This window comes from Paraburkholderia sp. WS6 (genome assembly GCF_030464835.1).
Taxonomy (GTDB): domain Bacteria; phylum Pseudomonadota; class Gammaproteobacteria; order Burkholderiales; family Burkholderiaceae; genus Paraburkholderia; species Paraburkholderia madseniana.
In genome coordinates this window covers 230,687-400,037 of record NZ_JALQCK010000003.1, presented here as the reverse complement: position 1 = coordinate 400,037, position 169,351 = coordinate 230,687, and the positions used below count along the sequence as shown (strand labels likewise).

Genomic DNA, 169,351 nt, shown 5'->3' with positions numbered 1-169,351 from the left:
CAACGCCAACGCCAACGCCAACGCCAACGCCAACGCCAACGCCAACGCCAACGCCAACGCCGACTCCGACCCCGGGAAGCTCGACCCTCTCGTGCGGCACGCCCACGCACACTGCCGGCGGAACCGCCAACGGCGTGATCAGCGCCGACACGCCCACCACCGACGGCATGCGCATTTTCCAGAACAACGCAGCGTTCAAGCTCGCGATTACGACGAACGCGCCGAGCGCGGATACGGTCGTCTGGTCCGTGGCGGACTCGACCGGCGCGATCAAGGCGCAGGGTAGTTTTGCGGTTAGCTCTGGCGTGCAAACCAACGCGATTCCATGCACGTCGACCTGGTCAGGCTATGGCGCGCTGACAGCGACGCTGCGCTCGAACGGCGGCACATTGCCCAACACCGGAACGCGTCCGGTGGGTATTGCAACGTTCGGCGTGTTGCCGAACCTGACGTCGGTACTGGGTACCGTAACGTACGCCCATCAGGATCAGCACCGCTTCGGCATGCAGGGCTTCAACGGCAACATCGCCGCGCTGCATGATCTGGGCATCTCGTGGACCATCGACGACCGTCAGGTATCGGCCATGGAACCCAATGGCCCCAACACGTACACGCCGAACGTGAACGACCTCGATCCGTTCTATAAGGCCAACCCTGATCAGATGCGCATCGTGCGTCTCGATGGACTGCCTGCATGGGATTCGAAGACGGGCCAATTCAACGACAGCTACTACGCGCCGTCGAATATGCCTGAGTTCCAGAGCTTCATGGCCAAGGTCGGTACCGATACGAGCCTGATTCGCGCTGCCAACTACCCGAACCAGCAAAAGAACTACTATCAGGTGACGTGGGAACCGAGCCTCGGCTGGGCGGATAGCGACGCGAACTTCGTCGCGATGTACAAGGCCGCGTATCAGGGCATTCACTCGACCGATCCGAATGCCGTCGTGATGGGTACCGGCAACCCGTTCCCTGCGAATTGCGACACCTGTACCACCGGCTATCTGCAGAAGTTCGGTGCGCTCGGTCTATGGAATTACATCGACGCAGTCTCAACGCATGGCTACTGGAACGCGGGCACCTATCCGGCACATCCGCCTGAATTGCAGGACTCCGATCCGGATCCGGCGAACCAGGCGAACGCGCTCGACAACCAGATGACGCAGTTGCGTTCGGTGATGCAGGCGGGTAAGCCGAACATGAAGCTCTTCTTCACCGAAGCAGGCACGAGCTACGATCCGGGTCTCAACTACGGCCCCACGGTGCCGTCGCAGAACCAGTTGTTCGCCCACGCTGCGGTTGGCGTGCGGTCGCACATCATTGTGCTTGGTGGTGGCGCACAGTTGACGACGCTTTTCTATGGTCCTGACTATCCGGGCGAAGTGGGATACGGCTCGTTCTTCGACCTGAATGACGCGCAAGGTGCTTATGGTGCAGCGAACCTCTCACCGAAACCCGAAGCGATGGCCTTCGCGACGATGACACGTGTGCTGGACGGCACGAACACATTGGGCCGGGTCACGGGTACGCCGTCTGGAACCTTTGCATATGCGTTCCAGCAGCTTGGCAACGGCAAGGTGGTGACCGCTGCATGGGCGCACAGCAACGCGCAGTGGCCTGCGAGCAGTGGACTTTATAGCCAGACCTACTCGACGAGCTATTCGCTTCAGGTCGACGGGGCCGGCACGTCGGGCAATGTGACGAAGATCGATGGTTACGGCAATACCAGCACGCTGGCCTATACCAACGGCAAAGTCACGCTGACCCTCACCGAGGTGCCGCAGTACATCGTCTCGAACAACGCGACGGTCGCCAAGGCCAATGCGACTGTTCCGGTCGGGTATACGGGCCAATAAGGGCTGAGTCGTATCGACGCGCCGCTGGTGAGAGTTGCGGCGCGTCGATCAACCCGTTCTGGCCGTTCTCCGGTCAGGAGCCGAACGCTTAACCCGTTGCAAACGCAACGATCAGCAAGCACCAGCTTGGCACCGGCTTTACGGCAACGATTGCCTTAACGTCGAGCCAGGTGGATCCCTGCGAGCATGCAGCGCACCGAGCCGCCAGCTAGCTCGATGGTCGGCACGCGCAACGGTAGCAATTGCGCAGACCGCTCGATGAGCGTTTTCTGTTGTGCCGTCAGGCACGACATCGCCCGTTCTGACAACGCTAGAACGCGGCCATCCTTCCCCGACAATTCCAGTGCATTCCCGGCAAAATTGCCGATCTGCGCGTGCGTGAGCGCGATAATAGTCCGGCCGCTCTCCAGCAGGCGCGTGTGTACCTCGCCGCGGCGTTTTTCGTCACGAATAAGGTCTAGCCCGATCAACGCAAATTCGGTTGCAACGCTCATCATGACGTTGGTGTGGTAGACCGCCCGGCCGTCCGCGTCGGCGGTATCGAAGCACATCGGTTCGAAGTTGAAGTGCGTGCAGAAGCGTTCGAGCGCCACTGGGTCGGCGCGATGTGAACGCGCCGTATACGCAACGCGTGCGACGTGGTCGAGCACCATGGCGCCCGTGCCTTCCAGAAAGACATCGTCGTGCTCCAGCCCGGAATAGTCGATCACGTCCTGCACGCGGTACTCGGTCTTGAGCATTTCGATCACGTCGTGCCTGCGCTCGCGCCGGCGGTTGACCGAGTGCATCGGAAAGAGTGCCACGTGGCCGCCCGCGTGCGTCGAGAACCAGTTGTTCGGAAAAACCGAATCGGGTGTCTCGTTCTTCCCGCCATCGTCGAACATGTGAACGCATACGCCGGCCGCTTCCAGGCTGGCCGCCGCAGCGCTGACTTCGTCGCGTGCCGCCGCGGCAAGTGCTGTCGCTTCTGTGAAATCAAGGGCGTGGCCAGCACGCTGGAAAGCGTTGTCGGCCGCTGTCTCCGGATTCGGATGAAAGCGGTGAGGGCGAATCATGACAACGGCGGCGGGTGCCTGCATCGACAGAAGGCTCATGGGGTTCGTTAGCGGGTTGCGGAAAGATAGGGCGAAACGGCCGGATGGCGGGCTCGATCAGCGCGCGAAGGCGAATGCGTCGGCGGGTGCCGGGGTGAAGGCGGCCGGCGTGGCTGCCGTCTGTATCAGACCGCCAAACAGGTCTTTGGGATTGCTGACTGTCGGGATCAGCGCGACATCGACGCCCACGTCGTGGCGCTGTGCCAGTGCGTGGAGATAGCGGAGCGCCGAGTAATCCTCGAGTGCGAAGCCGACAGAGTCGAACACGGTGACCTGCTCCGCGCTTTCCCGCCCCACAACCTCTCCGGCAAGCACGCTCCACAGTTCGGTGACGGGCGAATCGGCCGGGAGCTGCTGGATGTCACCTTCGATGCGCGTCTGCGGTTCATATTCGACAATCACGCGGCTCATACGCAGCACGTCCGCATGCAACTCGGTCTTGCCGGGGCAGTCGCCGCCGACTGCGTTCAGATGCATGCCGGGCTCGATCATGTCCGGCGTGACGATCGTTGCATAGGTTTTGTCGGCGGTGACGGTCGTGACGATATCGGCGCCGCGCACCGCGTCGGCTGTCGATGTCGCGCGGACGATACGCAGGGCCGGCCACGCGGCAAGATTGAGCGCCAGTTTATCGGTTGCGCACGCATCGACATCGAACACGCGAATCTCAGTGATGCCGAGCAGTGTGTGAAACGCGATCGCCTGAAATTCGCTTTGCGCGCCGTTGCCGATCAAGGCCATGCGTCGCGAGTCGGGGCGGGCCAGGCTGCGTGCGACGAGTGCGGACGTTGCCGCGGTGCGCAGGGCAGTCGTCAGGGTGAGTTCGGAGAGGAACAACGGGTAGCCGGTATCGACAGATGCGAGCGCACCGAACGCCATCACGGTGTGAATGCCGCGTTCGGCGTTGATCGGATGGCCGTTCACGTATTTGAAGGCGAACAGGTTCGAATCGGCGACCGGCATCAATTCGATGACGCCTGCCTGGGAGTGGCATGCAACACGTGGCGACTTATCGAATTCGCGCCATCGAAGATAGTCCGCGCGGATGGTGTCGGCGAGTTCGCTCAGGAATCGCGGCACGCCGATATCGGCGACGAGTCGGTACGTGGCGGGTACGTCGAGAAAGCGGGTCATGGTCATGTCTCCGTGATTCATGTGGGCTCCGGTGCGGGAGCAATGACGGAATTATTCCTTTGGACCTCGCCAGCAAAAAGACAGCAGACTTCGCAAATTTCACAGATAAAATGGCAAAATGCGCACCTGAAATGGCATTTTGTACATTTCCGCATGAAGGCTTCGCCAGGTAGCGTGCGGATGGCGGAGCGCCGTCGCCGGGCACTCAGGTAACCACCATGACCAATCTCGATGACATCGACAGGCAGCTCATTTCTCTGTTGCGTGACAACGCACGCATGTCGGTGGTGACACTGGCGAAGCAACTGCGCGTGGCGCGCGCAACGGTGCAGAACCGGCTCACCCGCCTCGAGGAAAGTGGTGTGATCGTGGGCTATACGGTGCGGCTGAAACCGGCGGCCGAGGCGCATCGGATTCGGGCGCTGATGTCGATTGCTGTAGAAGGCAACCGTGCGGCTGACGTGCTCAAGGTGCTACGTGGCCATCCCAATGTCGCAACGATTCACAGCACCAATGGCCGGTGGGACCTCGTCGCGGAGTTGCGGGCGGACTCGCTGGAGAACTTCGATCGGGTGCTCGGTGCGATCCGCTTGATCGACGGAATCGCGAGTACCGAGACCAGCATCTTTCTATCGACGCACAAGATGTGAGCGGCCAGGAGCGTCCGCGCGCTTTGTCGACTTCATGCGAGCTCCATGCGCGATTCGCGTCACCCTGCGACAAACGTCATTTCGAACTTCTCCATGCGACGACGCAGATACCTGTCAACAGATTGCCGCGTCGCGTAGCCTTCCGCCGGCATCCGTCTATTGTTCATACAAATATAATTCGGATATCTTATTCGCGAAAGTTAATCGATCCTTTTCTTTTAGCTCTGACACCTCGGTCTGTCGGTCATGACAGTGCCTGCTATCTAGTCCGTATAACGGCACTTATTCGCAAAGGGTTTAACCCTGCAAAGGTTTGCGGAAGAACTAATTTCTCTGTTGAATTAATAACTTGGAGAATAAGCCGGATTTATATTTCAATAAGTAATCGGCAAAAAAAAAGGCCGACACATTGTGTCGGCCGGAAAGACTCTGGCGTCCGAGGATTGCATGCCAGAACCTGAGAGACGTTAATCAGTCAATTTTACGGATTGCAGTGTAAGGCGCGGGCATTATTGCCACATACCAGGATTTAACAATTTGGCGGCGTGCTTTCTCAGAAGAGGGTTATTTTAGAGTGCCGACTTCGTTGGGGAGAGATCATAAACGAAAAGCTTTGGCGAAGCATAAGGACATCAAAAAAATTTGTCGATCGGCCGTCGCCGAATTCGAGATCGGGGAGTCCTGATGTTCGTCTAGGGATTTCCTTAATTGAATTTTATTCCGTACTAATGTGATGTCTGATCGCGTAGCGAATCAATTCCGAATTATTAGTGATCCCCAGTTTTTGCATGAGGCGCATTTTATGTGTGCTGATGGTCTTCGCGCTGAGCGCGAACGCTTCAGCGATATCGTTGATGCTCTTTCCAGCGGCCAAAGCTTGCAACACCTGGAATTCTCGATCGGACAGCATGTCGTGCGGTGGGGTATCGCCGGAGTGAGTGCCGAAGATCATCGAGTCCACCAGCTTCGGATCGATGAATCTGCCGCCTTCGGCCAGCTTGCGAATCGCGGCAAGCAGGATCTCGGGATCGCTGTCTTTGGTGAGGTAGCCGGTTGCGCCGGCGCGCAGCGCGCGCGAGACGACCTGGGCCTCGTTGTGAATGCTCAGCACGAGCACGGGCAGGGCGGTGTACTCCGCCCTGATGCGCCGGATCAGGTCGATGCCGCTAATGCCCGGCATGGTCATGTCGAGCAGCAACAGGTCGGGACACCGGGCGCGTAGTTTCTCGAGCACTTCGGCGCCTTCGGCAGCTTCGTCGGCGACGATCATGTCGGTGGTGGTCGCGATGATCTGCTTCAGGCCACCTCGCACGATCGCATGGTCGTCTGCAATGAGGATCTTTATCATGTGCTTTTCTCGGTCCTGAGCGGGATGTGAATAGAGACGGTTGTGCCTGCGCCGGGCGCGCTCTCGATCTGCAACGTGCCGCCAATCAGCCGCGCGCGTTCGCTCATGCCGAGCAGTCCGTAGGAATAGCGCCGGCGTGCAACGGGCAGATCGAAGCCGCATCCGTTGTCGCTGATATGGAGTGTCAATGCGCCGTTGCTTGCGGCGAGCGTGACATCGACGCGCGAAGCGCCGGCGTGGCGCGCAACATTGGTCAACGAGGCCTGCGCGATGCGGAACACGGCCGTTGCATGCGCGTCCGGCAGAACCGGTTCGCTGCCAAGGATCGACAACTGGCACGGCATGCGATTACGTCGAACGAAGTCGTCCACGAGCCACTCGAGCGCCGACAGGATGCCAAAGTTTAGCGCAGCCGGTCTGAGGTGGCTGGCCACATTGCGGACCATCCAGATGGTCTTCTCGACCAGTTCACGCATGTCCTCGGTTTTTCTGGCTGCTTCCGAATCGCTGTCGAGCCGCATCCGCAATAGCGACACGTCCATTTTCAGCGCGGTCAGCAATTGCCCGAGTTCGTCGTGAATTTCCATGGCGATCCACTTTCGTTCTTCTTCGCGAACCGCCTCCATGTACGCGGACAACTCGCGCAACCGCTCGCGCGACTCGAGCAGTTCCTGTTCGACTCGCTTGCGTTCCGTCATGTCCTGAATCGTACCGACCAGCTTGAGCGGATAGCCGGGCCCTTCATGCGCCGCTTCGACGTGAAGCTGCACGATGCGTGGCTCGCCGTCCGCACCGGTCAGGCGGCAATCGAGAAAATGCGGCTGCCGGTCGGCGATCACCGCACGCACGGCCTGTCGTACAGCGGCCCGGTCCTCGGGGTGAATCGCCGCGCGCAGTGTTCGATAGCTGGGCCGCACGCCGTTCGGCTCGAAACCGAGAATCCGGTACATCTCATACGACCAGTGCGTCACGCCGGCGGCCGCAGTCCATTCCCAGTCGCCAAGTTTGGCCAGCCGCTGGGCGTTCGCCAGACTGGCTTCGCTCGCGCGCAATTTCTCTTCTGCCTGTTTGCGCGCGGTGACGTCGTTGAGACCGACATAGATCGCTGGGGCGTCGGCGAACGTCGCAATGCGAGCGGTTGCCACTGCCCAGAAGCGCTCACCAGCCGAATTCTTGAACTGGATTTCGTTGTTGGTGAATCCGCCTTCGTGGCGCAGGAGTTCGACCGTTCTGTCGCGCTCCGTCGGGTCGACATAGAAGTCGCCCATGTAGGTGACGCCGTGATCGTCCGCGCCGAAACCGAACAGCCAGCGGAACGGCCCGTTCATGTAAAGGACCCGCCCTTCGTCCATGGACGTAATGCACAACGGCACCGGGCTCGTCTCGACGATCGTGCGAAAGCGCGCTTCGCTCGACACGAGTTTCGCTTCGGTCCGTATGCGTTCGTCGATCTCGACCAGCAGGCTTGCATTCGCGCGCGCGAGTTGGCCGGTCCGTTCGGCGACGCGGTCTTCGAGTTCGTCGCGCACGCGGGAGAGGGCTTCTTGCGCCTGCTGCCGAACCGCCACCTCGCTCGAGAGACTTTCGTTCCGCGATCGGAGCGCCTTGTGCATGGCGCGCAGCGCGAGGTGGGTACGAATGCGCGCCAACATTTCGGCGATCTGGAATGGTTTGGTGACGTAGTCGATGCCACCCACCGAGAATCCTTCGACGAGGTCGTCCGTATCGGCGAGCGACGTCATGAAGATCACCGGAATCTCACGGGTCTGCTCATTGCGCTTGAGCCGGCGACAGGTTTCGAAGCCGTCGATGCCCGGCATTTTCACGTCGAGCAGGATCAGGTCGGGCTGCGAAAATTGCGCGCGTTCGAGCGCCTCCTCGCCGTCGAGCGCAACGAACACGCGAAAGCCCTTATCCTCAAGACTGTCGGCCACGACACCGATGTTGATCGGTGCGTCGTCCACAACCAGAATGGTGGCCGGCTCTGCCGCGATCGTTGTGTCGTTCATGGCTTGGGCCTCCTCTCGAGATATTCCTCCGCGAGCAGCAGGATGGCCTTTGACTGATAGCCTTTCACGAGTGCACGCAACTCTGTTGTCAATACCAGATTGCGCTCGTCGAGGGCCGCCATCCTGTCGGCCCATTCGGCGATGGCACGCATGTCGCCCAGACGGGCGAGATGATGCAGGTTGTTGAGTTCGTCAACGGGCAACGCGGGAGAGGGCGTGCGCGATGCGCCAGGTTGCGGCGAGCGAGGCGCTGGCGAGTCAGTCCACTTCAGCGCCAGCAAATCCGCCAGATGGGCCTGCAGCCGGTCGAAGTCGACGGGTTTGGAAAGGAAGGCGTTCGCGCCTGCGTCGGTGCTTCGTTTCTCGTCGCTCCAGGAAGGATTCGCCGACACGGCGATGATCGGAATATCGCCGAGTCCCGGTAATCGACGCAATCTGCGCGTTGTTTCGAGCCCGTCCATTTCAGGCATCAGGATGTCGGTCATGATGAGCGACGGCGCCTCGCTGCGCGCCTTCGCGAGTCCCTCGTGCCCGCTGGCGGCCTCGATGGTGTCGAAGCCCAGTTGACCCAGAAGCTCGACCAGGACCGCCCGATTGACGGGCTCGTCGTCGATCACCAGCACTTTGCGGCGCGGACCGGTGTAGCCCGTCACGCGCCGCGCGGCCGGCGTTGCCGCGTCGGTACGCGCCGCGGACACATCGACGACGGCCGGCGCGAGATCGAACCAGAAGACGCTCCCATGCGCGAGCGTGCTTTCCGCGTGGATTTCGCTACCCATTGCGCGCACGAACTGCTGGCTGATCGCAAGGCCAAGCCCGGCGCCACCGGCGCGTCGTTCGGGGCCGCCGGCCTGCTCGAAAGGCTCGAAAATCACGCCGAGCTTGTCGGCCGCGATGCCGATTCCCGAGTCACGTATGCAGAAGCGCACCGCGCCGGAGGGCGCACGGCCGACTTGCAGGCTGACGCAGCCTGTGTCCGTGAATCTGACCGCATTCGCCAGCAGATTAAGCAGCACCTGCCGTAAGCGGCGCTCGTCTGCCCGCACTGCGCCGCCCAGGTCGGGGGCCAGGTCGCATAGGAATCGCAGGCGTTTTTGTTCCGCCTTCACGTTGATGATGTCGCTGATCGTATCGAGGACGCCCGGCAGCGGGACGTCGGCCATTTCGATGCGCATTTTGCCGGCTTCGATGCGCGCGAAATCGAGCGTATCGTCGATCAGCGTGAGCAGATGTTCGCCGCTGCGGTGGATTACTTCGACCGCGTTGCGTTGGCGCTCGCTGTGGCTGCCGTCGCGCAGCAAAATCTGCGTATAGCCGAGGATGCCGTTCAGCGGCGTACGCAGTTCGTGGCTCATGTTCGCGAGGAATTCGCTTTTGGCCCGGTTGGCGGCTTCGGCGAGGTGCCGCGCTTCCCGCTGCGCAGTGGCGTCGCGCTCGGCGAGATAGGCGTCATGCAGCCGCGCGCCCATGCTGTTGAACGCGGCTACCACGCGATCGAGCTCGTCTGGCCAGCGCGGCTGGCGGCGCGGCAGGACGAACGGCTTTGTCGCCGCACGGAAGTCGTATTCGCCGACCAGTCGGGCAATCGTGGCGAGATGCCGCGTAACGAGGCGCGAGAAGATGTAGATGGTGAACAGCGCAACGATGAATGTATAGGTGGCCTGACTGACCAGAATGACCAGCGCGGTTTGCGCTAACGCCTGATAGAGGTTGGCAAGCGTCGCTTGCACATAGAGTGTGCCGATCTTCTGCTGGGCGCCGTGGATGCGATAAAAGATCGGAAATTCGCGGGATATCACGGCGCCTGTCCTGCGCTCGCCAGCCGTCACGACCAGTGGCGTCTCGCTCGATCCGGTCTCGCGCACCTCGGCGGCGCACATGTCGGCAAGCCGCAGGATGCCGTTCAGTTGAAGCTGAAGTTCAGTGCGGTTGAGCTGCCACAGACCCTCGCCAAGGCTGTCGCGATTGCTTCGGTCGATGTCTGACAGACGTGTTTCGATCAGTTCGACGCCGCGGCTATAGTCGCGATAGAGCTGTAGTGCGGTCAGCAATAACGTGACCGCGCAACTGAACAGCAGCACGGTGGCCAGCAGCCGGAAAACCACGCTGTGCCTGAATCGGCCGGGCGAGGCAAAGAGTGAACCAACGCTATTCGCCACCATATTTCCCCGCGAGTGCTGTGCTTCTTTGTTTGTGTATTTTGCACTCGTCGCCGAATCGCGGTCTATAAGGGGCCGTCGAGGAAGTCCGCTGCGGCGAACGCTGGCACTTGAACCGCTGCCTTCGCGAGCCGCACTCGCATCCACATGATGCCCGCACCGTTCGCGGCAGTGGCGCCACGCGGCAATGACTCGCCAATGATTTCGCGGGCGTTGCCGATTATTTCGCGGATCAGGGTCGACTCACGAGTACTGAGTTTCGCCGTCTGGAACTGGCACAGGTCCGACATGGCGTCAGCCAGACGCTTGACCGCAACCGTATCGTGACCGGTCAACGGCCAGCAGTGCAAAAGATAGGCGAGCGGTACCAGTTTTCTTTCTTCACACCAAAGCTCGAATAGACGTATGCACAGCTCGTCGATGCGTTCGACTGTATTCTCGCGCGGCAAAAAGTAGTCGTTCATAACGGGGATCCGGCGATGGTATGTAATGAACCACTTTAAACGCCGCGCTTGAGTGTTGCCGTCAGGTAGTCCGGACTATGGACTGGTGGTTTCCTGATTTTTGGGTCAGGAAATCCTTAACGTCTATCGTCCCGCGCATCAATTCCGTTTCTTGCCGTCGAACGGATCGAGCCAGAGTTCCTTGCGATCGAGAGGCACCCATGACGGGAGCAAGGGATTCTTCAAATCGATCAGCACGCGGCGCTCGAGGTGCAGATCGGCGATGCCTTGCGCGAAGTGTTCGCGGAATAACGCTTCGAAACTCCCGTCCTTCAGCATGGCTTCAAGGCCGTCCCGAATCCGCTTCGCCAGCAGCGGCTCGGTTTGGCTGACATAGAAGAACTGCGCGTACGGGTAGCGGATCAGGAGGTGAGAGTCGATCCTCATATTCGGGTAGCTCGGCTGAAAGGCCTTGATTTCACGCGTGATCTCGACCACGCCGCGCGGGAACATATCGAAGCGGTGGTCAGCCAGCATCGGAAAAAGCAGGTCGTAGCGGCTTGCGGTGACGAGTGGAACGCCGGCCGCGCGGTAGATGGGGACGTCGCCCCAACCCTGACCCTGGCCAATGCTGAGTGTGCGAAGACCCTGGAGGTCGTGGATGTTGTCGAGCTTCGCCTGTTCGCCCTGATTGATCAGCGCCACGCGATAGCCGAGCAGGCCACGGTCGATGGGGATCGGCACCGGAATCGCCGCGGCGTCGAGTTCCGGGTGTCCGGGCTCGCTCGCGAGGACATTGATGAGGCGGCCGGATATCACCTCGTCGACCTCGCGCTGGGCCGACATCGGTGAAAAATAGGCGTCGATGACGTATGGGCCGTAGGCCGCTACGGTGTGGTTCAGCGCGGTGATAAGAAAGGCCCAGCGGCCCTCTCTCACCACGTCACCGGATAGGCGAAGAATTCGCACATGAGTCAGGGCGGCGGTCGACGGGCCGGACGCGCCGGCGCTGCCGAACGCCGGGCTCAATAGGGCGCAGGCAATGAGGGAGAGCACCACTGATAGTTTGAAGCGTCCGCGGGATCTGAACCGGCGGATTCCATCAAGGTGATCGAGGGCGAACATGAGTAGCCTGAACCGGAAACGGCGGGTAAGCCGCAGTATGGGTTCGAGGGGCCGCTTTGGCCAAAATCAATAAAGAATTGGACCATGGATCGCAATGAGGTGACGAAAGAGATCATCGCCGCAAAGTCGGGGCGTACAGGTCGTATTGATCTGCTTGCCGGGCGCTCAGCAGAACCTGCCACTCTGGCGCTATGCTAGCGGCTTCGGCTACTTCGAGGAGCAACTGATGCAACGGACTGCAGGATCAATGATCACGTTTAACCGCCCTGACGGCAAAGACGTCCAGGGTTATCTGGCCAAGCCACAGAAACTGGAGGGCGCGCCTGCCATCGTCGTGATTCAGGAGTGGTGGGGTTTGAACGACCAGATTCGCGGCGTGGCGGACCGGCTTGCGCAGGCCGGCTATCTGGCGTTGGTGCCCGATCTCTTTCGCGGGAAGTCGACGGTTGAAGAGGCGGAGGCGAACCATTTGCTGAGCGCACTCGACTTCGGCGATGCCGCGACGCAGGACGTGCGGGGCGCCGTCCAGTATTTGAAGCAGCACTCGGCGAACGTCGGCGTGACCGGCTATTGCATGGGCGGCGCGCTTACTTTGCTTGCGCTATGTAATATCCCTGAGGTATCGGCCGGGGTGGTGTGGTACGGCTGCCCCCCGCTCGAGTACATCGACGCATCGAAAATCAAGGTTCCGGTTCTCGGTCACTGGGCGACGCAAGACGAATTCTTCCCGGCTGAAACGGTCGATGCATTGGAGTCCAAGCTCAGTGCGGCCAACGTCGACGTCGAGTTCCATCGCTATCTTGCGTACCACGCGTTCGCGAACGAAACGGCAGTCGGGCCGGGCCGCATCTCCAGGACCCAGTTTGATCCGGTCTGGGCGCAGCAGGCCTGGGACCGCACGCTGACCTTCTTCGGCCGCACGCTCTGGAAGTAAGCGGCAAGCACGGACCCACATTGAAAGGTGGACGCAAGCCGCGACCTGTTCTCGTCAGCCAGCGGCGAGGCCGGTCGGCGTTTCTCATGCCGACCGGGCTTGACGGCCGGACACCTCATGAAGCATTCCATTGCAATATTAGTGAAGGATGAGGCTGGCGGCGTACCAATCTGTTTACCTATACTCCTCTCACTCTGTATGTAAGGCAGCCCAATCGCCGTAATACCAACAAGCGCCAAGAAGAGCCAACAAGACGGAGCCTCACATGCCTGTAGCGATGCGGAACGCGGCCCTCGTGCTGCTGACATGTTTCACGTTGGGCGGCAGTGCTTATGTGCAAGCCAGTTCCGGTTGCGACGAGGGATGCAAGGCCCGGGGCCAGCTACTCGAACAGCGCGTCACGCTTCGGCTCAGCGCTGCAGCGTTTTCGAAAGTGCTTGCATCGAACGCATCCGGTCAGCAACTCGCGCAGATCGCCGGCAGACCCGCCTGCGGGGTGGAGATCGTGACCTTCCGCTACCGCACCATCGGCGGCGCGGGCGAGCCCACCACCGCCAGTGGCGCATTGATGATTCCGGGCGGACGGTCGGCGGCATGTAGCGGGCCGCGTCCGCTGATGCTCTACGCACACGGCACGACCGCGTACCGCAACTACAACATCGCCGATATCACCCAAACCGATCCCGGCAACGGCGACGGCGCCGGGGAGGGCATCAGCGTGGCCGCCATGTACGCGGCCCAGGGTTATATCGTGGTGGCGACTAACTATGCGGGCTATGCCGGCTCCGACCTCACATACCACCCCTATCTGAATGCCGACCAGCAATCCGCCGATGTGGTCGATTCGCTGCGGGCAGCGCGGGCCGTACTGAGTGGAGTGAAGCCGGAGAGAAAGACGCGCGAGAACGGCAAGCTTTTCGTCACCGGCTATTCGCAAGGCGGCTTCGTGGCTCTCGCGACGCATCGTGCTTTGCAGGCGGCCGGTGTCAAGGTCACGGCATCCGCACCAGGATCGGGTCCGTATGCGCTTGCCGCCACTGCGGACGCGCTCATCGAAGGCGAGGTGAACCTGGGGTCGACGCTGTTCACGACTTTGGTCGTGACGGGCTACCAGCATGCCTACGAGAACATCTACCGCAAGCCCGGCGACTTCTATGAAGCGGCCTATGCCCCGGGTATCGAGAATCTCCTGCCGAGCCTGCAGCCGCTCGATACGCTGTTTTCGAAAGGGAAACTGCCCTCGACGCAACTCTTCAGCAGCGTTCCGCCCGCGCCGCAATATGCTTCGATGACGCCGCCAACTTCGCCGCCCCTCGCACCGCCCTCGCTGACGCCGGTGTTTGCTGCCGGATTCGGCAACGCCAATCTCGTGCGCAACGCCTATCGCCTGAGTCTTCTGGACGATGCTGCGGCCAATCCCGATGGCGCGTTTCCCAACAGCACGGTGGCCTTGACGCCGGCGGCGAATCCCATGCATCCGCTGCGCCAGGCGTTCAAGCGCAATGACTTGCGCAACTGGCTGCCGCGCGCGCCGGTTCTGCTGTGCGGCGGCGGCTCGGATCCCACCGTGTTTTTCTTCAACGCACGCATCGAGCAGGCCTACTGGCAGAACGCCAAAGTACCGGCAGGGCTCACGTCCGTGCTGGACGTGGACTCTCCGATCTCCGGGCCTAACGATCCGTACGCGCCCATCAAGCAGGGTTTCGCGAGTGCGAAGGCGACGCTCGCGAATCAGGCCGTAGCGGGCGGTGCGACTGATGGTGGCGCCTCGGCTGTGCTCCAGGCCTATCACGGTGAATTGGTCGCGTCGTTCTGCATGGTCGCCGCCCGGGCCTTCTTCACGAACTTTTGAGCGCTGCTGTCTGCGGCTATCATGTGCAGACAACAAGACTGCGCGGGGGAAAGCTTTGACGACCGATTCCGTGGCCGGGGACGCGGCGCCCTCGGCGTGCATTTACAGCCACTTTGATACGCACCGCGAAGCACCGCGCGAGCAACTGCCCGCGTGGCGGGACCGTCTGGGCCACTTTCTTGACGTGCCGATCTCGCGCTGGCAACTGGCCGATGGTTTCAGCGGCACGATTGACAGCTACAAGGCCGCCGATCTGACGTTCATGGATTGTCGTACAGACCCGGTATCGCAGGCGCGATCCGCCGCGCGCATTTCAACCGATTCGGTCCGCCAGTTCGTTTTTCATGTGGCCGTCGAGGGCAGCATCGAGACCGGAACGGGTCTGTATCCGAAGCGCAAGGCGCTGCAAACGAGGCCGGGCATTCTCGCGCTGGATATGAACCAGCCGATGCATATGGTGCGTAGCGCGTGCCGTGTGCAGGCTTTTTTTCTGCCGCGCGCGCTGGTGGAATCCGTCCTGCCGGAAGCGGAGTCGATTCATGGCAGCGCGATCGAATACCACTCGCCGCTCGCGCGCATGATTCCGGGCCATCTCGCCGACCTTACCCAGAACCTGCACAAGATGAATGGACCGGAAGCGTATCGCGCGATGCGGACCTGTGCGTTGTTGATTGCGGCGGCCTTCGGCAAGGAGGCGCGTCTAACCGGCAACGCGCGCGCGGCCGCTCGCACCGCTATGTTCGCGACGGCGCGCCGCTACATCGAAGCCAATCTGGGGCAGGCGGATCTCACGCCGGAGAGCGTGCTCGCCGCGTCGCAACTTTCCCGGCCCACGTTGTATCGTCTCTTCGAACCCGAAGGTGGATTGGCTGCCTATATTCGCAACCGGCGGCTGCGTGAGGCGGCCGATGAACTGCATCGCTACCCGGGGAAGGCGATCGTCGAGATCGCCTATGGCGTGGGCTTTAATAGCGCGTCGGATTTCAATCGCGCGTTTCGTCGTGCGTACGAGATGTCGCCGAGTGATTTTCGGGCGCTGACCCGGTAGACGCGGTTTCACAACGCCCTATGAGGACAACCAGCCGCGCTCGATCGGCCACGCCAGCAGCTTGCGGTACACCGTGACAAGGCTGCGTGTCATCGTCGCGCCTCCCACTCGCCACAGCGGCGCGATCAGCAGGAACGCCACGCACGCCACGGCGACGGCGCCAACCATGTCAAGCGGGAAGTGGACGCCGACAAACACGCGCGCCCAAGCCACTGCAAGTCCGGACAGCAGGATCGCCATGCCGTAGCGCCTCACGCCGCCCAGCAACAGGGTCAGCGCGATGGTGGCGAAGAGGGTCCCGTGGTCGCTGGGGAACGACGAGTCGGGCGTGTGCTCCAGGAACGTATGGCCGATTCCGATCACGAATGGCCGAGGGTGCGGCCAAACCAGACCGATAATCTGACTGAGCCCGAGGGCGAGCATGGCTACGCAAAATGCACGCACGGCGACTTCACGCTGACGCGCATCGCCGAAGAGCCATATCGCGATCAGCGACAGTGGCACGAGATAAATGACGTAATCGGCAATCATTCGCGCCATGTCGATTTGCCAGGCGGGTGTCGATGGCGTGGCGTTGATCATCAGAAAGAGCGCCTGATTGAACGCTTCGAGTGTATTCATGCGGTGAGGTTTTTGAGGGACGTGTGATGAATCGCGCCCCCGATCTTAGCGGGCCAGGCTTAGGGGAAGCTTAGGCGCGGGCGGAAACGATTGACAGAATCGTCCGGCGCCGGGCCGTGTAATCTGTCGATGCATGTCGGCAAACATGCCGCCGGCATAGGCAAACATCAAACGAAGCCAGGTGGCGGCCACTGCGGTAGCCGCTATGCTTCAGGCGCAGTGAGCGAGGCGATCGTGATGAACCTGGACGAGCACCGTGATTTTATCGTACGCACCATGTCGGCCGACGAAGTAGCGCTGTCGGTCGAATGGGCTGCGGTGGAGGGATGGAACCCCGGCCTGCACGATGCCGAATGCTTTCGCGCCGGGGACCCTAACGGTTTTTTCATCGGAGCGTGGCGCGGCGAACCGGTTGCCTGCATTTCCGCGGTCGCTTACGGCGAGCACTTCGGCTTTATCGGCCTGTATATCGTGAAGCCGGCGTTTCGCGGCAGAGGCTTCGGCATGCGCGTCTGGCAGCACGGCATGGATTATCTGGGTAACCGCAATGTTGGGTTAGACGGCGTCGTCGCTCAGCAGGCGAATTACAGAAAGTCCGGCTTTCGGCTCGCGTATCGCAACATTCGCTTTCAGGGTGTCGTTCAGGCATCCGTCCAGAACGCGACGGGTTCGAACATTTTGAATGCGTCGGCGCTGCCGTTCGAACGGCTGCTTGACTACGATCGCCAGTGCTTTCCCGCCGCGCGTGAGCGTTTTCTCGCGACATGGCTGGGCCAACCGGACGCCACGGCGCTGGCCGCAGTTCGTGACGGTCAGGTTGCAGGATACGGCGTACTGCGTCGTTGCAGAACGGGATGCAAGATCGGTCCGCTCTTCGCCGATAGCGACGAGATCGCGAGCGATCTGTTCGATGCGTTGGCGGCGCGCATGCCGGGCGAGGTCATCGTCCTCGATGTGCCGGAGACTAATCCCGCTGCCGTCGCGCTGGCCGAGCGGCATGGCATGACAAGCGTCTTTGAAACCGCGCGGATGTATACGCAGAACCCGCCCGCTCTTCAAATCGAACAGGTATTTGGCGTGACGTCATTCGAACTCGGGTGATCGGAGCACACGTCGGCGCCTTTGCGTACGTTGCCGTCTGGGGTGCGTCTTATGAACCGCAGACGGCAAGTCCATCGTTTGATACGAACGTATACGCTACTTCCATTTTGAGCCGAGATTCTCCAGTCCTGCTTTCATCAGGTCCTGCGGCAACATGACGACGCGGAACTCGCAGTCGGCGTTGAATTTCAGAAAAAATGGTTCTGCGAGTGCGGGAATTCCCGATGGATCGTCGAGGTTCACGATGAGTACCGCGCCACGTGTTCCGTTCTGCTCGGTGAAGTAGGCAGCTTCCGGTTTTATGTCTTCAAGTATTCGCCCTATCACTTCGCCGGCAGTGCCATCGCGCACTAGCGTGTTGAACGGTTCGTGCGGAATACGTACGTTGAGTAGCATGCGCATGTCATCCTCCTGGTTGATGCCCAAAGGGCATCTTAAGGATAGGAGCTTTATGCGCTGCGAGCGCCAGGGTTAGCACTGCCGAGTGCCGCCGTCCTCATTCTGTTTCGCTGTCGTCGGTGTCGGCATTGGCGCTCGCTGCTTCATGAACCATCGCGTTGGCCGCCAACGCGCTCGCCAGTTCCGGATGCGCTTCCTTGCGTTCACTGTAGCGATCGGTCAGGTAGTCCGAACGGTCGCGCACCAGCAACGTGAACTTGTACAACTCCTCCATCACGTCAACGACGCGATCGTAGTAGGCGGAGGGTTTCATCCGGCCGTCGGCGTCGAATTCCTGATACGCCTTCGGCACCGACGACTGGTTGGGGATCGTCACCATCCGCATCCACCGGCCCAACACGCGCAACGCGTTGACGGCGTTGAACGATTGCGAACCGCCGCATACCTGCATCACCGCGAGCGTGCGTCCTTGCGTGGGGCGCACGCCACCGCTTTCGAGCGGCAGCCAGTCGATCTGATTCTTGAACACCGCCGTGAGCGTACCGTGACGCTCCGGGCTGCACCACACCTGTCCCTCCGACCATTCCGACAGTTTGCGTAGTTCGACGACCTTCGGATGATCGGCCGCTACGCTGTCCGCGATCGGCAGACCGTGCGGATCGAAGATGCGTGTTTCAGCGCCGAATTGGCGCAGGATGCGTTCGGCTTCGAGCGTGAGCAGTTTGCTGAACGAAGTGGGACGCAACGACCCGTACAGCAGCAGAATGCGTGGGGCGTGCTGCGAAACCGCGTGCGGTTCGAGTTTTTGCAGATCCGGCGCGTGGAAATGTGGGGCGCTGATGTTAGGCAGATTCCCGGGCATCAACGAACCCTCCGTCCTGCGCTGTCAATCACCTGCTCACCGTCCTCTTTGATAAACGCCCCCTGTTGCGCTGCGGGCAGGATATCGAGAACGACCTCGGACGGTCTGCATAGACGCACGCCGAGCGGGGTGACCACAATTGGGCGATTGATGAGGATCGGATGCGCCAGCATCGCATCGAGCAATTGCTCATCGCTCAAGGACGCCTCCGCGAGGCCGAGTTCGGCATACGGCGTGCCTTTCTCGCGCAGCATGGCGCGCACGGTGAGCCCGGCGCGTTCGATCAGGTCCTTCAGCGTGGCCCGATCAGGCGGGTTCTTCAGATACTCGATGACCTCCGGCTCGATGCCGGCATTGCGAATCATTGCGAGCGTATTGCGCGAGGTGCCGCAATCCGGGTTGTGATAGATCGTAACGCTCATACACGTTGTCCTCGTTGTCCTCATTGTCCTTTAACGCTGTGTTTTGCCTCGTACCAGTGCTGCGAACGATTGACGACGCCGACCACCAACAGCATCACCGGCACTTCGATCAGCACGCCGACCACCGTGGCAAGCGCCGCGCCCGAATGAAATCCAAACAGGCTGATCGCCGTGGCCACCGCAAGCTCGAAGAAATTGCTTGCGCCGATCAGACTCGACGGACCTGCAACACAATGCGCGACGCCAAGCCGGCGATTGAGCAGATAGGCGAGGCCGGAATTAAAGAACACCTGAATCAGAATCGGCACCGCGAGCATCGCGATGACCAGTGGTTCCTTGACTATTGCCTGCCCCTGGAAGGCGAACAGCAATACGAGGGTTGCCAGTAACGCGCTGATCGAATAGGGCGCGAGATGCGCGACCGCCTGCTGGAAATACGCGTCGCCCTTGGCGAGCAGATGGCGGCGTAGAAATTGGGCGAGGATGACGGGGATGACGATGTACAAGCCGACCGAAACGATCAGCGTGTCCCATGGCACCGAAATCGCCGACAAACCTAGCAGGAGGGCAACGAGCGGCGCGAATGCCACGATCATGATGGCGTCGTTGAGCGCCACTTGCGATAGCGTGAAATACGGGTCGCCCTTGCAGAGTTGCGACCAGACGAACACCATCGCCGTGCAGGGCGCGGCGGCAAGCAGAATGAGACCGGCGATATAGCTGTCGAGTTGATTCGCAGGAAGCCATGGTGCGAACACATGCCGAATGAAAATCCAGCCGAGCAACGCCATCGAAAACGGTTTGACGAACCAGTTTACAAACAAGGTCACGCCGATGCCACGCCACTGGCTTTTCACCTGCGTCATCGCGGCAAAATCGATCTTGACCAGCATCGGAATGATCATCGCCCAGATCAGCACGCCAACTGGAAGATTGACCTGCGCAACTTCCATGCGGCCGATCGCCTGAAAGAGTTGCGGAAGCAGTTGCCCGACCAGGATGCCGCATACGATGCACAGCGCCACCCAGACGGTCAGGTAACGCTCGAAGAATCCGATCGCCGGCCGTGCGCCGCGCGCCACTGTGCTGGTGGTACTCATTTTTCGCAGCAGCCGGGGAGATCGCTCGCGGCGCATGGTGCGCCGGCGCAGCAGTTTTCGGTCAGGAAGCCGATCAGGCCTGTCATCGCGTCGAAATTCGCCGAATAGATGATGAAGCGCCCGTCCTGCCGGGGTGTCACCAACCCGGCATGTGACAGGTCTTTGAGGTGGAAGGAGAGGCTTGATGGGGAAAGTCCGAGCTGCTGCGCGATTTCACCGGCGGCCATGCCATCCGGCCCAGCGACGACCAGCAAACGGAAGATCGCCAGCCGCGATTCATGAGCGAGCGCGCCAAGGGCGCGTACAACAAGGTTCGAGTCCATGGCCGAACGATACGCTGATCGTTTTCACATTTCAAGTATTGTTGAAATGATATGACCGATGAGCGCATAGGCGAGCGAGGCTTGGTTGCATTAGGTGATGTGGCGCATCAGGCGGCGTTGAACGCCGCCTCGTGATGTCACGACCGTTCCATCTAATCCGCTCAGTTGCCGAACAACGAGTGCTGCGTCCCACGGCTCGGCGCCGGGCGTGCTGGTTTCACCGGCGCTTCCCGGACGACCGTTCCCGGAGTCGCGCTTGAAGCAGCAGCCGCTGTGGCAGTCGCAGCGGCATTCGAATCCGCAGCCGCTTCCAGCGAAGTCTGCCCGGCTTCGAGCGACAGAAGAAACATCTTGTTCGCCAGTCCGCCGGCAAAGCCGGTCAGATCGCCGGACGCGCCGATCACGCGATGACACGGCGCCACGATGGAGATCGGATTTCTGCCGTTCGCCGCGCCCACGGCTCGCACCGCGTTGATGTTCCCGATTTGCGTAGCGATGTCCGAATAGCTGCGCGTCTCGCCGAACGGAATCGTCAGGAGCGCCGCCCAAACTTTCTTCTGAAAATCCGTTCCCTGGAAGTCGAGTTCGAGGTCGAAGCGGTCTCTCGTCCCTGCGAAATATTCGTTCAATTGCCGCTCGGTTTCGATCAGGATCGGGCGCTCATCCGCCTCGATCATTTCCGGCAAGCGCACCCGGTTCGGCTTGTCGTTTTCCCACAGAATGGCGGCGAGCCGATTGCCGTTTGCCACGAGTTTCAGCTCGCCCACGGGCGAATTCATTAACTTGTATGCGTATGTCACTTTGCTGGGTTCCTGACTGGCTGGAGACTGAGATGGCTTCATGCGAGGCTGCGAACGCGCTCTGCCATGGCTCCGATACCTGACAGCTTAACCCTCGCCCTCGCGGAGGTCACGCCGGATCTTGCTATCCAATTCCGCGCGCGGCCCGCGACTCAGTAGAATTGATACCCTCGGCGCATCGCTCACTGGCAACCGGAACTCTTCTCTACGACTGTGACAACCACCCTCGAACAACTGCGAGCCGGACAACTGGCGGGTACTCGCCGACTCAAACTGGCGTGCGGGCTGAGCGAATTTCCACGCGAGATTTTCGATCTGGCCGATACGCTGGAAATTCTCGATCTATCGGGCAATGCACTCTCGAGGCTGCCCGATGATTTGCCACGGCTGCGCAAGCTGCGAATCATTTTTGCGTCTGACAACCCTTTCACTGAATTGCCGGAAGTCCTTGGGCAGTGTTCGCAACTGAGCATGGTCGGCTTCAAGGCGAACCGCATTCGCAAGGTGTCGGGTCAATCGCTGCCGCCGCTGCTGCGCTGGCTGGTTCTCACCGACAACGAGATCGAAGCACTGCCTGCGGAAATCGGCGCTTGCACGCAACTTCAGAAGTTGATGCTTGCCGGTAACCGGTTGCGCACACTGCCAGAGGAATTGGCCGCCTGCTCGCGACTCGAACTGCTGCGTCTCGCGGCGAATCAACTCAGCGGGCTGCCTGCGTGGCTGTTGCGTTTGCCACGGCTTTCCTGGCTGGCGTTCGCCGGCAATCCGTTCAGCGAAGCGCTGGAGACGGCGGCGCTTACCGATACGCCGATTGCCGATATTCGATGGGATGAGTTGAGACTCGAACAGCGGTTAGGCGAGGGCGCCTCCGGTGTCATTTATCGTGCCGCGCTTCTTGCTCGTCATGAACATGCGAAGAAGCCTGTGGCCGTCAAGTTGTTCAAGGGTGCGGTGACTAGCGATGGATTGCCGGACTGCGAGATGGCGGCCTGCATTGGTGCCGGCGATCATCCGAATCTGATTCCGGTGGTGGGCAAGGTGAAGGACCATCCGGCGGGCGCGCATGGCCTGGTGATGGAATTGATCGACCCGCAATTCACGAACCTTGCCGGACCGCCGAGCCTCGAGTCATGCACGCGCGACGCCTACGATGCCGACACGCGCTTCGAGTTGGCCTCGGTGTTACGCATTGCATACGGCATGGCGTCGGCAGCGTGTCATCTGCATCGGCAAGGTGTGATGCATGGTGATCTGTACGCACACAATATTCTGCACTGTGGGCAGGGCCGCGCATTGTTGGGCGATTTTGGCGCGGCGTCGTTCTATGCGACTGATGATCGAGACTTCCGCTCCGCGCTGCAGCGGCTGGAAGTCAGGGCGTATGGTTGTCTGCTCGAGGAGTTGATCGACCGATGCGACTGGGTGGACACGAAAGCGGACATTGCGGCGAAGCTGGTGGCGTTGAAAGAGAATTGCCTGAGCGAGGAGATCGGCAGCCGGCCGCTGTTCGACGAAATCGCTGCCGTTTTGCGGCAGCTAACGTGCGCAGGCGATCGGGACGCGGCAGCGTTGGCGGCGGTTTGATCCGTCGTCCGTGTGAACGCAATGTAGCCGCTTCGTCTGTGTAGTCCAAGGAGAGAAAATCAATGACGCAGAGGATGCGCCGCCGCGTGCTGGTTGCCGGCACGCTTGCTGCGGCAGGCCTGACAGGTACGGCTCGTGTCGATGCCGTGCAGGGCGGCAAACTGAAGCTCGCCCTCGTGTTGAAGTCGGTGACTGATCCGTTCACGGTAGCTATGGCGAACGCTGCGCAGAATTATCAGAAGCACTTTGCGTCGCAGTTCGGCTTGACCATTCGCGGCACGGCAACGGAGAACGACACTGCCGCGCAGATCCGGATGGTGGACGAGTTGATTAAAGCGAAGATGAACGCGATCGTCATCGCGCCGACTGACTCGAAGGCGCTGACAGCGATCGTGGCGCGGGGGATCAAGGCCGGCATCATCATGGTCACGATCGATAACCCGCTCGATGATGCGTCGCAGGATGCCGCCCACATCTCCGTGCCGTTCGTCGGTCCGAACAATCGCAACGGCGCAAGGCAGGTGGGCGATTATCTTGCGGGGCGGCTCAAGGCGGGCGACCAGGTCGGGATCATCGAAGGCATTTCCGCCGACCGCAATGCACAGCAACGCACGGCCGGCAGCAAGGACGCAATGAACGCGGCCGGCATGAAGATCGTCGCGATACAGGCAGGCGACTGGGACTATGGGAAAGGACGGGACGCTGCGTCGAAGATGTTGGGTGACTATCCGCAGATCCGTGCGTTGATGTGCGGCAACGACAATATGGCGATGGGGGCGGTGGATGCCGTTCGCGATGCGGGGAGAACCGGCGGTGTCTATGTCACGGGGTATAACGGCAGCGACGCGCTCAAACCGCTGCTCGCCGACGGCCGCGTGCTCGCGACGATGAACCAGTTTGCCGATCGGCAAGCTGTGTTCGGCGTCGACGTGGCATTGAAGGCGGTCACTGAACATAGAAAGCAGAGTGAATTGTCGCGGGTCATTGAGACGCCGCTGCAACTGGTGACTGGCGTGAATCACTGAGGTAAAAAACTCATTGCTCGTTGCGCGCACATAGCGCCGACCAGGATTGAAAAAGCAACAAAAGAGACGGCGACAGGAATCTCCCGCACCAGCGGGAAAACACGGTTTGCCAGCATGCATCGGGCATGGCACGATGGGAGGCCGTTCAGGTGGGAGCCTGTGCGAACATGCGTCGATCCGGACGCATCATTCCGTGTCAGGAAATCACCATTTATGCATCGCAGGCGCTTTGTACTGGCTGCGCTGGGTGCTGCAGGCGTCACAGTCGGCGCGCGCGCCGTGTCGGCAGAACCCTTCGATATCGTCTATCCGCGCATTCGTCCTGGCGGCGATGTGCATGCCGCATTTGCGCTCGCTGTCCTCGATCTGGCGATGAGAACGGCGAATGCCGCCTACACGGCGCGGCAGGCCGAAATCGTCATGGAACGTGGCCGTGCGCTAGCCGAGCTTGCGAACGGCCACAATACGATCAATCTGCACTGGACGAGCATGGAAGCGACGGCCGAACGCGGACTGAACGTGGTCCGGATTCCAATCCATCGCGGGTTGATTGGCTACCGCGTGTTCGTCATAAGAAAAGACCGGCAACGGGATTTCGACAAGGTCGAGCGCTTCTCTGATCTGAAGGCATTCACATGTGGTCAGGGGCTAGGGTGGATCGACGTCGATATCCTGAAAGCAACGGGTCTGGATGTTCAGACTTCGACTTACGAAACGATGTTCCAGATGGTCCAGAGCGGGCGCGTCGACTATTTTCCACGAGGTGTTGTCGAAGCGTTCGCCGAACTCGAGGGTCGCCAGCACCGTGAGCCTGATCTGGTGGTCGAGAATCGTTTGATGCTGAAGTATCGGTCCGATTTTATTTTCTATGTCGCGACGGGCCACGAAGCCTTGGCGAAGACGATTGAGAAGGGACTCGTGCAGGCGTATCGCGATGGCACTTATTTGAAACTGTTCAACTCGCATCCCTACATTCAGGATGCCTTGGCGCGCACAAAGCCCGCGTTCCGGAAGACCTTCCGGCTGGACAATCCCTACCTCTCAGAAGCGGACCGCAGAATTCCGCACGACTACTGGATGAGCTGACGCCGCCGCGGACTGTTGCTCCATTGCGCCTGCGCAACTCTCACGGGCACGGCGCCGATGCGTTGCTCACCCGGACCGGACTTTCCGTTGCCACGAATCGCACTTCACGGCGTTGACATCATCTCTTGCGACGTCGCTTTCCTCATCGATCCACCGGCGGGCCCATTCGAACGCGTACTGCTGCGCAGCCTCGAAGCTCGTGAAGCTCGGACCGATAAGCCCGGAACGGGCGACCCGCCGCGCGTCCCGCACGATCTCGGCCCATCCACGGAACCGGGCGTTCGCCACCCGATCGGCCGCAACGTATATGACGTAGCCACGCGGGTCGGATTCGCGCTTGCCTTGCGAGGCGAGGCCCATCCATGGCGAGGCGGGCCGGTGGATGGATCGAGGGGTGTTCATCGGGGTGCGGGATTCGACACGATCAGGCACATCATGCGAAGAATCCTGGAGCTGCTGTGCGACTTGAGTGAACGTATCCACGGCATGGGGTGGCCGGCGTGCGCCGTGCGGTGTTTGCCAGGACGCCTGACTTGTCCAGAACACCTTGCGAAGGCCCTCGTCCCTGGATTGACGGTCGATGGAGCGCGGCTGGATATGCTGCGGTTCCAGCAGTCCATCCGGACCGCAACGGAACGTGCGACCGCGGCTCGAAAGAAGCCTGTGCATTCCCGCAAGGGCGCCGTTCGTACGCCACTTTTCGAACCGTGACCGGCACGTCGGCACCGACGGATAGATGTTCGGTAATCTCGACCAGGGTTCGCCGGTCACCAGTACCCACAGCACGGCATTCGCCACGAGACGAACTTGCGCGCGAGGCCGGCCGCGCTGCCCATGAACGATGGCGTCATCCGACAGAACGGGCGCCAGCAGAAGCCACTCTTCGTCACTGATTTCATTGAACTGCACGCAGTTTCCCCCCATACCAGTTGCGTTACGCGGGTTCGATATCCCCGTTCGCGCTACCCGCTGTTCATCGCCCACGTTGTCATGGCCGATAGAACAAGCAGGTCTTCGACGCAATCCGATAACTCGCAGAGTTCCTGAAATGACGCGGCGTTGGTGTCATGCAGATGGTGTCGTCGGAGATCGCGTAGCGCGTTGCCGAGGCGCCGGATGGCCTCGGGATCGCTGTTCGTCAGTGGCCAGCCTTTTAACAGATACGTCAGCGGCACGACGCTTCTGCTTTCGCACCACAGATCGAACAGGTGGATGCACTTCGCGTTGATATGCTCAACCGCGTTTTCTCGCTCAGACAAATACGGAACCATGGCCACACTCGGGAACAGGACGATTGATGTGTCTTCATCCTATGTGGACAGTTATCGCGGCGCTGTCAGGACATCAAGAAAGATAGGCCGGTCGATGCTGAACTTCGTGTCAGGAAATCCTTATGCGCTGCTTGTGTTTTCCCTGTTGATTCGGCTCAACGGTAGTCTGAACTGACCCACTATGCGATCGGATGCCGCCTCGCCGCCGAATAACGGAAGCTGAATTGATCAGCGCAGCGGTTGGATTAGGGGAATCCTGACATGCGAATCAGCCTTTCCTTAATGAACTATCCGGCGCTCCCGACGGAACCTCCGCTTCAGGCACCTTACGATGACTTCACTTGCATCATGGAGTGCGGACATCGTGGCTGAAAAATCGTTGCGTGGGCTGGTTGGAAAGCTGCTTGGTACTGAATGCCGCCAGTCGGTCCGCGTGCTGTCGATACACCGCTCACGATCTGGCCGGACTCGTCGTGTGTGCCTCGAAGTGCAACGGCCGGGTGGTTCGCTCGCGCTGTTTTTCTTTCGTCACAGCGATGGGATCTGGCATGTGTTTCCGCCCGGAGACGCTCGTCCTTCGATGAGCGCCGCCGTGTTGCCGCAGAACGGCGAGGCAATGGCGAAGGAGGCAGCGCATGGCTGAAGATCTGTCGAATGAATTTTCGCCGGACGAAGCAGGTCTGCGTGCATGGATGTTGGCATGGTACGACCATGCCGTTTCGGTCGGTTTCCTCCACCCGCCGTTCACCCTGAACGACGGGATGGCTGAACGGCTTGAGGGTTATTTCAGAGTGGGACTCACGCCGGCCGAAGGTGCGGAAGCATTTTTCGGCGTCGCGCACTGACTTCGGCACTTCAATATTCCGCAAGGCACGCCGACCTGATCCGCGACTTCTACGCCCAGCTTAGTGACGAGCATAGCCTGGATAATTCGCACGTTATTGCGGCAACCGGCGTGGTGGGCTCAGGGCGGGTAGGGAGCAGAGACGAAGTGTGCATGCTGTGCCAGGAATCAAGGCGTTACTTGCATGCCGCAGTCGCGGTTAAACGCCCCTGTTCAGGTCCCCATTTTTTGCCGCTTGATTGGCTCGCCGTGGCCGTGCGGTCCCCACAGCTCACGATAAAGCTCTGATGATTCTCGTGTTCGCAGGGCGCCGCCACATAGGGATAGTCCCAATCCCACAATACTTTACGTAGGGTAAGTTTTGCACTAGTCTAAACTGTACAAGCGGAAAACATAATGATCATCATCGAAATTCGATGAATCGAAAAAGACCAGGGTCGATTGTTGGCGAAAGTCCGATCTTCGAACCTTGGCCTGCTGTACGTGAGCTCGGCGTAGTGTTCCCGGCAAATTTCGCGTACCAGGGGGAAGGGGACTATCTGTCGGTATGGAGGCAAGCCAAATGAGCCCAATGACATTGAATTCCGCACCGGAGCGTGTGAGATTCGCGCAGCAATCGCTTCGTTCTGTGGTGGAGAAATGGCTTAGGCCAACGCCGGCCGCACCTGCCCGAGTGAGCGACTTCAGTCGAATGGCAATCGGCGGCACGCGCTTCGTGCGCGTCGAGGTGTCGCGACAGGAGCGACAGGTTTCCTTCTTGTTCTTCCGGCACATCGACGGTACGTGGAATGTTTTTCCGCCAGCTACACCGCGTCCGGTGACGAAATTCTATTGAATGATGCCTGTGCGGGCCAAACGCCTGGACGGCCGTCATTTGAGTGTGTCAGCGACGAAAGTGTCCGTCAATGCAGCCCCGTGCCTACCTGGGGAATGCTCTCGGTGCGCGGTGGGAATTTTCAGGAACATAGACCATGTTTGCGGACCTGAGCGAAGATTTAATTGATTGGCCACGCGCTATTGCGCACCGCTTCCGCGGTATTGTCTTCGCGGCAATTGTGGTCTTCGGGTCGCTAGCAGGACTGTGTTATGGCGCTGATTCGCAGGTTTTGCAAACGCCCACTCACACTTTCGACGCGCCCCAAGAGGGCACGCCCACAGCAGAGGAAATCGCAACTGTTGTGAGCGCCCGCTTTCATATTGGGTTGCCCGAGGCATTGGAAATCGGTCACGCGGTGCTGAACGCAGCCAGGCGCTACACAATCTCGCCGTTCTTGTTACTAGCAGTGATCGCGGTCGAATCTAGTTTCGACCGATTCGCGATAAGTGTGGTTGGCGCCAAGGGACTCATGCAAGTGCTTCCATCTAAGCACAGAGACCGCGTCCTTCGCACGTCCGATTTGACTGACGCGCGCACGAATGTCCAAATCGGGTCAGAAATTCTTCAGAACTACATAAGAGCGGCGGATGGAAATCTCGAGAACGCGTTATATCGCTATAGCGGCGGCGCCAGGGGCTATGCGCGACGCGTAGTCGATCACATGAGCACAATGAAAGCGGATCTCGGTTTGTAGTCGCGGCTTGGTTTGGGATCGACTGATGGCGTTCAAGAAGTAAGAGTGAAAGACCATGAGCATCTGAAAAAACCATGAGCTTCGTACCCTTGCACTTCTGCAAGTTTTTCTCGTCGTGCCGTGCCAGGCAAACTAACACGGCACACGAGAAGTTAGCACGGGGCGTTTATGAAACCACTTCTGGCGTAGCACGGTGGCTTGTGGCTCAAGAGCCGAAGAAAATATCGCAGAAGCTGACAGGGCCGACGCAGGTCGACGGATTCGAGGGATGCATATCTTGTTTTTTGTGGCCGGAATCGCTCGTGCCTTTCATTTCGGCGCCCATGCCGCTGTCGCTTTTTTGCTGCTGGGCTGTGGCGGCTTGCTGTTCAGCGTCCTGGCCGGCTACTTTCGCCTCCGCAGCCTGGATATCGGCAGGATAGGTCGCGTCATCGCTGGCCGACGGATTGTATCCGGCCTGTTCGAGCCTGATGAGGTCGGCGCGTACCTGCGCTCTGGTGAGCGGGACGGATGCTGACTGCGCAAAAGTCGATGTGGAGATGACGACCGCACTGAGCGTCAGTGCCAGCAGGGTGAGCTTTTTCATGATTGTGACTCCTTCCAACAAAGACCCCGGTTTGCCGGGGAACTAGTGAAGTACGTTGACGTGTGGCTCAAGAGCCGGAATAAATAGCGCAGAAGCTGACAGGTCCAACGCAGGCTGACGGATCTGAAGGAGGCGTCCCCCGTTTGATGCGGCCGGCATCGCTTGTGCCTGTCGTTGCAACACCCATCCCACTGTCGCTGTTTTGCTGCTTGAGCCGCGCGACTTGCTGTTCAAAGATCGGCGCAACGTCTGGGTACGACGTATCACTCACGAAATTCAGACCGTTTCGTTCCGCTTCAATCAACTCCTGCCGTACCTGCGCCCGGGTCTTTTCTTGAGCCTGCGCGTTGATCGCAACGCCCGCTGCGGCGGCAAAGATCAGGGAGAATATAATGGTTCGCGTATTCACTTTGGACTCCAATATAAATGACAGGAAGTTGCTGGTTCTGCATCGTGAAGCGCGCGGAAAACTCAACCGGGTTCCGTCGGACCACATGCATCGCAACCGACCGGAACCCAGTGATCCAGAACGTTGGACACCGCGTTCCCCTTTTCTCTGTTCGCTTCAATGTGAGGGGATGGAACGCCGCAGTCTTTATCAGGCGTGCTCACACTACGGTATACAGGGAGCGGGCGCCGTTTATTCCCAAAGTTACCAGGGGTGCATGAAAAAAATGATGCATTGGCGACCGCGTCGCCCAGCAAGCCTACGTTGACGAAAATCTCGAAGGATGCCGGGAGGGGCGCCTCCCGCGAAGTTTCTGTAGATCAAATTCCCATGCGTCCAGCAACGCCGTCGCGGTCGATGAACTTGTGTTTCAACGCGGCGGCGATATGCGCAATCATCAAGAGCGCAAGCGTCGGCACCAACCCGCGGTGCAGCGTGTCAGTCGGCAAACGCAAAGGTTCGTCCCGACCGATGAAGACCGGCATATCCACCAAACCAAAAAAACTTACTGGATGTGCGCCCGCCAGTCGGCGCACGTAGCCGGCAAGCGGCACCAGGAACAGCAGTACGTACAGCGTTCCGTGCAACACGCTCGCAGAATACGCTTGCCACCTCGGAATGCTGGGCGCAAGTACGCGCGATCTATTCCCGGTCGGTTGCCAACAGGCCAGTCCTTCGGGAATAACCTCACCCGAGTTGCGGTATGGACAAGACACCCTCCCGATGCTTCGGGACTGGTGAGCCACCGTTCGGGAGAAGGACATGAGACGTATCTATTTGCTATTACCGAATGTGCATAGTGCACAGATGATCATCAACGAACTTCTGTTATCGCGGGTCGAGTGGCGACATATCCACGTGATCGCCAATCACAATGTGCGGCTCGAGGATTTGCCGGAAGCAACCCTGGCGCAACGCAGCGATCTGCTGCCCGCCCTCGCGAGAGGGGCGGCGATGGGCGGCCTCACGGGGACGCTGGCCGGACTTGTCGCACTGGCGTTCCCGCCGGCCGGCCTGACGATTGCGGGCGGCGCGGTCGTGGCGATCACGCTCTGTGGCGCCGGCTTTGGTGCATGGACGGCGACGATGATTGGTGTCGATGTACCGAATACGCGGCTCAAGCGCTTTGAACAGGCTATAGAAAAAGGCGAACTGCTGATGATGGTCGACGTCGCAAAAGATCGCGTCGAAGAAATCGAGGAGGTGATCAAGCTGCGTCACGCCGAGGCCGACATCCAGGGAACGGACCCGACGATTCCGGCGTTTCCGTGACGCCGCGTAATGTCATCTGGTTCCATCGCAATGACGTGGTCCGCCGTGATGTGCGGACCAATATGAACGACAGAAAGCTCGTTGTCGTGCGGGGCGGCGCGGCGAGGTGGTGCCCTCGCCCCGAACGCTGCGTTTTACGTTGCACAACCATCGCCCGCGGCAACACCTGACTACCGTGCATCACGTCGCGTACGCGACATCAACGATGTACACGGAATACCGGCGACCGTCTGCACCTCAAGGCGCCGGCTTCGCCTGCCCATTCTGGCCTGCGCTCATCACCGCGTTTCGTTCCGCTCGATGTTTGGCGGCAACCTTTTCTTGCGCAGCCTGAAGATCTGCGGGATATGAACCGTCGTCGCCCTGGGACGGGTTGTACCCTGCCGCCTCCAGTTCGTAGAGTTCTTGCATGACCTCTGCGCGCGTGACTCGATGTGTCGGCGGCTCAGGCATGGTTTGCGCAAACACGCCAGCCGAAGTCGACATCAGAATCGCGCCTGCGACCACCAGGTTGCGCAACGACTGGTCGAATAACCGAATTTGTGAGACTGATTTCATGGCGATACTCCTGGTGTTTCAAGGTGCTGGTTCGCAGGATAGAGAGGGCGGGCCGAGAATCAGATGAATGACAGTGACTCAGCGTTGGCTCGAACTAACAAGATTGATCTATTCATTTCAGATTCCTTAGTATCTGGTGAATATTGCGAGATGTGCATTTGAGTTAACCACAGTTGGTCGACGGATATTCCCGGGTTTGTGAAAAAGAACGCGGGCACCCTGCAACACGCCAAATAATTTCGAGCTAGATGGGAATAAACGTGCGACGGCCCTGGTAAACGCCTTCATCCGGCCTCGTCGTCAAGCCGGATGGAGCCACGCGCGAAGGACCAGAACGTCGGGTGACGTCGAGCAGGTCGCGCATGGTTGGAACACGGACATCCATGGTGCGGATGCGCCAATTTCTTGCGGGTTAATTGCAGGTAATCTGGGGATCACTCAATGAAGAAGCAACTTCTGGCGTTAGCAACTTTGTGCCCGCTGGCAGGTGTCGTCCATGCGCAAAGCAGCGTGACGTTGTACGGCCTGATCGATGAAGGATTCGAGGCCGTCAGCAATGTACCGGTGGCTGGCAAGACCGGCGGCGGTACCAAATACGCGCTCGATGCCATCAACGGACTGAACGGCACACGATGGGGTCTGCGAGGCACCGAGGATCTGGGCGGTGGCCTTGCCGCGATATTTACGCTTGAGAATGGTTTCGACCTCAATACCGGCAAGCTCGGGCAGGGCGGTGCGGAGTTCGGCCGCCAGGCTTTCGTCGGCTTGAGCAGCAGCCGGTTCGGTACGCTCACGCTCGGCCGTCAGTACGACAGCGTGGTGGACTATCTGGGAAATTTCGAATTCGGGGATTCGAATGTTGGTACAGCGCACTCGGCTCACCCAGGCGATCTGGATAACTTCAATAACAGCCGTCGAACCAACAACGCGATCAAGTTCAGGAGCATCGATTACTCAGGGTTGACGTTCGGCGGCATATACAGCCTGGGAGGCGTGGCGGGGTCGTTTACGACGGACCAGGTCTATTCGCTCGGGGTGGGCTACAAGCAGGGGCCGCTGGCCATGGGCGTGGCTTACCTGAACGTGAAGAACCCGGCGGCTTCGCTGTTCGGCAGCAACCCGGCCGATACGGCAACATCCAATGGACTGACGGGCACGCCGGTGTTTAGCGGCTACGCTACGGCGCAGTCGTATCAGGTTATCGGCTGGGGCGGTTCCTATGCGCTCGGAGCTGCTGTGTTCGGCGCAACCTATTCGAACATCCGGTTCGGTGATATCGCGGCGCTTGCGCGTAGCACGGCGGTGTTCAACGATGCCGAAGCTAGCTTCCAGTATCACGTGACGCCCGCTTTCCTCGCGGGTATTTCTTATAACTACACGCGTGGTAGCGAGGTGACGGGCAAGGTCGGCGGCGTGAACTACAACCAGTTCGCCATCGGTGCGAATTACACGTTGTCGCCGCGCACCGACGTTTATGCAGCGGTCGTCTATCAGACGGTCAACGGCCGGGATTCGACGGGAGCGCCCGCCGTCGCAAACGTGAACGGCGTATCGCCGTCGACTAATCAGCATCAGGCGGTGGGCCGGTTGGGGATCCGTACGCGGTTCTGATCGCCACACGTCGGCGCGTGACGTAACTGTCGCGCTATCCATACCCGATCCATGCCTTGATCAAGATTGACGATACGTCTATGAAAAACTCCTTCCTGAACGGCTCCACTGCACGCGGCGCCGTCGCCGCGTTGAGTCTCGCGATCGCGCAACTGGCGAACGCCCATGCCTATCCAAAACGTCAGGTGCCGCCGCCTGGGGCTAGCATGTCTGTTTCGCCCAGGGAGGTGTCGATCGATTTCGATGACGGACTCGAAGCGGCATTTAGCGCGATCACGGTGACGGATGCACAGCGGAGGTCCGTCACGCTTGGTAAGTCGATGGTCGATTCGTCGAACCCTAAACACATGGCGGTGCTGCTGAACCCGCTAACGCCCGGTGTGTATACGGTCACATGGGTTGCGGTCGCTGCCGACGGGCATCGCACGGAAGCCGAATACACCTTCACGGTCAAATAGCGGCGATCTTGCCTGGCGTTGTGTTTGCATCAGGAGTTCAGTGATTCTTTCTGCAATCTTCGGCGCTCAAGTCCGTTGCGCGGCTTGTTCAACGTAGCCTTAAAGGAATTCCCTGCTGATATCGACGCTCGATCGCTGGCCGATGTGGTGGTAGTTCTCTTCGAGCCATGCCCCGGCCTCGGTCCGTCCCTGGTCACGCAAAGAGCAGAGGAAGTTCCAGTCGGCGTTGTACTTGCTCGACACACCGAGTGCGGCCATTGTCTGGTCGGACCGAATCGAGTGGATCAACATTTCCTTCATCCCGCCGGGCTCAATTCTTCGTTGCTGGATCAACTTGGTTACGAAAGCGATTGCGCGCATCTCTCGCATCAGTGACGAATTGAAGCTCACTTCGTTCATGCGGTTGAGGATGTCGGCCGGCGTGGTTGGTACGCCGGGGCGCACTATCGGATTGATGTGGACAATCACTACATCGTGTGTTCCGCAGTTATAGATCAGAGGGAAAATTGCCGGGTTACCGACATAGCCTCCGTCCCAGTAGTGTTCTCCGTCGATTTCTACTGCCTGAAACAGTGTCGGGAGACAGGCCGAAGCAAGCACAGCCTCTATGCACAGTTCCTCGCCGGAAAAGATTCGTATTTTGCCGGTCTCAACGTTAGTTGCGCATAGATATAGGTGTATCGGGCAATGTCTGCGCAGCGCGGCGAAATCGACGTGTTGGTTCAGTATGTCGCGCAGCGGATTCATGTTGTGGGGATTGAACTGGTACGGTGACAGGATGCGAAGAACGATGTCCGCCATGAGGTACATGGACGAGTGGTCCAGTCCGAGCGTGTGAGCTCCTTTTAACCACGGTATCTTGCCGAAGGGGTCGTAGCTCTCCGCCGATTGTGCAACGGCGCGCCAGAAGTCGTGCAGCGCCTGGCGCGCGTTTTCGGAATCACCCGTTAGTAGACCGTGGGCCAGGACGGCGGCATTCATCGCACCTGCACTGGTGGCGCTGACGCCTTCAATTGAAAGCCGGCCGTCCTCCAGCAGGCGGTCAAGCACGCCCCAGGTGAACGCTCCGTGCATTCCGCCGCCTTGCAGTGCGAGTGCGATCGTCTTCTGCGCGACCGGCAGCTTCCTGTTCGTCGTCGCCATCGGAAACCTCCTCAATGCCGGGTCCAGCCACGCCCCCGACTAGCTACCCGTCCCGGCCGTTCTCGCACGCCTATGATCAGGCGGCACGACCAACACTGGATCCAGTCAGGGTGCCGTTGATGGCCCGCCAGCGCGCATTCGAATCAGCCACGTGACATGCCTGGATTCGATGGCGATCAGACTTCCGATTCAATGCAGTCAGCTATCTGCAGTACATCATGCACCAACCCGGCTCGTCTTGACCCTCAGTTCTTCGGCGGCGGCACGACATTGGTCCTCACGCCGGCTAGTGGCGATCCGTATCCACCAGACTGCGCATTGTTCGGCAAACCATTGGCGAGTTGCGCCCGCGGATCCGTCGGATTCAGATTCAGCTCTCCCGCCTGCCGATCACCGTGGGTGGGATACTCGCTCCCGCGTGCAGCTTGTGGCATCAACCGGGTGCTGTTTTCAGGCGAGTTGATATCGTCATATGGGCTGAGACCTTGCGCCGCGACGCTGCCCGCGGCGATACACGATACCGCTAGCAGGAGTCCTCTCAATGCCATCAGTGCTCGCGGCCCGCCCGCTCTCTTGAATACGCTTTTCATGTCAAATTCCTCCATCGCAGACCTCAGACCGTTTTGCGATACGCAATGAGTAGACGCTGTTTCGTCGCCGGATATTCCCGCAGCCTGTGAAAAAATGGAAATTTCCACGATCGAAATACCTAAGAAAAGAGATCGACTGCGGTGTGAGTAAACGAGCCGTGCTCTCGTTGACGGGTCATCCGGCCATATCTTCAGGTCGGATGGAGCGATACCGCGCAGGGCGGGTCCAGAGAGTAGGGAATAAGGATGACGGTTCAGTGGTTTACCCATGCAGAGCGCTGTGTGCTGGAGTCGAGTGGATCGCGGCCATCACGCGCTCGAAAACCAAGGAGTAGCATCATGAAATCGAATTCGCTTAATCGGCTTGTTGGTCAATCCGCGCGTAGTTCGCTCATCGTGAGTGCGGTGCTGATGGCAACGTCAGCCTGTGTGTACGCGCAAACGTCGGCGGAGCCCGGCACGCATCAGGTCACCCGTGCCGAAGTGCGGCAAGAACTCAAGGAGTTGGCGTCGGTCGGATATCGCCCTGTTCCCAATGATCTCTACTACCCAGAGGACATTCAGGCGGCGGAACAAACGTTGGAGGCCAAACATCAAGCGCAACAGGATGCGCTGACGGGGGGAAGCCAGATGGCGCAGACGAAGCACACGCCATGAATGCGACGGATTGCGCGTACAGGTCGCACACGGTTTCTCGAGGCCGGGCAGGGTCGGTTTGAGGTTCGCCCATCGATAGTTACGAACAACGCCTTCGGCTTGACGGGGAGCGCAGGCAAAAAGGTACAGGTCTCGCGTTGCTCAGCAAGTGACAACCGGGCCTTGCGTGCTGCTGGTAGAAAACGCCACGACGCAAGGCGTCTGGCAAGTAGACAACAACAGTGAGCGGCATCGGAGGCGCACCGTTTTTGCGATGCGCCTCTGTCTGCAATCACCAGCCATCTGCTATGCACATTTGTCGCCCTTGATACCAGACATGGGGAGAGTTGCCATTCAGGAGCCGAAGAACGGCTGGCAGTAGCTGACTGGACCTACGCATTCATTGCTGCCGGCCTGGGGCAAGGACGTGCATCCCGCAGCCATCAGTCCCGCGAAGGCGGCAGGGAGCCAGACTGCGCGGCGGATGCGCGACGAAGCTTTCCTGCCTACGGGCCGGCTGCGCAAACCTGGAATGCCGTTCGCCGCCTTGTGGTCGCGGGCTGTGCCAGCGCTGTACGCGCCGGGGATCGGGCTTTCGCGAAGATCAAACTGGTTCATTTTCGCATCTCCTGTATTCAATTGGAGCGGGGGCTGCAGGTCTTTGCACTTTCAGGCGCGGCCTCGCATGGCCATGAGCATGTCTAATCGAGGTGCACAATTGGTTAGCTATGTAGACGCTGTTTCGTCGCTGGATATTCCCGCATCTTCAATAAAACACACTTGGCCGACAGCAAAATCAGTTCGCCGTCGGCTCGTCAGCATCAGGCGGCGGATCGGTATTGGTCACCGATTCTGATCACGTCGCGGTTACGTGCGTGACAATGCGATCCTGGTACGCGGCCACCGCAGCCACCGCAGCCACCGCAGCCGACCAGGGCGCGAACCGGTTGCGCCGACCCCACGACCACATTCGAAATGTGCAGCGAGCTGGAATAAAACGGATGACCCGGCAGTCTATGTATTGAATCCAGTCCGGAGGCCCGTCGGATAATCTGGCGGTCTACCTCCTGAACCTAATCGTGAGGGCACTATGTCGTCAGATCTTCCATCCGATCCGTCGCGCCGCGGCGCGTTGAAATGTCTCGCCTTCGGTGGCGTTGGCACCGTGTTTGTTCTGGCCGGCGGTGTTCTCACGCCGGTGGAACTGGCCCTCGCCGCCACAGCGAAGGATTCGTCGGTTGCTTCGGGCGTTCCCCTGTTCCTGCAGATCAGCGACACGCATATTGGTTTCAATAAGGAAGCCAATCCGGATGTCGCCGGTACGCTCAAGCAGACGATTGATTTTGTCAACGCCATGCCGGTCAAGCCGGCGCTGACGATTCACACAGGCGACATTACCCATCTTTCCAAACCGGCAGAGTTCGACCTCGCGGCCCAATTGTTGTCGGGCCTGAATATCACCGAGCTGCATACCGTGCCCGGCGAACATGATGTGACAGACGGGCCAGGGACGGAATACTTCAACCGTTTCGGTCAAGCCTCGGACAATAAAGGCTATTACAGCTTCGACCACAATGGCGTGCACTTCATCGGGCTCGTCAACGTCATGCATTTCAAGCCGAACGGCCTGGGAGGCCTGGGCGACGATCAGCTCGCCTGGCTGGAGAACGATCTGAAGGGGCGCTCGTCCAGCACGCCGATCGTCGTCTTTGCGCACATGCCGATGTGGACGATTTACGAACCGTGGGGGTGGGGCACCGGCGATTCTGGCCAGGCGATGAGCTATCTGAAGCGCTTTGGTTCGGTCACCGTCCTGAACGGGCATATCCATCAGATCGTGTCGAAGGTGGAGGGCAATATCACCTTCCATACAGCGCGCTCGACGGCGTATCCCCAACCGACGGCCGGCAATGGCCCCGGCCCCATGCCGCTGACGGTGGCGAGCGATCAGCTTCCGAGGATGCTTGGCGTGACCAGCATCAAGATCGCGCGCCACCCGCTGAAGGCGACACTTGCCGACACGACACTCGTCTGATTTCGGACACCACTCACCCACAAGGATCCTAATCATGCGAACCACTTTCTTTCGTCTCGCCTTCGTCGTCTCCCTCGGCATCGGGATGCTGATGTGGGGAATCGCTTCCGATTTCGCCGTCGCGCAGGCGCAGGAGGCCAATGCGGTCATGATAAAGAACTTCATGTTCTCGCCGATGTCGCTCACGGTCAAGGCTGGCTCGACCGTGACCTGGAAAAATCTCGATGGCGAACCGCATGCGGTTGTCAACGATGCCGGCCTGTTCCACTCCGGCCCGCTCGATCAGAACGACACCTTCCAGTTCAAGTTCGATAAACCCGGTGTCTACAAGGTATTCTGCGGCATTCACCCGTATATGAAAGCGACGATTACCGTCAATTAGGTGCACTCTCTCCCTGAGCTCATGCCGCCAGAGGTTGAGTAACTGTCCGGAAGAAGGCGCGAGGGGGGAGCTCCGTGCTGCGCACTATCAATGCAGGTGCGCAGCACGGATTATCACGTTCCGAATTGTGACGCTGCGTCGACTTAAGGTGTCGGCTTCGTCTGCCCGGTCTGCCCCAGGCCCATCACTGCACTTCTTTCCGCTTGATGTTTGGCGGCAACCTTTGCTTCCGCGGCCTGAATGTCGGCGGGGTAGTCAACGTCGTCGCCCTGGGCCGGGTTATACCCGGCCGCCTCCAGCTCTTCGAGTTCATGTCGCACTTCCGCGCGAGTGAGCTGATGTGCGGCAGGGGCAGACGAAGATTGCGCATACACGCTGGCTGAAGTTGCCATCAGCACCGCGCCCGCGACAACCAATGCACGTAGTGGCCGGTCAACAAACTGATTCATTGAATCCGATTTCATGGTGGTGCTCCTTGCTTCCGGGGATGCCGATTCCCGCGAAGATCGGCCTGGGCTGCACATGATGCGAGCGGTGGTGAGAGGACGGGACGCAGGCGTGCCGTCATCCGCCAGGGAAGATCAGGCGGGACAAAACGCATGTTCAATTGGTAGTGCTGTCCTTCATGGCTGCGCGCTGTTGCGCAAGATGCTCCTGCTTCATGCGGGCGACCTGTGCCGCGAAGATCGGATTGACATCCGGGTACGAGGTATCGGTGACATAGTTCAGGCCGTTCTGCTGCGCTTCGATCAGTTCCTGATAGACCTCGGCGCGTGTCTTGCTCTGGGCAAATGCGCCCGATGACATGAGAACGGACAGCGACATGGCGGCAATGGCGAGCTTCTTCATTTCAGACTCCTGATAATAGCGTGCGGTATGCAATGAGTAGACACCACTTCGTCATCAGATATTCCCGAATCTTCGATAAAAGAATCGGCCTGACTGTGCGCGTCAGCTTGCGATCGGCAACATATATCGGATGGCTGGTCGGGGTGATGTCGGCCTACGCCGGAGTACTACTGAGCGATTTTGACCGGCGGGGAATAAAAACGACGTGCTGGCGGTTTGATTACTGTCGGTCACGGATTACGGTTACTGCGGGAATTTCACATGGCCGATCCAGTCAGCGCGCAGCGCTTTGAGAAGCTCGTGTTACCTCATATGAATTCCGCCTTCAATGTAGCGCGATGGCTGACGCATAACGACCAGGACGCCCAGGACGTGGTGCAGGAAGCGTATCTGCGCGCGTTCCGTTTTTTTGGCGGATTCCGCGGCGACGATGCCCGTGCCTGGTTGCTAAGCATTGTGCGCAATACCTTCTACACCTGGTATCAGCAGAACCGGGGCCACGCACCGGATACGTTGGAGTTTGAGGAAGATATGCATAGTCTTGAGACGAGTACCGCTGATCACGACGACAATCCTGAAGCGATGCTCATATGCAGCCAGAGCCGGAGGCGGGTACACAAGGCGTTGCAGAGTCTGCGTCTGGAATACCGTGAGGTGATCGTCCTGCGGGAGCCGGAAGAATTGTCGTACAAGGAAATCGCCACCATTGTGGGCATCCCGATGGGGACCGTGATGTCGCGCCTCGGACGGGGCCGCCAGCAACTTGCGGCACTGCTCGCCCCGACGGATCAGGAGGCGTGATGGATCACGAACAGGCCTTCGAATTGCTGCCCGGCTATCTCGACCAGGAATTGAGCCTGTCCGAGGCGCTCGAATGCGAGCGCCATCTGGCAGGCTGCGAGCAGTGTCAGCAGGTCTACTCGCAGCACCGCCAGGTGAGTGCGCAGCTCAGGCGGGCGGATTTGCGCGTCGAGGCGCCCGCGGAACTGGTGAAGCGCATCAAGGCGGCGTTGCCGGGGCGGCCATCGCTTTGGCAACGGCTGGTTGAGCTGTTCGGTTGGCGCAGCGGCGGTGGGTCATTGGGCTGGGCACCAGTTGGTGCGATGGTGATGAGTGTGGTCGCGCTGACGTGGAGCGCGGGGCTGTACCTCTCGGTGCCGTCGAGCGAGACGCGCCTGAGTCAGGAACTTGTGGACAACCATATCCGCTCGTTGCAGTTCAACCACCTCTCGGATGTGATTTCAACCGACCGGCACACAGTGAAACCGTGGTTTGACGGCAAGCTGGACTTTGCGCCACCGGTGGTCGATCTGGCGCAGCAGGGATATCCCCTGGTTGGTGGGCGGCTGGATTACCTGGACGGGCGGCCGGTGGCCGTGATGGTCTATCGGTACAAGCTGCACCCGATCAATCTTTATGTATGGCCGGGCGGCGACGCGGGCGCCACGCCTCATATCTATCAGCGGCAGGGCTATCATCTTGCGCACTGGAGTGCTGCAGGAATGAATTACTGGGCAATTACCGATGCCGGGAACATGGAACTGAACGGCTTCATCACGGACCTGCGAGCGCATCCCGCTTCCTAGGTGGCGTCAGGCCTGAGGCATCTGGGACGCCTTGGACAGCACGCGGACGGGAACCGGGTCATGGCGGCCCTTCAGGTGTGCCTCAAGCTGCGGCAGGTCTGCCGCCGAAACGCCGGCATGCTGGAACACCTGTTCGGACACGATAGCGTCGCAAGCGATTTCTTTTGTCAGTTCCTCAAGTCTTGAGGCCACGTTCAGTGGGTCACCAATTGCCGTGAATGTCACATGCTCGCGAAAGCCAATCTCACCCATTACAGCCCGGCCGCAATGCAATCCAATGCCAAACCGGATGGGCGTTTGCAACTGCTGTTCGAGCGCAGCGTTGAGTTGATCAATGTTGGCTGCCACCAACGGCACCGCACAAAGCGCCTGGCGACAAGCAATGGCTGGCTCGCCGTGTAAGCCGAAGATCGCGAGCACAGCGTCGCCCATGAACTGGTTTGGCATACCGCCTGCCTCTACCACCGCGGCACAGACAGCGCTCAGGAAGCGACTGACTACGAATATGCTGTCGAACGGTAGTTGCGCCGCTGCAAGCTGTGTGGAACCCCGCATGTCCACGAACATGAACGCCGCGAATCGCTCTTGCGGCATGACGTCCCGCTGACGCGGTTGCAGGAAGGCCGTGGATGCGGCCGGCGGCACCAATGGCCACACGGAGAGATCATGGATCGGCCGCAGCTGGCAAGCAAGACGCACTGTCTGCGAGTCAACGCCCAGTCGCTCCAGGACGCGCCGCTCCGCTTCGGCTGGCGTGGGCAGCGGCACATCGCTGAGCACGCGCACTCTACACAATGTGCAGCGGGCACGGCCACCGCACGTGCTCGCATGGGGAACTCCGGCCATCCGGCTCGCTTCCAGCACCGAAAATCCGAGCGGCGCGAATACCTTGCGCCCCTCTGGGTACAAGATGCAGAGCCGGCCGTGCCGGCGCTCCCGGACCGTGCGCAGCAGCCGCGCCCCAAGTACCAACAGCAGCGCGCCACCATCGAAGAGCAAAAAGTCGTTGCGCAGATCGGCGAGCCAGAGATTTTGCAATCCCGTCCCGACGACCGTCGACCGAGTCGCCGCGGCGCGCCAGACGGGATCCTGCGCAAGCGCAATCACTTCCCGTCCGCCTTGCAGGAAGCCTAGCAGAGCGAGCACCGGGAGCAGCACAGCGACGCTCAGCAACACGCTTCGCCACGCCCCAAACCATGGCTTCAACCGCAACCAGAACCAGACGCCGCAACACCCATGCGACCAGGCGACCACCAACAGCACCAACTGTGCTCGACCGAAGAACGGCGAAGCGATCCAGAACGAGTACAACAACTGCGCGTAACCCTTGTTCAGGCCGAACGCGGCAAATGCGACCCGAGTATTGGCGAGATGGTTGGCTAGCAGCGGCGGAATGCAAAGACCGAGGACGAGCTGCGTCGCCTCACCCCGATTCCAATGCACCGAGCGCCGCTCATACAGAGCCCACAGACCCAGGAAGAAATGCGTCACGAGCGCGCTGTACAGCACGCCTGTTCCAAGCCATCCCTGCCAGATAAACTTCTGTACAAGCAGACCACGCTCCAGCCACGCGAGCGAGATATTCCCTAGCGAGTGATTCAGGAGGTGCGCCCCTACATAGGTGAACAGCACCAGTCCGGTGGTCAACCGAACCGATCGCACTCCCGCCGGCCGCCATCTTTGAATACTGGGAAAGCGCAACATGCTCTGCTCTCCACCCTCTCGATCAAAGGCATTTCGTTAGGAGATCGACCGGCGGGGCTCGGTTCGATGTGGTTGCAATGGGTGTTTAGTCATGCATCCATCGTCTTGTCGCCAAGGTAGCGGAGCTCTTTGAGAAACGCCAGCTTGGACCGGGCTTGCTTGCGACGCCAAACTGGGCGACCACGTGCCTCGACACTTCTATTGTGGAGCTGGATATTTCAAAGCGTGCCTTCAGGAATATTACTACTGTCGATCAAGCGACTGACTGAACTGAGCGCACGCCCTTTGCTGAACGCACCGAGACTAGCAGGATGATCCCGGCCAGCAGGTACTGCGCGACCACCACATACATGCTGTAGATCATACTGCCGCTGTGCTGTGTGATCAGCCCGTTGATCGCCGGACTCGCCGCTGGACCAAGGTTGCCGAGGCTGCTGATGAGTGCGATGCCTGCGGCGGCAGCACCTGTTGACAGAGACTCGCTAACGAGCGTGAAGAAAACTGGCGTCGCAGCAGCGATGCCGATCACGGCGAACGACAGCGCCATCAGCCCGCCCACCAGGTTGCCCTGAAGCAGCGTGGTGCTCCACAGGCCGAGTGCCGCGACGGCTACACAGGCCGCGAAATGCCAGCGGCGCTCATGCAGCCGGTCAGAGCTGCGCCCAATCAGGATCATGCCAATCACGCCACATCCGTTCGGGAACACCGCCAGGGTGCCGACCACCAGCACGTCCTTGACCCCCCAGCTCTGGATCAAGGTCGGAGCCCAGAACACTATTGTGTAGGTCGCCCCGAGCAGCAGAAAATACACTAGCGACAGCAGCCAGACCTTGGGGTTGCGCAGGATATCCCCCAACTTCGCGTGGATCTCGCTCTGAGCATCGTTCCTGTCGTGTTCGAGACTGTAATACACGAGGTCCTTCTCGGCAGGCAAAAGCCATTTCGCATCCGCTGGCTTGTCCTCCAGAAACAGGAAAACAAGAATACCGAGTACTACCGCGGGAAGTCCCTGAAGCAGAAACAACCACTGCCAGCCGGACAAGCCGTTGACACCATGCAGGTACTTCAGGATCGCGCCGTTCAGCGGCCCCGCGATCACGCTGACAATGGTTGTCGCCGACATGAAGATTGCGATCGCCTGGCCGCGACGCGCCGACGGATACCACCATGTGAAGTACAGAATGATGCCGGGGAAGAAGCCTGCCTCGAAGACGCCAAGCAGGAAGCGGGCGATATAGAACTCGGTCGGCGTTGCGACGAACATTGTCGCCGCAGCGACGATGCCCCAGCACACCATGATCCGCAGCAACGTCTTGCGCGCACCGATTCTCGCTAGTAGCAGGTTGCTTGGAACTTCGAAAAGAAAGTAGCCGAGAAAGAAGATGCCGGCGCCGAGGCCATAGACCGCGTTGTTCCACGGCAGCGTCTGTTTCATCTGTAGCTGCGCATAGCCGATGTTGACGCGATCCAGGTAAGCGATCATGTACGAGACCACCAGTATCGGCAGGATCCGCCAACTGATCTTTAGAAACACTGCATCGGTCGCCTCGGTCAGCGAGGATTGCGATGGCGGAGCGCTAGTAATCGCGCCAGATTTCATGACTTGTCTCCTTCCGGGCTTAAGCCTGGTGTCGTCGCGGCCGGTATACCCCGACCGCAGTCGTCTGGGAACGTTCAGAACGAGTGGCGAATGCCGAGGTCGGCGGCGAACTGGGAACCAGGTACGCCAAAGAGCGCGCCGTTGATCGCGAGGCCGGTGTTCATGCCCCCATGATTGTTGACGTAGGCGACCTGGCTATAGAGCGTGGTGCGCTTGGAGAGCGAGTAGTCGACGCCGAGCGAGCCGAGGATCGAATGGTTGTTCGAGTTGTTGCCGTCGCGGGTGTACCAGGCGCCGCCGTCGAGGGAGAGGGCGGGTGTGAGCTTGTAGGCGAGGCCGCCGGAGATCACACGGTTGTCGAAGGAGCCGGCGACCTTGTAGAGCGTGTAAGTGGCTTTGACAGTCAGGCGGTCGAAGTAGTAGGTGGCGCCGATGTTGCGCCCGGAGAAGGCGATGGTGCTAGGGTTCGGGATGGTGGCCGCGGAGCCGCCGGAGTTGCCGTTATACATTGCGGCGGTGATCAGCAAGCCGCTGTAGTGATATGTGAGCCCGGCTGAATACTGTTGTCCGGCCTGGAAGTTACCCGGAGACCCACCGAATGCGTACATCGCGCGACCCTGGATGCCGGCAATCTCGGGCGACGTGTACATAACGGAATTGGGGTTGAAGAGGCCGGTGACGATGACGTTGTCGACGTAGCTGACGAGCCCGCTGCCAAACTGCTTGAGGTCCCGGGGGTCGTTCGCGAAGATGGACAACAGGAATGGCGAAAACTGAAGGCCGGCGGTGACGGTGCCGAAGCCGCCGGTGACGCCGACCCAAGCCTGGCGGCCAAAGAAGTTGCCGTTGGAGTTCCCGAATCCCCCGTTGGAGATGTCAATGCCGCTTTCGAGGGTGAAGATGGTGGCGAGTCCGCCGCCGAGATCCTCGGTTCCGCGCAGGCCGAAGCGAGACGCGTTTTCGCCGGCGGATTCAAAGGAAAACTGGTGTCCTTCGCTGGCGCCGGTGGCGAGGTTGGCCGTCTTGCTGGTATAGAGGATCGAGGCGTCGGTGATGCCGTAGAGGGTGATGCTACTTTGCGCATGAGCAGCGGGTGCGCTGGCGAATGTGACGGCTAGTGTGCAGGCGCCGCCGACGGCGGCGTCTCGAATGGCACGAATGGTGGAAATCTTTGTCGTCATGAAGGGTGTCTCCTTTAGTTCATAGTATGTAAATGAGTGGCGCGATACCGGCGTGAACGGCGGTGTGATTCGGTGTTGTCGCGTTGAGTAGAGCGTTGCGCGTAGACGCGACCAAGTCGAAGCGTTTTATATGTCGTTATAAATTTTGGATGCCTAATCATGCTTCAGGTACTTGCCGATTTGCCGTTGCACAATCTCTGGTCCCTATTTACGCGCAATTCACGCGTGGGAACTTGACTCGTGCCGCCGGAATTTGTACTTTGCGCGCCACATCTCGTCAGACAGCGTGCCATCTAGCCGGATCATCGTCGACGACCCGTTCAACACCTGCGTCGCGGCACGCGGCAAGTCCTACAAGACAAAATGGTCGCGAATGAGACCCCGCGCCAAATGCGCGTACTCTTTCAGTCGACAACGCGATACCATCGGGTAAATTCCCTCTCGCAGCGAACCATCTCAAGTGACGATCTGTATCTAGAATGCAAGGCTACCTACCCAGTGTTGTGTTGACCGGAGCTGCTCCTCTGCTTGAGGTGCTCGGCGTTCAACCCGAGTTGGTTGCGGCCGGAACCGATCTGCCGGAGCTTGCGCTCCGTTCCGCGGATGTGCCGATCCGGGGTGCGCAAGTGCTTCGATTCCTTTCGCTAGCTGCCGAAGTTACGCAATGCCGGAACTTTGGACTGAGGCTCGCCGAATATCAGGGCCTTGCGGTCCTGGGGCCGATCCTTGTCATGATGCATGGTGCACGTACCATCGGGGAGGCAATGGATACGCTTGCCGAGTTCTACGTACTACATACGTCGATGTCTTCTGTACGGGCTGTGCGGGACGATCAGGGAATGGTTTTGACTTACGACCTTGAAAACGCTTCCGGTCCCGGAGAGGTTCAGGCAGTTGAACTGGGTCTCGCTAACGGTATGCAGTATTTGCGTACCGTCTGCGGTACCGCCTGGCAGCCGGCCGTTGTGCAATTCCGTCATTCGGCGCCTGCGGACTGCACAATGCACAGGCGTACGTTTGGAGCATCCCTCGAGTTCGATCAGGACAGAAACGCGATTGTCCTCGATCGCGGTACGGTGACGCGTCCGGTGACACAACTTCGCCGTAACGCGCATCGTGTGCTTGAGGCACATTTGCGGCGAGAAAGAGCCCAGGTGGAGGCGCTATGGGTGGTGCGCACGCAAACGATGATTCGCGCACTTTTGCCGTTCACGGACAGTTCGCTCAACGCCATAGCGCGAGCGCTCGCCATGTCCCCGCGGTCCTTGCAACGTCGCCTCTCCGAGGCCCGCACGACGTTCGATGAACTGCGGGAACAAGTTCGTGAAGATCTCGCATTGAAGTATGTGCAGCAGTCGAACCTGCGTCTCGCCGAGATCTCGGAACTGCTCGGTTATTCGCAGCAAAGCGCATTTAGCCGTGCGTTCAAGCGACTGCGGGGCATCACGCCCCGGCAGTTTCGAGCAATGCGTCACGGGGCTGACCCCGGACGCTCTGCTGAGTAGCAATAGCGTGCCCTGCGTTTCACGCGGCGACGAACGCTGGATTCAGGAATTCCGGATCGGGATATTGATAGAAGCCGCGTCCCGCCAGTTCACCGAGATGCCCTGTATCGATGAAATGAGTTTTCACGTATTCCGCCATGCGCCGATGCGTCGAATCACCCGACCGTTCCGCAAGCGCGCGGGTCACGTTATAGACGGTCGTCATGCCGATTCTGTCGAGAACGCCGAAAGGGCCAATGCGATCCTCCTTGGCAATCATCCACGCCTTGTCGATCGTCTGAACATCTGCGACCTCGTTGACCAGCAGACCCAGCGCGGCGACCAGCATGGGCACGAGCATTGTGTTCAGCAGGCAGCCGGCCTGCTCCTTGCGCAGCGGCAAAGGCACCATGCCGATGCGATGCGCAAACTCAACCACGCGCGCGAATACGGCGGGGTCGGTGCCCGCATGCCCCATGATTTCCGCAATATTGTGCTTCCAGATCTCGTTCGCGAAATGCAGGCTCAGCACGCGCTCGGGCCGGTCGCTGAACATTGCGAACTGGCTCGGCACCAGTGTCGACGAGTTGCTCACAAAGATGGTGCCGGCCGGCGCTACAGCCGACAGTGAACGGTAGAAAGACTGCTTGATTGCCAGATCTTCAGGGATCGCTTCGATGACGAGGTCCGTGCCGGCGACGGCCAAACCGAGGTCGGTATTGCCCTCGATGCGTGCCAGCGTGGCTTCGATCTGCTCGCGAGACGCGCCGAGGTCCGCAGCGTAGACGCGCCCTAGCGCATCGAAACGGGCGTTCGCGCGATCGAGGCAGGCGGTATCGACGTCGTAGGCTACGACGTCGATACCGGAAAACGCACACTGAAAGGCGATCTGCGCGCCGAGCACGCCGGTGCCGGCCACCATGACGCGTGCGATCGGCTGATTGTCGTTTAGGGAATGAGTAGGCATGAGTGACGGGTGCGGTGCGTATCGTAGATCGGATGGGCCGGATCTTTTGCCGGTTCGAGGATTCACGCCAACGGCGAGGCGGCGAGATGGTCGAGCAGCAATGGGATGATCCGGTCCGGCGCTTCTTCCGGGAGCCAGTGACTTGCCCCCTCGAGTATTTCGAAACGGTAGGGCCCGTCGACAAAGCCCTCCGTGAGCAGTGCGGCTTCGCGGCCCAGGGCGCGGTCTTCGGATCCCCAAACGTAGAGTGTCGGGACGGCAACGCGGCCTGCGGGATAAGACAGATCGTCGGGGAGCGCGCGATACCAGTTCAATGTCGCGGAAAGCGCGCCCGGTTCACTGAGGCGCCGCACGTTGTCGTCCACGAGCGAAGCTGGAACGCGTCCGGCGTATGCTGCCCGCAGCGCCGCTGCTCCGTCCGCCAGCAGGCGTTGCTCTGCGACACCCCCTGGTTGACGAAATGCACGAACATAATCCAGGCGCTTGTATTGGTCTTCTTGATGGAGCGCCGCTTGCAGCGCTAACGGATGTGGCGTGGCCAGCACGGACAGCGAACTCACGCGGTGTGCATGCGTCGAGGCGAGCCCCCACGCAACCAGTCCGCCCCAATCGTGGGCAATCAGATGGAAGCGTCCTGCGCCCAGTTGATTGGCGAATGTCAGGGCGTCCGAGTGGAGATGCCCGGCTGCGTAGGATGCAATGTCTTTCGGCCGGGCGTTCTCAGCGTAGCCGCGCTGATCCACAGCGACTGCCCGGTAGCCTGCTGCGCCGAGCGCGGCCAGAATCTCGCGCCAACAGTCGGCGAATTCCGGCCACCCATGCAGCAGGAGAACGCACTCCCCGCTCCGCGGCCCCGCGGCCAGAGCTGTGTGGGTATGCGGCCCGCAGGCCAGTGTCAGCTCTTCCAGGGGCGGAAGCGGTGCGGAGGGTGCAAGGTGAGTCATCGGCGTGATTTCCGTGAGGCAGAGGCGTGGATCATGTGCGTCGACGTCGCTTAACGGCCGCCCTGGCAGCCGATCAGGTCGATCTCGGGCAACTCGTTGGCTTTGCAGTAGTCCTGATAGCGGCTCAAAGCCGTCCGCCACGTCTCGACGAACGTGACCTTGCCGTCTTCGTCGAGGAAGTGGAGCTCACCGGTCGACACCACGAGCGCCATACCATTGTCGTCGTCGGAGAGATTCGTGAACGAGTGGGACGATTCCGAGGGCTCAAACACGAAATCGCCGGCTTGCGCGATCCAGTCGTGCTGGTCGTATTTCCAGCGACCACTGAGGGTGTAGACCATCACCGTACCGGTATGGCGATGAATATGCGCGCCTTCGCCTTTGGCCGCCTTCATGAGCAGGACCACTTCGCCCGTGACCGGGTTGATCTTGAAGTACTTGAGTAGAATCCTGTCGTTGATCGGCGCGAAGGGAATCCACGGCGTGGCGTTTCCAGCGATATGGACCGTGTCGATCGCGGAAACATCGTTGAGGGCTAGCGTCGCTTCTGCGTTCATGGAATGAGTCTCCGATTGTGTTGAGGGCTGGGCGTGCGCAGCGTGAACCGTGCGCAATCTCCAGTGCCTATTCAATCGCAAGTCGTCCGTGGGAACTTGACCTGTGCCGCCCCATTTTGTACTTTACGCGCCAGGTTTTTCTTCTCTGGACCGGAAGGAAAGTGTGGTCCTGTAGCGAGGCGCAATGCGGCGTCAAACGACGCCGTCAGCCATCAACTGTGAGAGCCGTTCGTCCGACAGACCGAGCAGCGACTGCAGAACATCCTTCGTGCCTTCCCCGAGTTGCGGCGGTGCGCTTCGTACCGGCAAGCGCGCACCGTCGAAGCGGTAGGGCGGAGCGAGGACGTGCGTGCTGCCGGCCTCCGGATGCGGCTGCGTCGTCACGAGCCCGGCGTCCGTCGCGCGCTTCGAGGTGAGTGCCTCGTGAAGACCGAGCACTTCGCCACATGGAATGCCGGCCTGAGCCAGGCGCTCCAGCAACACCCTGCGTGCTCTCCGGCCAATCTCGCGCTTGAGTTCGGGCACGAGAGCCTCGCGGTTCGCCGCACGGCCGATGTTCGTCTGGAAGCGCTCGTCTTCGGCAAGATCCGGGCGTTCAATCACATCGCGACAGAAGCGCGTGAACTGACTGTTGTTGCCGACCGTGATGACGAGCGGTCCATCGGCCGCATCGAATACGCCGTAGGGCACGATCGAGGGATGCGCGTTGCCGTAACGCGGCGGGTCTTCGCCCATGATCAGCGCTTCCAGCCCGTAATACGACGTGATCATCAGGCCGCAATCGAACAGCGCCATTTCGATGTGGCGTCCCTTGCCGGTCTTCTGGCGCTCGAACAGCGCTGCGAGCACCGCCTGGGCGGAGTACATCCCGGTGAACAGGTCGACGGCCGCAACGCCGAATTTCAGAGGCGGCTGATCGGCTTCGCCGTTGAGCGCCATCAGCCCGGCCTCGCCTTGAACCACCAGATCGTAGCCGGGACGTGCGGCTTCCGGTCCCGTGCGGTCATAGCCGGAGATTGAGCAGTAGATCAGGTCCTCATGTTCCTGCTTCAGTTGCTCGTATCCGAGGCCCAGCTTTTCCACGCCGCCGAACTTGAAGTTCTGGATCACGACGTCGCACTTCTGCGCCAGCTCCCGCGCGATCTGCTGGCCCTCGGCGGTTTGCAGGTCGAGGCTCACGGAGCGCTTGTTGCGGTTGACGCTGTTGAAATAGGCTGTCTCGGTCGAACCGACGCGCAGGCCCCAATCGCGGGTGTCGTCGCCGCGCTTCGGGTGCTCGACCTTGATGACTTCGGCGCCGAGGTCACCCAGCACCATGGAACACCACGGTCCGGCAAGTATCCGGGAGAGATCGAGAACGCGAATGCCGGCGAGCGGCAGTGAGGAGGGCAGGTTAGACATGGCAAATCCAGGTTGACAGGGGGTATAGCGAGGAGGGCACTTCTAGTCGACCGGGTGCAGGCTGGAGGTGAGTGCGTCGTCCGCGACTTGCGTGGAACTCTTCATCGATCCGATCCCTAACCCGAGTCTCGAGCGCCCGAGGTTCGGAATTATTGGGACGATCGTCCTAATTTGTCAATTTTTTAGACAGTTGACCTATTTTGTAGTGGCAGGAATCGCTGCAACCAGCAGGCGCCGTATGGTGCGCCGAAATCGCTTGCCTTCGGGGTCCTCTCCAGAGAGTGTCATTTGCAGTGCATTGAAGAAGTGCGCATCAAGCAGGAGAAATGTCTGATGGATCGTTCCGCGTGATGCCTCAGGCTGCTGCAGATGAAGAAGTGTAGAGGTGGCGTTCTCCAGATCCCGCTCGATCTCCGAGGTGGCTGCGCGCAAACCTGGATTAAACAGTGCTTGAGCGCGTAGGTCGTACCAGAGACGATGAATCTTCGCGTCGCGCGTAGCGGCTGCGATTAGCAAGTCGATGACAGAGGTTACGCGGTTCTTCGTGGTTCCTTCCTGCTCCATCGCTTCCACAAGACGACCAATGAAGCGGGTCTTGTAGCGACGTATTGTGTAGAGAATGAGGTCGGTCTTGCTCTCAAAGTAATAGTGCAGTTGCCCTAAGTTGATTTCTGCAGCTTCCGCGATGTCGCGCAGCGACGTTTCAGCGTACCCGTGTTCCGCAAAGCACCTGATCGCGTGGTCAGCGATCTCGATCCGACGATTTTCGCGCTTTTCGGTTTGTTGCATGTCGTAGTATTCCCGTTGTTTGTGCCTCGTTCTCTGGCCTTTCCCACACTATCGGAAAGAACAGGCGAGTGGCGCGTAAAGTACAAAATAGGGCGGCACAGGTCAAGTTCCCACGGGCGACTTGCGATTGAATAGGCACTGGAGATTGCGCACGGTTCACGCGGCGCACACCCAGCCCTCAACACAATCGGAGACTCATTCCATGAACGCAGAAGCGACGCTAGCCCTCAACGATGTATCCACGATCGACACGGTCCATATCGCTGGAAACGCCACGCCGTGGATTCCCTTCGCGCCGATCAACGACAGGATTCTACTCAAGTACTTCAAAATCAACCCGGTCACGGGCGAAGTGGTCCTGCTCATGAAGGCGGCCAAAGGCGAAGGCGCGCATATTCATCGCCATACCGGTACGGTGATGGTCTACACCCTCAGTGGTCGCTGGAAATACGACCAGCACGACTGGATCGCGCAAGCCGGCGATTTCGTGTTTGAGCCCTCGGAGTCGTCACACTCGTTCACGAATCTCTCCGACGATGACAATGGTATGGCGCTCGTGGTGTCGACCGGTGAGCTCCACTTCCTCGACGAAGACGGCAAGGTCACGTTCGTCGAGACGTGGCGGACGGCTTTGAGCCGCTATCAGGACTACTGCAAAGCCAATGGGTTGCCCGAGATCGACCTGATCGGCCAATAGCACGCCTGCATAACCCGGCTCGAGAGCATCGCCGAGATGCCACTACGCGGACGCCGCTGGTGGATGCATTCGTGAACCGGGTACCCACTATCGGAACCAAGGAGATGTAGATGCACGACCAGGCGATGAATCCGACGCCGTCAGCCTATGCTTATCCATTGCTGATCAAGCACCTGCTGCATACGCCACTCGCCCACGCGCCGAACCAGGAGATCGTGTACAGAGGGCAGAAGCGGCTGACCTACAGGACGCTGGGCGAACGCATTGCGCGGCTCGCCGGTGGTCTGAGTGGACTCGGAGCGCAGCATGGCAGTACCGTCGCGGTCATGGACTGGGACAGTCATCGCTACCTCGAATGCTACTTCGCCATCCCGATGAAGGGTGCCGTCTTGCAGACGGTGAACGTGCGGCTCTCGCCGTCAGAAATCGCCTATACGATCAATCACGCCGGCGCGGAGATCCTGCTCGTTCACACCGATTTTCTACCTGTGGTGGAAGCGATCAAGGACAAGCTCGAAACGGTGCGCACATTCGTCTGGATCGAAGAGGAAGGCAGCGAAGCATGCGCCCACACGATTCCGTTCTCCGACGAATACGAAAGCCTGCTTGCCAGGAGCGCGTCCACTTATGCGTTCCCGGATTTCGACGAGAACACACGGGCCACCACGTTCTACACGACAGGAACCACCGGCTTGCCCAAGGGCGTCTACTTCTCACATCGGCAACTGGTGTTGCACACGATTACCGCCATGGCTGCGCTGGCGAGCCCGGTGTCGGGGCAACGTTTTCATCGCGGCGACGTGTACATGCCGCTTACTCCGATGTTCCATGTTCACGCCTGGGGCATACCCTACATCGCCACGGTGCTCGGTGTGAAGCAGGTTTATCCAGGACGCTATGTGCCGGAGCGGCTCGTGCAACTGGTGCGCGACGAAGAGGTCACGTTCTCTCACTGCGTCGGCACGATTCTGCACATGCTGTTGAACTGTCCAGAGGCAAAGGATGTCGATCTGGGCAAGTGGAAGGTCATCATTGGCGGCGGCGCATTGCCTCACGGCCTCGCGCGCGCCGCGCTCGACCGTGGCATCGATATCTTTACCGGCTACGGCATGTCCGAGACGTGCCCCATGCTGAGCCTCGCGCAGTTGAGGCCGGACAGCGGGGACATCCACACGGAAGAGGAGGTGCGCCTGCGCTGCAAGACCGGCTATCCAGTGCCGCTCGTCGACTTGCGCATTGTGAATGAGAACATGGAAGACGTCGCGCACGACGGCAAGGCGTATGGAGAGATCGTCGTGCGCGCACCGTGGCTTACCCAGGGCTATCTGAAGAATCCGGAGGCGTCCGGGCAGCTCTGGGAAGGCGGCTATCTGCATACCCAGGATATTGCCAACATCGACGCGACGGGCAATCTGCAGATCACCGATCGCATCAAGGACGTGATCAAGTCAGGCGGCGAGTGGGTCTCGTCGCTTGAAATCGAAAGCCTGATTTCGCAGCATCCAGGTGTTGCGGAAGTTGCCGTAATCGGTGTCAAGGACGAAAAGTGGGGCGAACGGCCCGTGGCGCTGGTTGTACCCAGGAAGGGCCTAACTACAACGCTTACGGAGGAGGATGTCAAAAAGCACGTCCTCGCGTTCAGCGAGAAAGGACAGATCTCGAAGTACGCGGTACCGCAGATCGTCAAGCTCGTCGAGGCGCTCGAAAAAACGAGCGTCGGCAAGATGAACAAGAAGCGTCTGCGTGAACTGTTTATCTGACCGGTGAAATGGAGGAGACGAGACGATGAGCATCCCGGGCTATAGCGTGGCAACGCTTGACGAGTTCGTTGGCGAGGAGTTGGGCGTATAGGATTGGGTAGCATTGATCATTCGTCGCACTGTTGATGAGAGTCCCGTGTTCGAGCGTCGAAAAGCGCAACGTGACGTCAGCCACGTTGCACCGTTGCGTATGGTCCTGCGAAACCACAAGAAGGCGCTTCTGATTGGCATTGCCCTGTGTATGCACGCAAGCGCGCTTTTACTTCATGACGACGTTGATGATCACCCACATCTCAACGTGAACGAGGCGAGTGGCAGCAGGAAACGGGAGCATGTCGCAGTTGCGTTCGACGAGTCCCCACCCTGGGGGGCAGGAGTTGGTCATCTAGTCAACAGACGGTTGCGCCTATCACGATCTCCGCCGCGCAACGTCGAGATTGACCACATCGTGTCGCGTGCTAGATGCTCGAGAGGACTTCCGCTATTCTGTCGGTTGTCTAATAGCCACACGTAATGACCATGGATCTCGACAAAATTGACGCTCGCATTCTTGACCTTGTGCAACGTAACAATCGCCTGACCAGCGACGAGCTTGGAGAAAAGGTCGGATTGTCCGCAACTGGGGTCCAACGTCGACTGAAGCGGTTGCGATCAGAGGGCGTGATTGAAGCAGACATTTCAATCGTTTCACCCAAGGCGATTGGCCGGAACGTGACGATGTTGGTCCTGGTCACCTTGGAGCGGGAGCGGGCGGACATCGTTGACCGCTTCAAGCAGGCGATCTGCAATACTACCGAGGTAATGAGCGGCTTCTACGTTACGGGTGATGCAGACTTTGTTCTACTGGTTACTGCAAACAATATGGAAGACTACGAGCAGTTTACCAGGCGTTTCTTCTACGAGAATACGGATATTAAGTCTTTCAAAACGATGGTTGTTATGGATCGCGTTAAAGCTGGCTTTACTCTGCCGATGCCTTTGGGCGCATCAATTTAGATTGGGTTGGAAAGGAATAGCTCCTAAACATCGCGCGACGTAAAGGAGCTAACTATCGGACTTAAGAGCGGTCAGAGAAACTTAGGAATGCGTCGGCTCTTTGGCCAGTTCGTTCGCAACCTGTGAGACCGCCTGACGAGCAATGCCAACGATTTCGTCGATCTCCGCCTTGGTAATCGTGAGCGGAGGAGCGAAACCCAGGATGTCGCCGTGCGGCATCGCGCGAGCGATCAGCCCGCGGTCTCGAGCGGCTTTCGACACTCGTGCCCCGACCTTCAGTTGCGCGTCAAAGCGTTGCTTGGTCGCTGGGTCAGCAACGAATTCAACCGCTGCCATGAGGCCAACACCACGAACCTCACCGACGATCGGCGAATCGCTGAACGCATCCTCTAGTGCCGTCTGGAAATATTCGCCGACGTTGGCGGCATTTCCGGGGAGGTCCTCACGCTCGACGATGTCGAGGACTGCATTCGCAGCTGCAACGCCAATCGGATGGCCAGAGTACGTGTAGCCATGCGAGAAGGCACCGACCTTCTGTGCACCTGCGTCGAGCACCTCATAGACCTTTTCACCCACGATACATGCCGACAGTGGCGCGTACGCCGACGTGAGCCCCTTCGCGACGGTGATGAGGTCCGGCTCGATCCCGTACTTTTGCGAACCAAACATCGCGCCGGTACGACCGAAGCCTGTGATCACTTCGTCTGCAATCAGCAGGACATCGTATTTCACCAGAACCGGTTGGATCGCTGCCCAGTAGCCTTCCGGTGGGGGCGTGATGCCGCCCGTGCCGAGGACAGGTTCAGCGATGAATGCACCGACAGTTTCCGGGCCTTCACGAAGAATGAGTTCCTCTAGCTCGCGAGCACGACGTGCCGAGAACTCCAGCTCCGTCTCTCCCGGATTTGCACCCCAATAATAGTGCGGTACGCCCGTATGCAAAATGCCCGAGACCGGCAGGTCCATGTAGTCGTGATAGAAGCTCATGCCCGTCATCGAGCCGGACACAACCGAGCACCCGTGGTATCCGCGTTCACGTGCGATGATCTTCTTCTTCTTCGGCAGCCCGCGAAGATTGTTGTAGTACCAGACGAGCTTCGCCTGCGTTTCGTTGGCGTCGGAGCCGGAAAGGCCGTAGAACACCTTGCTCATCTTGCCCGGCGCCATCTTGACGAGGCGGTCAGACAGTTTGGCAAGCTCCTCCGTCGTGTGTGCGGCGTACGTGTGGTAATAGGCGAGCTTGTAGGCTTGCCGCGCAATCGCCTCGGCGACTTCGTCGCGGCCGTAGCCAATGTTGACGCAGTAGAGGCCGGCGAACCCGTCAATGTACTCGCGGCCTTCGGCGTCGCGAATGCGAATACCTTTGCCACCTTCAACGATCGTGGGATCTCCGGCCTCCCCGGCAGCGAAATCGTGAAGCTGCGTGAACGGATGGAGGACCGAATTGCGATCCATTTCCGAAATCTTCTTGATATCCATATCTATCTCCTTAGTCCTTCAAATTGCCGAAGCAGGTGTACTTCTGCTCCATGTAATCACCCATGCCGTAGCGCGATCCTTCCCGCCCAAGGCCCGACTGCTTCCATCCCCCGAACGGAATCGATGCACCCGTGAACTTCGGCGTATTGACGGCCACCATCCCGTACTCCAGTCGATCGGACATACGCATCGCACGATTCAGGTTGCTCGTGTAGACATACGCAGCGAGACCGTATTCGGAATTGTTTGCGCGTTGCAGTACTTCAGCTTCGGTATCAAACGGCAGGATTGCGGCGACCGGACCGAACGTCTCCTCCTTCGCAATATCCATGTCATCTGCGACGTCAGCCAGAACTGTCGGAAGAACGAACTGGTGCCCCAGCGGAGAGGTGCCTCCACCTGCAACGACGCGAGCTCCCGCGCTGACTGCCTGCCCAATCTGGTCGCGACATTTCGCAGACACAGACGGACGAGTCATCGGGCCGATGTCGGAGCTGGGATCCAGACCATGTCCCACCTTCAGCTCTTTGACAGCGGTCGAAAACTTCTCGACGAACTGCTCGTAGATGGATCGCTGGACGTAGATTCTGTTTGCCGCAAGACAATCCTGGCCGGACGTCGAAAACTTCGCGTCAATACAGCCCTCGACCGCGAGCTCGAGAGACGCGTCATCAAATACGATGAAAGGTGCATGACCGCCCAATTCCATCGAGACCTTCTTGACCGTCTCTGCCGACTGGCGCAGCAGGATTCGACCCACTGTGGTCGAACCGGTGAAGCTGAAGGAGCGGACCTCTGTAGCTTCAAGAAGACGTTTGGACATCTCGGCCGCGTCGCCGTTGATGACCTGAAACACACCCGCCGGCATACCTGCTTCGTCAGCCAGTTTTGCGATGGCCAGCGCGCATAGCGGCGTTTCCGGCGCGGGCTTGATGATCATTGGGCAACCCGCTGCGAGCGCAGCGCCGGCCTTGCGCGTAATCATCGCGATCGGAAAATTCCAGGGCGTAACCGCCGCCGTCACTCCGATTGGGTGCCAGGTGACAGTCAGCCGGCTACCCGCCAGGTGGCTCGGAATAGTCTCACCATAGGCACGCTCACCTTCGGCTGCAAACCAGTCGAGAAAATTCGCGGCGTACTCGATCTCCCCGCGCGATTCCTTGATGGGCTTGCCTTGCTCCGACGTCATGATTACGGAGAGGTCTTGGGAGTTGCTCCGCAGCAATGCAGCCCACCTTCGAAGAATCGCGCCACGTGCGGTCGGAACAAGTTCGCGCCAGCCTTCAAACGCAGCTCGCGCGGCATCGACCGCGGCATCAACGGCGTGCGCGGAAAGCATGTCCACTTGGGCAATCACCTCGCTGGTTGCGGGATCGATGACACTTATCTTCTCCTTGCCGGCTTTCCACGAACCGTTCACGTAGGACCGGTGTTCCAACAGGTCCGCGCGGCTCAGCGAAGCCAGTGCATTTCTTGCTAACTCTTTCACGACGTGTCCTTATAAGCTCGTCAAACGACGTATACATGGTAGCGTCGGTGCCTCGCTGAAAAAGCGCACTTGAATTGATTGTGACGTCGAATTCCGGCGATGTTCCTCTCGCTACGCAGCTTTTCAACGCCGCGTGACATTGAGGGCGTATTCCCGTCGAGGCGACTGGCCGCTACACGCCCGACCGCACGAGCTACGGCTCTTGGCCCGGCGCACAACATCTCCGGGTAGTCAAACAACCGACGATTCACTGCCAGTTGAAGGTCCGCACAAATTGTGCGCGACGAAGAAAAAAACGCAGATTCTCTGCGTGATGCAGCGACCAAACGCCGTATTGCGCTTTTATTGCCGGCGGAAACTCTCTTCATTCCGAATGAACTCGAGGAGAGGAGGCATGAAACCTGGCTCACGTCGCGAAGCCGTTCAGATCGGACATCCCGCTGCCGACAGTGCTTCGCAACGCAACGCGACGACGGAGTCCACTGACCATTCCGATTTCAGTAATCACGCGTACGTTCGAACGGAAGGGAAACAGCTATTTGGCGCTTCAGCAAAGGCGCATTTAATTGGATGGCATACGGCCTTCTATGGTGAAGAGCGTGTGACGGATGGTTCCTCGACTTACCCGTAATCTCGAAAGATTCACGACGAACGGCGTGGTTGCGCCTTTTTCTTTACATACGCTTATAACGCTACATCTTGATTTATCTCACGTTCAATAACAGGTGGTGATCATGCGCAAAATTGAATCCCTTTCGTATATTGCGGCACTCTCGTCGCTTTCATGTGCTTTCGCGGTCGTCTACTCGGCACCGGCGGTCGCAGATGAGACAGTGGTGATCGGCCATGTTGCTCCCCTCACCGGCCCTGTCGCACAGTTGGGTAAAGACAACGAGAATGGTGCAAGGCTCGCGGTCGAAGAGATCAACGCAAAAGGCCTCGTGATTGGTGGTCAGAAGGTCGTCCTGCAATTGGACGGCGAAGACGACGGCGCAGACCCGAGGACGGCTACCCAGGTCGCACAGAAGCTCGTTGACGAGAAAGTGGTGGCCGTCGTTGGTCACATGGAGTCGGGCACTTCGATTCCGGCATCGAAAATTTATAGCGACGCGGGAATTACGATGATCACACCATCGGCGACCAACCCGACTCTCACGCGACAGGGTTTCAAAAACGTCTTCCGCCTGGTTGCCACTGACGCGCAACAAGGTCCTGCGCTGGCAAACTATGCAAGCGAGAAACTGAAGATCAAAACCGTTGCGATCGTTGACGATGCTACGGCATACGGCCAAGGCTTGGCGGATGAGTTCGCAAAGGCGGCAAAAAACCTGGGTATCCAAGTCCTGTCGCGAGACACCACGAACGATAAAGCTGTCGATTTTCACGCCATTTTGACGAAAATCAAGAGTGAAAGACCTGACGCAATCATGTATGGCGGTCTGGACGCAACCGGGGGGCCCTTCACCAAACAGTCCGCACAACTCGGCTTGCAGGCGAAGATTCTTTCTGGTGATGGCGTATGCTCTGACAGATTGGAGGCGCTGGCGGGAAGCGCGGTTGATCGCGTAGTGTGCTCTCAGCCCGGAGCGTCCCCGGAGAAGATGCCGGGAGGCGCCGCGTTCAAGGCCAAATATCAAAAGCGTTTTGGGCATGCGATGGAAATCTATGCGCCGTTCACTTACGACGCTGTGTATATCGTGGTAGATGCGATGCGTCGTGTGAATTCGACAGATCCAGCAAAGATTCTGACTGCGACGCCGGCCACCGACTATCGCGGCGTTACTGGTGAAACCAGATTTGATGAGAAAGGGGATCTTCGGAACGGTGTGATCTCGATCTTTGACTATCAAAACGGGAAGAAGACGTTCGTCGACCAAGTGACGATGTAAGCGGTTCCGTCCGGGAGCAACTGATCGAGTCGAGCTTCCGGATGTTTGTCTCTCAAGTTATGAGGTATTGTCAATGAGCGAAATCTCAGGTGACGCCGGATTTCCAAAGCTTCGAAAGTTTTTCGATCGCGCGGAATATTTGGTTCGCTTAGAAAAAGTACGTGCCGAGATGGTCGCGAGAGGCATGGATTTGCTGATCGTGTCGGACCCCGCCAATATCGGTTGGATGTCGGGGTACGATGGCTATTCGTTTTACAACCATCAATGTGTGGTTGTTTCGATGGATAACGAACCCGTCTGGTTCGGACGCGGCATCGATCTCAACGGTGCCAAAGCGACCACTTACATGACCGATTCCGCATTGTTCGCGTACCCGGAGGAGTATGTCCAGCGTGACTTGCATCCGATGGAGTATCTTGCTCGCGAAGTGATTGCGGGTCGTCACTGGGAAGGTTTGGCTGTCGGGGTGGAAATGGACAGCTTCTACTTTTCTGCGGCGTCGCTTACGACACTGCAGAAGCATTTGCCGAAGAACTCATGGGTGGATGCGACAGGGCTCGTTAACCGTCAACGCGCCGTGAAGTCGGAGACCGAACTGCGCTATATGCGGATCGGGGGGCGCATCCTGGAGAAGATGTACGCTCGAATCCTCGATTTGATCGAGCCGGGTATGCGGAAGAACGATCTGGTTGCTGAAATTTTCGCAACTGCGATTCGGGGTGTGGATGATTTCGGTGGGGATTATCCGTCGATTGTGCCTCTGGTTCCGACCGGAATTGAGGCTGCTACTCCTCATTTGACGTGGGACGATTCGAAGTTCCAGCGCGGTGCGGGTACCTTCTTCGAAATTGCAGGGGTTTATAGAAGATACCACTGCCCGTTGTCGAGAACGGTATATATCGGTCAGCCTCCGCAGAAATTCCTGAATGCCGAAAAAGCGGTTATTGAAGGAATTGAGGCTGGGCTTGAAGCTGCCAAGCCGGGAAACACGTGCGAGGATATTGCAACGGCCTTCTTTTCTGTCATGAATCGGCACGGCATTCAGAAAGGTGGTCGCGTGGGCTATCCGATCGGAATGAGCTATCCCCCAGACTGGGGCGAGCGTACTACGAGCCTGCGCGTCGGGGATAAAACAGTGCTGGAGCCGGGCATGACTTTCCACTTCATGCCTGGCCTGTGGTTCGAGGACTGGGGACTGGAGATTACCGAGAGCATCGTTATTACAACGACAGGTTCATCATGTCTGTGCGATGTTCCGCGGAAGCTCTTTGTCAAAAACTGACTTGTTCTAACTTGATGCGTGTTTCGGGAGAAGTGGATGAGGGCATTGCTACTCAACTTCTCCGGAGCACTGTGAGTTAGTTGTTGTGCGAAACGGTGACGACCGGGGCGCCGGTGATGTCCAATCAAGCTGTCCTGAGCTACCGTACGGCGCCACACGAACTTATATCAAGGAATGCCCCGATGCTGGCTTCACCAATAGCCCCCACTGTCGATTTCGACGCCGATGGCGAGCAACATGGGTTCTTGAAACTGCCGTACTCACGGGACGATTCTGCGTGGGGTGCGGTCATGATTCCGGTTGCGGTCGTGAAACGTGGTGAGGGACCAACTGTCTTGCTTACGGGCGGCAACCACGGGGACGAATACGAAGGCCCCGTTGCGTTGTCGAAGCTTGCAGGCGAGCTTCGCGCACATGACGTGTGTGGACGGGTCATTATCATTCCGTTCATGAACTATCCGGCGTTTCAGGCCGGTACGCGCACTTCGCCGATTGACGCGGGCAACCTGAACCGCAGCTTCCCTGGCAGGCCCGACGGCACCGTGACGGAGAAAATCGCTGACTACTTCCAGCGGTGCCTGCTCCCGCTTGCGGATTACGTGCTCGACATTCACGCTGGCGGTCGCACACTTGATTTCGTGCCATTTGCTGCAATCCACGTGCTCGACGACAAGGCTCAGCAGGCGCGCTGCGAGGCCGCGATGCGAGCATTCGGTGCCCCGTACTCGATGCGGCTTCTCGAACTCGACAGCGTCGGAATGTTTGACACGGCAGTCGAGGAGGCTGGCAAGGTGTTCGTATCGACGGAACTCGGCGGCGGCGGTGCGTCAACGGCGAAAAGCGTCGCTATTGCTGACCGGGGCGTGCGTGGCTTCTTGCGGTACGCCGGCATCCTGGAGGGTGATGGGCAACCGGGTACCGAGCGGCGCACGACGACACTCCTCGATATGCCGGACGGATCCTGCTACACCACCAGCAACCACGGCGGATTGCTGGAGATGTGCCGCGATCTGGGCGAAACGGTTACGTGCGGCGATGTCCTGGCACGCATCTACGACACGAGTCGCACCGGCGTGCCGGTGGTCGAATACAGAGCACGGCGAGACGGGATTGTCGTAGCCCGACACTTTCCTGGGTTGGTGAAAGTCGGCGACACGATCGCGGTTGTTGCAATAGTCGTCGAGCGCGATGTAGTAGTGGCCGGCTGAGTTGTTCTCTGAGACGCGCGATTGCTGCTATCGCGGCTATGGGCTCGCGTCGGCCCATTCAACCTGTAACCTCTTCTGTAAAACAATCCCGATGTCTCAACTTGCACCGATTGACCTGGGTGGAATATATGGCTCTGGTGCAAATAGGCAGTTTTGACGAGATTTCTAGTATGAGCAGGATACCTTACCCGAACCGCTGCCGATCAATTCTATTCGTTGATGACATAAGGATTCCTTGTCATCGCGGAACTTTCTTGCCGTGGCGACCTGATCGCGAAACAACCGACAAACGTCTATCTCCAGTGACCCGAACGAGAAGGCGCACCCTCGGTGCTACGACTTGTCGACCTTCAAGTCACCAGGACGTCTCAGATTTACCGATTCACCGGCTCGTTCAGCACATCCATAGGCGATAGAAGACGGGGAGCAGCAATGTTGCGACAAGTTTTCTATCATGAGCCAGTGCGCTATGAAAACGTTGCTACCCACGCGGTCGACAGATCGGACCATCGGACGGGCGACCCGATGCGGTGTTGGCAGGTTTTTCATGCCTAACCTCAATGTTGGCGACTAGACGACGCGGATGATCGTAATGGCCGGAGCCGGTCCGCCATGCATGGCAAGGGAGTCGAGATGTCTCACGAACTCTACATCCAGGCTCTTAGCGCGATGTTCCTGTTCTGGAATGGGGCGCGCATCCTGACGTACCTTCCGACCATCGGAAAACTCCTCGCGAGGGAAGCAGACGTGCGCAGCCACAGTCTGCTCAGTTGGGCGAGCTGGGCTCTCAGCAATGGCACGTTCGCACTTATGCTCCTCGAAATGAGCCGGGGAATTCCGAATGGAATGTTCTGGATGAATCTGGCCAACACGCTGATGTGCGTGATCGTTTCGCTCATCATCCTCTTCAGGAGGTTCCCTCGGCTGCACACAAGTGTGAGCAAAGTCTATCGACAGATCAGACGAAATGAATCGAAGGCCGGCGCCGTGCCCGGACGGCCGGGGTTGCTGCATCTGGGTGCAGGAAGCCCGGCTGTGTACGCCAATCTTGCAGTTGATCCAGTACCGGCCGCACCGCCTACGCGTTTCGGACGCACCGGGTTTTGGGTTGCGTCGGCAAGCGCATTGGCCGTCGGCGTCGTGGGTGCCGTCACCTATGATGTCTGGCCCAACCATGATCAGAGCGCCCACGTCGAATCGAAGACGAGCACACAGCAGGTGCTCGGGATAACCCGACCGGCATCGGCAACGCAACAAGTGTCTTCGTCCGGTCCGGTCAAGCCATCAACCGCAACTCCTGCTCGCGCAACCGCAATCGCCCGTACCGCACTCGCCCCGCCTACGCCTTCCACTTCGTTCGAACGCCGCGCGGCACCTTCCCGGGCTTCTGCTGCACCGCGGCCAGCTACAGGGCGGCCTGGCAAAGCGGGCAACGGCGTGCCCCAAAATCGTGGGAATTGGGCGTCGCACTTTATGGCAAGCGTGCGGCAGGCGCTCGGCATCACCCGATCGACACCGCCAAGGCGACAGACGTCTTCGACCGGTCGTGGCGCGCCATCATCGTCGGCTTCTTCTCGCGGAACCGCCGTTTCCCGTGCTGAGATCGCCCGGCACGTACCTTCCGTTCCGTTCGATCGCGGCGCTGTGCCTTCCCGGGATTTCGCTGCACCGCAGTTTGCTACGGGGCGGCCCGGTCGTGCGGGCGATTTCGCCACGCAGGATCGCCTCCGTTCGGCGCAGTACGTTCCAGTATATGAAGCGCCGCCAACCGTCGTCTTTGAAGCGGCTCCCGTCGTATACGAGCGCCCCCCAGTCGTGTATCAGGAGCCTCCCATCGTGTACGCGCAAGTGCCCGTTGCCTACGGCCACGGATATGAGGCCGAGTACAGGGACCGCCGGCAATGGCACGACAATGGCTGGCACAAGGGCTGGAAACATCATCAGCATGAGGAGGACGGCGATTAATGCCTGCCACCCAGCAAACTGCCTCCGCATACCCTGGCTGGTCCCTTCAACTGGTCGTAGCTAGGCGCGCATCTCTCGTTTCGGCACCCGGCGCGCAGGGCGCCGCAGGCCGGGCGTCACTCGCGATTCGGTCCGACCTCGAGCTTTCGACGTTGCGCGCCGCGCATCCCAACATCCCAATGTAATCGCCGTGACGATGGCGCAATCCCCGCGTTGGAACCCGATCGCCCGCGCAGCGCTGGAGGCGGCGCTGGAATTTGCCACCCGTCCCGATCGTTCTCTCCGTGGAGCTGTAACGGCGGTAACGATTTCGATCGGCCAGCAGCCCCGCGTTCGCGAATTTGCACGTTCGAACGGAGTCAAAAGTGCAACAGACCAGCGATGTCTGGTTCGAGGGCGATCCGCAGCCGATCTGCGTGGATCGCACCTTGCGAGGAGGTAAGATGAATTCGACCATGTTCCGGATTCTCGCCGGGACGCTGGCAAGCCTGATCCTCGGAGCGTCATCGGGCGTGCATGGTGAGGGCGAGGTCCAGCCGGCGCCGCAGGCCGTCGCGCCGTTGACGGCAGAGAAGCTCGATCAAATGCTCGCGCCGATCGCGCTCTATCCTGATCCGCTGGTCGCCCAGATCCTGATGGCGGCGACCTATCCACTGGAAGTCGTCGAAGCCGATCGCTGGGTTCAGCAGCCGGGCAACTCGGCGCTCCAGGGCGGGCAGTTGACTGACGCGCTCGAGCAGCAGCCCTGGGATCCGAGTGTGAAGTCGCTCGTGCCATTTCCGCAGGTGCTGAAAATGCTCGATGACAACCTCGAGTGGACCGAGCGCATTGGCGACGCCTTTCTGGCCAGCCAGCCGGTGGTCATGGATTCGATCCAGCGCCTTCGCCAGCGTGCGCAGGCGGCAGGCACGCTGCAGTCGATACCGGAGGAGGCGGTCAACCAGGTCGGGCAGGACATCACGATCCAGCCCGCCAGCGCGGACACCGTCTACGTTCCGGTCTACAACCCGACGGTTGCCTATGGCGCCTGGCCTTATCCCGCTTATCCGCCCGACTATTTCCCAAATGACTTCTACGACGCGGTGCCCGGTCCGTTCGGCTTCGGCTGGGTGAGCGTAGCCATAGTCGTCCCGCTGTGGGGTTGGGAGCATTGTGACTGGCATCGGCACCACATCGACCTCGACCGCGACCGCTTCGCCGACCTGGACCGCCACCATAGGCCGTCGGGAGTCGAGTGGACGCACGATCCGTGGCATCGGCGCGGCGTTCCGTACCGCGACCCGGTCGTGCAGAGCCGGTTTGCGTCGAACGCCGCGTCGCCGGATGCGCGCCCGGCCTCGCGCGGAAATCCGGCAGCGTTGGCCGTTCCTTCATCGCGCACCGTGCCGGCCGTCGCGGGGATGCCGGGGAGCGCGCATCCGCAGGCGGCTCCGGTGCCTGCGCCGCAGGGTCCTCATGCGCAGACGCCTCAGGTATGGACGGCGCCCCGCGCACAGGTACCTCACCCACCGCAGGTGCCCCACGTACAGGCGCCTCAAGTACAGCGGGCGCCTCCAGCGCAGATGCCGCACCCGATGCCGCGGCCAACCGCTGTGGTGATGCTACACGTCGCGCCAGGCTTCGTACCGTCCGGTCGCGGCCTTGGCATGCAGGCGCCAGCCATGCCCGGACGCGTCAGCGGCATGCCAGCGCCCGTATTCCGTCCTGCGGGCGGGGTGGCGCGGCCGGCGACGTCGGACGGCGCCAGGACACGCTGAAGAGATCAGGCCGACGCGCCAAGCTCCGCCGCGTCGCTACCTTGCCAGTTGGTCTTGCTGCTCAGATGCCAGACGTTCGCTGGTGGCGCATTCAGCCAGACTGTTTTGATGCGGTGCCAACACAACCCTACGGGGGCCGTAAACGGGACTCTCGGTTGATACGTGAACTGCACAAGACGTCGAGCCCGGTCCGCGTAAAGGAGTTCAGCGAATGCGGCAACCGTGGGTTCGACGACATCAGACGAAAGCGAACGAAACGGCAGTCCGGACACAATAATAGTTTTCGCTGGCAGGTCTTGAAGGACCGAAGCGTTCGCATGGAATGCGCCGCCGACCACATGCGCCTGTGGAAATCGCCCTCTCAGTTCGGTGGCCAATTGATCTCCGAGTTCGAATACGATCAGCCGCGCTGACGGGTGCCGACGCACGAGAGAGTCCGTCACAACTCCGGTGCCGGCCCCCACCTCGACGATCGCCTCGAAAGCCTCAACGCCGTCAGCCATGGCATCGGCGAGACAACGCGACGAGGGAGCCACTGCGCCTACGGTTGCAGGGCCTCTTAACCATTGCTTGAAAAAATTTAGGCTCATGCGAGGAAAGAACACGACGGCGGACGGTCTACAAATGTACCCCAGTCGTGATGCAATTGCGGAAACCGCCTCAAGAATATCAGGTAGTAGTTGACGCGAAACCGACTGAATCGTTACGAATTTGCCATGAGTACCTTTTTCGCGGATGAAGGACCCGTGCTCGCCGGTGCAGGCGAACCTGCGCTAGCAGAACGTAAGTGGGCTTCGAAATATTCCGCCCGATGTCGCGTGGGAAGCCGCTTTCTGGCTCGCCGTGCTTCCGCAGCCCATCGTGATCTTGTTGAACCAGCCGCTGTCAACTCTGTCGCGCCATACGACCGGGTGGCAAGTGGAATTTTTTTGAGGTACAGCGGGAATATTTGAAGGACAGCGGTCGTTTAGCCTCCTCTGGCGCCTACTCGCGGAGCAATTTCTCAACAGTCAGACTAAGGAGGGTAGTCATGTCACAGGTTTCTTGGGGCCTCAAAGCGGCGGCCGTGATCGTCCTCGCCGCCGGTTTCACAATCGGGCATGCCGCTGACGATGATGCTTACGTCGTCACACCACTCGTGTCCAACCTGGCAGGCGCTGCCCCGAAGGTCGACGGGGTACTACAGAACGCCTGGGGTATTGCCTTTAGTCCGGCAGCAAGTCCATTCTGGATCAACGACAATGCCACAGGCTGCTCCACGCTGTATGACGGCGAGGGGACAAAGGTGGCGCTGCAGGTCTCCATCCCGCTGCCAGGCAATGTCATACCGACCAGCGCCTGTCATCCCGTCTTTCCCAACAATCCATCGAATCCCACGCCTGCGGCGCCGACCGGAATCGTGTGGAATCCCTCATCGGCGTTTCTCGTGCCAGGTACCTCGATCCAGGCCGCATTCATCTTCGCGACCGAGGATGGCACGATTTCCGCTTGGGCCGGTGGGTTGAATCCGCCGACCAACGCCGTGATCGCGGCCGATAACTCGTCCTTTCCGTCCGCCGCCAGCGGGGCCGTCTACAAGGGTCTCGTCTTCGGCGTAAACGCAAAAGGAGGTTTCCTGTTCGCCACGAACTTCCGCTCGGGTCGGATCGACGTATTCGGGCCGAACGGTACGAACGGCTTGTTCACGTCCGTGACGACGGACGGCGGCTTCACCGACCCGGACATCCCGGCCGGCTACGCGCCGTTTGGTATCGCGAACATCGATGGCGACCTTTTTGTCACCTATGCGCAGCAGAACGATCAGAAGCACGACGATGTTGCAGGCAGAGGTCATGGATTCGTCGATGTATTCGATACAGACGGCCACCTGCTGCACCGCTTCTCCAGCCGGGGGGCGCTCAATTCGCCTTGGGGCATCACGCGCGCATCGTTTGCATTCGGCCGCTTCAGCGGCAAGATCCTGATTGGCAACTTCGGCGACGGCCGAATCAATGTCTTCAACGATGACGGCACGTTCGTGGATCAGTTGGAGAATCCGTTCGGCAATCCAGTGGCTATCGACGGGCTGTGGTCTCTGACACTCGGTGGCGGCCGCAACTCGAGCTCGGACACGCTGTACTTCTCGGCAGGTCCTAACAAAGAGACCAATGGACTGTTCGGTACCATAGCTCCATTGAGCGTCTCCAAGTCGCGAGGATCCGATCAGCACAGGCAATAGCCGGCAGTCGCGCGTGGCTCCCTGCGCAGCTTCCTGGCGATCGACACGCAGTTGTTCGAATGCAGGTCTACGCCACAATAGTTCATGTCGACCTCCGTCGGGTCAGAGTGCGTTTCGCAAACTGACTTTAACCCCGTCGCTTCACCGCGACGAGGAGGCCGGCTGGCACTGTCACGTTGCTGAGATGGTCGAGTTAGATCGCGTGATGAAGAATGAAGAATCGCTTTAAATTTAACGTGACAGCGCCACGGCCGAAGCTGCATTATCCGCACAACAAGCGGCACGACGGCATCGTAGTGATTGATTTCGCGGTCGACGCGCTGTACGTCAATGCTCCAGATATGCATGGCGTTACTCGGCTCAGACCACAGTAGTTCGAGTCATTGAACCGTGATCGTTTCCTTCATGTCGGGGTGGTCCCCACAATAGACCTTGTAGATCCCGGGCTTGTCGAACTTGTACGAAAACGTGTCGTCTTGATCGAGGTCATACGAATGAAAGAGGCCCACGTCAAAGGCGCCTACGTCGTGGACTATCGTGTGCGGCTCCGCATCGAGATTCATCCACGTGATCGTCGTGCCGGCCTTGATCGTGTCGGACGAGGGCGAAAACATCAAATTCTTTATCGTCACGAGAGAGTCGCTCGCGCTTTGTGCGGACGCCGTGACTGTAGCTCCGGACGCTACCAGGCAGAACACGACCGCAAATACGGATTTCGGTAACGAATGATTTTTCACAATGATCTCCTCGAAGCTTATGCAGTTGCTGAATCGTGAAGCGGGGCGACACCGGGATGGCCGGCGAACGAGACGGTCGTCACGCCAAGCATTCTTGGCGACTGGTCGCGCGCAACCGTCAGCGGTACCGGGCCTGGGCCATTCCCGGCGGTAGGTTGAGGAAAGGCAGTGGAGCGAGCCGTATGGAAGGTGATGTTGCCTCTGCCATGGAGAGATGCATGACGTTGACGATTGATGAAATGAACACCGTCACGGTCGAAGCTGTAATAGCCTCTGTTATCCGAGGCCTTGCCAAAGCGGCAGAAATATTCCGCGCTGGAATCATCCGTTGCGTCGTGATCGCCCGGGACGGTATGAAGTTCCGGGACCGTTAATTCGAACAGGAGTTGGGATGCGAGGTCGAACTCCTGAGCTTTCGAGAGGCGGGTGATATCGCCTGTATGAATGGCCAGAGCAGGTTTCGTGGGCATGCTCTTGACGAGATCGATGGTCTGCTTGAGTGCTCCCGACACATCAGGGTTGGCTTCATTGTTGAACCCGATGTGTGTGTCGCTGATCTGCAGGAACAACGGTTTGCCTATGTCCACGGACTGTCCGTTCTTTTCCTGCGCTATGGCCAGGTCGATGGGCGTGAGCACGCCGCCGGAAAGCGTGAACAGCGTTCCGAGTCCGCCATAGGCAATGCACCTCAAGGCCCTGCGACGTGAAGGATCGGATGGGTTCGGTGACGACATGAGATTCTCGCAAGCGAATCAGCAAGCTGAGCGGCCGGATCGCCTGGGAAGAAACCGGCGCCTTCAGTAGGGAGTACCTGCCCGATTGGAGATTTATTCCCACTGCCTGAGTTCGCCAGGCTTGTGAAGTCGCAGAATGTCTGCGGGCTTCGCGGTGTCGGGAGACCGTAGCCGGGTGTCGATTGGCTACAAGCCGCCAATGCGGAAAGCTGACGAGGCGACAGTAAAAGAGGAACTGGTCTGAAAAAGGGGATATTTGCGGCGCAGCAGCGTGGGGCGGCCTGACGGCGTGAACGATGGACACCGTCAGTGCAGGAACGCGCCCTCTACGTATCGAACGGATTCCGAATCGACACGATGTAGCAAGGTAGTTAAGAATGTGCGCATCGAGACGGCTGGAGAGGAGAGGTTGTCACACATTCCCTATCCTTAATGGTTGCGGCCGGCGCAGATGGTATGGCGACGCGGTTGCAATGCAGCAAGCGATTCGGCGCGGGAGCGCCGATGCGCCGGCAAGATCCGTCTCGTCGCCGCCACCTGCGGATGCTAAAGTCCTTGCAGCCGCCGGCTTTCAACGAAAAGAATGGGACCGTCATGCCAAACAGAACCTCCTTGCTCCAGCGCGCGGCAGCCACTGCTGCTTTCTTTGTGCTGATCGCAAGCCATGTGGCCCGCGCCGAAGATAGCGTCGCGCCGGTTCATCCGGCCGCTCGCGATATTGCCCAGGAAGAGCGCAACCGCGCGCTAGTCGTGAACTTCTACGATGCGGTGTTCAACAGGCACGATCTCAGGACTGCTAGCACCGTGCTCGCACCGAATTACATTCAGCACAATCCGCATGTGCCAACCGGGTCCGCGCCGTTCATCAGCTTCTTTACCGAATACTTCAAGCATGCCCCCGATGCCCGTTCGGCCATCGTGCGCAGTGCGACCGACGGCGATCTCGTCTTTCTGCATGTTCACTCGACCAGCAACCCGCAAGACCGCGGCAACGCCATCGTGGATATCTTCCGCGTCGAGCATGGCAAGGTCGCCGAGCACTGGGATGTGATTCAACCCGTGCCCGAGCAGTCGGCCAACGACAACACGATGTTCTAGTCGATCCGGCGAAACACGCTGTCTGCCGCGGGCCTCTCCTCGCGCCAGACAGCGCACCGCGGTTTAGTCGAGGCTGCCGAACACCGCTGTCAATCGAACTAAAGATGCAACCATTGAAAGGCCGGAGTAAAGGGATATATCTATCCCCTCAAGGGTCAGGCCTTGCAGCGTTGTAGAATCGTTTTAGCCATCCTGGTGATGCGAAGCTTGATGACGCGTCCGGTTTCTCATCGTCTGGCTACGGAACTGATCCGCACCAGTCACCCATCGGGATCAAGGCGAGTGCCGGTGTTCTGGCCGTCGCCCCTGGCTCATTCGAGCTCCAGAAAATCGTCGGTGCCAGACCAATGTCCAAAGGAGTACACATCAATTCCATGGTTGCCCGCGTGCGGGCACCAGACTGCTGTCGGCTCATGGCCTGGGCGTCTCAGGGTTCGCTGCATCGGGATGGCCGGGGGTCGGGCTCAATCAACTCAATGGTTTGACGCCAACAACTTTACCGGGCTCTCGGCCCCCCGCCAAACTTAGCTAAAGCATCGTTTAACCTCGAAGGGTTTGCCGTCACGCATCATGTAATAGGCCGCTCGCGCCAGCTTGTGCGCGAGTGCCTTCATCGCGACAACCGGCAAGCGCTTTGCCTTCTTGCGTTCATAAAATCGTCTTGCCTGCGGGCAGCAACGCAGCGCCACTGCGGCGGCTTCGATGAACGCCCAGGCCAAATACTTGTTGCCGTTCTTGACGTTGCCTTCGCCCTTTTTCTTGCCGTTCGAGATCCGCTTGCTGTCAACGCATCGGCAATAGGAACTGAAATGGCCGACGTCGGCAAACCGCGTGATGGTACCGGTCTCAAGCATGATCGTGGCAGCGAGCACGTTGCCGATGCCGGGCGTGCTCTTCAGGGTCTCGAATTCGGGACGTAGCCGTGCCTCCTGATGCAGGATTGTCTCAAGCGCAGTAATTTCGCTGCGCACCGTGCGCAGCACCGCCATGTTGGCCATCATCGCGCGCTCGACATGCGGCGGTAGCGCAAGTGCGTGTACCGCTGCATCGTCCATTCGCTGGATGTGTTCGCCGTTCATCCGCAGGTTGATCTGTCTGGCCAGCAGGCTCTCAATACTCAGGATGTGCAGCGTTCGTTGCTGCACAAGTTGCAACCGCTTGCGGGCGAGATCGCGCAACGCGCGTTCCTGTGGGGGGTAGATATAGCCTTCAGGTAGCAGTCCAAGACGGAAGATGTGAGCCAGGAACACCGCGTCACGTTCATCGCCGGCATACTTCAGGCCTTCGTACTGCTTGATCGCTGCGGTATTGGCCAGATGGACGGCGAAGCCGGCAGCCATCAGTCCGTCAACGAGCCAGTACCAGTTGAACGTCGCCTCCACCACCACTCCCTCTAGCTCAGCCTGATAAGGCGCGAGCGCTGCCAAAATCAGTCTGAGATCATTGGTCAGCCGCTTGCAGTACAGCACCCGATCCTGGTCGTCGATCACGGCGACCACGGCGTTGTTCGAGTGCAGATCAATTCCGCTAAACTTCATTTCAGCCTCCTGAACGGGTCGGTTGAGCGTTGCATCCCAACTCTAGACCCTGGCCGCCCCCTTCTCTGGGCGACCAGGAGGCCTTTCAATGATTATCAACCCCCTCGGTGGCCGAAAGCCACACCAATCAACGAACTGGTCGCATTGGCTCAATTGATCGCACTTCGGTTCCCCTTGATCTCACTGTTGCACTTGAAACGACGCACCTTTATTCCCGCCATTCGACTGTCCGTCCAACGGGAAGCCGCATCCGGACCGGTTTGGCTCTGATCAAGAAAACTCGCAAAAACTCGGGCAAGTTGCACAGGCGCGCTCGAAATCGCGGCATGCCGCCACGTTCGATGCTCGGGAATAAAGCGGACGCTGGCGTGGTTAGCTTAGTGTACGCAGCACGATCCGCAGGTCGCAGGGTTCCGCTACCGATAGCTGATCGTCGTGAGCTGCGGCAGAAATGGAAGGAGGCGAACATGAACATCGCCGAGAAGTCCCTGCGGTTCCTGGTAGAAAAATGGCTTACGCCGACACCGACGACGCGGCTCCGCGTAATTCAATTCGGCCGTACTGGTTGCGAGAGGAGACGCTATGTGCGCGTCGAGGCCTTGGCCCCAAGCGGTTCGCATGCGATTTTCTTCTTTCGGCACGATGACGGCTGCTGGTGTGTATTTCCGCCTGCGATTGCACGGCCGGCATTGACGGGTCGTCGGCTTGCAGCGTAGCGGAGCTGCGGTGCCGATCATCAGCAAGCTCGGTACGCCGACGTTCGGTGGCGAGCATGCCCGCGTCGGCCCGTGCCGTGCAGGTGAGGGCGGTGCGTAGGCGTGGACCGTGTCCTTCAAACGCTTCGGTTTGCGGTCCTGCCGCCGCAGTGCCGCAGGTTCGGTCGTCGTTCGTCATGCGTCCCTCGATGTTTTTCTGGTGGCACTGTGATGGCGGTAAGAATCACTGGGTACTTCAACTCGCGGTAGATCTAACCGTAGGACCATCGCCAGAGCGGCGATATTCGCATTCATTTTCTTCAGTTCGAAGCTGGAATAAATTTCGAGCGACTTCGGTATAGGCTGGGAGAGCATGCCAGCGATCGAGCAGACGGTCCGCCTGCAAATTCGCGGTGCATGAACGAAATGCGCCGATCCGGCGCGTGGTTGGAGACAGGAGAGCACCGCGATGCTCGAGAGCAGGTCCACCCGCACAGCGATACGCAAAGGCGACTCCGTATTCAAGCCAAACACACGTCCACCGCCATTTAATACCGGTGACATGATTCCGCAAAGCGAAGTGCCTGAACACATTAGTATCGATCGCGGCCCGCTAATGCCAAACCGAACTTCATAAACGTAGTTAGACGGGCTCCGTAAAGTCGATGAACAGCGTTCTGACGGGCGCCACGTCGGATTCGCCGCAACATGTAAGTCATTCGAAACCCAAGTTGTTCGTCGCGCCGATGCGCTCCCTGTCCAGTACTCGTGTATGCCTGAGGTCGATGATGAAATCGCTGCTGAGTCACCATGAGATCGCCATTCTGTTTCTACTGCTCGATGCGCCCAACCAGGTCGCACCTGGTGATCCAGATGCAATCGCTCTTCAAGAAGCGAGGCTCGTCGAAATTGTACCTACGGCTTTCGACGATGGCAGATTTCGGGTAACGCCAGCTGGGGCGGAACTACTCCGTCGTCTTCGCATGACAGCGGATTGAAGTACAAATTGGTTCGAGCCGCAATCGGCGACCGCGCACGGGTCGTAGCCGCCGATCGTCGCGGTGATAGCGAGTGCTGGTTCCCAGCGAGAGGGCGTGCGTCGCTACCGGCCTCCGCGTCCTTACGGGCTTTGCGCACCGTCGTTTATTGCACTGAAAACGAGTGACCCCCGATTTCAGCGGCCTCGAGTTGCTAATCGGGAATAAAACGGACTTTGTCGTGGTTTAACCAGTACACGCCGGACGGTTGACAAGGATCAAGGAGATCCATGCAACTCGTGCGACGGGACGTTCCAAAAGTGGAAACTTGCCGTACTGTATTTTGGAATACTAAGTAAACTGTGAATTGGAGCCGCCATGATGAAAGCACTCATTCCCGCCGTCGTTCTCGCTTCGGCTTTGGCCGCGCCGGTCGTATCGTTCGCCCAGCAATCGAACGCGCCTGTGACGCGTGCGCAAGTGCGCGCCGAGCTTGTCCAGCTCGAAAAGGCAGGCTACAACCCGGCTAATGCCGACGATACCGACTATCCGGCCGACATCCAGGCCGCAGAGGCTCGCGTGGCGGCACAAAATGCGAAAAATGCGACCGCACAGGTCCCCGTAGCTGACACCAGTGGACTGGGTGGAGTGGTCAGCGGTTCGTCGGCATCCGGTGCCCCCGCAGCCGCCCGCCCCGCAGCCCATGATGGCACGAAGCCGATTTACTTCGGCACCCATTAAACAGTCAGGTGGGACGAGCCGCTGGCGCCCCATCCGGTCGCCGAGCATCGTCCTCTGAGCGCGCAGCACCGCTGCGCGCCCCCATTCCCAGAACTGGCCCGTTTCGTTGCATGCCCGGCACATGCAACAGGTCTTCTAGAACTTGTGACGCAGGCCGAGGTTGACCATTTCCTGCCTGCTGGTGCCTGCGTATCCGTACGAGCCGATCGAGGCTTGCGCCGCCGTTGTGCCGCCTGTGCCATTGCCGGTTTCGCCGCTCGCATGCTGATAGGCGGCGGTCACATACACATCGGTGCGCTTCGAAAGGGAATAGTCAGCGCCGAGCGAGACCTGGTGATACGTCGCGGAGGTATCGCCACTCGATTTTGTATAGCTGTAGCCCAGGCCGACCAGAAGGGCCTTGGTGGCTTGATAGTTCACGAATCCCTGACCCGTGTTGTACTTCTCGTTCGAAGCGAACACCGAAGCGCTGTCGCGGCGGTACTGCGAGTTGCTGTAGGCGGCCCCGAGCGTGAACTGCCCAAGCGTATATTGGCCTGCGACGCGGGCAATCCCGAGCGAGTGTGCGGTCTGGTATCCACTGTTGATCGGGCCATCGAACGTACCGTCCGACGTGCTGTTCCAACCCGCTGTCGGACTGCGTGGGCCCGCCGACGCTGGACTGTTCGCTGCATAGAAGTAACCGGCGGCGAGGGCGATCGGGCCATTGTTATAGGCGGCCGCCGCCGAATACGATTGCTCCGAGCCGGTGCTGCCCGCAATGCCGCCGAACGAGTACATCGCTTCAAACTGCAGACCCGACCAGACCGGCGACGTGTACTTGACCGCGTTGTTCACGCGGAAGCTGTTGTCGTAATTGTCGACGTCGCCCGCGGTTGCGAATGCGCTGCCGAAATAGTTGTCCTCGGTGATGCCCTGTACGAGATCGATCAGCGGATCGTACTGGCGGCCGAGCGTCACGGAACCCAGCGAATCGCTCGTCAAACCGACGTAGGCCTGCCGCCCGAATAGCCGGCTGCCTTGCCCCAGTTTGCCGGTGCTCGGATCGAAACCGTTTTCGAGCTGGAAGATGGCCTTCAGGCCGGCGCCAAGATCTTCCGTTCCCTTGAGGCCCCAACGTGTACCCGACAGATTGCCTGCACTACTGTTACCGAGAGCCCAGAGATTCTTGTCGCCCTGTGCGTTGTGCACGTAGGTCAGCGACGTGTCGATCGTGCCGTACAAGGTCACGCTGCTTTGCGCATGCGCGGCGCCGGCGGACGTGAGCGCGGCCAGCGAAATTATCGAAAAGGTGGTGCGTTTCATCTCATCTCCTGCGTTGGACGTCAATCCTCATGCAGAGAGACTAATCGCGTAAAACAATAATGTAAAAAGTTGAAATACAGATCGTGTCCGATATGCGACACCTGACAATTAACTATCCTTTCAATTAATGAAAAACAGAGTTGACCTTATCAAGGAATATGTCCGAAATAGCCTGAAATTCGGCCGAATTCCGTCCCGCGAAAGCAGAAAGCATGCTTGCCGTTTGCCGTATCCGTAGACAGCCGATGCCCACGCTTAACGCGGCTTCGGCCGGATTTTTTTGTCGGAAGCGTTCGCCGAACTGGGCGGTTTGCTCACAGCCGATGCCCAGAAGATAGCGTTCCGCCCAAGCATTGCTGCCTGGGCGCTCAGCAACCGTCTGAAGAAAGCGAGCCCTTGCGGCGTACCAGGGAAGCGCTTAAGGGCTCTGGGTTATGGTCCCCGTCAGGGGAATCCCGAGCAGCGTCTTTTCAATTGGGTACGACGGCGGCCGACGGTTTGACCGCGTAACGTTCGCGGCCAAATTTAAAGCGATAGCTGATTCTGGTTGTGAAGTTAACCGATAGATGATCTTTTTTGGATTAAGGTGACAGGTGATTTTGGGTATCAGCTTATGCTTTATTCGTCAACGCCTTCACACACCGAAAGCCCGCGTACACATATTGGTAATGCGGTTGAAACCAGTTCCGGAAAGCCGGCCGCAACATGCATTGCGCGGTGCGTGCCGAACCGCCTTTGATCACGTAGTGCTGCCCGTCGAAAAAGTTGGCGGAGTAGCCCGGATAAAACGGAAACGCTTCAAAACCCGGCAGTGCGTCGAACACCGTTGAGGTCCACTCCCAGCCATTGCCGAATTGACCTTCCACGCCGAACGCGCTGACGTTGTCCGGATATGCGTCGACCGGCTGCGGGTCCCAGCTACGAAAATCGAAATTTCCCGATGCGGCGTGCGGTGCGCAATGTGTGGCGCGTTGCCATTGCGCTTCGCTGGGGAGCGTCTTGCCGGCCCAGCGCGCGTAAGCGCTGGCTTCGGCGTGGCTCACGTACGCGGGCCAGTCGAGCGGTAACGGCACTTCGTCGAACATCGTGCGCAGCATCCATGCGCTGTTCTGATCGCTCCCGGTTTGCTGCGACCAGCAGGCGGGATGCTCGATATGTTCGGCTTCTTTCCAGGCCCAATCCTTTTCCGTCCACCACTTCGGTTCGCGATAGCCGCCCGCTTCGATAAACGCCCGAAACGCGCCGTTCGTCACCATATGACGGTCGATCTCGAACGCCGGCACGTCGACGCGCTTTTCGCCGAACTCGTTGTCCCAGCCGAAATGGCCACTTTCGCGCGACATGCCGAGCACCGTTGCGCCAGCCGGCACGCTGACCATCGACGACAACGCCGGCCGCGGCTCAGGACGCGTCAGCATCGGTTCCCGCAACCCGGTGACCTTCTGCGCAAGCGGCAACTGATGCAGCATGTACGCGAGCGTTTCGGCATGCATCAGCCGATGCTCGATCGCGACGTTCAGCAACTGCTCGGACGCGTCAGCATGGGCGCCCTTGCGGCCGACGCGGGCGGAGTCGCTCAGCGCGTCGAGTTCGCGGTCGATCTGCTCGCGTGCGCGCAACCCGTAGGCGCGCACGGCGTCGAGCGAGGGCCAGTCGCTGGGTTGATCGGTCGGAAAGCCGCCGTCGACAGGATCGATGCCGAAAGCGAAGAGTTGGTCGAGGTGAGGATCGAATGCCGGCAGATCGCAGAGGCGCTGATCGAAAAGATTACGATCGAAAGCTTCCAGATGGCCGACGTAAAACACGATCCGGTGGCGCTCACGGATCGGCCGTTCGTACAGAAATTCGGGTTTGACGATAGAAAACAATGCGTCGGTAATCTGACGCGCGTCGATCAGACGCTGGACGAGCGGGTGATGCGGGGCGGGGTCGCGATTCATTTCGCCAGGTCTCCTTGCGGGGGACGGACTAAAGACTGTACCCGCTCGCAGGAGCCATGCCAAGACGAATGCGCGCTAAAAAACGGATAGCCGGGGACGTGGCGGCGCGGGCCAGGTCCTGCGCGTACGGCTTACACCTTCTGCAAGCCCTCCAGATCGACGATCCGGATGTGTTTGCCTTGTGTGTCGATCAGGCCGCGCTTTTGAAATCTTGACAGGGTGCGGCTCACGGTTTCGAGCGTCATGCCGAGGTAGCTGCCCATGTCCTCGCGCGTCATGCGCAAATTGAATTCCGCCGATGAATAGCCGCGTTGCGCGTTGCGCTCCGACACGTCGAGCAGAAATGCCGCCACGCGTTCGTCCGCCGAAAGGGAGCCGAGCACCATCATCTGCCCGGCTTCGCGGACGATCTGTTCGCCCAGCAGTTTGTGCAGGCGGTCCTGCATCGAACTGATTTCACGGCACAGGGATTTGAGGGCGGGGTAGGGAACGATACACACGGTGCTGTCTTCAAGCGCGACGGCGCTGCATGCATGTACGTCTTCGCTGATACCGTCGAGGCCGAGCGCTTCGCCGGCAAGGCGCAACCCTGTGACCTGTTCGCGGCCGTCACGGTGGGCCATGACGGTTTTCATGGAGCCGGAACGCACGGCGTAAATATTGTCGAAGCGGTCGCCGCTGCGGTACAGCGCTTCGCCGCGCTGCACGGAGCGCGCGCTGCAAATGAGCGCTTCGAGTTTCGTTAGTTCTTTGGGCGACAAGCCTTGCGGCATGCAGAGCGCCCGCATCGAACAACTCGAACAACGAGCGGCGGTGCGCGCAGTTGCCCTCACCGGCGCGGCACGACGGCCGCCACGCGCCGGCGACGGGATCGGAATGGAATCGGCAGCGCCGGCGGAGCGAGTCACAGCGGTAGGAGTAGGCATGTTCTGCAACCATTTGTCAGAGTAACAACTGATTGTCCCACCGCCCATGCCCCCCGTTTAGCGACAAAATGACGCGTTCGCGCGGTTAGGCATCTTGAGCGATGTCACGCTCGCATTGCTGCTTGTGGTTATGGACTGCTATGTATCGTGGCGAGCATGCTCTGCTCTGATTCTGGAGATATAGCGCTGCGCGTGCCGCCCGATACGGCAAGCACACGCTTTGCAATGTGGGTCACCACACGTTCAGGCGTCTCCACTGACCTTGCCGGCCGCGGAGGGGATCAGCAGTACAGGCAAGGTCGCCTGACGCACGCAGCGCTCTGCGACGCTGCCGAGAATCAGGCGCTGAAAACCGCGCCGGCCATGCGTGCCCATCACCAGCAGATCGGCGTTGAAGTCGGCGGCAGCTTTTAGCACGACCACCGAAACGTCGTCGAGCGAGGAGGCTTCGCCCACGATGAGCTCCCCCTTGACGCCTTTCGCTGCCATGGCCTGGGCGAATTCCGCGCAGAGTTCCTTGCCCTCTTCGACGAGGCGGTTGCGCAGAATGGACGGGTCATAACCGGGCGCTTCGAAATACATCGGGGTGTTTTCGACGACGTAGAGCGGCTGCATGACAGCGCCGGTGGATTTCGCCAACGCGAGCGCTGCTTCGAATGCGCGGCGCGAGGTGTGGCTGCCGTCGACCGCTACGAGGATGCGTGTGTACATATCGACTCCGCGTCTGAAGGATTGGGATGCCGCGGCCATTGCGCACGGCCGGGCTCATTGACGATTTATCTCCGATACCAGCGTAAATGATCGCTGAAAAAGGTGCATCCTGTCAGGATGTAAATCAAACACTTGTCAAATTTTGCGATAGCGGCGCGTCACCCGGCAAACACCGTGCAGCAGGCGTTTGCGGCATTCCTGTCAAGCCGGGGTGCCTATGTTAAATCAAGATAGGGTCAGGTTTGCCTTACAATCAGGACCTACTCAGACAAGCTGCTTCAGCACCGCTGATGAACGAGCGCAAAACGACGGGCTTGCCCGACAAGATCTACGGCGACATCCTCAATCGCATTCTTGAAGGCGAGTACAAGGAAGGCGAGCGGCTGCCTACCGAGCATGCGCTAGCCGAACGCTTTGCGACGTCGCGGCCCACTGTACGCGAGGCTTTGGCGCGCTTACGCGCGGACGGGATCATCATGACGCGGCACGGTTCGGGCACCACGGTCGCGCGGCGGCCGGACCCGGATGTGCGGCGGTTCGCGCCGCTCGAAACGCTGTCCGACATCCGCCGCTGTTATGAATTTCGCATCGTGACCGAAGCGGGCGCGGCCGAACAGGCCGCGCTCAAGGCCGATGCGGACGACATCGCCGCGATCCAGCATGCGTGGGACCAACTGGAACGCATCATCGAAACCCGGGGCATCGGCGCGCAGGACGATTTCATGTTCCACCTGGCGGTGGCGCGCGCCTCGAAGAACCCGTTTTTCATCACGGTCATGTCGTTCATCGAAGAACAGATTCTGTTCAGCATGAATCTGTCGCGCAATCTTTCGCTCGTGAAAACGGTGGAGCGGCAGCGGCTCGTGCAGGCCGAACATATGGCCGTGCTCGAGGCGATCCGCCGTAAGGACGGCCCTGCAGCGGGGAAGGCGATGCGCGCGCATCTCGAGAATGCGCTCGAGCGGATGTTCGGTTCCTGATATCCCGCGTGTCTCCGCCGCGGGTCGCAAAGATCAGGTAACCGGGTCACCGCAACCGCGGCCCCAGTGGTGCCCTGCCGTCAGGCGGCGGCAGCCATCGGCCCGAACAGGGCGGTGCGGGTCTTCGGACTGACCGCGATATCCAGCGCCACGGCCCGTTCCACGCCGATCTGCAGGGGTGACCCGAGCCGGCTGATGTCGATCCCGGTCTTGCGCAGGAGCCGTTCGATCGGCGTGGTGGTCACCGTGACATAGCGGGTGATGCCCATCCGGTCGGCGAACGTCACGAGTTCGTGAATCGCCTGCATCGTCAGGTCGGCAAAGCCGAACGACTGTTCCTCGCCGCTGGTTTCGATCGCAAACCGGCTCAGTTCCCAGATATGCCGCCCGACCGGTGCATCCGCGCCATGGAGCAATTGCGGGAAGGTGTCCTTCAGCATGTTCGGCCCTTCCGTCGGCATCAGGCGCCAGCAGCCCCGTACGTGCCGATCGTCGCCCTGAATCAGCATGTAGTGCGGCCCGAGCGCGTCGTAGCCGTCGATTTCCATGCCCGCGATGGTCGGGATGTCCCACCCGAGCCGCCCGTGAAACACCCGGGCCCGCAGGCGGTACATCTCGTTGATGTCCGCGTTGTCGAATTCCTGCCGCATTCCAATCCGGATTGCTGTTTGCATGACGTTCTCCTGAACGTGTTGGGGTACCCAATACGCAAGAAAACTTATGCATTTTGAATCTTTCCGCCACCTACCTACCTGGATAGGTGTGCATGCTTATCGGATAACGCAGAATTCGAGATAAGCCTCAGCCCTCAACCGACGGGACACAAAAATGGAACTTCTCGAAAACCACTGGCAAGCGCAACCTTCGGTCCAAACCCGCCCGGCAGAGCCGTCATCGGCGGTGGATCGTGTTCTGATCATTGCCTACCGCAAGAAGAAGAAGGAGAGCCAGCGCCGCTTCTGGGCACGCTTTGGCGTGACGCAGTCGCGTGGCAGCCGGTTCGAATCGGGTGCCGAAATTCCGGCGCCAGTGTCGATCCTGCTGGGCCTCTACTTCACCAAAACCGTTTCCGACGCCGATCTGGGACGGGCTGAGCGGGTGCTGTACAGCCGCGACGCCGTCGCCTTGCTCAACCCGGGTCAATAAGCCCCAACTGCGTGGCGATCACGGCCGCCGCGCGCCGCGAATTCACACCGAATTTCGTCCTGATGTTCTTCATGTGGAAGTTCACAACGGCTTCCGAGCAGCTCAGGATATGGGAGATTTCCCAGGTGGATTTGCCGCGCGCGGTCCATTTCAGACATTCGCGTTCGCGCGGCGTCAGCTTGGGCAATAAAGTCTGAGTGTGCGTATTCAAATGGCGCTGACTGGTATCGATCACCAGATCGCGCAATAACACCAGATTCGGCAACGCGACGTTGATGTGACGCCAGAACGCGTCGGTCGGATTGCTGTCATTGACGAAGCACATCATGCCGGCTTCCTGGTTCGGCCCATGAATCGGCAACGTCACACCGGAGCGCAGGCCGTGCGCGCGGGCTTCCTCATACATCGACTGCTGCGGTGCGGTCGTAAAAATGTCCGGCGACCAGATCAGCGGCGCGGCGCGTGTCGCGCAATGCGAGACAGTCGGGTCGATATGGACGAGCCCCTGCTCGTCGTAGGTGCGTCGCCAGGCCGGTGCGTAGGTGCTCCGCACATAGGCGTCTTCAAGGCGAATGGTCGGGCGCGGCAGCATGGCAATCAAAAGCCTGTCGAAGCCCCATGTGTCGGCCAGGCCCGCGATCGCGCCGAACCATTCCGCTTCATCTGCGGCGTTCAGTAGCGGCGCCATTTCCTCGATAAAATGTAGCGACAATTTGGTTCTCTCAGACTCGCAAACGTCCCGTTGCGGTTAATTGCGGTACGGCGATCCGTCCGGCTGTTTTTATCTTCACAATCTATCACTAAAAATTATTTTGCAAGCCAAGGGTGATTTCTAAAGAAACGCCACCAGCGCTAGTTCTGCAACCAGGCGAACGAATTACTCCTTATATCGGATTTCTTCGACCTGATTAACATTCACGGGTCGATAAAGTGGGTAATTTTCTCGTAGTGGCCTTTTTGATGCATTTGATTTGCAACATTATTGTCAAACCACTTTGAATGACCGTGCGTGTCGAAATTCCGGACAAAACCACGCTAATTACCCAATTGACGATTTCCACCTGGCCCTTTGCCATTCTCTAACACCCGCCTGTCGCCGTCTATTGTCATACGAAAGCGACGTACCGGACTTTGCCGGCTTTGGCTTCTTCGCATCGACTTCGACTCAAGATGGCGCGATGACATCTTACTCAGGTTGTTTGACAACATTGCGAACCCAGTGCTAACTTGAACGCCCAGTCCCCGTGCGTTTGAGGCGTCATGAACGAATCCCCGATTCTCGACAGTGAGTTCGTCGCGTCGGTGATAGCTGTGCCACCGCTTGCACGCCGCGCCGACTACACGCTGGACGCCGCCGAAAATCGCGCGCTGATCCGCCACATCGAGGCTGGCGGCGTGCGCACCTTGCTGTACGGCGGCAATGCGAACCTCTATCACGTGGCCGTCAGCGAGTATCGGGACTTGCTGGATCTACTGGCCGACGCAGCGGGTGGAGGCACGCGCGTAATCCCGTCAATCGGTCCTGACTACGGGAAAATGGTCGATCAGGCCCGTATCCTTGCGCAAACCCGCTACCGTACGGCGATGGTGTTGCCGCTGAGCGGTTTTACGACGTCCGAAGGCGTGGAGGCGGGGCTCACGCGCGTCGCCGAGGCGGCGGGCATGCCGCTCACCCTGTACATCAAGAGCGAAAACTACGTGGAGCTCGACACGCTCGCGCGATTGATCGAGCGCGGCACGCTGCTGGCCGTCAAATACGCGATCGTCCGCGACAATCCTGCGGATGATCCGTATCTGCGCCGGCTTGTGCAATCCGTGCCTGCGGCGAAGGTCGTGTCGGGCATGGGCGAGCGGCCTGCGCTCGTCCATCTGCGCGAGTTCGGTCTGGCCGCATGGACGACGGGTTCGGGATGCATTGCGCCGCGCATGGTCATGGCCCTGCTGCAAGCCGTCAGAACCGGTGATACCGACAAGGCGCAGCGTCTCTATGACGCGTTCCTGCCACTCGAAACCCTGCGTGACGAAATCTCGCTGATCCGCGTGCTGCACGATGCGGTCACGTTCTCGAAGATTGCCGACATGGGGCCGATCCTGCCGCTACTCAGTTCGACGCCGCCCGAACATCATGCGAAGATCGATCATGCGACGCAGGTCCTGCTCGCGTTGGAGCGTCGGTTCGCGCAGAAGCCGGCATCGCATTGACCTCGCAGCGGCCCCGATTACAGGTGCGTGCGCGGCGCGCCGGCGTGCAGGACACAACGCGCTTCGACTCGCTTTCCCCCTCAACTTCCATCGTTCAAAGCCTACGCATGATCGACACCAGCCGACGCTATCCCGATCCCTCCATTCGCGTTCTCGATCCGCGCTTCAGGTCGCTGATCCTGGCGTCTGCTTCCGTCGAGTGTCTGTATCAGGGCGCGCGCTGGTCGGAAGGGCCGGTCTGGTTCGGCGACGGCCGTTATCTGCTGTGGAGCGACATCCCCAATGACCGTATCCTGCGCTGGGATGAAACTAGCGGCGCGGTGACCACGTTTCGCCAGTCGTCGAACAATGCGAACGGCCACACGCGCGACCGCCAGGGCCGCCTCGTGACCTGCGAGCACTTGACGCGGCGCGTCACGCGGACCGAGTACGACGGTTCGATTACCGTGCTCGCCGACCGTTACCTCGGCAAGCGTTTCAACTCGCCGAATGACGTGATCGTGAAGTCGGACGGTTCGATCTGGTTTAGCGATCCGACCTTCGGCATCGACAGCTTTTATGAGGGCGAGCGGCAGGAGTCGGAACTGCCCGCGTGTGTTTACCGCATCGACGGCCAATCGGGCGAGGTGACCATGGTCGCCGACGACGTGCTGGGTCCGAATGGCCTCGCGTTTTCGCCGGACGAGTCTGTGCTGTACATCGTCGAATCGCGTGGCGTGCCGCGCAAGATTCGCGCGTTTGATGTCGACGCCAGCGGCGAGCGCGCAGTACCGTCGAACAACCGCGTGCTGATCGACGCCGGCCCGGGCACGCCGGACGGCTTTCGCGTCGACACACACGGCAATCTCTGGTGCGGCTGGGGCATGGGCACCGACGAACTCGACGGCGTGCGCGTCTTCACGCCGCAAGGCGAGCCGATCGGCCATATCGCATTGCCGGAGCGCTGCGCGAATGTGTGCTTCGGCGGACGCCATCGCAACCGGTTGTTCATGGCGGCGAGCCACGGCTTGTATTCGGTGTATGTGAATACGCAGGGCGTCCAGGGCGGGTGAGCGCGCAAGGCGTGCGGGCAGCCTGAGTGCGCAGTGCAAGTGCAGGTTGCTTGACAACTAGCTGCCCGACTTGCTTGCCGACTCCGGGTTTGCCCTTGGATAACGCGAGCAAACCGTTGAATTACAAGGATTCCCCGCAAAAAAAGCCAATTTTCCGGGCAAAACCCGGTGGCGAGTATTTGCTTGACATCGGCAGTTCCGCTTCGCTATGTTCCATTGGTAGAGCGACACCGCCAGCAGCGCATCTGGCCGGCGGACTTCCATACCAAGAAGCGAGGAGACGCAATGACTGTTTCAGGCAGGTTGGCGCTCAGGCTGGTGTCCGTAAGTCTCGTGGCAAGCGCCGCATTGGGATCCACCGCGCATGCGGCCGATCCGGTAACGCTAAATATCGTCGACGTAGCCGGCGACCTTCAACTCACGCAGAAGGGTTTCGAAGCCTTCAAGGCGAAGTATCCGAATCTCGTCGCCAATCTCACGTTCACCAACGCGCCCGCGCCGCAGTTGCCCGGCAAGATCAAGGCGATGCAGGCCGCTGGCCGCTCCGACATCGATCTCGTCTTGACGGGCACCGACGCACTGGCCGCCGGCATCGAACAGAATCTCTGGATGAAGCTGTTGCCGGACAATGCGGCGGCATTCCCCGGCGTGCTCGACAAATACGCGCCCGGTCCGCGCAAGATGCAGGACCTGGCACAAGGCTTCGGTCTCGAGGTCGCCTATATGCCGGCCGGTCCGTTGCTTGAATACAACCCGGCCAAAGTGACTGATCCGCCCAGAACGCCTGAGCAACTTCTGCAATGGTGCAAGGCGCATCCGGACAAGCTGATCTACGCGCGGCCGGCGAACTCCGGTCCGGGCCGCACGTTCCTGATGGGCCTGCCTTACGTGCTCGGCGACAAGGATCCGCAAGATCCGATTCACGGCTGGGACAAGACGTGGGCTTTCCTCAAGCAATTGAACGATTGCATTCCTTACTATCCCGGCGGCACATCGGCGGTGATGAAAGAACTCGGCGAGGGTACGCGCGACATGACCGTGACGGTGACCGGCTGGGACATCAACCCGCGCGCGCTCGGCATTGTGCCGGCGGAATTCCGCGTGCAGGCATTCGACAACATGACGTGGGTGAACGACGCGCACTTCATGGTGATTCCGAAGGGTGTGCCGAAGGAAAAGCTCGACGTAATCTACAAGCTGATGAACTTCATGCTCGAACCGGCGCAGCAGGCCATGACCTATGACGATGGCTACTTCTATCCCGGGCCGGCGATCAAGGGCGTGAGTGTCGAGCAGGCGCCCGCGCACAGCCAGGATGTGCTGACGAAATATGGTCGGCCCGAGTACGCGAAGCTGCTGGCCGAGCGTCCGCATGTCTTGCCGCTGAATGCGGCTGCAATGGTCGCGGCTTTCAAGAAGTGGGACAGCGACGTCGGCGCGCAGAAGACCAAGTAGCCACTGAGTGAGTCCGTGCACGAGCCCATTCGGTCCGCAGAGGTTCGCGTGCCATGCACGCAGGAAGCCGGCACGAAGCATCACGCGTCTCTGTTCGATTGAGCCTTCGCGATTCGAGCGTCACGCGCATCAGGAAACCGCCATGAAGCATCACTTTGAGCAGTTGCGGCTCGATTCGGTGAGCCGCAGTTTCACGAATGCGGAAGGCCAGGCAGTCGCGGCGCTGCAAGGGCTCGATCTGAATATCCAGCGTGGCGAGTTCATTGCGTTGCTCGGACCTTCGGGTTGCGGAAAATCGACGGCGCTCAATTGCATCGCCGGCTTGCAGCCCTTGAGCAGCGGCGGCATCTGGCTCGACGATAAACGCATCGACGTGCTGCCGCCGGAAAAGCGCGGCTTCGGCATGGTGTTCCAGAACTACGCCCTCTTTCCGCATATGAGCGTGCTGGATAACGTCGGCTTTGGATTGAAGATGCGTGGCGTCGGTAGGAGCGAGGCAGTGCGCCGGGTGCGCGAAGCATTGCAGCTCGTACAACTGGTCGGTCATGAGCGCAAGCTGCCCGGACAACTGTCGGGCGGTCAGCAGCAGCGGGTGGCGATTGCGCGGGCGATCGTGATCGAACCGCCACTGATTCTGATGGACGAACCGCTGTCGAATCTCGATACGAAGCTGCGCATCGAAATGCGTGCTGAGATTCGCCGCATCCATAGTAAGCTCGAACGCGCGACGCTCTACGTGACGCACGATCAGGACGAAGCGCTTTCCATGGCCGATCGCATCGTCGTGATGAAAGAGGGTGTGGTGCAGCAGATCGGCACGCCGAAAGAGGTCTACACGCGGCCGCAAAACTTGCACGTCGCGCGTTTCATGGGCTATCGAAACGTAGCCGAATTCACGCTCGAAGGCACGCAAGGCGATGGGGTTGCGGTGAGCGCGAATGGTGTGCGTCTGATCGGCACGCCGATGGCCGGTTTCAACAGCAAGCGCGTGAGCGTCGCGCTGCGCCCCGAGGATATGGAGCTCGCGGCGTCCGGCGCGGAAAACGCCTTTGACGCGTTGGTGAACACAGTGGAATACGGCGGGCACGATTCACTGCTGCGGGTGAAGACCGCGTTCGGCGATTTGTGGGCGCGCATCGCGGGCGAATTCGAAGAGGGCGAACGCATCAGTCTGCGCGTGCCGCCCTCACGTACGCTCGTCTATGACGGAGAGGCTGCTTGAACACGCCCACGCTGTCGCCGCCGCTCGCACCGCGCGACGCCAAGGTGTGGCTGGTCGCGCCGGCTTTGATTTTCATCGTGGCGTTGTTCATCTATCCGTTTGCGTATGGTTTAGTGCTGTCGTTCCGGCCGATGAACGGCGGCGGCCTGTGGGGCAACTATCTGACGTTCTTCACCGACACGTCGATGTGGCCGACCATTCTCGTCACGCTCAAGCTCGCCGTGCCCGCGACACTGATCAATGTAGGCGTGTCGGTTCCGGTGGCGTTTGCGCTGCGCCGCAATTCGTCCTATCAGAAACTCGTCACGACGCTGCTGGTGATTCCTGTCACGCTCGGCACCGTGCTGATCGCCGACGGCATGCTCACGTATTTCGGCCCGAATGGCTGGTTTCCCCAGGCATTGCAAGGATTGCATCTCTACACCAATGAAGTGCGTCTGACGCATAACTTCTGGGGCGTGCTGATTTCGCTGATCGTGTCGGGTTTTCCGTTTGCGTTTCTGCTGACGCTGTCCTACGTGACCGGCATCGATCCGACGCTCGCGAGCGCTGCCGCCACGCTCGGCGCGAGCCCGTGGCAGCAGTTCCGTCGGATCTATTTGCCGCTGCTGGTCCCTGGATTAACGATGGCCGCCTGTTTGTCGTTCGTGCAGGCGTTCTCGGTGTTTCCATCGGCGGTGCTGCTGGGTGCGCCCGCCGGCCCGACGCGTGTGATGTCGATCGCCGCAGCCGAAGCCGCGTTCGAAAGCTACGATTATTCGCTTGCTTCGGCGATCGCAATGGTGATGGGCTTCGTACAACTGCTGGTGGTCGCCGCGATGCTCGGCGCGCGCCGCTTCTTCTACAGCGGTCCGGTGACGGGAGGCAAAGGCTGATGGCTAGCGATCGCCACGCCGCGCATCCTTCGTGGTCCGCGTCGAAGGAAAACAACGACGGCGCCCAGCAACCCAGCAAGCGCGTGAAGCAGCGCGCCAGCGTGCCGGGCCGCATCTGGCAGGTGCTGGTGTGGGGCGCGATGGTGTTCTTTCTCGTCAACGTGGTGTTGCTGATTGCGACAGTCGCGGTGAATTCGCTGGCGACCCGCTGGTTCGGCACCTTGTTGCCGCAAGGTTTCACGCTGCATTGGTACGCGCAGGCGTGGAGCGATTTTCAGCTCGCGAGCGTGTTGTGGGTCACCGTCGAAGTGGTCGGCGCCGTGGTGGTGTTGTCGGTTGTACTCGGCGTGCCCGCGGCGTATGCGCTCGCCCGCGTGCAGTTTCGCGGCAAGCGCATGGCGATGCTGATTTTCCTGTTGCCCCTGATGGTGCCGCCCGTGACATACGGCATTCCGATGGCAACCGTGATGTACAAAGTCGGCCTTGCGGGCACCTTGAGCGGCGTGATCCTTGCGAATCTCGTGCCGGCGCTGCCGTTCGTGATTCTGGTGATGACGCCGTTCATCGAGCAGATCGATCCCAATCTCGAAGCGGCGGCGCGCATTTTCGGCGCGAACACGTTCCGCTTTTTCCGCTACGTGCTGCTGCCCCTGCTGGTGCCCGGCATGCTGGCGGCCGGGCTGCTCGTACTGGTGCGCACCATCGGCATGTTCGAGCTGACTTTCTTTACAGCGGGCCCCGCGACGCAAACGCTCGTGGTCGCCTTGTACTACGCTGTATTTTCAACCGGCGTGCGCGCACCACAATCGATCGACGCGATGGCGATGATCTACATGGCGATCACGTTGATCTGGGTGCTGATCGCGCTGCAATTCGTCAGCCCGACGCAGATCGTGTCGCGCGTGAAGGAGCAAAGACGTTGACGAAGCGAAAGAAACCCGAAGAACTGCGCAGCCACCGCTGGTACGGCTTAAACGATCTGCGCTCGTTCGGCCACCGCTCGCGTACCGCGCAAATGGGCTATAGCCGCGAGGAATACGCGGGCAAACCGGTGATCGCGATCCTCAACACATGGAGCGAGATCAATACTTGCCACACGCATTTCAAGCAACGTGTCGAGGAAGTGAAACGCGGCATCTGGCAGGCAGGTGGCTTTCCGGTCGAACTGCCCGTGCAGACGCTCGCCGAGCCGTTCCAGAAGCCCACCACGATGCTCTATCGCAACTTCCTCGCGATGGAAGCCGAGGAGACGCTGCGTTCGTATCCTGCCGATGGCGTCGTGCTGATGGGCGGTTGCGACAAGACCACGCCCGCCTTGCTGATGGGCGCGATCTCGATGGATCTGCCGGCGATCTTTCTGCCGGCCGGTCCGATGCTGCGCGGCAACTGGAACGGCGTGACGCTGGGCTCCGGATCGGACAGTTGGAAGTATTGGGCCGAGTTGCGCGCGGGCACAATTACCGAAGCGGACTGGCAAGGTATCGAAGGCGGTATCGCTCGCTCGCCGGGTCACTGCATGACAATGGGCACCGCGTCGACCATGACGAGCGCTGCCGAAGCGCTCGGCTTCACGTTGCCCGGATTTGCCTCCATTCCCGCAGTGGATTCGCGGCACGCGCAGATGGCGGCGAAAACCGGCATGCGTATCGTCGAGATGGTATGGGAGGACCTGAAGCCATCCGACCTGATCACCGCCGGTTCAATCGATAACGCCGTGACCACCTGCCTCGCGCTCTCTGGTTCGACCAACGCGATCGTGCATATGATCGCGCTCGCACGCCGCGCCGGCGTCGAACTGACGCTTGATCGCTATGACGACATCTCGCGCCGCACGCCGGTGCTGGCGAACGTTCGTCCGACCGGCGCGTATCTGATGGAGGACTTTTTCTACGCGGGCGGATTGCCGGCCATGCTTGCTGAACTGGGCGACCTGATCGACCGCTCGCAGAAAACGGTGAATGGCCGCACGCTCGGCGAAAACCTCGAAGGCGCGACGATTTTCAACGACGAGGTGATCCGCCGCCGCAGCGCGCCGCTCCTGCCCAATAACGGTCTCGCGGTGCTGCGCGGCAATCTCGCGCCCGACGGCGCCGTGATCAAACCCGGTGCCGCCGAGCCGCGCTTGCTCGTGCACACCGGCCGCGCCGTGGTGTTCAAGGACTACAACGACATGGCCGCGCGCATCGACGACGAAGCGCTCGACATCGACGAGACCTGTGTGATCGTGCTGCAGCACGCGGGGCCGGTGGGGGCGCCAGGCATGCCCGAGTGGGGGCAACTACCGATCCCGCGGAAACTGCTGCAAAAGGGCGTGCGCGATATGGTGCGTATCTCGGATGCGCGGATGAGCGGGACGAGCTACGGCGCGTGCGTATTGCACGTCGCGCCGGAGTCGTTTATCGGCGGCCCGCTTGCGCTGGTGCAGAGCGGCGATCTGATCGAGCTGGACGTGCCGCGGCGCAAGCTCAACATGCTCGTGCCGGAGGAAGAACTGGCGCGCCGCAAGGCCGCCTGGGTCAGACCCGAGCCGCGGTTTACGCGCGGCTATGGCGCCTTGCATCAGGTGCACGTGCTGCAGGCGAATAAAGGCTGCGACTTCGATTTCCTGCAGCGCGGCGGCGCGCGGACGGATGCAAGCGGCGAGCCGGAGATTCACTGAGCGTTCTTAAGGCTCAATACCCCACGCGATACACACGGCCCGTTTGCGCGCCTTCCACGCTGCGCAGATAGGCCTGCGCGGCACGTTCGGCGGTGACCGGCTCGAAGCCGCGGAAGTAGGGCGCATAAGCACCCATCGCTTCGGTGAGTACCGTCGGGCTCACCACGTTGATGCGGATGCCGCGCGGCAATTCGATCGCGGCGCCGCGCACGAAACCTTCCAGGGCCAGATTGACCGTGGTCGCATTCGCGCCTTCGCGAATCGGTTCGTCGCCGACAATGCCGCTCGTCAGCGTGAACGAACCGCCGTCGTTCACGTACTGCTGGGCGCCCAGCACCACATTGATCTGACCCATCAGCTTGTCGCGCAGACCGACCCAGAACTGCTCGACGCTCATCTCCGGCAGCGGGCCGAAATGCAGCTTGCCGGTGGTGGTGACGATGCCGTCGACTTTACCAATCTGGCTAAAGAGCCGCTCGATGCTGGCCGGGTCGGTGCTGTCCACGCGATACTGGCCGCGCGTCGCGCCCACTTCGATGACTTCATGGCGTGCTTTCAATGCCGCGCTCACTGCCTGGCCGACCGTGCCGGTTGCGCCTATTACGACAATTTTTTTCATCTGCTGCTCCGTTTGGTATTGGACATGCAGTCGATTGTGTCGGCGTTCGACGGGCGGAAAAAGCCCGTTCGGCTTGCAGGTCCTGCAACCCTGAGTTTCTAATCCGTAACGAAACGCGCACCGTCATTCAAACGGTGCGCACTTTGGAATGGACTGATTAATCGGTGCGAGCGGCGCAATTCAAACAAATATGCGCCGCGCGAATACTTATTTCGCCCGATGTAATTCAATCACGCGGGTAGGGCGCAGGTGATTGAGGGCGAAATGGATGCGGCCACGTTCGCGACGGCTGCGGATTGGGCGCGGGTCGTCGAACAGTTCATCTTCTGAATCGACGCCTTGCGGCTCGACCATGCCTTTATCGATGACCGTGTAGCCCGGTTCGAGCGCCAGCAGCAGATGATTGCCGCCAACCCGGCTGTCGAAGCCGGCCATGCCGTCCTGTGCCTCGGGCACGCTGTTGATCAGGCTCGCGTTGCTCGTCGTGATCTCGTCCGGCGAGATCGGGCTGTGGCCGGCAATGCGGGCGGCCTCGAGAGTCTTGCCGTCGGTGTCGACCGTGCTGTCGTGCGTGCGGTCGTTATGCAGTTCCGTCGTTCTCGGGCCGGTGGTGCGCGGTAGTTTGCCGGCGTCTGCCGGCTTGTTGATGTCGCTGTTCATCATGCATTCTCCATTGAAGAGGACATGGTTGAAGTGCAGCAAAACCCGTTCCGCCTCGCACAACCTCTTTGTGCGTGTGAGTTGTACCGCGGTTGCCTCGCAGTTTATGTGCAGTGACATATGCAGTGACATATGCAGTGACATACGCAGCGACATATGCGGGCATTTCACGTGGCGATTGCGTCAGCGATTCTTTTCGTTTTTTTTAATGGACGCCTATTTTCTACAGAGTATGATCTTACTCCGACGAGCGAAGCGCGGTTAAATCGACGACATGCGTCCGGCTTTTTTTACATGGCCGACAACGAACAGACGCGCGCTACTCAAAACATCTTACGGGGCCGTCAGGGCGGGTGACACATGCATTTCGATGCTGCATTCACACATCGCGGCTACTTGCTGAATTGCGCGCCGGCGCGCGCGTGCGATGGCACTTGGCAACCGTATGTGGTCATCTCCCGCTCCAGCGACGGCGAACTGGTCGCCAACCGTTTTTTTCCCACCGACTTGCGTTTTCCTGACGAAGCCACCGCCATCGCGCACGCACGCGACTGGGCCGTGCGCTGGATCGATGCGAGCAGCGTGACTATCTGAAGCGCATCCGCCATGCGCTTACCGGCATACCGGGCAGCCGCGCGACGTTGCGCGAGCCGCCGCAAAACGCGGTAATCTCTTGGGACAATCACTCTGAACCGTGCTTACCGCGCGGCGCTGTCCTTTTATGCCTAATGTGCCTGCCCACAACTGGGGTCTCGAACAGATCGTCGCGGACTTGCGCGCGTCGCGTGAAGAATTGCATCGCACGCGGCATCCGCTCGGCATTCGCGAGTTGCCGTCGCGCGACGCGGTGATCGCCATTGTCACCGGCTTGCGCGCGGCGTTGTTTCCCACGCACTACGGCGCCCCCGATCTAACTGACGAAACCGTCGACTACTACGTCGGCCACACGCTCGAAAGCACGTTGCGATTGCTTGCCGAACAGATTCGCCGCGCCTTGCGCTTTCTGCCCGAGTTTGGCGAAACGCCCGATGCGGATCTGAAGGAGCGCGCGTTCAATGTCGCGCGCGAGTTCGGCACGCAGTTGCCCGGTATTCGCGCGTTGCTGGTCAGCGATATTCAGGCCGCTTTCACCGGCGACCCGGCCGCGCAGCACATCACTGAAATTCTGCTGTGTTATCCGGGCGTGTGGGCAATGACGCACCATCGTCTTGCGCACGCGCTGCACCGCCTCGGCGTGCCCTTGCTCGCGCGCTTCATCAACGAGATCGCACACTCTGCGACCGGCATAGACATTCACCCGGGCGCGACCATCGGCCCGAGTTTCTTTATCGATCACGGCACGGGCGTTGTGATCGGCGAGACCGCGATCATCGGCGAGCGCGTGCGTGTCTACCAGGCCGTGACGCTCGGCGCGAAGAGCTTCGCTGCGGATGTTGACGGCACGCTGGTCAAGGGCAACGCGCGCCATCCGATCGTTGAAGACGACGTCGTGATTTATGCCGGCGCGACGATTCTCGGCCGCGTGACGATCGGGCGCGGCTCGGTGATCGGCGGCAATGTGTGGCTGACGCATAGCGTGCCGCCGGGCAGCAGCGTATCGCAAGGCAAGATCCGCGAGGGTGAGCGCACGGGCACGGAAGAGGGGGGCGGTAGATGAGCGGGTTGGCTCACGCGTCATCTCGCACTTTGCCGCGTGGACTGGCGCGCGGGGTGCTCTGGCGATCTGCATACGGCTCGCTGCGCGATTCAGCGTGCAGACCGCCGCGTGTTGTGCCGCGCGGAACGCTAGTTAACTTCTGAGGCGCACCATGTCACGCGGCCGCGTTCACATGCCTCGCTGCGCGATCGCCGGCGTCGAAGCGACGGTGGCCGAAACGACGCATTCGTTTCCGCGCCATTCGCACGACCGCTTCGGCGTGGGCGTGATCGTCACCGGAGGACATCGATCATCAAGCGGCCGCGGCGTAGTAGAAGCGCGAGCGAACGACGCGATCATGGTGAACCCGGGGGAGGTACACGACGGCAGCCCGCTCGACGAGCGCGGACGCGCATGGCGCATGCTGTATTTCGAGCCATCGATGCTAAGCGACGCCGCAATCGAATTAAGTGGAATCGCCACACACGAGATCGAACTGACCCAACCGGTGGTACACGACCCGTTACTGAAGGTGCTATTCGAGCGCCTGTTCACAGTATCGGTGGAGGCGCAATCCGTGCCGGACGACCTGATCCGAGAGGAGACGATGCTCGAGTTGCTTGGGTATCTACTTCGAACTCACGCGACGGCGCACGCACGTCCACGGTTGTCACAGACCTTGAATCCGATTGCACGAGCGAGGGCGCGTATTGACGACGACCCTTCGTCACCGCTCACGCTAACTGACCTTGCTGCTGACGCCGGCATGAGTCGCTTCCAGTTGCTACGGGGTTTCGCGCACGAGATGGGGTTACCACCGCACGCATACAGGATGCAGCGCAGGGTAATGCTTGCGAGACAACTGATCGCGCGTGGCGCGACCTTGGCAGACGCCGCAGCCGCAGCGGGCTTTGCGGATCAGAGCCACATGACCCGAGCATTCGTGAGATTGATGGGCATGACCCCTGCGAACTACGCAGCCGCGAAGCGGCGATAAAGCACAACGACGGGGTTAAGAACAACGCTTCGGCGCGCGCAGCGCCGCCGGAAGAATGACGCCCTTGTCACTGGCGCATGCAGGTGCACGAACCCAGATTCCAGATGCACCACTACCCTATGCAAACTACGGGACCCGCTTAGCAGGAGTGGTTTGAGCCGCTTTCTTTTGCCTACTTTTCTTTGCGGCATGCAAAGAAAAGTAGGTGCCGCCCCGCACAGGGGCAACGCTAATAGACCACTAACAAAACAAGGAAAGGCCAACGCCCCAAGAACACTGACCAAAGCGCCGCGCAGGCAAAAAAAGCCACCCCCTACCCAACTCTAAAAAACCTAAAAACCGAAACCCCATGCAACCAAACATGCTCCCCAACAAACCACGCGGCGACCCAAGCCGCTCCAACAACAATCAAATCACAATGCCCACTATTCCAAAGATTCAAAGAATGCCGCCCAGCGATCCACGGCACCCCCAAAGGATTCGGCCAATCGGCCAAAAGATGCATCACCCCCCCACAAGCAAACCCAAACACCGCCGCAGCATAAACCGAATGCCCAAGCCAATGATAAGAGCCCACGAGCAACGCGACCCACCCCACCCCCCAATGCGTCAGCGTACGATGCGTAATCCACAGCCTTCGCGCGCGTGACCACCACGCCACCTCCAGCCAGTCCGGCGCCGTACTCCCCGCCACTCCGGCGATGAAACTCAACAACACGCCGATATGAAACGAACCACCGCCGCCGACGCGCGCGACAACAGCCGCCGCGATTACGCCGGCCGCAAACCCAGTCGCGTGATGTGCTTTGTTGGATGCCATCGAACCTCACGACGCGGTGCGCCGGATAAAAGCCAAGGGGCGGCTATGTTCGCAGATGAGCAGATAAAAAAATAGCCAACACAGGAGATAAAAAAACCGGATATCGGCGTGGCCTTCAGTGTCGTCCTCAACAACGCAGCCGCGTGACCCAAACCTCAGGTCGCACAACGCGCAATATCGACACGCATTTCCGCTTCAGGCGGATCGTCCGGCGCATTCGCGGGATGCATCACCTTGATGACCGAGCCGGCGTTGTAAGGCGTGAGCGTGACGAAATACGAGTTGTTCGAATCGGAGCCGACGGCGATCTCGGTCGCGTCGCCGACGCGCGACATTCGCACGCGTGACAGCTTGCTTTCGAGGCAATCGGCGATATAAGCAGGGGCGCGCTGCGAAGACACGTACATCATCGGCTGGGACGCGTCGCGGGCGGGGCCGCTGGAACCGCAGGCAGCGAGAAAAGCAGTGAGGGCAGCAGCGGGAGCAAGCAGAAGAAGTCTTTTCATGGTCCGATCGTCGGCGTCCCCGATCGTGTACGGGAACTTGGGGCGCGGGCGAAGCGCAACGCGATTGAACGCAACGTCATGCTTCGCGACGAAGCAGCCGTTCAACCGCAACGACGTTACGGCAAGGAAGGCAGCCGGTCTCAGTATACCCACGGCATGCTTGCGCCGTCACTACCGCTACCTCGAAACGTAAGAACGTAAGCGCCTTGAAAAAAACCCGCGCGTGATCGTGCCACGCGCGGATTCGGCTGCAGGGCGGACCCATACGCCGCTCTGCATGTATCGTCAGAAAAACTTAGAAGCGGTGACGCAGGCCGACAGCCGCAGCAACCTGGTTGCCGGTCGACGACGGCGCCAGCGTGTTGATCGCCGCCACGTTCGCACCGAAGTTGCCGAGTTCGCCCGATGCGTGCTGATACACGCCTTCCACGTACACGTCGGTACGCTTGCTCAGCGAGTAGTCGCCTTGCAGCGATACCGTGTGCCACTTCGGATCGCCCGAGCCATTCGAACCCGACATCTTGCCGTCGGTGAACGTGTACGAAGCGGCGAGGCTCAGTGCCGGCGTCAGTGCGTACTTGCCGTTCAACTCGTAGTTGTCCAGATGCAGGTTCGTGCCTGCCACACCCGGCAGCGTCGTGCCGCCGACGTCCACGCCCGTGATGCCGTCCAGTTGCGTATGCGTGTACACGAAGCCAGCCGTCGCCGGGCCGTACGTGTAGTTGATGCCCGCACCGAACGTGCGTTGCAGGTTAGCTGCGACGGCGGCGGTGCCGTTGCCTTGCGAGACTGCGCCGCTCAGGTTCGAGCTACCCGAGTTGTTTAGTTGCAGGTAAGCGGCGGCTACGCTCAGCGGACCGTTGTCGTACGAAGCGCCGACGCTCCATGCGCGGTTGTTCGAGAACTGGCCGGCCGAATTGCTGAAGCCGTACAGGCCGCCGAATTTCAGGCCGGCGTAGTTCGCGCTCGTGTACTTCACGGCGTTCTTGATCGAGAACGAGTTGTCCAGATTGTCGTTATCGAACGGGTGAGCGGCGAGATTGTTGCCGAAGCCCGCGCCCGCTTCGGACAGCGGCGCGAGGTAATCGACCACGGAATCGTACTGGCGGCCGAGCGTCAGCGTGCCGTATTGATCGCTCTGCAGACCGACGAAAGCCTGACGATTGAACATCGTGCTGCTTTCCGAAAACTGGCCGTTGTTCAGGTTGAAGCCGTTTTCCAACGTGAAGATGGCATGCAGACCGCCGCCAAGGTCTTCGTTGCCGCGCAGGCCGAAATAGGTGTTCGACACCGAACCGCTGCCTTGTTGCCAGTTGCTGTGGCCGCCCTGGTTGTTCGAGTAGACGAGACCGGCGTCCAGCGTGCCGTACAACGTAACGCTGCTTTGTGCGTGAGCGGTGATGGCGAACGCGCCCATGAGGCCTGCTGCGATGAGGGTTTTTTTCATGTTTAGATAACTCCGGGACAGTGCGTAGAGAATCGCATTCCAGTGCTAACAGCCGATTGCGCCGGCTGCCTGACGATCCGCTGCGAAGTGTATGCCTGCTATTTATATCTTTAACCGCATATGGCGCAACAATGCATTTTATAATTCGGAATACCGGATTAAGAGTTGTGTAAGTGCTGGTAAATAAAGAAAAAAATATTTGTGCACGATGACGCTGTAATTGTTCGTCAAATTGTCGGTGTTGCTCGATCGCGACGCTCCCGCTGTGTCATATTCAGTAAGGATTTAAGCGCGTCGTTGCCTGAATTTAGAATCATTCTGATTTCTGCAATGGACTCTTCCAATTCGTGTGCTCTATCCCGGCGAATTACAGTTCTACAATTCGTTTCACCCCCTGACCAGGGGTGTCTTTTTCATCTCTTTATACGCGGCTTTCGGGCCGCGTTTTTTTCGAACGTTTTATAATCGGTTTATAGGTTCCCGCGAATAACGAAATGCACTATTTCGATTGGCGAAGAGCGTGCCCTGGCTTGTCCGTTCGTCAGAGGGCCGCGTTCGGCGGGTGTGGGGCAGGTAGAATCGCAGGCTTGAGTTGTGTTTCCGCCCCGCGAACGTGAGTAAACCTGTAATGACCAATTCCCCCCTTCCATCGTCCGACACCGCTGCTGACTCCCCGACGGAAGGCGCGTCCGAAATCCACGAAACCCCGCTCGATCATCTGGAAGACGCGCTGCCCGAAACCCAGCACGAAGCGCGTCTGTGGCGCGACGACGGCTGGACCGCGCGTGTCATCAAGAACGAAGACGACGAAGGCTGGGCCGTCGCCATGATTAAAGACGGCGAAGCGGAACCGGCACTCGTCGGCCCGTGGACGATGGGTCGCAACAAGAAAGATCCGAAGCCGCTCGACACGTCGGCGTTCAACACGCTGGTGAAAACCGCGTCTGAAGTGTTGCGCCGCCATGAGCAGCAACTGCGCGCCCAGTTGCACAAAGAAGTGCGCGTGGCCAGCGCGGACGGCAATGGCGAACTCGACATCACGCTCGACATCGTTCCCGACGAAGACGAACCGTACGCGCTGTTGACCGCCCTCGATACTTTCGGCGAACAGCTCGCGCAAGTGCAGGTGGCGCCGAACTTCAAGCTGAGCAAGGCGAGCGCTGCTGCGTGGGTCGAAAACGAATTCCGCCGTCCGGGCTAGATCGGCGGTGACGGGTTTCTGCTAACGAATAGCTGAATTTAACATTACTAAAGCCTGTCAATATACTTTCACATTTACTTCATAGAATCCTCGCGTCATAGCGGCGCGAGCGTGAACCATGCGGTTTTGGGTCTGAGTGCGTGCCGGCTGTGCATTCACCCACGCTACCCGAACCCTGGATCACGACAACATGGCAGAGCCGTTCGACCTTTCCCGCCGCAAGGCCCTGAAACTCCTCGCCGGTGCGCCGATGCTGCCGATAGGCAGCCTTGCAACGGCGTCGATGCTGACCGCGTGCGGCGGCGGAGGCGACGAGTTGGCGACACCGGTGAAGCCGGTGGCCAACTTCGTCTCGGCGGCATTCAGCGGCATGGCCGCGCCGACACTGGCGGACCCCACCGCGATGGCGAAAACCACGGTCGGCTCGACACTCACGGTGCAACTGAGCGACGGCAGCAGCCGCACGTTCAAGCTCGCGTACCAGCCGTTTTTCGTGACTGGCGACTTGGTGCCGAACATCAAGGGCGGGACGATCCTGGCCGGCGGCTACTTCGATATCAACAATCAGCCGATCATCGATAAATCGGTAACGGGCAAAGAGCGTCAGTTCTATTCGGACTGCCCGGACGGCAGTTCGCTGATTCGTCTCGACAAGCCCACGGTGAAGGGCCTCAAGGGCAACGCGGTATTCGCCGTCGTGCAGTTCGAATACGCGACCCGCGATCAGAGTCTGAAGTCGATGTATGGCCAGTTGCCGTCGCCGATCGCCGTGCTCACGCTCGATCAGGACCCGGCCACGGGCAAGCTGACGCTGGTGGGCTATCACAGCGTCGATACATCGAAGGCGCATGGCTTGTGGATTACCTGCGGCGCGAGCCTGTCGCCGTGGAACACGCATCTGTCGAGCGAAGAGTACGAGCCGGACGCCGCGACGATCGCAACCAACAGTCAGTTCAAGGGCTTCAGCCGCAGCCTTTACGGTGACGAAACCACCGCCAATCCCTATCACTATGGGCATCTGCCGGAAGTGACCGTCAATCCCGACGGCACCGGCACGATCAGGAAACACTACTGCCTCGGCCGCATCTCGCACGAACTGATTCAGGTGATGCCGGATAAGCGCACCGTATTGATGGGCGACGACGCGACCAACGGCGGCCTCTTCATGTTCATTGCCGATCGCGAGGCCGATCTGTCGGCGGGCACGCTGTATGTCGCAAAGTGGACGCAGGTGTCGTCGAGCGGCGCGGGCGCGGCAACGCTTTCCTGGATCAATCTGGGCCACGCGACCAGCGACGAAATCGAGGCGCTCGCCAACCAGTTGAGCGCGAGCGACATCATGGACGTCGCGACCAAGGACCCGGTCGATTCGACCTACACGAAGATCAACTACAACGGCACCTTCAACTGGGTGCGCATCAAGCCGGGCATGACGAAGGCGGCGACCTTCCTCGAAACGCATCGCTACGCAGCGTTGGCGGGCGGCAGCATGGGTTTCACGAAACTCGAAGGCACAACGGTCAATATCAAGGACAAGGTGCTGTATTCGGCGATGTCACGCATCGAGAAATCGATGGTGCGTGGTCACGCCGCATCGACCGATGTCGCCGTCGACAAGGCGATCAACGCCGGTGCGGTTTTCGCGCTGAGCATGAAGGGCGGCCAGAGCGACCGCAGCGGCGGCACGATCAACAGCGACTGGGTGCCGGTGGACATGGCCGCGCCTGCGGCGCTGGTCGGCGAGGATCTGTCGTCCGCCGACGTGCTTGGCAACACGGCGAACCCGGAGCGTATCGCGAATCCGGACAACCTCAAGTTCTCGGAGAAACTGCGCACGCTCTTTATCGGCGAAGACAGCGGCATGCACGTCAACAATTTTCTGTGGGCTTACAACGTCGATACGAAGACGCTCGCACGTGTGTTGTCGTGCCCCGCGGGCGCGGAGTCGACAGGCCTGCATGCAGTCGACGAAATCAACGGCTGGACGTACGTGATGAGCAACTTCCAGCATGTCGGCGATTGGGAAAGTCCGTTGCACGACAAGATCCAATCGACACTCGATCCGCTCGTGCGGGCGAACTATAAGGACCGCTTCGGCGCGACGGTGGGGTATCTGACAGCGGACCCGGCGGGGATCAAGCTGTAGGGGGAGAGTGCGGTAAAAGACGTGGCATAGGCCATCTGGCCGAGGCGCCAGCGAGGGGGATTCTCGCGATAATTTCCGGTTTCCCCCGCGGCTGGCGTATGAAGTGGATTTCGATTTTGCGACAAGGTTATATCGACGTGGCAAGCGTCCGATATGGCTTGTCGCACCTGCTCGCTGGCGCTTTCACTCTTGCCATTCCCGCTTCTGCGAAGTTTCCCGCCGCGAGGGCGACTGTGCATGTTGAATACACGTCCCATTGCGTGTCGTTCGGACCACCGCCTGGTGAGCGGCTGGATTTCGACACGCTCGGCAATGAACGCAAGATTCTCGACCACCGGCATGTTGCTCGCGCGTTCTGCTTCGACAGACATCATTGGTCGCTTCGACTACCTGCGATCGTCGCGCAGTTGGGCGAGCGGCGTTGCTACTTCACGGGCCATTCGAACTGGCTCGTGATCGAAGACATCACGCATCGGGGCGAGCCGGTCGAATATGAAGTGTTTTTTCGCCTGCGCCGGGCGGGGGCGAGTGCGTTGCGGCTTGTGATCGAGAGCGCCTACGTACGCGACATCAGCAAGGGAAGGGCGGGAATCCCGCGCAACCGGCGGAGCATCGTGCGGTTTCGCGTGATGGCGGCAAAAATATTGAGGGGAGAGGCAATCCGCGATCCGAATCTCAGTCACTTTTAACTGAAAACCACGCGCCAGAAACAGGTGAGGCCCCGCGTGGGGGCCTCATAACTTCGCGGGTGCGCTTGATCGGTATAACCCGACGTAACCAGCACGGCTGGATCCTGTTTGACCAGGAGGCAGATAGACGCCCTTGCGGGCCCCGAAAAATCCATCTGCCGAAATTATAACGCGTAAAACGCCGGCCCCATACCTTCCGATCGGCCATTTCCTGCCGCCTCAACTCCGCTTGCAGAAAATCGCCGTTACGAGCGGCGCCACCCGATGCACGATCGCTGTGCTGCCGGTCTCGGCGAGCGCGGCCTGGACCTTGGATTCGCCGCCGAACACCACGACACCATAGGCGGAGCGGGCCACGGGTTCACCGTCGCCGACGCGGAACATCGGATCGTCTTTTTCGTAGCCGACCACCGCGAAAACGTGAAAGCCGAATGCGGTCAGGTCGGCGCCCTGCACCGGCGAAAACGCATTGATGGAGTTGCTTTCGACCCGCATTGGCTTCGGATCGATCAACTGCTGCTGGGCGAGATCGGCAATGAACTGATGACCGCTCTCGTTGCAGGTGAGCGGTGCGTCGAGAGCGGCAGCATGACTGCTGAGCGGCAGCGCGGCGGCGGCCAGCGCAAGGAGTACGGATGAAAAGAAGCGTTTCATATACGTGAATGGCGACCCGCGTTCGATGTAGTGAGTTCGCAACGAGTGGCGGCGATGCGCCGCACCCCGAAAAGACATTGCGCATCGACGTGATCTGGTGTGACAGGCGCAACTGGATTCGCACTTTAACGTGATTCGGCATATCTTGCGCGGCGCCTGGCACGCATCGGCAACAATGAGCCCTTAAGAAAACGTTAAGGAAGGAAGCAAGCTTTTACGATCCCGTATATATTTCCGGGTTATGAATTCGCGACCACCAATTCCAATTAACGTTCCGGCCCCCAGAACATGGGATGCGAGACTCGCCCGCCGAATAGTCACGCCGCTTGTCAACACCTGGGTCACGCCGAACCATCTGACCACGCTGCGCCTGCTGATCGGGCTTGCCGGCGCGCTCTGTCTCGCTCACGGCGGATTTGCCTGGGCCAATGCGGGCGCCTCTCTGATCGTGCTGTCGAACTTTGTCGACCACACAGATGGCGAACTCGCGCGCATCGGCGGAAAGTCGAGCCGGATCGGTCATTTTTACGATCTGGCTTGCGACGCCCTCGTGACCGTCATGTTGTTCGTCGGCATGGGTGTCGGTTCGACGCATGTCGGCTCATTGAAAGTTTCACCCGGCTGGCTGGGTGCCGTGGCGGGCGTTGCGGTCGCGCTGATTTTCTTCCTGCGCATGCGCATCGAGGAGATGGCGGGCAAGGCAGGTACAAAGCAGGCATCGGTCGGCGGTTTCGAAACCGAAGACGTGCTGTACCTGCTTCCCATCGTCACGCTGACGAGCGTCGTCATGCCGTTCGTTGTGGTCGCGTCAATCGGCGCGCCGCTGTTTGCCGTCTGGGTGGTGGTCGATTACTGGCGCGTCGCGCGCCGCGCCGAGCGCTCGGCGGCCGCCCCTGCCAAGGCTTCTGAAACCAGTCAAATGTGGGCCAGTGAATGAGTATGCACGCCGAAGACGACGTGATCGCACCAATCTCAGTTGAACGTTCGCCGGCCTCTTCGTTGGCCTCGTCGACCGCGCCCGCGCCGAATGCCGATCGCGCTGTGGCGAGCCGCACGCGCACGTTCGACACACGGCGTCTCTCAAAGGATTTCGCCGATCAGGGCGCGTTCCTGTATCTGGAAGATTTCCTCGCGCCCGAAGTCACCGCCCAGCTCGTGCAGAGCGCGCGCGGCCTCCTCGACGAAGTGAACCGCAACTATCTGCCGGGACACAAGCAGGGCGGCAGCGTCAGCCGTCATACGATCGACCGTCTCGCGCCGTTCATCGCCGAACTGTATCGCTCGAAGGAACTGATCGGCTGGCTAGAACAACTCAGCGGCGACAAGCTGCAAGTGTCGCCCGCGGACGATCCGCACGCCTATGCGCTGTACTACTACACGCGGGCCGGCGACCACATCGGCTGGCACTACGATACTTCGTACTATGACGGCCGCCGTTATACGCTGCTGCTCGGCGTGATCGACGAATCGTCGTGCCGGCTCGATTACGAATTGCATACGCGCAATCCGGACGTGGCGGATCAACCCGGCTCGGTGCAGATTCCGCCGGGCGGCCTGGTGTTCTTCGACGGCGACAAGCTGCGTCATCGCATCACGCCGGCCGGCGCAAACGAAATGCGCGTGTCGCTGACCTTCGAATACGTCACCGACCCGAACATGCGGCCGTGGCGCCGGTTCATCTCGAACATGAAGGACGCGATCGCGTACTTCGGTTTCCGCCAGGTTTTCCGTCAGATGACGAAACGCCGCAAGGACCCCGCATGACACGCGCGGCCCTGATTCTGCTGTCGATCGGGACGGCGCTCTTTGTCGGCCTGCTCGCCTGGCAGGGTTTCGGCTCCGTGGCCTCGGCGCTGGCCGCGGCCGGCTGGGGGCTCGTGCTTGTCGCGGCGTTTCACCTTGTGCCGCTGGTGCTCGACGCCGGCGCAATCTCGGTGCTGTTCCAGCGTCAGCGCGACGGCGTGCATCACGACGCGACGGTGCGCGACGCATTGTTCGCACGCTGGATCGGCGAATCGGTGAATAGCCTGTTGCCGGCCGGCCAGATCGGCGGCCCGGTGGTGATGGTGCGGCAACTGTCCCAGCGCGGCATGCGCATGCGCGACGCGGCCGCAGCCGTCACCGTCAGCACCACGGCGCAGGCGGTCGCGCAAATCGTCTTCGCGTTGCTCGGGTTGCTGCTGTTCGGCGCCTACGCCGCGCACGGTGCGCTTCACGATTTGCGAATCGCTACGCTGATTGCCACCGGCGTGCTGGGTGCGATGATTGCGGGCTTCTACTATGCGCAGCGGCACGGCCTGTTCGGCCGTTTGCTGGGCGTGGTGTCGAAGCTGTTCGGCAAGCGCGACTGGTCGTCGCTGATGACGCGCGCCGAAGCCGTCGACGCCGCCGTGCAGGCGATCTACCGCGAGCGCGGCCGCGTCGCGGCAAGCTTCGCGCTGAGTCTGGTGGGCTGGATCGTCGGCACGGTCGAGGTGTGGCTCGCGCTGCGCTTTCTCGGTCATCCGGTCGACTGGGTCGACGCACTCCTGCTCGAAAGTCTCGGGCAGGCGATTCGTGGCGCGGCGTTCATGATCCCAGGCTCACTCGGCGTGCAGGAAGGGGGTTATCTGCTGCTCGCGCCGCTCGTGGGTTTGCCGCCGGACGCGGCGCTGGCGTTGTCGCTCGCCAAGCGCGCACGTGAAATCCTGCTCGGTTTGCCTGGACTACTGGTTTTGCACTTCAGCGAACGAAGCTGGCAACGGCGGCGCGCCACAACGCGCGTGCCGGTTGTCGATTAATCTCCGAATTTTTAAAGGACTGCGCATGCGTGCCATCATCCTCGCAGCGGGCCTCGGCCTGCGTCTCCAGCAACCGCCGCAGGCACAGTTCCCGAAGTGCCTGTTGCAGTTCGACGGCATGAGCCTGCTCGAACGGCATCTGCAAATGCTGGAAACCGCCGGCGTGACCGACGTCGTGCTGGCGCTCGGCTTTCAGCCGGAATCGGTGCAGGCGGAACTGGAGCGGATCAACTGGCCGCATAAAGTGGAAACCGTGCTGAACCCGCGTTACGACCTGGGCAGCGTGCTGACGGTGCACACGGTGGCCGAGGCGCTCACGCGCGGCGGCGACGTGCTGCTGATGGACGCCGACGTGCTCTACGACGAGCGCATTCTGAGCGCGCTCGTGAAGGGCGGGACGATCAACCGCCTGTTGATCGACCGTGATTTCGAAGCCGGCGACGAACCCGTCAAGCTGTGCCTGAAAGACGGTGTGCCGATCGAATTGCGCAAGCAGCTCGCCGTCAATCTCGAGTACGACACCATCGGCGAATCGGTGGGCTTCTTCCGCTTCCGCCAGGAAACCGCGCAACGTTTCGCGCAGATCGTCGCGGGCTACGTGGATAGCGGCCGGGCCAACATGCCGCACGAAGAAGCCGTGCGCGACCTGCTGCTGGAGCGCAGCCAGGTATTCGACACGGCCGACGTGACGGGCGCGCCGTGGATCGAGATCGACTTCCCGAACGACGTCGCTCGCGCAAGCACTGAGATTCTGCCGCAGCTGCAACCGCTGGTCAGTGCGTCGCGTTAAGTCTCGCTTCTGAATTACCGCTGTATTGCATGGTGAGCCGGCTGTATGCCGGCTTACCATCGCGTCGGTTTTCTCTTCTTTTCCACTTCTGTTTTTTCGTCATCAGCTCAGCTTCGTTGCGCGCTCAACTATTGGGCGCCGGATAGCAACGCGTCATCCGCGCGAGTACGAAAAGGCTTCGCTTAACAACATCCGTTGTCGATGCGATGCCATAATCGCAGCTTTACACCGACGGTCATGCAACCCGTCGTCATGCCAATGCCTCTCGCTTTAGGCACTTTCATCGTTCCGCTGATCGTCGCGTGTGCGATGTTCATGGAAAACGTGGACGGCACGGTCATCGTGACGTCGCTCCCCGTTCTGGCGCGCGATCTAGGCCAGGACCCCATCACCCTCAAGCTCGCCGTGACGGCTTATGTCATCGGCCTCGGCGTCTTCATTCCGATTTGCGGCTGGGTCGCTGACCGCTTCGGTTCCCGCACCGTCTTTCGCACCGCCATCGGCATCTTCATGGCCGGCTCGCTGATGTGCGCGGCGTCCACGTCACTCGGCACCTTCGTGGTTGCGCGCTTCGTGCAAGGCATCGGCGGCGCGATGATGGTGCCGGTGGGGCGCATCATCATTTTCCGCTCGGTGCCGAAGTCGGACTTCATTCGCGCGGTCAACTATCTGACGGTGCCCGCGTTGCTCGGGCCGGTAGTTGGGCCGCCGCTGGGTGGGTTCATCACGACCTATCTGCACTGGCGCCTGATCTTCTTCATCAACATTCCAATCGGCCTGCTGGGTATCTGGCTTGCGAACAAGCACATTGCCAACGTGCGTGAAGCGCATCCCGGCCGGCTCGACTGGACCGGCTTCGTGTTGTCGGCGAGCGGGGCGTCGCTGTTCATGCTGGGGCTCTCGCTGGTAGGCGGCGAACTGGTGTCCAACTCGGTATCGGTCAGCATGTGTGTGTTCGGCGTACTGCTGCTGGTGGTGTACGTGCTGTACGCGAACCGCGTCGAATTGCCGGTGCTCGATTTGCGGCTGTTGCGCATTCCGAGTTTTCACGCGAGCGTGGTGGGTGGTTCGCTGTTTCGCATTGGCCTCGGCGCGGTGCCGTTTCTGTTGCCGCTTGCGTTGCAGGAAGGTCTGGGCATGACGGCGTTCAAGTCGGGGTCGATTACCTGCGCGTCCGCATTCGGCTCGATCTTCATGAAGGCGGCCGCATCGCGCATTCTCGAACGGTTCGGTTTTCGCACTGTGCTGATGTTCAATGCCGGTTGCGCGGGCCTTGCGATTGCCGTCTACGGTCTGTTCTTTCCCGGCACGCCGCATTGGTTGATCTGGTGTGTGGTGCTGTTCGGCGGCTTCTTCCCGTCCTTGCAATTCACCTCGTTGAATACTTTGGCGTATGCGGATATTCCAAGCCGCGACGTTGGCCGCGCGACGAGCGTGGCGAGCGTGATCCAGCAGATCTCGTTGGGGCTCGGTGTGACGATCGCGGGCATCGTGCTGCAAATCTCGCATAACGTGCAGGGTCATTCGACCATCGTGTTCTCCGACTTCTGGCCGGCGTTCCTCGTGGTCGGCCTGTTCTCGTTCCTGTCGATTCCGGTGACCGCGCGCTTGCCGCAAGGCGCCGGCGACGAAATCGCACGCGGCAACCGCGGTAGCGCCTGAGTGTTCAACTCTCGGTGCGCTGGGTCTCGTGGTGCGGCGCACTGACTGTGTTCGATGCCGATTCGAGCATGGCTACACGAGGTAATTAGTGTTGTTAAATGGGGCGGTTTTTGTGTGCTGCAGCATGCACCATATGCGTGCAACAGCTTCGCAAACGGCGGGCCGCCATGTTATAAGCCCAAGACAGTTTTCGTTTTGTCAGATGAAAGCGTCGTCTTGGAGGATGCCCAATGAAGTTGTTTCAAAACGCCAAATCGTCCGTTAGCGGACTTGCACTGGCCGCACTCGTCTCTGTTTCAAGCGGCTTTCTCGAAGCCACTCCAGCTTTTGCCAAAGCGCCCGCGAAAGCGCAGCCGGCAATTCTCACGGCGTCCGCCATTGCGGTCGCCGACAAGTACAGCGCCGACGCCGCAGAACAGATCTTCAAGGAAGGTGGCAACGCCGTCGACGCGGCAGTCGCGATCGCCTTCACGCTTGCCGTGACGTATCCGGAAGCGGGTAATATCGGCGGCGGCGGTTTCATGACGCTGTATGTCGATGGCAAGCCATACTTCCTCGACTATCGCGAACGCGCCCCGCTGGCCGCGACAAAGAACATGTACCTCGACGACAAGGGCGAGGTCATCAAGGGCATGAGCCTGTTCGGTTATCGCGCGGTGGGCGTGCCGGGCACTGTCGACGGCATGTGGCAAGCGCAGCGCCGCTTCGGCAAGCTCAAATGGAAGCAGGTGCTCGCACCGGCCATTCATTACGCACGCGACGGCTTCGAAGTCAGCGAGCAATTGCAGCAACGCCGCGACGACGCCGCGAAAGATTTTGCCGGCAAGACCAACTTCGATACCTACTTCGGCAATCTGAAGCAGGGCGTCAACTTTAAGCAACCGGATCTCGCCGCCGTGCTGCAGCGCATTTCGGATCAGGGCGCGAAAGACTTCTACTCGGGCAAGACGGCTGATCTGATCGCGGCGTCCATGCGCGGTCACGGTCTGATTACGAAGGCCGATCTGCAGCAGTACAAGGCGGTGTGGCGTCAGCCGATCCAGGCGGATTGGAACGGCTATCGCGTGATTACCGCGCCGCCCCCGAGCTCGGGTGGTATCGGTCTCGTGCAGTTGCTGAAGATGAAGGCCGACAATGCGCCCGACTTCAAGGACATCAAGCTCAATTCCGCGCAATACGTGCATCTGATCGCTGAAATCGAGAAGCGTGTATTCGCCGATCGCGCACAGTATCTCGGCGATCCGGACTTCTACAAGGTGCCGGTCGCGCAATTGACCGACGACGCGTACATCGCCAAGCGTGCCGCCGAAGTCAATCCGAATGCACCGTCCGATACGAAGAGCATCCAGGCCGGCCTCGGCACCTCGATGCCGGAGAAAGCGGAAACCACGCACTTCTCCGTGATCGACAAGTGGGGTAATGCGGTGTCGAACACGTACACCATCAACGGCTATTTCGGCTCGGGCGTGGTGGCGGATCGCACGGGTATCGTGCTGAACGACGAGATGGACGACTTCTCCGCTAAGCCGGGCGTTGCGAACATGTTCGGTGTGGTGGGCAGCGACGCGAATTCGATTGCACCGAAGAAGCGCCCGCTGTCGTCGATGAGCCCGACGATTCTGACCAAAGACGGCAAGGTGTCGCTCGTGATCGGCACGCCGGGCGGCTCGCGCATCTTCACGTCGATTTTCCAGGTGATCAACAACGTCTACGACTTCAACATGCCGTTGCAGGAAGCCGTGGGCGCGATGCGCTTCCATCACCAACTGTTGCCGCCGAACACGATCTTCTGGGAGCCGTACAAGCCGATCGACGGCGAACTCGCCAAGCAGATCGAAGCCAAGGGTTACACGCTGAAGGGGCAGGATTTCAGCGGCGACATCCAGGCGATCAAGGTCAATGGCGATACGCCGGAAGCCGCAGCCGATCCGCGTGGGCGTGGTGTCACGCGGGTGATTCAGTAAGCGTTTGACTTCAATCGTTTAAGTGCATCTGAGCGGCGCGTCTTTACGGATGCGCTGCATGCAGAAAAAAGGCCTCGCGCTCAAATTGAGCGCGAGGCCTTTTTTATCCGTGAGATTGATTGAATGCGAGGCCCTTTCCGCCACAGGCAGTCGAGCGAATCAGCTTGTCTGCTCGACCGGCGTCAAGGTCAATTCGAGCCGCTGCGCGCCGCGCAACACGGTCACGTTGACCGGCTTGTCGATACGCGACACATCGAGCGTGCGTTGCAGGCTATCGACGTCTTGCACCGCAAGCGCATCGATCGCGACGATCGTGTCGTCGGTGCGCAGACCGCCGAACGCGGCCGGGCTGCCTTTGACGATTTCCATGACGTGCACGCCGCTCTCCGAGCTCAGGCCGAAATAGCGCTGCACGCGGCGCGACAGCGGTCTCGTGGTGCCGGCCACGCCGATGTACGCACGCCGCACGCGGCCGTGCGCGAAGATCTGCATGATGACCCACTTGGCCGTGTCGATCGCGGTGGCGAAGCAGATCGCCTGCGCGCCGGGAATGATCGCGGTGTTCACGCCGATCACCTGGCCGGCCGAATTGATCAGCGGGCCGCCCGAATTGCCGGGATTGAGTGCGGCATCCGTCTGGATCACGTCGTAGATCATGCGGCCCGAATTCGAACGCAGCGAGCGGCCGAGCGCCGAGACTACGCCGGTCGTCACGGTTTGCGCGAGACCGAGCGGATTGCCGACCGCGATCGCGATCTGGCCGACGCGCAGCTTCGACGATTCGCCGAGTTCGACGTGCGCTAATGGCTCCGGCGAGCCGATGCGCAGCACGGCCAGATCGCTGCCGGGGTCGTCGCCGACCAGATCGGCGTCGAATTTCGCGCCGTCGGCGAGCGTCACCTTGATATGCGTGGCGCCGTGCACAACGTGGCTGTTGGTGAGCAGATAGCCGTCAGGCGTGAACAGAAAACCCGAGCCTGTGCCGCCACGCGCGCCGCGGCTGTCGCGCCCGGACGGCGCGCCGGGCAGCCGGCGTTCGACGGAAATGAAGGCGACCGCCTGCTGAACACGTTCCAACGCGCCGATCACGGTGCGGGAATAGGCGTCGAGCAAGGCGTCGTCGGATAAAGCGGTGAGTGGATCGGACCCGGGGGCGTCGGATGCGGCGCGCGACAGGTCATCGATGAAGCGTGGACGGCTTCCCATGGCGATGCTCCGGATAAACGGGAATCCAGATGCGGGGCGGCGGGCGGGTTTTTCAAGTGCGGGCGAGGCGGCGCGCTCGAGGCTGCTTGTGAGACACTTTCTAGTGTCAGCCCACGCCAAAGCGGGGGTCGTCGTAGAGGCTGAAGCGCCGGCCAATGCCCGGACCAACGCCGGCGCCAAGGTCCGCGCCAAGGCCCGCGATGTCCGGGCCGACGCCATAGAAGCCCGCCAGGCGCCGCCATACCAGGGAGACAGCCGCCATGAACTCGCCCACCACTTCCGCCGCAGCCTCTGCCTCGGCGAGCGCCTCGAGCGCGCCGACCGACTCGACAGAACCAACCGGGCCGCGCATCGAGTCCCTCAGCGCCATCACGCTCGCCACCCGCAATATGCCCCGCGCGGTGCTGTTTTACGAAGCGCTCGGTTTTCCGATCAAATTCGGCGGTTCGCAGGAAGCGTTTACCTCGTTTGCATTCGGCGGTTCGTATCTGAACCTGATCGTCGATACGCGTGCGCCAGTCAACTGGTGGGGCCGCGTGATCATTTATGTCTCGGACGTCGACGCGCTTTACCGGAAAGCGCTGGCGGCGGGTTTGAAGCCATCGCTCGAACCGTCCGATGCGCCGTGGGGCGAGCGCTATTTCCACATCACCGATCCCGATGGCCACGAACTCAGCTTCGCGAAGCCGTTGCGTTAGCGCCGGGCGGCCGCGCTAAACTCGCTATCATGGATGGGCTATAAGGCGCGCAAGCCTCCGGCGAGCGCCCGTGCCCCAAGGTGCGGCCGCCGCGCTGGTAACACGGCTGACACCTCGTGCTTCGATAATCGAACCCGTTCGCGACGCGCATGCGCCGCGCGCCTAACCATTTCCGTTGCCAGGAGAGTCGCAATGAAAGAGCTGGATCCGAGACCCGAGGCCGAAGTCATGGCAGAACGGCAGCGCCGTTTCGAAGAGGACCTTATCGATGCGTACGACGAGGAACTCGAAATGGAGGTCGACGACCGTATCATCGACGGCGCGGAGGGCTTCACGCCCGAGCATCGCGAGGCGCGCAAGGTGTACTTCCGCGAGCTGTTCCGGTTGCAGGGCGAACTCGTCAAACTGCAGGACTGGATCGTGCAGACCGGGCACCGGCTGGTGGTGATTTTCGAAGGACGCGATGCGGCGGGCAAGGGCGGTGCGATCAAACGCATCACGCAGCGGCTCAATCCGCGCGTGTGCCGCGTGGCGGCATTGCCGGCGCCGAACAACCGTGAACGCACGCAATGGTATTTCCAGCGTTACGTGTCGCATCTGCCCGCTGGAGGCGAAATGGTGCTGTTCGACCGCAGTTGGTACAACCGCGCGGGCGTCGAACGCGTGATGAATTTTTGCAGCGATGACGAGTACGAAGAGTTTTTCCGCTCGGTGCCGGAATTCGAAAAGATGCTGGCACGAAGCGGCGTGCAGATTCTCAAATACTGGTTTTCGATCACGGACGAAGAACAGGAAATCCGCTTTCAGAACCGCATCCACGATCCGCTGAAGCAGTGGAAGCTGAGTCCGATGGATCTGGAAAGCCGGCGCCGCTGGGAAGCGTATACGCAGGCGAAAGAAGTCATGCTGCAGCGCTCGCATATTCCCGAGGCGCCGTGGTGGGTCGTGCAGGCGGTCGACAAGAAACGCGCGCGCCTGAACTGCATTCATCATCTGCTGAGCCAGGTGCCGTATCACGAGATCGAGCATTCGCGCGTCGAGTTGCCGGCGCGGGTCTATCACGACGAATACAGCCGCCAGCCGGTGCCGTCGTCGATGATCGTGCCTGAAATTTATTGATCGATCTATGCTCGGTGAAATGAAAAAAGCGCGGCAAAAACCGCGCTTTTTTAACTTCGCCGTTGCCGGACTTGCACCCGGCAGCAGCGGTTTCAGCCGTTTCAGAACACCATCCGGAACACCCAGTACAAGCCCCCGGCCAGCGCGATTGAGACCGGCAGCGTCAGCACCCACGCGAGGATCAGGCTGCGCACGGTGGCCCATTGCAAGCCGGAGCCGTTGGCCGCCATAGTCCCGGCCACGCCTGACGACAGCACGTGCGTCGTCGAGACCGGCAAGCCGTACATGTCGGCCGCGCCAATCGTCAGCATCGCCACCAATTCAGCCGACGCGCCCTGTCCATAGGTCAGATGCTGCTTGCCGATCTTCTCGCCGACGGTAACGACGATGCGCTTCCATCCGACCATCGTCCCGAGACCGAGGGCGATAGCGACGGCAACCTTGACCCACGTCGGAATGAACTTGGTGGCGTGATCGGTTTGCGCCTTGAAGTTGTCGATCGCTTTGGCATCTTTCGGTGAGAAGGCCGGCTGCTTGCTCTTCTTCATCAGGCGGATCGCTTCGGAGGCGACATACATATTGTTGCGTACGTTATCGACGATATTTTGCGGCACGGCGGCCATCGATCCCGATGCGCCGACCTGCTGACCGATCAGAGCGGTGAGTTGCTGCAAGGCCGGCACGGTGGCGGGCGTCAACTGACGAGTGCGCACGTACGCTTCGACTTCGTCGCGCGGATTGGCAGACGGTGCCGCGCCGTGTGTGTATTTGCCGAGCGTGTCGGCGGTGTGTTGTGCCACAGCGATGAAGGTCTGCGTTTCCGCCGGCGTGACCGCCTTGTTCAGCGCGTAGGCTGTCGGCACGGTGCCGATCAGGATCAGCATGATGAGCCCCATGCCTTTCTGCCCGTCATTCGAACCGTGTGCGAACGAAACGCCCGTACAGGTCAGAATCAGCAGGCTGCGAATCCAGAACGGCGGCGGCTCCTTGCCTTTAGGCTCGGCATACAACGCGGGAACCCGCACCACTGCTTTCAGGATCAGCAGCAGCAACCCGGCGGCAAGAAAGCCGATCAGCGGCGAAAACAGTAGCGATTTGCCCACGCCGAGCACCTGATTCCAGTCCACGCCGCTCGTGCCGTTCGCGCCATGTATCAGCTGATTCATCAGACCGACGCCGATGATCGAGCCGATCAGCGTGTGCGAGCTCGATGACGGCAGTCCGAAGTACCACGTGCCGAGATTCCAGATGATCGCCGCGATCAGCAGCGCGAAGACCATTGCGAAGCCCGCGCTGCTGCCCACTTGCAGAATCAGTTCGACGGGCAGAAGCTGCAGAATACCGAACGCAACCGCGCCCGTTGAAGTAAGCACGCCGAGGAAATTCCATCCGCCGGACCAGACCACCGCAATGTTCGGCGCTAGCGAATGCGTGTAGATCACGGTGGCGACCGCGTTGGCTGTGTCATGAAAACCGTTGACGAATTCGAAGCCGAGCGCGATCACGAGCGCAATGCCAAGGAGCAGGTAGGGCAAAAACGAGGCTTCGCGAACGGATTGCAAATCGTCCGCCAGATGCATGGCGCAATAAGCAGCGCCGATCGCAATCACAGCGAGGAAGATGATCAGGCCGATATTGCGCCCCTTTCCACTTGCAGCGCCCGGTTGCGGGTACGAAAGTTCCGGCATGGCGTGAGCCCCAAAAGTTTGTCGCGGAACTGCCGATCCTGCGATGCCTGTGTGTCGTAACGATGACAGTGGCGTGACAGCTATGCGGGACGGGCGCTCGCGGGAAGGTAGGTACAGATTGGCGCTACAGGAAAGGCTGCCGCTTGCGCGGCGGGGTAGAACGATAAGCGGTCCGAAAAGAACTATGCGCGAACTGCGCCCGGGCAGCGGAGCGGATTTTCCGGTTCAACTGCCGCCAAGGTCGCATACAGACTTGCGTGGACTCGCGCGACCCAGGTCGTCGCCACAATGCGGCGGATTGCAGTCCATGCAACGCGCATTGTCTTGCGGCCATCCTGGTGCAGTTTAGGCGACGCGTCGGCGGATATCCACCAGGACCTTTTTTTGCTAGGCTGACATAAAAGGACCTTCTGAAGGACATCCGATGAAGCGGGCGAGCCGGAAAATCGACAAACAGGCTGCGGACAGCAAGCCGGCCGGCGCAGAACCCTCGGCGGAGGCAGCCTTTGCGTCGTACGCGGCGCCCCTTGTCGATGACGCGATCGAACTCGCTAATGCGGTGCGCGAAGACGCGTCGCCGGAAGCGCTGCACAAACTGCGTGTGTCGCTGCGGCGGTTGCGTTCGTTGTGGTGGGCGTTCGAACCCTTGCTGGACAAAGGCGAGAATACGCGCCAACGGGCGCTGTATAAGTATCTGGCGACGGCAGCCGGAAAGACGCGGGATTGGGACATTCTGATCGAACTGATTGCGCAGGACGAGCGCATTGCGCACGAGATAACGCCTACGCTCCAGGCGGCGCGCAGCGGCGCGTTGGCGACGAGCCGTGAAACGCTTTCGAACGCGGACGTCAAACATTTGCTGCAAGACGCCTTGACCAGCGCCAATAAGGAATTGAACACCGCCCGTGAGCGCGTGCCGCTGCAAAAATTCGCCGACAAGCGCGTGACCGCTTCCGAACGTTCGCTTAACAAACGTATAAAGCGTGCGTCTCAAGCGAAGCGCTCCAACTACGCCGCATTTCATGACGTCAGGAAGGCAGGAAAGAAAGTGCGCTATCTGCTCGAGTTTTTCGAGCCCATTCTGAGCGTCAGCCACAAACGTGTCCTGAAGCGGTTGAAGCAGATTCAGAAGCGTTTCGGTACGCTGAACGATATTGTCGCGAGCGAGATGCTGCTGCGCGACAATATGAGCTTGCTAGCCGGATCCGGCGACACCGATGCAACGCTTGACTGGCTGAAGAAGGAGCGCAAACGCCGGATGCGCGCGGCGGCAGGACTGTTGCGCAAACTGTGATGCGGCTTGCCCAGGTGGTTTAGTCGCGTCGCGGGGCAAACCCGCGCAGCGTTACCGCGCCGCGAACTTCACCGTACGGCTCCGGCTTGCGTTTGCGGGTGGTCGATTCGTCCGTTAGCGGGAGAGGTTCGACGGGAAACCCGCGCCTTTGCCAGGCGTCGAGGCCGCCCCTCAGTGCGCGGATTCGCGTGTAGCCGTTCAGGCGCATCCGTTGCTTGATCTCGACGGCGGTCGCGCTGTCCGGGCAAATGCAATAAATCACCATGTCATGGACGAGCAGCGCGCCGTCGATCTGTTCAGGCGAGTGCGGGTCGAGCGCCAGCACGCCGGGGATGGGATGTAGCGCTTCACCAGTTGAGGCGGGTGGGCGGGCATCCAGGACCTTGGGCGGCGTGATGCGGCGCCATCCAGCGAGTGTCGCTTGCGACGCAGCCGCGGGGGCCGCGTCCGCGAGACGGCGTCGTTCGCGCCGCCGCTGCTGCAGGCGGTACACCAGATAGGCCAACGCTGCGGCCAGCAGAATGTCGAGTACCGTGCCGCCACGCGCTTTGACGAACGCGAGCAGCATATGCAACTGTCTTTCCGCCGCGGCGCCACCGAGTAGCCAGAAGGTGGCCCACATCAGAGCGCCGGCGAGGTCCCACAAAGCGTAGATGCGACTGTCCACCGCTGTCGTGCCCATGAGCGGTGGGGTGATGAGTCCTAGTCCGGGGACGAACTTCGAGATCGACACGAGCGCCACGCCGAAGCGCTCGAATAGCGCGCGGGCCTTGTCGACCCTGGAATCGATCGCCGGGGAGATCCGGCCCAGGGCGGCGATCAGTCTGCGGCCGTAGATGCGGCCGGCGGCGAACCACGTACCGTCGCCGATCAGCGCACCAAGCACGGCGGCGAACAGGATCGGCCAGAAAGACAGTGTGCCGGCGGCGATCGCCGAGCCCGCGAAGAGCAGCACGGGGACCGCGGGGATCGGCAGGCCGAGCCGTGTCAACAGGACGTTCACAAAAACGAACACGCCGCCCCAGGTTGACACCGCCGACGACGGAAACTCTACCAATTGCGGAACTCCTGTTGTGACGGTTGGGCCGCGCTGCGGCCGAAGCTTGTTTTGCCGGGCTGCAAGGTGTGTTCCTGGGCGCGTTTTTCTACGCGCGCGTTCGGTTCGTGTCCAAGGTGGGATTCTATTTCGATCAGGATACTAGATGAGCCCAGGTACGGCGCCGGGCTGTCCTGCCTGAGCGCAAGTCGGATTCGCGCCGGTAAGTCGTGGAGCTGGACGCCTGTTCGAACTGACGGCGTTCCTTGTTTCCCTGGCGGGCGCTTTCTCTGCAATTTCGTTCAAGACCGCGCGCGCGTGCCGCCGCTAATGTGTCTGCTCGTTCAACGGAACAGGACAGTAGCATGAGCTCACGGTACGTCGGATACCTGTTTTGCGCGCTGGCGATGATCGGCGTCGGCAGCACGGTGGTCGTCAGCAAATCGATCGCAAGTGGATTGCCGCCGTTCAGCGCGACCGCACTGCGCTTTGCCATCGCGTTCCCCCTCTTTGTGCTGGTGATGCGCTGGCGTGGCGTACGCTGGCCACGTCTCGATCGACACGATACGTTGCTCGTGATCGCCCAGGCCGGGGCGGGCAGCGTCGGGTATACGGTGTTGCTCATCAGTGGCATGAAGCTCGCCTCGGCCGCCGATGCCGGTGTGATTGCCGGCACCCTGCCGGCGGTGTCGGCCGTGGTCGCCATGCTCGCGCTGGGCGAGCGCCCCGCGCCCGCGTTGATCAGTGCGATTGGCCTCGCCACCCTGGGCGTGCTGGTGTGTACCGTGCGTATCGACGATTTCACCACGCCGCATGCCGCCAGTTCGCTGACAGGTAACGCGCTGGTGTTCGCGGCGATCGTGTGCGAGGCGCTCTTTATCCTGCTCAATCGCAAGTTGCACACCCCGGTCGCGCCGCTGCCGCTATCGGCGTTGATGTGCGGCATCGGTTTGGCAGTGGCGCTCGTGCCGGCATGTTTCGAAAGGCCCTGGAGTATGCCGTTCAATGCGAGCGCCCTGAACGGTGTGCTGTACTACGCGCTTGTGCCGACCGTGGCTGGCTTTGTTCTCTGGTATGCGGGGGCTGCGCGCATCAGCGGCGCGGAAGCTGGGCTCATGACCGCGCTCGTGCCGGTGAGCGCGGTGGCGTTGGCTGCTGTCGTGTTGCGGGAGCCCGTGAGTGCGGCGCAACTTGCGGGTGTTGCATGCGTGCTTGGCGCGGTGTTGCTGGCCACCTTCGGCCAGATGCGTATCGCGCACAGCACGGCGTGAGGCGGCGGCCAACGCCGCAGCCTGATTCGCGGTGCGACCCAACCGCTATCAGGTATTGGCGACGGACACCACGCCCGGATTGCCCACAATCGACAAAAACTCGCGACGCGTCGACGGATCGGTACGGAACGTGCCCAGCATGCGCGAGGTGACCATCGTGACACCGGCCTTGTGCACGCCCCGGGTGGACATGCACTGATGAGCCGCTTCGAGAATCACACCCACGCCCGCCGGTTGCAGCACGTCGTTCAACGTGTCGGCGATTTGCACCGTCATCTTTTCCTGGATCTGCAGGCGCTTGGCGAATGCATCGACGAGACGTGCCAGCTTCGAAATGCCGACCACCCGATGCCCAGGCAGATAGGCAACGTGCGCCCGCCCGATGATTGGCACCATGTGGTGTTCGCAATAGCTTTCGAAGCGGATATCTTTCAGCACGATCATTTCGTCGTAGCCGTCCACTTCGGAAAAGGTGCGGGCGAGGATCTCACGCGGATCGATCTGATAACCCGCGTAGAACTCCTCATAAGAACGCACCACGCGAGATGGCGTATCGATCAGGCCTTCGCGTTCGGGATTGTCGCCGGCCCAACGCAGCAGCACGCGTACCGCTGCTTCAGCTTCTTCGCGGCTGGGGCGGTCCACTGCGGCCTCGGGTTTGGTTTTCTTCGCTTTACTGCTGGCCATCCGTCGCTCCTCTGGGATTGCGCGTCGACGCTAAACGGAGCGCGCGGGTTCAATGAGTGCGGCCATTGTTCCATGTTTTACGCCGCATCGTGTCGATGCCCCCTCTCGCGGTCGGGGCGTGTGCTTACTTTGGCCACTCGTCCATGTCGTCGTTGAAGAGTTCGGCGACGATACCGCGCAGCCAGCTCGCCCGCGGATCGTTATGAAACTTGCGATGCCAGTGCTGCCGCAGATCGAAGCGCGGCAACGGCAGCGGCGGCTCGACCAGCGTGATCGACGCATGTTCCGACACGTACGCGAAGCCGATAGCGTGCGGCACCGTGGCAAGCAGATCGGTGCGCGCGAGGATGAACGGCAGACTCATGAAGTGCGGCGTTTCGAGGACGGCGCGGCGCTTGATGCGCTTCTTTTCCAGGTAATGTTCGAGGACTTCCTGGCTGCGTCCTTCGGCACGCACGACGGCGTGGCCCGACGCCACGTACTGCGCCAGCGTGAGGGGCGCCTTCGCAAGGGGGTGTCCCGTGCGCATCAGGCAGATGAACCGATGGGTGAAGAGCCGTTGCTGGAAGAAGTTATTGCCCGACAGATCGGGGAAATAGCCCACGGCGAGATCGACGTCGCCCGATTCGAGTCCACGTTCCACCTGCGAGGGCGAGAGCGACACCGAGCGCAGATTCGCATGCGGGGCGCGTTCGGCAAAGAGTTGCAGGAGCCGCGGCAGGAAGACGATTTCGCCGACGTCGGAGAGCGCGAGGGAGAAGGTATGAGTGCTGGTGGCCGGATCGAAGTCCTGCACGTCGAGCATGCCTTTTTCGATACGCAGAAGCGCGTCGCGGGCGGCGGGGAGGATGGCGAGCGCGCGCGGCGTGGGTTCCATACCTTTCGAGGTTCGCACGAAGAGCGGATCGTCGAAGTATTCCCGCAGGCGGCCTAACGCGGTGCTCACGCGGGGTTGGCTGACACCTAGTTGCTCCGCTGCGCGGCTGACGTTGCGGGTGTCTTCCATTGCTACCAGGTAGGGGATTAGGTTTAGGTCCAGGGGGGTGTCGGGCATGCTGGGGTTTTTGCCTGCGGCGCTTTGGAGGGTATTTGGAATCTAGATAGAGGGTAGTTTAATAATCTTGGTTTTGGATAGTGGTTTTTTGCCTGCGCGGCGCTTGTTGTCAGTGTTCTTAGGGTGTTGGCCTTTCCTTGAATTGTTAGTGGTCTATTAGCGTTGCCCCTGTGCGGGGCGGCACCTACTTCTCTTTGCCGGCTGCAAAGAGAAGTAGGCAAGAGAAAGCAGCTTAAACCGCTAATGCTAAGTGGGCACCGTGGCCTGCAAGTGGTAGTGGTGCATCTGGAATCCGTGTTCTCCCACGTTCCGCGTTAGTGACAAAGGAGTCATCAGCTCCCACTCCGCACTGCGTGCGTCGCGGACGGGTCTGCATGGGAAACCACGGGCTTCGGTTGAGGTTTGTGGGGGCCGTCGGCTTCGCCTCGGCGACGCGCCTCTGCACTCTCCGGGGAAGCCCGCCTCAAACGATATGTAGATGCAGTGACGAGCCACGGTCCGGTGGCGAGGCGGGAGCGCCAAAACGTAGTGAGTGGTTTTATGAACTGCTCTTCGGCGCGCGCAGCGCCGCCGGAAGCATGACGCCCTTGTCACTGGCGTATGCAGGGGCACGAACCCAGATTCCAGATGCACCACTACCCTGTGCAAACTACGGGACCCGCTTAGCATTAGCGGTTTGAGCTGCTTTCTCTTGCCTACTTCTCTTTGCAGCCGGTGTATAGACCGGAGACATAGCCGGCAAAGAGAAGTAGGTGCCGCCCCGCACAGGGGCAACGCTAATAGACCACTAACAAAACAAGGAAAGGCCAACGCCCCAAGAACACAGACAAAAAGCGCCGCGCAGGCAAACACACAAACAAGCAGCCCACACCCCAAAAAAACCAAAACCGCCCCCGCCGAGCAGGCGAAAAACCTATCCTTAGGGGGAATCCCCTGCCTTGACAACCAGCCCAAAGCGCAACCATAATCGCCCTGAACGTTCGCTAATCGAATCCATGTTCATATATCGAACAAATCGAAAGTGAACAAACCAAAAGCGTCAGCCCCGGCCCGGAGACCGTCCCGCACAAGCCCTTGCCTGCAAAGGCAAACAGCCTGGCGATACGCAGCGCCCCAAAAGGAAATTCGACATGATCAACAAGATTTTCGAGTCACTTCAGTCGGCGGTCGCCGATGTCCACGATGGCGCGACCGTCATGATCGGCGGCTTCGGCACGGCCGGCATGCCGTCCGAGTTGATCGACGCGCTTATCGAACAAGGCGCGCGCGAACTCACCATCGTCAACAACAACGCCGGTAACGGCGACATCGGCCTCGCGGCGCTGCTCAACGCCAAACGCGTGCGCAAGATCATCTGCTCGTTCCCGCGCCAAAGCGATTCGTATGTGTTCGACGCGCTCTATCGCGCCGGCGAAATCGAACTCGAACTGGTGCCGCAAGGCAACCTCGCGGAACGTATTCGCGCGGCAGGCGCGGGCATCGGCGGGTTCTTCACGCCCACGGGTTATGGCACCAAGCTCGCCGAAGGCAAGGAAACCCGTCTGATCGACGGCAAGCATTACGTGCTGGAGTCGCCGCTGCATGCGGACTTCGCGCTGATCAAAGCGTTCAAGGGCGACCGCTGGGGCAATCTGGTCTATCGCAAGACCGCCCGCAACTTCGGTCCGATCATGGCGAGCGCGGCGAAAGCGGCCATCGTGCAGGTGTCGAAAGTGGTGCCGCTCGGCGAACTCGATCCGGAAAACATCGTCACGCCAGGCATCTTCGTGCAACGCGTGATCGAAGTGCCGCAAGCTGCGCATCAAGCCGAACTTGCATCCGCGAACGCCGCCTGAGGAGACCGACATGAAAAAACTGACCCGCGATGAAATGGCCAAGCGCGTTGCCCAGGATATCCCTGAAGGCGCTTACGTGAACCTCGGCATCGGCGTGCCGACGCTGGTGGCCAACCACCTTGGTGCCGACAAGGAAATCTTCCTGCACAGCGAAAACGGCCTGCTCGGCATGGGCCCGGCACCCGCGAAGGGCGAGGAAGACGACGAACTGATCAACGCCGGCAAGCAGCACGTCACGCTGCTTACGGGCGGTGCCTACTTCCATCACTCGGATTCGTTCGCGATGATGCGCGGCGGCCATCTGGATTTCTGCGTGCTCGGCGCGTTCCAGGTGTCGGCGAAGGGCGACCTGGCGAACTGGCACACCGGCGCGCCCGACGCGATTCCGGCTGTCGGCGGCGCCATGGACCTCGCAATCGGCGCGAAGCAGGTCTACGTGATGATGGAGCACCTGACCAAGCAGGGCGAAAGCAAGATCGCGGCGGAATGCACGTACCCGGTCACAGGCGTGAACTGCGTCGACCGCATCTATACGGACCTGGCCATGATCGACGTCACCGACAAGGGCCTCGTGGTGCGCGAGATCTTCTCGGACATCGACTTCGATGCGCTGCACAAACTGACCGGCGTGCCGCTGATCGACGGCACTCAGGCGGCACGCGCGGCCTAAGCACGGGCGCGGCAGCCGTCCGCACGAAGGCCTGTGGCGAGTCAAACCGCTGGCCGGGCGATGGCAACGCGCACGCCGCGCAGCGTGCTGCCACCAATGTGCGCGCGCGCAACGTGCCGTCGCCGATGAGCAAGCCGTGCAGCGTGCAGCCACCAATACGCGGGTCGCGCAAACCGTGCACCCGCCAATTTCCGCAGCGCGCATGAGGCAAGCTTCATGCGCGTGACCCGATGTCACGGCGTCACGTTGTTACAGCGAGCCGACGCGGCAGCATTCGGAACAGAATGCGCCGTAACGCCGTGTGCGGTACGCTCTCGATAGAAAGCGCCAAGGGCGCGCCTCGCAGCACGCCCGGATCGCCGCGGCGAAACCTTCACTTCCGACACCCTCATCGACGACGCCATCATGCTCGACTCCAGCGCCCGTCTGACCGGCCTTCTTTGCGGCACACAGCCGATGAACGACATCTGGGCGCCGCGTGCCACGCTGCAACGGATGCTCGATGTCGAAGCAGCGCTCGCGCGCGCTTCGGCTGCCCATAACGTGATTCCGCACAGCGCCGTGGCCGCGATCGAGGGCGCCTGCCAGGCCGATCAACTCGACGCCGACGCACTGGCGCGCGACGCGGCGCTCGGCGGCAACCTCGCGATTCCCCTCGTCAAACAACTCACCGCGCGTGTCAAAGCGGCGGACGCCGAAGCGTCGAAGTACGTCCATTGGGGCGCGACGAGCCAGGACATCATCGATACAGCAACGGTGCTGCAACTGCGCGAGACCTTCGATCTGCTCGACAGCGGCTTAGAAGCCACATGCGATGCAGTGGCGAAACTCGCAGCGACCCATCGCGCGACGCCGATGATCGGCCGCACCTGGCTGCAGCAGGCCCTGCCCATCACGCTCGGTCTGAAATTCGCACAATGGCTCGACGCGTTGCTGCGTCATCGTGAGCGGCTCGATGCGTTGCGCGCGCGTGTGCTGGTGCTGCAATTCGGTGGCGCGGCGGGCACGCTGGCGAGTCTGCGTGACGCGGCGCCGCAAGTTACCCAATCATTGGCGCAAGAACTCAAGCTCGCTGTGCCCACCTTGCCATGGCACACGCAGCGCGATCGCATCGCTGAAACAGCGGCGCTGTTCGGCATGTTGATCGGCACGCTCGGCAAAATCGCGCGCGATATCTCGCTGCAGATGCAAACCGAAATCGACGAACTGGCCGAGCCCGCCGCGGCAGGCAAGGGCGGTTCGTCGACGATGCCGCACAAGCGCAACCCGGTCGGCTGCGCCGCGGTGCTGACGGCCGCGACTCGCGCGCCGGGGCTGGTGGCCACGGTGTTCGCCGGCATGGTGCAGGAGCACGAGCGCGCGCTCGGCGGCTGGCAAGCCGAGTGGGATGCGTTGCCGGACCTCGCGCGCCTTGCAGGCGGAGCGCTCGCCAACATCGAGCAGATCGCCACGGGTCTCAACGTGAATGTTCCGCGCCTTGCCGCCAATCTCGACGTCACGCACGGATTGATTCTCGGCGAAGCCGTGATGCTCGCGCTCGGCGACAGCATCGGCCGACTCGATGCGCATCATCTGGTCGAGCGCGCATCGAAAGCGGCAATCGCCGAGCGCAAGACGCTCTTCGAGGTGCTCTCGGCGGACCACGCCGTGATCGAACATCTTTCGCTCGATCGCCTGAAGCAACTGCTCGATCCTGCTCAATACGTCGGCCAGGCGCACGCTTATGTGGACGCCGCGCTGGCCCTTCATCACACGCGCGCCAAACGCGCCACTTCCAAGGAGTAACCGGCATGCCCTACGCCGCAGTCAACGGGACCGAGCTGCATTATCGAATCGACGGTGACCGTCACGGCAATGCGCCGTGGATCGTGTTGTCGAATTCGCTCGGCAGCGATCTGTCGATGTGGACGCCGCAAGTCGCGGCGCTGTCCAAACACTTCCGCGTGCTGCGCTACGACACGCGCGGTCATGGTCACTCGGAAGCACCGAAGGGTCCGTACACGATCGAACAACTGACCGGCGACGTGCTCGGCCTGATGGATACGCTGAAGATCGCGCGCGCGAATTTCTGCGGCGTGTCGATGGGCGGCCTCACCGGCGTCGCGTTGGCCGCGCGTCACTCGAATCGTCTTGAGCGCGTGGTGCTGAGCAATACGGCGGCGCGCATCGGTTCGCCGGAAGTGTGGGTGCCGCGCGCTGCACGAGCCCGCACTGAAGGCATGCTCGCACTGGCCGACGTGGTTCTGCCGCGCTGGTTCACCGCCGACTTTATCGAACGTGAACCGGTGGTGTTCGCCATGATCCGAGACGTGTTCGTGCATACCGACAAGGAAGGCTACGCATCCAATTGCGACGCCATCGACGCCACCGATCTGCGCCCTGAAACCCCCGGCATCAAGGTGCCTGCGCTAGTGATCAGTGGCACGCACGATCTGGCCGCAACGCCGGCACAAGGCCGCGAACTGGCGCAAGCGATTCCGGGCGCGCGTTATGTCGAACTGGACGCCTCGCATATTTCCAACATCGAGAAGGCCGAGGCTTTCACGAAGACCGTGCTCGACTTCCTGACGGAGCAGAAATGAACGACGAAGACCGTTACGAAGCCGGACTCGGGGTGCGCCGCGAGGTGCTGGGTAGCGCGCACGTCGACCGGTCGCTTGCGAACCGCACCGAGTTGACGGAGGAGTTCCAGAATTTTATTACCCGCTATGCGTGGGGCGAAATCTGGACGCGTGAAGGCTTGCCGCGTCACACGCGCAGCCTGCTGACCATCGCGATGATGGTCGCGCTCAATCGCAGCGAAGAACTCGCATTGCACTTGCGCGCCGCGAAGAACAACGGCGTGACGCGCGAGCAGATCAAGGAAGTGCTGCTGCAAACCGCAATCTATTGCGGTGTGCCGGCTGCCAATTCGGCGTTCCACCTGGCCGATAAACTGTTCCGCGAAGACGACGCCGCAGCGGCAAAGCCGTAACGACGTTCGACGACTGGTGTGGCGTGTAACCATGCCGGCATTCGCCGCGCGTCACGCCGTCACGCGAGTCCTGCCTGCCGCCTTCCACCGGAATGACGCGATGTGGAGCCTGAAGCGTACGTCAGACAAAACGCGCTTCAGGCCGTTCTGCTCTTATCCATCACTGCCGTGTCCGCAGGCAACTGCAAGCGCACGGCGCGCAACACCGTATCCTTGATGACCTCGCGCCAATGCGCGAGTGCGGCCTTGTCCATCAGCGGTTCGCCGAGAAACGCCCCTAGCGTGTACTGATTGGCGTTATAGAAATAACCGAGCGACGCGATTATCAGGTACACATCACGCGCTTTGACGTCGGCACGAAAGACGTTTTGCGCCTTGCCCGCGTCCAGCAACTTCTGCACGACCGAAATCGCATAGCCCGAAATCTCCTTCAGCTTTGACGATTTCTTCGCGTGCTTGCCCTGATGCAGATTCTCGCTCGACAGCAGGGTGACGAACTCAGGGTGATCGAGGTAATACTGCCAGACGAATTCGACCATCTGTTCGAGGCCGTGCACGGGGTCGTCCAGATCGAGATCGAGCTTGCTTTCGGCCTCGTTGAACTGCGTGTAGATCGTCTCCAGGACTTCGACAAACAACTGTTCCTTGCTGCCGAAGTAGTAATAGATCATCCGGTCGTGCGAACGCGCGGCCTTCGAAATACTTTCGACCCGGCCGCTTGCATAGCCTTGCTTTGCAAAGACCTTGATTGCCGCTTTGAGAATCTTGGCGCGCGTGTCTTGCGCCTGCTTCGCTCGGATGCCGATAGCGCCCGGCTTGCGGGCAGCAGTGGGACTCATGGCGGTCTCGGATCTCTTTGTTAGCGTCAGGTTGAACGGCATGCGCCGCAGCCGCTTGGTGCGCTCAGGTATGGCGCGCCTTCATCATACAGCCCATATCACGCGCGACGAAATGCCCTGCAAGCTCGTGTGCTTCAGCGTAGATTGATTCGTAATCCCTGCGGGGATGCCGCGCCGCAGCATTCAGACGGATACCGGGAAACTACCGGGAAACTCGTTGCGCAGTCTATTTTGATCGAGTAGATTTCAAGCAAGTTTGGTGTAGTGGATGCTACACGAACGGTGAGTGACCGCAACATGGAAAAATGCGGGTCACGCAAAAGTCCCTTAAAACAGGGATTATTTGTCAGCCGGGCAGGACCGATTGTAATGTCGTCGTATGGAACCCCACCATGACAGAACATACGAAGGTCGATTTCGGTGCGGAGCGCGTCGACGGCGAAACCGCCTCGACGCCGGGTCCGACCGTGCTCGAGAAAGCGGCGCCGCGCAGCGAGCGGATGGCGTCGAACAAGATCGAATGCAATGCGTGCCCGGTGTTGTGCCAGATTTCCGAAGGCCGCACCGGTGCGTGCGATCGTTATGCGAATGCGGACGGGCGTTTAATTCGCGTCGACCCTGTGGTGTTTCTTTCGCGCGCCGCGGGTTCGCCTGAAGCGATCGCTAGCAATGTGGGTACCGCGGTCGAATTTGGTGCATCGTCCGAGGTGCACGATCCTGCCGCGGAACAGGCGCTGTTCGTCACCGGCGTTGGCGCATCGTCCACGTATCCCGACTACAAGCCCGCGCCTTTCATCGTTTCCTCGAAGTTGGACGACGTCGACATGGTCACCGTCGTCACCGAGGGCATTTTCAGCTATTGCAGCTTCAAGGTGAAAATCGATACCGACCGCTTTCTCGGGCCGGAGCAATCGAACGTGCGCTGCCATGGTGAGATCGTCGGCCATGTGACCACGGCGGAGTACGGCTCGCAGATGCTGAGCCTCGGCGGTGTTCACCACCTGACTGGCGGCAGCAAGAAAGAAGGCCGCGTGACGTGCGACATGATGCTCGCGCTCGGCAACAAGGAAGCGGTGGAGTTGACCATCGACGGCGGCGCGAGTCTGGTGATTCGTGCGGGCGCGGCGCCGATTGTCGACGGCGTCGAAGAACAGCGCATGCGGGTGGGTTGTGGGTCGGCCACTATCGGCATCTTTGCGAAGCAATGGTTCGGTCACGCTGACGAAGTGGTGGTGGTCGACGATCACATCACCGGCGTACTCACCGAGCACCAGGCGGGCCGTTGCCTCGGCATGACGCCTTCAGGTCTGAAGATTCGCGGACGCAAATCGACTCCTGGCCGTTATTTCCAGGTGGCGAACCCCGGCACCGGTTGGGGCGGCACCGACATTCAGGACCCGCTGGCGATTGTCGAAAGCTTCGATCCCGCGGTGGCGAAACCGGGCATGCGCTTGCTGATGGTGTCGACCACCGGCGAACACGCACAGTGGTATGAACTCGATCGGGACCTCGTGCCGCGCATCGCAGCGATGCCGGACGCTGTGCGCGGCACGGTCGAACGAATTGGCGAGAATTGCGAGCCGTCGCTTGCTACGGTGCTGTTTCTCGGCGGCGCGGGCGGCAGCCTGCGAGCGGGGGCCACGGAGAATCCGGTCCTGCTCACCCGCGCGATCAAACAGAGGCTGGTGAACGTAACATGTGGTGGCGCGCCAACCTATGTGTGGCCGGGTGGCGGCATCACCGTGATGGTGGATGTCTCGCGCATGCCCGATCGATCGTTCGGCACTGTACCTACACCTGCGATCGTCGCGCCGATCGAATTCACCATGACGTATGACGCGTATCGCGATCTCGGCGGCCATCTCGACGCGGTGCGTTCACTGGAAAGCGTGCTGGCGAATGGACCGGAGCATACGGAAGGGGCGCCGCTCGCGCGCAGGACTATCGCGCGTCATCCCGACAATCCGTGGCCGCCGGCTATGCCGCCAATGCCAGGCTAACGGCGGCGCCACCACCGGCACAATCGACACGACGAACGCGACGCACACGATGAACCCAACCCGAACCCGGCTCGACGCGGCCCGCTGGCATTGGCAGTATGGCCCGATCGATCTGATCCTCAGCGCGGACGGCGAGCCCTCGGCAGTGCAGGCTGCATACGTGGCGTGCTGGGCGCGCTTTGTGGAAGTATTGCCCGAGTTGGTCGGCGAGTTGAAGCTGCTTCGGCAGCCTGTGCCGGGTGACGCGGCGCATAGCGATTGCGCGTTGAAGGGCGCCGTGGCCCGGCGCATGTGGAGCGCATGTCATCCGCACCGCGCTCGCTATATCACGCCGATGGCGGCAGTTGCAGGCAGCGTCGCGGACGAATTGATCACGGCGTTTGCACGCGAAGGCATCTCGCGCGCCTTCATCAACAACGGTGGCGACATCGCACTCCATTTGACCGAAGGGCAGCAGTACCGCGTGGGCGTGTTCGCCGATCTGGCGGCGTTCTCGGGTGAGGGGGCGCCAGGCGATCTGGCCTTGGACGCAAACCTGACGCTCGACGCCGCCACGCCAATTCGCGGCGTCGCGACAAGCGGCTGGCGCGGCCGCAGCTTCAGCCTGGGGATCGCCGACAGCGTGACCGTGCTCGCCCGCGACGCCGCCACCGCCGATGCCGCCGCCACGATGATCGCCAACGCCGTCGATCTGGAGCATACGGGCATCGTGCGCAGGCCGGCTTCCTCGTTGAAGGACGATAGCGATCTCGGTGACCTGCTCGTGACCGTCGACGTGCCGTCCTTGCCGCAAGCGCTGATCGATTTCGCGCTGGCACGCGGTGTCGACGCCGCGCAGCGCTTGCACGAACAAGGTTTGATCGAAGGCGCCGCACTGTTCCTGCAAGGGCGGGCACGTGTGACCGGTGGTACCTATCAGAATGGCGCGTTATTTATACAGCGCGCCCGGATAACAACGGAGGCTCCGTGTTCGAAATACGCCGCGTGCTGACGCACGTCGAAGACATTTTCCACGAGTTCGGTCCCGCGCCCGCGCAGCCGCTCAGGCGCGGCGCAATCGCCGCGGTGATGACGAATCCGTTCGCCGGCCGCTACGAAGCCAGAATCGAACACGCCATGGAAGCGCTCAAGCCGATCGGCTTCGACATGGCGCAACGGTTGCTGGCGGCGATGGCTGTGCCGCACGCGGCGATCGAAAGCTACGGCAAGGGCGCAATCATCGGCTCGCGCGGTGAACTCGAGCATGGCGCGTTGTGGCACGTCCCCGGCGGCTATGCGATGCGCGAGCTGCTGGAGAAAAACGGCGTGCCGACCAACGCGATCGTGCCGTCGACGAAGAAAGTCGGCGCGCCTTCCACCGCACTCGATGTGCCGCTGACGCATGTCAACGCGAGCTACGTGCGCAGCCATTTCGATGCGATCGAAGTGCGTGTGCCCGGTGCGCCCGCCGCGGATGAACTGGTGTATATCCTCGTGATGAGCACGGGCCAGCGCGTGCATGCGCGCGTCGGCGGCCTGGCGAAAGAGGCGATTGTGGGCAAGGACGGCTTGCGCTGAGCGGCGCCTGATCTACGCAATGCGCTGAAGCATTGCAATGAAACAGTGAGTCGAAGCGCTGAGCTGAAGCAATGCGCTGCGGCGAGTAAGTAGAACACTAAGCAGAACACGCATCGAAACCCGGAGATCGAAATGGCAATCAAGCTTCGCAAGCTGGTCGTGCAGGTCGATGAAACACGCATTGAAATGGGGCAGGCCATCGAGCCGCCGACACGCCGTGCAGTCGCGATTGCGGTGATCGATAATCCCTACGCGGGCCGCTATGAGGCCAAGCTGGACGCACTAATCGAAGCCGGTGAGGAGCTGGGTGCCTTGCTCGGCAACAAGTGCGTCGAAGCCTTAGGTATCAAACCGGGCGACGCGCAAAGCTACGGCAAGGCGGCGATCGTCGGCGAAGCGGGTGAACTCGAACATGCGGCGGCGATTCTGCACCCCAAGCTTGGTGCACCGTTGCGGGTAGCAGTCGAGAAGGGCGCGGCGCTGGTGCCGTCGGCGAAAAAAATGGGTACGCTTGGCACCGCGATCGATGTCCCGCTGGGACACAAGGACGCCGCCTTCGTGCGCAGCCATTTCGATGCAATCGAAGCGCGCGTGTCGGACGCGCCGCGCGCCAACGAAATTGTCGTGGCGGTCGCGGTGACGGCTTCGGGCCGGCCGTTACCGCGTATCGGCGGCTTGCAGGTGAGTGAGATCAAAGGCGAAGACGGTTTGCGCTGAGCTATTTTAAGGGTCGCGATGCTTTCGAATTTGCTGGTACAGCTGGTCAACGGACTCGCCGACGCGTCGACGCTGTTTCTCGTCGCCGCCGGTTTGTCGTTGATCTTCGGCGTGACGCGCATCGTCAACTTCGCGCACGGCTCGTTCTATATGTTCGGCATCTATGTCGCGTATAGCATCGCGAGCCGTTTCGGCCATACAGCGGGCGGGTTCTGGCTGTCGGTGCTGGCTGCTGCGCTGGTGGTTGCGGTGCTTGGCGCGCTGGTCGAAATGATCGTGTTACGACGCATTTACCAGGCACCCGAGTTGTTTCATCTACTGGCGACATTCGCGCTGGTGCTGATCTTTCGCGACGCCGCGCTGTGGCTGTGGGGCCCGGAAGACCTGTTCGGACCGCGCGCGCCGCATCTGGCTGGTGCAGTTAATTTTCTCGGCCATCCACTGCCGACCTACGATATCGCGCTGATCGTGATCGGGCCGGTGGTGTTGCTGCTGCTCTGGTATGCGTTGACGCGTACACGGTGGGGCACGCTGGTGCGCGCCGCCACGCAGGATCGCGAGATGCTCGGCGCACTCGGTATTAATCAGGCGTGGCTGTTCACCGGCGTGTTTTTTGTCGGCGCGTTTCTCGCCGGCCTGGGCGGCGCGCTGCAAGGGCCGCGCATGTCAGCGAATCTGTCGCTCGATCTGGAGACTATCGGCAATGCGTTCGTCGTCGTCGTGGTCGGTGGTATGGGGTCGATTCCGGGCGCGTTCGTCGCGGCGTTGCTGATTGCCGAGATCAAGGCGCTGTGCATCGGCATCGGCCATGTGTCGGTGTTCGGTATCGATCTGTCGTTGAGCCGCTTTACGCTGGTTGCGGAATTTGTCGTGATGGCGGTGGTGCTGGTGGTGCGGCCTTGGGGCTTGTTAGGGAAGGCGAGCGCTGCGGTGCGTGGCATGGCCGCGCCTGAAGCGCCATTAAGGCCAGCAGGCAAGCGCCTGAAGTGGTTGGCCGCAATCGCTTTGTTGGTGCTGGTACTCGCGCCGCTTGCGGCCAATGCGTTTCCCTATATGCCTGTGCTGCTGGTTGAAATTCTGATCGCCGTGTTGTTCGCGACGAGTCTGCATTTCATCATGGGCCCTGGCGGCATGCATTCTTTCGGCCACGCCGCGTATTTCGGGCTGGGCGCATATGGCGCCGCGCTGTTTCTCAAAGTTTTGAATCTGCCGATGGAAGCCGCGTTGCTGCTCGGCCCCTTGCTCGCCGTGGCAGGCGCGCTCGTGTTCGGCTGGTTTTGCGTGCGTCTCTCAGGCGTCTACCTCGCGATGCTGACGCTCGCATTCGCACAGATCGTCTGGTCGGTCGTGTTCCAGTGGGACGACGTGACGGGCGGAAGTAACGGCATTCTCGGCTTGTGGCCGTCGAACTGGTTGGCGTCGCCGGTCGCCTTTTACTATCTGACGCTCGTCTGCGCTGTGATCGGCGTGTGGCTGTTGCGCAAGATGCTGTTCTCGCCGCTTGGCTATGCGATGCGGGCGTCGCGTGATTCGGTGTTGCGCGCCGAGGCGATCGGCATCGATGTGAAACGCGTGCAGTGGGCGGCCTTCGTCGTCGCGTCGCTGTTTTGCGGGCTTGCCGGGTCGCTTTATGCCTTCTCCAAAGGGACGATTTCGCCGGAGGTGATCAGCGTCAGCCGTTCAGTAGATGGCCTCGTGATGGTGCTGCTCGGCGGCTTGCAGACGTTGACTGGCCCGATCGTCGGCGCGGCCGTGTTCACGTGGCTGCAGGACACCGTCGCGCGGCAAACCGATTATTGGCAGGCGTTGCTGGGCTTCGCCATTCTGCTGCTGGTGATTGCGTTTCCGCAGGGTATCGTCGGGTTCATTCGTGAGCGTTTCGGCGACGATACGGTGGATAAGGCAGAAGAGCGTGCTCCTTCGCCATCACAGGGTACGGCGATCAAGGAGGGGCTATGAGCTTGCTACGCGTCTCCGGTCTCTCCAAATCGTTCGGCGGCCTGAAAGCGGTCGACGATGTCTCCTTCGATCTCGAAGCCGGCCAACTGTTGGCGCTGCTGGGTCCGAACGGCGCGGGCAAGTCGACCTGCTTCAACATGGTCAACGGGCAACTGCAGCCGTCGTCTGGTTCGATTCGTCTCGACGATCATGAACTGGTCGGCATGCGGCCGCGCGATATCTGGCGGTTGGGCGTCGGCCGCACGTTCCAGATTGCCGCGACTTTCAATTCGATGACCGTGCTCGAAAACGTGCAGATGGCGCTGGTCTCGCGTGAACGAAAGACCTTCGGCCTCTGGAAACCCGCAGGCTCGCGCTATGCCGATGAAGCCATGACGCTGCTCGAACAGGTCGGCATGGGCGCCGATGCGAACCGCGCCTGCGGCGTGCTCGCATACGGCGACGTCAAACGCGTTGAACTCGCTATCGCATTGGCAAACCGCCCGAAGCTACTACTGATGGACGAGCCCACTGCCGGCATGGCGCCAAAGGAGCGCAACGAACTGATGGCGCTCACCAAGCGACTCGTCACCGAGCACAAAATCGGCGTGCTGTTTACCGAGCACAGCATGGACGTTGTATTCGCGTACGCCGATCGCATGATCGTGCTCGCGCGCGGCAAGTTGATCGCCGAGGGCGACGCCGAAACGATCCGCAACGACGCACGCGTGCAGGAAGTCTATTTCGGCACTGGCAAGACCTTCCAGCCACGCGCGCCGCTGCATGAAGCGGCAGGCGGCCATCAAGGACAAGGAGCGCTGCAATGAGCGAGCCGATGCTGAAAGTCGCCGGCCTCAACGCGTTCTATGGCCGCGCGCACATTCTGTTCGACGTTGGCCTCGAAGTCGGCCGCGGCGAAGTGGTCGCGCTGATGGGCCGCAACGGCGCCGGCAAATCGACGACGATGAAAGCCGTGATGGGCCTGCTGCCACGCCGTCAGGGAGAGGTCCGTTTTCGCGGGCAAAACATCGCGGCGTTGCCGCCGTATCGGATCGCCCGCATGGGCATGGGTTTCGTCCCTGAAGATCGCCGCGTGTTTTCCGATCTGACCGTGATGGAGAACCTCGATACAGGCCGTCAGCCGCCACGTGAAGGCGCGCCTGAGTGGACGCCGGAAAAGCTGTTCCGCCTGTTCCCCAATCTCGGTGAAATGCCGAAACGTCCAGGCGGCCAGATGAGCGGCGGCGAGCAGCAGATGCTTACCGTCTCCCGCACGCTGATGGGCAATCCGTATCTGGTGCTGCTTGACGAACCGTCCGAGGGCGTCGCGCCCGTGATCGTCGAGCAGATGGCCAACATGATTCTCGAACTCAAGCGCGAAGGGCTGTCGATTCTATTGTCGGAACAGAATCTGCATTTCGCCGAGCTGGTCAGCGACCGCGCGTACGTCCTCGAAAAAGGGCAGATCCGCTTCAGCGGCACGATCGGCGAACTCGCAAAGAACGAAACGGTCAGGCGCGCTTATCTGAGCGTGTGATTCCATTGGCGCTGCCTGCGTGCAGGGTGTGTACGCTTGCGACGCTGGGCAGTCGGTGCGAAAGGAGAGGCAGATGGCAGCAGAGACGTTGACAGGCTTGTCGGGCAAGGTCGCGGTAACGAACATCGGTCTGCTGTTATCCGGCGATATCGACCAGCCGATTCTCGACGCGAACACGCTGGTGATCGATGACGGCGTGATCGTCGCGATCGGCCGCGAGAAAGATTGCGACCTCGAAGGTGCGCGGACCACCGTCGACTGTAAAGGCACCACTGTCGCGCCAGGCCTGATCGATTCGCACGTGCATCCGGTGTTCGGCGACTGGACGCCGCGCCAGAATCAGATGGGCTGGATCGAATCGAATCTGAACGGCGGCGTGACGACGATGATCTCCGCGGGCGAAGTGCATTTACCTGGCCGTCCGAAAGACGTGGTCGGCGTAAAGGCGCTTGCCATTACCGCTCAACGTTCGTTCGAAGGAATGCGCGGCGCAGGTGTCGGTGGCGGCGTGAAAGTCATGGCGGGTGCGCCGGTGATCGAGAAAGGCATGGTCGAGGAGGACTTCAAGGAGCTCTCGGAAGCGGGCGTGAAGCTGCTCGGCGAAGTTGGACTCGGCAGCGTGAAAGGCGGCGAGGAAGCGGCACAAATGGTCGCCTGGGCTCGCAAATACGGCATTCAAAGCACGATTCACACGGGCGGCCCGTCGATTCCGGGCTCGGGTCTGATCGATAGAGACGTAGTGCTTGCCGCTGACGCGGACGTGATCGGTCACATCAATGGCGGGCATACGTCGCTTTCCTATCGGCACGTATGCGATCTGTGCGAGCAATCGAGCCGCGCGCTGGAGATCGTTCACAACGGCAACGAACGGATCGCGCTGCTCACCGCACGTCATGCGATCGAATTGAAGTGTCCGCATCGGATCATTCTCGGCACCGATAGTCCGGCGGGCTCCGGCGTGCAGCCGCTCGGCATTCTACGGATGATCGCGCTGATCTCCAGTCTCGCCGACGTCCCCGCGGAAATCGCCTTCTGCTTCGCGACAGGCAATACCGCCCGGCAACGCAATCTGCGGCAAGGGCTGATCGAAGTGGGCCGACCCGCCGACCTCGTCTTCATGGACCGCGCGCAGCACACGGCCGCCGATACGCTGCTTGAGAGCGTGCAACTCGGCGATATTCCTGGTGTCGGCATGGTGATGATCGACGGGTTGATTCGCTGCCGGCGTAGCCGCAATACGCCACCGGCGACCGAAGTGCCGGTGGTGCTTTGAACGCGCGCCGCACGGCGTGGCCGGCATTGTCATGAACCGCCCGGCGCCTCTTACGCTGAATGTCAACGGCGCAACGCATCTCGTCAACGCCGGCGCCGACACGCCACTGCTTTATCTGCTGCGTAATGATCTGGCGTTGAACGGGCCGAAATTCGGCTGCGGACTTGGCGAGTGTGGTGCGTGTACGGTCCTGCTCGACGGCATGCCGACGCGTTCCTGCGTGACGACCGCAAAGGTGGCATTGGGACGTGAGATCACCACGCTCGAAGGACTGGGCACGCGCAACGCATTGCATCCGGTGCAGCAGGCGTTTATCGAAGAACAGGCTGCGCAGTGCGGCTATTGCCTGAACGGCATGATCATGACCGCCAAAGCGTTGCTCGATCGCGATCCGCATCCGAGCGTCGAGACGATCCGGCGGGAACTGTCGCGCAACCTCTGCCGGTGCGGCACGCATGTCGAGATCGTGCGCGCGGTGCAGCGCGCGGCCGAACTGCTCGCTGCGCAAACCTCCGCGCGTGAAGGAGTGCGCGCATGACAGGGCCGGATTTCAGCGTCGATCGACGTCCCGCACCGCTGTCACGACGGCAGCTCTATGACGCGCAGAGCGTGCTCATCATCACGCGGCCGCCGCAGGCACCCGTGAAGCCTGCGATCGGTCAGCCGGGGTCGCGTTCGTCGTTCGTGCCGACCGAGGCGGACATGTTTCTCGTGGTGCGCGACGACGGCAGCGTTGCGGCGTTCAACGGTCACGTCGATCTCGGCACCGGCATTGGCACCGCGCTCGCGCAGATCGTTGCGGAAGAACTGGACGTGCCGTTGACGCGCGTGTCGGTCGTACTCGGCCACACCAGCGAGGCGCCGAATCAGGGGCCGACGATTGCAAGCGCGACGATCCAGATATCGGCGGTGCCACTCAGGCATGCAGCGGCACAAGCGCGTCAGTTCCTTCTGGCGGAAGCAGCCGCGCGCTTGAACGTCAGCACTGAGCAACTCGACGTGCGAGACGGTGTGATTTTCACGCGCGACGGTGGCACGGAAAAGAGCATTGGCTACGGCGAATTGATCACCGGTCGGCGCATCGAATTGGACCTTGCCGCCGATGCGCCTTTGAAATCGCCGGACGCATACAAGATCGTCGGTAAGAGCACACCGCGTGTCGATATTCCGGCGAAGGCGACCGGTGAGTTGAGTTTTGTGCATGACGTGCGTGTGCCTGGCATGCTGCACGGGCGCGTTGTCCGTCCGCCCTACGCCGGTGTCGCGCAGGGCGACTTCATGGGCCACAGTCTGCTGCATGTCGATGAAGCTTCGGTCAGCAATTTGCCCGGCATCGTCAAGGTCGTGGTGATCCGCGATTTTGTCGGCATCGTGGCAGAGCGCGAAGAGGTCGCGCAGCAGGCGGTGAAGCGGTTGCATGTGCAGTGGAAAGCGGTCGAGGGTTTGCCTGCGCTCGAAACCAGCGAGGAAGTGGAAGCTGCGCTAAGAGCGAATCCGGCCAAACGGCGCGATCTGGTGATCGAAGGCGACGTTGACGCAGCACTCGCGCAAGACCCTGCTCGAACGCTGGAACGTACCTACGTATGGCCGTTTCAGATGCATGCGTCGATCGGACCGTCGTGCGCCGTGGCCGACTACCGGGATGCGAAGCTGAAAGTCTGGTCGGGCACGCAGAACCCTCATTCGTTGCGTGCCGATCTCGCCTTGTTGATGGCGCTGGATGAAGCGCACATCGAAATCGTGCGGATGGACGCGGCAGGTTGCTACGGCCGCAATTGTGCGGACGATGTCGCCGCTGACGCCGCGCTGCTGTCGCGCGCAACCGGCAGTCCGGTGCGGGTGCAACTATCGCGCGAAGACGAGCATGCATGGGAGCCAAAAGGCGCCGCGCAATTGATGGACGTGCGCGGCGCTTTGGGTGCCGAAGGCGAGCTCGCAGCGTACGACTTCGCGACGCGCTATCCATCGAACGACGCCCCCACGTTGGCGTTGCTGCTCACTGGAACCATCTCCGCACAGCCGCAGGTCTTCGAAATGGGCGACCGCACGTCCGTGCCGCCATACGACTACCAGACCATGCGCATTGTCTGCGACGACACGCCGCCGATCGTGCGCGCGTCCTGGCTGCGGGGCGTGTCGGCGTTGCCGAACACCTTTGCGCATGAATCTTTTATCGACGAACTCGCTGCTGAGGCGGGCGTAGATCCAGTCGAGTTTCGTTTGAAGCATCTGACCGATCCGCGCGCGATCGATCTCGTGAAGGCTGTGGCTGAGAAAGCTGGCTGGCAGCCTCGTAACATCGCCTTGAAAGATGATCAGGAAGAGGGCGACATTGCGCGCGGTAGAGGTTTTGCCTACGCCCGCTACGTGCACAGCAAATTTCCCGGTTTCGGCGCGGCATGGTCTGCGTGGGTCGCTGACATCGAAGTCAATCGCAAGAGCGGCGAGCTCGCCGTGACGCGCGTGGTGGTGGGCCAGGACACCGGCACCATGGTGAATCCTGACGGCGTTCGTCATCAGATACACGGCAACGTGATTCAGGCGACCAGCCGTGCGCTGAAAGAACGCGTGACGTTCGGCGACAACGCGGTCACGAGCCAGGAATGGGGCGCGTATCCGATTCTGACGTTTCGCGAAGTGCCGGTGATCGACGTCGTGATGATGCCGCGCCACGGCGAGCCACCGATGGGCACAGGCGAATCGGCGTCGCTGCCTGGCGCCGCGGCGATCGCCAACGCGCTGTACGACGCGACAGGTGTGCGTTTTCGCAGACCACCGTTCACACCGGAGACGATTCGCGCCGCACTAGCCGATGCACAAGCGGAAGAAGCGGCGGCGCGCAAAAAGAAGCGCTGGCGGCTGGGTTTTCTCGGCGCAATTGCTGCGGGCGCTGCCGGCTGGCTAGGTGCATTGGCCTTGACGCCACAAGCCATTGCGCCGATTACGCCGCCGCTCGCGAGCGCATTTGCACCCGAACTGGTGGCACGCGGCAAACTGCTTGCGGCGCTGGGCAATTGCGCGGTTTGCCATACCGCGCACAACGGCGTGCCGAATGCCGGCGGCAAACCACTCGATACGCCATTCGGCACGATCTACAGCACCAACATCACGCCTGATGGACAGACGGGGATCGGCACATGGTCGCTCGACGCATTCGTGCGGGCGATGCGGCAAGGTATCAGCCGCGACGGCCATCATTTGTATCCCGCGTTCCCGTACACGTCGTTCAGGAACACGTCCGACGACGATCTGAACGCGCTCTACGCGTACCTGATGGCGCAAACGCCGGTGCGTTCCAGGCCGCCGGAAACGAAGCTGGCCTTTCCATTCAGCGTGCGTCACTTGATGGCTGCATGGAACGGGCTCTTCCTCGGACGCAATACGTTTACTGCCAGTGCGACGCAAAGTGCGCAATGGAATCGCGGGGCGTATCTCGTGAACGGCCTCGGCCATTGCAGCGCATGCCATACGCCGCGCAATGCATTCGGCGCCGAGAAAACTGGCGCCGCCTTCATGGGCGGCGGAGTGGTGGAAGGGTGGGAAGCGCCCGCGCTGTCGACGCTTTCCAACGCGCCCGTACCCTGGAGCGAAGACGAACTGTTCAGCTATCTGCGCTACGGTCATGCGCCGCTGCATGGCGTCGCGGCCGGGCCGATGGCGCCGGTCGTCAACGATCTGGCGGCGCTACCCGACAGCGATATTCGCGCGATGGCCACGTATCTGGCATCGTTGAGTCCGCTGGAGCCCAATGCGGATACTGTGTCGATGGCGCGTCAATACGAGCAGGCCAGCACGATAACGGGCACGGCAACGGGTCTTGGTGCGCGTCTCTTCGACGGCGCGTGCGCAGCCTGTCATCACACTGGCAGTGGACCGCAATTGTTCGGTGCGCATCCGTCGCTGGCGCTTAACACGAATCTGCATAGCACGACGCCTGATAATCTGATTCGCGTGATTCTCGATGGTATCGGCTCGCCGGCACGGCCCGAACTCGGTACGATGCCGGCTTACCGCGACAGTTTCAACGACGCCCAGGTCGCCGAACTCGTGAGCTACCTGCGTCAGCAATTCGCCGGCGGCAAGCCGGCATGGCAGGACGTCACAGCGAGCGTCGCGAGAATTCGCGCGATGCCGCGGGCAGAGTGAAGTCGCCAAACGCATTGCAGCATCGCTCGCAGCACCACTGGCAGCACAATTCGCAACACGGTTTGCCGAACGAATCGCCGAACGCTTCAACGCTTGATAAAAACGACCGCATTCCCGCAATCCTTTTGATAACGGAGAAACGCATGACCACGCGCGCAGGATGGATCTCTCGCTTCACGGTTTCAACGGTTCTATCGCTCGCGGCCGTTGGCGCGAGTGCACAGCAGACCGTCAAGATCGGTGAAATCAACAGCTACAAGGCGCAGCCCGCCTTTCTCGGCCCTTACAAGAACGGCTGGAATCTCGCGCTCGAGCAGGTGAACGCGGCGGGTGGCGTACTCGGCAAACCGCTTGAAGTGGTGTCGCGCGACGACAACGGCAATCCGGGCGACACCATCCGCGTCGCGCAGGAGTTGATTGCGCGCGAGCAGGTGCAATTGCTGTTCGGCGGGTTCCTGTCGAACACGGGTCTCGCGTTGACCGACTTTGCGAAGCAGAAGAAGATTTTCTTCCTCGCGGCCGAGCCATTGACTGACAAGATCGTTTGGGCCGACGGCAACAAATACACATACCGTCTGCGTCCTTCGACGTATATGCAGGTGGCGATGCTGGTGCCTGAGGCGGTGAAGCTGAAGAAGAAGCGTTGGGCGCTTGTGTATCCGAACTACGAGTATGGTCAATCGGCGGTGGCGACATTCAAGAAGCTGATGACGGCGGCGCAGCCGGACGTGGAGTTTGTCGCCGAACAGGCGACGCCGCTGGGCAATGTCGATGCGGGCGCGGTGTCGCAGGCGATTGCTGACGCGAAACCGGATGCGATTTTCAACGTGCTGTTTGGCGCCGATCTCGGCAAGTTTGTGCGTGAGGGCAATACACGCGGGTTGTTCAAGGATCGCAGCGTAGTGTCGTTGTTGACGGGCGAGCCGGACTATCTCGACCCGTTGGGTGCGGAGGCGCCGACGGGGTGGATCGTGACGGGGTACCCGTGGTATTCGATTGATACGGCGGCGAACAAGAAGTTTGTCGATGCGTATCAGGCGAAGTATCACGATTATCCGCGACTGGGGTCGGTCGTGGGGTATTCGGCGTTGATGTCGATTGCGGCGGGGATCAAGAAGGCTGGTTCTACCGATCCGGATAAGTTGGCTGCTGCGTTCAAGGGGCTAGGGGTGGAGACGCCCTTCGGGCCGATTACTTATCGGGGGCAGGATAATCAGTCGACGATGGGGGCGTTTGTGGGGGTTACCGGTCTTAAGGACGGTAAGGGTGTGATGACTTCGTATCGTTACATCGATGGTGCGAGTGTGCAGCCTTCGGATGCGGAGGTTAAGAAGTTGCGGCCGGGGGAATAAGGTTTCGTTTTTTGCCTTTTGCGGCGGCATTGGCCGTGTTCTTAAGGCGTTGGCCTTTCCTTGATCTGGCTTTGGTGCCTTTCCTTGAATTGTTAGTGGTCTATTAGCGTTGCCCCTGTGCGGGGCGGCACCTACTTCTCTTTGCCGGCTGCAAAGAGAAGTAGGCAAGAGAAAGCAGCTCAAACCGCTCATGCCAAGTGGGCGCCGTGGTTTGCCAAGGGTAGTGGTGCATCTGGAATCCGTGCTCTCGCACATTCCGCGTTAGTGACAAGGGAGTCATCAGCTCCCACTCCGCACTGCGTGCGTCGCGGACGGGTATGCATGGGAAACCACCGGCTTCGGTTGAGGTCTGTGGGAGCCATCGGCTTCGCCTCGGCGAGGCGCCTCTGCACTCACCCGGGAACCCCCCCTTCAAATGATTTGTCGGTGCCCCGCAATCACGGTCACGGCTGCGGCGGTGCAAGGACGAGCCACGGCCCGTTGGCAAGGTGCGGACGTTAAACGTAGTGATCGGTTTTATGAACTGCTCTTCGGCGCGCGCAGCGCCGCCGGAAGCATGACGCCCTTGTCACTGGCGTATGCAGGGGCACGAACCCAGATTCCAGATGCACCACTACCCTGTGCAAACTACGGGACCCGCTTAGCAGTAGCGGTTTGAGCTGCTTTCTCTTGCCTACTTCTCTTTGCAGCCGGCAAAGAGAAGTAGGTGCCGCCCCGCACAGGGGCAACGCTAATAGACCACTAACAAAACAAGGAAAGGCCAAAGCCCCAAGAACACGGCCAATGCCGCCGCGCAGGCAAAAAAACCCCCTACTCCTCCGCATCATGCTCAATCACAAACCGCCGCAAATAAGCCAGCACAGCGGCTTCCACCGCCCGATGATCAGCGGTGCTCTTCGACCCTGCGTTTTCCTCATCGCCAAACAACGAGGACGGCGCATTATGCACATCCACTTCCTGGCCTTCGCGGAATATACGAATTTCGTGAACGTCTTCAGCGTACTCGGCAACCCAATGCACGCCTTCGATATGCGCGCCTGCGCGAACGGTAGGTATCTTCATGGAAGTCTCCCGTCGGGCCGGACCACGGCGCCAACCCTTGCCATCACCATACGCCGTCCAAGCGGCAGGCGCGAGCGGTGCAGGGCAATTTCCTGAGATTTCGCTGCGCCGCAGCGAGCGCCCCCGACGTCTAACCATGCCGCCGATGGCGCCCGCGCGAACGCCCGCATCTCTCCAGCAGTGTTACTGCACCGTCGCCAACACGTCACCCACCGTCTTGAAGATATGCGCGATCTGCTCTTCATCGATGATGAGCGGCGGCGAAAACGCGAGGATATCGCCGGTAAAGCGCACCAGCACGCCCGCCTCGAAGCACTTCACGAACGCTTCGTAAGCACGCGCACCCGGAGCACCGTCGCGCGACTCGAGTTCAACGCCCGCGATCATGCCGAGGTTGCGAACGTCCTTCACATGCTTCGCGCCGCGCAGCGAGTGAGCGGCGGCTTCGAATTTCGGCGCCATCGTCGCCGCACGCTCGAACAGGCCTTCGCGGCGATATAGGTCGAGCGTCGCAACGGCGGCCGCGGCCGCGGCCGGGTGGGCCGAATACGTGTAGCCGTGGAACAGCTCGATCGCGCCCTGTGCGCCGCTGTTAACGATCGTGTCGTGAATCGTGCGGCTCGCGGCCACTGCACCCATCGGGATCGCCGCGTTGTTGATCGCCTTGGCCATCGTGATCAGGTCCGGCGTCACGCCGAAGTATTCGCTCGCCGTCGCCTTGCCGACGCGGCCGAAAGCGGTAATCACTTCGTCGAAAATCAGCAGGATGCCGTGCTTCGTGCAGATCTCGCGCAGCTTCTGCAGATAGCCTTGCGGCGGAATCAGCACGCCCGTCGAGCCGGCCACCGGTTCGACAATCACGGCGGCGATCGTCGATGCGTCGTGCAACGTGACGATGCGCTCGAGTTCGTCGGCGAGATGCGCGCCCCAGGCGGGCTGGCCCTTCGAAAATGCGTTGTGTTCGAGGTTATGCGTGTGCGGCAGATGATCGACTGCCGGCAGCAGCGCGCCGGAGAACGTCTTGCGGTTCGGCGCGATGCCGCCAACCGAAATGCCACCGAAGCCCACGCCGTGATAGCCGCGCTCGCGGCCGATCAGACGCGTGCGCTGGCCTTCGCCGCGCGAACGGTGGTACGCCAGCGCGATTTTCAGGGCGGTGTCGACCGATTCCGAGCCGGAGTTCGTGAAGAAGATGCGGTCGAGGCCGTCCGGCATCAGTTCGGCGACTTTGGTGGCCGCTTCGAACGCCAACGGGTGGCCCATCTGGAAGGTCGGCGCGAAGTCGAGCGTGGACAGTTGCTCGGTGATCGCGGCGACGATTTCGTCGCGGCCGTGGCCGGCGTTCACGCACCAGAGACCCGCGCAGCCGTCGAGCACTTCACGCCCGTCCGTGGTGCGGTAGTACATACCCTTGGCCGATTCCAGCAGGCGCGGCGCAGCCTTGAACTGGCGGTTGGCGGTGAAGGGCATCCAGAAAGACGACAGGTCGTCGATGACGGGGCGCGAAGTCATGGTTTTCTCCTCGAAGTGGTAGCGAAACTGTAGCGTCCGCGGTTTAATGGCGGCATAAACAGTTGACGCAGTGTGGTGCTAACTGTGTTGGTGGATTTGCACTAACTGTGTCGATCGCGCGATGATGCCGCGGTGACTTAACTTGACGCTTTATCTGGCGCCTTCCGGTCCATCTTTCAGGCAACGTAGCCGGCCGTCGCAACCGGCCTTTCAGTCCGAACCATGATCGAACTACAACTTGAGCGCGACCGACGCGCCGCTCCCACGCTCGTCGAGCAGGTCGTGCAAGGCTTCGCGCGCGCCATCGAGGCGCAGTCGCTGCGCGCCGGCGCGCTGTTGCCGTCGGTGCGGCAGCTGGCGCAAAGCCACGAACTGAGCACCTTCACGGTCACAGAGGCCTACAACCGTCTCGTTTCGATGGGTCTCGTGGTGGCGCGGCGCGGTTCCGGTTATCGGGTGGCGGCGCGCGCGCAGTCCGCGCGAGCGGCCCCGACCGACTGGCAGCCGCCGAGCCTGACCGCGACCTGGCTGCTGTCCGACGTGTTCGCCGACCACTCGGTGCCGATCAAGGCCGGCGGCGGCTGGCTGCCGAACGAGTGGATCAACGAGACGGGTTTGCAGCATGCGCTGCGTGCGATGAGCCGGGTACCGGCGGCGCGTCTCGGCGACTACGGGCATCCGTACGGCTTCGCGCCGCTGCGTGAGCGGATCGCCGAGCAACTCGACCGGCGCGGTTTGCCGGTGGACGTCTCCAACGTGCTGCTCACGCAGGGCGCGACGCAAGGGCTGGATCTGATCGTCCGCACGCTGCTGCGTGCGGGCGACGCCGTGATCGTCGAAGATCCCGGTTACTGCAATCTGCTGCAGATTCTCAAGCTGGCGGGGCTGGTGGTGCATGGCGTGCCGCGCACCCCGGCCGGCGTCGATACGGATGTGCTTGAAGCGCTGGTCGCGCAGCACAAGCCGAAGGCGATTTTCGTCAACACCACGCTGCAGAATCCGACCGGCGCGACCTTCGGCATGTCGGCGGCGTTCCGTCTATTGCAGATCGCCGAGCGTCAGCGCATGTGGGTGATCGAAGACGACGTCAGCCGCGAACTGGCGCCGTCCGGCGCGCCTTTGTTTGCCGCCATGGAAGGCTTGCAGCGCGTGCTCTACGTCGGCGGTTTTTCGAAGACTGTGACGCCGGGGCTGCGTTGCGGCTACGTGGTCGCCGAGCGGGCAGTCCTGCGCGAACTGGCACGCACGAAGATGGCGGTGGGATTGACTTCGTCGGAAGCGATCGAACGGATCGTCGACAAGGTGTTGCTCGAAGGGCGCTACGCGCGTCACGTCGAAGCCGTGAACGAGCGGCTCAAACTCGCGCATGCGACCGTCGAAGAGCGGCTCGATTCGCTCGGCCTGGAACTGTTTCACCGGCCGCGAGCCGGTTTGTTCCTGTGGGCTCGCCTGCCGATCGAAGCGGAGCGCGCGGGCGAGGTGGCGACCGCCGCGCTCCGGCACGGTATCTGGCTCGCACCTGGCTCCTATTTCCGTCCCGACGACGCCCCGAGCGCCTGGTTCCGTTTCAACGCGCCGTACTCGACCGACGATGCGTTGTGGCGCTTCATCGAGCGAGTCGGGCAGGGTGCGATCTAGCCGGGCCCGATCTCAAACGGACTGGCCGAGCAGCTTGAGCGCGATCGGATACAGCGAGAGCACCAGCAGCAGCGCCATCGCCACATTGAAGATGCGCAGCCGCTTCGGGTCCGACAGCACTTTGCGCATCGCGGTGCCGAAGCCCGCCCACAGGCAGATGCACGGAAAGCCGATCACGTAGAAGATCACCGCCATCGCGATGGCGTTTACGCTGGCGCTCTCGCTGAGGTGGATTGTCGTGGCGGCAGTCAGCACCATCATCCACGCTTTCGGATTGACCCACTGGAACGCAATGGCTTCATGAAACTTCATGGGCCGGCGCTCGCCTTTCTTGACCTTCAGTTCGCCCGACGTGCCGATTTTCCACGCGAGGTACAGCAGGTACGCGACGCTTGCGACTTCGAGCACCGTGTACAGCACCGGGAAGTGCACGAAGGCTTCGCCCAGACCAATCCCCACCGACAGCATCAACAGCACGACCCCGGCGCTGATCCCCGAAAGATGCGGCAGCGTGCGGCGAAAGCCGAAGTTGACGCCGGAGGCCAGCAACATCGTGTTATTCGGACCGGGCGTGATCGTGGTGACGAGCGCGAACAGAATGCCGGCGGGCAGCGCGCTGAGACTGAGGTAGGACATGGACATGGGTGGCTCCGAGGTTGGTCATTGAGACCCTCGGAGCATTCTAGCGAACCACGCCGGTACAGTACCTATACGGTTTGTGGGATGGTGTCCGGTACGGACGACGGTACCGGACCGCCTTTCAATGCGCAGCCGCGGCCGCGTCGCTCGAACCGCCAGCCTTGCCTGGCTTCGTGATCCAGATGAGCGGAATGATGATGATCATGATGATCGCGGCTCCATAGAACACGTCATTCAGCCCCAACATGGCGGCCTGCGACTGCACCGTATGATCGAACAACGCATACGAAGCCTGCTGGCTCAGGCCAAGCGCCGAGTGGTAGGTGTTCATTTGCGCATTGAAAATCGGGTTAGTCGGACTCGACTGCTGCGTCAGGATTTCATGATGCATGATCGTCCGGTTGTTCCATACGACGTTCGCCAGCGACGTACCAATACCACCAAAGAACACGCGTCCGAAGGTGGACAGCCCGGCCGCGGCCGGCACCTTTTCGGGCGGCTGTCCTGACAGGATGATCACGGTGAGCGGAGCAAAGAACAGCGCCATCGGAATACCCTGCAACAGGGTCGGCAGGATGATGTATCCCTCGCTGATGTCGGTATAGAAATACGTGCGCATGAAGTAGACAATCGCGAATCCGATAAACGCGAACGTGCCGATAATGCGCGCATCGGAACGCGGCAGAATCTTGCCCATGATGGGGGCGCCGATCACCGCGAAAATGCCCAGTGGCGCCGTAGCAAGCCCTGCGTCGACAGCCCGATATCCCAGATACTCCTGCATCCACTGCGGAAGCAGCACCAGCGTGCCGAAGAAGATGCCATACGCCACGGCAATCGAAACGGTGCCGCCGAGGAAGTTGCGCTGCTTGAACAGCGTCAAGTCGACGATCGGATTCTTTTCCGTCAGCTCCCAGATAATGAATGCCGCGAGCCCGACTGCGGCAACGATAGCCAGCACGACGATCGTGCTCGACGAGAACCAGTCGAGATCCTTGCCCTTGTCCAGCATCACCTGAAGCGACGCGACCCAAACAATGAGCAGCACCAGCCCGACAACGTCGATTGGCAGCTTTCTGGCCGGCGTATCGCGCTTGCGATAGAGAAGCCAGACCATCGCGGCGGCGAACAGCCCGACCGGGATGTTGATATAGAAGATCCACGACCAGCTATAACTGTCCGTTACCCAGCCGCCGAGCGACGGCCCGACAATCGGCCCGGTCACCACGATCATCGAGAACAGCGCGAGTGCCAGCGAGGATTTCGCCTTTGGCCACGAACTGAGCAGCAACGCCTGCGACATCGGGATGAGCGGCCCGGCAAAAGCTCCCTGCAGCGCACGCGCAAGCAACAGGATCGGCAACGTTGGCGCGATACCGCACAGCCAGGATGCGAACACAAACAACAATATCGAGCCGACGAACAGCCGGACCTGCCCCAGCCTCTGCGTCAGCCAGCCAGTCAACGGAATCGCGATTGCATTCGCAGCGGCAAAAACGGTGATGACCCACGTGCCTTCGTCGACCGATACGCCGAGGTTGCCGGAAATGGTTGGAATGGCGACGTTGGCGATCGATGAGTCAAGCACGGTCATGAAGCCCGCGAGACCAACGCTCAGGGAACCCAGAGCGAGTGTCGCCCCGGTCAGCGGCGGGTGATTGGGATGGTTGGTGTTCATGGTGATACGGCTGTCCTGTGTCTGGCAAGAAAGGCGCGGCATCTTTCACGTGCCGCGGTCCAATGAGCGGCGGTCATTCGTTTTCGGCGATGATCCGCGCGATCGCGGCATCGGCCTCGTCGCCGTACTTTGCGAAAACGTCGGTTTTATCGGCGGACGTAGACTGCGTACCGAGTTGGGCGCCGGCAGGGTCCTTGACGTTGACATCCACGTTCATTGACAGACCCACTCGCAGCGGATGCTTTTCCAGTTCCGCGGGTGGAATCTCGATGCGCACCGGCAGCCGCTGCACCACCTTGATCCAGTTACCCGTCGCGTTCTGCGCCGGCAGCAGCGCCAGTGCCGAACCAGTGCCTGGCGTAAAGCCCACCACCTTGCCGTGATAGACGACCGCGGAGCCGTAGACGTCGGCTGTCAGCTCAACTGGTTGCCCAACCCGGATGTGACGAAGCTGCCACTCCTTGAAGTTCGCATCGACCCAGACCTGCTCTAGCGGCACCACCGACATCAGCGCTGCGCCGGGTGACACGCGCTGCCCGACCTGAACCGAGCGCTGCGCGATATATCCGGTCACGGGGGCCGGCAACGTGGTGCGCGCATAAGCCAGGTAGGCGTCGCGAACGTGGGCGGCGCTTGCCAGTACGTCCGGATGCTTCTCGACCGACGTGTTGGCCGTCAGCGCGCGATTGGCGCCAAGCTGCTGCCGGGCTGCCTCAAGCGAAGCCTGAGCCGACCGGACCGCGTCACGTGCATGTGAGATTTCCTCGTCCGACACCGCCCCCGTCATGCCAGTGGCAAGCCGGCGCTTCAGATCGTCCTGTGCCTTCGAAAGATCCGACTGGCGTTCAGCGATATCTGCGCGGTATCTGTCGTCGTCGGCATATAGGCCATGGACTCTGCGAACGGTTTGGCCCAGATTGGCCTCGGCCTGTTGCAACGCAATCCTGGCGTCCGCTGGATCGATCTGGACGATCGGTTCGCCCTTCCTGACGATTTGCGTGTTATCCGCATTGACCCCGATGACGGTTCCCGTGACCTGCGGCGTAATTTGCACGACGTTGCCGTTGACGTATGCGTCATCGGTATCCACGTGATGACGGGCGTCGACGAAATAGAAAGCGCCATACGCAGCGCCTGCGATCGCGAGCGAAGCGACAAGCAGCGAGAGCAGGAGTTTGCGTTTGCCGGGCTTCTTTTCCGGCTCTTTATCCGACGATGACTGAGGTGCGTTCATGGGTAGCTCCAATAAAGTTTGATGGTCGCGCTCAGGCCGATACGCCCGAGTGCCGATCTGGTCGTTCAGTGAGTTGCCGTGCTGCCGGACGGCGCAGGAATCGGTGTCTCCGTGTTTGCGGCAAGGCCAGCCTGCGAAGCATCGAATCCGCCGCCTAGTGCCTTGATCAGCCCGATTTGCATGCCGCGGCGATTCATTTCGAGGTTCACGACAGCTGTTTCGGCTGCGAGCCGGTTGTCGTCGGCGTTCAGTACCTGCAGTTGTTGATTCAAGCCAGCCTTGTATCGAACGAGCGCCAGTTGGTAGGCTTTGGTCTGTGCATCCAGGGCCTGCTGCGCATCGACCAGTTGACGGTCGGCCGAGTGGATCTGCGTGACCTGCGTGGCAACATCGGATAAAGCGCTGATCAACGTCTGGTTGTACGTCGCGACGTCGTAATCGAAGTCCGCGTAGCGGCCCTTCAGTTGGGCGCGCAGCGCACCAGCGTCGAAGATAGGAAGATGAATCGCGGGTCCTGCCTGAAGTTGGCCGCTTCCAGCCGTCAGGAATCGCCCCCAGCCAAACGCGTCCAGTGCAGCTGATACGGAAAGATTGACGTCCGGAAAGAACTCGGCCTTTTTTTCCTTTACATCGTGGATTGCTGCATCCACCTGCCAATAGGCCGCAACGATGTCCGGGCGCCGCGAAATCAGGTCGGCGGGCAGGTTGTCGGGAAGCGCGACGCCGGCGCCCTCTCCAAGCGATGGGTTGGCGATCTTGAGGCCGCCATCCGGTCCTTCGCCGAGCAGGGCACCCAATTGGTAGCGGACGGTCGTGATCTGTCCATCGAGGTCACTGACGCTGGAGCGGCTCGTTGCGGTTTCGCCGTATGCGGTCTGCCGCTCAACGTTGGTGTCGAGCCCCGCACCCACGCGCCCATCTGTGATTCGGCCGATATCCTCGCGATTCTTCACTTCGCGAGCCTCGATATCACGCAACGCATAGAGCTGCGCAAGATGGTTGTAGGTGCTGGCCACCGACGCGGCCAAAGAGATGCGCACCTGCTCGGCTTCGGCTTCGGTGACCTTCTCCTGCGAGACAGACTGACGAAGCCGTTCGCGATTCTTGCCCCACAGGTCGAGATCAAACGAAGCACTGGCGAGCACGTTGTTCTCGCTCTGCCAGGTGCCGTTGACCGGCGGTGGAGCAGACCCATTGTCGCTATAGCGCTCGCGCGTCCATGAATAGCTTCCCGTCACGTTTGGATAGAGTGCGGAATGGGCCGTGCCGACTGAGGCAGAGGCTTTCTCAATGCGTGCACGTGCCTGATCGATCGTTGGATTGCCGGCCAGTGCCTCGTCGATCAGCCTGGGCAGCTGCGCATCGCCGAACTGCTTGGCCCAATCCATTGCAGGCCACTGTCCGCCCTCGGCAGGCAAGCTCTCCTTCGTTTCATACTGGGTGGGCGGGGCAATCTGCTTGTCGCTTTTGATGCCGGCGTAGTTGACGCATCCGGCGAGGCCAAGCGCCGCCACCGCCGAGGCTATCGTGGCAGCCCATGCGCTCGCTCGGAGCTGGGGTCGGTCGTGGTTCATGATGGTTTCCGTTTTCCTTTGGCTCATTTGGGTTGTATGTCTTTGCTTCACTTGAAGTGCATATGCACACATTAGCGTTTAATTTTTCACTGATCGATCTACCGCAGTGAATCAATCTGTTGCGTCGTGGTTATCTTTCGGACAGGTAGCTCGTCATGCGAAACAGTTCACTTCGCAGATGCGCTGCCTGTTGCGGGCCAAAACTACGTTCGAAACTGGCCTGCGCCGTTGCCCAATGAGCGGCCGCTTCGTCGAGCTTCGTTATCCCTCTTCTGGTGAGTACGACTCGCAGTCGCCGATTGCTTTGCGGTTCGGCAGGAGCAACCACGAGGCCACGCCGAAGCAGGGGTTTAAGCGCTCGAACGAGGGTCGTTCTGTCCATCACCATCGCTTTGGCCAACTCGGCCATCGTCAGATTCGTACAACGACTCAGCGTTTTGAGGACGCTGAACTGCGTGGGCGTGATGCCGGCCTCAGACAAATGACGCTCATAGAGCTTTGAAATATGTCGGGAGGCTTGACGAAGAGCGAAACAGTCGTCGTCCGGAAGATCGTTTGAGTGCATACGCACAGAGTAATGCGGCCCCCGCCGGGAAGCGATGCTGGCCGGATTATCAGTTTGTTGTCGTTTCGTGCACCAATCGCCCGGGGAGCAACGGGGAATGGGGCTGGGCGCCGACGGGGAGTGCACAGCGTGGGCCAGATCCAGTCGGCCTCAGCACCGAACACCGAAAGCGGCGACTCATCCCGCCCTTTTTTGTTTGCGACGCGCTTCGCAGGTCGTCTTTTCTCGATTAGCGCGATGTCGCCAGCGTTTCGAAGAAGGCAGCCGCATAGTCAATAAATGCACGCACCTTGGCAGGCAGCAGGGTCCGGTTGCTGTAAGCGAGCTGGATTTCGACGCTGTTGTCGACAAGCTGCGAACCGGTAAGCAACTGGACGAGCTTTCCCGAGGCCAATTCATTCTCTACAAGCGCTGCTGGCACGACACCGATTCCGAAACCCTGCAGCACCATTTCGAGGTTGAAGGCGGGGCTGTTCGACGAAACATCGAAGCGAAGCGGAACGCTCAGCTCGTCCTCGCCAATCCGGAAGCCGATGGCGGGGCGGCGAATGGACGGCGACATCGGCACAAAAAGATGCTCGGCCAGTTCCGATGGATCTCCCGGTGTTGACGATGTCTGCAGATACTGCGGCGTCGCGACGATCACAACCGGAATGCGCTCGAGCAGGCGCACGACCGTCGTTTCGCTCGTCAGCATGTACGGAAGAACGAGGCCAAGGTCGAACCCGTCGCCGACCAGGTCGACGGGCCGCTCCGTCAGCGTCACGTCGAGCGTGACCTTCGGATGGGCCCGCTTGAATCCGGCGATCAGGGGAACCAGCCGGCTTACCGTCGCCGTCGTATGGGCGACAAGGCGTAAGACGCCACCCGCTTCGCGTGTCTGGTTGGCTACGTCCGCTTCGAGTAGATCCAGGTCGTCCAGGATACGCACGCAGCCTTCGTAGAATCGTTCCGCGGCTTCGGTGAGCGAGACCTGCCGGGTCGTCCGGTTTAACAGCCGGCATCCGATTCGCTCTTCCAGCCCCGCGATTGCCCGCGACACCGCCGGCCGGGCCAGCCCATGAATATCCGCCGCGCGGGTGAAACTCTTCAGTTCGACCACCGACCGGAAAATGCGTAGGCTTTCGATATATTCCATGATGAGATCTCGTCGACCAACGGGAACAAAGGATAGACGGAATGCCGTTTTCAGCGCCACCGGAGGTGCCAGATGCGGATCCTGTCTCCCACGGTATTTCGCAGGATAGGCAACGGTTGAGCCGGCGACAGAAAACAGTCTATGCCACAGCGGCGCTGCCTTCATGTCTGGTAACCACGTCGCGTCGGTTAAAAAATTGCGAAGGCGCTTGACAGTCTATCTATGAGTAGATATAGTTCAGCCCATGGAACCGACAACGACAGTGCGCGAACAGATCCTCGACCACGCAATCACGCTCATCATGCTGCGTGGTTACAACGGGTTCAGTTACCGTGATCTGTCCAGTCTGGTTGGCGTAAAAACCTCGAGCATCCATTACTACTTTCCGTCGAAAGACGATCTGGTTCTGGAGGCGGTTAATGCGTACAGCAACGAGGTATTGGGCGCGCTCCATGGCATTAACGCTTCATTGGCCGCGGACACAAAGCTGAGCAAGTACGCGAAGCTGTTCGGCAGGACTCTCGGTGACGGCAATCAGATCTGCCTGTGCGGCATGCTGGCTGCAGACATCGAATCACTGCCCGACAACATCCGCCAGGCCGTGCAGGGATTTTTTAAAGCGAACGAAAACTGGCTTGCCAAGGTTCTCGCGCAAGGCGTGCAGGAAGGGACGCTGGCGGTGAACGGCAAACCGGAAAACGCGGCGCGGGCGCTGTACGCGGCTTTTCAGGGCAGTGTGCTCGCAAGCCGTCTGTTCCACACCAAGGCCCGGCTCGAAGACGTCGAGGCGACGGTGCGGATCGCGAAGTGAAGCTCGCACCGCGGTAGTCAGGTAATCAGGTATGAGGCGGTACGCCGCCTCTTTGTTGGCGCACTTATCTATCTCTGAGTAGATAGATAAGTGGAGAGTATGTAGTAGCCAGGAAAAGTCTGGTTTGTCAGTTTAATTTTGCGGATTAATCTATCTAGTAGTAGATAGTAAATTCGATCACTCACTCTTGTAAGGAGCCTCACCATGTCACTCGAAAAAGTCCTCTACCGCGCTCAAGCTCATGCCACCGGTGGCCGCGATGGCCGCGCCGTGGTGCCAGCAGGCAACCTCGATTTCAAGCTGACCACGCCGAAAGAACTGGGCGGTGCGGGCGGCGAGGGCGCCAATCCGGAACAGCTCTTCGCGGCCGGCTATAGCGCCTGCTTCCTCGGCGCGATGAAATTCGTCGCCGCCCGCGACAAGATCGCCATCCCCGCGGACGTCTCGATTGACGGAAGCGTCGGCATCGGCCTGATCCCGAACGGCTTCGGCATCGAAGTGGAATTGAAGATCTCCCTGCCCGGCATGGCACGCGAAGCGGCGCAGGTACTGGTCGACAAGGCGCACATCGTCTGCCCGTACTCCAACGCCACCCGCGGCAACATCGACGTCACCCTGACGGTCGTCTAAGCCTCAGTCTCTCACCATCACGAACCTGGAAAAAATCATGAAGACCTTCAAGCCTTTGCTGCTGGCCGCTGTACTTGCAACCAGCGCCACCCTCGCCATCGCCGCAAGCCCGGCAACACCCGCCTCGCCCGATCTGGTGACCAGCCAGTTCCTGCATGCGTTGAACAGCGGCACAGGACCGGCAATCAACACGTTGACACCGGCGCAGGCGCGTCAGGTGCTGGTCGGCGCGCAGAACAGCGTGAAGGTCGATCTGTCCGGCATCGAGGTGTCGAACAAGACCATCGAGCAGGACGGCATCAGCGTGCCGATCACGATCGTACGGCCGCAAGGCGCCACGGGCACGCTGCCGGTCTTCATGTTCTTCCATGGCGGCGGTTGGATCCTTGGGGACTTCCAGGCGCACGAGAGACTGGTGCGCGACCTCGTCGTGCAATCCGGGGCTGTGGCGGTGTTCGTCAATTACACGCCGTCGCCCGAAGCGCGTTACCCGGTGGCGATCAATCAGGCGTACGCGGCCACCAAATGGGTCGCGGAACATGGCAATGAAATCGGTGTGGACGGCAGCCGCCTCGCGGTAGTGGGCAACAGCGTCGGCGGCAACATGGCCGCGGTTGTGTCCCTGATGGCGAAGAACAAGCTGGGCCCTGCAATCCGCTTTCAAGGCCTGATGTGGCCGGTGACGGACAACAATTTCAGCGACGGCTCGTACAACGCCTACCCGGAAGGCCACTTCCTGACCCGGCCGATGATGAAGTGGTTCTGGGATGCGTACACAAAGGATCCGAAGCAGCGCAATGAGATTTACGCTTCACCGCTGCGTGCTTCAGGTGATCAGTTGAAGGGCTTGCCGCCGGCGCTGATCCAGGTAGCGCAGTCCGACGTATTGCGCGATGAAGGCGAGGCTTATGGTCGCAAACTCGACGCTGCGGGCGATGAAGTCACGACGGTTCGCTACAACGGCACGATCCACGACTTTGGCTTGCTTAATGCACTCGCCAACGACGCGCCGACCAAAGCCGCAACCAGGCAGCTTGCCAACGAGTTGCAGGCGCGTCTGAAGTAAGCCGTAAAACCCTGGCCGCGGCGCAATTGCGTAACAGCATCGTGCCGCGGTTACCGGAGCGTTCGACTTTACGTTGATGCAAGGCGTTGTCCGTGTTCCGGCACGGAACAGTTTTATTTCCCTTGTTATGTAAGTCGATTACTGAAACGGCAGCCTATGCCGCTCCGTGTCCGATAGCAAAATAAACGGTATATACTGTTTATACGGTTATCAACACGGAGAGACCACATGACAACACCCGTTACGAAAGAGCACACCAAGAAGGCGTTCCACTTCCCCAAGAGTTCGTCCAAGCACGCAGTAGATGGCGCCGAGCCGGTAGTCGCGGCGGAGCAGCCGGCGGAAGCGGCACCTGCCGTTGAAAAGGCGTCCAAAGCGAAGCGCGCGGCCGCCGCGGAAGCAACGCCGGTCGTCAAGAAAGCCGCTAAAAAAGTGAAGCGCGCGGCGACTGCGGAAGCGAAGGCCGCCGTCAAGAAGCCAGCCAAAGCGAAGCGCTCGGCAACGGCTGAAGCGGCGCCTGTCGTCAAGAAGGCAGCTAAAGCGAAGTCCTCGGCAGTGGCGGAAGCAAAGCCTGTCGTCGAGAAAGCAGCCAAAACCAAGCCCGCGCCAACTGCCGAAGCGGCGCAAACCACCAAGAAAGCAGCCAAGCCGAAGCGTTCCGCGACTGCGGAAGCCGCGCCTGCCAGCGCTCCGGAAGCCAGGAAAGCCAAGCAGCCAAAGAAAGAGAAAGTCGTGCGCGACAGCTTCACGATGCCGAAATCGGACTACGACATGATCGCGTCTCTCAAGCAGAAGTGTCTCGACGCCGGCGTGCCGGTGAAGAAGAGCGAGCTGTTGCGAGCAGGCCTGATGATGCTGGAGTCGGCAGCACCGCAGCGCCTGCTGGCCGCGGTGTCGTCGCTCGAGACGGTGAAGACGGGGCGTCCCGCGAAGGGCTAAACCCGGCCGATGCAGGGTTTAGAGGAAGGCGTGCCCGCCCGGGCGGTGTCGGACTGCAGCGCATCCGGCTGCAAGTTCTCGAGCCGTCGGGGCGGGTACGAAGCATCATCATGACATCGCCATATTGCTGGCAGGTGACGGACAAATTACGTCGAACCGCCAGCCGCTTCCCAACGAATCCGCCTGGCACGTTGTGCCGCTTCCGTTTTTGCAGAGCAGGTTTCCAGAACCTGACAGGCGAGCTTCGCCAGCCTCCTCAGCTCCCCACCGGCGAAGCCAGATAATTCCAGTCGTGCAGGAAAATCTGCTCGAAATAGGCGGCGGCATCGGCGCTATGAATGATCAGCCCCGCATCGCGATTGCGCAGCGTGCCGTCCGCCGACCAGTTCTGACTGCTGACCATGACGACATTTCCGTCGACCACGATTCCTTTGTTGTGAACGTTCGCCTGCCGGCGCAGCACCGACGACGGCACGCCCGCCGCGACCAGCTTTTCGACCCATGCGTCGTTCTGAAACTGACTCGTGATCAGACGCACGTCGAGGCCACGGTCGATGAGCGCCTTAACCGCCGCAATCAACGCGTCATGTTGTGCATCGTCCGGGTGTCCGCTCGGATGGATATATTGGGTCTGCATGTAGAAGCGCTGCTGGGTGGACTCGATGAGCGCCTGAACATGCGGCTGATAGTTATCGGGCGTCAGTAGCGGCTGGATTTGTACGGTATCGCTCAGCGTCTTCGGCGCGAAGAACTGGCGCGGGGTTTTGCCGGCTGCAAACGCTTCGATCGGAACGTCGAGAGCGGCGGTCCCGGCTCCCGGAATATCCATCCCCATTGCCTTGGCTTGAGTTATCGCGTCGCGAGAGACCGCATAGTCGTTCTGCAGGAACGAGCGAAACGTGCTCGCCAACGCCTTGCTCGTGACAATCACATGCCAGTCCCGATCGCTCTTCTCGGCAAGCTTGCGCGCGGCAGCCACGTCCGAGAGATCGATCTCCGGCTGATTGCTGTTGTTCCAGTTGCCCGAAGAGAGCCAGAAAGTATCGTCTTCACGCACGGCGACCTTGATGTGATACGCGTTCGGATAGATCCAGACGGGTGCCTTCGGGTCGGCATTGGTGAGCGCCCAGGTGCCGGCGAAGCGCCCGCCGAGCTTGGCCGAGAGATCGGCCTGGGTTTGCTCATCGGTCTGGTCGGCCGTGGGATTCTTCGCGGGATGGTCGAGCGTAAGCGTCAGCTTCTGGCCTCCGGAAAACGCGGACTCGACTGCGGTCAGAATGTGCTCGGACGTGAAGTCGTACATTCCCACCACCAGTTCTTCGCGAACGCCGGCGATGAAATTCGATAGCTCCGCCCATCCGGCATCGGGACTCACGTGCAGTACCAGCGAGACCTGTTCCGTCACCGCATCGAGACTCGCGCCGGGCGCCGGTGTGTACGGAATCTCCTCTTTGCGCGCACGGGCAGCGAGGAACATCTGGAGCGGCGCAGGCGGACTCGCGAGTACGTTGCCTTGTCTATCGAAAAACACCTGGTCCGCGAAATCGGGCTGCCGCAGTTCATGGCGAGCTTCAGCCAGTGCGCAATATCGCGAGGGGTCTAGCGCCTGCATCGATTCCATGGTGTCGGCAGCGCGTACATCGACGGGTACGCCGTCGATCTGCTTCGGCAGCGCAGTTTGCAGTGCTGTGAGCCTGTCCGCCGCCACGGTGACGACAATGGCACGCATGACAGCGCGTCCAGGCGCCGGCCATTGCAAGCCGCTACGCATGGAGAGCACGCCCTCTTGCCGGAACGACTCGGCGTGCGTGTCGAGCATGGTCCGGATATCGATCGCCGGGGTCTCCCGTGCAGAACCGGTGGTGTCGGCAGAGTCTGTCTTGAGGCGAGCGAGGGCCGCCGAGAAAAGGGCCGCGCCGGTTGGCAACGCACTGGCGAATATCATGCGGCGCGCGTCTCGCCGTTCCACCGCCGGCGCGCTGGCTTTCAATTGCGAGAGTGGCTGAGGCAACTGCGTGAGGCTGTCGACGAAGCTGCGCAACGACCGTCCGCCCGTCAGCGATCCGCCACCGGGTTGCCCGGATGCGAGATCGATAATTTCGGGTGCGCCGAAATGCCTGACCTGCTGCAACTTGTTGTTCTGCGGGTTGAACCAGGTGAGGTAGCCATTAGGCAGCACCTGACGGGGCCGCGTGATCTTGCCACTGAAACTGTAGCGTGCGCCCGACGTGCCGGCAGGGTCGAAATAGTTAGGCGTGTAGAAGTCCGAGACCAGCACGTCGTCGATCAGATAGGCGCAGGTTGCGTCTTCGGGCGGATCGCATATCTCGACCAGATATTCGACTTTGCCGTCACCGTCCTGCACTTCGTTGTCGACGATCGTCACCGCATTGGCCGCGGTGAGGCGGTTGCCGCCCGGATCGACCAGCATTTCGAGTATCTCGTGACTCGCCGACAGCGACCATGTATTGCCGGCCAGGACAACCGCGAACGGCTGGTTGTGCTCGGTCAGGTGAAAACCGGCGGCCCCCGCTTGAACTTCGTCCACCACGTAAACCGGCCAGACGCCTGGGTCGAGATGATCGGTGGATTCGAGCGCGACGACAGTGCCCGACACGTTCCAGATCGGGGCGAGATCGCGGCTGAGCTGCAGGTTGAGTGCCTGCGCGACACGGACGACATCGGTGTAAGGTACGGCGGCGGATTGCGACACGATTCCAACGCGGGCGGTCAACATGGCATGTCTCCTGGGTGAGGACGGAACAGCTCATGCTCAGGGTGACGCGTTGTTATGGCGTGGGCATGACAGCAGTGTGTCCGTCCCGCAAAGCGGCCACGATCGAGTCGCCAAAATGCGCTCTAGACGACTGGTCTAATTGAGGCCATAATCCGCTTCCTATGAGAGCTAGCCATCCCCACATTCGCCGGCACATCCTCGACGCCGGGCGCGCGCTGATCGCACGCAAGGGCTTTGTCGCGGTCGGGCTGAACGAGATTCTGACGACCGCCGAGATCCCGAAGGGCTCGTTCTATCACTACTTCGGCTCGAAGGAATCGTTCGGCAGCGAGTTGCTGCAGCAGTACGTCGCCGACTACGCGGTCCGTCTCGACGAACTGTTCGGTCGGCCCGGTGTCAACGGCCGGGACAAGCTGCTGAGCTATTGGGCTGCCTGGCAGCAGGAGCAGCTCGATCAGGACGGCGACGAAAAATGTCTGGTGGTGAAGCTGAGCGCGGAAGTCGGCGACCTGTCCGATGAGATGCGCGTGGTGTTGCGCGACGGCGTCGACCGTTTGATGGTGCGTCTTGCTTCTGTGATTGAAGAAGGCCAGGCAGACGGCTCGCTTTCGCCGGAGATCCGGGCTCGGGAGGCGGCCGAACTCCTGTATCACATGTGGCTCGGCGCGGCGCTCATCACCAAGCTGCGACAGGATGGAAGCGCGATGGCGCAAGCCATGGCGGTCACACAGAGCGTCCTGCGCGCGGCATGACATGGCTGCGGCTGAGGTCTTGGTACTGATGAGACTCGTCGAACAGAAGCACTCAGAAAACCATTTGCTGAAGCACCCAGAGAAGCACTCGCAGAACCCCTCACTCCGCGCAGAACGGAGTCCTCATCGTTGCACATACCAGGAGACAGACTGTGCGTAGCGTTATCTATTCCTCTTTCGGCAATCCCACCGAGGTGCTGCAGGTCGCGGAACGTCCCATGCCGAATCCCGGCGCGGGTCAGGTGCGCATCAAATCGACCTTGTCGCCGATTCACAATCACGACCTCTGGACAATTCGCGGTCAATACGGCTACAAGCCGAAACTGCCGGCCGTGGGTGGCACTGAAGTTGCCGGCGTGATCGACGCGATCGGCGAAGGTGTCGAACACCTGAAGCCCGGTCAACGCGTAGTGGTGGCCGGCATCTACGAGGGCTGGGCCGATTACGTTCTGGCGCCGGCGGCAGTGGTGGTCCCGCTGCCCGACGCGATCAGCGACGAAACAGGTTGCCAACTGATCGCCATGCCGTTGAGCGCGGTCATGTTGCTCGAATATCTGCACCTCGAACCCGGTCAGTGGTTCATCCAGAACACGGCGAACGGTGCGGTCGGCAAGACTCTGGCGATGCTCGCCAACGCGCGCGGCATCAATGGGGTCAATCTGGTCCGGCGCGAGGCGGGCATTGCGGAATTGGCCGAGGTCGGCATCGGCAATGCGGTGTCGACCGAAAGCGAGGGCTGGAAGAAGCGGGTTCGCGACATCGTCGGCGATGCACCGATTATGGCAGGTGTCGATTCCGTGGGAGGCGACGCCAGTGGTGACATCTTCGGTCTGCTTGGCGAAAACGGCACCCTGGTGTCGTTTGGCGCGATGTCCAATGAGCCGATGCGCCTCAGCTCCGGCGATGCGATCTTCAAGCAGGCGACCGTCAAGGGTTTCTGGGCGAGCAAGATTTTCGAAGTCACTTCGGGCGCGGATAAAGCGCGAATGATCGGCGAATTGCTGAGGCTCGCCGCGTCGGGCGAGTTGAAGCTGCCGGTCGAAGCCATCTTCGATGTCGAGGACGTGGCGCAAGCGGCAGCGGTGAGCGGGAAGAGCGCGCGCAAGGGCAAGGTGCTGTTGCGGTTCTAACGAGCGAAGGCGTGTCGCTGCATCGCGCACAAGCGTGCGCCGTGCAGTGTCACGCTGATGCCATCAATCGATGCAGTGACGTCCCTGCAGTTCCACATGCAACTGGACGAGCCACGCACGCGCGCAATATGCGTCGATCGATGCCTGGTCGGCGGGCTCGTCGAGCAATCTGACCTGGTGTGCCGCTAAAGCCGCGTCGAACGCGCGGCGTGCGGCCCATCTCAACGAAAGCATGACGACCAGGGCCAGTCCGATCGTGGCCACGTGGTAGGGCAGCAAGGGCGCGTTGTCGTCGAACAGGCCGAACAGCACTGAAAGGATCAGGCTCGGAATGATGGCGACGCACGTCGAGAGGCAGAAGAGCACGGCGTTTGCGCGCAGTGCGGTTGTATTGGTGAGTTTCATCGAGTGAGATCCCGCGATCGGATAGCGGTCTCGATGCTGAACTCGCGTGACTTACCTGATACTTACGGCCGGCGGGCCTTGCCGAGGCATCTGCTGCCGCGATCGTTCCCTATCCCGTGCGCTGTGCCCCAATACGCCTGTTCCCGCCGTTTCGAGTAAGTAACGAGTAAGTCCAGTGGTTCTAGAGTCGATGCTGCCTCATCCATCCACTCAGGACTCGACGTGAAAAAAACTCTTCGCCGTGAGCGCAGGTTGTTACTGGCTATCGCATCGTTCGCATCGTTCTGCGCGTATTCGGGCGCGGCTTTGGCCGACGGCCTGAGCCCTGAACCGCCCACAGCGGACGACACAGGCTTCACCGTGCTGAACAATTCCACGAACGTGACACATTGGGGCCTGGGCGTGGGCGCGGGCATCGAGCAGGCGCCCTACAAAGGCTATGGCACGAAATTCACGCCGATTCCGCTGATCTCGTTCGACAACAAATGGGTGCATGTCTTCGGTACGGCTGTCGATCTGAAGATCGGCAAGTGGAGCAACGTGAGCCTCGCCTTGCGTGGACAGTACGCCCTCGGCGACGGCTACAAGGCGTCAGATGCGCCGATTCTGAACGGTATGCAGAACCGCAACGGTGCGTTCTGGTACGGCCCGGCGCTTGCATGGCACACCGCATACGGCACGCTCTCGGGCGATTTTCTGGAAGGCGGCAACAAGGGCCAGAAAGCCACGATCGATTTCAGCAAGTCCTTCGAGTACGGGAAATTCGACTTCGAACCGCACGCCGGCGTGGATTGGTTGAGCCACAAATATGTCGATTACTATTACGGTGTGCGCTCATCCGAAGTGCGCGCCGGGCGCCCGGAATATACCGGCAAGGCGACCTACGACATCTCGGTCGGAACGCGTATCGACTACAAGTTCACGCGCCATCAGATCCTGATCCTCGACGTCGGCGTCGAGCACCTTGGCAGCGGTATTACCGACAGTCCGCTGGTGGGCAAGCGCTATATTCCGCAAGCCAGGGTCGGCTACCTTTACGAATTCAACTGAGCACCAGCGCATGTCGCGTGTCGCACTGATCGAAGACCACGAGCGCCTCGCCGGCATGATCCGTCAGGCGCTTTCCGCTGCAGGCATCGAGACCGATGTGTTCGGCACCATTTCGGAGGCGCAGTATGGCGTGAGCCGGGCCGACTACGCGGTGCTCATCATCGATCGCGGTTTGCCGGATGGCGATGGCCTGACTTTTCTGCGGACGTTGCGCGCGGCAGGGCAGATGACGCCGTCGCTCATGCTGACCGCGCGCGACGCGCTGCATGACCGCGTCGACGGACTGGAAAACGGCGCGGACGACTACGTGACCAAGCCCTTCGCGATGAGTGAACTGGTCGCGCGGGTGCGTACGCTGATGCGCCGGCCGGTGGCGCTGACGGATCTGGTGATTTCGTTCGGCGACCTCACGGTCGATCCGCAGCAACGCGCCATGCGCTGCGGCGCGCAGTCTGTTCTGCTGGCGCCTGCCGAGTTGCAGATCGTGCTGTGTCTCGTGAAGGCGGAGGGCGCCACCGTCCGGCACGCGGCGCTCGAACATGCCGCGTGGGGACTCGGCGAAGCCGTCACGCCCAATGCGCTCGAAGTTACGCTGCATCGTCTGCGTAAAAAGCTGACCGCGCTCGGCGCGACGACGCGGCTCGCCAATATTCGCGGCGCGGGCTTCGCGCTCCAGGTTGCCGCCAGGTCCGCCGGACAGCACTAAATCAACGGCCCATTGCTCACCATGTTCAATCACTGGATTCGCAGTTTATCCGCGCGGCTTTGGGTGACCAGCATTGTTGCACTCGCGATCAGCCTGACCGTGCTGGCGACGGCCGCTACCTATGCGTTCAGTCACTTCCCTCAGCAGATGCTCGGGTTGCACGAGGAAATGGAAAGCGCCACGGCGATTGCGAGTGGACTCCGGTTCGACGGTACCGGCCGTCTGGTTTCCGTGGCGCTTCCTTCGGAGAAGGCCTGGCTTTTCGAGGTGGCGCCGACGGAACTGAAGTACCGGGTACTCGACGAACGCGGCAACGTGTTGCTGGCTTCGAACGGCGCCGAGGGGCGTGAAGCATGGATTGCCGGCGATCTAGCCGGGGCTGTCGGCAATGTTCAGCGCGTGGAGATTGGGGCGAAGCCGTTCGAAATCCTGACGCTACGGGTTCCGCATGGTTCGGCGGTTTTCTATACCCAGACCGCGACGTCGGAGCGCTTCGTCAACGCGATTATCGACGCCAAGATCAAGCCGATGCCGGCGATCATCAAGACGATCGTTCTCGTTGCCACGATCATTTTTGGCCTGTCTTTGCCCTTCACCGTGCATCGGGTGCTCAAGCCGCTTAGAGAGGCATCGCGCGCGGCTGCGCGCATCACGCCGCGCAACCTCACCACGCGGCTTTCCACCACGGGCATTCCGAGTGAAATCAAACCGTTGATCCATGCCTTCAACGAAACACTCGATAGACTCGAAAAAGGCTTCGCCGTGCAGCAGCAGTTTCTCGCATCCGCCGCGCACGAGTTGCAGACACCGCTCACCTTGATCCGCGGCCAGATCGAACTGCAGCCCGGGATCGACGACAAGGACCTGCTGTTTCGCGAAATCGATCTGATGGCGCGTCAGGTTCGACAACTGTTGCATCTCGCCGAAGTCAGCGAGTCGCAGAACTTCAGCTTCGGCGAGGTGAATATCGTCGACGTGGTGCAGGACGTGGTGGCTTATCTTGCGCGCAAAGCCGACCGCAGGGAGGTGACGCTCCGGCTCGAAACCACGGTCGCGCCGTCGTCGATCTGGGCCGACCGAAGCGCGTTGTTCATTCTGCTCAAGAATATCGTTGAAAACGCGATCAACGCCTCGCCGGCGCATGGCACGGTCGTGCTGATCGTCGATGCCGTCTCGGTGCAGGTTCAGGACGAAGGGCCGGGCATCAGGCAGGAGTATCTGCCGTTTCTCTTCAAGCGGTTCTGGCGCGCGCCGGATGCCCGGCATGAGGGCGCCGGGCTCGGCCTCGCGATCTGCAAGGAGATCGCCACGGCTCACGAATGGCGCTTGACCGTGAGCAGTCTGGTATCCGGCACGCGCTTCGCGGTGTGGTTTTCGTAGCGCTGCGGATTACTTATCCCTTGACGTGCTCCGTCGAGAGCCAGCCGCCGCTTACACCGATCTGCGCCACCTGTTTTGCCACCGCGTCGGCGAGGCGCTTTGCATCCGCCGAAACACCGGCCTTCTTGGTTTCGGACATGGCGTGCAAACCGCCGCCCACGGCTGCCGAGGTCGCGATGCTTCCGGCTGCGGCGCCCACGCCGGCCGTTTCGACCATGCCGGGTGCTTTGCCGCTGTCGCCGGTGGCATTGAAACTTTGCACCAGCCGCGCGGTGCCGCCCGCCGGTTTGTAGAGAATCTGCACGGAGCTGCTCACCTGGCTCTTGCCGGCGCCGAGTCCAATCAGCACGCGGCGGCGGCGATTACCCGCGTCGATCTTGTCGAAGCTGCCTTGCACGAGCAGGACGTTCTGGTCGGCGGGGGCGGGGATGTCCGAGCGACTCGCGTGCAGCCCCATCGATTGCAATTGATGCACGATTTCGTTGGCCACCTGCTCACGCACGGCAATCGCATCGGCCGATTGCTTTTCCGCGGCGGACGAGCCGTCGAGTTGCGACTTCAATTTCTTCAGCATGCCGCCGTTGTCCAGTTTGACCTGATCCGGATTGCTGTCGAAGGTGTAGACATAAATATTGTCCGGGCGCACTTGCGGCTGTGCGCTGGTCTGGGTCGCGTTGTTGATGCTGCCGCCGGCGCAACCGGTCAGGAGCGCGCTGCCGCAGACCATTGCAACGCATGCAAAACGGGCGGCATTCTTTTTGAGGAAACTCACTGAAGTCAACATGTTCATCCTGTCGTCGGCACGCGGTGCCGTTAGCTTCGAACGCATCTTCCGATGATCGGGCAACCGTGGGATCGTTGATCATCGGGGTCGCATTCGCACGCGCGTTTTCACGCAAAGCACCCTTGATCTCATGCGTCTTTTTTCGTACGCACCGGCAGCGAAACGAAGTATGGGCGAGTCACTTCCCGAACTCCATTCAACAATTATTTCGCGCAATGTCACGGCGAAACATGCAGCCGCGGAGCGGGTTTGGCATGGGATGAATGCGACGGCAGAGTGTCAACTCAAGGCAAGTTTGACGATGCAGCACAGCACGAAGATGAGCAGGGCGGCGGCGACGGCCATATTGAGCGGATAGGGCATTGTTCACCAGGCACTAGCGTTACGGTGCTCTCATCCTAATCACCTGAGGGAAGATGAAAAGTAGGCAATGAGGCGGCTATGTGCGAAAGCTAACGCAGCGCGCCGAACGGCTGCGCTGCTTTTCGACGGGAGCGCTTCCAGCCGATTTTGTATCGGGACGAATTGCCGCGTCCCTCGCGTCGGGTTGGAATTACCGGCCGTTCGACTGCGTGATGATCGAGTCCGCGCTTTATTGCCGAGCAGGCGGTTGCACCTCTGCCGGCATGCCACGCGGCGGCCTGTTCGTCGCAACGAGATCTTCCGACAGACTGGTGCGCAGCGTAGCGATGGCCTGGTCGGTATTGGCCGGCTTCAACTGCTCGCGGGCCAGCGAGTCGTACACGTAGTGGCGCAGCATCGGATCTTGCGTCTTGTTCAACACCTCGTGATACACGGCGACGATCTCGCCTTCACGCCCGCTCATTGCGTACAGGCGGCGCAACTGTTCCAGGTCGTTGACCACCGCGAAACCCGGACCCATCGGCCCGTGCGGCGAAGGTGGCCCGTCGCCGTGATGCGGCTCGCCGTGCGCGGGGGCCGAAGCGGGCGGCGGCGCTGCCGCTTCCTGTGCCAGCGCGCCGGTGGCGGCCACGGTCAGAATGGCGGCTAGTGCCGCGCACAGCAATCCTTTTTTCATGATGTCGCTCCCATTGAGACAGCACCGGCGCAACGGTGCGCCAGCACATCGGAAACGATAGTCGACATGCCGTTTCGTCGGGTTACTGAAGCTATCCTGTAACTTACCGGACCTTGCATGCTTCGTGGCCGAAGCCGCAAAACGTTCCGGCAAAGAGACGCTCGACGCCAGGGTGTGCCCGCTGGCGCAATGCAACCGGATGGCGCATGATTGACGCACTGTGCCGTCCGACCCCAGAAGCAGCACGCCTTTTGCGGGAGGCTCGGCGCACGCGACGCCACTGGTGCCTATGCCGAAGAAACCCATCGCGGCGATGCACTGCGGGCGAGTATTCAATCGTTAAGGAGGATTTCGCATGAGCCAACCTGACGCCGCCAATCCGTTTGGCGATTTCACCAAAATGCTGGAGCAGTTCAAGCTTCCCGGCTTCGACGTACCCGCCATCATGGAAGCGCGACGCAAGGACGTGGAAGCACTGGTTCAGGCGAATCAGACGGCATTCCAGGGCATGCAGTCACTTGCGCAGAAACAGACCGAGATGCTGCGTACCACGTTGGGCGAATTGCAGTCGCTCACCGGGCAATTGTCGGCCGGCGGCGCCGCGCCTCCGGCGAAAGCCGCCGAACTGATCCAGCAAAGCCTGCATAAGTCGCTCGCCGACATGCAGCAGTTGGCGCAAGCCGCGTATCAGACGCAGGCCGAGTCGTATGCGGTGATCGCAAAACGCGTAGAAGAAAATGTGCAGGAGCTTAAATCGCTCTTGCAACAGCAGAAAAAGTAACGGACGCTGCCGGGTTCGAATCGCTCGATTCGAACCCGGCGCGGCTTGCAGAACTCGCAATGAATTAGCAATGAAGACCCGATGCCGCGAATGACCACCAGGTTATCCGCGGCATTTTTTTGCCGCCTCGGAGCGCGCTCGTACGCGGTTTTCTCTTCACACAAAAGCAGTCCACACGTGCCGCAATAATCAGATGAAATAGGCCGATCAACGCGAATTTTTCAGCGAACGCTTACATTACTCGCGACATGCGCCACGCATTAATATTTTTCTGCTGTGGCCCCGTTATTTAATACGTGTGTTCGCTTTAAACAGGACGTGTCGGCAAAATTTGCGCTCAAGCGACGCCCCTTGGTGATCCTGTCCTCAAATATCAAACAGGTTCAAACGACGTCGAGCATGCAGAAGGTTTAAATCGTCCCGCAAACGATTGCTGTGCCCTTGCGCGATCGCTAAAGTTTCGCGCTGCCACTCCGTAGACGCATTCACGCAACCCAACCGGTGTGAATGCAGAACCGGCACCGCCGGTCAGGAGTGCGCCCCTGGATTCCCCGTTCGTGATCGGCTCACCCGCCGGCCACGAGCGTTTCACCTCGAAGGAAATCTCTTGAAACCGATGCTTTCTACAAGCATTGCTCGCGCAATGCTCGGGGCAGGCTGCGCGCTGTCGTTTGCCGCGCACGCCACGCTCGGCCAGAACGTCAGTTCTGTCGACAGCGATCAGACGAGCCTTCACGCAGTGGCTCATACGATCACTACGCAAAGCGCGTATTCGGTGCACCTGGTGGCGATGCCGTCCGGCACGCTGGTGCGCGAGTACGTTGCGCCCAACGGCATCGTCTTCGGTGTCGCGTGGCAGGGCCCGACGCTGCCCGATCTGAAAACCATGCTGGGCGCGTCGTTCGACCAATACGTCGCCGCCACCGCAACCCGGCGTGGCACGCCGCTCGCGGTGTCCGGCAGCGATCTGGTTGTGTTCTCCGGCGGGCACCTGCGCGCGTTTGCCGGCTACGCCTATCTGCCGCAAGTGGTGCCTGCGGGCGTCGATGTCGGCGTCATTCAATAACGGAGCGAATCATGCGTCATACGTCTTCGTTCGTTACCTTGTTGTGCGCGACGCTGCTCGCGTTGCTCGTCAGTGCCTGCGGCGGCGGGGGCGGTGGCTCCGGCGGTTCCAGCTCCTCATCGAGCTCCGGCACGACGAGCCTTTCGGCCGGTCCCACCGTCACGAATACCTCGCCTTCGCCGCAAGTGGTGGCCGCCAACGCGGTGCGCGTGACGGTCGACTCCGGCGTGAGCAACGTGCCGAACATGCCGTTCGTCAGCATCACGATTTGCGCGCCCGGCACCAGCCAGTGTCAAACCATCGATCACATCCTGGTGGATACCGGTTCGTGGGGCGTGCGCGTGTTCGCTTCGCAATTGCCGGCCTCGATGGCGCTGCCGCAGCAGAAGGACGCCTCGGGCCATCTGGTTGCCGAATGCATGCAGTTCTTCGACGGCTACACATGGGGTTCGGTGAAGCTCGCGGACCTGCAGATCGCCGGTGAAAAAGCGGCCTCGCTGCCGATCCAGGTGATCGACCCGAACTACGCTTCGGTGCCGTCCGATTGCGCGAGCGTCGGCGCGTCGCGCAACACGCCGGGCACGTTGCAGGCCAATGGCATTCTGGGCATCGGCGTGTTCAAGCACGACTGCGGCGCGAACTGTGTGCAACAGGCGGTGGCCGGCACGTATTACGGCTGCAGCGGCACGACCTGCACGTCGATTCCGCTTGCTGAAGCGCTGCAGGTCGCCAACCCGATTCCGTACTTCGCGACCGACAACAACGGTTCGATGTTGAGTCTGCCGACGGTGTCGGGCGGCGCGCAGTCGGTCAGCGGGCAACTGGTGTTCGGCATCGGCACGCAGGCCAACAATGCGCTGGGCAGCGCGCAGGTGATCGGCGTAAGTGCGTCGAACGGCACCTTTACGACGGTGCAGAACGGCACGACGTATTCGAGCAGTATTCTGGACAGCGGCTCGACGGGCCTGTTCTTCCAGACCAGTGCGTTGCCGACATGCGCGAGCCCCAATAGCGCGTACTACTGCCCGGTGTCGACCCAATCGTTGAGTGCGATGATCCAGGGGGTGAACGGCACGACGAGCGCGGTGAACTTCAGCGTCGGCAATGCCACGACGATCTCGCAGACGTACAGCGGCGATTCAGCGTTGCCGCTGCTGGCTGGACCGGCCTTTGTGACGTCCTCGATTTTCGACTGGGGCCTGCCGTTCTTCTACGGGCGTAACGTGTACGCCGCCGTCGAGCAGCAGACGACGCCTGGTGGTACGGGGCCTTACGTCGCGTATTGAGCGATCGCCAGGTTTGGCTCCGATGAAAAAAATCCCGCTGCCGGTTGATTCGGCAGCGGGATTTTTTATGGGTTCTCGAAGCGTTCCATGTGCGGTTATTGCAATTGGACTAACGCCGGCGTGCGGCCCGCTTGGCGGGTGCTGCTTTGGCGGCGGCGGGTCCGGATTGCAACGGCGGCGCTGACGACGCGGCTGTCTCCATGACAGGTGCCTGCACGGGTTCTTGTGACATGACGGGTTGTGCGACCGGTTGAGGCGCAGCCAGTGGCACCGGCTGCGCGACCGGTTGTGCCGCCACCGGTTGCAACGCCCCAGCCTGCGCCGTCTTTAACGGCGCCTGCCCCGTTCCGGCTTTACGCGCCGGCTTCGCCGCTTCGCGCGGTTGCGTTTTGTCGCCGGCTGCCGCAATCACCCGATGCACGAACCGCAGCTTATCCACCACCGGCGAGGCCAGCGTGAACGGATACCCGTCGGGCATGCCGAGACTGCGGTTCAGGCTGTTCAAGGCATACGTGAGCGGAAACCAGCGTTTCATCAAATTCTCGAAGCTCGCGTCTTCGACGGGCGTGCGGTCGGTCAGCGTCGGCTCGCTCGGGTCGTCGGGCAACAAGGCGAGGCCGTACGACGTCGACGTATCCAGCACGTCGACGATCAGCATGTAGTGCGCCCACGTCTCGGCCCAGTCTTCCCAGGGATGCATCGTCGCGTAGGCGCTGATATACGAGGCCTGCCAGTCCTTCGGTGCGCCGTCGCGGTAGTAGGCCGTCAGCGCTTCGCCGTAGTCGGCGCGCTCGTCGCCGAATAGCTTGCGGTAGGGCTTGAGCCAGCGCGGGTCGTTCTCGACCAGTTGGCTGAAATAGTAGTGGCCCGTCTCATGGCGGAAGTGGCCAAGCAGCGTGCGGTAGGGCTCGCCCATCGCGCTGCGCACCTTTTCGCGGTAGGCGTCTTCGGCTTCGGCAATGTTCAGCGTGATGAGCCCGTTGTCGTGGCCGGTCATGACGCGCTCGCCGTCGTCGCCGTCTTCGAGGAATTCGAATGCCAGCCCGTATTCGGGATCGTCCTTGCGCGAGAGCACGTCGAGGCCGAGCGCGGCCAGCGTGTACAGCAGACGC

At 60.7% G+C, this 169,351-nt stretch carries 159 protein-coding genes and 1 pseudogene (1 of these 160 only partly in view); 89 read left to right on the top strand and 71 right to left on the bottom strand.

From position 1 onward, the window contains the following. Window positions 1-1,856: hypothetical protein (locus tag M0D64_RS06215; RefSeq protein ID WP_266256993.1), on the top strand; the 1,856-nt coding region annotated here is incomplete at its 5' end. Window positions 1,857-2,011: 155 nt separating this feature from the next. Here M0D64_RS06215 and ctlX read toward each other — a convergent pair. Together ctlX and M0D64_RS06205 are read right to left on the bottom strand one after the other, a co-directional pair. Then, window positions 2,012-2,950: a citrulline utilization hydrolase CtlX gene (ctlX, locus tag M0D64_RS06210; protein WP_266256992.1), complete on the bottom strand. Its 939-nt coding sequence runs from the start codon at window positions 2,948-2,950 to the stop codon at window positions 2,012-2,014. A 57-nt stretch (window positions 2,951-3,007) separates the two neighbouring features. After that, a complete protein-coding gene (locus M0D64_RS06205; RefSeq protein ID WP_266257011.1) occupies window positions 3,008-4,084 on the bottom strand; it encodes an ornithine cyclodeaminase in 1,077 nt (358 codons plus the stop codon). Window positions 4,085-4,302: 218 nt separating this feature from the next. Between M0D64_RS06205 and M0D64_RS06200 the strand changes: the two genes are divergently transcribed. Further along, a complete protein-coding gene (locus tag M0D64_RS06200; protein ID WP_266256991.1) occupies window positions 4,303-4,734 on the top strand; it encodes an Lrp/AsnC family transcriptional regulator in 432 nt (143 codons plus the stop codon). A gap of 715 nt (window positions 4,735-5,449) precedes the next feature. Here the strand turns inward: M0D64_RS06200 and M0D64_RS06195 are convergent. The 5 genes from M0D64_RS06195 to M0D64_RS06175 all read right to left on the bottom strand — a co-directional run bounded on the left by M0D64_RS06195 (window position 5,450) and on the right by M0D64_RS06175 (window position 11,818). After that, on the bottom strand, window positions 5,450-6,082 hold the full coding sequence (locus M0D64_RS06195; protein ID WP_054040705.1) for a response regulator transcription factor: 633 nt from the start codon (window positions 6,080-6,082) through the stop codon (window positions 5,450-5,452). Further along, the gene (locus M0D64_RS06190; RefSeq protein WP_154559190.1) at window positions 6,079-8,091 is read right to left on the bottom strand and encodes a response regulator; all 2,013 of its coding nucleotides are present in this window, start codon (window positions 8,089-8,091) and stop codon (window positions 6,079-6,081) included. The genes M0D64_RS06195 and M0D64_RS06190 overlap by 4 nt, the downstream gene beginning before the upstream one ends. After that, a complete protein-coding gene (locus M0D64_RS06185) occupies window positions 8,088-10,250 on the bottom strand; it encodes a response regulator (protein ID WP_266256990.1) in 2,163 nt (720 codons plus the stop codon). The genes M0D64_RS06190 and M0D64_RS06185 overlap by 4 nt, the downstream gene beginning before the upstream one ends. A 65-nt stretch (window positions 10,251-10,315) precedes the next feature. Continuing rightward, window positions 10,316-10,714, bottom strand: a complete 399-nt coding sequence (locus M0D64_RS06180) for a hypothetical protein (protein ID WP_266256989.1) — start codon at window positions 10,712-10,714, stop codon at window positions 10,316-10,318. A gap of 138 nt (window positions 10,715-10,852) precedes the next feature. After that, window positions 10,853-11,818, bottom strand: a complete 966-nt coding sequence (locus tag M0D64_RS06175) for a hypothetical protein (RefSeq protein ID WP_266256988.1) — start codon at window positions 11,816-11,818, stop codon at window positions 10,853-10,855. A 226-nt stretch (window positions 11,819-12,044) separates the two neighbouring features. Here M0D64_RS06175 and M0D64_RS06170 point away from each other — a divergent pair, with 226 nt between their 5' ends. The 3 genes from M0D64_RS06170 to M0D64_RS06160 all read left to right on the top strand — a co-directional run bounded on the left by M0D64_RS06170 (window position 12,045) and on the right by M0D64_RS06160 (window position 15,652). Then, window positions 12,045-12,752 (top strand): dienelactone hydrolase family protein, encoded by a 708-nt coding sequence (locus M0D64_RS06170; protein ID WP_154559186.1) that lies wholly within the window; start codon window positions 12,045-12,047, stop codon window positions 12,750-12,752. A gap of 265 nt (window positions 12,753-13,017) precedes the next feature. Then, window positions 13,018-14,604 carry a S9 family peptidase gene (locus M0D64_RS06165; protein WP_266256987.1) on the top strand — a complete coding sequence of 529 codons (1,587 nt, stop codon included), beginning with the start codon at window positions 13,018-13,020 and terminating at the stop codon, window positions 14,602-14,604. A 55-nt stretch (window positions 14,605-14,659) separates the two neighbouring features. Continuing rightward, complete coding sequence (locus M0D64_RS06160; protein ID WP_266256986.1) at window positions 14,660-15,652, top strand: helix-turn-helix domain-containing protein; 993 nt, start codon at window positions 14,660-14,662, stop codon at window positions 15,650-15,652. Window positions 15,653-15,670: 18 nt separating this feature from the next. Here the strand turns inward: M0D64_RS06160 and M0D64_RS06155 are convergent, their stop codons facing one another. Beyond that, window positions 15,671-16,273, bottom strand: a complete 603-nt coding sequence (locus M0D64_RS06155; protein ID WP_266238989.1) for a phosphatase PAP2 family protein — start codon at window positions 16,271-16,273, stop codon at window positions 15,671-15,673. Between the two features lie 276 nt (window positions 16,274-16,549). On the opposite strand from M0D64_RS06155, the gene M0D64_RS06150 reads away from it, so the two are divergent. Beyond that, on the top strand, window positions 16,550-17,374 hold the full coding sequence (locus M0D64_RS06150) for a GNAT family N-acetyltransferase (protein ID WP_308101845.1): 825 nt from the start codon (window positions 16,550-16,552) through the stop codon (window positions 17,372-17,374). Window positions 17,375-17,470: 96 nt separating this feature from the next. Here the strand turns inward: M0D64_RS06150 and M0D64_RS06145 are convergent, their stop codons facing one another. The 6 genes from M0D64_RS06145 to M0D64_RS06120 form a co-directional block, all read right to left on the bottom strand. Then, window positions 17,471-17,776 carry a panthothenate synthetase gene (locus tag M0D64_RS06145; RefSeq protein WP_154559182.1) on the bottom strand — a complete coding sequence of 102 codons (306 nt, stop codon included), beginning with the start codon at window positions 17,774-17,776 and terminating at the stop codon, window positions 17,471-17,473. A 94-nt stretch (window positions 17,777-17,870) separates the two neighbouring features. After that, window positions 17,871-18,635 carry an arsenical resistance protein ArsH gene (arsH, locus tag M0D64_RS06140; RefSeq protein ID WP_266256985.1) on the bottom strand — a complete coding sequence of 255 codons (765 nt, stop codon included), beginning with the start codon at window positions 18,633-18,635 and terminating at the stop codon, window positions 17,871-17,873. Further along, window positions 18,635-19,057: an arsenate reductase (glutaredoxin) gene (gene arsC / locus M0D64_RS06135; RefSeq protein ID WP_266238987.1), complete on the bottom strand. Its 423-nt coding sequence runs from the start codon at window positions 19,055-19,057 to the stop codon at window positions 18,635-18,637. Before arsC ends, arsH begins: the two co-directional genes overlap by 1 nt. A 20-nt stretch (window positions 19,058-19,077) precedes the next feature. Further along, on the bottom strand, window positions 19,078-20,157 hold the full coding sequence (gene arsB / locus M0D64_RS06130; protein WP_154559179.1) for an ACR3 family arsenite efflux transporter: 1,080 nt from the start codon (window positions 20,155-20,157) through the stop codon (window positions 19,078-19,080). Beyond that, window positions 20,154-20,480: a helix-turn-helix transcriptional regulator gene (locus M0D64_RS06125; RefSeq protein ID WP_168435605.1), complete on the bottom strand. Its 327-nt coding sequence runs from the start codon at window positions 20,478-20,480 to the stop codon at window positions 20,154-20,156. Before M0D64_RS06125 ends, arsB begins: the two co-directional genes overlap by 4 nt. Before the next feature lie 161 nt (window positions 20,481-20,641). After that, window positions 20,642-21,280, bottom strand: coding sequence for a methylated-DNA--[protein]-cysteine S-methyltransferase (locus tag M0D64_RS06120; protein WP_168435604.1), 639 nt, complete (start codon window positions 21,278-21,280; stop codon window positions 20,642-20,644). A gap of 213 nt (window positions 21,281-21,493) precedes the next feature. Here M0D64_RS06120 and M0D64_RS06115 point away from each other — a divergent pair, with 213 nt between their 5' ends. The 3 genes from M0D64_RS06115 (at window position 21,494) to M0D64_RS06105 (ending at window position 24,975) form a co-directional block, all read left to right on the top strand. After that, entirely contained in the window at window positions 21,494-22,864 is a 1,371-nt protein-coding gene (locus M0D64_RS06115) for a leucine-rich repeat-containing protein kinase family protein (RefSeq protein ID WP_266256984.1), read from the top strand. 62 nt (window positions 22,865-22,926) lie between these two features. After that, a complete protein-coding gene (locus tag M0D64_RS06110) occupies window positions 22,927-23,889 on the top strand; it encodes a substrate-binding domain-containing protein (protein WP_266256983.1) in 963 nt (320 codons plus the stop codon). 213 nt (window positions 23,890-24,102) lie between these two features. Then, window positions 24,103-24,975 carry an ABC transporter substrate-binding protein gene (locus M0D64_RS06105; RefSeq protein ID WP_154559175.1) on the top strand — a complete coding sequence of 291 codons (873 nt, stop codon included), beginning with the start codon at window positions 24,103-24,105 and terminating at the stop codon, window positions 24,973-24,975. A gap of 66 nt (window positions 24,976-25,041) precedes the next feature. Here M0D64_RS06105 and M0D64_RS06100 read toward each other — a convergent pair whose 3' ends face one another. Both M0D64_RS06100 and M0D64_RS06095 read right to left on the bottom strand, forming a co-directional pair. Next, a complete protein-coding gene (locus tag M0D64_RS06100) occupies window positions 25,042-25,884 on the bottom strand; it encodes a transposase (protein WP_266256982.1) in 843 nt (280 codons plus the stop codon). Window positions 25,885-25,937: 53 nt separating this feature from the next. Further along, a complete protein-coding gene (locus M0D64_RS06095) occupies window positions 25,938-26,246 on the bottom strand; it encodes a hypothetical protein (RefSeq protein WP_154559174.1) in 309 nt (102 codons plus the stop codon). A gap of 331 nt (window positions 26,247-26,577) precedes the next feature. On the opposite strand from M0D64_RS06095, the gene M0D64_RS06090 reads away from it, so the two are divergent. From M0D64_RS06090 to M0D64_RS06075, 4 genes are all read left to right on the top strand, one after another. Next, entirely contained in the window at window positions 26,578-26,889 is a 312-nt protein-coding gene (locus M0D64_RS06090) for a hypothetical protein (protein ID WP_154559173.1), read from the top strand. Beyond that, window positions 26,882-27,091 (top strand): hypothetical protein, encoded by a 210-nt coding sequence (locus M0D64_RS06085; RefSeq protein ID WP_154559172.1) that lies wholly within the window; start codon window positions 26,882-26,884, stop codon window positions 27,089-27,091. Before M0D64_RS06090 ends, M0D64_RS06085 begins: the two co-directional genes overlap by 8 nt. Before the next feature lie 597 nt (window positions 27,092-27,688). Continuing rightward, a complete protein-coding gene (locus tag M0D64_RS06080; protein ID WP_266257009.1) occupies window positions 27,689-27,925 on the top strand; it encodes a hypothetical protein in 237 nt (78 codons plus the stop codon). A 136-nt stretch (window positions 27,926-28,061) separates the two neighbouring features. Beyond that, window positions 28,062-28,661, top strand: coding sequence for a transglycosylase SLT domain-containing protein (locus M0D64_RS06075; RefSeq protein ID WP_266256981.1), 600 nt, complete (start codon window positions 28,062-28,064; stop codon window positions 28,659-28,661). A 205-nt stretch (window positions 28,662-28,866) separates the two neighbouring features. Here M0D64_RS06075 and M0D64_RS06070 read toward each other — a convergent pair whose 3' ends face one another. From M0D64_RS06070 to M0D64_RS06060, 3 genes are all read right to left on the bottom strand, one after another. Continuing rightward, complete coding sequence (locus M0D64_RS06070) at window positions 28,867-29,247, bottom strand: DUF4148 domain-containing protein (protein ID WP_266256980.1); 381 nt, start codon at window positions 29,245-29,247, stop codon at window positions 28,867-28,869. A gap of 67 nt (window positions 29,248-29,314) precedes the next feature. Then, window positions 29,315-29,656, bottom strand: coding sequence for a DUF4148 domain-containing protein (locus M0D64_RS06065; RefSeq protein ID WP_266256979.1), 342 nt, complete (start codon window positions 29,654-29,656; stop codon window positions 29,315-29,317). A gap of 359 nt (window positions 29,657-30,015) precedes the next feature. Continuing rightward, complete coding sequence (locus tag M0D64_RS06060; RefSeq protein WP_266256978.1) at window positions 30,016-30,459, bottom strand: cytochrome b; 444 nt, start codon at window positions 30,457-30,459, stop codon at window positions 30,016-30,018. On the opposite strand from M0D64_RS06060, the gene M0D64_RS06055 reads away from it, so the two are divergent. Then, window positions 30,458-30,967 (top strand): DUF1269 domain-containing protein, encoded by a 510-nt coding sequence (locus M0D64_RS06055; protein WP_266256977.1) that lies wholly within the window; start codon window positions 30,458-30,460, stop codon window positions 30,965-30,967. The two genes, M0D64_RS06060 and M0D64_RS06055, sit on opposite strands and share 2 nt — an antisense overlap. 237 nt (window positions 30,968-31,204) lie before the next feature. Here M0D64_RS06055 and M0D64_RS06050 read toward each other — a convergent pair whose 3' ends face one another. Next, a complete protein-coding gene (locus tag M0D64_RS06050; RefSeq protein WP_266242951.1) occupies window positions 31,205-31,525 on the bottom strand; it encodes a DUF4148 domain-containing protein in 321 nt (106 codons plus the stop codon). A 441-nt stretch (window positions 31,526-31,966) separates the two neighbouring features. Here M0D64_RS06050 and M0D64_RS06045 point away from each other — a divergent pair, with 441 nt between their 5' ends. Then, window positions 31,967-33,136: a porin gene (locus M0D64_RS06045; protein WP_154559164.1), complete on the top strand. Its 1,170-nt coding sequence runs from the start codon at window positions 31,967-31,969 to the stop codon at window positions 33,134-33,136. 80 nt (window positions 33,137-33,216) lie between these two features. Continuing rightward, the gene (locus M0D64_RS06040; protein WP_266256976.1) at window positions 33,217-33,594 is read left to right on the top strand and encodes a copper resistance protein CopC; all 378 of its coding nucleotides are present in this window, start codon (window positions 33,217-33,219) and stop codon (window positions 33,592-33,594) included. 99 nt (window positions 33,595-33,693) lie between these two features. Here M0D64_RS06040 and M0D64_RS06035 read toward each other — a convergent pair whose 3' ends face one another. Together M0D64_RS06035 and M0D64_RS06030 are read right to left on the bottom strand one after the other, a co-directional pair. Continuing rightward, window positions 33,694-34,737 (bottom strand): patatin-like phospholipase family protein, encoded by a 1,044-nt coding sequence (locus tag M0D64_RS06035; protein WP_266256975.1) that lies wholly within the window; start codon window positions 34,735-34,737, stop codon window positions 33,694-33,696. Between the two features lie 245 nt (window positions 34,738-34,982). Then, the gene (locus tag M0D64_RS06030; protein ID WP_233464777.1) at window positions 34,983-35,285 is read right to left on the bottom strand and encodes a hypothetical protein; all 303 of its coding nucleotides are present in this window, start codon (window positions 35,283-35,285) and stop codon (window positions 34,983-34,985) included. Between the two features lie 381 nt (window positions 35,286-35,666). On the opposite strand from M0D64_RS06030, the gene M0D64_RS06025 reads away from it, so the two are divergent. Continuing rightward, the gene (locus M0D64_RS06025) at window positions 35,667-35,984 is read left to right on the top strand and encodes a DUF4148 domain-containing protein (protein ID WP_266256974.1); all 318 of its coding nucleotides are present in this window, start codon (window positions 35,667-35,669) and stop codon (window positions 35,982-35,984) included. A gap of 333 nt (window positions 35,985-36,317) precedes the next feature. On the opposite strand, the gene M0D64_RS06020 is transcribed toward M0D64_RS06025, so the two are convergent. Then, window positions 36,318-36,581 (bottom strand): hypothetical protein, encoded by a 264-nt coding sequence (locus M0D64_RS06020; RefSeq protein WP_266256973.1) that lies wholly within the window; start codon window positions 36,579-36,581, stop codon window positions 36,318-36,320. A 472-nt stretch (window positions 36,582-37,053) separates the two neighbouring features. On the opposite strand from M0D64_RS06020, the gene M0D64_RS06015 reads away from it, so the two are divergent. Next, complete coding sequence (locus tag M0D64_RS06015; RefSeq protein ID WP_266256972.1) at window positions 37,054-37,998, top strand: metallophosphoesterase; 945 nt, start codon at window positions 37,054-37,056, stop codon at window positions 37,996-37,998. A gap of 85 nt (window positions 37,999-38,083) precedes the next feature. After that, window positions 38,084-38,380: a cupredoxin family copper-binding protein gene (locus M0D64_RS06010; protein WP_233464776.1), complete on the top strand. Its 297-nt coding sequence runs from the start codon at window positions 38,084-38,086 to the stop codon at window positions 38,378-38,380. Window positions 38,381-38,523: 143 nt separating this feature from the next. Here the strand turns inward: M0D64_RS06010 and M0D64_RS06005 are convergent, their stop codons facing one another. Together M0D64_RS06005 and M0D64_RS06000 are read right to left on the bottom strand one after the other, a co-directional pair. Then, window positions 38,524-38,844 carry a DUF4148 domain-containing protein gene (locus M0D64_RS06005; RefSeq protein ID WP_266256971.1) on the bottom strand — a complete coding sequence of 107 codons (321 nt, stop codon included), beginning with the start codon at window positions 38,842-38,844 and terminating at the stop codon, window positions 38,524-38,526. 139 nt (window positions 38,845-38,983) lie between these two features. Next, window positions 38,984-39,229 (bottom strand): DUF4148 domain-containing protein, encoded by a 246-nt coding sequence (locus M0D64_RS06000; RefSeq protein ID WP_171925962.1) that lies wholly within the window; start codon window positions 39,227-39,229, stop codon window positions 38,984-38,986. 261 nt (window positions 39,230-39,490) lie between these two features. Between M0D64_RS06000 and M0D64_RS05995 the strand changes: the two genes are divergently transcribed. Together M0D64_RS05995 and M0D64_RS05990 are read left to right on the top strand one after the other, a co-directional pair. Next, window positions 39,491-40,030: a sigma-70 family RNA polymerase sigma factor gene (locus M0D64_RS05995; RefSeq protein WP_266256970.1), complete on the top strand. Its 540-nt coding sequence runs from the start codon at window positions 39,491-39,493 to the stop codon at window positions 40,028-40,030. Continuing rightward, window positions 40,030-40,815: an anti-sigma factor gene (locus M0D64_RS05990; RefSeq protein ID WP_266242968.1), complete on the top strand. Its 786-nt coding sequence runs from the start codon at window positions 40,030-40,032 to the stop codon at window positions 40,813-40,815. The genes M0D64_RS05995 and M0D64_RS05990 overlap by 1 nt, the downstream gene beginning before the upstream one ends. A gap of 6 nt (window positions 40,816-40,821) precedes the next feature. Here M0D64_RS05990 and M0D64_RS05985 read toward each other — a convergent pair whose 3' ends face one another. From M0D64_RS05985 to M0D64_RS05975, 3 genes are all read right to left on the bottom strand, one after another. Next, window positions 40,822-42,519, bottom strand: a complete 1,698-nt coding sequence (locus M0D64_RS05985; protein ID WP_266242970.1) for an adenylate/guanylate cyclase domain-containing protein — start codon at window positions 42,517-42,519, stop codon at window positions 40,822-40,824. 253 nt (window positions 42,520-42,772) lie between these two features. Continuing rightward, window positions 42,773-44,119, bottom strand: coding sequence for an MFS transporter (locus M0D64_RS05980; protein ID WP_266256969.1), 1,347 nt, complete (start codon window positions 44,117-44,119; stop codon window positions 42,773-42,775). A gap of 74 nt (window positions 44,120-44,193) precedes the next feature. Beyond that, a complete protein-coding gene (locus M0D64_RS05975) occupies window positions 44,194-45,300 on the bottom strand; it encodes a porin (protein WP_266242974.1) in 1,107 nt (368 codons plus the stop codon). 479 nt (window positions 45,301-45,779) lie between these two features. Here M0D64_RS05975 and M0D64_RS05970 point away from each other — a divergent pair, with 479 nt between their 5' ends. Then, the gene (locus M0D64_RS05970; RefSeq protein WP_266256968.1) at window positions 45,780-46,805 is read left to right on the top strand and encodes an AraC family transcriptional regulator; all 1,026 of its coding nucleotides are present in this window, start codon (window positions 45,780-45,782) and stop codon (window positions 46,803-46,805) included. 19 nt (window positions 46,806-46,824) lie between these two features. On the opposite strand, the gene M0D64_RS05965 is transcribed toward M0D64_RS05970, so the two are convergent. The 5 genes from M0D64_RS05965 to M0D64_RS05945 form a co-directional block, all read right to left on the bottom strand. Further along, a complete protein-coding gene (locus tag M0D64_RS05965) occupies window positions 46,825-47,751 on the bottom strand; it encodes a 3-hydroxyacyl-CoA dehydrogenase (protein WP_154559148.1) in 927 nt (308 codons plus the stop codon). Between the two features lie 62 nt (window positions 47,752-47,813). Further along, window positions 47,814-48,695: an alpha/beta fold hydrolase gene (locus M0D64_RS05960; protein ID WP_266256967.1), complete on the bottom strand. Its 882-nt coding sequence runs from the start codon at window positions 48,693-48,695 to the stop codon at window positions 47,814-47,816. 50 nt (window positions 48,696-48,745) lie between these two features. Then, window positions 48,746-49,252 (bottom strand): 2,4'-dihydroxyacetophenone dioxygenase family protein, encoded by a 507-nt coding sequence (locus tag M0D64_RS05955; RefSeq protein WP_266256966.1) that lies wholly within the window; start codon window positions 49,250-49,252, stop codon window positions 48,746-48,748. A 192-nt stretch (window positions 49,253-49,444) separates the two neighbouring features. Beyond that, window positions 49,445-50,653 carry a CaiB/BaiF CoA-transferase family protein gene (locus tag M0D64_RS05950; protein ID WP_266256965.1) on the bottom strand — a complete coding sequence of 403 codons (1,209 nt, stop codon included), beginning with the start codon at window positions 50,651-50,653 and terminating at the stop codon, window positions 49,445-49,447. 195 nt (window positions 50,654-50,848) lie between these two features. Beyond that, window positions 50,849-51,442 carry a TetR/AcrR family transcriptional regulator gene (locus tag M0D64_RS05945; RefSeq protein WP_266256964.1) on the bottom strand — a complete coding sequence of 198 codons (594 nt, stop codon included), beginning with the start codon at window positions 51,440-51,442 and terminating at the stop codon, window positions 50,849-50,851. 202 nt (window positions 51,443-51,644) lie between these two features. Here M0D64_RS05945 and M0D64_RS05940 point away from each other — a divergent pair, with 202 nt between their 5' ends. The 3 genes from M0D64_RS05940 to M0D64_RS05930 all read left to right on the top strand — a co-directional run bounded on the left by M0D64_RS05940 (window position 51,645) and on the right by M0D64_RS05930 (window position 54,895). Continuing rightward, a complete protein-coding gene (locus M0D64_RS05940; RefSeq protein WP_266256963.1) occupies window positions 51,645-52,139 on the top strand; it encodes a 2,4'-dihydroxyacetophenone dioxygenase family protein in 495 nt (164 codons plus the stop codon). Between the two features lie 110 nt (window positions 52,140-52,249). Next, the gene (locus tag M0D64_RS05935; RefSeq protein WP_266256962.1) at window positions 52,250-53,899 is read left to right on the top strand and encodes a fatty acid--CoA ligase; all 1,650 of its coding nucleotides are present in this window, start codon (window positions 52,250-52,252) and stop codon (window positions 53,897-53,899) included. 519 nt (window positions 53,900-54,418) lie between these two features. Beyond that, the gene (locus tag M0D64_RS05930) at window positions 54,419-54,895 is read left to right on the top strand and encodes an Lrp/AsnC family transcriptional regulator (RefSeq protein WP_172176542.1); all 477 of its coding nucleotides are present in this window, start codon (window positions 54,419-54,421) and stop codon (window positions 54,893-54,895) included. Between the two features lie 81 nt (window positions 54,896-54,976). Here M0D64_RS05930 and M0D64_RS05925 read toward each other — a convergent pair whose 3' ends face one another. Both M0D64_RS05925 and M0D64_RS05920 read right to left on the bottom strand, forming a co-directional pair. Next, on the bottom strand, window positions 54,977-56,374 hold the full coding sequence (locus M0D64_RS05925) for an aspartate aminotransferase family protein (protein ID WP_266256961.1): 1,398 nt from the start codon (window positions 56,372-56,374) through the stop codon (window positions 54,977-54,979). A 10-nt stretch (window positions 56,375-56,384) separates the two neighbouring features. Next, on the bottom strand, window positions 56,385-57,863 hold the full coding sequence (locus M0D64_RS05920) for an NAD-dependent succinate-semialdehyde dehydrogenase (protein ID WP_266256960.1): 1,479 nt from the start codon (window positions 57,861-57,863) through the stop codon (window positions 56,385-56,387). A gap of 394 nt (window positions 57,864-58,257) precedes the next feature. Here M0D64_RS05920 and M0D64_RS05915 point away from each other — a divergent pair, with 394 nt between their 5' ends. The 6 genes from M0D64_RS05915 (at window position 58,258) to M0D64_RS05890 (ending at window position 65,964) form a co-directional block, all read left to right on the top strand. Next, window positions 58,258-58,494: a hypothetical protein gene (locus M0D64_RS05915; RefSeq protein ID WP_266256959.1), complete on the top strand. Its 237-nt coding sequence runs from the start codon at window positions 58,258-58,260 to the stop codon at window positions 58,492-58,494. Between the two features lie 100 nt (window positions 58,495-58,594). After that, entirely contained in the window at window positions 58,595-59,752 is a 1,158-nt protein-coding gene (locus M0D64_RS05910) for a branched-chain amino acid ABC transporter substrate-binding protein (protein WP_266257008.1), read from the top strand. Between the two features lie 73 nt (window positions 59,753-59,825). Further along, the gene (gene doeA, locus M0D64_RS05905) at window positions 59,826-61,034 is read left to right on the top strand and encodes an ectoine hydrolase DoeA (protein WP_266256958.1); all 1,209 of its coding nucleotides are present in this window, start codon (window positions 59,826-59,828) and stop codon (window positions 61,032-61,034) included. Between the two features lie 182 nt (window positions 61,035-61,216). After that, a complete protein-coding gene (gene doeB / locus M0D64_RS05900; RefSeq protein WP_266256957.1) occupies window positions 61,217-62,242 on the top strand; it encodes a N(2)-acetyl-L-2,4-diaminobutanoate deacetylase DoeB in 1,026 nt (341 codons plus the stop codon). A gap of 633 nt (window positions 62,243-62,875) precedes the next feature. Continuing rightward, window positions 62,876-64,207 (top strand): hypothetical protein, encoded by a 1,332-nt coding sequence (locus M0D64_RS05895; RefSeq protein ID WP_266256956.1) that lies wholly within the window; start codon window positions 62,876-62,878, stop codon window positions 64,205-64,207. A gap of 365 nt (window positions 64,208-64,572) precedes the next feature. Beyond that, the gene (locus M0D64_RS05890) at window positions 64,573-65,964 is read left to right on the top strand and encodes a DUF3300 domain-containing protein (protein WP_266256955.1); all 1,392 of its coding nucleotides are present in this window, start codon (window positions 64,573-64,575) and stop codon (window positions 65,962-65,964) included. 5 nt (window positions 65,965-65,969) lie between these two features. Here M0D64_RS05890 and M0D64_RS05885 read toward each other — a convergent pair whose 3' ends face one another. Next, a complete protein-coding gene (locus M0D64_RS05885) occupies window positions 65,970-66,467 on the bottom strand; it encodes a class I SAM-dependent methyltransferase (protein WP_166618157.1) in 498 nt (165 codons plus the stop codon). 527 nt (window positions 66,468-66,994) lie between these two features. Here M0D64_RS05885 and M0D64_RS05880 point away from each other — a divergent pair. Next, window positions 66,995-68,182, top strand: coding sequence for a TIGR03118 family protein (locus M0D64_RS05880; protein WP_266256954.1), 1,188 nt, complete (start codon window positions 66,995-66,997; stop codon window positions 68,180-68,182). Window positions 68,183-68,562: 380 nt separating this feature from the next. On the opposite strand, the gene M0D64_RS05875 is transcribed toward M0D64_RS05880, so the two are convergent. Both M0D64_RS05875 and M0D64_RS05870 read right to left on the bottom strand, forming a co-directional pair. After that, on the bottom strand, window positions 68,563-68,871 hold the full coding sequence (locus M0D64_RS05875; protein WP_154559223.1) for a plastocyanin/azurin family copper-binding protein: 309 nt from the start codon (window positions 68,869-68,871) through the stop codon (window positions 68,563-68,565). A 65-nt stretch (window positions 68,872-68,936) separates the two neighbouring features. Continuing rightward, a complete protein-coding gene (locus tag M0D64_RS05870) occupies window positions 68,937-69,653 on the bottom strand; it encodes a metallophosphoesterase (RefSeq protein ID WP_266256953.1) in 717 nt (238 codons plus the stop codon). 594 nt (window positions 69,654-70,247) lie between these two features. Here M0D64_RS05870 and M0D64_RS05865 point away from each other — a divergent pair. Further along, window positions 70,248-70,751, top strand: a complete 504-nt coding sequence (locus tag M0D64_RS05865) for a nuclear transport factor 2 family protein (RefSeq protein ID WP_266241462.1) — start codon at window positions 70,248-70,250, stop codon at window positions 70,749-70,751. Window positions 70,752-71,275: 524 nt separating this feature from the next. Here M0D64_RS05865 and M0D64_RS05860 read toward each other — a convergent pair. Then, the gene (locus tag M0D64_RS05860; RefSeq protein ID WP_266256952.1) at window positions 71,276-72,289 is read right to left on the bottom strand and encodes an IS110 family transposase; all 1,014 of its coding nucleotides are present in this window, start codon (window positions 72,287-72,289) and stop codon (window positions 71,276-71,278) included. Window positions 72,290-72,756: 467 nt separating this feature from the next. Here M0D64_RS05860 and M0D64_RS05855 point away from each other — a divergent pair, with 467 nt between their 5' ends. Both M0D64_RS05855 and M0D64_RS05850 read left to right on the top strand, forming a co-directional pair. After that, window positions 72,757-73,005, top strand: a complete 249-nt coding sequence (locus M0D64_RS05855) for a hypothetical protein (RefSeq protein ID WP_171925974.1) — start codon at window positions 72,757-72,759, stop codon at window positions 73,003-73,005. A gap of 1,337 nt (window positions 73,006-74,342) precedes the next feature. Further along, window positions 74,343-74,702 (top strand): DUF4148 domain-containing protein, encoded by a 360-nt coding sequence (locus tag M0D64_RS05850; protein ID WP_266241532.1) that lies wholly within the window; start codon window positions 74,343-74,345, stop codon window positions 74,700-74,702. A gap of 135 nt (window positions 74,703-74,837) precedes the next feature. Here M0D64_RS05850 and M0D64_RS05845 read toward each other — a convergent pair whose 3' ends face one another. From M0D64_RS05845 to M0D64_RS05830, 4 genes are all read right to left on the bottom strand, one after another. Then, the gene (locus M0D64_RS05845) at window positions 74,838-76,007 is read right to left on the bottom strand and encodes a porin (protein ID WP_266241464.1); all 1,170 of its coding nucleotides are present in this window, start codon (window positions 76,005-76,007) and stop codon (window positions 74,838-74,840) included. Between the two features lie 611 nt (window positions 76,008-76,618). Next, the gene (locus M0D64_RS05840; protein ID WP_266256951.1) at window positions 76,619-77,947 is read right to left on the bottom strand and encodes an SUMF1/EgtB/PvdO family nonheme iron enzyme; all 1,329 of its coding nucleotides are present in this window, start codon (window positions 77,945-77,947) and stop codon (window positions 76,619-76,621) included. Window positions 77,948-78,078: 131 nt separating this feature from the next. Then, a complete protein-coding gene (locus M0D64_RS05835) occupies window positions 78,079-78,735 on the bottom strand; it encodes a helix-turn-helix domain-containing protein (RefSeq protein WP_154559129.1) in 657 nt (218 codons plus the stop codon). Window positions 78,736-79,116: 381 nt separating this feature from the next. Then, window positions 79,117-79,584, bottom strand: coding sequence for a universal stress protein (locus M0D64_RS05830; RefSeq protein ID WP_171928738.1), 468 nt, complete (start codon window positions 79,582-79,584; stop codon window positions 79,117-79,119). A 290-nt stretch (window positions 79,585-79,874) separates the two neighbouring features. Between M0D64_RS05830 and M0D64_RS05825 the strand changes: the two genes are divergently transcribed. Continuing rightward, on the top strand, window positions 79,875-80,564 hold the full coding sequence (locus M0D64_RS05825) for a FadR/GntR family transcriptional regulator (RefSeq protein WP_054040669.1): 690 nt from the start codon (window positions 79,875-79,877) through the stop codon (window positions 80,562-80,564). A gap of 80 nt (window positions 80,565-80,644) precedes the next feature. On the opposite strand, the gene M0D64_RS05820 is transcribed toward M0D64_RS05825, so the two are convergent. Then, window positions 80,645-81,238 (bottom strand): acyl-homoserine-lactone synthase, encoded by a 594-nt coding sequence (locus tag M0D64_RS05820; protein WP_093637295.1) that lies wholly within the window; start codon window positions 81,236-81,238, stop codon window positions 80,645-80,647. Between the two features lie 154 nt (window positions 81,239-81,392). Between M0D64_RS05820 and M0D64_RS05815 the strand changes: the two genes are divergently transcribed. After that, window positions 81,393-81,710 (top strand): XRE family transcriptional regulator, encoded by a 318-nt coding sequence (locus M0D64_RS05815; RefSeq protein ID WP_154559127.1) that lies wholly within the window; start codon window positions 81,393-81,395, stop codon window positions 81,708-81,710. Here M0D64_RS05815 and M0D64_RS05810 read toward each other — a convergent pair. Further along, the gene (locus tag M0D64_RS05810; protein WP_154559220.1) at window positions 81,694-82,398 is read right to left on the bottom strand and encodes a LuxR family transcriptional regulator; all 705 of its coding nucleotides are present in this window, start codon (window positions 82,396-82,398) and stop codon (window positions 81,694-81,696) included. The two genes, M0D64_RS05815 and M0D64_RS05810, sit on opposite strands and share 17 nt — an antisense overlap. Before the next feature lie 572 nt (window positions 82,399-82,970). Between M0D64_RS05810 and M0D64_RS05805 the strand changes: the two genes are divergently transcribed. The 7 genes from M0D64_RS05805 (at window position 82,971) to araD (ending at window position 91,175) form a co-directional block, all read left to right on the top strand. Further along, window positions 82,971-83,912: a dihydrodipicolinate synthase family protein gene (locus tag M0D64_RS05805; protein ID WP_266256950.1), complete on the top strand. Its 942-nt coding sequence runs from the start codon at window positions 82,971-82,973 to the stop codon at window positions 83,910-83,912. A 107-nt stretch (window positions 83,913-84,019) separates the two neighbouring features. After that, entirely contained in the window at window positions 84,020-84,964 is a 945-nt protein-coding gene (locus M0D64_RS05800) for an SMP-30/gluconolactonase/LRE family protein (RefSeq protein ID WP_266256949.1), read from the top strand. Window positions 84,965-85,249: 285 nt separating this feature from the next. Next, a complete protein-coding gene (locus M0D64_RS05795) occupies window positions 85,250-86,419 on the top strand; it encodes an extracellular solute-binding protein (RefSeq protein ID WP_171928741.1) in 1,170 nt (389 codons plus the stop codon). A gap of 142 nt (window positions 86,420-86,561) precedes the next feature. After that, window positions 86,562-87,641, top strand: coding sequence for an ABC transporter ATP-binding protein (locus tag M0D64_RS05790; protein ID WP_266256948.1), 1,080 nt, complete (start codon window positions 86,562-86,564; stop codon window positions 87,639-87,641). Then, window positions 87,638-88,516 carry an ABC transporter permease gene (locus M0D64_RS05785; protein ID WP_266256947.1) on the top strand — a complete coding sequence of 293 codons (879 nt, stop codon included), beginning with the start codon at window positions 87,638-87,640 and terminating at the stop codon, window positions 88,514-88,516. The genes M0D64_RS05790 and M0D64_RS05785 overlap by 4 nt, the downstream gene beginning before the upstream one ends. Continuing rightward, window positions 88,516-89,439 (top strand): ABC transporter permease, encoded by a 924-nt coding sequence (locus M0D64_RS05780; protein ID WP_266256946.1) that lies wholly within the window; start codon window positions 88,516-88,518, stop codon window positions 89,437-89,439. The genes M0D64_RS05785 and M0D64_RS05780 overlap by 1 nt, the downstream gene beginning before the upstream one ends. Beyond that, entirely contained in the window at window positions 89,436-91,175 is a 1,740-nt protein-coding gene (gene araD, locus M0D64_RS05775; RefSeq protein ID WP_266256945.1) for an L-arabinonate dehydratase, read from the top strand. Before M0D64_RS05780 ends, araD begins: the two co-directional genes overlap by 4 nt. 13 nt (window positions 91,176-91,188) lie before the next feature. Here the strand turns inward: araD and M0D64_RS05770 are convergent, their stop codons facing one another. Then, entirely contained in the window at window positions 91,189-91,794 is a 606-nt protein-coding gene (locus tag M0D64_RS05770) for a short chain dehydrogenase (protein WP_266256944.1), read from the bottom strand. A 207-nt stretch (window positions 91,795-92,001) separates the two neighbouring features. Then, on the bottom strand, window positions 92,002-92,454 hold the full coding sequence (locus tag M0D64_RS05765; RefSeq protein ID WP_266257007.1) for a DUF3005 domain-containing protein: 453 nt from the start codon (window positions 92,452-92,454) through the stop codon (window positions 92,002-92,004). 360 nt (window positions 92,455-92,814) lie between these two features. On the opposite strand from M0D64_RS05765, the gene M0D64_RS05760 reads away from it, so the two are divergent. The 3 genes from M0D64_RS05760 (at window position 92,815) to M0D64_RS05750 (ending at window position 95,087) form a co-directional block, all read left to right on the top strand. Beyond that, window positions 92,815-93,048, top strand: a complete 234-nt coding sequence (locus tag M0D64_RS05760) for a hypothetical protein (protein WP_154559118.1) — start codon at window positions 92,815-92,817, stop codon at window positions 93,046-93,048. Window positions 93,049-93,175: 127 nt separating this feature from the next. Then, window positions 93,176-94,111, top strand: coding sequence for a serine O-acetyltransferase EpsC (gene epsC / locus M0D64_RS05755; protein WP_154559117.1), 936 nt, complete (start codon window positions 93,176-93,178; stop codon window positions 94,109-94,111). Between the two features lie 151 nt (window positions 94,112-94,262). Beyond that, the gene (locus tag M0D64_RS05750) at window positions 94,263-95,087 is read left to right on the top strand and encodes an AraC family transcriptional regulator (RefSeq protein WP_266256943.1); all 825 of its coding nucleotides are present in this window, start codon (window positions 94,263-94,265) and stop codon (window positions 95,085-95,087) included. Window positions 95,088-95,400: 313 nt separating this feature from the next. Here M0D64_RS05750 and M0D64_RS05745 read toward each other — a convergent pair whose 3' ends face one another. From M0D64_RS05745 to M0D64_RS05735, 3 genes are all read right to left on the bottom strand, one after another. Then, complete coding sequence (locus tag M0D64_RS05745) at window positions 95,401-95,907, bottom strand: metal-dependent hydrolase (RefSeq protein ID WP_171928745.1); 507 nt, start codon at window positions 95,905-95,907, stop codon at window positions 95,401-95,403. Between the two features lie 155 nt (window positions 95,908-96,062). Continuing rightward, entirely contained in the window at window positions 96,063-96,413 is a 351-nt protein-coding gene (locus M0D64_RS05740; protein WP_171928746.1) for a sugar ABC transporter ATPase, read from the bottom strand. A gap of 295 nt (window positions 96,414-96,708) precedes the next feature. Continuing rightward, entirely contained in the window at window positions 96,709-97,860 is a 1,152-nt protein-coding gene (locus M0D64_RS05735) for a porin (RefSeq protein ID WP_154567098.1), read from the bottom strand. A gap of 628 nt (window positions 97,861-98,488) precedes the next feature. Between M0D64_RS05735 and M0D64_RS05730 the strand changes: the two genes are divergently transcribed. The 3 genes from M0D64_RS05730 to M0D64_RS05720 all read left to right on the top strand — a co-directional run bounded on the left by M0D64_RS05730 (window position 98,489) and on the right by M0D64_RS05720 (window position 101,896). Then, complete coding sequence (locus tag M0D64_RS05730; RefSeq protein ID WP_266256942.1) at window positions 98,489-99,061, top strand: hypothetical protein; 573 nt, start codon at window positions 98,489-98,491, stop codon at window positions 99,059-99,061. A gap of 190 nt (window positions 99,062-99,251) precedes the next feature. Further along, window positions 99,252-101,207: a PhoX family phosphatase gene (locus tag M0D64_RS05725; RefSeq protein WP_266256941.1), complete on the top strand. Its 1,956-nt coding sequence runs from the start codon at window positions 99,252-99,254 to the stop codon at window positions 101,205-101,207. Window positions 101,208-101,344: 137 nt separating this feature from the next. Then, window positions 101,345-101,896, top strand: coding sequence for a hypothetical protein (locus M0D64_RS05720; RefSeq protein ID WP_266256940.1), 552 nt, complete (start codon window positions 101,345-101,347; stop codon window positions 101,894-101,896). Between the two features lie 219 nt (window positions 101,897-102,115). Here the strand turns inward: M0D64_RS05720 and M0D64_RS05715 are convergent, their stop codons facing one another. Then, entirely contained in the window at window positions 102,116-102,550 is a 435-nt protein-coding gene (locus tag M0D64_RS05715; protein WP_154567114.1) for a hypothetical protein, read from the bottom strand. A gap of 241 nt (window positions 102,551-102,791) precedes the next feature. Between M0D64_RS05715 and M0D64_RS05710 the strand changes: the two genes are divergently transcribed. The 6 genes from M0D64_RS05710 to ggt all read left to right on the top strand — a co-directional run bounded on the left by M0D64_RS05710 (window position 102,792) and on the right by ggt (window position 109,746). Further along, window positions 102,792-103,487 (top strand): CDP-alcohol phosphatidyltransferase family protein, encoded by a 696-nt coding sequence (locus tag M0D64_RS05710; RefSeq protein WP_266256939.1) that lies wholly within the window; start codon window positions 102,792-102,794, stop codon window positions 103,485-103,487. Further along, the gene (locus M0D64_RS05705) at window positions 103,484-104,314 is read left to right on the top strand and encodes a 2OG-Fe(II) oxygenase (RefSeq protein WP_266256938.1); all 831 of its coding nucleotides are present in this window, start codon (window positions 103,484-103,486) and stop codon (window positions 104,312-104,314) included. Before M0D64_RS05710 ends, M0D64_RS05705 begins: the two co-directional genes overlap by 4 nt. Beyond that, window positions 104,311-105,330: a flippase-like domain-containing protein gene (locus tag M0D64_RS05700; protein ID WP_266256937.1), complete on the top strand. Its 1,020-nt coding sequence runs from the start codon at window positions 104,311-104,313 to the stop codon at window positions 105,328-105,330. Before M0D64_RS05705 ends, M0D64_RS05700 begins: the two co-directional genes overlap by 4 nt. Window positions 105,331-105,355: 25 nt before the next feature. Further along, a complete protein-coding gene (locus tag M0D64_RS05695; RefSeq protein WP_266256936.1) occupies window positions 105,356-106,120 on the top strand; it encodes a phosphocholine cytidylyltransferase family protein in 765 nt (254 codons plus the stop codon). 258 nt (window positions 106,121-106,378) lie between these two features. After that, a complete protein-coding gene (locus M0D64_RS05690) occupies window positions 106,379-107,782 on the top strand; it encodes an MFS transporter (protein WP_266256935.1) in 1,404 nt (467 codons plus the stop codon). Between the two features lie 230 nt (window positions 107,783-108,012). Continuing rightward, a complete protein-coding gene (gene ggt, locus M0D64_RS05685; protein WP_266256933.1) occupies window positions 108,013-109,746 on the top strand; it encodes a gamma-glutamyltransferase in 1,734 nt (577 codons plus the stop codon). 159 nt (window positions 109,747-109,905) lie between these two features. Here ggt and M0D64_RS05680 read toward each other — a convergent pair whose 3' ends face one another. Continuing rightward, a complete protein-coding gene (locus M0D64_RS05680) occupies window positions 109,906-110,952 on the bottom strand; it encodes a S1C family serine protease (RefSeq protein WP_266256932.1) in 1,047 nt (348 codons plus the stop codon). 106 nt (window positions 110,953-111,058) lie between these two features. Beyond that, window positions 111,059-111,214, bottom strand: a complete 156-nt coding sequence (locus M0D64_RS05675) for a hypothetical protein (RefSeq protein ID WP_266241509.1) — start codon at window positions 111,212-111,214, stop codon at window positions 111,059-111,061. On the opposite strand from M0D64_RS05675, the gene M0D64_RS05670 reads away from it, so the two are divergent. Both M0D64_RS05670 and ppk2 read left to right on the top strand, forming a co-directional pair. Then, window positions 111,213-111,650, top strand: a complete 438-nt coding sequence (locus tag M0D64_RS05670; protein WP_266256931.1) for a VOC family protein — start codon at window positions 111,213-111,215, stop codon at window positions 111,648-111,650. The genes M0D64_RS05675 and M0D64_RS05670 overlap by 2 nt on opposite strands. Before the next feature lie 192 nt (window positions 111,651-111,842). Next, entirely contained in the window at window positions 111,843-112,769 is a 927-nt protein-coding gene (gene ppk2, locus M0D64_RS05665; protein WP_154567110.1) for a polyphosphate kinase 2, read from the top strand. A gap of 101 nt (window positions 112,770-112,870) precedes the next feature. On the opposite strand, the gene M0D64_RS05660 is transcribed toward ppk2, so the two are convergent. Continuing rightward, window positions 112,871-114,457, bottom strand: coding sequence for an inorganic phosphate transporter (locus M0D64_RS05660; RefSeq protein ID WP_266256930.1), 1,587 nt, complete (start codon window positions 114,455-114,457; stop codon window positions 112,871-112,873). Between the two features lie 424 nt (window positions 114,458-114,881). Between M0D64_RS05660 and M0D64_RS05655 the strand changes: the two genes are divergently transcribed. Next, window positions 114,882-115,751, top strand: coding sequence for a CHAD domain-containing protein (locus M0D64_RS05655; RefSeq protein ID WP_266241515.1), 870 nt, complete (start codon window positions 114,882-114,884; stop codon window positions 115,749-115,751). Between the two features lie 19 nt (window positions 115,752-115,770). Here M0D64_RS05655 and M0D64_RS05650 read toward each other — a convergent pair whose 3' ends face one another. Then, the gene (locus tag M0D64_RS05650) at window positions 115,771-116,808 is read right to left on the bottom strand and encodes a VTT domain-containing protein (protein WP_266256929.1); all 1,038 of its coding nucleotides are present in this window, start codon (window positions 116,806-116,808) and stop codon (window positions 115,771-115,773) included. A gap of 344 nt (window positions 116,809-117,152) precedes the next feature. Between M0D64_RS05650 and M0D64_RS05645 the strand changes: the two genes are divergently transcribed. After that, window positions 117,153-118,058: a DMT family transporter gene (locus M0D64_RS05645; protein WP_266256927.1), complete on the top strand. Its 906-nt coding sequence runs from the start codon at window positions 117,153-117,155 to the stop codon at window positions 118,056-118,058. A gap of 48 nt (window positions 118,059-118,106) precedes the next feature. Here M0D64_RS05645 and folE read toward each other — a convergent pair whose 3' ends face one another. Beyond that, entirely contained in the window at window positions 118,107-118,745 is a 639-nt protein-coding gene (folE, locus tag M0D64_RS05640) for a GTP cyclohydrolase I FolE (RefSeq protein ID WP_266256926.1), read from the bottom strand. Window positions 118,746-118,869: 124 nt separating this feature from the next. Beyond that, window positions 118,870-119,799, bottom strand: a complete 930-nt coding sequence (locus M0D64_RS05635; RefSeq protein WP_154567888.1) for a LysR family transcriptional regulator — start codon at window positions 119,797-119,799, stop codon at window positions 118,870-118,872. Window positions 119,800-120,929: 1,130 nt separating this feature from the next. Here M0D64_RS05635 and M0D64_RS05630 point away from each other — a divergent pair. The 5 genes from M0D64_RS05630 to pcaC all read left to right on the top strand — a co-directional run bounded on the left by M0D64_RS05630 (window position 120,930) and on the right by pcaC (window position 125,278). Further along, on the top strand, window positions 120,930-121,634 hold the full coding sequence (locus tag M0D64_RS05630) for a 3-oxoacid CoA-transferase subunit A (RefSeq protein WP_266256925.1): 705 nt from the start codon (window positions 120,930-120,932) through the stop codon (window positions 121,632-121,634). 10 nt (window positions 121,635-121,644) lie between these two features. Continuing rightward, on the top strand, window positions 121,645-122,304 hold the full coding sequence (locus M0D64_RS05625) for a 3-oxoacid CoA-transferase subunit B (protein WP_093647594.1): 660 nt from the start codon (window positions 121,645-121,647) through the stop codon (window positions 122,302-122,304). Window positions 122,305-122,709: 405 nt separating this feature from the next. Further along, window positions 122,710-124,089 carry a 3-carboxy-cis,cis-muconate cycloisomerase gene (locus tag M0D64_RS05620; RefSeq protein WP_266256924.1) on the top strand — a complete coding sequence of 460 codons (1,380 nt, stop codon included), beginning with the start codon at window positions 122,710-122,712 and terminating at the stop codon, window positions 124,087-124,089. 5 nt (window positions 124,090-124,094) lie between these two features. After that, complete coding sequence (gene pcaD / locus M0D64_RS05615) at window positions 124,095-124,886, top strand: 3-oxoadipate enol-lactonase (RefSeq protein WP_154566931.1); 792 nt, start codon at window positions 124,095-124,097, stop codon at window positions 124,884-124,886. Continuing rightward, entirely contained in the window at window positions 124,883-125,278 is a 396-nt protein-coding gene (pcaC, locus tag M0D64_RS05610; RefSeq protein WP_154566930.1) for a 4-carboxymuconolactone decarboxylase, read from the top strand. Before pcaD ends, pcaC begins: the two co-directional genes overlap by 4 nt. Before the next feature lie 137 nt (window positions 125,279-125,415). On the opposite strand, the gene M0D64_RS05605 is transcribed toward pcaC, so the two are convergent. Beyond that, window positions 125,416-126,117: a TetR family transcriptional regulator gene (locus M0D64_RS05605; RefSeq protein ID WP_154566929.1), complete on the bottom strand. Its 702-nt coding sequence runs from the start codon at window positions 126,115-126,117 to the stop codon at window positions 125,416-125,418. Window positions 126,118-126,509: 392 nt separating this feature from the next. On the opposite strand from M0D64_RS05605, the gene M0D64_RS05600 reads away from it, so the two are divergent. From M0D64_RS05600 to M0D64_RS05550, 11 genes are all read left to right on the top strand, one after another. Further along, window positions 126,510-128,117 (top strand): 6-hydroxynicotinate reductase, encoded by a 1,608-nt coding sequence (locus tag M0D64_RS05600; protein WP_171929355.1) that lies wholly within the window; start codon window positions 126,510-126,512, stop codon window positions 128,115-128,117. A 49-nt stretch (window positions 128,118-128,166) separates the two neighbouring features. Further along, window positions 128,167-129,108 (top strand): UPF0280 family protein, encoded by a 942-nt coding sequence (locus tag M0D64_RS05595; RefSeq protein WP_266256923.1) that lies wholly within the window; start codon window positions 128,167-128,169, stop codon window positions 129,106-129,108. After that, window positions 129,084-129,674: an amino acid synthesis family protein gene (locus M0D64_RS05590; RefSeq protein ID WP_093647603.1), complete on the top strand. Its 591-nt coding sequence runs from the start codon at window positions 129,084-129,086 to the stop codon at window positions 129,672-129,674. Before M0D64_RS05595 ends, M0D64_RS05590 begins: the two co-directional genes overlap by 25 nt. Before the next feature lie 132 nt (window positions 129,675-129,806). Continuing rightward, window positions 129,807-130,391, top strand: a complete 585-nt coding sequence (locus M0D64_RS05585) for an amino acid synthesis family protein (RefSeq protein ID WP_054043300.1) — start codon at window positions 129,807-129,809, stop codon at window positions 130,389-130,391. An 18-nt stretch (window positions 130,392-130,409) separates the two neighbouring features. After that, window positions 130,410-132,350 (top strand): ABC transporter permease, encoded by a 1,941-nt coding sequence (locus M0D64_RS05580; protein ID WP_200652951.1) that lies wholly within the window; start codon window positions 130,410-130,412, stop codon window positions 132,348-132,350. Continuing rightward, window positions 132,347-133,156 carry an ABC transporter ATP-binding protein gene (locus tag M0D64_RS05575; RefSeq protein ID WP_154566925.1) on the top strand — a complete coding sequence of 270 codons (810 nt, stop codon included), beginning with the start codon at window positions 132,347-132,349 and terminating at the stop codon, window positions 133,154-133,156. The genes M0D64_RS05580 and M0D64_RS05575 overlap by 4 nt, the downstream gene beginning before the upstream one ends. After that, on the top strand, window positions 133,153-133,866 hold the full coding sequence (locus M0D64_RS05570; RefSeq protein ID WP_054043304.1) for an ABC transporter ATP-binding protein: 714 nt from the start codon (window positions 133,153-133,155) through the stop codon (window positions 133,864-133,866). Before M0D64_RS05575 ends, M0D64_RS05570 begins: the two co-directional genes overlap by 4 nt. 73 nt (window positions 133,867-133,939) lie before the next feature. After that, window positions 133,940-135,139 carry an amidohydrolase family protein gene (locus tag M0D64_RS05565; RefSeq protein ID WP_266239810.1) on the top strand — a complete coding sequence of 400 codons (1,200 nt, stop codon included), beginning with the start codon at window positions 133,940-133,942 and terminating at the stop codon, window positions 135,137-135,139. Window positions 135,140-135,170: 31 nt separating this feature from the next. After that, window positions 135,171-135,677 carry a (2Fe-2S)-binding protein gene (locus M0D64_RS05560; RefSeq protein WP_266256922.1) on the top strand — a complete coding sequence of 169 codons (507 nt, stop codon included), beginning with the start codon at window positions 135,171-135,173 and terminating at the stop codon, window positions 135,675-135,677. Next, complete coding sequence (locus tag M0D64_RS05555; protein ID WP_266256921.1) at window positions 135,674-139,285, top strand: molybdopterin cofactor-binding domain-containing protein; 3,612 nt, start codon at window positions 135,674-135,676, stop codon at window positions 139,283-139,285. The genes M0D64_RS05560 and M0D64_RS05555 overlap by 4 nt, the downstream gene beginning before the upstream one ends. 143 nt (window positions 139,286-139,428) lie before the next feature. Next, window positions 139,429-140,637: an ABC transporter substrate-binding protein gene (locus M0D64_RS05550; RefSeq protein WP_154566921.1), complete on the top strand. Its 1,209-nt coding sequence runs from the start codon at window positions 139,429-139,431 to the stop codon at window positions 140,635-140,637. 810 nt (window positions 140,638-141,447) lie between these two features. On the opposite strand, the gene M0D64_RS05545 is transcribed toward M0D64_RS05550, so the two are convergent. Continuing rightward, entirely contained in the window at window positions 141,448-141,699 is a 252-nt protein-coding gene (locus M0D64_RS05545) for a hypothetical protein (protein WP_154567441.1), read from the bottom strand. A gap of 183 nt (window positions 141,700-141,882) precedes the next feature. Further along, window positions 141,883-143,211, bottom strand: a complete 1,329-nt coding sequence (locus M0D64_RS05540) for an aspartate aminotransferase family protein (RefSeq protein WP_266256920.1) — start codon at window positions 143,209-143,211, stop codon at window positions 141,883-141,885. Between the two features lie 222 nt (window positions 143,212-143,433). Here M0D64_RS05540 and M0D64_RS05535 point away from each other — a divergent pair, with 222 nt between their 5' ends. Further along, window positions 143,434-144,849: a PLP-dependent aminotransferase family protein gene (locus tag M0D64_RS05535; RefSeq protein ID WP_266239820.1), complete on the top strand. Its 1,416-nt coding sequence runs from the start codon at window positions 143,434-143,436 to the stop codon at window positions 144,847-144,849. A gap of 12 nt (window positions 144,850-144,861) precedes the next feature. On the opposite strand, the gene M0D64_RS05530 is transcribed toward M0D64_RS05535, so the two are convergent. From M0D64_RS05530 to M0D64_RS05505, 6 genes are all read right to left on the bottom strand, one after another. Next, window positions 144,862-145,485, bottom strand: coding sequence for a LysE family translocator (locus M0D64_RS05530; protein WP_054040326.1), 624 nt, complete (start codon window positions 145,483-145,485; stop codon window positions 144,862-144,864). 124 nt (window positions 145,486-145,609) lie between these two features. Then, window positions 145,610-147,166 carry a DHA2 family efflux MFS transporter permease subunit gene (locus M0D64_RS05525; protein WP_154567437.1) on the bottom strand — a complete coding sequence of 519 codons (1,557 nt, stop codon included), beginning with the start codon at window positions 147,164-147,166 and terminating at the stop codon, window positions 145,610-145,612. 73 nt (window positions 147,167-147,239) lie between these two features. Next, window positions 147,240-148,400: an HlyD family efflux transporter periplasmic adaptor subunit gene (locus M0D64_RS05520; protein ID WP_266256919.1), complete on the bottom strand. Its 1,161-nt coding sequence runs from the start codon at window positions 148,398-148,400 to the stop codon at window positions 147,240-147,242. Window positions 148,401-148,465: 65 nt separating this feature from the next. Then, a complete protein-coding gene (locus M0D64_RS05515; RefSeq protein WP_266256918.1) occupies window positions 148,466-149,974 on the bottom strand; it encodes an efflux transporter outer membrane subunit in 1,509 nt (502 codons plus the stop codon). Window positions 149,975-150,104: 130 nt separating this feature from the next. After that, window positions 150,105-150,539 carry a MarR family winged helix-turn-helix transcriptional regulator gene (locus tag M0D64_RS05510; RefSeq protein WP_154567440.1) on the bottom strand — a complete coding sequence of 145 codons (435 nt, stop codon included), beginning with the start codon at window positions 150,537-150,539 and terminating at the stop codon, window positions 150,105-150,107. A 229-nt stretch (window positions 150,540-150,768) separates the two neighbouring features. After that, entirely contained in the window at window positions 150,769-151,677 is a 909-nt protein-coding gene (locus M0D64_RS05505; RefSeq protein ID WP_266257006.1) for a LysR family transcriptional regulator, read from the bottom strand. A gap of 244 nt (window positions 151,678-151,921) precedes the next feature. Here M0D64_RS05505 and M0D64_RS05500 point away from each other — a divergent pair, with 244 nt between their 5' ends. The 4 genes from M0D64_RS05500 to M0D64_RS44855 all read left to right on the top strand — a co-directional run bounded on the left by M0D64_RS05500 (window position 151,922) and on the right by M0D64_RS44855 (window position 155,123). Beyond that, entirely contained in the window at window positions 151,922-152,488 is a 567-nt protein-coding gene (locus tag M0D64_RS05500; protein WP_171927849.1) for a TetR/AcrR family transcriptional regulator, read from the top strand. A gap of 204 nt (window positions 152,489-152,692) precedes the next feature. Beyond that, on the top strand, window positions 152,693-153,118 hold the full coding sequence (locus tag M0D64_RS05495; RefSeq protein WP_154567433.1) for an organic hydroperoxide resistance protein: 426 nt from the start codon (window positions 152,693-152,695) through the stop codon (window positions 153,116-153,118). A 37-nt stretch (window positions 153,119-153,155) separates the two neighbouring features. Beyond that, on the top strand, window positions 153,156-154,184 hold the full coding sequence (locus M0D64_RS05490) for an alpha/beta hydrolase (protein WP_266256917.1): 1,029 nt from the start codon (window positions 153,156-153,158) through the stop codon (window positions 154,182-154,184). Window positions 154,185-154,412: 228 nt separating this feature from the next. After that, entirely contained in the window at window positions 154,413-155,123 is a 711-nt protein-coding gene (locus tag M0D64_RS44855) for a hypothetical protein (protein WP_308101809.1), read from the top strand. A 256-nt stretch (window positions 155,124-155,379) separates the two neighbouring features. Here the strand turns inward: M0D64_RS44855 and M0D64_RS05480 are convergent, their stop codons facing one another. Further along, the gene (locus M0D64_RS05480) at window positions 155,380-157,860 is read right to left on the bottom strand and encodes a phospholipase D-like domain-containing protein (RefSeq protein ID WP_266256916.1); all 2,481 of its coding nucleotides are present in this window, start codon (window positions 157,858-157,860) and stop codon (window positions 155,380-155,382) included. 161 nt (window positions 157,861-158,021) lie between these two features. Between M0D64_RS05480 and M0D64_RS05475 the strand changes: the two genes are divergently transcribed. Continuing rightward, a complete protein-coding gene (locus M0D64_RS05475; RefSeq protein ID WP_054040336.1) occupies window positions 158,022-158,612 on the top strand; it encodes a TetR/AcrR family transcriptional regulator in 591 nt (196 codons plus the stop codon). A gap of 152 nt (window positions 158,613-158,764) precedes the next feature. After that, entirely contained in the window at window positions 158,765-159,742 is a 978-nt protein-coding gene (locus M0D64_RS05470; RefSeq protein WP_266256915.1) for a zinc-binding dehydrogenase, read from the top strand. A gap of 63 nt (window positions 159,743-159,805) precedes the next feature. On the opposite strand, the gene M0D64_RS05465 is transcribed toward M0D64_RS05470, so the two are convergent. Continuing rightward, complete coding sequence (locus M0D64_RS05465; protein ID WP_266256914.1) at window positions 159,806-160,147, bottom strand: hypothetical protein; 342 nt, start codon at window positions 160,145-160,147, stop codon at window positions 159,806-159,808. A 222-nt stretch (window positions 160,148-160,369) separates the two neighbouring features. On the opposite strand from M0D64_RS05465, the gene M0D64_RS05460 reads away from it, so the two are divergent. The 3 genes from M0D64_RS05460 (at window position 160,370) to M0D64_RS05450 (ending at window position 163,283) form a co-directional block, all read left to right on the top strand. Next, a complete protein-coding gene (locus M0D64_RS05460) occupies window positions 160,370-161,197 on the top strand; it encodes a MipA/OmpV family protein (RefSeq protein WP_266256913.1) in 828 nt (275 codons plus the stop codon). A gap of 10 nt (window positions 161,198-161,207) precedes the next feature. Next, a complete protein-coding gene (locus tag M0D64_RS05455; RefSeq protein ID WP_266256912.1) occupies window positions 161,208-161,903 on the top strand; it encodes a response regulator transcription factor in 696 nt (231 codons plus the stop codon). Between the two features lie 63 nt (window positions 161,904-161,966). Then, a complete protein-coding gene (locus M0D64_RS05450) occupies window positions 161,967-163,283 on the top strand; it encodes an ATP-binding protein (protein WP_308101806.1) in 1,317 nt (438 codons plus the stop codon). Window positions 163,284-163,296: 13 nt separating this feature from the next. On the opposite strand, the gene M0D64_RS05445 is transcribed toward M0D64_RS05450, so the two are convergent. Together M0D64_RS05445 and M0D64_RS05440 are read right to left on the bottom strand one after the other, a co-directional pair. Then, window positions 163,297-164,067, bottom strand: coding sequence for a DUF4410 domain-containing protein (locus tag M0D64_RS05445; RefSeq protein ID WP_266256910.1), 771 nt, complete (start codon window positions 164,065-164,067; stop codon window positions 163,297-163,299). Window positions 164,068-164,659: 592 nt separating this feature from the next. Beyond that, window positions 164,660-165,106 carry a hypothetical protein gene (locus M0D64_RS05440; RefSeq protein ID WP_266256909.1) on the bottom strand — a complete coding sequence of 149 codons (447 nt, stop codon included), beginning with the start codon at window positions 165,104-165,106 and terminating at the stop codon, window positions 164,660-164,662. A 355-nt stretch (window positions 165,107-165,461) separates the two neighbouring features. Between M0D64_RS05440 and phaP the strand changes: the two genes are divergently transcribed. The 3 genes from phaP to M0D64_RS05425 all read left to right on the top strand — a co-directional run bounded on the left by phaP (window position 165,462) and on the right by M0D64_RS05425 (window position 168,239). Further along, on the top strand, window positions 165,462-165,887 hold the full coding sequence (phaP, locus tag M0D64_RS05435; RefSeq protein ID WP_266239848.1) for a phasin family protein: 426 nt from the start codon (window positions 165,462-165,464) through the stop codon (window positions 165,885-165,887). A 616-nt stretch (window positions 165,888-166,503) separates the two neighbouring features. Beyond that, window positions 166,504-166,953 carry a DUF2844 domain-containing protein gene (locus M0D64_RS05430; RefSeq protein ID WP_266239991.1) on the top strand — a complete coding sequence of 150 codons (450 nt, stop codon included), beginning with the start codon at window positions 166,504-166,506 and terminating at the stop codon, window positions 166,951-166,953. A gap of 11 nt (window positions 166,954-166,964) precedes the next feature. After that, window positions 166,965-168,239 carry a DUF3443 domain-containing protein gene (locus tag M0D64_RS05425; protein WP_266239850.1) on the top strand — a complete coding sequence of 425 codons (1,275 nt, stop codon included), beginning with the start codon at window positions 166,965-166,967 and terminating at the stop codon, window positions 168,237-168,239. A gap of 388 nt (window positions 168,240-168,627) precedes the next feature. Here M0D64_RS05425 and M0D64_RS05420 read toward each other — a convergent pair. Continuing rightward, window positions 168,628-169,351, bottom strand: a pseudogene (locus M0D64_RS05420) (putative zinc-binding metallopeptidase) (its annotated part continues 338 nt past the right edge of the window); the annotation flags it as partial.

What these genes read in the sequence shown, in the direction of transcription:
- M0D64_RS05915 (WP_266256959.1), top strand. Translation starts at nt 58,258, where the DNA reads ATGAAACCTGGCTCACGTCGCGAAGCCGTTCAGATCGGACATCCCGCT.
- M0D64_RS06070 (WP_266256980.1), bottom strand. Translation starts at nt 29,247, where the DNA reads ATGAAAAAGCTCACCCTGCTGGCACTGACGCTCAGTGCGGTCGTCATC.
- M0D64_RS06170 (WP_154559186.1), top strand. Translation starts at nt 12,045, where the DNA reads ATGCAACGGACTGCAGGATCAATGATCACGTTTAACCGCCCTGACGGC.
- M0D64_RS05980 (WP_266256969.1), bottom strand. Translation starts at nt 44,119, where the DNA reads ATGAAATCTGGCGCGATTACTAGCGCTCCGCCATCGCAATCCTCGCTG.
- M0D64_RS05770 (WP_266256944.1), bottom strand. Translation starts at nt 91,794, where the DNA reads ATGAAAAAAATTGTCGTAATAGGCGCAACCGGCACGGTCGGCCAGGCA.
- arsB (WP_154559179.1), bottom strand. Translation starts at nt 20,157, where the DNA reads ATGAGTACCACCAGCACAGTGGCGCGCGGCGCACGGCCGGCGATCGGA.
- M0D64_RS05970 (WP_266256968.1), top strand. Translation starts at nt 45,780, where the DNA reads ATGCAAGGCTACCTACCCAGTGTTGTGTTGACCGGAGCTGCTCCTCTG.
- M0D64_RS06090 (WP_154559173.1), top strand. Translation starts at nt 26,578, where the DNA reads ATGACTTCACTTGCATCATGGAGTGCGGACATCGTGGCTGAAAAATCG.
- ggt (WP_266256933.1), top strand. Translation starts at nt 108,013, where the DNA reads ATGAAGTTGTTTCAAAACGCCAAATCGTCCGTTAGCGGACTTGCACTG.
- M0D64_RS05855 (WP_171925974.1), top strand. Translation starts at nt 72,757, where the DNA reads ATGAACATCGCCGAGAAGTCCCTGCGGTTCCTGGTAGAAAAATGGCTT.
- M0D64_RS06205 (WP_266257011.1), bottom strand. Translation starts at nt 4,084, where the DNA reads ATGACCCGCTTTCTCGACGTACCCGCCACGTACCGACTCGTCGCCGAT.
- M0D64_RS05835 (WP_154559129.1), bottom strand. Translation starts at nt 78,735, where the DNA reads ATGCGGGCGCTCTGCATGCCGCAAGGCTTGTCGCCCAAAGAACTAACG.
- M0D64_RS05660 (WP_266256930.1), bottom strand. Translation starts at nt 114,457, where the DNA reads ATGCCGGAACTTTCGTACCCGCAACCGGGCGCTGCAAGTGGAAAGGGG.
- M0D64_RS05750 (WP_266256943.1), top strand. Translation starts at nt 94,263, where the DNA reads ATGTCACGCGGCCGCGTTCACATGCCTCGCTGCGCGATCGCCGGCGTC.
- M0D64_RS05710 (WP_266256939.1), top strand. Translation starts at nt 102,792, where the DNA reads ATGAATTCGCGACCACCAATTCCAATTAACGTTCCGGCCCCCAGAACA.
- M0D64_RS06050 (WP_266242951.1), bottom strand. Translation starts at nt 31,525, where the DNA reads ATGAAATCAGTCTCACAAATTCGGTTATTCGACCAGTCGTTGCGCAAC.
- M0D64_RS06025 (WP_266256974.1), top strand. Translation starts at nt 35,667, where the DNA reads ATGAAATCGAATTCGCTTAATCGGCTTGTTGGTCAATCCGCGCGTAGT.
- M0D64_RS05620 (WP_266256924.1), top strand. Translation starts at nt 122,710, where the DNA reads ATGCTCGACTCCAGCGCCCGTCTGACCGGCCTTCTTTGCGGCACACAG.
- M0D64_RS06060 (WP_266256978.1), bottom strand. Translation starts at nt 30,459, where the DNA reads ATGTCCTTCTCCCGAACGGTGGCTCACCAGTCCCGAAGCATCGGGAGG.
- M0D64_RS05635 (WP_154567888.1), bottom strand. Translation starts at nt 119,799, where the DNA reads ATGCCCGACACCCCCCTGGACCTAAACCTAATCCCCTACCTGGTAGCA.
- M0D64_RS05740 (WP_171928746.1), bottom strand. Translation starts at nt 96,413, where the DNA reads ATGAAAAGACTTCTTCTGCTTGCTCCCGCTGCTGCCCTCACTGCTTTT.
- M0D64_RS05605 (WP_154566929.1), bottom strand. Translation starts at nt 126,117, where the DNA reads ATGAGTCCCACTGCTGCCCGCAAGCCGGGCGCTATCGGCATCCGAGCG.
- M0D64_RS05995 (WP_266256970.1), top strand. Translation starts at nt 39,491, where the DNA reads ATGGCCGATCCAGTCAGCGCGCAGCGCTTTGAGAAGCTCGTGTTACCT.
- M0D64_RS06180 (WP_266256989.1), bottom strand. Translation starts at nt 10,714, where the DNA reads ATGAACGACTACTTTTTGCCGCGCGAGAATACAGTCGAACGCATCGAC.
- M0D64_RS06075 (WP_266256981.1), top strand. Translation starts at nt 28,062, where the DNA reads ATGTTTGCGGACCTGAGCGAAGATTTAATTGATTGGCCACGCGCTATT.
- M0D64_RS05425 (WP_266239850.1), top strand. Translation starts at nt 166,965, where the DNA reads ATGCGTCATACGTCTTCGTTCGTTACCTTGTTGTGCGCGACGCTGCTC.
- M0D64_RS05880 (WP_266256954.1), top strand. Translation starts at nt 66,995, where the DNA reads ATGTCACAGGTTTCTTGGGGCCTCAAAGCGGCGGCCGTGATCGTCCTC.
- M0D64_RS06085 (WP_154559172.1), top strand. Translation starts at nt 26,882, where the DNA reads ATGGCTGAAGATCTGTCGAATGAATTTTCGCCGGACGAAGCAGGTCTG.
- M0D64_RS05690 (WP_266256935.1), top strand. Translation starts at nt 106,379, where the DNA reads ATGCCTCTCGCTTTAGGCACTTTCATCGTTCCGCTGATCGTCGCGTGT.
- M0D64_RS05695 (WP_266256936.1), top strand. Translation starts at nt 105,356, where the DNA reads ATGCGTGCCATCATCCTCGCAGCGGGCCTCGGCCTGCGTCTCCAGCAA.
- M0D64_RS06030 (WP_233464777.1), bottom strand. Translation starts at nt 35,285, where the DNA reads ATGGCATTGAGAGGACTCCTGCTAGCGGTATCGTGTATCGCCGCGGGC.
- M0D64_RS05575 (WP_154566925.1), top strand. Translation starts at nt 132,347, where the DNA reads ATGAGCTTGCTACGCGTCTCCGGTCTCTCCAAATCGTTCGGCGGCCTG.
- M0D64_RS05680 (WP_266256932.1), bottom strand. Translation starts at nt 110,952, where the DNA reads ATGGGAAGCCGTCCACGCTTCATCGATGACCTGTCGCGCGCCGCATCC.
- ppk2 (WP_154567110.1), top strand. Translation starts at nt 111,843, where the DNA reads ATGAAAGAGCTGGATCCGAGACCCGAGGCCGAAGTCATGGCAGAACGG.
- M0D64_RS06200 (WP_266256991.1), top strand. Translation starts at nt 4,303, where the DNA reads ATGACCAATCTCGATGACATCGACAGGCAGCTCATTTCTCTGTTGCGT.
- M0D64_RS05645 (WP_266256927.1), top strand. Translation starts at nt 117,153, where the DNA reads ATGAGCTCACGGTACGTCGGATACCTGTTTTGCGCGCTGGCGATGATC.
- M0D64_RS05765 (WP_266257007.1), bottom strand. Translation starts at nt 92,454, where the DNA reads ATGAACAGCGACATCAACAAGCCGGCAGACGCCGGCAAACTACCGCGC.
- M0D64_RS06195 (WP_054040705.1), bottom strand. Translation starts at nt 6,082, where the DNA reads ATGATAAAGATCCTCATTGCAGACGACCATGCGATCGTGCGAGGTGGC.
- M0D64_RS05560 (WP_266256922.1), top strand. Translation starts at nt 135,171, where the DNA reads ATGAACCGCCCGGCGCCTCTTACGCTGAATGTCAACGGCGCAACGCAT.
- M0D64_RS05565 (WP_266239810.1), top strand. Translation starts at nt 133,940, where the DNA reads ATGGCAGCAGAGACGTTGACAGGCTTGTCGGGCAAGGTCGCGGTAACG.
- doeB (WP_266256957.1), top strand. Translation starts at nt 61,217, where the DNA reads ATGCTGGCTTCACCAATAGCCCCCACTGTCGATTTCGACGCCGATGGC.
- M0D64_RS06010 (WP_233464776.1), top strand. Translation starts at nt 38,084, where the DNA reads ATGCTGATGTGGGGAATCGCTTCCGATTTCGCCGTCGCGCAGGCGCAG.
- M0D64_RS05780 (WP_266256946.1), top strand. Translation starts at nt 88,516, where the DNA reads ATGGCTAGCGATCGCCACGCCGCGCATCCTTCGTGGTCCGCGTCGAAG.
- M0D64_RS06005 (WP_266256971.1), bottom strand. Translation starts at nt 38,844, where the DNA reads ATGAAATCGGATTCAATGAATCAGTTTGTTGACCGGCCACTACGTGCA.
- M0D64_RS05625 (WP_093647594.1), top strand. Translation starts at nt 121,645, where the DNA reads ATGAAAAAACTGACCCGCGATGAAATGGCCAAGCGCGTTGCCCAGGAT.
- M0D64_RS05955 (WP_266256966.1), bottom strand. Translation starts at nt 49,252, where the DNA reads ATGAACGCAGAAGCGACGCTAGCCCTCAACGATGTTTCCGCGATCGAC.
- M0D64_RS05735 (WP_154567098.1), bottom strand. Translation starts at nt 97,860, where the DNA reads ATGAAAAAAACCCTCATCGCAGCAGGCCTCATGGGCGCGTTCGCCATC.
- M0D64_RS05940 (WP_266256963.1), top strand. Translation starts at nt 51,645, where the DNA reads ATGAACGCAGAAGCGACGCTAGCCCTCAACGATGTATCCACGATCGAC.
- M0D64_RS44855 (WP_308101809.1), top strand. Translation starts at nt 154,413, where the DNA reads ATGACAACACCCGTTACGAAAGAGCACACCAAGAAGGCGTTCCACTTC.
- M0D64_RS06015 (WP_266256972.1), top strand. Translation starts at nt 37,054, where the DNA reads ATGTCGTCAGATCTTCCATCCGATCCGTCGCGCCGCGGCGCGTTGAAA.
- M0D64_RS05570 (WP_054043304.1), top strand. Translation starts at nt 133,153, where the DNA reads ATGAGCGAGCCGATGCTGAAAGTCGCCGGCCTCAACGCGTTCTATGGC.
- M0D64_RS05800 (WP_266256949.1), top strand. Translation starts at nt 84,020, where the DNA reads ATGATCGACACCAGCCGACGCTATCCCGATCCCTCCATTCGCGTTCTC.
- M0D64_RS05935 (WP_266256962.1), top strand. Translation starts at nt 52,250, where the DNA reads ATGCACGACCAGGCGATGAATCCGACGCCGTCAGCCTATGCTTATCCA.
- M0D64_RS05825 (WP_054040669.1), top strand. Translation starts at nt 79,875, where the DNA reads ATGAACGAGCGCAAAACGACGGGCTTGCCCGACAAGATCTACGGCGAC.
- M0D64_RS05495 (WP_154567433.1), top strand. Translation starts at nt 152,693, where the DNA reads ATGTCACTCGAAAAAGTCCTCTACCGCGCTCAAGCTCATGCCACCGGT.
- M0D64_RS05595 (WP_266256923.1), top strand. Translation starts at nt 128,167, where the DNA reads ATGAACCCAACCCGAACCCGGCTCGACGCGGCCCGCTGGCATTGGCAG.
- M0D64_RS05490 (WP_266256917.1), top strand. Translation starts at nt 153,156, where the DNA reads ATGAAGACCTTCAAGCCTTTGCTGCTGGCCGCTGTACTTGCAACCAGC.
- M0D64_RS05430 (WP_266239991.1), top strand. Translation starts at nt 166,504, where the DNA reads ATGCTTTCTACAAGCATTGCTCGCGCAATGCTCGGGGCAGGCTGCGCG.
- M0D64_RS05830 (WP_171928738.1), bottom strand. Translation starts at nt 79,584, where the DNA reads ATGTACACACGCATCCTCGTAGCGGTCGACGGCAGCCACACCTCGCGC.
- M0D64_RS05840 (WP_266256951.1), bottom strand. Translation starts at nt 77,947, where the DNA reads ATGAATCGCGACCCCGCCCCGCATCACCCGCTCGTCCAGCGTCTGATC.
- M0D64_RS05945 (WP_266256964.1), bottom strand. Translation starts at nt 51,442, where the DNA reads ATGCAACAAACCGAAAAGCGCGAAAATCGTCGGATCGAGATCGCTGAC.
- M0D64_RS05870 (WP_266256953.1), bottom strand. Translation starts at nt 69,653, where the DNA reads ATGTCGTCACCGAACCCATCCGATCCTTCACGTCGCAGGGCCTTGAGG.
- M0D64_RS05975 (WP_266242974.1), bottom strand. Translation starts at nt 45,300, where the DNA reads ATGACGACAAAGATTTCCACCATTCGTGCCATTCGAGACGCCGCCGTC.
- M0D64_RS05810 (WP_154559220.1), bottom strand. Translation starts at nt 82,398, where the DNA reads ATGGCGCCGCTACTGAACGCCGCAGATGAAGCGGAATGGTTCGGCGCG.
- M0D64_RS05850 (WP_266241532.1), top strand. Translation starts at nt 74,343, where the DNA reads ATGAAAGCACTCATTCCCGCCGTCGTTCTCGCTTCGGCTTTGGCCGCG.
- M0D64_RS05445 (WP_266256910.1), bottom strand. Translation starts at nt 164,067, where the DNA reads ATGTTGACTTCAGTGAGTTTCCTCAAAAAGAATGCCGCCCGTTTTGCA.
- M0D64_RS05655 (WP_266241515.1), top strand. Translation starts at nt 114,882, where the DNA reads ATGAAGCGGGCGAGCCGGAAAATCGACAAACAGGCTGCGGACAGCAAG.
- M0D64_RS05475 (WP_054040336.1), top strand. Translation starts at nt 158,022, where the DNA reads ATGAGAGCTAGCCATCCCCACATTCGCCGGCACATCCTCGACGCCGGG.
- M0D64_RS05815 (WP_154559127.1), top strand. Translation starts at nt 81,393, where the DNA reads ATGGAACTTCTCGAAAACCACTGGCAAGCGCAACCTTCGGTCCAAACC.
- M0D64_RS05630 (WP_266256925.1), top strand. Translation starts at nt 120,930, where the DNA reads ATGATCAACAAGATTTTCGAGTCACTTCAGTCGGCGGTCGCCGATGTC.
- M0D64_RS05530 (WP_054040326.1), bottom strand. Translation starts at nt 145,485, where the DNA reads ATGTCCTACCTCAGTCTCAGCGCGCTGCCCGCCGGCATTCTGTTCGCG.
- M0D64_RS05715 (WP_154567114.1), bottom strand. Translation starts at nt 102,550, where the DNA reads ATGAAACGCTTCTTTTCATCCGTACTCCTTGCGCTGGCCGCCGCCGCG.
- M0D64_RS05950 (WP_266256965.1), bottom strand. Translation starts at nt 50,653, where the DNA reads ATGTCTAACCTGCCCTCCTCACTGCCGCTCGCCGGCATTCGCGTTCTC.
- M0D64_RS06000 (WP_171925962.1), bottom strand. Translation starts at nt 39,229, where the DNA reads ATGAAGAAGCTCGCCATTGCCGCCATGTCGCTGTCCGTTCTCATGTCA.
- epsC (WP_154559117.1), top strand. Translation starts at nt 93,176, where the DNA reads ATGCCTAATGTGCCTGCCCACAACTGGGGTCTCGAACAGATCGTCGCG.
- M0D64_RS05540 (WP_266256920.1), bottom strand. Translation starts at nt 143,211, where the DNA reads ATGACTTCGCGCCCCGTCATCGACGACCTGTCGTCTTTCTGGATGCCC.
- M0D64_RS05845 (WP_266241464.1), bottom strand. Translation starts at nt 76,007, where the DNA reads ATGAAACGCACCACCTTTTCGATAATTTCGCTGGCCGCGCTCACGTCC.
- M0D64_RS06035 (WP_266256975.1), bottom strand. Translation starts at nt 34,737, where the DNA reads ATGGCGACGACGAACAGGAAGCTGCCGGTCGCGCAGAAGACGATCGCA.
- ctlX (WP_266256992.1), bottom strand. Translation starts at nt 2,950, where the DNA reads ATGAGCCTTCTGTCGATGCAGGCACCCGCCGCCGTTGTCATGATTCGC.
- M0D64_RS06145 (WP_154559182.1), bottom strand. Translation starts at nt 17,776, where the DNA reads ATGCGCATGCTACTCAACGTACGTATTCCGCACGAACCGTTCAACACG.
- M0D64_RS06150 (WP_308101845.1), top strand. Translation starts at nt 16,550, where the DNA reads ATGTCGGCCGACGAAGTAGCGCTGTCGGTCGAATGGGCTGCGGTGGAG.
- M0D64_RS06020 (WP_266256973.1), bottom strand. Translation starts at nt 36,581, where the DNA reads ATGAACCAGTTTGATCTTCGCGAAAGCCCGATCCCCGGCGCGTACAGC.
- M0D64_RS05885 (WP_166618157.1), bottom strand. Translation starts at nt 66,467, where the DNA reads ATGGCTGACGGCGTTGAGGCTTTCGAGGCGATCGTCGAGGTGGGGGCC.
- M0D64_RS05520 (WP_266256919.1), bottom strand. Translation starts at nt 148,400, where the DNA reads ATGAACGCACCTCAGTCATCGTCGGATAAAGAGCCGGAAAAGAAGCCC.
- M0D64_RS05455 (WP_266256912.1), top strand. Translation starts at nt 161,208, where the DNA reads ATGTCGCGTGTCGCACTGATCGAAGACCACGAGCGCCTCGCCGGCATG.
- M0D64_RS05465 (WP_266256914.1), bottom strand. Translation starts at nt 160,147, where the DNA reads ATGAAACTCACCAATACAACCGCACTGCGCGCAAACGCCGTGCTCTTC.
- M0D64_RS06175 (WP_266256988.1), bottom strand. Translation starts at nt 11,818, where the DNA reads ATGTTCGCCCTCGATCACCTTGATGGAATCCGCCGGTTCAGATCCCGC.
- M0D64_RS06055 (WP_266256977.1), top strand. Translation starts at nt 30,458, where the DNA reads ATGAGACGTATCTATTTGCTATTACCGAATGTGCATAGTGCACAGATG.
- M0D64_RS05730 (WP_266256942.1), top strand. Translation starts at nt 98,489, where the DNA reads ATGACCAATTCCCCCCTTCCATCGTCCGACACCGCTGCTGACTCCCCG.
- M0D64_RS06110 (WP_266256983.1), top strand. Translation starts at nt 22,927, where the DNA reads ATGACGCAGAGGATGCGCCGCCGCGTGCTGGTTGCCGGCACGCTTGCT.
- M0D64_RS05990 (WP_266242968.1), top strand. Translation starts at nt 40,030, where the DNA reads ATGGATCACGAACAGGCCTTCGAATTGCTGCCCGGCTATCTCGACCAG.
- M0D64_RS05700 (WP_266256937.1), top strand. Translation starts at nt 104,311, where the DNA reads ATGACACGCGCGGCCCTGATTCTGCTGTCGATCGGGACGGCGCTCTTT.
- M0D64_RS06040 (WP_266256976.1), top strand. Translation starts at nt 33,217, where the DNA reads ATGAAAAACTCCTTCCTGAACGGCTCCACTGCACGCGGCGCCGTCGCC.
- M0D64_RS05505 (WP_266257006.1), bottom strand. Translation starts at nt 151,677, where the DNA reads ATGGAATATATCGAAAGCCTACGCATTTTCCGGTCGGTGGTCGAACTG.
- M0D64_RS05725 (WP_266256941.1), top strand. Translation starts at nt 99,252, where the DNA reads ATGGCAGAGCCGTTCGACCTTTCCCGCCGCAAGGCCCTGAAACTCCTC.
- M0D64_RS05760 (WP_154559118.1), top strand. Translation starts at nt 92,815, where the DNA reads ATGCATTTCGATGCTGCATTCACACATCGCGGCTACTTGCTGAATTGC.
- M0D64_RS05525 (WP_154567437.1), bottom strand. Translation starts at nt 147,166, where the DNA reads ATGAACACCAACCATCCCAATCACCCGCCGCTGACCGGGGCGACACTC.
- M0D64_RS05510 (WP_154567440.1), bottom strand. Translation starts at nt 150,539, where the DNA reads ATGCACTCAAACGATCTTCCGGACGACGACTGTTTCGCTCTTCGTCAA.
- M0D64_RS06125 (WP_168435605.1), bottom strand. Translation starts at nt 20,480, where the DNA reads ATGGACTCGAACCTTGTTGTACGCGCCCTTGGCGCGCTCGCTCATGAA.
- M0D64_RS05670 (WP_266256931.1), top strand. Translation starts at nt 111,213, where the DNA reads ATGAACTCGCCCACCACTTCCGCCGCAGCCTCTGCCTCGGCGAGCGCC.
- M0D64_RS05985 (WP_266242970.1), bottom strand. Translation starts at nt 42,519, where the DNA reads ATGTTGCGCTTTCCCAGTATTCAAAGATGGCGGCCGGCGGGAGTGCGA.
- M0D64_RS05790 (WP_266256948.1), top strand. Translation starts at nt 86,562, where the DNA reads ATGAAGCATCACTTTGAGCAGTTGCGGCTCGATTCGGTGAGCCGCAGT.
- M0D64_RS06095 (WP_154559174.1), bottom strand. Translation starts at nt 26,246, where the DNA reads ATGGTTCCGTATTTGTCTGAGCGAGAAAACGCGGTTGAGCATATCAAC.
- M0D64_RS06155 (WP_266238989.1), bottom strand. Translation starts at nt 16,273, where the DNA reads ATGAATACACTCGAAGCGTTCAATCAGGCGCTCTTTCTGATGATCAAC.
- arsH (WP_266256985.1), bottom strand. Translation starts at nt 18,635, where the DNA reads ATGCCCGGGAATCTGCCTAACATCAGCGCCCCACATTTCCACGCGCCG.
- M0D64_RS05860 (WP_266256952.1), bottom strand. Translation starts at nt 72,289, where the DNA reads ATGAAGTTTAGCGGAATTGATCTGCACTCGAACAACGCCGTGGTCGCC.
- M0D64_RS05585 (WP_054043300.1), top strand. Translation starts at nt 129,807, where the DNA reads ATGGCAATCAAGCTTCGCAAGCTGGTCGTGCAGGTCGATGAAACACGC.
- M0D64_RS05745 (WP_171928745.1), bottom strand. Translation starts at nt 95,907, where the DNA reads ATGGCATCCAACAAAGCACATCACGCGACTGGGTTTGCGGCCGGCGTA.
- M0D64_RS06105 (WP_154559175.1), top strand. Translation starts at nt 24,103, where the DNA reads ATGCATCGCAGGCGCTTTGTACTGGCTGCGCTGGGTGCTGCAGGCGTC.
- M0D64_RS06165 (WP_266256987.1), top strand. Translation starts at nt 13,018, where the DNA reads ATGCCTGTAGCGATGCGGAACGCGGCCCTCGTGCTGCTGACATGTTTC.
- M0D64_RS05600 (WP_171929355.1), top strand. Translation starts at nt 126,510, where the DNA reads ATGACAGAACATACGAAGGTCGATTTCGGTGCGGAGCGCGTCGACGGC.
- arsC (WP_266238987.1), bottom strand. Translation starts at nt 19,057, where the DNA reads ATGAGCGTTACGATCTATCACAACCCGGATTGCGGCACCTCGCGCAAT.
- M0D64_RS05705 (WP_266256938.1), top strand. Translation starts at nt 103,484, where the DNA reads ATGAGTATGCACGCCGAAGACGACGTGATCGCACCAATCTCAGTTGAA.
- M0D64_RS05820 (WP_093637295.1), bottom strand. Translation starts at nt 81,238, where the DNA reads ATGCAAACAGCAATCCGGATTGGAATGCGGCAGGAATTCGACAACGCG.
- M0D64_RS05480 (WP_266256916.1), bottom strand. Translation starts at nt 157,860, where the DNA reads ATGTTGACCGCCCGCGTTGGAATCGTGTCGCAATCCGCCGCCGTACCT.
- M0D64_RS05795 (WP_171928741.1), top strand. Translation starts at nt 85,250, where the DNA reads ATGACTGTTTCAGGCAGGTTGGCGCTCAGGCTGGTGTCCGTAAGTCTC.
- pcaC (WP_154566930.1), top strand. Translation starts at nt 124,883, where the DNA reads ATGAACGACGAAGACCGTTACGAAGCCGGACTCGGGGTGCGCCGCGAG.
- doeA (WP_266256958.1), top strand. Translation starts at nt 59,826, where the DNA reads ATGAGCGAAATCTCAGGTGACGCCGGATTTCCAAAGCTTCGAAAGTTT.
- M0D64_RS05930 (WP_172176542.1), top strand. Translation starts at nt 54,419, where the DNA reads ATGGATCTCGACAAAATTGACGCTCGCATTCTTGACCTTGTGCAACGT.
- M0D64_RS05440 (WP_266256909.1), bottom strand. Translation starts at nt 165,106, where the DNA reads ATGAAAAAAGGATTGCTGTGCGCGGCACTAGCCGCCATTCTGACCGTG.
- M0D64_RS05555 (WP_266256921.1), top strand. Translation starts at nt 135,674, where the DNA reads ATGACAGGGCCGGATTTCAGCGTCGATCGACGTCCCGCACCGCTGTCA.
- M0D64_RS05550 (WP_154566921.1), top strand. Translation starts at nt 139,429, where the DNA reads ATGACCACGCGCGCAGGATGGATCTCTCGCTTCACGGTTTCAACGGTT.
- M0D64_RS06045 (WP_154559164.1), top strand. Translation starts at nt 31,967, where the DNA reads ATGAAGAAGCAACTTCTGGCGTTAGCAACTTTGTGCCCGCTGGCAGGT.
- M0D64_RS05965 (WP_154559148.1), bottom strand. Translation starts at nt 47,751, where the DNA reads ATGCCTACTCATTCCCTAAACGACAATCAGCCGATCGCACGCGTCATG.
- M0D64_RS05580 (WP_200652951.1), top strand. Translation starts at nt 130,410, where the DNA reads ATGCTTTCGAATTTGCTGGTACAGCTGGTCAACGGACTCGCCGACGCG.
- folE (WP_266256926.1), bottom strand. Translation starts at nt 118,745, where the DNA reads ATGGCCAGCAGTAAAGCGAAGAAAACCAAACCCGAGGCCGCAGTGGAC.
- M0D64_RS05545 (WP_154567441.1), bottom strand. Translation starts at nt 141,699, where the DNA reads ATGAAGATACCTACCGTTCGCGCAGGCGCGCATATCGAAGGCGTGCAT.
- M0D64_RS05515 (WP_266256918.1), bottom strand. Translation starts at nt 149,974, where the DNA reads ATGAACCACGACCGACCCCAGCTCCGAGCGAGCGCATGGGCTGCCACG.
- M0D64_RS05865 (WP_266241462.1), top strand. Translation starts at nt 70,248, where the DNA reads ATGCCAAACAGAACCTCCTTGCTCCAGCGCGCGGCAGCCACTGCTGCT.
- M0D64_RS05925 (WP_266256961.1), bottom strand. Translation starts at nt 56,374, where the DNA reads ATGGATATCAAGAAGATTTCGGAAATGGATCGCAATTCGGTCCTCCAT.
- M0D64_RS05535 (WP_266239820.1), top strand. Translation starts at nt 143,434, where the DNA reads ATGATCGAACTACAACTTGAGCGCGACCGACGCGCCGCTCCCACGCTC.
- M0D64_RS06190 (WP_154559190.1), bottom strand. Translation starts at nt 8,091, where the DNA reads ATGAACGACACAACGATCGCGGCAGAGCCGGCCACCATTCTGGTTGTG.
- M0D64_RS05675 (WP_266241509.1), bottom strand. Translation starts at nt 111,214, where the DNA reads ATGGCGGCTGTCTCCCTGGTATGGCGGCGCCTGGCGGGCTTCTATGGC.
- M0D64_RS05960 (WP_266256967.1), bottom strand. Translation starts at nt 48,695, where the DNA reads ATGACTCACCTTGCACCCTCCGCACCGCTTCCGCCCCTGGAAGAGCTG.
- M0D64_RS05805 (WP_266256950.1), top strand. Translation starts at nt 82,971, where the DNA reads ATGAACGAATCCCCGATTCTCGACAGTGAGTTCGTCGCGTCGGTGATA.
- M0D64_RS05500 (WP_171927849.1), top strand. Translation starts at nt 151,922, where the DNA reads ATGGAACCGACAACGACAGTGCGCGAACAGATCCTCGACCACGCAATC.
- M0D64_RS05895 (WP_266256956.1), top strand. Translation starts at nt 62,876, where the DNA reads ATGTCTCACGAACTCTACATCCAGGCTCTTAGCGCGATGTTCCTGTTC.
- phaP (WP_266239848.1), top strand. Translation starts at nt 165,462, where the DNA reads ATGAGCCAACCTGACGCCGCCAATCCGTTTGGCGATTTCACCAAAATG.
- pcaD (WP_154566931.1), top strand. Translation starts at nt 124,095, where the DNA reads ATGCCCTACGCCGCAGTCAACGGGACCGAGCTGCATTATCGAATCGAC.